The organism is Pseudomonas sp. MIACH (genome assembly GCF_001269925.1).
Classification (GTDB): domain Bacteria; phylum Pseudomonadota; class Gammaproteobacteria; order Pseudomonadales; family Pseudomonadaceae; genus Aquipseudomonas.
Genome location: NZ_LHVO01000002.1, coordinates 1 through 230686 on the forward strand (window position 1 = coordinate 1; position 230686 = coordinate 230686).

At 60.7% G+C, this 230686-nt stretch carries 212 protein-coding genes and 1 pseudogene (1 of these 213 cut by a window edge); 112 read left to right on the plus strand and 101 right to left on the minus strand.

Annotation, left to right across the window (positions count from 1 at the left end):
* Positions 1-74: 74 nt before the first annotated feature.
* Entirely contained in the window at positions 75-1295 is a 1221-nt protein-coding gene (locus AD670_RS00030) for a CaiB/BaiF CoA-transferase family protein (protein ID WP_053127239.1), read from the minus strand.
* Positions 1296-1307: 12 nt separating this feature from the next.
* The gene (locus AD670_RS00035) at positions 1308-2489 is read right to left on the minus strand and encodes an acyl-CoA dehydrogenase (RefSeq protein ID WP_053127241.1); all 1182 of its coding nucleotides are present in this window, start codon (positions 2487-2489) and stop codon (positions 1308-1310) included.
* 158 nt (positions 2490-2647) lie between these two features.
* Between AD670_RS00035 and AD670_RS00040 the strand changes: the two genes are divergently transcribed.
* The 20 genes from AD670_RS00040 (at position 2648) to AD670_RS00130 (ending at position 23143) form a co-directional block, all read left to right on the plus strand.
* Positions 2648-3547: a LysR family transcriptional regulator gene (locus AD670_RS00040; RefSeq protein WP_053127243.1), complete on the plus strand. Its 900-nt coding sequence runs from the start codon at positions 2648-2650 to the stop codon at positions 3545-3547.
* A gap of 451 nt (positions 3548-3998) precedes the next feature.
* Entirely contained in the window at positions 3999-5120 is a 1122-nt protein-coding gene (locus tag AD670_RS00045; RefSeq protein WP_053127245.1) for a Re/Si-specific NAD(P)(+) transhydrogenase subunit alpha, read from the plus strand.
* A 15-nt stretch (positions 5121-5135) separates the two neighbouring features.
* The gene (locus AD670_RS00050; protein ID WP_003187417.1) at positions 5136-5456 is read left to right on the plus strand and encodes an NAD(P) transhydrogenase subunit alpha; all 321 of its coding nucleotides are present in this window, start codon (positions 5136-5138) and stop codon (positions 5454-5456) included.
* A complete protein-coding gene (locus tag AD670_RS00055) occupies positions 5456-6892 on the plus strand; it encodes an NAD(P)(+) transhydrogenase (Re/Si-specific) subunit beta (RefSeq protein WP_053127247.1) in 1437 nt (478 codons plus the stop codon). Before AD670_RS00050 ends, AD670_RS00055 begins: the two co-directional genes overlap by 1 nt.
* Before the next feature lie 180 nt (positions 6893-7072).
* Positions 7073-8566, plus strand: coding sequence for an acetyl-CoA hydrolase/transferase family protein (locus AD670_RS00060; protein WP_053127250.1), 1494 nt, complete (start codon positions 7073-7075; stop codon positions 8564-8566).
* A 318-nt stretch (positions 8567-8884) separates the two neighbouring features.
* Positions 8885-9100 (plus strand): DUF1127 domain-containing protein, encoded by a 216-nt coding sequence (locus AD670_RS00065; RefSeq protein ID WP_003187413.1) that lies wholly within the window; start codon positions 8885-8887, stop codon positions 9098-9100.
* Between the two features lie 260 nt (positions 9101-9360).
* Positions 9361-9546, plus strand: coding sequence for a DUF1127 domain-containing protein (locus tag AD670_RS30395; RefSeq protein WP_082340878.1), 186 nt, complete (start codon positions 9361-9363; stop codon positions 9544-9546).
* 136 nt (positions 9547-9682) lie between these two features.
* Positions 9683-10003, plus strand: a complete 321-nt coding sequence (locus tag AD670_RS00070; protein ID WP_053127252.1) for a DUF2388 domain-containing protein — start codon at positions 9683-9685, stop codon at positions 10001-10003.
* Between the two features lie 106 nt (positions 10004-10109).
* The gene (locus AD670_RS00075) at positions 10110-10418 is read left to right on the plus strand and encodes a DUF2388 domain-containing protein (protein WP_053127254.1); all 309 of its coding nucleotides are present in this window, start codon (positions 10110-10112) and stop codon (positions 10416-10418) included.
* 26 nt (positions 10419-10444) lie between these two features.
* Complete coding sequence (locus AD670_RS00080) at positions 10445-10765, plus strand: DUF2388 domain-containing protein (protein WP_027608008.1); 321 nt, start codon at positions 10445-10447, stop codon at positions 10763-10765.
* Positions 10762-12723 (plus strand): DUF4105 domain-containing protein, encoded by a 1962-nt coding sequence (locus AD670_RS00085; protein WP_053127256.1) that lies wholly within the window; start codon positions 10762-10764, stop codon positions 12721-12723. Before AD670_RS00080 ends, AD670_RS00085 begins: the two co-directional genes overlap by 4 nt.
* A 308-nt stretch (positions 12724-13031) precedes the next feature.
* Complete coding sequence (locus AD670_RS00090) at positions 13032-14339, plus strand: CitMHS family transporter (protein WP_053127258.1); 1308 nt, start codon at positions 13032-13034, stop codon at positions 14337-14339.
* Between the two features lie 68 nt (positions 14340-14407).
* Positions 14408-15175: a TerC family protein gene (locus tag AD670_RS00095; protein WP_053127260.1), complete on the plus strand. Its 768-nt coding sequence runs from the start codon at positions 14408-14410 to the stop codon at positions 15173-15175.
* Between the two features lie 214 nt (positions 15176-15389).
* The gene (locus tag AD670_RS00100) at positions 15390-17048 is read left to right on the plus strand and encodes a Na/Pi cotransporter family protein (RefSeq protein WP_053127262.1); all 1659 of its coding nucleotides are present in this window, start codon (positions 15390-15392) and stop codon (positions 17046-17048) included.
* Positions 17049-17105: 57 nt separating this feature from the next.
* Positions 17106-18488, plus strand: coding sequence for a pitrilysin family protein (locus tag AD670_RS00105; protein WP_053127264.1), 1383 nt, complete (start codon positions 17106-17108; stop codon positions 18486-18488).
* 72 nt (positions 18489-18560) lie between these two features.
* Positions 18561-19592 carry a DUF5924 family protein gene (locus tag AD670_RS00110; RefSeq protein ID WP_053127266.1) on the plus strand — a complete coding sequence of 344 codons (1032 nt, stop codon included), beginning with the start codon at positions 18561-18563 and terminating at the stop codon, positions 19590-19592.
* Between the two features lie 54 nt (positions 19593-19646).
* A complete protein-coding gene (locus AD670_RS00115; protein WP_053127268.1) occupies positions 19647-20795 on the plus strand; it encodes an ABC transporter permease in 1149 nt (382 codons plus the stop codon).
* Positions 20792-21595, plus strand: coding sequence for an ABC transporter ATP-binding protein (locus tag AD670_RS00120; RefSeq protein ID WP_053127270.1), 804 nt, complete (start codon positions 20792-20794; stop codon positions 21593-21595). Before AD670_RS00115 ends, AD670_RS00120 begins: the two co-directional genes overlap by 4 nt.
* 1 nt (position 21596) lies before the next feature.
* A complete protein-coding gene (locus tag AD670_RS00125) occupies positions 21597-22535 on the plus strand; it encodes an MlaD family protein (protein WP_053127271.1) in 939 nt (312 codons plus the stop codon).
* On the plus strand, positions 22532-23143 hold the full coding sequence (locus tag AD670_RS00130) for an ABC-type transport auxiliary lipoprotein family protein (RefSeq protein WP_053127273.1): 612 nt from the start codon (positions 22532-22534) through the stop codon (positions 23141-23143). The genes AD670_RS00125 and AD670_RS00130 overlap by 4 nt, the downstream gene beginning before the upstream one ends.
* A 91-nt stretch (positions 23144-23234) precedes the next feature.
* Here AD670_RS00130 and AD670_RS00135 read toward each other — a convergent pair whose 3' ends face one another.
* The 5 genes from AD670_RS00135 to AD670_RS00150 all read right to left on the minus strand — a co-directional run bounded on the left by AD670_RS00135 (position 23235) and on the right by AD670_RS00150 (position 27636).
* A complete protein-coding gene (locus AD670_RS00135) occupies positions 23235-24464 on the minus strand; it encodes a nucleoside recognition domain-containing protein (RefSeq protein ID WP_053127275.1) in 1230 nt (409 codons plus the stop codon).
* A 95-nt stretch (positions 24465-24559) separates the two neighbouring features.
* On the minus strand, positions 24560-25891 hold the full coding sequence (gene gltP / locus AD670_RS00140) for a glutamate/aspartate:proton symporter GltP (protein WP_053127277.1): 1332 nt from the start codon (positions 25889-25891) through the stop codon (positions 24560-24562).
* Between the two features lie 743 nt (positions 25892-26634).
* Positions 26635-27102: an inhibitor of vertebrate lysozyme family protein gene (locus AD670_RS00145; protein WP_053127279.1), complete on the minus strand. Its 468-nt coding sequence runs from the start codon at positions 27100-27102 to the stop codon at positions 26635-26637.
* 2 nt (positions 27103-27104) lie between these two features.
* The gene (locus AD670_RS30400; protein ID WP_003170804.1) at positions 27105-27269 is read right to left on the minus strand and encodes a DUF1328 domain-containing protein; all 165 of its coding nucleotides are present in this window, start codon (positions 27267-27269) and stop codon (positions 27105-27107) included.
* Positions 27270-27351: 82 nt separating this feature from the next.
* Positions 27352-27636, minus strand: a complete 285-nt coding sequence (locus AD670_RS00150) for a hypothetical protein (RefSeq protein ID WP_053127281.1) — start codon at positions 27634-27636, stop codon at positions 27352-27354.
* Between the two features lie 377 nt (positions 27637-28013).
* Here AD670_RS00150 and algB point away from each other — a divergent pair, with 377 nt between their 5' ends.
* Together algB and AD670_RS00160 are read left to right on the plus strand one after the other, a co-directional pair.
* Positions 28014-29360, plus strand: a complete 1347-nt coding sequence (algB, locus tag AD670_RS00155; RefSeq protein ID WP_053127283.1) for a sigma-54-dependent response regulator transcription factor AlgB — start codon at positions 28014-28016, stop codon at positions 29358-29360.
* Positions 29361-29370: 10 nt separating this feature from the next.
* The gene (locus AD670_RS00160) at positions 29371-31158 is read left to right on the plus strand and encodes a KinB sensor domain-containing domain (RefSeq protein WP_053127285.1); all 1788 of its coding nucleotides are present in this window, start codon (positions 29371-29373) and stop codon (positions 31156-31158) included.
* An 8-nt stretch (positions 31159-31166) separates the two neighbouring features.
* Here AD670_RS00160 and AD670_RS00165 read toward each other — a convergent pair whose 3' ends face one another.
* From AD670_RS00165 to AD670_RS31330, 6 genes and pseudogenes are all read right to left on the minus strand, one after another.
* Positions 31167-31943, minus strand: coding sequence for an N-acetylmuramoyl-L-alanine amidase (locus AD670_RS00165; protein ID WP_053127287.1), 777 nt, complete (start codon positions 31941-31943; stop codon positions 31167-31169).
* 88 nt (positions 31944-32031) lie between these two features.
* Positions 32032-34098: a diguanylate cyclase gene (locus tag AD670_RS00170; RefSeq protein WP_053127289.1), complete on the minus strand. Its 2067-nt coding sequence runs from the start codon at positions 34096-34098 to the stop codon at positions 32032-32034.
* Positions 34095-34976 carry an endonuclease/exonuclease/phosphatase family protein gene (locus AD670_RS00175; RefSeq protein ID WP_172681427.1) on the minus strand — a complete coding sequence of 294 codons (882 nt, stop codon included), beginning with the start codon at positions 34974-34976 and terminating at the stop codon, positions 34095-34097. Before AD670_RS00175 ends, AD670_RS00170 begins: the two co-directional genes overlap by 4 nt.
* Before the next feature lie 7 nt (positions 34977-34983).
* Positions 34984-35619: a thiol:disulfide interchange protein DsbA gene (gene dsbA / locus AD670_RS00180; protein WP_053127293.1), complete on the minus strand. Its 636-nt coding sequence runs from the start codon at positions 35617-35619 to the stop codon at positions 34984-34986.
* Between the two features lie 170 nt (positions 35620-35789).
* On the minus strand, positions 35790-36416 hold the full coding sequence (locus tag AD670_RS00185) for a cytochrome c (RefSeq protein WP_053127295.1): 627 nt from the start codon (positions 36414-36416) through the stop codon (positions 35790-35792).
* A gap of 34 nt (positions 36417-36450) precedes the next feature.
* Positions 36451-36672 (minus strand): annotated as a pseudogene (locus tag AD670_RS31330) (cytochrome).
* Between the two features lie 192 nt (positions 36673-36864).
* On the opposite strand from AD670_RS31330, the gene yihA reads away from it, so the two are divergent.
* The gene (yihA, locus tag AD670_RS00190; protein WP_053127297.1) at positions 36865-37506 is read left to right on the plus strand and encodes a ribosome biogenesis GTP-binding protein YihA/YsxC; all 642 of its coding nucleotides are present in this window, start codon (positions 36865-36867) and stop codon (positions 37504-37506) included.
* Positions 37507-37775: 269 nt separating this feature from the next.
* On the opposite strand, the gene polA is transcribed toward yihA, so the two are convergent.
* Complete coding sequence (polA, locus tag AD670_RS00195) at positions 37776-40559, minus strand: DNA polymerase I (RefSeq protein WP_053127299.1); 2784 nt, start codon at positions 40557-40559, stop codon at positions 37776-37778.
* A 74-nt stretch (positions 40560-40633) separates the two neighbouring features.
* On the opposite strand from polA, the gene AD670_RS00200 reads away from it, so the two are divergent.
* Both AD670_RS00200 and AD670_RS00205 read left to right on the plus strand, forming a co-directional pair.
* A complete protein-coding gene (locus AD670_RS00200; RefSeq protein WP_053127301.1) occupies positions 40634-40924 on the plus strand; it encodes a DUF2782 domain-containing protein in 291 nt (96 codons plus the stop codon).
* A 57-nt stretch (positions 40925-40981) separates the two neighbouring features.
* Positions 40982-41935, plus strand: coding sequence for a homoserine kinase (locus AD670_RS00205; protein WP_053127305.1), 954 nt, complete (start codon positions 40982-40984; stop codon positions 41933-41935).
* A 125-nt stretch (positions 41936-42060) separates the two neighbouring features.
* Here the strand turns inward: AD670_RS00205 and AD670_RS00210 are convergent, their stop codons facing one another.
* Positions 42061-42990 carry a zinc ABC transporter substrate-binding protein ZnuA gene (locus AD670_RS00210; protein WP_053127307.1) on the minus strand — a complete coding sequence of 310 codons (930 nt, stop codon included), beginning with the start codon at positions 42988-42990 and terminating at the stop codon, positions 42061-42063.
* Positions 42991-43048: 58 nt separating this feature from the next.
* On the opposite strand from AD670_RS00210, the gene AD670_RS00215 reads away from it, so the two are divergent.
* Genes AD670_RS00215 through AD670_RS00230 form a run of 4 tightly spaced genes read left to right on the plus strand, consistent with a single transcriptional unit; the run spans position 43049 to position 45854 of the window.
* Complete coding sequence (locus AD670_RS00215) at positions 43049-43531, plus strand: Fur family transcriptional regulator (RefSeq protein ID WP_053127309.1); 483 nt, start codon at positions 43049-43051, stop codon at positions 43529-43531.
* On the plus strand, positions 43531-44316 hold the full coding sequence (znuC, locus tag AD670_RS00220; RefSeq protein WP_053127311.1) for a zinc ABC transporter ATP-binding protein ZnuC: 786 nt from the start codon (positions 43531-43533) through the stop codon (positions 44314-44316). The genes AD670_RS00215 and znuC overlap by 1 nt, the downstream gene beginning before the upstream one ends.
* Positions 44309-45097 (plus strand): zinc ABC transporter permease subunit ZnuB, encoded by a 789-nt coding sequence (gene znuB, locus AD670_RS00225; protein ID WP_053127313.1) that lies wholly within the window; start codon positions 44309-44311, stop codon positions 45095-45097. The genes znuC and znuB overlap by 8 nt, the downstream gene beginning before the upstream one ends.
* Positions 45098-45134: 37 nt before the next feature.
* Positions 45135-45854: a PA5502 family lipoprotein gene (locus AD670_RS00230; protein ID WP_053127315.1), complete on the plus strand. Its 720-nt coding sequence runs from the start codon at positions 45135-45137 to the stop codon at positions 45852-45854.
* A gap of 49 nt (positions 45855-45903) precedes the next feature.
* On the opposite strand, the gene katE is transcribed toward AD670_RS00230, so the two are convergent.
* The gene (gene katE / locus AD670_RS00235; RefSeq protein ID WP_053127317.1) at positions 45904-48045 is read right to left on the minus strand and encodes a catalase HPII; all 2142 of its coding nucleotides are present in this window, start codon (positions 48043-48045) and stop codon (positions 45904-45906) included.
* Positions 48046-48310: 265 nt separating this feature from the next.
* On the opposite strand from katE, the gene AD670_RS00240 reads away from it, so the two are divergent.
* The 3 genes from AD670_RS00240 to AD670_RS00250 are packed head-to-tail and all read left to right on the plus strand — an operon-like array spanning position 48311 to position 50817.
* Positions 48311-49318: a methionine ABC transporter ATP-binding protein gene (locus tag AD670_RS00240; RefSeq protein WP_053127319.1), complete on the plus strand. Its 1008-nt coding sequence runs from the start codon at positions 48311-48313 to the stop codon at positions 49316-49318.
* Entirely contained in the window at positions 49318-49992 is a 675-nt protein-coding gene (locus tag AD670_RS00245; RefSeq protein ID WP_053127321.1) for a methionine ABC transporter permease, read from the plus strand. Before AD670_RS00240 ends, AD670_RS00245 begins: the two co-directional genes overlap by 1 nt.
* Positions 49993-50043: 51 nt before the next feature.
* Complete coding sequence (locus AD670_RS00250) at positions 50044-50817, plus strand: MetQ/NlpA family ABC transporter substrate-binding protein (protein WP_053127323.1); 774 nt, start codon at positions 50044-50046, stop codon at positions 50815-50817.
* Between the two features lie 82 nt (positions 50818-50899).
* Here AD670_RS00250 and AD670_RS00255 read toward each other — a convergent pair whose 3' ends face one another.
* From AD670_RS00255 to AD670_RS00275, 5 genes are read right to left on the minus strand one after another with little or no spacing between them, the layout of a single operon-like run.
* Positions 50900-51535 (minus strand): SCO family protein, encoded by a 636-nt coding sequence (locus tag AD670_RS00255; RefSeq protein WP_053127325.1) that lies wholly within the window; start codon positions 51533-51535, stop codon positions 50900-50902.
* On the minus strand, positions 51532-52431 hold the full coding sequence (gene cyoE / locus AD670_RS00260) for a heme o synthase (protein WP_053127327.1): 900 nt from the start codon (positions 52429-52431) through the stop codon (positions 51532-51534). Before cyoE ends, AD670_RS00255 begins: the two co-directional genes overlap by 4 nt.
* Positions 52419-53498 carry a heme A synthase gene (locus AD670_RS00265; RefSeq protein WP_053127329.1) on the minus strand — a complete coding sequence of 360 codons (1080 nt, stop codon included), beginning with the start codon at positions 53496-53498 and terminating at the stop codon, positions 52419-52421. The genes cyoE and AD670_RS00265 overlap by 13 nt, the downstream gene beginning before the upstream one ends.
* Before the next feature lie 10 nt (positions 53499-53508).
* Positions 53509-54093, minus strand: coding sequence for a hypothetical protein (locus AD670_RS00270; RefSeq protein WP_053127331.1), 585 nt, complete (start codon positions 54091-54093; stop codon positions 53509-53511).
* Positions 54059-54823, minus strand: a complete 765-nt coding sequence (locus tag AD670_RS00275) for an SURF1 family protein (protein ID WP_053127333.1) — start codon at positions 54821-54823, stop codon at positions 54059-54061. Before AD670_RS00275 ends, AD670_RS00270 begins: the two co-directional genes overlap by 35 nt.
* Before the next feature lie 44 nt (positions 54824-54867).
* Between AD670_RS00275 and AD670_RS00280 the strand changes: the two genes are divergently transcribed.
* Positions 54868-55071 (plus strand): twin transmembrane helix small protein, encoded by a 204-nt coding sequence (locus tag AD670_RS00280; RefSeq protein WP_053127335.1) that lies wholly within the window; start codon positions 54868-54870, stop codon positions 55069-55071.
* 6 nt (positions 55072-55077) lie between these two features.
* Here the strand turns inward: AD670_RS00280 and AD670_RS00285 are convergent, their stop codons facing one another.
* Genes AD670_RS00285 through coxB form a run of 4 tightly spaced genes read right to left on the minus strand, consistent with a single transcriptional unit; the run spans position 55078 to position 59361 of the window.
* On the minus strand, positions 55078-55965 hold the full coding sequence (locus AD670_RS00285) for a cytochrome c oxidase subunit 3 (RefSeq protein ID WP_053127337.1): 888 nt from the start codon (positions 55963-55965) through the stop codon (positions 55078-55080).
* A gap of 35 nt (positions 55966-56000) precedes the next feature.
* Entirely contained in the window at positions 56001-56552 is a 552-nt protein-coding gene (locus tag AD670_RS00290; protein WP_053127339.1) for a cytochrome c oxidase assembly protein, read from the minus strand.
* 33 nt (positions 56553-56585) lie between these two features.
* The gene (gene ctaD / locus AD670_RS00295) at positions 56586-58175 is read right to left on the minus strand and encodes a cytochrome c oxidase subunit I (RefSeq protein ID WP_017849006.1); all 1590 of its coding nucleotides are present in this window, start codon (positions 58173-58175) and stop codon (positions 56586-56588) included.
* A 58-nt stretch (positions 58176-58233) separates the two neighbouring features.
* On the minus strand, positions 58234-59361 hold the full coding sequence (coxB, locus tag AD670_RS00300) for a cytochrome c oxidase subunit II (RefSeq protein ID WP_053127341.1): 1128 nt from the start codon (positions 59359-59361) through the stop codon (positions 58234-58236).
* Between the two features lie 367 nt (positions 59362-59728).
* Here coxB and AD670_RS00305 point away from each other — a divergent pair, with 367 nt between their 5' ends.
* A complete protein-coding gene (locus AD670_RS00305) occupies positions 59729-60376 on the plus strand; it encodes a hypothetical protein (protein ID WP_053127343.1) in 648 nt (215 codons plus the stop codon).
* A gap of 68 nt (positions 60377-60444) precedes the next feature.
* Here AD670_RS00305 and AD670_RS00310 read toward each other — a convergent pair whose 3' ends face one another.
* From AD670_RS00310 to AD670_RS00335, 6 genes are all read right to left on the minus strand, one after another.
* Positions 60445-61992 (minus strand): SulP family inorganic anion transporter, encoded by a 1548-nt coding sequence (locus tag AD670_RS00310; RefSeq protein ID WP_053127345.1) that lies wholly within the window; start codon positions 61990-61992, stop codon positions 60445-60447.
* 85 nt (positions 61993-62077) lie between these two features.
* Entirely contained in the window at positions 62078-62809 is a 732-nt protein-coding gene (locus AD670_RS00315; protein WP_027608119.1) for a carbonic anhydrase, read from the minus strand.
* A 226-nt stretch (positions 62810-63035) separates the two neighbouring features.
* Positions 63036-64094, minus strand: a complete 1059-nt coding sequence (locus tag AD670_RS00320) for a PA0069 family radical SAM protein (protein WP_053127347.1) — start codon at positions 64092-64094, stop codon at positions 63036-63038.
* A gap of 70 nt (positions 64095-64164) precedes the next feature.
* The gene (locus tag AD670_RS00325) at positions 64165-65463 is read right to left on the minus strand and encodes a cytochrome c (RefSeq protein ID WP_053127349.1); all 1299 of its coding nucleotides are present in this window, start codon (positions 65461-65463) and stop codon (positions 64165-64167) included.
* A gap of 12 nt (positions 65464-65475) precedes the next feature.
* Positions 65476-67260, minus strand: coding sequence for a GMC family oxidoreductase (locus AD670_RS00330; RefSeq protein ID WP_053127350.1), 1785 nt, complete (start codon positions 67258-67260; stop codon positions 65476-65478).
* 2 nt (positions 67261-67262) lie between these two features.
* On the minus strand, positions 67263-68015 hold the full coding sequence (locus tag AD670_RS00335; protein WP_053127352.1) for a gluconate 2-dehydrogenase subunit 3 family protein: 753 nt from the start codon (positions 68013-68015) through the stop codon (positions 67263-67265).
* 274 nt (positions 68016-68289) lie between these two features.
* On the opposite strand from AD670_RS00335, the gene AD670_RS00340 reads away from it, so the two are divergent.
* Positions 68290-68946 carry a tyrosine-protein phosphatase gene (locus tag AD670_RS00340; protein ID WP_053127354.1) on the plus strand — a complete coding sequence of 219 codons (657 nt, stop codon included), beginning with the start codon at positions 68290-68292 and terminating at the stop codon, positions 68944-68946.
* A 114-nt stretch (positions 68947-69060) separates the two neighbouring features.
* Here AD670_RS00340 and AD670_RS00345 read toward each other — a convergent pair whose 3' ends face one another.
* Together AD670_RS00345 and prlC are read right to left on the minus strand one after the other, a co-directional pair.
* Positions 69061-69333 carry a YheV family putative zinc ribbon protein gene (locus AD670_RS00345; protein WP_027608125.1) on the minus strand — a complete coding sequence of 91 codons (273 nt, stop codon included), beginning with the start codon at positions 69331-69333 and terminating at the stop codon, positions 69061-69063.
* Positions 69330-71381 carry an oligopeptidase A gene (prlC, locus tag AD670_RS00350; RefSeq protein WP_053127356.1) on the minus strand — a complete coding sequence of 684 codons (2052 nt, stop codon included), beginning with the start codon at positions 71379-71381 and terminating at the stop codon, positions 69330-69332. Before prlC ends, AD670_RS00345 begins: the two co-directional genes overlap by 4 nt.
* Positions 71382-71483: 102 nt before the next feature.
* On the opposite strand from prlC, the gene AD670_RS00355 reads away from it, so the two are divergent.
* Both AD670_RS00355 and AD670_RS00360 read left to right on the plus strand, forming a co-directional pair.
* Positions 71484-72026, plus strand: a complete 543-nt coding sequence (locus tag AD670_RS00355) for a gamma carbonic anhydrase family protein (protein ID WP_053127358.1) — start codon at positions 71484-71486, stop codon at positions 72024-72026.
* Entirely contained in the window at positions 72023-72682 is a 660-nt protein-coding gene (locus AD670_RS00360; RefSeq protein WP_053127360.1) for an HAD family hydrolase, read from the plus strand. Before AD670_RS00355 ends, AD670_RS00360 begins: the two co-directional genes overlap by 4 nt.
* 33 nt (positions 72683-72715) lie before the next feature.
* Here AD670_RS00360 and AD670_RS00365 read toward each other — a convergent pair whose 3' ends face one another.
* Entirely contained in the window at positions 72716-73759 is a 1044-nt protein-coding gene (locus tag AD670_RS00365; protein WP_053127362.1) for an aminopeptidase, read from the minus strand.
* Positions 73760-73869: 110 nt separating this feature from the next.
* Between AD670_RS00365 and AD670_RS00370 the strand changes: the two genes are divergently transcribed.
* The gene (locus tag AD670_RS00370) at positions 73870-74292 is read left to right on the plus strand and encodes a hypothetical protein (protein ID WP_053127364.1); all 423 of its coding nucleotides are present in this window, start codon (positions 73870-73872) and stop codon (positions 74290-74292) included.
* On the opposite strand, the gene AD670_RS00375 is transcribed toward AD670_RS00370, so the two are convergent.
* Together AD670_RS00375 and AD670_RS00380 are read right to left on the minus strand one after the other, a co-directional pair.
* Entirely contained in the window at positions 74293-74532 is a 240-nt protein-coding gene (locus AD670_RS00375; protein ID WP_053127366.1) for a DUF1161 domain-containing protein, read from the minus strand. It lies immediately after the preceding gene.
* A gap of 207 nt (positions 74533-74739) precedes the next feature.
* Positions 74740-75171, minus strand: a complete 432-nt coding sequence (locus tag AD670_RS00380) for an OsmC family protein (RefSeq protein WP_053127368.1) — start codon at positions 75169-75171, stop codon at positions 74740-74742.
* A gap of 218 nt (positions 75172-75389) precedes the next feature.
* Between AD670_RS00380 and AD670_RS00385 the strand changes: the two genes are divergently transcribed.
* The gene (locus AD670_RS00385) at positions 75390-76391 is read left to right on the plus strand and encodes an LLM class flavin-dependent oxidoreductase (RefSeq protein ID WP_053127370.1); all 1002 of its coding nucleotides are present in this window, start codon (positions 75390-75392) and stop codon (positions 76389-76391) included.
* Positions 76392-76451: 60 nt separating this feature from the next.
* Here the strand turns inward: AD670_RS00385 and AD670_RS00390 are convergent, their stop codons facing one another.
* Positions 76452-76676 (minus strand): DUF1161 domain-containing protein, encoded by a 225-nt coding sequence (locus AD670_RS00390; protein WP_005783407.1) that lies wholly within the window; start codon positions 76674-76676, stop codon positions 76452-76454.
* Positions 76677-76791: 115 nt separating this feature from the next.
* Positions 76792-77007, minus strand: a complete 216-nt coding sequence (locus AD670_RS00395) for a dodecin (RefSeq protein WP_053127372.1) — start codon at positions 77005-77007, stop codon at positions 76792-76794.
* A gap of 154 nt (positions 77008-77161) precedes the next feature.
* Between AD670_RS00395 and AD670_RS00400 the strand changes: the two genes are divergently transcribed.
* On the plus strand, positions 77162-77488 hold the full coding sequence (locus tag AD670_RS00400) for a YqjD family protein (protein ID WP_003170746.1): 327 nt from the start codon (positions 77162-77164) through the stop codon (positions 77486-77488).
* An 8-nt stretch (positions 77489-77496) separates the two neighbouring features.
* Here AD670_RS00400 and AD670_RS00405 read toward each other — a convergent pair whose 3' ends face one another.
* Positions 77497-78393 (minus strand): LysR family transcriptional regulator, encoded by an 897-nt coding sequence (locus AD670_RS00405; RefSeq protein ID WP_053128138.1) that lies wholly within the window; start codon positions 78391-78393, stop codon positions 77497-77499.
* A 110-nt stretch (positions 78394-78503) separates the two neighbouring features.
* Between AD670_RS00405 and trpB the strand changes: the two genes are divergently transcribed.
* From trpB to AD670_RS00435, 6 genes are all read left to right on the plus strand, one after another.
* Positions 78504-79730 carry a tryptophan synthase subunit beta gene (trpB, locus tag AD670_RS00410; protein WP_053127374.1) on the plus strand — a complete coding sequence of 409 codons (1227 nt, stop codon included), beginning with the start codon at positions 78504-78506 and terminating at the stop codon, positions 79728-79730.
* Positions 79731-80543, plus strand: coding sequence for a tryptophan synthase subunit alpha (gene trpA / locus AD670_RS00415; RefSeq protein ID WP_053127376.1), 813 nt, complete (start codon positions 79731-79733; stop codon positions 80541-80543).
* Positions 80544-80718: 175 nt separating this feature from the next.
* On the plus strand, positions 80719-81288 hold the full coding sequence (locus AD670_RS00420) for a hypothetical protein (RefSeq protein WP_053127378.1): 570 nt from the start codon (positions 80719-80721) through the stop codon (positions 81286-81288).
* Between the two features lie 17 nt (positions 81289-81305).
* Positions 81306-81920 carry a hypothetical protein gene (locus tag AD670_RS00425; protein WP_053127380.1) on the plus strand — a complete coding sequence of 205 codons (615 nt, stop codon included), beginning with the start codon at positions 81306-81308 and terminating at the stop codon, positions 81918-81920.
* Between the two features lie 71 nt (positions 81921-81991).
* Complete coding sequence (locus tag AD670_RS00430; protein WP_053127382.1) at positions 81992-82432, plus strand: anti-virulence regulator CigR family protein; 441 nt, start codon at positions 81992-81994, stop codon at positions 82430-82432.
* 164 nt (positions 82433-82596) lie between these two features.
* A complete protein-coding gene (locus AD670_RS00435) occupies positions 82597-84249 on the plus strand; it encodes a BBE domain-containing protein (protein ID WP_053127384.1) in 1653 nt (550 codons plus the stop codon).
* Between the two features lie 36 nt (positions 84250-84285).
* On the opposite strand, the gene AD670_RS00440 is transcribed toward AD670_RS00435, so the two are convergent.
* The 6 genes from AD670_RS00440 to AD670_RS00465 form a co-directional block, all read right to left on the minus strand.
* Complete coding sequence (locus AD670_RS00440; protein ID WP_053127385.1) at positions 84286-85596, minus strand: MFS transporter; 1311 nt, start codon at positions 85594-85596, stop codon at positions 84286-84288.
* Positions 85597-85710: 114 nt separating this feature from the next.
* Positions 85711-86859, minus strand: coding sequence for a galactonate dehydratase (dgoD, locus tag AD670_RS00445; protein WP_003170741.1), 1149 nt, complete (start codon positions 86857-86859; stop codon positions 85711-85713).
* 47 nt (positions 86860-86906) lie between these two features.
* Positions 86907-87527, minus strand: coding sequence for a 2-dehydro-3-deoxy-6-phosphogalactonate aldolase (locus AD670_RS00450; RefSeq protein WP_053127387.1), 621 nt, complete (start codon positions 87525-87527; stop codon positions 86907-86909).
* 1 nt (position 87528) lies between these two features.
* Positions 87529-88494, minus strand: a complete 966-nt coding sequence (locus AD670_RS00455) for a 2-dehydro-3-deoxygalactonokinase (protein ID WP_053127389.1) — start codon at positions 88492-88494, stop codon at positions 87529-87531.
* 165 nt (positions 88495-88659) lie between these two features.
* Complete coding sequence (locus AD670_RS00460) at positions 88660-88986, minus strand: DOPA 4,5-dioxygenase family protein (RefSeq protein ID WP_053127391.1); 327 nt, start codon at positions 88984-88986, stop codon at positions 88660-88662.
* Between the two features lie 31 nt (positions 88987-89017).
* Entirely contained in the window at positions 89018-89968 is a 951-nt protein-coding gene (locus AD670_RS00465) for a LysR family transcriptional regulator (protein WP_053127392.1), read from the minus strand.
* A 103-nt stretch (positions 89969-90071) separates the two neighbouring features.
* On the opposite strand from AD670_RS00465, the gene betC reads away from it, so the two are divergent.
* The 3 genes from betC to AD670_RS00480 all read left to right on the plus strand — a co-directional run bounded on the left by betC (position 90072) and on the right by AD670_RS00480 (position 94244).
* Positions 90072-91586: a choline-sulfatase gene (gene betC, locus AD670_RS00470; RefSeq protein ID WP_053127394.1), complete on the plus strand. Its 1515-nt coding sequence runs from the start codon at positions 90072-90074 to the stop codon at positions 91584-91586.
* A gap of 15 nt (positions 91587-91601) precedes the next feature.
* Complete coding sequence (choX, locus tag AD670_RS00475) at positions 91602-92516, plus strand: choline ABC transporter substrate-binding protein (RefSeq protein WP_053127397.1); 915 nt, start codon at positions 91602-91604, stop codon at positions 92514-92516.
* 159 nt (positions 92517-92675) lie between these two features.
* Positions 92676-94244, plus strand: a complete 1569-nt coding sequence (locus AD670_RS00480; RefSeq protein WP_053127399.1) for a SulP family inorganic anion transporter — start codon at positions 92676-92678, stop codon at positions 94242-94244.
* Positions 94245-94269: 25 nt separating this feature from the next.
* Here the strand turns inward: AD670_RS00480 and aroE are convergent, their stop codons facing one another.
* Positions 94270-95088, minus strand: a complete 819-nt coding sequence (aroE, locus tag AD670_RS00485) for a shikimate dehydrogenase (protein WP_053127400.1) — start codon at positions 95086-95088, stop codon at positions 94270-94272.
* Positions 95088-96020, minus strand: a complete 933-nt coding sequence (hemF, locus tag AD670_RS00490) for an oxygen-dependent coproporphyrinogen oxidase (protein WP_053127403.1) — start codon at positions 96018-96020, stop codon at positions 95088-95090. Before hemF ends, aroE begins: the two co-directional genes overlap by 1 nt.
* Positions 96021-96180: 160 nt before the next feature.
* Here hemF and AD670_RS00495 point away from each other — a divergent pair, with 160 nt between their 5' ends.
* A complete protein-coding gene (locus AD670_RS00495; RefSeq protein WP_053127405.1) occupies positions 96181-97158 on the plus strand; it encodes an NADPH:quinone reductase in 978 nt (325 codons plus the stop codon).
* A 58-nt stretch (positions 97159-97216) separates the two neighbouring features.
* Here AD670_RS00495 and AD670_RS00500 read toward each other — a convergent pair whose 3' ends face one another.
* From AD670_RS00500 to AD670_RS00510, 3 genes are all read right to left on the minus strand, one after another.
* Positions 97217-97774: an L-threonylcarbamoyladenylate synthase gene (locus AD670_RS00500; protein WP_053127407.1), complete on the minus strand. Its 558-nt coding sequence runs from the start codon at positions 97772-97774 to the stop codon at positions 97217-97219.
* 75 nt (positions 97775-97849) lie between these two features.
* A complete protein-coding gene (dprA, locus tag AD670_RS00505; RefSeq protein ID WP_053127409.1) occupies positions 97850-98953 on the minus strand; it encodes a DNA-processing protein DprA in 1104 nt (367 codons plus the stop codon).
* Positions 98954-99016: 63 nt separating this feature from the next.
* Complete coding sequence (locus AD670_RS00510) at positions 99017-99790, minus strand: hypothetical protein (protein ID WP_053127411.1); 774 nt, start codon at positions 99788-99790, stop codon at positions 99017-99019.
* Between the two features lie 135 nt (positions 99791-99925).
* On the opposite strand from AD670_RS00510, the gene def reads away from it, so the two are divergent.
* The 5 genes from def to AD670_RS00535 all read left to right on the plus strand — a co-directional run bounded on the left by def (position 99926) and on the right by AD670_RS00535 (position 104488).
* Positions 99926-100432, plus strand: a complete 507-nt coding sequence (def, locus tag AD670_RS00515; RefSeq protein WP_053127413.1) for a peptide deformylase — start codon at positions 99926-99928, stop codon at positions 100430-100432.
* Between the two features lie 69 nt (positions 100433-100501).
* A complete protein-coding gene (gene fmt, locus AD670_RS00520) occupies positions 100502-101455 on the plus strand; it encodes a methionyl-tRNA formyltransferase (protein ID WP_053127416.1) in 954 nt (317 codons plus the stop codon).
* Positions 101452-102762: a 16S rRNA (cytosine(967)-C(5))-methyltransferase RsmB gene (gene rsmB, locus AD670_RS00525; protein ID WP_053127418.1), complete on the plus strand. Its 1311-nt coding sequence runs from the start codon at positions 101452-101454 to the stop codon at positions 102760-102762. Before fmt ends, rsmB begins: the two co-directional genes overlap by 4 nt.
* A 22-nt stretch (positions 102763-102784) precedes the next feature.
* Complete coding sequence (gene trkA / locus AD670_RS00530; protein WP_027608153.1) at positions 102785-104158, plus strand: Trk system potassium transporter TrkA; 1374 nt, start codon at positions 102785-102787, stop codon at positions 104156-104158.
* 18 nt (positions 104159-104176) lie between these two features.
* Complete coding sequence (locus AD670_RS00535; RefSeq protein ID WP_053127420.1) at positions 104177-104488, plus strand: lipopolysaccharide assembly protein LapB; 312 nt, start codon at positions 104177-104179, stop codon at positions 104486-104488.
* A 124-nt stretch (positions 104489-104612) separates the two neighbouring features.
* Here the strand turns inward: AD670_RS00535 and AD670_RS00540 are convergent, their stop codons facing one another.
* Both AD670_RS00540 and AD670_RS00545 read right to left on the minus strand, forming a co-directional pair.
* On the minus strand, positions 104613-105500 hold the full coding sequence (locus AD670_RS00540) for a lysophospholipid acyltransferase (RefSeq protein WP_053127422.1): 888 nt from the start codon (positions 105498-105500) through the stop codon (positions 104613-104615).
* Between the two features lie 40 nt (positions 105501-105540).
* On the minus strand, positions 105541-106098 hold the full coding sequence (locus tag AD670_RS00545) for a DNA-3-methyladenine glycosylase I (protein WP_053127424.1): 558 nt from the start codon (positions 106096-106098) through the stop codon (positions 105541-105543).
* An 81-nt stretch (positions 106099-106179) separates the two neighbouring features.
* Here AD670_RS00545 and glyQ point away from each other — a divergent pair, with 81 nt between their 5' ends.
* The 4 genes from glyQ (at position 106180) to AD670_RS00565 (ending at position 110576) form a co-directional block, all read left to right on the plus strand.
* Positions 106180-107133: a glycine--tRNA ligase subunit alpha gene (glyQ, locus tag AD670_RS00550; RefSeq protein WP_003213601.1), complete on the plus strand. Its 954-nt coding sequence runs from the start codon at positions 106180-106182 to the stop codon at positions 107131-107133.
* Positions 107130-109184: a glycine--tRNA ligase subunit beta gene (glyS, locus tag AD670_RS00555; protein ID WP_053127426.1), complete on the plus strand. Its 2055-nt coding sequence runs from the start codon at positions 107130-107132 to the stop codon at positions 109182-109184. Before glyQ ends, glyS begins: the two co-directional genes overlap by 4 nt.
* A gap of 2 nt (positions 109185-109186) precedes the next feature.
* On the plus strand, positions 109187-109723 hold the full coding sequence (gmhB, locus tag AD670_RS00560) for a D-glycero-beta-D-manno-heptose 1,7-bisphosphate 7-phosphatase (protein ID WP_172681429.1): 537 nt from the start codon (positions 109187-109189) through the stop codon (positions 109721-109723).
* 82 nt (positions 109724-109805) lie between these two features.
* Positions 109806-110576, plus strand: a complete 771-nt coding sequence (locus tag AD670_RS00565) for a 1-acyl-sn-glycerol-3-phosphate acyltransferase (protein WP_053127428.1) — start codon at positions 109806-109808, stop codon at positions 110574-110576.
* A gap of 179 nt (positions 110577-110755) precedes the next feature.
* On the opposite strand, the gene AD670_RS00570 is transcribed toward AD670_RS00565, so the two are convergent.
* Positions 110756-113038, minus strand: coding sequence for a CHASE2 domain-containing protein (locus AD670_RS00570; RefSeq protein ID WP_053127430.1), 2283 nt, complete (start codon positions 113036-113038; stop codon positions 110756-110758).
* A gap of 445 nt (positions 113039-113483) precedes the next feature.
* On the opposite strand from AD670_RS00570, the gene AD670_RS00575 reads away from it, so the two are divergent.
* Positions 113484-114206 (plus strand): response regulator transcription factor, encoded by a 723-nt coding sequence (locus AD670_RS00575; RefSeq protein WP_053127432.1) that lies wholly within the window; start codon positions 113484-113486, stop codon positions 114204-114206.
* Between the two features lie 102 nt (positions 114207-114308).
* On the opposite strand, the gene gyrB is transcribed toward AD670_RS00575, so the two are convergent.
* From gyrB to dnaA, 4 genes are read right to left on the minus strand one after another with little or no spacing between them, the layout of a single operon-like run.
* A complete protein-coding gene (gyrB, locus tag AD670_RS00580) occupies positions 114309-116726 on the minus strand; it encodes a DNA topoisomerase (ATP-hydrolyzing) subunit B (RefSeq protein WP_053127434.1) in 2418 nt (805 codons plus the stop codon).
* Positions 116727-116730: 4 nt separating this feature from the next.
* Positions 116731-117834 carry a DNA replication/repair protein RecF gene (gene recF / locus AD670_RS00585; RefSeq protein WP_003187251.1) on the minus strand — a complete coding sequence of 368 codons (1104 nt, stop codon included), beginning with the start codon at positions 117832-117834 and terminating at the stop codon, positions 116731-116733.
* A 20-nt stretch (positions 117835-117854) separates the two neighbouring features.
* On the minus strand, positions 117855-118958 hold the full coding sequence (dnaN, locus tag AD670_RS00590; protein WP_005783345.1) for a DNA polymerase III subunit beta: 1104 nt from the start codon (positions 118956-118958) through the stop codon (positions 117855-117857).
* 38 nt (positions 118959-118996) lie between these two features.
* A complete protein-coding gene (dnaA, locus tag AD670_RS00595) occupies positions 118997-120517 on the minus strand; it encodes a chromosomal replication initiator protein DnaA (RefSeq protein WP_053127436.1) in 1521 nt (506 codons plus the stop codon).
* A gap of 585 nt (positions 120518-121102) precedes the next feature.
* On the opposite strand from dnaA, the gene rpmH reads away from it, so the two are divergent.
* The 5 genes from rpmH to mnmE all read left to right on the plus strand — a co-directional run bounded on the left by rpmH (position 121103) and on the right by mnmE (position 125052).
* Positions 121103-121237, plus strand: a complete 135-nt coding sequence (gene rpmH, locus AD670_RS30410; protein WP_003213577.1) for a 50S ribosomal protein L34 — start codon at positions 121103-121105, stop codon at positions 121235-121237.
* Between the two features lie 16 nt (positions 121238-121253).
* Positions 121254-121658 carry a ribonuclease P protein component gene (gene rnpA, locus AD670_RS00600; RefSeq protein ID WP_053128141.1) on the plus strand — a complete coding sequence of 135 codons (405 nt, stop codon included), beginning with the start codon at positions 121254-121256 and terminating at the stop codon, positions 121656-121658.
* Positions 121651-121896, plus strand: a complete 246-nt coding sequence (gene yidD / locus AD670_RS30415; protein WP_010207715.1) for a membrane protein insertion efficiency factor YidD — start codon at positions 121651-121653, stop codon at positions 121894-121896. Before rnpA ends, yidD begins: the two co-directional genes overlap by 8 nt.
* Positions 121897-121898: 2 nt before the next feature.
* Positions 121899-123602, plus strand: coding sequence for a membrane protein insertase YidC (yidC, locus tag AD670_RS00605; protein WP_053127438.1), 1704 nt, complete (start codon positions 121899-121901; stop codon positions 123600-123602).
* A 79-nt stretch (positions 123603-123681) separates the two neighbouring features.
* Positions 123682-125052, plus strand: a complete 1371-nt coding sequence (gene mnmE / locus AD670_RS00610; RefSeq protein WP_053127440.1) for a tRNA uridine-5-carboxymethylaminomethyl(34) synthesis GTPase MnmE — start codon at positions 123682-123684, stop codon at positions 125050-125052.
* A gap of 53 nt (positions 125053-125105) precedes the next feature.
* Here mnmE and AD670_RS00615 read toward each other — a convergent pair whose 3' ends face one another.
* From AD670_RS00615 to AD670_RS00625, 3 genes are all read right to left on the minus strand, one after another.
* Complete coding sequence (locus tag AD670_RS00615; protein WP_053127442.1) at positions 125106-127544, minus strand: TonB-dependent siderophore receptor; 2439 nt, start codon at positions 127542-127544, stop codon at positions 125106-125108.
* Positions 127545-127636: 92 nt separating this feature from the next.
* Complete coding sequence (locus tag AD670_RS00620) at positions 127637-128581, minus strand: FecR domain-containing protein (RefSeq protein ID WP_053127444.1); 945 nt, start codon at positions 128579-128581, stop codon at positions 127637-127639.
* On the minus strand, positions 128581-129087 hold the full coding sequence (locus tag AD670_RS00625; protein WP_053127445.1) for a sigma-70 family RNA polymerase sigma factor: 507 nt from the start codon (positions 129085-129087) through the stop codon (positions 128581-128583). Before AD670_RS00625 ends, AD670_RS00620 begins: the two co-directional genes overlap by 1 nt.
* Positions 129088-129651: 564 nt before the next feature.
* Here AD670_RS00625 and mnmG point away from each other — a divergent pair.
* The 17 genes from mnmG to AD670_RS00710 all read left to right on the plus strand — a co-directional run bounded on the left by mnmG (position 129652) and on the right by AD670_RS00710 (position 145839).
* Positions 129652-131544 carry a tRNA uridine-5-carboxymethylaminomethyl(34) synthesis enzyme MnmG gene (gene mnmG / locus AD670_RS00630; protein ID WP_053127447.1) on the plus strand — a complete coding sequence of 631 codons (1893 nt, stop codon included), beginning with the start codon at positions 129652-129654 and terminating at the stop codon, positions 131542-131544.
* Positions 131541-132185: a 16S rRNA (guanine(527)-N(7))-methyltransferase RsmG gene (gene rsmG, locus AD670_RS00635; protein ID WP_053127450.1), complete on the plus strand. Its 645-nt coding sequence runs from the start codon at positions 131541-131543 to the stop codon at positions 132183-132185. The genes mnmG and rsmG overlap by 4 nt, the downstream gene beginning before the upstream one ends.
* A gap of 18 nt (positions 132186-132203) precedes the next feature.
* Positions 132204-133001 (plus strand): ParA family protein, encoded by a 798-nt coding sequence (locus AD670_RS00640; protein WP_016978715.1) that lies wholly within the window; start codon positions 132204-132206, stop codon positions 132999-133001.
* 9 nt (positions 133002-133010) lie between these two features.
* Positions 133011-133883 carry a ParB/RepB/Spo0J family partition protein gene (locus tag AD670_RS00645; RefSeq protein WP_053127452.1) on the plus strand — a complete coding sequence of 291 codons (873 nt, stop codon included), beginning with the start codon at positions 133011-133013 and terminating at the stop codon, positions 133881-133883.
* A 148-nt stretch (positions 133884-134031) separates the two neighbouring features.
* The gene (locus AD670_RS00650; RefSeq protein WP_010565865.1) at positions 134032-134439 is read left to right on the plus strand and encodes a F0F1 ATP synthase subunit I; all 408 of its coding nucleotides are present in this window, start codon (positions 134032-134034) and stop codon (positions 134437-134439) included.
* 16 nt (positions 134440-134455) lie between these two features.
* Positions 134456-135325 (plus strand): F0F1 ATP synthase subunit A, encoded by an 870-nt coding sequence (gene atpB, locus AD670_RS00655; RefSeq protein WP_017736231.1) that lies wholly within the window; start codon positions 134456-134458, stop codon positions 135323-135325.
* 133 nt (positions 135326-135458) lie between these two features.
* Complete coding sequence (gene atpE, locus AD670_RS00660; protein ID WP_002555987.1) at positions 135459-135716, plus strand: F0F1 ATP synthase subunit C; 258 nt, start codon at positions 135459-135461, stop codon at positions 135714-135716.
* A gap of 55 nt (positions 135717-135771) precedes the next feature.
* Positions 135772-136242 carry a F0F1 ATP synthase subunit B gene (locus tag AD670_RS00665; RefSeq protein ID WP_008439543.1) on the plus strand — a complete coding sequence of 157 codons (471 nt, stop codon included), beginning with the start codon at positions 135772-135774 and terminating at the stop codon, positions 136240-136242.
* 12 nt (positions 136243-136254) lie between these two features.
* A complete protein-coding gene (locus tag AD670_RS00670; protein WP_053127454.1) occupies positions 136255-136791 on the plus strand; it encodes a F0F1 ATP synthase subunit delta in 537 nt (178 codons plus the stop codon).
* A gap of 21 nt (positions 136792-136812) precedes the next feature.
* Entirely contained in the window at positions 136813-138357 is a 1545-nt protein-coding gene (gene atpA / locus AD670_RS00675; protein ID WP_053127456.1) for a F0F1 ATP synthase subunit alpha, read from the plus strand.
* Positions 138358-138407: 50 nt separating this feature from the next.
* Positions 138408-139268: a F0F1 ATP synthase subunit gamma gene (gene atpG, locus AD670_RS00680; RefSeq protein WP_003195829.1), complete on the plus strand. Its 861-nt coding sequence runs from the start codon at positions 138408-138410 to the stop codon at positions 139266-139268.
* A gap of 27 nt (positions 139269-139295) precedes the next feature.
* The gene (atpD, locus tag AD670_RS00685) at positions 139296-140672 is read left to right on the plus strand and encodes a F0F1 ATP synthase subunit beta (protein WP_003177062.1); all 1377 of its coding nucleotides are present in this window, start codon (positions 139296-139298) and stop codon (positions 140670-140672) included.
* A 44-nt stretch (positions 140673-140716) separates the two neighbouring features.
* A complete protein-coding gene (locus tag AD670_RS00690) occupies positions 140717-141133 on the plus strand; it encodes a F0F1 ATP synthase subunit epsilon (RefSeq protein WP_003195825.1) in 417 nt (138 codons plus the stop codon).
* Positions 141134-141256: 123 nt separating this feature from the next.
* Positions 141257-142624 (plus strand): bifunctional UDP-N-acetylglucosamine diphosphorylase/glucosamine-1-phosphate N-acetyltransferase GlmU, encoded by a 1368-nt coding sequence (gene glmU / locus AD670_RS00695; RefSeq protein ID WP_053127458.1) that lies wholly within the window; start codon positions 141257-141259, stop codon positions 142622-142624.
* A gap of 163 nt (positions 142625-142787) precedes the next feature.
* Positions 142788-143558 carry a DeoR/GlpR family DNA-binding transcription regulator gene (locus AD670_RS00700; RefSeq protein ID WP_172681432.1) on the plus strand — a complete coding sequence of 257 codons (771 nt, stop codon included), beginning with the start codon at positions 142788-142790 and terminating at the stop codon, positions 143556-143558.
* Positions 143559-143568: 10 nt separating this feature from the next.
* Positions 143569-145401 carry a glutamine--fructose-6-phosphate transaminase (isomerizing) gene (gene glmS / locus AD670_RS00705; protein ID WP_053127460.1) on the plus strand — a complete coding sequence of 611 codons (1833 nt, stop codon included), beginning with the start codon at positions 143569-143571 and terminating at the stop codon, positions 145399-145401.
* A 60-nt stretch (positions 145402-145461) separates the two neighbouring features.
* Positions 145462-145839: a hypothetical protein gene (locus AD670_RS00710; RefSeq protein WP_053127462.1), complete on the plus strand. Its 378-nt coding sequence runs from the start codon at positions 145462-145464 to the stop codon at positions 145837-145839.
* Here AD670_RS00710 and pbpC read toward each other — a convergent pair.
* The 10 genes from pbpC to AD670_RS00760 all read right to left on the minus strand — a co-directional run bounded on the left by pbpC (position 145836) and on the right by AD670_RS00760 (position 160905).
* Positions 145836-148133 (minus strand): penicillin-binding protein 1C, encoded by a 2298-nt coding sequence (gene pbpC / locus AD670_RS00715; RefSeq protein WP_053127464.1) that lies wholly within the window; start codon positions 148131-148133, stop codon positions 145836-145838. The genes AD670_RS00710 and pbpC overlap by 4 nt on opposite strands.
* Positions 148114-153918 (minus strand): alpha-2-macroglobulin, encoded by a 5805-nt coding sequence (locus AD670_RS00720; RefSeq protein WP_053127467.1) that lies wholly within the window; start codon positions 153916-153918, stop codon positions 148114-148116. The genes pbpC and AD670_RS00720 overlap by 20 nt, the downstream gene beginning before the upstream one ends.
* A 94-nt stretch (positions 153919-154012) precedes the next feature.
* Positions 154013-154600, minus strand: coding sequence for a mobile mystery protein B (locus AD670_RS00725; RefSeq protein WP_053127469.1), 588 nt, complete (start codon positions 154598-154600; stop codon positions 154013-154015).
* Positions 154591-155055, minus strand: a complete 465-nt coding sequence (locus AD670_RS00730) for a helix-turn-helix domain-containing protein (protein WP_053127471.1) — start codon at positions 155053-155055, stop codon at positions 154591-154593. Before AD670_RS00730 ends, AD670_RS00725 begins: the two co-directional genes overlap by 10 nt.
* A 163-nt stretch (positions 155056-155218) precedes the next feature.
* Entirely contained in the window at positions 155219-156151 is a 933-nt protein-coding gene (locus AD670_RS00735; RefSeq protein WP_053127473.1) for a phosphatidate cytidylyltransferase, read from the minus strand.
* A gap of 1 nt (position 156152) precedes the next feature.
* A complete protein-coding gene (locus AD670_RS00740; RefSeq protein ID WP_053127475.1) occupies positions 156153-156773 on the minus strand; it encodes a 1-acyl-sn-glycerol-3-phosphate acyltransferase in 621 nt (206 codons plus the stop codon).
* 9 nt (positions 156774-156782) lie between these two features.
* Entirely contained in the window at positions 156783-157226 is a 444-nt protein-coding gene (locus AD670_RS00745; RefSeq protein ID WP_053127477.1) for a hypothetical protein, read from the minus strand.
* A complete protein-coding gene (locus tag AD670_RS00750) occupies positions 157216-158514 on the minus strand; it encodes a phosphatase PAP2/dual specificity phosphatase family protein (protein ID WP_053127479.1) in 1299 nt (432 codons plus the stop codon). The genes AD670_RS00745 and AD670_RS00750 overlap by 11 nt, the downstream gene beginning before the upstream one ends.
* Before the next feature lie 2 nt (positions 158515-158516).
* Positions 158517-160271: a bifunctional alpha/beta hydrolase/class I SAM-dependent methyltransferase gene (locus AD670_RS00755; protein WP_053127481.1), complete on the minus strand. Its 1755-nt coding sequence runs from the start codon at positions 160269-160271 to the stop codon at positions 158517-158519.
* A gap of 10 nt (positions 160272-160281) precedes the next feature.
* Complete coding sequence (locus tag AD670_RS00760) at positions 160282-160905, minus strand: CDP-alcohol phosphatidyltransferase family protein (protein ID WP_053127483.1); 624 nt, start codon at positions 160903-160905, stop codon at positions 160282-160284.
* Positions 160906-161225: 320 nt separating this feature from the next.
* On the opposite strand from AD670_RS00760, the gene hflK (AD670_RS00765) reads away from it, so the two are divergent.
* The 8 genes from hflK (AD670_RS00765) (at position 161226) to cfaB (ending at position 170373) form a co-directional block, all read left to right on the plus strand.
* Positions 161226-163130, plus strand: a complete 1905-nt coding sequence (gene hflK, locus AD670_RS00765; RefSeq protein WP_053127485.1) for a protease modulator HflK — start codon at positions 161226-161228, stop codon at positions 163128-163130.
* 9 nt (positions 163131-163139) lie between these two features.
* Entirely contained in the window at positions 163140-164129 is a 990-nt protein-coding gene (hflC, locus tag AD670_RS00770) for a protease modulator HflC (protein ID WP_172681433.1), read from the plus strand.
* Complete coding sequence (gene hflK, locus AD670_RS00775; protein ID WP_053127489.1) at positions 164126-165160, plus strand: protease modulator HflK; 1035 nt, start codon at positions 164126-164128, stop codon at positions 165158-165160. Before hflC ends, hflK (AD670_RS00775) begins: the two co-directional genes overlap by 4 nt.
* Positions 165157-167043 carry a cation-translocating P-type ATPase gene (locus tag AD670_RS00780; protein ID WP_053127491.1) on the plus strand — a complete coding sequence of 629 codons (1887 nt, stop codon included), beginning with the start codon at positions 165157-165159 and terminating at the stop codon, positions 167041-167043. The genes hflK (AD670_RS00775) and AD670_RS00780 overlap by 4 nt, the downstream gene beginning before the upstream one ends.
* A 116-nt stretch (positions 167044-167159) precedes the next feature.
* Entirely contained in the window at positions 167160-167411 is a 252-nt protein-coding gene (locus AD670_RS00785) for a hypothetical protein (RefSeq protein WP_053127493.1), read from the plus strand.
* Between the two features lie 66 nt (positions 167412-167477).
* Positions 167478-168323, plus strand: a complete 846-nt coding sequence (locus AD670_RS00790) for a DUF692 domain-containing protein (RefSeq protein ID WP_053127495.1) — start codon at positions 167478-167480, stop codon at positions 168321-168323.
* The gene (locus AD670_RS00795) at positions 168314-169102 is read left to right on the plus strand and encodes a DNA-binding domain-containing protein (RefSeq protein WP_053127497.1); all 789 of its coding nucleotides are present in this window, start codon (positions 168314-168316) and stop codon (positions 169100-169102) included. The genes AD670_RS00790 and AD670_RS00795 overlap by 10 nt, the downstream gene beginning before the upstream one ends.
* A gap of 86 nt (positions 169103-169188) precedes the next feature.
* Positions 169189-170373: a C17 cyclopropane fatty acid synthase CfaB gene (cfaB, locus tag AD670_RS00800; RefSeq protein WP_053127499.1), complete on the plus strand. Its 1185-nt coding sequence runs from the start codon at positions 169189-169191 to the stop codon at positions 170371-170373.
* Positions 170374-170451: 78 nt separating this feature from the next.
* Here the strand turns inward: cfaB and cls are convergent, their stop codons facing one another.
* On the minus strand, positions 170452-171891 hold the full coding sequence (gene cls / locus AD670_RS00805; protein ID WP_053127501.1) for a cardiolipin synthase: 1440 nt from the start codon (positions 171889-171891) through the stop codon (positions 170452-170454).
* Between the two features lie 130 nt (positions 171892-172021).
* Here cls and AD670_RS00810 point away from each other — a divergent pair, with 130 nt between their 5' ends.
* A complete protein-coding gene (locus tag AD670_RS00810) occupies positions 172022-172543 on the plus strand; it encodes a DUF3617 domain-containing protein (protein ID WP_053127504.1) in 522 nt (173 codons plus the stop codon).
* A 21-nt stretch (positions 172544-172564) separates the two neighbouring features.
* On the opposite strand, the gene AD670_RS00815 is transcribed toward AD670_RS00810, so the two are convergent.
* The 7 genes from AD670_RS00815 to folE2 are packed head-to-tail and all read right to left on the minus strand — an operon-like array spanning position 172565 to position 178184.
* Positions 172565-173902: a dihydroorotase gene (locus AD670_RS00815; RefSeq protein WP_053127506.1), complete on the minus strand. Its 1338-nt coding sequence runs from the start codon at positions 173900-173902 to the stop codon at positions 172565-172567.
* Positions 173903-173905: 3 nt separating this feature from the next.
* Positions 173906-174466: a DapH/DapD/GlmU-related protein gene (locus AD670_RS00820; protein ID WP_005792581.1), complete on the minus strand. Its 561-nt coding sequence runs from the start codon at positions 174464-174466 to the stop codon at positions 173906-173908.
* The gene (gene hisI / locus AD670_RS00825) at positions 174463-174876 is read right to left on the minus strand and encodes a phosphoribosyl-AMP cyclohydrolase (RefSeq protein WP_082340880.1); all 414 of its coding nucleotides are present in this window, start codon (positions 174874-174876) and stop codon (positions 174463-174465) included. The genes AD670_RS00820 and hisI overlap by 4 nt, the downstream gene beginning before the upstream one ends.
* Positions 174873-175751, minus strand: coding sequence for a metal ABC transporter substrate-binding protein (locus AD670_RS00830; protein WP_053127508.1), 879 nt, complete (start codon positions 175749-175751; stop codon positions 174873-174875). The genes hisI and AD670_RS00830 overlap by 4 nt, the downstream gene beginning before the upstream one ends.
* A gap of 11 nt (positions 175752-175762) precedes the next feature.
* Entirely contained in the window at positions 175763-176629 is an 867-nt protein-coding gene (locus AD670_RS00835; RefSeq protein WP_053127510.1) for a metal ABC transporter permease, read from the minus strand.
* On the minus strand, positions 176629-177297 hold the full coding sequence (locus AD670_RS00840; protein ID WP_053127512.1) for a metal ABC transporter ATP-binding protein: 669 nt from the start codon (positions 177295-177297) through the stop codon (positions 176629-176631). The genes AD670_RS00835 and AD670_RS00840 overlap by 1 nt, the downstream gene beginning before the upstream one ends.
* Positions 177294-178184, minus strand: coding sequence for a GTP cyclohydrolase FolE2 (gene folE2, locus AD670_RS00845; protein ID WP_053127513.1), 891 nt, complete (start codon positions 178182-178184; stop codon positions 177294-177296). Before folE2 ends, AD670_RS00840 begins: the two co-directional genes overlap by 4 nt.
* Before the next feature lie 128 nt (positions 178185-178312).
* Between folE2 and AD670_RS00850 the strand changes: the two genes are divergently transcribed.
* Positions 178313-179524: an N-acetylmuramoyl-L-alanine amidase gene (locus AD670_RS00850; protein WP_053127517.1), complete on the plus strand. Its 1212-nt coding sequence runs from the start codon at positions 178313-178315 to the stop codon at positions 179522-179524.
* Here the strand turns inward: AD670_RS00850 and AD670_RS00855 are convergent.
* A complete protein-coding gene (locus AD670_RS00855) occupies positions 179521-179889 on the minus strand; it encodes a hypothetical protein (protein ID WP_053127519.1) in 369 nt (122 codons plus the stop codon). The genes AD670_RS00850 and AD670_RS00855 overlap by 4 nt on opposite strands.
* A 156-nt stretch (positions 179890-180045) precedes the next feature.
* Between AD670_RS00855 and zigA the strand changes: the two genes are divergently transcribed.
* From zigA to AD670_RS00870, 3 genes are read left to right on the plus strand one after another with little or no spacing between them, the layout of a single operon-like run.
* Positions 180046-181251: a zinc metallochaperone GTPase ZigA gene (gene zigA, locus AD670_RS00860; protein ID WP_053127521.1), complete on the plus strand. Its 1206-nt coding sequence runs from the start codon at positions 180046-180048 to the stop codon at positions 181249-181251.
* Positions 181251-181895 (plus strand): DUF1826 domain-containing protein, encoded by a 645-nt coding sequence (locus AD670_RS00865; protein WP_053127524.1) that lies wholly within the window; start codon positions 181251-181253, stop codon positions 181893-181895. Before zigA ends, AD670_RS00865 begins: the two co-directional genes overlap by 1 nt.
* A 44-nt stretch (positions 181896-181939) precedes the next feature.
* Complete coding sequence (locus AD670_RS00870; protein ID WP_053127526.1) at positions 181940-182902, plus strand: GTP-binding protein; 963 nt, start codon at positions 181940-181942, stop codon at positions 182900-182902.
* Here AD670_RS00870 and AD670_RS00875 read toward each other — a convergent pair.
* Positions 182896-183291, minus strand: coding sequence for a DUF3301 domain-containing protein (locus AD670_RS00875; RefSeq protein WP_053127528.1), 396 nt, complete (start codon positions 183289-183291; stop codon positions 182896-182898). The genes AD670_RS00870 and AD670_RS00875 overlap by 7 nt on opposite strands.
* A 117-nt stretch (positions 183292-183408) precedes the next feature.
* Here AD670_RS00875 and pdxY point away from each other — a divergent pair, with 117 nt between their 5' ends.
* Positions 183409-184281 (plus strand): pyridoxal kinase PdxY, encoded by an 873-nt coding sequence (gene pdxY, locus AD670_RS00880; protein WP_053127530.1) that lies wholly within the window; start codon positions 183409-183411, stop codon positions 184279-184281.
* 54 nt (positions 184282-184335) lie between these two features.
* Here the strand turns inward: pdxY and AD670_RS00885 are convergent, their stop codons facing one another.
* On the minus strand, positions 184336-184821 hold the full coding sequence (locus AD670_RS00885) for an acyl-CoA thioesterase (protein ID WP_053127532.1): 486 nt from the start codon (positions 184819-184821) through the stop codon (positions 184336-184338).
* A 291-nt stretch (positions 184822-185112) separates the two neighbouring features.
* Here AD670_RS00885 and AD670_RS00890 point away from each other — a divergent pair, with 291 nt between their 5' ends.
* Positions 185113-186876 (plus strand): cation:proton antiporter, encoded by a 1764-nt coding sequence (locus tag AD670_RS00890; RefSeq protein WP_053127534.1) that lies wholly within the window; start codon positions 185113-185115, stop codon positions 186874-186876.
* A 75-nt stretch (positions 186877-186951) separates the two neighbouring features.
* Here AD670_RS00890 and AD670_RS00895 read toward each other — a convergent pair whose 3' ends face one another.
* From AD670_RS00895 to uvrD, 3 genes are all read right to left on the minus strand, one after another.
* Entirely contained in the window at positions 186952-187359 is a 408-nt protein-coding gene (locus AD670_RS00895; protein WP_017739032.1) for an SMI1/KNR4 family protein, read from the minus strand.
* Between the two features lie 133 nt (positions 187360-187492).
* Complete coding sequence (locus AD670_RS00900) at positions 187493-188362, minus strand: Tim44 domain-containing protein (protein WP_053127536.1); 870 nt, start codon at positions 188360-188362, stop codon at positions 187493-187495.
* A gap of 189 nt (positions 188363-188551) precedes the next feature.
* Positions 188552-190735, minus strand: a complete 2184-nt coding sequence (gene uvrD / locus AD670_RS00905) for a DNA helicase II (RefSeq protein WP_053127538.1) — start codon at positions 190733-190735, stop codon at positions 188552-188554.
* Positions 190736-191013: 278 nt separating this feature from the next.
* Between uvrD and AD670_RS00910 the strand changes: the two genes are divergently transcribed.
* The 3 genes from AD670_RS00910 to AD670_RS31800 all read left to right on the plus strand — a co-directional run bounded on the left by AD670_RS00910 (position 191014) and on the right by AD670_RS31800 (position 195337).
* On the plus strand, positions 191014-193887 hold the full coding sequence (locus AD670_RS00910) for an EAL domain-containing protein (RefSeq protein ID WP_053127539.1): 2874 nt from the start codon (positions 191014-191016) through the stop codon (positions 193885-193887).
* A 161-nt stretch (positions 193888-194048) separates the two neighbouring features.
* Positions 194049-194915, plus strand: coding sequence for a transcriptional regulator HexR (hexR, locus tag AD670_RS00915; RefSeq protein WP_010168370.1), 867 nt, complete (start codon positions 194049-194051; stop codon positions 194913-194915).
* A 224-nt stretch (positions 194916-195139) separates the two neighbouring features.
* Positions 195140-195337, plus strand: coding sequence for a PA3496 family putative envelope integrity protein (locus AD670_RS31800; protein ID WP_082340881.1), 198 nt, complete (start codon positions 195140-195142; stop codon positions 195335-195337).
* Here the strand turns inward: AD670_RS31800 and AD670_RS00920 are convergent.
* Complete coding sequence (locus AD670_RS00920; protein WP_027608220.1) at positions 195267-196241, minus strand: LysR family transcriptional regulator; 975 nt, start codon at positions 196239-196241, stop codon at positions 195267-195269. The genes AD670_RS31800 and AD670_RS00920 overlap by 71 nt on opposite strands.
* A gap of 195 nt (positions 196242-196436) precedes the next feature.
* On the opposite strand from AD670_RS00920, the gene AD670_RS00925 reads away from it, so the two are divergent.
* Together AD670_RS00925 and oadA are read left to right on the plus strand one after the other, a co-directional pair.
* The gene (locus AD670_RS00925; protein WP_003213442.1) at positions 196437-197852 is read left to right on the plus strand and encodes an acetyl-CoA carboxylase biotin carboxylase subunit; all 1416 of its coding nucleotides are present in this window, start codon (positions 196437-196439) and stop codon (positions 197850-197852) included.
* A gap of 10 nt (positions 197853-197862) precedes the next feature.
* Positions 197863-199671: a sodium-extruding oxaloacetate decarboxylase subunit alpha gene (oadA, locus tag AD670_RS00930; protein ID WP_053127541.1), complete on the plus strand. Its 1809-nt coding sequence runs from the start codon at positions 197863-197865 to the stop codon at positions 199669-199671.
* Between the two features lie 73 nt (positions 199672-199744).
* Here oadA and AD670_RS00935 read toward each other — a convergent pair whose 3' ends face one another.
* The 4 genes from AD670_RS00935 to AD670_RS00950 all read right to left on the minus strand — a co-directional run bounded on the left by AD670_RS00935 (position 199745) and on the right by AD670_RS00950 (position 204092).
* On the minus strand, positions 199745-200893 hold the full coding sequence (locus AD670_RS00935; RefSeq protein ID WP_053127542.1) for a hypothetical protein: 1149 nt from the start codon (positions 200891-200893) through the stop codon (positions 199745-199747).
* 111 nt (positions 200894-201004) lie between these two features.
* On the minus strand, positions 201005-202312 hold the full coding sequence (locus AD670_RS00940) for an autotransporter domain-containing protein (RefSeq protein ID WP_053127544.1): 1308 nt from the start codon (positions 202310-202312) through the stop codon (positions 201005-201007).
* 158 nt (positions 202313-202470) lie between these two features.
* On the minus strand, positions 202471-203241 hold the full coding sequence (locus AD670_RS00945) for an amino acid ABC transporter permease (RefSeq protein WP_053128145.1): 771 nt from the start codon (positions 203239-203241) through the stop codon (positions 202471-202473).
* Between the two features lie 29 nt (positions 203242-203270).
* Positions 203271-204092 carry an ABC transporter substrate-binding protein gene (locus AD670_RS00950; RefSeq protein ID WP_053127546.1) on the minus strand — a complete coding sequence of 274 codons (822 nt, stop codon included), beginning with the start codon at positions 204090-204092 and terminating at the stop codon, positions 203271-203273.
* 112 nt (positions 204093-204204) lie between these two features.
* On the opposite strand from AD670_RS00950, the gene AD670_RS00955 reads away from it, so the two are divergent.
* Positions 204205-205104, plus strand: coding sequence for a homocysteine S-methyltransferase family protein (locus AD670_RS00955; protein ID WP_053127548.1), 900 nt, complete (start codon positions 204205-204207; stop codon positions 205102-205104).
* A gap of 3 nt (positions 205105-205107) precedes the next feature.
* On the opposite strand, the gene AD670_RS00960 is transcribed toward AD670_RS00955, so the two are convergent.
* Genes AD670_RS00960 through AD670_RS00970 form a run of 3 tightly spaced genes read right to left on the minus strand, consistent with a single transcriptional unit; the run spans position 205108 to position 206880 of the window.
* Positions 205108-205788, minus strand: coding sequence for a GNAT family N-acetyltransferase (locus tag AD670_RS00960; RefSeq protein WP_053127550.1), 681 nt, complete (start codon positions 205786-205788; stop codon positions 205108-205110).
* A 10-nt stretch (positions 205789-205798) separates the two neighbouring features.
* Complete coding sequence (locus AD670_RS00965; protein ID WP_053127552.1) at positions 205799-206245, minus strand: GNAT family N-acetyltransferase; 447 nt, start codon at positions 206243-206245, stop codon at positions 205799-205801.
* Complete coding sequence (locus tag AD670_RS00970; RefSeq protein WP_053127553.1) at positions 206242-206880, minus strand: FMN-binding negative transcriptional regulator; 639 nt, start codon at positions 206878-206880, stop codon at positions 206242-206244. Before AD670_RS00970 ends, AD670_RS00965 begins: the two co-directional genes overlap by 4 nt.
* An 87-nt stretch (positions 206881-206967) precedes the next feature.
* Here AD670_RS00970 and AD670_RS00975 point away from each other — a divergent pair, with 87 nt between their 5' ends.
* The gene (locus tag AD670_RS00975) at positions 206968-208509 is read left to right on the plus strand and encodes a PLP-dependent aminotransferase family protein (protein ID WP_053127555.1); all 1542 of its coding nucleotides are present in this window, start codon (positions 206968-206970) and stop codon (positions 208507-208509) included.
* A gap of 3 nt (positions 208510-208512) precedes the next feature.
* On the opposite strand, the gene AD670_RS00980 is transcribed toward AD670_RS00975, so the two are convergent.
* The 7 genes from AD670_RS00980 to aspA all read right to left on the minus strand — a co-directional run bounded on the left by AD670_RS00980 (position 208513) and on the right by aspA (position 221272).
* On the minus strand, positions 208513-213138 hold the full coding sequence (locus AD670_RS00980; RefSeq protein WP_053127557.1) for a dermonecrotic toxin domain-containing protein: 4626 nt from the start codon (positions 213136-213138) through the stop codon (positions 208513-208515).
* 116 nt (positions 213139-213254) lie between these two features.
* Entirely contained in the window at positions 213255-214346 is a 1092-nt protein-coding gene (locus AD670_RS00985) for a polyamine ABC transporter substrate-binding protein (protein WP_053127559.1), read from the minus strand.
* Entirely contained in the window at positions 214343-215377 is a 1035-nt protein-coding gene (locus AD670_RS00990; RefSeq protein ID WP_053127562.1) for a histone deacetylase family protein, read from the minus strand. The genes AD670_RS00985 and AD670_RS00990 overlap by 4 nt, the downstream gene beginning before the upstream one ends.
* A gap of 133 nt (positions 215378-215510) precedes the next feature.
* Complete coding sequence (locus tag AD670_RS00995; RefSeq protein ID WP_053127563.1) at positions 215511-216503, minus strand: AraC family transcriptional regulator; 993 nt, start codon at positions 216501-216503, stop codon at positions 215511-215513.
* Positions 216504-216955: 452 nt separating this feature from the next.
* The gene (locus tag AD670_RS01000; protein WP_053127565.1) at positions 216956-217933 is read right to left on the minus strand and encodes an asparaginase; all 978 of its coding nucleotides are present in this window, start codon (positions 217931-217933) and stop codon (positions 216956-216958) included.
* 76 nt (positions 217934-218009) lie between these two features.
* Positions 218010-219455, minus strand: coding sequence for a sodium:alanine symporter family protein (locus tag AD670_RS01005; RefSeq protein ID WP_053127567.1), 1446 nt, complete (start codon positions 219453-219455; stop codon positions 218010-218012).
* 392 nt (positions 219456-219847) lie between these two features.
* On the minus strand, positions 219848-221272 hold the full coding sequence (gene aspA / locus AD670_RS01010; RefSeq protein ID WP_025854459.1) for an aspartate ammonia-lyase: 1425 nt from the start codon (positions 221270-221272) through the stop codon (positions 219848-219850).
* A 182-nt stretch (positions 221273-221454) separates the two neighbouring features.
* Between aspA and AD670_RS01015 the strand changes: the two genes are divergently transcribed.
* The 5 genes from AD670_RS01015 to AD670_RS01035 all read left to right on the plus strand — a co-directional run bounded on the left by AD670_RS01015 (position 221455) and on the right by AD670_RS01035 (position 225226).
* On the plus strand, positions 221455-222363 hold the full coding sequence (locus AD670_RS01015) for a LysR substrate-binding domain-containing protein (protein WP_053127569.1): 909 nt from the start codon (positions 221455-221457) through the stop codon (positions 222361-222363).
* A gap of 308 nt (positions 222364-222671) precedes the next feature.
* Entirely contained in the window at positions 222672-223163 is a 492-nt protein-coding gene (purE, locus tag AD670_RS01020) for a 5-(carboxyamino)imidazole ribonucleotide mutase (RefSeq protein WP_003176980.1), read from the plus strand.
* A gap of 11 nt (positions 223164-223174) precedes the next feature.
* On the plus strand, positions 223175-224260 hold the full coding sequence (locus AD670_RS01025) for a 5-(carboxyamino)imidazole ribonucleotide synthase (RefSeq protein WP_027608240.1): 1086 nt from the start codon (positions 223175-223177) through the stop codon (positions 224258-224260).
* Positions 224261-224365: 105 nt separating this feature from the next.
* Positions 224366-224611, plus strand: a complete 246-nt coding sequence (locus tag AD670_RS01030; RefSeq protein WP_005792540.1) for a GlsB/YeaQ/YmgE family stress response membrane protein — start codon at positions 224366-224368, stop codon at positions 224609-224611.
* Between the two features lie 78 nt (positions 224612-224689).
* A complete protein-coding gene (locus AD670_RS01035; protein WP_053128148.1) occupies positions 224690-225226 on the plus strand; it encodes a DUF3299 domain-containing protein in 537 nt (178 codons plus the stop codon).
* Positions 225227-225283: 57 nt separating this feature from the next.
* Here the strand turns inward: AD670_RS01035 and AD670_RS01040 are convergent, their stop codons facing one another.
* Complete coding sequence (locus AD670_RS01040; RefSeq protein ID WP_053127571.1) at positions 225284-226183, minus strand: D-hexose-6-phosphate mutarotase; 900 nt, start codon at positions 226181-226183, stop codon at positions 225284-225286.
* Positions 226184-226240: 57 nt separating this feature from the next.
* Positions 226241-226645 carry an acyl-CoA thioesterase gene (locus AD670_RS01045; protein ID WP_003176975.1) on the minus strand — a complete coding sequence of 135 codons (405 nt, stop codon included), beginning with the start codon at positions 226643-226645 and terminating at the stop codon, positions 226241-226243.
* Between the two features lie 411 nt (positions 226646-227056).
* Here AD670_RS01045 and AD670_RS01050 point away from each other — a divergent pair, with 411 nt between their 5' ends.
* From AD670_RS01050 to AD670_RS01060, 3 genes are all read left to right on the plus strand, one after another.
* Complete coding sequence (locus tag AD670_RS01050) at positions 227057-228346, plus strand: MFS transporter (RefSeq protein ID WP_053127573.1); 1290 nt, start codon at positions 227057-227059, stop codon at positions 228344-228346.
* Positions 228347-228609: 263 nt separating this feature from the next.
* Positions 228610-229596, plus strand: coding sequence for a phosphate ABC transporter substrate-binding protein PstS (locus tag AD670_RS01055; RefSeq protein WP_049710887.1), 987 nt, complete (start codon positions 228610-228612; stop codon positions 229594-229596).
* Between the two features lie 384 nt (positions 229597-229980).
* Positions 229981-230686 carry the start of an ABC transporter permease subunit gene (locus tag AD670_RS01060; protein ID WP_172681434.1) on the plus strand. 1328 nt of this gene lie beyond the right edge of the window, so 706 of the gene's 2034 nt are visible here — the first part of the coding sequence; its start codon is at positions 229981-229983; its stop codon lies beyond the right edge, outside the window.

The window sequence follows — 230686 nt, forward strand, 5'->3', positions numbered from 1 at the left end:
TTGATTTTGCTATCAACCGATTGAAACTGATTAAAAAACCACCAATAAATCCCCTTCTATATAGAAGAAAACACTTAGATAACTCCCGCTGCCCTCAACGCATCCACATTCGCGGGGGCAAGACCCAACACGCTCTGCAGCACCTGGGCCGTATGCTGCCCCAACAAAGGAGGGGCAGTACGGTACTCCACAGGCGTCTTGGATAATCGAATCGGACTGGCAACCAGCGGCACCATCCCCGCCAGCGCATGCGGCAGCTGTATCGCCAACCCCCGCGCCTTCACCTGAGGATCGGCAAATACCTGCGCCAGGTCATTTATCGGCCCACAAGGCACACCAACCCGCTCCAACTGCGACACCCACTCAGCCGTCGTCTTGAAGACTGTAGCCTGGCGAATCAATGGAATCAGCTCAGCGCGGTTGGCTACCCGCACCTTATTAGTAGAGAACCGCGGGTCATCCGCCCATTGCGGCTGTCCAGCCACTTCGGCGAACTTACGAAATTGCCCGTCATTACCCACCGTCAGGATGAAATCGCCATCGGCTGTAGGGAAATCCTGATAAGGCACGATATTCGGATGAGCATTACCCAGTCGTTTTGGCGCCGCTCCCGTCGTCAAGTAGTTCATCGCCTGGTTAGCCAGGCAGGCCACCTGCACATCAAGCAACGCCATATCGATATGCTGCCCACCACCGTCATGATCCCGATGCGCCAGCGCAGCAAGGATCGCCACCGTCGAGTAGAGCCCAGTGAGAATGTCAGTCAACGCCACCCCCACCTTCACCGGCCCGGCCCCATTGTCACCCTCTGGCCGGCCGGTAAGACTCATCAGCCCGCCCAACCCCTGGATCATGAAGTCATACCCCGCGCGCGCGGCATAAGGCCCCGTCTGACCAAAGCCGGTGATCGAGCAATAGATCAACTCCGGATTCACTTTCTTGAGCGAGTCGTAGTCCAGCCCATACGCCGCCAGACCACCCACCTTGAAGTTCTCGATCAGGATGTCGGACTTGGCCGCCAGATCGCGCACCAGTTGCTGCCCCTCCGGTCGCGTGAAGTCGATAGTCACCGACTCTTTGTTGCGATTAGCCGACAGGTAATACGCCGCCTCACTGGTGTTCTCGTCATAAACATCCTTAAGGAAGGGCGGTCCCCAGGCGCGCGTATCGTCACCGCTACCAGGTCGCTCGACCTTGATCACCTCAGCCCCAAGGTCCGCAAGGATCTGCCCGGACCAAGGGCCCGCCAACACTCGTGACAAATCCAGTACCCGCAGATGCGAAAGCGCGCCCATGCCGTCCTCCTATTAATAGAACGCTTGAAGACCGGTTTGCGCGCGCCCCAGAATCAAGGCGTGCACGTCATGGGTACCTTCATAGGTATTAACCACCTCCAGGTTCACTAAATGACGCGCCACCCCGAACTCATCGGAGATACCGTTGCCACCCAGCATGTCCCGCGCCATACGCGCAATGTCCAAAGACTTGCCACACGAGTTGCGCTTCATGATCGATGTGATTTCTACCGCAGCGGTTCCTTCATCCTTCATACGCCCCAGACGCAGGCAACCTTGCAGCGCCAGCGTGATCTCGGTCTGCATATCGGCCAGCTTCTTCTGGATCAATTGAGTTGCCGCCAATGGACGGCCAAACTGCTGGCGATCCAGTGTGTACTGGCGTGCGGTGTGCCAACAGAACTCGGCAGCCCCCAAAGCCCCCCAGGAGATGCCATAGCGCGCCGAGTTCAAGCAGGTGAAAGGCCCCTTCAAGCCACGCACATCCGGGAAGATGTTTTCCTCCGGCACGAACACGTTATCCATCACAATCTCACCCGTGATGGAGGCGCGCAGGCCGACCTTGCCGTGAATCGCCGGCGCACTCAGACCTTTCCAGCCTTTCTCCAGGACAAATCCACGAATATCGCCAGCGTCATCCTTGCCCCACACCACAAACACGTCCGCAATCGGGCTATTGGTGATCCACATCTTTGCGCCCGTCAGGCTGTAGCCGCCATCCACCTTGCGCGCACGGGTAATCATCGCGCCAGGATCGGAACCGTGGTCAGGCTCGGTCAGACCAAAACAGCCAATCCATTCGCCCGAGGCCAATTTCGGCAAATACTTCTGTTTTTGCGCTTCGGTGCCAAACTCGTTGATAGGCACCATCACCAGTGACGACTGCACACTCATCATCGAGCGATAGCCGGAATCAACGCGCTCAACTTCACGCGCAATCAAGCCGTAGCTGACGTAGCTCAAGCCACTGCCTCCGTACTGCTCAGGGATCATCGCACCCAGCAATCCGGTCTCACCCATTTCGCGGAAAATCGCCGGGTCAGTCTTTTCATGGCGAAAGGCTTCAAGTACACGCGGAGCCAGCTTGTCCTGGGCGAATTGCTCAGCACTGTCGCGCACCATGCGCTCTTCTTCGGTGAGCTGTTGATCCAGCAACAGTGGATCGATCCAGTTGAAGCTTGCCTTGCCCGCCATGAATAAGTCCTCGCAAAGAAAAAACAGAAGTCGTGGATGGAGCCTAGGCCGGACAGGCAGGGAGAGCAAACGAGGTTTCTGCATAGCCTTGTGCTAATTTCTCACTCCGTAACCCCAAAAAAGGCCAAGTTGCGCCTCTTTATGTGAGGACAAGGTACATGCGCAGAAAAATCCCCAGCACCACCGCTCTTGTCAGTTTTGAAGCAGCTGCCCGCCACGAGAGCTTTACCAAGGCGGCACAGGAGCTTTCCATTACCCAAGGCGCCATTTGCCGACAGATCGCCAGTTTGGAGGAGTTTTTAAGTGTCGAGCTGTTTCGGCGCTCGCGGCGCGGGGTAAAGCTGACGGAAGCAGGGCTGTCCTATAGCCGCAGGGTCGCAGCCCAGCTGGATGCCGTGGAGCGAGACACCCTGTCAGTGATGGGCCAGCAGGGTGCCAACACCATTGAGCTGGCCGTAGTACCCACCTTCGGTACGCAATGGTTGATCCCTCGCCTCAAGGACTTTCAACGACAGCATCCGGAGGTGACGGTAAACCTGACCAACCGCACACGCCCCTTTCTGTTTGCCGATACCGAATTCGACGCTGCAATCTACTTCGGCGACGCCGATTGGTCCGGCACCGAATCCCACAAACTCATGGGAGAAAACCCTGTCCCCGTGTGCAGCCCGCGGCTGTTGGGCGAATTCAAGCGATTAACTCCGCAGAAGATCGCAGAACTGCCATTGCTGCAGCAGACCACCCGCCCTTACGCCTGGCGCCAATGGTTCAACGCCCAACAACTGAACGTCCCCCGCGACATGACAGGCCCACGCTACGAGCTATTCTCGATGTTGTCCCAAGCCGCCATGCATGACATGGGCATTGCACTGATACCGCCGTTCCTTATCCAGCGAGAGCTGGACGAGCATCGACTAGTAATCGCCAGCGCTGAAGCACTGACCAGTTCAAAGGCTTATTACCTGATGATTCCTGACAGAAAAGTCGAATCCGCATCGCTGCAAGCGTTCAGGGACTGGCTGATCGACCAATCACAGCGCTACAGCCCCAGCACTTAAAGGGAAAACCCAACATACTGACTTTGTAGTCAGTTAAATCTATATCCTACAGATATACGTATATGTCGCATTTAAGCAGACTGTACTTATCGGTCGAATCAATGCTTAAAGCCATGATTTTCGTGGCTTACAGCGACTCTCAACGGTCAATGCGCGACTATTCACACCAAGGATGGCAAAACACACACGAATCAGCTGAAGCCCTTTAAGCACCTGTATTTAAAGAGGTTATTACGACGTATTGCGACAATCAGTCACAGGGTGACTTGTAGTTAATTTTTCGTCACCCGTCATAATCCCTTGAAGGCCGTAAAGTTCGCCTGCAAAATGCCGCGCCCCGCTGTCATTTCAGCGGGATCGTGCTGATCGGCCGCCCCAGTTGCGCCACTCACGGTGCACTGGCCTTTTTACAAAAAGATCAAAAGCAAAAAGATCATGCAGGAGATTTGACGTGCACATTGGTGTTCCTCTCGAAACCCAGACCGGTGAAACGCGGGTGCCTGCCACCCCGGAAACCATCAAGAAGCTGATCGGCCAGGGCCATAAGGTCACTGTTCAAAGCGGCGCAGGCCTCAACGCCAGCATCGTAGACAGTGCCTATGAAACGGCAGGCGCGACCATTGGCAGTGCCAGCGATGCGTTTGGCGCCGAGCTGATTCTCAAGGTGGTGGCCCCCAACGACAGCGAACTGGCGCTGATTAAAAGCGGCACCGTGTTGGTGGGCATGCTCAATCCGTTCAGCAACGAAACCATTGCCAAGTTAGCCGGGCAGGGCATCACAGCCTTTGCACTGGAAGCCGCGCCGCGTACCTCGCGAGCCCAGAGCCTCGACGTGCTGTCGTCCCAGGCCAACATCGCCGGCTATAAAGCCGTGCTGCTCGCCGCCCATCACTACCCGCGCTTCATGCCGATGTTGATGACCGCGGCAGGCACTGTGAAAGCCGCGCGCGTGCTGATCCTCGGCGCCGGTGTTGCAGGCCTTCAAGCCATCGCCACGGCGAAACGCCTGGGTGCCGTGATCGAAGCGTCCGACGTACGCCCAGCCGTAAAAGAGCAGATCGAATCCCTAGGCGCCAAGTTCGTCGACGTGCCTTACGAAACCGACGAAGAACGCGAATGCGCCGTCGGCGTCGGCGGCTATGCCCGCCCGATGCCCACCAGTTGGATGCAGCGCCAAGCCCTGGCCGTGCATGAGCGCGCCAAGCAGGCCGACATCGTCATCACTACCGCCCTGATTCCCGGCCGTAAAGCACCGACCTTGCTCAGCGCCGAAACCGTCGCGCAAATGAAGCCCGGCTCGGTAGTGATCGACCTCGCTGCCGCCCAAGGCGGCAACTGCCCACTGACTGTCGCCGACCAAGTCGTCGTGGAAAACGGCGTGATCATCTGCGGCCCGACCAACCTGGCCGGTGCGGTCGCCGCCGATGCGTCGGCCTTGTATGCACGCAACCTGCTGGACTTCCTGAAGCTGGTCTTCACCAAGGAAGGGCAGTTTGAAATCAACCTCGAAGACGACATCGTCGCCGCGTGCCTGATGTGCCGCGACGGCCAAGTCATCCGCAAAAACGCCTAAGCAGGGATTCAGACGATGGAAGAGCTTATCTCCCCCGGTATCTACAACCTGATCATCTTTGTGCTGGCGATTTATGTCGGTTACCACGTGGTCTGGAACGTCACACCCGCGCTGCACACACCACTGATGGCGGTGACCAACGCGATTTCGGCGATCGTGATTGTCGGCGCCATGCTCGCCGCCGCGCTGACCGTGACTCCGCTGGGCAAGACCATGGGCACTCTGGCCGTGGCCCTGGCGGCGGTTAACGTGTTCGGTGGGTTCCTGGTAACCCGCCGGATGCTTGAGATGTTCAAGAAGAAAGCCCCGAAAGTAAAAGAAGAGGCGCCGAAGTAATGAGCATGAATCTCGTGACGACGCTCTACCTGATCGCGTCGATCTGCTTTATCCAGGCCCTCAAAGGGCTGTCACACCCCACCACGTCGCGTCGCGGCAACCTGTTCGGCATGCTCGGCATGGCGCTGGCGGTCCTCACCACCGTGGGCCTCATCTATAAGCTCGGCGCTGAGCTGGCCACCGCCGGCATCGGCTATGTGATCGTCGGCCTGCTGGTCGGCGGCACCGCCGGCTCGATCATGGCCAAGCGCGTAGAAATGACCAAGATGCCGGAACTGGTCGCCTTCATGCACAGCATGATCGGCCTGGCCGCAGTGTTTATTGCGATTGCCGCCGTGGTCGAGCCGCAGTCACTGGGCATCGTCAAACACCTGGGCGACGCGATCCCGGCGGGTAATCGTCTGGAACTGTTCCTCGGCGCGGCCATCGGTGCGATTACCTTCTCCGGTTCGGTGATCGCGTTCGGCAAACTCTCGGGCAAGTACAAGTTCCGCCTGTTCCAAGGCGCACCGGTACAGTTCGGCAGCCAGCACAAATTGAACCTGGTGCTTGGCCTGCTGACCCTGGGTCTGGGCCTGGCGTTCATGTTCACCGGCAACCTCAGCGCCTTCGCCTTGATGCTGGCCCTGGCGTTCGTGCTCGGTGTGCTGATCATCATCCCGATTGGCGGCGCCGACATGCCGGTGGTGGTGTCAATGCTCAACAGCTATTCCGGCTGGGCAGCGGCGGGGATCGGCTTCTCGCTGAACAACTCGATGCTGATCATCGCCGGCTCTCTGGTGGGCTCCAGCGGTGCGATTCTGTCGTACATCATGTGCAAGGCGATGAACCGTTCCTTCTTTAATGTGCTGCTCGGCGGTTTCGGCAATGCGCCGGATGCCGGTGCTGCAGCGGGCTCTAAAGAAGCGCGCCCAGTGAAATCCGGTTCGGCTGACGACGCGACCTTCCTGCTGACCAATGCCGACACGGTCATCATCGTTCCAGGCTATGGCCTGGCCGTGGCACGGGCACAGCATGCGCTGAAGGAACTGACCGAGAAGCTGACCCACCGTGGCGTGACCGTGAAATACGCGATCCACCCGGTGGCCGGCCGTATGCCTGGGCATATGAACGTCCTACTCGCCGAGGCCGAAGTGCCCTACGACCAGGTGTTCGAGATGGAGGATATCAACTCCGAATTCGGCCAGGCTGACGTGGTGCTGGTGCTGGGCGCGAACGACGTGGTCAACCCGGCCGCGAAGAACGACCCCAACTCGCCGATTGCCGGCATGCCGATCCTGGAAGCGTTCAAGGCCAAGACCATCATCGTCAACAAGCGCTCGATGGCCAGTGGTTATGCCGGCTTGGATAACGAACTGTTCTATCTGGACAAGACCATGATGGTCTTTGGTGATGCCAAGAAGGTCATTGAAGATATGGTCAAGGCCGTCGAGTAACACTGCGCCAGCGCAATACCCGAAACCCTGGCCTCCAGTAGGCTGGGGTTTTTTATTACCCCCATGAAACCCGACCAAAGGCTCTAAATCGCTACTCGGCATTCGACCATGGTAGCGGGCCGAAATTTTTTGAAATCACTACACTGCCCACCTTGCTTCCGTAGCCTGAGATAACAATTCATGTACCGTGATCGTATCCGCTTGCCTTCGTTGTTGAACAAGGTCATGAGCGCGGCAGATGCCGCCGCACTGATCGAGGACGGCATGACCGTCGGCATGAGCGGCTTCACCCGAGCCGGTGAAGCCAAGGCCGTCCCCCACGCCCTGGCCGAGCGCGCCAAGACATCCCCGCTGAAAATCACCCTCATGACCGGTGCCAGCCTGGGTAACGACCTGGACAAGCAACTGACCGAAGCCGGCGTGCTGTCCCGGCGTATGCCGTTCCAGGTCGATAGCACCTTGCGCAAGGCAATCAACGCCGGCGAAGTGATGTTTATCGATCAGCACCTGTCGGAAACCGTCGAGCAACTGCGCAACAACCAGCTCAAGCTGCCGGACATTGCCGTCATCGAGGCCGTCGCGATCACCGAGCAAGGCCATATCGTGCCCACCACGTCCGTGGGTAACTCCGCCAGCTTCGCGATTTTCGCCAAGCAAGTGATCGTCGAGATCAACATGGCGCACAACCCGAATCTGGAAGGGTTGCACGACATCTATATACCGACTTACCGGCCGACCCGTACGCCGATTCCTCTGGTGAAAGTCGACGACCGCATCGGCAGTACTGCGATCCCGATCCCGCCAGAGAAGATCGTCGCCATCGTGATCACCAACCAGGCAGACTCTGCCTCCACCGTGACGCCACCGGACAGCGACACTCAGGGCATCGCCAACCACCTGATCAACTTCCTCAAGCAGGAAGTGGACGCCGGGCGCATGACCAACAAGCTCGGCCCGCTGCAGGCGGGGATCGGCAACATTGCCAACGCGGTGATGTGCGGCCTGATCGACTCGCCATTCGAAGACCTGACCATGTACTCGGAGGTGTTGCAGGACTCGACATTCGACCTGATCGACGCCGGCAAACTGAGCTTCGCCTCGGGCAGCTCGATCACCTTGTCGGAGCGGCGCAATGCCGACGTATTCGGCAACCTGGAGCATTACAAAGACAAGCTGGTGCTGCGCCCGCAGGAAATCTCCAATCACCCTGAAGTGGTGCGGCGCCTGGGGATTATCGGCATCAACACCGCGCTGGAGTTCGATATCTACGGCAACGTCAACTCCACCCACATCTGCGGCACGCGGATGATGAACGGCATTGGCGGTTCCGGCGACTTCGCGCGCAACGCGCACCTGGCGATCTTCGTCACCAAATCGATTGCCAAGGGCGGCGCGATTTCCAGCGTGGTGCCAATGGTCAGCCATGTGGATCACACCGAGCACGACGTCGACATTCTGGTGACCGAAGTAGGCCTCGCCGATCTGCGCGGCCTGGCACCACGAGAGCGAGCCCGGGTGATCATCGATAACTGTGTGCATCCGGCGTACCGCGATGCGTTGAACAGTTACTTCGTATCCGCCTGTGCCATCGGTGGCCACACGCCGCACATCCTGCGTGAAGCACTGAGTTGGCACATTAACCTGGAAGAAACCGGGCATATGCTCAAGGCGTGATTGATACAGATTCGAGCTGATGCAAACACAGTTTCATCAGCTCGACGGCGCGCCGCACACTTCTTTAAAAAACTGTACTGCTGTACCGGTCATTTCCTACAGAAATACCCCACCACAATCGAAGAAATTGCCAATTTCGCACCATTTAAGTGCAGACAGGTACAGTTGCCCCATTTACGTACAGTACAGCACCTTTAAACAGTTAACTGGCCCCTCACAATACAGGTGAACTGTATCTAGAGAGTCTTGCGCCGGAAGAGGATCATTGGCATCAGTTAAACCACTACCTAATCCCGCCACAAGCGGAAGGATGTCATCATGGAACGTACACTCAGTTCCGAACTGTTCTTCGAAGAAAAAGCTGTTAACACCCAGGCTTCCCTGCCTTTGCGCGTTCTCGCCAACCTGATGTTGTGGCAGCGCCGCATCTCCAGCCGCCATCAACTGGCTCGTCTGGATTCGCGTCTGCTGGCTGACGCTGGTATCAGCGAAGCTCAACGCTACGAAGAGCTGAGCAAGCCGTTCTGGCGTTAATTGACGCCCGCTGGCCCTGACCCACCGGGTCCACAGCCAGCACTGATTTGTCAAAACAAAGCCCGCCCCGGGAGACCGGAGGCGGGCTTTGTTGTTTCCGGTGTTGCCTTTTTTCCAGGCCAAACAGAAGACGTTGATCCAGACAGGTACAGTTTAAAAAATATAACAGTTAAGCAGTACAATTAAGCATTGGTGTATCTGTAACGGTCAAAGCAACTCGCCCACCATGGTGTTCCAGGACCTCATCAAAGGCGCTCACCATGGATACCCAACCCTCTCTCTGTATACGGCTGTTACGCCGGACAGTTTCCACGCTGGCCAAATGGGTACGTCACGCCTACGAGCGACGCCAGCTGGCGCAGCTCGATCTTCGAGAACTCTCCGATGTTGGTATCAGCCAGGGAGACCGTGTGGCCGAGCTATCCAAGCCATTCTGGCGAGACTAGGCAGTCAAGAAGCTTTCCGAACGGATAAACAGCGGCTTAATATCCAGCCACCACGTGGCGAACCGTGTAGAACAGGCGTCTGATCCCCAAAGGCTGCCCTGCGCCACCTTATTCGTTCATCTACAGGAGTCACCTCATGTCCCGTATTCGCCTGCTGAGTGCTGCAGCACTGCTGACCCTGGCCACAAATGCCAGCGCAACCAGCTTCATCGTGACCACCGACTCCATCGTCGGCGCATTGAAGGCTACTTCCGACGCCACCTCCGACGCCACTTCGTCCCTGCGAGATAACAAAGTCGTGCGCGCCGCCCGTGACGACGCCGCCAGCTTTGTCGCCAGTGAAGGCGCCATCCGTGGTGTGAAACTGGAAAGCGCCCTGGCCCAGATCCGCCAACAAGCGCCGCAACTGAACACCGCGACTGACGCACAACTGGCCCAGGCCATCCTGGCTATCTGATCGAACGCACAGTGAAGGGAGCGCCGGCCGCTCCCGAATACCTCTTCACTGGCTCTCGCCCGGGCATTGCGCTAGCCTTGGCGCTCGCTTTCAGTTGTCGAGTCCCATGGCTTTTTCATACCGCCTGCTAATAGTCCCTGTGTTGTTTTGCGCCAGTTGGTCGCCACTGGCTTCGGCCTTTGACCTGACCATCCAGAGCACCGTCGCGAGCGCGTACGCCACCAGCAAGGTGACCTCCGCGCCCTTCGACCGGAAAGTAGTCGTAGCGGCCCAGGATGATGCCGCTGCATTTATCGCCACTGACGGCCAATGGCGGGGGGCACGGCTGGAATCCGCGCTGGATTATCTGCGCCGCACCCAACCAAAACTTAACGCCAGCGACCTTGAACTGGCGCAAGCAATTCTCGTCCAATAATCATCTTTGTATTTCGGAGTCATTCCATGCGTAGCCCGCTGATCGCCGCCACCCTTGGCCTGCTGTTGTTGGCCGACGTTGCCCAGGCGCATACCCTGGTGGCCACCAGTAACATCATTGTTCGCGCCTCTGGCCGCACCATTGATTTCACCTCGGACACCACCACCTCCATCCGCGACTCCAAAGTCGTGCGCGAAGCCCACGATGACGCGGCCAGTTTCGTCGCCACCAACGGCGAGATCCGTGGCGCACAGTTGGAAGCTGCCTTCGACACCCTGCGCACTCGCTTGCCGGAAGCGCGCGACGCCAGTGACCAGACCCTCGCCGAAGCTATTCTCGCTCTGTGAGGCGCCTCGTCGCCTGGCTCCTGGCCGGGACTGTGCTGCTGTGTGCCAGCGCAGCCCAGGCCAGCCTGCAACTGCGGCTCAAGACAGAAGGCTTGAGCCCGGCCGAACAGCAGGCCAGCCAGGCATTGCTCGATGAAGCCATGCGCTCACTGCCACCGCGCTTCGTCGAACAGTTGGACCGGCGCATTGATGTCGGCTGGACCGACAAGATGCCCGAAAATGCCTACGGCCAGGCTTCGTTGGTGTCCGAGCTGGACCTTAACCGCAACCTGCTCGACAGCCTGACCGACGGCAGCGCCGCCACGCAAAAAACCAATCGCCCCCATGGCACCGTGCGCCGGGAAATGCTCGCCACCGTCCTGCACGAACTGACCCACATCTATGACCGCGCCCGCCTGTGGCCCAAAGACGAACGCGCGCTGATCCAGCGTTGCAGCCGCCAGAACAACATCACCGGCCTGATCGGCCTGCCCGATCAATGCCGTGGCCAGAACGACCGGCGCTTCACCCTCAGCGATGACCCGCGCCTGCTGGACCTGGCCGGCTGGCCGCAATATGTCGGTCGTCGCGGTGAACGCGAGCAACACAACCGCCAGGTCGTGCGCAGCCCGGACATCTACGAAACCACCAGCCCGCTGGAATTCGTGGCGGTCAATATGGAGTACTTTCTCCTCGACCCAAGCTACGCCTGCCGGCGCCCCGCGCTGTTCCGCTATTACAAGGAACACTTCGGCTGGGCGCCGCCCGAACAAGATACCTGCGCCAAGACCTACGCGTTTCTCAACGCTGGCAATGATTTCGCCAAGACCCCGCTGGGCCACATCGACCCGGAACGGGTCTACGAAATCGACTATCTGCTGGCCGAAGCCAATCAGAATCTGGTCAGCCGCTGGGGCCACAGCATGTTGCGCCTGGTGATCTGCGCACCGGGCCGCCCTCGTGGCCCGGATTGTCGGCTGGACCTGGACCAGCACCTGGTGCTGTCCTATCGCGCCTTCGTCGGCGACGTACAGCTGTCCAGTTGGGACGGCCTGGTGGGCAAGTACCCGTCACGGCTGTTCGTGCTGCCTTTGGCCCAGGTGATCGACGAATACACCAAGACCGAACTGCGCGGCCTGGCGTCCGTGCCCTTGAAACTCTCGCGCCAAGAGATCGACGACACCGTCGAGCACGCCGCTGAAATGCACTGGAGCTATGACGGCAACTACTTCTTCATTTCCAACAACTGTGCGGTCGAAAGCCTGAAGCTGCTGCGCAGTGGCAGCGCCAACCCGCAGTTGACCGGTCTGGACAACATCACCCCCAACGGCCTGCTGGAAGTGCTGCAAGCCCGTGGCTTGGCGGATACCAGTGTCTTGAACGACAAGCGCGAGGCTCTACGCCTGGGCTATCACTTCGACTCCTTCCGCGAACGCTACCAAGCCATGTTCAACGTGCTGCGCAAACACCTGCCGATCAAACAGACCCAGGTTGAAGACTGGCTGTCCCTCAGCGCCGAACAGCGCCGCCAGTGGTTCGACCAGGCCGACCTGCGCACCAGCGCCGCACTGCTACTGCTGGAGCAAGCGAGCTTTCGCAGACAGCTGATGCTGGCCCAGGACGAAGTCAAACAACGCTACCTCGGTGCCCGCGAGTTAAAGAACGGCGGCATGGAGAAAGCCAACGCCACGCTGCAACAGATCCTCGCCAACAGTGGCTTCCTCAGCCGCCCGGCGGAACTGCTCGGCAGCGGTGGCTATGGCCTGCCGCAACCTTCGGAAGCCAAGCGCCTGGAATCGGAAAGCGCCGAGCGCCAGAAGCAGTTGCAGTCGCTGACCGGCGAGCTGGATAAAGAGGTGAGGGCGCTGTTGGATCCGTCCCGCGCCGCGGAAATCGCCGCCTGCGAAGCCAACCTCAAGCAGGTCGGTGAACACCTGCGCAAACTGCACAAAGCAGCGGGCGGCCTTGAGCTGCCCTGAAGAAACACATTCCAATGTGGGAGGGGGCTTGCTCCCACCCACATTTTGAAATGTGTACACCTGAAGACCGTGCATCTTCCCACCACCAACTGTTTTGCCAACGAAAGCTGGCTGAAAGCTTACGCGTCTAGGATCGCCCCCAACTGCCGGCAATAGACCGGCTGTACACAACAACAATGGTGATCCCCGATGTCCGTCCGTACCCGCCTGTTCGCCCCAACTCCACCCGTACGCCTCGTGCCCTTCGTTCTGCGCTGACCCCACCCCGGTTCGCCATTCCCTAGCCGCGCTACGCCTGGAGTATTCCTATGCTGACTTTCCTTGGCTTTGCCATGGTCATCACGTTCATGTTCCTGATCATGACCAAGCGCCTGTCCGCGCTGATCGCCCTGATCATCGTGCCTATCCTGTTCGCGCTGTTCGGCGGTTTCGCACCGAAGATCGGCCCGATGATGCTCGAAGGCATCACCAAGCTCGCGCCGACCGGCGTGATGCTGATGTTCGCCATCCTCTACTTTGCCCTGATGATCGACTCCGGCCTGTTCGACCCGGCCGTGCGCAAGATCCTCAAGATGGTCAAGGGCGACCCGCTGAAGGTGTCGGTCGGCACCGCCGTGCTGGCCCTGGTGGTGTCCCTTGACGGTGACGGCGCCACCACCTACATGATCTGCGTGGCCGCCATGCTGCCGCTGTACCAGCGTATCGGCATGAGCCCGCGGATCATGGCCGGCCTGATCATCCTCGCCGGTGGCGTGATGAACATGACCCCCTGGGGTGGCCCGACCGCCCGCGCCGCCAGTGCGCTGCACGTGGACCCTTCGGATATTTTCGTACCGATGATCCCGGCGATGGCCGCCGGTGTGGTCGCGATCCTGGTGATTGCCTACATGTACGGCAAACGCGAACGTGCGCGCCTGGGTGAACTGCACCTGCAAGTCGACGAGATCGACCACAGCGAGATCAGCGTGTCGCAATACCCGGATGCCCGCCGTCCGAAGCTGATCTGGTTCAACGGCGCCCTGACCCTCGCCCTGATGTGCACCCTGATCGCCGGCCTGTTGCCGCTGCCGGTGCTGTTCATGGTGGCGTTCAGTATCGCGATGATCGTCAATTACCCGTGCCTGCAACAGCAGAAAGACCGCGTCGCCGCTCACGCCGGCAGCGTATTGGCCGTGGTGGGGTTGATCTTCGCCGCCGGTATCTTCACCGGCATCCTCTCGGGCACCGGCATGGTCGATGCCATGTCCAAGAGCCTGCTGGCCGTCATTCCGGAAGCCATGGGCCCTTACCTGGCGGTGATCACCGCGCTGGTGAGCATGCCGTTCACCTTCTTCATGTCCAACGATGCGTTCTACTACGGCGTACTGCCCGTACTGGCCGAAGCCGCCAGCCACTACGGCATCACCGCCGTGGAAATGGCCCGCGCCTCCATCGTTGGCCAACCCGTGCACTTGCTCAGCCCGCTGGTACCGTCGACCTACCTGTTGGTAGCGCTGGCCGGTATCGAATTTGGCGATCACCAGCGCTTCACCTTGAAGTGGGCAGTGCTGGTATGCCTGTGCATAATGTTCGCCGCATTGCTGATGGGGATTTTTCCGCTGTTCAGCACTCTATAATCCTACCGACTCACTCACCGCGCGGCGCTGCAGCTTGCGCGGTTTAACACTTGCTCAAAGGAATACACATGGAATGGCTGACCAATCCGGAAATCTGGATTGCCTTCTTCACCCTGACGGCCCTTGAGATCGTCCTGGGCATCGATAACATCATCATGATTTCGATCCTGGTCAGCCGCATGCCCAAGCATATGCAGGCACGCACCCGGATCTTCGGTCTTGCCCTGGCCATGGTGACGCGCATTCTGTTGCTGCTGTCGATCACCTGGGTCATGCGCCTGACCGACGACCTGTTCGTGGTCTTCGGCCAGGGCATTTCCGGTCGCGACCTGATCCTGTTCTTCGGTGGCCTGTTCCTGCTGTGGAAAAGCTCCCAGGAGATGTACCACGCCCTGGAAGGCGAAGACGAAACCCAGGACGAACCCAAGGGCGCCGGTGGCAAATTCATCTACACCATCATCCAGATCGCGATCATCGACATCGTGTTCTCCCTGGACTCGGTGATCACCGCTGTCGGCATGGTCTCCCATGTGCCGGTCATGGTTGCCGCGATCATCGTTGCCGTATTGGTGATGATGCTGGCTGCCGGCACCATCAGCGACTTCATCGACAAGCACCCGTCGCTGAAGATGCTGGCGCTGTCGTTCCTGCTGGTGGTAGGTACCGTGCTGATCGCCGAAGCCTTCGACGTGCACGTACCAAAAGGCTACGTCTACTTCGCCATGGCGTTCTCGCTGGCGGTGGAAGCGGTCAACATCAAGATGCGCACCGCCATCGCGAAAAAGAAGAAACAGCAGGACCCGGTGAAACTGCGCAAAGACATTCCGGGTCAATAAACCCGAGCCAGACAAAAAAGGGGGCTTTTATAAGCCCCCTTTTTTTCATCCGCAAAAAGCCGACTTCATGACAGTTTTGTTTCAATCCCTACTTTAGCTATGCGATGCTGGCGCCGATCCCATTCGCCAACTACAGCTTAACTACAAGACGTAGAACGGCACGCGGCAATTTTCCTTCGCTCCTGTTGGAGCGTACCCACACGGGGGGCCGAGCATGCTGACCTTGCTCAATCTGCTTTCCGCCGTGACCCTGCTTATCTGGGGCACGCACATCGTCCGTACCGGCATCCTGCGGGTCTACGGCTCCAACCTGCGTCAAGTCATCGGGCAGAACATGTCCAAGCGCTGGCTGGCATTTGTCGCCGGTATCCTGGTGACCGCCATGGTGCAGAGCAGCAACGCCACGGCGATGCTGGTGACCTCCTTTGTCGGCCAGGGCCTGATGGGCCTGGTGCCCGCCCTGGCGACCATGCTCGGTGCCGACGTCGGTACCGCGCTGATGGCGCGGGTGCTGACCTTCGACCTGTCCTGGCTGTCGCCGCTGCTGATCTTTCTCGGGGTGATCTTCTTCCTGTCGCGCAAACAGACGCGGGCAGGGCAGCTGGGTCGGGTCGGGATCGGCCTCGGGCTGATCATTCTCGCGCTGCAATTGATCGTCGAAGCCGCTGGGCCGATTACCCATGCCCAGGGCGTAAAGGTGCTGTTCGCCTCGCTGACCGGCGATATTTTGCTCGATGCCCTGGTCGGCGCGTTGTTCGCGATGATTTCCTACTCCAGCCTCGCCGCCGTCCTACTGACCGCCACCCTGGCCGGCGCCGGAGTGATCGGCTTGCACGTGGCCATCGGCCTGGTGATCGGCGCCAACATCGGCAGCGGCGTGCTGGCCTTCCTAAGCACCAGCATGCAGAACGCCGCCGGTCGCCAGGTCGCATTGGGCAGCTTGCTGTACAAACTGATCGGCCTGCTGCTGATTATCCCGCTGCTCGACCCGCTTGTGCTGTGGATGGACGGCCTGGACTACAGCGCCCAAGGCATGGTCATCACCTTCCACCTGCTCTACAACGTCAGCCGCTGCCTGATCCTGCTGCCCACCATCGGGCCGATGGCCAAGCTGTGCGCCTGGTTACTGCCGGAGCGGGACGAGGTCAACGGCAAGGCCAAACCGCGCCACCTGGATCCCACAGCCCTGACCACACCGAGCCTGGCGCTGGCCAACGCTGCACGGGAAACCCTGCGCCTGGGTGATCTGATCGACAACATGCTCACCGCCATGCAGGAAGTACTGCGCGGTAAACAAACCGCTATCACCCAGGAAATACGCAGCCTCAGCGATGACGTCGAAGCCCTCTACAGCGCAATCAAACTCTATCTGGCGCAGATGCCCCGGGAAGACCTCAGTGAACAGGACAGCCGCCGCTGGGCGGAAATCATCGAGCTATCGATCAACCTGAAACTGGCCGGGGACCTGATCGAACGCATGTTGCGCAAAGTCCAGCAGCAAAAAACCTCGCAGCGTCGCCAGTTCTCCGAAGTAGGCCTGGAGGAACTCACCGGACTGCACGGCCAGTTGATTGCCAATCTACGCCTGGGCCTGTCGGTATTCCTCAGTGCCGACCCCGAAAGCGCCCGCCAGTTGCTGCGCGAAAAGCGCCGCTTCCGCGCCCAGGAGCGCCGCCTGGCCCACGCTCACGTCAGCCGCCTGCAACGCAAGATCGTACAGAGCCTGGAGACCAGCTCGCTGCACCTGGAGCTGATTGCCGACATGAAACGCCTGAACTCGTTGTTTTGCAGCAGTGCTTATGTAGTCTTGGAAACGTCCGACACCGGCGCACTCTCCGCCGAAGATATTGCCGACATCACACATTCGCCCTGAACGTACGATGGCCCGTGAAGTCAGTTAAAGCTGACCTCACTCGCCAGGAAGCTTGTTATGCGTCGCCTGTTGTTCGCTTGCCTGCTCATGGGCTCTGCCCACGTCTTTGCCTTTGACCGCCTGCAAGTCGAGGGCTACACCTTGCCCAACGGCCTGCAATTGCTGCTCAAACCGGGCACCGAGCGCGGCCATGTGGCGATTCGCCTGGTGGTCGGCGTCGGCCTGGACGACTTCAGTTGCGAAGACAAGGAACTGCCGCACCTGCTCGAACACTTGCTGTTCAGCGGCCTCGACGGCGGCGGCGAAGGCGAATTGGAAGACCGCATGCAAGCCCTGGGCGGCGAGTGGAACGCCTACACCAGCAACGCCGACACCACCTTTGTGATCGAGGCACCCGCGCAAAACCAGCGCAAAGTACTGGACCTGCTGCTGGCGATCATCACTCGCACCGAGTTGACCGACGCCAATATCAATGCGGCCAAGCAGGTGGTCGAGCGCGAAGACGGCGGTCATTACTCCCACCTGCAACGCCTGCTCGACCGTCAGGACCTGGGCCACACCGCCAGCAATCAGTTGGCGGTGGAGCTGGGACTCAAATGCGCCGAACGCGCCGAGGTCGATCACCTGACCCGCGATCAACTGCAGACGCTGCGCAAACATTGGTACGCGCCCAACAACATGACCCTGATCGTCGTCGGTGACCTCGACAAACTGCTGCCCGCCTACCTGGAACGCACCTACGGCCAACTCGACCCGATCGAACCCAGCGAGCACCCGGCGCTGCCGCAAATCCAGCACGCCGCCGCCAGCCATCGCGACCTGATCCACGGCTGGGTGGGGGACAGTGCCAAACTGCACTGGCTGTTCCCCGAGCCGGTGCTGGACGACCAGCATGATGAAACCTACGACCTGCTCAAGGATTACCTGGACTGGGCGCTGTACCGCCAACTGCGCCTCAAGCATGGTTTGTCCTACGGCCCCTGGAGCGAGCGCGAAGTGCTCGGTGGCGTTGGCTTCCTCAGCCTGAATGCCGACCTTGAGCGGGAAAACCTCCCCGAGGCCGAGCAGGTGCTGCAAGACCTCAAGGCGCAACTGCTCAAGGACGGCCTTGACCCCGCGGTATTTGCCCGCCTGAAACAAGCCGCCATCGCCCGCCAGGCCTGGGCCGTGCAGGGCAACAGCGCGCTGGCCGACTACTACTGGAGCGCCTCGGGCGATTACGACAACGGCCACTTCAGCGACCCGGTCAAACGCATCAAGGCCGTTAACCTGGAACAGACCAGCCAGGCGATGCGCGAGTTGCTCAAGCAACCGGGTTACTGGCGCATCGAGAAACCACTGCTGAGCTACGACATGCTCAACTGGATCGGCGCCGGCGTCCTCGGGCTGATTGCCATTGCGTTGATCGGCGTGCGCCGTTATCGCAAACGGATCGCGTAATGAGACACCGAACCCTGGGCTAAGACGCTATTCTGTCTGGGATTTTTTCCTACAAATACTGCGAACCGCCGAATGCAAAACCTGACCCGCTTTATCACCCGCATCCTTGAACTGATGAAGCGCTACCCAGGGGTGATTGCACTCGGTGGTTTTATCTCGGGTGTCTGCAGCTTCATCCTGGTAGATCGCCAGCAGGGCATGGCCAGTTGGATCGCGGTGATCATGCTGGTGAGCTGGCTGTGGTTGATGTTGGAAAACAGCTTTACCCAGCTGTTTACCAAAGTCTTCAAGCGCGAAATACCCGAACCCCTGCTGCGCTACGCGACCCAGATGATCCACCAGGAAAGTCTGTTCTTCGTGCTGCCGTTCTTTTTCATCACCACGGCCTGGAACAGCGGCCAATCGGTGTTCACCGGCCTGCTCGGCGCGGCCGCGCTGGTGTCGATCGTCGACCCGCTGTATTACAAATGGCTGGCACCGAAACGTTCGCTGTTTCTCGCACTGCACACCCTGACCTTGTTCGCGGCGCTGCTCACTGCGCTGCCGATCATCCTGCACCTGACCACCGCCGAAAGTTACAAACTCGCCCTCGGCGTGGCCATGGCCTTGTCGATTCCAAGCCTGGCCGTGAGTCTGCCGCTGCGCAGCCTCAAAGGCTGGGCGATGCTGCTCGGGGTTACCGCCGCCATCGGCTGCGCGGGCTGGTTCCTGCGCAGTTGGGTGCCGCCGGCCACGTTGTGGATGACAGAAGTAGCGATCAGTACCCAGTTGCAAGACCGCACGCCCGGCGACGACCTCAAGGAAGTCAACGCCAGCCAGCTGCGCAGCACTGGGCTCTACGCCTACACCGCGATCAACGCCCCGCGCGGCCTGGATGAACGCATCTACCATGTGTGGAAATTCAACGGCAAAGAGGTCGACCGCATCGCCCTGGACATCCACGGCGGACGCAAGGAGGGCTACCGCGCCTGGACCCACAAGCAGAACTTCCCGCCCGAAGCGGTAGGGCGCTGGCAAGTCCAAGTGTTGACGGAGGACGGCCAGGTGATCGGCGTGCTGCGTTTTAAAGTGACGGACACAGCACAAACCGACAACCCAAAGTAGGCAGGATCGTGCTATTACGTAGGAATTGTGGATAGCCAGACAAGCTCGGAGCTTATGACCAGTAGTACTACGGCCGGCGCAGCCCACCTCGATACGTCCACCGCTCCCCCGTTACTGCGGATTACGGGGGACTGGACGCTTGCCCACTACGCAAACCTGAAGAAGCTGTCGGACAAGCTCGACGGCCAATACGACGCTGGCGCGCGCATCGACCTCAATGGCCTCGGTGCCCTGGATACCGCCGGTGCCTCTCTGCTGGTTGAGCTGCTGGGGCCCACCCGTATCGAGCAATCCGCCGAGCAGACCGACTGCAGCCTGTCCGCCGCCGACCGCGCACTGCTCAAGACCGTCTACCGCTCCCTCAACGATTTTTGCGTGCCGGACAAAGCCCCGGAAGAAGCCACCGGCATTCAGGTGCTGGCACGCATCGGCGGGGCCGTGGACAAGGTCTGGCAAGACAGCAAGCAACTGCTGGGCTTTATCGGCCTGATCCTCGAAACCTTCGCCCGGGGCATTTTCCGGCCCAAGCGCTGGCGCCTGACGCCGATGGTCGCTCACCTTGAACAGGTCGGCCTCGACGCCGCACCCATCGTCGCGTTGCTGACCTTTCTGGTCGGTGCTGTGGTGGCCTTCCTCGGCGCCACCGTACTCAAGAGTTTCGGCGCGACGATTTTCACCGTCGACCTGGTGGCGTTCTCTTTCCTGCGGGAATTCGGCGTATTGCTCACCGCCATTCTGATTGCCGGCCGCACCGCCAGCGCCTTTACTGCGCAAATCGGCTCTATGAAGGCCAACGAAGAAATCGACGCGATCCGCACGCTGGGCCTGGACCCGATGGAGTTGCTGGTCTTGCCGCGCGTGCTGGCACTGCTGGTGGCGCTGCCGATGCTGACCTTCCTGGCGATGCTCTCGGGGATCGTCGGCGGCGGCGTGGTATGCGCCGTGGCCTTGGATATCTCGCCGGCGATGTTTCTTTCCCTGCTGCAATCGGACATTGGCGTGCAGCATTTCCTGGTGGGCCTGGTGAAAGCGCCGATCTTTGCCTTCCTGATCGCCGCCATCGGCTGCCTGGAAGGCTTCAAGGTCAGCGGCAGCGCTGAATCGGTCGGCGCCCATACCACCTCCAGCGTGGTGCAATCGATCTTTGTGGTGATCGTGCTGGACGCAGTTGCCGCGTTGTTCTTCATGGAGATGGGCTGGTGAGTCGTCTACACCGTGCGCCCACCGAGGCGGTGATTGAAGTGCGTGGCCTGTGTAATCGCTTTGGCAGCCAGAGCGTGCACGAGAATCTCGACCTGGATTTGTACAAGGGCGAGATCCTTGCGGTGGTCGGCGGTTCCGGCAGCGGTAAATCGGTGCTGTTGCGCAGCATCGTCGGTCTGCGCAGGCCCAGCGACGGCGAAGTGCGGGTGTTCGGCAAAAACCTGCCGAGCCTGCCGGAACATGAGCGGTCCCTGCTGGAGCGGCGCTTTGGCGTGCTGTTCCAGAAGGGCGCATTGTTCTCCTCGCTGACGGTGACCGAGAACGTCGCGCTGCCGCTGATCGAACATGCCGGGCTCAGCCGCCGTGATGCCGAGCACCTGGCTGCGGTCAAACTGGCCTTGGCCGGGCTGCCGCTGTCGGCGGCCGATAAATACCCTGCGTCGCTGTCCGGCGGCATGATCAAGCGTGCCGCCCTGGCGCGGGCGTTGGCGCTGGACCCGGACATCCTGTTCCTCGACGAACCCACCGCCGGCCTCGACCCGATTGGTGCGGCGCAATTCGATCAACTGATCCTGACCCTGCGTGACGCGCTGGGCCTGAGCGTGTTCCTGGTCACCCATGATCTGGACACGCTCTACACCATCACCGACCGTGTGGCGGTGCTGGCGCAGAAGAAAGTGCTGGTGGCGGACGCCATCGATATCGTCTCGGAAACCAACGACGCCTGGATTCACGAATATTTCCACGGCCCCCGAGGCCGCGCGGCATTGGATGCCGCTCAACCGCTCAACGAGGTATGACATGGAAACCCGAGCCCATCATGTGATGATCGGTCTGTTCAGCGTAATCGTGGTGGTCGGCGCGATGCTGTTTGGCCTGTGGCTGGCCAAATCCAGCGTCGACAGCGCCTTCCAGGATTACGAAGTGATCTTCAACGAGGCGGTCAGCGGCCTGTCCCAGGGCAGCTCCGTGCAGTACAGCGGGATCAAGGTCGGCGATGTCATCAGCCTGCGGCTGGACCCCAAGGATCCGCGCCGCGTACTCGCGCGCATCCGCCTGGCCGGCCAGACGCCGATCAAGGAAGACACCCAGGCCAAACTAGCGCTGACGGGCATCACCGGCACGTCGATCATCCAACTCAGCGGCGGCACCCCGCAAAGCCCGGAGCTCAAGGGCAAGGACGGTAACCTGCCGGAGATCATCGCCTCACCCTCACCGATCGCGCGACTGCTTAATAACAGCAACGACCTGATGACCAGCATCAACCTGCTGCTGCACAACGCCAACAACATGTTCTCTGCACAAAACGTCGACCGCATCAGTAAAACCCTGGACAACCTGCAGCAAACCACCGGTGCAATTGCCGATCAGCGCGGCGACATCAAGGTAGTGATGCAGCAACTGATGCAGGTGAGCAAACAGGCCAGCGCCGCCCTGGAGCAGACCACGGTGTTGATGCGCAATGCCAACGGCTTGCTCAATGATCAAGGCAAACAGGCCTTTGGCAGCGCCGAACAGGCGATGAAATCCCTTGAGCAAAGCACCGCCACCCTCAACACCTTGCTGACCAACAACAAGGACTCGGTGAACAGTGGCATGCAGGGCCTCAACGAACTGGCGCCGGCCGTGCGTGAACTGCGCGAAACCCTCGGCTCGCTGCGCGCCATCTCCCGCCGCCTGGAAGCCAACCCCAGCGGTTACCTGCTGGGCAGCGACAAGAACAAGGAGTTCACGCCATGAAGCGTGCTTACCAAATGATCGCCCCTGTGGCCTTGGCGCTGATCAGCGCCTGCTCGATCCTGCCCAAGGCGGATCCGTCGGATGTCTACCGACTGCCCTCGGCCCAGGCCGCCAACCAGGGAGCGCCGGTCAGTTGGTCGCTGCGCCTGGCCAAGCCGCAGACCAGTGAGTTCCTCGACAGCCCGCGCATCGCCGTGGTGCCCAATGGCGATTTGATCAGCAGCTATGCGAAGTCACGCTGGAGCGACCCGGCGCCCGTGCTGTTGCGTAATCGCCTGATGGACGGGTTCCAGCGCGATGGGCGCGTGACATTGTTGAGCACTGACGAGAGCAACCTGCAGGCCGACTATGAGCTGGGCGGGCAGTTGCAGGCGTTTCAGAGTGAGTACCGGGGCAGTGCGGTGGAGGTGGTGATCCGCCTCGACGCACGCCTGGTGCGTGGGAGTGACCAGCGGATTATTGCCAGCCGGCGGTTTGAAGTGCACCAGGCGGTGACTGACACCAAAGTGCCGGCGGTGGTGGCCGGGTTTGGGTTGGCGGGGGATCAGTTGAACAGGCAGGTGGTGGAGTGGGTTGTTCAGCAGGGCAATGGTGCGGTGAAACGCTGAAGGCCTCATCGCGGGCAAGCCCCCTCCCACATGTTGACCTGTAACACATTCAAATGTGGGAGGGGGCTTGCTCCCGATAGCAATCCAAGCCTTAACCGAAGAACCAGTAGCACACCGCAATCGCCGCCACCACACCGGCCAATTCCGCCAGCAACGCGCAGCCCACCGCATGCCGCGCCCGCTGGATGCCCACCGAACCGAAGTACACCGCCAGCACATAAAAGGTGGTTTCGGTACTGCCCTGAATCGTCGCCGCGACCAACGCCGGGAAGCTGTCCACACCCTGGGTCTGCATGGTCTCGATCAACATCGCCCGCGCCGCGCTGCCGGAGAATGGCTTGACCATCGCAGTCGGCAAGGCGTCGACAAAGCGCGTGTCCATGCCTGTCCAGGCCACCACATGGCGAATGCCTTCGAGGCCCAGGTCCAGCGCGCCGGAGGCCCGTAACACGCCCACTGCACAGAGCATCGCCACCAGGTAGGGCAACAGGTTCTTGGCAACGTCGAAACCTTCTTTGGCCCCTTCGACAAACGCCTCGTACACCTTCACCTTGCGCAGTGCGCCAATCAGCAGGAACAGCATGATCAGGCCGAACAACGTCAGGTTGCCGAGGATCGACGACAGCCCGGCCAATGCGGTGGCCGAGAGCGTCGCCAGCAGGGCCATGAAGCCACCCAGTACCAACGCGCCCGGAATCAGGTAGGCCAGCACCACCGGGTCCCACAGCCGCAGGCGCTGCATCACCGCCACCGACAGCAGGCCCACCAATGTGGATGCGCTGGTGGCCAGCAGGATCGGCAGGAATACCAGTGTCGGATCGGGCGCACCTTGCTGGGCGCGATACATGAAGATCGTCACCGGCAACAGGGTCAGGGAGGATGCATTGAGCACCAGGAACAGGATCTGCGCGTTAGTCGCGGTGTTGGGAATTGGATTGAGCTCTTGCAGCGCCTTCATGGCTTTGAGGCCGATAGGCGTCGCGGCGTTATCCAGACCCAAGCCGTTGGCAGCAAAGTTGAGGGTGATCAGGCCAATGGCCGGGTGACCGGCCGGCACTTCCGGCATCAAGCGCAAGAACAGCGGGCCCAGGGCCTTGGCCAGCCATTCGACAATCCCGGCTTTTTCGGCGATACGCAAAAAGCCCAGCCATAACGTCAGGGTGCCGAACAACAGCACCATGACTTCCACCGACAATTTGGCCATGGCGAAAATGCTTTCGACCATCGCCGCAAAAATCCCGGCGTTACCGCCCACCAGCCATTGCGCGAGTGCGGACACCATTGCCACGACAAAGAAGCCAAGCCACAGGCCATTGAGCATCAGTTGAATCCCCCGAAAGATGGGGCGAATGATAGCGGGGCTGACAGAAACGACAAACCCCGGATTTCCCGGGGTTTGTTTTGTTCAGCGGGTTATCAGCCGCGGCTGACTTCACCGGCCGGCAGCACCTGCTTGGTGCGCCAGTGCGGCAGGGAGTTCCAGTAGCGCTCGCCCTTGGCGTCGTCGTACATGCCTTCCCAACGGGAGATGACCAGCACGGCCAGGGCGTTGCCGATCACGTTCAGTGCGGTACGGGCCATGTCCATGATGCGGTCGACACCGGCGATGAACGCCAGGCCTTCGAGCGGGATGCCCACGCTGCCCAGGGTCGCCAGCAGCACCACGAAGGACACGCCCGGCACGCCGGCGATGCCTTTGGAGGTGACCATCAGGGTCAATACCAGCATCAGTTGCTGGCCGATCGACAGGTCGATGCCGTACAGCTGGGCGATAAAGATCGCCGCGATGCTCTGGTACAGGGTCGAACCGTCGAGGTTGAACGAGTAGCCGGTAGGAACCACGAAGCTGCAGATCGCTTTCGGTGCGCCGTAGGCCTCCATCTTCTCGATCACGCGCGGTAGCACGGTTTCGGAACTGGCGGTGGAGTAGGCCAGCACCAACTCGTCCTTGAAGATGCGGATCAGCTTGAGGATCGAGAAGCCAAACAGGCGAGCGATCAGGCCCAGCACCGCAAAGGCGAAGAACAGGATGGCGACGTAAACCAGGATCACCAGCTTGGCCAGTGGCAGCAACGAAGCGAAGCCGAAGTTGGCCACGGTCACCGCGATCAGCGCGAATACGCCGATGGGGGCGTACTTCATGATCATGTGGGTGACTTTGAACATGCTCTCGGACACGCCCTGGAACATGGTCACCAACGGCTCGCGCAGTTCAGGCTTGAGGCTCGACAAGCCCAGGCCGAACAGCACGGAGAAGAAGATGATCGGCAGCATTTCACCACGGGCGACAGCGGCGAAGATGTTCGATGGGATCAGGTTGAGAATCGTCTCGATAAACGCATGCTCATGCTGCACTTCGGCGGCGGTCGCCTGGTACTTGGAAATATCGACGGTACCCAGGGTACTCATGTCGATCCCTGCGCCCGGGTGGAACAGGTTGGCCAACAGCAGGCCGACCACGATGGCGATAGTGGTGACCACTTCGAAGTAAAGGATGGTTTTGACACCGATACGCCCGAGCTTTTTCGCATCACCGACACCGGCAATGCCGACGATCAGCGAGGAAATCACAATCGGGATCACGATCATCTTGATCAGGCGGATAAAGATATCGCCCGCTGGCTGCAACACATTGCTGATCCACCAGGCCTTTTCAGCACTGAAATGGTTGAGCACTGCACCGATTGCAATCCCCAGCACCAAACCGATGAGGATCTGCCAGGCGAGGCTTAGCTTTGCCTTCTTCATGTCATTACCCTTACTTCAAGTGAACTTAAGGCAAATGCGCCAGCTGGAACGCTCGAAAGCGAAAAAGTGTGTGCATCTGCCTCCATGAAAGGTCACCGCAGCGTGGCCGAAATGGCTTACTGGCAGGCGAAAAAAGGCGCAACTATTCCGATGCAAGGGGACCACGTCTAATGCCGTAAACGCCTACCCTATGCCGAATCGGCATGACTTTTTTTCATAATAACTGTCCGAACGGTCAATTCAAATGCGACATATTGTCAGGTGAATATGCCGTGAACCGGCCAATACCGGCTCGCTCAGAGATGCTGGACGTCTTGGTGAGGTTGGCAGAAATGCCCGAGAACTCTGCGGGCTAGCGTCGGAAACGTCCTATAGCGCGAGCAAAACTTTCTCGATAGATGGTCGCACCGACACACTCAGTAATGGTTGGTCGCGCGCAAAACGGAGAATTGTTGCTATGGCTGGCATACGGGGGATGGAATATGAGGCGGGGATGAGATTCGCAAGCCCGCCGCAAGTTCATCAAGCCGAGGGGCTTGTGAACCTGCGTCGCAGCTTTTCGCCTGACCCGGCCCTTGCGCAGGCACTCCCTGTACCCGTAGGTCACGCCGATCTCAATTGATCAGAGCAACCCGGCCCCCTGGTCATGCATCACCCTTGGCGGGCAATGCAAACAGAAAGAAGCGAAGGGGCTTCTTTCCATGGACGCTGATTGCGCAGACGACAGATGCGTCAGACGCAACCTAGTACCAATTCGGATCTTTCTTCAGCTGCTCCATCAGCAGCTTCTGCATGCCTTCGTCCGGCTTACCGATAAAGCGGTAATCGGCGTGCCGCGTCGGGGACTTATCTGCCGGTAAACCGGCCGGGACTTCCACCAACATGGCGTAGGCATCTTCCTTGTCGAGGCTGAAGGCGACGATCAGGCGCTTGTTATGGCATGTGTCCGCAGTTTCGCAGAGCGGCCCCACCAAGTACTTGTCGCCATCTTCTTCCACGGCATTCATTTGCTCGGCCGTGCCAGACAGGTTCATCACCCATTCCGGCAGACGTTCTTCTTTCTTCACCACGCCTTGCCAGGTCTCGCGGTATTGCGGATCCGCGCTGAGCAATTCATTGGCTCGGGATTGGCCGTCATTGGCGGCCATCGCCAAGCCACTGCCGCCCAAAAGCAGGGCGGCAGCAATGGCTTTGAGAGACAAAGTGGTCATATTCAGCCTCGGCCGCGACGACCAAAGAAGAACGAAGCAATGAACATCACCAGGAAGACCACGAAGAGAATCTTGGCGATACCCGTAGCGGTGCCCGCGATACCACCGAAGCCCAAGACTGCAGCCACAATGGCGATGATCAGAAATGTGATTGCCCAACTCAACATGGTGATTCTCCTTATGCTTCTTTATGAGGTAACAGCGGTGATGCCGGACGGGCGCCTGAGTTCAAGCGACCGATTTTCTTGCCTAAAACACCCAGCGCTCTTGGGTCGGTAGCTCGCCCAGGGTTGAATCCTGATCGGCCACACGCAATTGCGGGGCGGTTACATCGGCGCTACGGGTGCCAATGGAACTGAAATGGGTCTGGGTCGTTACCGGACGGTCGAATAGCGAGACTTGCTGCTGACTCTGCTGCCATTGCTGCAACTGCTGGCCTGCAATCAGCGTGACCATCAGGGCCAGGCTGGCAAAAAGACCTTGTTGCAAGCGCAGTGGCGATACACGCATTTGGCTGAGGCTTTGGCGAGTCATGCTGCATTTCTCCCGCATTCTGATTATTCGTTGGGATAGCTATTGCAGAGCGCATGCCAGCTTTTTTATAAAATAAAATTCAATAAAATCAATCAGTTAAAGATATGCGTTAGGCCAATCGCCCAGCATCCTGCACGATGCCCCCCCGTACGCCGTGCGAAATGCACGATGGTCAGTGGTCGGGTGAAGGGATAGAAAGCCGATGGGGTGTTGCCGAAGTGGCAAGACAGCATGAAAACGCTATCAGGCGGGGCTTTGTAGGAAGCCGCGCAGATACCTGCACGACGTTGCCTTTTATCGATCAGAATAAACCATGCAACTTGCCCGATTATTCCGGGACTAAACACCATCATTCATAGTTAAGGAGCGCGGGACAGATGGAATCAGCCAAGGAACTTCAAGGCCGCATTCTTTTAGTGGATGACGAGTCCGCGATCCTCCGCACCTTCCGTTATTGCCTGGAAGATGAAGGCTACACCGTCGCCACCGCCAACAGCGCCGCGCAAGCCGATGCCCTGATGCAGCGCCAGGTGTTCGACCTGTGCTTCCTGGACCTGCGCCTGGGCGAAGACAATGGCCTGGATGTGCTGGCCCAGATGCGGGTCCAGGCGCCGTGGATGCGGGTGGTGATCGTCACCGCCCACTCGGCAGTGGATACCGCCGTGGACGCGATCCAGGCAGGTGCCGCCGACTATCTGGTCAAGCCTTGCAGCCCCGATCAACTGCGCCTGGCCACCGCCAAACAATTGGAAGTGCGCCAACTTTCCGCGCGCCTGGAAGCCCTGGAAGGCGCCGTGCGCCAGCAGAAAGACGGTCTCGACTCCCACAGCCCGTCAATGATGGTCGTGCTGGAAACCGCGCGCCAGGTGGCGGGTACCGATGCCAACATCCTGATCCTCGGCGAGTCCGGCACCGGTAAGGGCGAGCTGGCCCGGGCCATTCACGGCTGGAGCAAACGCTCGAAGAAATCCTGCGTGACCATCAACTGCCCGTCGCTGACGGCAGAACTGATGGAAAGCGAGCTGTTCGGTCATAGCCGTGGCGCCTTTACCGGTGCCAGCGAGAGCACCTTGGGCCGGGTCAACCAGGCGGACGGCGGTACGCTGTTTCTCGACGAGATCGGCGACTTTCCCCTCACGCTGCAACCCAAGTTGCTGCGATTTATCCAGGACAAGGAATACGAGCGCGTGGGCGACCCGGTCACCCGCCGCGCCGATGTGCGCATCCTTGCCGCCACCAACCTGAACCTGGAAGACATGGTGCGCGACGGTCGTTTCCGTGAAGACTTGTTGTATCGCCTCAATGTCATCACCTTGCACCTGCCACCGCTGCGCGAGCGCAGTGAAGACATCCTGACCCTGGCAGATCGCTTCCTGGCGCGCTTCGTCAAGGAATACGCCCGCCCGGCGCGAGGCTTCAGTGATCAAGCGCGCGAAGCCCTGCTCAACTATCGCTGGCCAGGCAATATCCGCGAGCTGCGCAACGTGGTGGAGCGCGCCAGCATTATCTGCCCGCAGGAAAAGGTCGAAATCATCCACCTCGGCATGGCCGAGCAACCGACCAATAACGCCCCACGGATTGGCGCGGCGCTGAGTCTGGACGAGCTGGAGAAAGCGCATATCGGCGCCGTGCTCGCCACCAGCGACACCCTGGACCAGGCGGCCCGCACCCTTGGCATCGATGCGTCGACCCTGTACCGCAAACGCAAACAGTACAACCTGTGAGCTGCACCCTATGAAGCTAGCGATGAAGCTGCGAACTCGATTGTTCCTGAGTATCTCAGCGCTGATCACCGTCGCCCTGTTGGGTTTGATCCTGGGGCTGGTCAGCGTCATGCAAATGGCCAAAACCCAGGAGTCACTGATTCGCAGCAACTTCGTCACGCTGGACCTGGGGCTCAAGCTGCGCCAAAGCCTGGGCGATCAGTTGATCATGATGCTGGAACATCCCCCCGATCCGCAGGCATTGCAGAGCTCCAAACAGCATTACTTCGACCTGCTGGACCAAGGCATCGCCCACGAGCAACGCAACGGTCAAGGCACCGGTTTCAGCCAGGCGCGGGCCCAATACCAGGACCTGCTCGATGCGTTCGAGCAATCCCAGCAAGCGTCACCGCCACCGGGCAGCAAGGAAAAACTCACCGCAACCTTCAACGAGCTGCGCAACGGGCTGATTGCCGAACATAAACAAGCCCTGGAAAACATCAGTGCCAGCGAGCATAGGTCCCGCGCGCGTGCCCTGCTGATCGCCGGTTTGCTCGGGCTGGTGGGACTTGCCGTGCTGATCATCGGGTTTGTCACGGCCCATGGCATCGCCCGGCGTTTTGGTGGGCCGATCGAAGCGCTGGCAAAAGCGGCAGACAAGATTGGCCAGGGCGATTTTGAAGTGACGCTGCCGATCTCTTCAGCGGCGGAAATGAACCAGTTGACCCGTCGTTTCGGCCTCATGGCCGAAGCGGTGCGCCAGCATCAGGCGACCAATGTTGACGAGTTGCTGGCCGGCCAGCAGCGCCTGCAAGCCGTGCTCGACAGCATCGACGACGGTCTGCTGATGATTGACCGCCAAGGCCGTCTGGAGCATCTCAACCCCGTTGCGCAACGCCAATTGGGCTGGGATGAGGAACGCCTCGGCCAGGGCCTTGGCGAAGCATTGATGCGCCCCGAGCTGGATGAACAACTGCAACTGGTGTTGCGCGGCGGCAATCTGGAGCGCGCACCGGAGGATCTGGAAATAGAAGTCGAGGGCGAGCTGCGCCTGCTGACCTACAGCCTCACGCCTGTCAGCCATACCCAAGGACATATCCTTGGAGCGGTGATGGTGCTGCACGACGTCACCGAACAGCGCGCCTTCGAACGCGTACGCAGCGAATTCGTCTTGCGCGCCTCGCACGAATTGCGCACGCCGGTGACGGGCATGCATATGGCGTTCGGCCTGTTCCGTGAACGTGCGAAGTTCCCGCCGGAGTCCCGTGAGGCGGACCTGTTGGATACGGTCAATGAAGAAATGCAGCGCCTGATGCAGTTGATCAACGACCTGCTCAACTTCTCGCGCTACCAGAATGGCCTGCAGAAACTCACGTTGGGGCCGTGCGACGTCACCGATCTGCTCGAACACGCCCGTGCGCGCTTTGTGGCGCCCGCCAACGCGCAACAGATCGAGCTGCTGGTAGAAGTCCAATCCGACCTGCCACGGCTGTATGCCGACCAGGCGCAATTGGAACGGGTACTCGACAATCTGCTGGGCAATGCCCTGCGCCACACCGCCGACGGTGGGCAGATTCGCCTGCAGGCGCGGCGTCATGGCGAACGGGTGATTATCAGCGTCGAAGACAATGGCGAAGGTATCGCCTACGGCCAACAGGGACGCATCTTCGAACCCTTCGTCCAGGTTGGCCGCAAGAAAGGCGGCGCCGGCCTGGGGCTGGCGCTGTGCAAGGAGATCGTGCAATTGCACGGCGGCCGCATGGGGGTGTATTCGCGGCCGGGGCAGGGCACCCAGTTCTATATGGCGCTGCCCTTGTAGGAGCGAGCTTAACGCCGGTTCAGGGCACGCAAGATGGCAGCACTTTCGGCATCCGGCATGCCGTCGAACCGTGACGGTCGGAAACGCATCTGGAACGCAGCGATCACGTGCCGCGTGGCGACATCCAGCTCACCCGTCTGGGGTGTCGGGTAGCCCAGGAGCGCCAGCTCTTCCTGAAACCAGGTAATGCTCGGCAATTCAGCGGAGTACTGCACCTGGAAGCGGGCGACGGCCTGGGCATCCGGCCATACACTCAGACCTTCATCGGCCAAACGCTTCCAGGGGAACAGCGGTCCCGGATCGAGCTTGCGCAGCGGCGCGATATCGCTGTGGCCGATGATGTTCTTGGGGTCGATACCGTTGCGCTTGCTGATGTCCTTGAGCAACACCACCAGCGACTTCACTTGGGCCTCGGAGTACGGGTACCACAGGCGGCCTGTAGGGGTGTCCTTGTAGCCAGGGTTTACGATTTCGATACCGATGGAGCTGGAGTTGAGCCAGGTGCGCCCCATCCACTCGCTTTCCCCGGCATGCCAGGCCCGCTGGCTTTCATCCACCAGCTTGTAGACGGTGGCGCCGGCGTCGTCACCGATCAAGTAATGAGCACTGACCTGGCCGTGGGTCAACAGGGCCAGGGAACGCTCAAGATTGGTAGAGGTGTAGTGGACGACCACGAACTGCACGCGGTTGTCGTGGTTTAGCGAGGGGTGGCTGGTGTCCAGGCGCGGGCCAGTGGCGCAGCCGGCGAGCAGGAGAAATACACAGGCGAAGTACAAGGATTTCATGGCGGAAGACAGTACGCTGAAGACGATAATGCAACAGTGTAACGTACCGTTTGTGGCCCGGCGGTCAAATTACACAATGGAACATCTTTTACGCCGCCTGCACCTGGTTACGCCCAGCGGCCTTGGCCCGATACAACGCTTCGTCCGCTCGCTTGAGCGCCAGCTCACTGCGCTCACCGGGCAGGAACTGCGCCACGCCCATGGACACGGTAATCGTCACCGGCTCGCCCTTGAAGTGGAATGGGCAGGCGGCAATCGCAGCACGTAGCACCTCACCCACCGCCAACGCATCCGAGAGGGATGAGTCGGGCATCAGCAACACAAACTCCTCACCGCCAAACCGCGCGATAAAGTCGCTGGTGCGCAGGCGCTTGCGCAGGACGTTGGCGATGATTTTCAGCACCTTGTCACCCGCCAGATGCCCGTAGCCATCGTTGATGCGCTTGAAGTGATCCAGGTCCAGCATCGCGAGCGACAGGCTATTGCCACGCTGGTGCCAGGCATTGACCTCATGATCCAGGCGCTCGCTCCAGGCCGCGCGGTTGGGCAAGCCGGTGAGCGGATCGATCAAGGCCTTCTGGCGTTGCACCTCCAGGTGCTCACGGTAGCCCTGCGCTTCCTGCTCCATATTGGCGACCCGCTCGGCCAGGCCTTTCAAGCGCGCTGCCACTTCCTGCTCGCGCTGATCACGCTGTTGCTGGTGCTCGTCCATGGTGCCGAGTAAACCTTCCAGATGGCTTTCGAGCACCTGCTTGAGGCTGTCCAGGTCCGCGGCTTCCTGGACACTGCTTTGCAGGCCGTCGACCTGTTCGCGAATCTGCGTGTCCAACTCCCTCGCAGCGGAGCGGCTGTCGGCATGGCCGTCGCTGGCCACTTGCAAATGGCCCTGAAAGGCTTCGAGGCGCTCGTTGAGCTGTTTGAGGTAGGCCTCGAACTCGTGCTGCCCGCTGTCGGTGATCGCCAGCATCAGCACCGCCAGGTCATCGAGGATCGGCAGCAATTCGTACCAGTTCAAACCGTGGGCCAGGCGCTCGCGCATGGCTTCGGCCTGGGGCCGATGGCGCTCGGGCAGGGCCAGCTCTTCCAGCAGGCCGATCAGGGTATCTTCGATATGCTTGGCCACGGAGCTGTACGACGGCTCCGGTGAATCCGGCAAGGAATAGGGGCCGTCCGATTGCAATTCGTCGGGGTCCGGCTCTTCGGCCTCAAGCACTGGAGGGAGCGAGAGGCTGCCGATCACCGTCTCCTGCGGTGCCTCGACCACAGCCTGTGGCGGTTCGATAAAGGCGGCGAGGGCGCTTTCGGTGCTGGTTTCTTCCACCTGTGGCTCAGGCTTGCCGGGCACGACAGGTGCTGGAGAAACGTCGACAGGCGCAGCCAAGGCGCCGCTTTGAGCAGGCGCCTCGTACACAAACTTTTCACTGCTGGCATCAACCGCCTTGGCCGGCGCTGCGGGTTCAGGCTGCGCGGCAACCGGTTCCTGAGGCTGCGGCGCAAAGGCCCGCAAGGCTTGCGCCAGTTCCTCGGACTGTTCGGGCGCCTGGGGCTCGGCGACGGGCTTGGCGGCAACCGGCGCCGGTGACGGGCTCGAGACGGGCTCACTGGCCGCTGCCTCGCTCGACACGTCCTTGGCACCAAACAGGCGCTGCAATAAACCCGGCCCAGGGCGCACGGTTTCACCGTCCGGCTCCAGGTTATTCAGCGCCTGCCCTTGCAGGCTGCTCAACTCGCTGAGTAACAGGGGAATCTCACGCGCCTGGCTGACGCGGCCATCCAACTGCTTGGCAAAGGTTTTCAGCGGGCGGGCCACCTCACGGGGCAGCGGCAGCTTTTGCAACTGGGTGACCAGGGACGTCAGCGCAGTGCTCATCTGGTCGATTCGGGTTTCGCGGCGCTGCTCCGAATCCAGCACGGCCTTTTCCAGGCGCGGCAGCAAGGCGGCGAGGGCGGCGTCCATGTCGTCAGTACGCACGACGTCGCGCATTTCCTTCATGCATTGGTCAACCGCGCGGTCGGTACCTTCCGCCGCCAGCGTGCTGCGCACCAGCCCACGGCGCAGCAAGTCGAGCCGGGCAGCCCAGCGGCGTTCCAGCTTTTCTTGTTGCTCGATGCTTAAGAGGTATTTTTCTTTCCAGCGCTGGGCGTCGTCGCTCATGCAAGGGGTCCGCGAGGGCCGGGGCTCAACGCGGGCAATGCATCAGCCGTGAGCGAACCCGGCAGACGAATCTCTACCGCGACCGGCAGGTGATCGGAGATGGGCTGCGCCAGCACCTGCACACGCTCCAGTGTGAGGCTCGGGCTGAGCAGGATATGGTCAAGACAGCGTTGCGGGCGCCAGCTGGGGAACGTGGCTTCGACTTGCGGCGCCAGTAACCCGAGGTCACGCAACGGGGAATTCTGCAGCAGATCGTTGGCATGGGTGTTCATGTCACCCATCAACACCTGATGCTTGTAGTTGCCAATCATCTCGCGCACGTAGGCCAGCTGCAGGTTGCGCGTACGCCCCCCGAGCGCCAGGTGCATCATCACCACCACCAAGGCTTCAGGCCCTTCGCCAAAACGCACGAGAATCGCCCCGCGCCCCTTGGGGCCGGGCAACGGGTGGTCTTCGATGGCCGTTGGCTTCAAGCGGCTGAGCACACCATTACTGTGCTGCGCCAGGCGCCCGAGGTTGCGATTGAGCTGTTGGTACCAGTAGGGAAACGCCCCGAGGTGGGCCAGGTGTTCTACCTGATTGATATAGCCGGAACGTATGCTGCCGCCGTCGGCTTCCTGCAGGGCGACCAGGTCGAAATCATTCAACAGGTCGCCGATCTTCTGCAGGTTACCGGCCCGGCCGTTGTGGGGCAGCAAGTGCTGCCAGCCACGGGTGAGGTAGTGCCGGTACTTCTCGGTACTGATGCCCACTTGGATATTGAAGCTGAGCAGGCGCAGGCGGCTGTCAGCCGGCAGGCCCGTGGACTCCAGGTGATGCTCGTTGACCTGCGGTTCATGCAGGCCAACCACACGTTCGGTACCCCAGCGGCGCATCAAGAGCCCCTTATTTGGCTGCGCGTTCTTTGGCGATCAACTGGTCAGCAACATTGAGGGTCGCTTCAGGACCACCGGTGGTGCCCAGGTCGAAACGGTATTTGCCGTTGACGATCATGGTCGGTACGCCTTGCACGCCGTACTTCTGCGCCAGTTCCTTGGCCTGTTTGATCTGGCCTTGGATCGCGAAGGAGTTGAAGGTAGCCAGGAACTTGTCCTTGTCGACACCTTGGGTGGCAACGAAGTCAGCCATTTCTTCCGGCTTGGTCAGGCGCTTGCCTTCTTTCTGGATCGCGTTGAATACCGCGTTGTGAACCTTGTGCTCCACACCCATGGCTTCCAGGGTCAGGAACAGTTGGCCGTGGGCATCCCATGGGCCGCCGAACATGGCCGGGATGCGCTTGAAGTTCACGTCTTTAGGCAGCTTCTCGACCCATGGGTTGATGGTCGGTTCAAAGGCGTAGCAATGCGGGCAGCCGTACCAGAACAGCTCCACCACTTCGATCTTGCCCGGCACCGATACCGGTACTGGGTTGGCCAATTCCACGTAGGTTTTACCGGCTTCAAGCGGCACATCGGCAGCTTGTGCGGTCATGCCGAAGAGGCTGGCAGTGACGAGAGCGGCGCTGAGGATCAGATTACGCATGCTTTACTCCTGGACAAATAAGGTCGCCTCACGCGACCTTTAGGTGTGACAGGTCTACGCGGGCATGAGTTCGTTAGTGTAACGGCAGCGGCCACAAAAAAGGGCGGCCAGGGCCACCCTTTTTATGCTTGCATCGATGGATTAATCGAGCGTTAACGTAGCCGGGGCAGTTAGTGCAGGCCCTGGATGTAGCTGGAGAGCGCTGTGATCTCCTCGTCACTCAGCTTGCGGGCGATTGTGCGCATGATCGCCGCGTCGCCATCGTTAGCTCGCCCGGCCTCTTCCTTACGGAAATCGGTCAATTGTTTGGCAATGTACGTCGCGTGCTGGCCACTCAGATGCGGGAAACCGGCAGCGGCGATGCCCGCGCCATTTGGCGAATGGCAGCCGGTGCAGGCAGGAAGGCCTTTTTCCAGGTCGCCGCCACGGAACAGTTTTTCTCCGCGGGCCACCAATTTCGGATCAGCAGCTCCCACACTGCCTTTCTGGCTGGCAAAATACGCCGCGATATCCGCCAGGTCCTGATCACTGAGGTTGGTCAGCAAGCCGGTCATTTCCAGCACCGTGCGCTTGCCATCCTTGATGTCGTGCATTTGCTTGGTCAGGTAACGTTCGCCCTGGCCCGCGAGTTTGGGGAAGTTCGGCGCCGGGCTGTTGCCATCCGGTCCGTGGCACGCACCACACACGGCGGCTTTCGCTTGACCGGCAGTGGCATCACCTTTAATGGGGCCCTCTGCAGCGACGGCAGCGCCAGTGATGCCCAAGGTCAACAGCAGACTCACGATCAGTTTGTTCATCAGCTAATCCAACTACGGCTAAGGGGTTTAAGAGTTATCTACCGGGTTTACTCACCATCAACTCAATGATGGCCTGGTAATCCTCAGTACTGCAGTCCATGCACAAACCACGCGGCGGCATTGCCTTGAAACCCTGGGTCACAGGCTACACCCGCGTGACCACATAAACTCGGTTGTACACCGCTTCCGGTTCCTGTGTAGCCTGAGCGCCGTAAAGCGGAACCAGGGCACCAGAATCGAACAACCATCGGGTCATACATCGACCTTTTCAGGGTTTGAGAGCGTTTTGCGTTCTAATGCGCAATAAAGGTCTTTCGCTCCCGTGAACTTCATCCTTCGCTGGGACAAAGCACACACAAAATCTGCGGCATTATATACTGGCGCTACTGAAACGGAAACGACACCGCTTGCCGCACCCTTTCTCGGCACCGCCCACATCGGAAATCTCATGCAACTCAAGAATCCCATCCTCGGCCTGTGCCAACAGTCCACCTTCATGCTCAGCGCCGCCAAAGTTGACCAATGCCCCGATGACGAAGGCTTTGAAGTCGCCTTTGCCGGCCGTTCCAACGCCGGTAAGTCCAGCGCACTGAACACCCTGACCCACGCCAGCCTGGCGCGCACCTCGAAAACCCCGGGCCGCACGCAGTTACTCAACTTCTTCAAGCTAGACGATGATCGGCGTCTGGTCGACCTGCCGGGCTACGGTTATGCAAAAGTACCTATCCCGCTGAAGCTGCACTGGCAGCGTCACCTGGAGGCTTACCTGGGCGGCCGGGAGAGTTTGAAGGGGTTGATCCTGATGATGGACATCCGTCATCCAATGACCGACTTCGACCTGCTGATGCTCGACTGGGCGGTCGCCAGCGGCATGCCAATGCATATCCTGCTGACCAAGGCCGACAAGCTCACCTACGGCGCCGCCAAGAACACCCTCCTCAAAGTGCAGTCAGAAATCCGTAAGGGTTGGGGTGACACGATCACCATCCAGCTGTTCTCGGCGCCCAAGCGCCTGGGCCTGGAAGACGCTTACACCGTGCTGGCCGGCTGGATGGAATTGGCTGACAAAGGCGCGGAACTCGCCGAGTAACTTTTCTGCGGGCAAAAAAAACCCCGGACTTCGTATGGGGAGGGGAAGTTCGGGGTTCAAGTACCGGACCGCTAGGGCGGGGTCCGGATATCTGCCAACACTTAACACAACATAGGAGCATTGAAGGGCTTCACCACCCATTCAGTAACTCTGAGTAGCAGTTCACGGGTTAAGTTCCGGCAGGTTCGAAAAACTATTGGAAATAACTGAAGCGGATTTCCGATCTAAAGCACTCCGCCACCACGCCCGGTGGTGGCGGCACCGCGAAATCAGTGCGCTTCGTCCCAATTGTCACCCACGCCTACATCCACCACCAATGGCACATCCAACTGCGCGGCCGCACTCATGTGTTCGCGAATCCTCTCGCTGACTTCTGCCACCAGATCCTCACGCACTTCGAGCACCAGTTCATCGTGCACCTGCAGGATCACCTTGGCATCCAGGCCCGACTCGGTCAGCCAGTTATCCACCAGCACCATGGCTTTCTTGATGATATCGGCCGCCGTGCCCTGCATCGGCGCGTTGATCGCCGTGCGTTCTGCGGCCGCGCGCTCCTGAGGTTTGTTGGAGTTGATATCCGGCAAATACAGCCGACGCCCGAAGAACGTCTCCACGTAGCCTTGATCGGCAGCCTGGGCACGGGTGCGCTCCATATACTCGCGAACCCCTGGGTAGCGCGCGAAGTACACATCGATGTAAGCCTTCGCGGTCTTGGTATCGACACCGATGTCCTTGCCGAGCTTCTGCGCCCCCATGCCGTAGATCAGACCAAAGTTGATCGCCTTGGCACTGCGACGCTGATTGGACGTGACCTCAGCCAATTCAACCTTGAATACCTCGGCCGCCGTGGCGGTATGCACGTCCAGGTCGTTGCGGAACGCATTCATCAGCCCCTCGTCTTTGGACAAGTGCGCCATGATCCGCAGTTCGATCTGCGAATAGTCCGCCGCCAGCAGCTTGTAGCCCTTCGGCGCCACGAATGCCTGGCGGATGCGCCGCCCTTCGGCGGTGCGCACCGGGATGTTCTGCAGGTTCGGATCACTGGAAGACAGTCGCCCGGTCGCCGCCACCGCCTGATGATAAGACGTATGAACACGCCCGGTACGCGGGTTGATCTGCTCCGGCAAGCGGTCGGTGTAAGTACTTTTCAGCTTGCTCATGCTGCGGTACTGCATCAGAACCTTGGGCAGTGGATAGTCATCCTCGGCCAGCTTGGCCAGCACTTCCTCAGCCGTCGACGCCTGGCCCTTGCCCGTCTTTTTCAGCACCGGCAGGCCGAGTTTCTCGTAGAGAATCGCCCCGAGCTGCTTGGGCGAACCCAGGTTGAATTCTTCGCCGGCGATCTCAAACGCCTGGCGCTCCAGTTCAATCATCTTGTTGCCCAGCTCGATGCTCTGGACACCGAGCAGTTGCGCATCCACCAGGGCGCCCTGGCGTTCGATACGCGCCAACACCGGCACCAGGGGTATTTCGATGTCCGTCAGCACACTCGCCAGGCTCGGTATGGCCGTGAGCTGTGCGTGCAATGCCTGATGCAGGCGCAGCGTCACGTCCGCATCTTCGGCAGCATAAGGGCCAGCCTGCTCGAGCGGGATCTGGTCGAAGGTCAGCTGCTTGGCGCCTTTGCCGGCGATGTCCTGGAAGCTGACGGTGTCGTAATCCAGGTACTTCTTGGCCAGGCTGTCCATATCATGGCGGGTCGCAGTGGAGTTCAACACGTAGGATTCAAGCATGGTGTCGAAAGCGATGCCGCGCACGCTGATGCCATGCGCCGGGTCGCCGCCGATGGCGCAGTTGGCCAGGATATTCATGTCGAACTTGGCATGCTGGCCGACCTTGAGCTTGCTCGGGTCTTCCAGCAATGGCTTCAGGGCCAGCAACACGGTATCGCGATCCAACTGCTGCGGCGCACCGATGTAGGAATGGGTCAGCGGGATGTAGGCGGCTTCATGGGGCTGCACGGCGAAGGAAACCCCCACCAGTTGCGCCTGTTGAGCGTCGATCCCGGTCGTTTCAGTGTCGAAAGCGAACAGTTTCGCGGCGTTCAGCTTCTTCAACCAAGTGTCGAATGTGGCCTGGTCGAGGATGGTGGTGTAGGTCGTCTCTGCGGGTGCCGCAGGCGCAGCCTCAGCAATGTCCTCGGCAACAGGCGCGGCCTTGAGCTCCACCCGTTTGGCATCGCGCTGAATCTCATCAATCCAGCTCTTGAACTCCAGCAGGGTGTAAAGCTCCAGAAGCTTCTCGCGGTCCGGTTCAATCAGGTGTAAATCGTCCAGACCAACGTCCAGCGGCACATCGATCTTGATCGTCGCCAACTGATACGAGAGGAATGCCATCTCCTTATGCTCTTCGAGCTTGGCCGGTAACGTCTTGGCGCCGCGGATCGGCAAGGTCGGCACGATATCGAGTTGCTCATAAAGCTCTTTCAGACCGCCATTCACACCTACCAGCAGGCCAGAAGCCGTCTTGGGACCGATGCCCGGAACGCCCGGGATGTTGTCGGACGAATCGCCCATCAACGCCAGATAATCGATAATCTGCTCCGGAGCGACGCCAAATTTCTCCTTTACGCCCTCGATGTCCATCGAGCTACCGGTCATGGTGTTGACCAAGGTAATGTGCCCGTCGACCAACTGCGCCATGTCCTTATCGCCCGTGGAGATCACCACCGGACGGTCAGCGGCTGCACTGCTGCGGGCCAGGGTGCCGATCACGTCATCGGCCTCGACGCCTTCGACACACAGCAATGGGAAGCCTAAAGCGATCACGCTCTGGTGCAGCGGTTCGATTTGCACGCGCATGTCATCGGGCATGCTTGGACGGTTGGCCTTGTATTCGGCGTACATGTCATCGCGAAAGGTCCCACCCTTGGCGTCGAACACGACTGCAAACGGGCTGTCCGGATACTGTTTGCGCAGGCTTTTGAGCATGTTCAACACGCCCTTGACCGCACCGGTCGGCAGGCCTTTGGAGGTAGTCAGCGGTGGCAGCGCGTGGAACGCGCGGTACAGGTAAGACGAACCGTCCACCAGGACGAGGGGCGCTTGGCTCATGAGCAGGATCAACCTTTTCGGCGGGTCAGGCGCTAGAATAGCCGGACCAATGAAAACAAAGGGACAAGGTTATCATGCGTACATTCAATCGCCTGCTGTTGACTGGCCTGATTGCACTCGCTCCGATGGCTGCCATGGCGGTAGACAGCGCGCCTTCGGGCGACCCGGAAGTGACCATTCGCACGGAAGGCGACAGGACGATTCAGGAGTACCGTCAAAACGGCTTCCTGTATGCAATCAAGGTGACCGTAAAAGGCGCACCTCCGTATTTCCTGGTACGCGCGGACGGAACCGACGCGAACTTCATCCGCTCTGACCAGCCGGATATGCTGATCCCGTCATGGAAGATCTTCGAATGGAAATGATTTCTTAACTTCAATTGGCGCCGCCCCACTGCGGCGCCCGTACTGGCAGTTTTAACCATGTCTGTGTTCACCCCCCTGGCTCGGCCCGAGCTGGAAACCTTTCTTGCCCCCTACGGGCTCGGCCGCCTGCTTGATTTCCAGGGGATTGCCGCGGGTAGCGAAAACACCAATTTCTTTATCAGCCTGGAACAGGGCGAATTCGTCCTGACCCTGGTTGAGCGCGGCCCTGTCGCAGAAATGCCGTTCTTCATCGAACTGCTCGATGTGCTCCACGATGCCGACCTGCCGGTACCCTACGCCCTGCGCACCACGGACGGCGTCGCATTGCGCGAACTGAAAGGCAAACCGGCGCTGCTGCAACCGCGCCTGGCCGGCAAGCACATCAAGGACGCCAACGCACAGCATTGCGCCCAGGTCGGTGACCTGCTCGGTCACCTGCATTTGGCGACACAAGGCGCGAAAGTGCTGGAGCGCAAGACCGATCGCGGCCTGGACTGGATGCTCAGCGAAGGTGCCCAGCTGATTTCACACTTGAACGACGCACAGCAAAGCCTGCTGCAAGCCGCACTGACTGAAATCGCGGCCCACAAGGCCGAGATCCTCGCCCTGCCGCGCGCCAACGTTCACGCCGACCTGTTCCGCGACAATGCGATGTTCGAAGGCACACACCTGACCGGCCTGATCGACTTCTACAACGCCTGCTCGGGCCCGATGCTGTACGACGTGGCAATCGCCCTGAATGACTGGTGTTCGGACGCTGATGGCGTAATTGATGGCCCGCGCGCCCGGGCGCTGTTGGGTGCCTACGCCGGCCTGCGGCCCTTCACCGCCAAGGAAGCCGAGTTATGGCCAACCATGTTGCGGGTAGCGTGTGTGCGGTTCTGGCTGTCGCGCCTGATCGCCGCTGAGTCGTTTGCCGGGCAGGATGTGTTGATTCACGATCCCGCCGAGTTCGAGCATCGGTTGGCGCAGCGTCAGCAGGTCAGCGTCCACCTGCCATTCGCGCTTTAAGCACCAACACGGTCAAAATGTGGGAGGGGGCTTGCTCCCGATTGCGGCGGACCAGTCAACTTATCATCGACTGAAACGCCGTCATCGGGAGCAAGCCCCCTCCCATATTTGATCTGCGCTGCGGCTTACAACGACTCCAGGCACCCTGCCAAGTCATTCCCCAATTTCTCCAGCACCTGTTCGTAACCCTGGGCCGTGGCCGGGGTGTAGCCGCCCAGCGCATCCAATTCCGCCAGCTTCACCGGCAAACCCGCCACCAGGGTTTCGGCCAAACGCGGACGCAACGGCGGCTCACTGAACACACAGGTCTTGCCCACTTCCTGCAAACGCGTACGCATCGCCGCCACATGCTGGGCGCCAGGCTGCACTTCGGCGGCAACGCTGAACACACCGGTGTGCTTGAGCCCGTAAGCGTCTTCGAAGTAATCAAACGCTTCGTGGAAGACGAAGTAAGGTTTGTCGGCAATCCCTGCCATACGCTTTTTCAGGCGCGCATCCAATGCATCCAGGCGCTCGTCAAAAGCCTTCACGTTGCTTTGATAACGCGCGGCATTGCTCGGGTCGGCAACGCTGAGATCAGACGCCATGCGCGCCGCGATCACCCGAGCGTTGATCGTCGACAGCCACAAGTGCGCATCCAGGCTGCCCGGGCGGTGATCATGGTCATGTTCGTCGGCATCGTCGGCGTGTGAATGGTTATCTTCGGCGAAACGACGAAGCTTCATGCCTGGCAGGTCCTGGACCGCGACGGTCGTCGCTGTACGACCTTTCAATACGCGAGGCAGGAAGCTCTCCATGTCCGGCCCGATCCAATAGAGCAGGTCGACCGACTGCACGCGCCGTACGTCGGATGGGCGTAACGCATAGTTATGCGGCGACGCGCCCGGCGGCAGCAACACCTCTGGAACCGCCACACCGTCCTGCACGGCAGCGGCAATCAACTGCAACGGTTTGATGCTGGTCAGCACCTTGACCTCGGCCTGAGCGGCGCCAGCGATGAGCAAACTGGTGACAAATACGACAAAAACGGGAAAAAGTCGGGACACGATGACCACTCAATGACGTAGGAACGGGTAACATAATAACGTCTCTATCAAATATCTGTCGCCGCTCATGCCTAAAACACCGCTCGCCAGCCGTCCCCACGACCACTCTCACTGCGTGCATACCGCGCTGTCGGAGGCCGATACCCTGTGTGCGCAGAAGGGCTTGCGCCTGACTGCTTTGCGCCGGCGGGTGCTGGAACTCGTCTGGCAGAGCCACAAGCCGCTGGGCGCCTACGACATTCTGGGCGTGCTCAGCGAGCAGGACGGCCGCCGCGCCGCGCCGCCGACCGTGTACCGCGCGCTGGATTTCCTGCTGGAAAACGGCCTGGTACACCGCATTGCCTCACTCAACGCCTTTGTCGGCTGCAACCACCCGGAACACGCGCATCAGGGCCAGTTCCTGATCTGCCGCGAGTGCCACGCCGCCATCGAACTTGAACAAAAAAGCATCAGCGACGCCATCATCAAGAGCTCCGCCGACGTGGGCTTCCGGGTCGAAGGGCAAACGGTCGAAGTGCTCGGCCTGTGCTCGGGCTGCCAGGGGGCTTGATGAGCAACGCGTTAATCCGCCTGGAGCAGGTCGGCGTCACGTTTGCCGGGCAAAACGTGCTGGATAACATCGCGCTGAGCGTCGAACCGGGGCAGATCGTCACCCTGATCGGCCCTAATGGCGCCGGCAAGACCACCCTCGTGCGCGCCGTACTCGGCCTGCTCAAGCCAGACACCGGCAGCGTGTGGCGCAAGCCCAGGCTGCGCGTGGGCTATATGCCGCAGAAGCTGCACGTTGATCCGACGCTGCCGCTGTCGGTGCTGCGCTTCCTGCGCCTGGTACCGGGCGTTGACCGCGCCCGCGCACAGGCCGCCCTCAAGGAAGTCGGGGCCGAACAGGTCATCGACAGCCCGGTGCAAAGCATCTCCGGGGGCGAAATGCAGCGCGTGCTGCTGGCCCGCGCCCTGTTGCGCGAGCCCGAGTTGCTGGTGCTCGATGAGCCTGTGCAGGGCGTCGACGTCGCCGGTCAGGCCGAGCTGTACAGCCTGATCACCCGTCTGCGCGACCGCCATGGCTGCGGCGTGTTGATGGTGTCCCACGACCTGCACCTGGTGATGAGCACCACCGACCAGGTGGTATGCCTCAATCGCCACGTGTGTTGCTCCGGTCATCCGGAACAGGTCAGCGGCGACCCGGCGTTCGTCGAATTGTTCGGCAAGAACGCCCAGAGCCTGGCGATCTATCACCACCATCACGACCATGCCCATGACCTGCATGGTGCCGTGGTTGACGATCCCGCTACGCCCCACACCCACGTTCATGGAGATGGCTGCAAGCATGGCTGATTTTCTGCTCTACGCCCTGCTGGCAGGCTTGGCTTTGGCACTGGTGGCGGGCCCGCTGGGCTCGTTCGTGGTCTGGCGGCGCATGGCGTACTTTGGTGATACGTTGTCCCACGCTGCGCTGCTGGGGGTGGCCCTGGGCTTCCTGCTGGATGTCAGCCCGACCATCGCGGTGACCGTGGGTTGCCTGCTGCTGGCGGTGCTGCTGGTGACCCTGCAACAGCGCCAACCCCTGGCCTCCGACACGCTGCTCGGCATCCTGGCGCCAAGCACCCTGTCCCTGGGCCTGGTGGTGCTGAGCTTTATGCATGAAGTGCGTATCGACCTGATGGCCTACCTGTTCGGCGATCTGCTGGCGATCAGCCCCACCGACCTGGCCTGGATCCTCGGCGGCAGCGCTGCAGTACTGGCGCTGCTGGTGGCCCTGTGGCGCCCGTTGCTGGCAATCACCGTGCACGAAGAGCTGGCAACCGTAGAAGGCCTGCCGGTGCCTGCCCTGCGCATGGCGCTGATGTTATTGATCGCGGTGGTGATCGCTGTCGCGATGAAGATTGTCGGCGTATTGTTAATCACGTCGCTGCTGATCATTCCCGCTGCCGCCGCCCAGCGCCACGCCCGCTCACCGGAGCAGATGGCGATCGGCGCCAGCCTGTTGGGCATGCTTGCAGTGTGCGGGGGCCTGGCGCTGTCCTGGTTCAAAGACACGCCGGCAGGGCCGTCCATTGTGGTCACGGCCGCCGCCCTGTTTCTGCTGAGTTTTGTCCTGCCCCGTCGAGGGGTGTAGACTTGCTCGCTTTTTGCGCAAATAGAGAGTCGCAGGAATGAAGCCGTTCACCTCCCGTTATCTGCTCCTTGCCGCGTTTTCCCTGCTGCTGGGCGCCTGTCAAAGCACACCGCCCGCCGCCCCCGAGGCCCCGGACGCCCGCGCTGCGGCCATCGCGCAGCTGGAGCAAAACCTGGCCAGCAGTGAGTTGGCCACCGCCGAAGACCAACTTGCCAAGCTGCAGGCCCAGTCGCCCAACGACCCGGCACTGGAACCCTACCAACGTCAACTGGCCGAGGCTTACCTGCAGCGCAGCCAGATCGTGCTGCAAAAAGGTGACGTAAACGCTGCCGCTACCGCGCTGAGCCGTGCCCGCGCGCTGATGCCCAAGGCGCCAGCGCTGACCGGTGGCGTGAACAGCGCCATCACCCACGCCCGCAAGGTCGAGTTGGATAAGGCCGAAGAGGCCCTCAAGGCCGCCGAAGCCAAGCCTGCCGCCAAGGTCATCGACCCGGCGGCGCCGAGCACGACCGTGGCGCTGAACCTCACTGATATCGACGAACTGCGCCATCAACTGGATGCGATCGCCACCGACGTGGTGAATTACCAGTGTGATGTGACGATCCAGGCGCCACGCACCCAGGACTACCCGTGGCTGGCCACGTTGCTGGCCAAACGGGTGAAGCGCATTGATTCGGGATATGACCTGAAGATTCACCGGCAGATTCTGAAACATATTCCGGCGCAGGTTGTGCTGATTCCGCGCAAGGCGGAATAAAGCATCGGGGGCTTGCCCCCCGATGGCGATCTAACAAACAACCAAAAAATCAGGCCGGAATCGCCTTAGCCTTCGGCTCACGATCCCAAACCCGATGCTGTGCAATCGCGGCAAAAAACGCCTTGAACGCTTTCGCATCCGAGCCAACGATCAACCCCGCATCCGCCTCTAGCTTCAGCAGATCCAGCAGTGGCTTCACGTCACTGGCAACTGCAATCGCCTTCAGGTGTTTGTAGGCCTCCAGAACGTAATGCAACGCCACACCATCGCCGCTCAGTGCTTTCACCGACTCTTTCCCGCCAGGGATAAACACCGCATCAAACGCAATCGACGGCATGCCTTCCATCGACGCATCCACCGGCAGGCTCTTGCCATCTGCCGTCTTCACCGGCGCCGAGGTCGGCCCCAGCAACTTCGCATGAGCACCTTCTGCCTCCAGGGCTTTTTTCAGCGCATCGATCGCCGCGCCATCCACACCGTTAGCCGCCAGAATCGCGACTTTGCGCGTTTTGATATCACCCGATAGCAGGTTCACCTGGCTCAACGCCGGCGACTCTTTCAGCGACGTCTTACGCGGCGGCACCGTGCCTTTGGTCGGCGCAGGCAAACCAAGGTTCTGCGCGACACGCTTGGCCAGCTCCAGATCGATATTGGCCAGAATCTCGTTGACCTGACGCACACGGATAAACTCGCGCTCCACCTTGCCCAACTCGAAGCTGTAGGCCGCGATGATGTGCTCTTTCTCGTGGTGGCTCATGCTGTGGAAAAACAGCGCGGCTTGCGAGAAGTGGTCGCCAAACGACTCACTGCGCTCACGCACCTTATTGGCGTCGACGCGCTCGTAATAGGTCTCGAAACCACCGTCCTGGGCAGCCGGTGGGGTTTCTTTCGGCCAACCGCCATCAATCGAATTCGGCTCGTACGCGGCACGGCCCTTGTCGATCACGGTGCGGTGCTGGGCGTCACGCTGACCGTTGTGGAAAGGCACCACAGGTCGGTTGATCGGCAGCTCATGAAAGTTCGGACCACCGAGACGGCTGATCTGTGTATCCGTGTAGGAAAACAGACGGCCTTGCAGCAAAGGGTCGTTGGTGAAATCAATGCCCGGCACGATATGGCCAGGGCAAAACGCGACCTGCTCGACTTCGGCAAAGAAGTTATCCGGGTTGCGGTTCAGCACCATCTTGCCCAGCGGCGTGATCGGCACCAGCTCTTCGGGGATGATCTTGGTCGGGTCGAGCAGGTCAAAGTCGAACTTATGCTCGTCTTCTTCCGCAACGATCTGCACACCCAGCTCCCACTCCGGGTAGTCACCGCTTTCAATCGCTTCCCACAGGTCACGACGGTGGTAATCGGTATCTTTACCGGCAAGCTTTTGCGCTTCGTCCCACACCAGCGAGCAAGTGCCGACCTTCGGGTGCCAATGGAACTTAACAAAGCTCGACTTACCTTCGGTATTGATCAAGCGGAAGGTGTGAATGCCAAAACCCTGCATGGCCCGCAGGCTTTTGGGGATGGCACGGTCAGACATCGCCCAGATGACCATGTGCGCCGATTCCGGCTGCAACGAAACAAAATCCCAGAACGTATCGTGGGCCGAGCCGCCTGTAGGAATTTCGTTGTGCGGCTCGGGTTTTACCGCATGCACGAAGTCGGGAAACTTGATCGCATCCTGAATGAAGAACACCGGCATGTTGTTGCCGACCAGATCGAAGTTGCCTTCATCGGTGAAGAACTTCACCGCGAAACCGCGCACGTCACGCACCGTATCGCCGGAACCACGTGGGCCCTGCACCGTGGAGAAACGCACGAACACCGGGGTTTTGTGGCCGGGATCGCGCAGGAACCCCGCCTTGCTCAGCGCAGAATGGTTTTCATAGGTCTGGAAATAGCCATGGGCGCCGGTGCCCCGTGCATGCACGATGCGCTCGGGGATGCGCTCATGGTCAAAGTGCGTGATTTTTTCACGCATGATGAAATCTTCCAGCAGCGAGGGGCCGCGGGCACCGACTTTCAAGGTGTTCTGGTTATCGGAAATCTTCACGCCTTGGTTGGTACGCAGGGCCTGGCCGGTCGCATCGGAACGGAATTCCTCCAGGGCCTGCAGCTTGGCGTTGGTGTTGCCACGGTCCAGGGTATTGGTGCCCGCGAGCTCACTCTTCGACGGGGTGGCTGGCTTCTTGGTACTCATCAGTCAAAACTCCTTATTCAAAGTGGCCAGAGCGGTCCCCGGCTCGTTTGAGCAAAACCCCAGGCACGGCACCTGGGAAATCGAGTTGCTTAAGTAGTGACTGACACGGTTTTGCACCGTTCCTTTTTTGTGACCTTTGATCGCGTTATTGCCAAATCACTGGTTGAATGCGAAATAAATGCTAAGAAACGCTATACGGACAGGCTAAAATGCGCGCCCGGCTAACCGCTGATCCCTTTTCAATGCGCCCCACAAGGTTCGCTACGTGATCGAGTTTCAAAACGTCCATAAAACCTACCGCGTCGCCGGTAAGGATATTCCCGCACTGCACCCGACCAGCCTGCGCGTCGAAAACGGCCAGGTATTTGGCCTGATCGGCCACTCGGGTGCCGGTAAAAGCACGCTGCTGCGCCTGATCAACCGCCTGGAAGAGCCCAGCGGCGGCCAGATCACGGTGGACGGCGAAGAAGTCACCGCCCTGGACGCCAACGGCCTGCGCCGTTTCCGTCAGCAGGTCGGGATGATCTTCCAGCACTTCAACCTCCTGGCTTCCAAGACCGTTGCCGACAACGTGGCCCTGCCACTGACCCTGGCCGGCGAATTGTCGCGCAAGGACATCGACCAACGTGTCGCCGAGCTACTCGCCCGCGTCGGCCTGTCGGACCACGCCAAGAAGTACCCGGCGCAGTTGTCTGGCGGCCAGAAGCAGCGCGTCGGCATCGCCCGCGCCCTGGCGACCAAGCCAAAGATCCTGCTGTGCGACGAAGCCACCAGCGCCCTCGACCCGCAAACCACCGCCTCGGTCCTGCAATTGCTGGCCGAGATCAACCGCGAGCTGAAGCTGACCATCGTGCTGATCACCCATGAAATGGATGTGATCCGCCGCGTATGCGACCAGGTCGCTGTGATGGATGCCGGTGTGATCGTCGAGCAAGGCTCGGTGGCTGACGTGTTCCTGCACCCCAAGCACCCGACCACCAAGCGTTTTGTGCAGGAAGCCGAGCAGGTCGATGAAGGCGAGCAGCGTGATGACTTCGCCCATGTACCGGGTCGCATCGTGCGTCTGACGTTCCAGGGTGAAGCGACCTACGCGCCACTGCTGGGCACTGTCGCCCGCGAAACGGGGGTGGACTACAGCATCCTCGCCGGCCGCATCGACCGCATCAAAGACATCCCCTACGGGCAATTGACCCTGGCGGTCACCGGCGGTGACATGGAAGCGGCCTTTGCCCGCTTCACCGCCGCAGACGTCCACATGGAGGTGCTGCGCTAATGGACGTTCTCTTGAGTTTCTTCGCCAATATCGACTGGTCGGAAATCTGGCTCGCCACCGGCGACACCATGATCATGCTGTTCGGTTCGCTGTTCTTCACCGTGGTACTGGGCCTGCCCTTGGGCGTACTGCTGTTCCTGACCAGCCCGCGCCAGCTGTTTGAGCAAAAAGGCCTGTATGCGCTGCTGTCACTGATCGTGAATATCCTGCGCTCGCTGCCGTTCATCATCCTGTTGATCGTAATGATCCCGTTCACCGTGCTGATCACCGGCACCTCGCTGGGCGTAGCGGGGGCGATCCCGCCGCTGGTGGTGGGTGCCACGCCATTCTTCGCGCGCCTGGTGGAAACCGCCTTGCGTGAAGTGGACCGCGGCATCATCGAAGCCACCCAGTCCATGGGCGCCAGCACCCGCCAGATCATCATCAATGCGCTGCTGCCCGAAGCACGCCCTGGCATCTTCGCGGCGATCACGGTGACGGCGATTACACTGGTGTCCTACACGGCCATGGCCGGTGTCGTCGGTGCCGGCGGCCTGGGTGACTTGGCGATCCGTTTCGGTTACCAGCGTTTCCAGACCGATGTGATGGTAGTCACTGTGGTGATGCTGTTGATCCTGGTGCAAATTCTGCAAACCGTCGGCGACAAGCTGGTGGTGCATTTTTCTCGAAAATAACGGCCATTGCCGGTCAAAAGCCGGCACATGCCCGAACAAGGAGCTTGTTGGATGAAAAAACTACTGGTTGCTTTCGCCGCCGTTGCCGCGTTTTCCGCCCACGCCGCCGACACCCTGAAAGTCGCAGCCTCGCCGGTGCCCCACGCGGAAATCCTGGAATTCGTGAAGCCTGCCCTCGCTAAAGAAGGCGTGGACCTGCAAGTCAAAGTGTTCACTGACTACGTCCAGCCCAACGTCCAAGTAGCGGAAAAGCGCCTGGACGCGAACTTCTTCCAGCACCAGCCATACCTGGATGAGTTCAACAAGGCCAAGGGCACTCACCTGGTGAGCGTCGGCGCTGTGCACCTGGAGCCCCTGGGCGCTTACTCCAGCAAGTACAAAAAACTGGAAGACCTGCCTGACGGTGCCAACGTGGTGATCCCGAACGACGCCACCAACGGCGGCCGCGCGCTGTTACTGCTGGCCAAGCACAACCTGATCACCCTGAAGGACCCGACCAACATCCTGTCGACCATCAAGGACATCACCGAAAACCCGAAAAACCTGAAGTTCCGCGAACTCGAAGCCGCCACCCTGCCGCGCGTGCTGACCCAGGTCGACCTGGCGCTGATCAACACCAACTACGCCCTGGAAGCCAAGCTGGACCCGTCCAAGGACGCCCTGGTGATCGAAGGCAATGACTCGCCTTACGTGAACATCCTGGTGAGCCGCGAAGACAACAAGGATTCGGACGCGATGAAAAAGCTGATTGCAGCCCTGCACACCCCTGAGGTGAAGCAATTCATCCAAGAGAAGTACAAAGGCGCGATCCTGCCGGCGTTCTGATCCGACTCGGTCTCCAACACTCTGGAGATCAAAAAATGTGGGAGGGGGCTTGCCCCCTCCCACATGTGTTGTGTGCTGACTGTTACTTGCGCTGTAACAACCCTGGCAGTTGCGCCACCAGCTTCTGGTTGTTCAGCGGCGCACGGATAAACCCACGCTGGGTACCATCCGGGCCGATCAGCGCGAGGTTGCCGCTGTGGTCGACGGTGTAGTTGGGCTTGCTGGTGTCTGCCGGGATGAACGGGATGCTCACGGCATTCGAGACCTTCTGCACGTCGCCCACATTCGCACCGGTAAGGCCTTGGAACTGCGGGTCGAAGTAACCCAGGTACTGCTTGAGCTGAGTCGGGGTGTCGCGGTTCGGGTCGACGCTGACCAGGATCACCTGAAACTTATCCACAGCCTCTTTAGGCAACTCGCTCTTGATCTGGCGCAGTTGGGCGAGGGTGGTCGGGCAGATGTCAGGGCAGAAGGTGTAGCCGAAGAACAGCAGGCTCCATTTGCCTTGCAACTCGTTGACCAGCACCGGCTGGCCGTCCTGGTTGGTCATGCTCACCGGCGGCAGCTGACGGCTTTGCGGCAGCAGGATGATGCCGGCGTCGATCAGCGCAGTGGGGTCGCCCTGGCCCTTGCCCGACAGCACTTTATTAACGGTCAGGCCCATGATCAACGCGACAATGGCCACCAGGATAAAGACGGTTTTTTGAGTTCGAGTCATAGGTTCAACAGTAAGTAGTGGTCTACGAGCAGGGCGATAAACAGCAGGAACAAGTACCAGATAGAGTACTTGAAGGTGTTGATCGCCGCGTGCGGCTGAGCGCCACGGTACAGCACCCAGGCCCATTGCAGAAAGCGTGCACCCAACAACAGCGCGCACGCCAGGTACAGCGGGCCGCTCATGTGGATCACGTAGGGCATCAGGCTCACCGCCAACAGCGCGAAGGTATAGAGCAGGATATGCACCTTGGTGTAGTGCTCGCCGTGGGTGACCGGCAGCATCGGGATGTCGGCCTTGGCGTATTCCTCCTTGCGGTGGATGGCCAGGGCCCAGAAGTGCGGCGGGGTCCAGGCGAAGATGATCAGCACCAGAAGCAGCGGCTCCGCGCTGACATGCCCCGTGACAGCAACCCACCCCAATAGCGGCGGCGCCGCGCCGGCCAGGCCACCGATCACAATATTCTGCGGTGTCGCGCGCTTGAGAAAACCGGTGTAGATCACCGCGTACCCCAGCAATGAAGCCAGCGTCAGCCATGCCGCCAAAGGATTGGTGAACGCCAGCAGCAAGGCCAGACCCGCCACAGCCAGAAACAACGCAAAGGCCAATGCCGCGACAGGCGAAACGCGCCCCTGCGCCAACGGTCGCTTATGGGTGCGCGCCATCACCGAATCAATCCGCCGATCCACCACATGGTTGACCACCGCCGCGCCGCCCGCACACAGGGCAATGCCCAGATTGCCGAACACCAGCACCGTCCACGGCACGCCTGCACGCGTGGCGAGGAACATGCCCACCAGGGAGGTGATGAGCATCAACACCACCACTTTCGGCTTGGTCAGCTCCAGGTAATCGCGCCAGATCGCCTGGCCCTGACGCGCGCCGATCAAGGTCGCCATGGCATCTCTCCTTTAAGGGTGATGAGGCCGGATACGTGTTTGCGCGGGCTGAACCGCCAGCCGAAGAGCAGTTGATCACGCACCCGGACCAGACTGGTGCGCGCGTGATAATTGACCAGCACCAGCGTCAGCAGCAGCGCAGCGCCACCGGCGTTATGGCCGACCGCCACCGGCAGCGGCAGGCCGAAATACACATTACTCAGGCCCAGGCTGACTTGCGCGGCCAAGGCGATCAACAGCAGGCCCGCAAGCCGCGTCATGCCCACGGCGCGCAACTGCCAGGCCAGGCCGAGCAGCACCAGGGTGACCAGCACTGCACCCACGCGGTGGGTCACGTGGATGGCGGTGCGCGCTTCACTGTCGAGCTGGCCGCCGAGGTAATTCGGCCCGATATGCTGAGTCAGGTGAAAGCCATTGGCAAAGTCAGCCGCCGGCCACCACGCGCCATGGCAGGTTGGCAGGTCGACGCAGGCCACGGCCGCGTAGTTGGAGCTCACCCAGCCGCCCAACGCGATTTGCCCGATCACCAGCACCAGTCCCGCCGTCGCCCAATATTGCAGACGCTTGGGCACGATCAACGCGGGCAGCACGCCGGACATGCGCAAGGTCAGCAAAAACAGCAGGCTCAAGGTCGCAAAGCCGCCCAGTAGATGGCCCGTCACGACCTGCGGCCAGAGCTTCAACGTTACCGTCCACATGCCAAATGCCGCCTGGGCAAACACCACTGCCAACACAAACAACGGCAACTTCACCGGTTGGCCCGGGTCACGGCGATGGCTCCACGAACGCGCCGCCAATAGCACAATCAACAGGCCCAGGGTGCCGGCGAAATAGCGATGAGTCATCTCGGCCCATCCCTTGTCGGCCTCCACCGGCGTATCGGGGAAATGCAATTCGGCATGGGCCAGTTGGGCCTCGCTTTGCGGCACGCTGATAAACCCATAGCAGCCCGGCCAATCCGGACAGCCCAGGCCGGCGTGGGTCAGGCGGGTATAGGCGCCGAGCAGCACGACAATCAGCGCAAGCAAGGTGGCAAATAACGCGAGGCGAAATCCAGGTTTGGCCATGACGATGCCCTTATCCGATGTTCGACAGTTTCAGCAGGTGGCGCAGATCATTGAGCAAGTCCTTGCCCTTGACCTTGGTGTCGTAGCGCAGCACCAGGTTGCCGTGGGGATCGACGATCCACAGCTGCGCCTCGCCCGGCGCAACGGCGTTTTTGGTGAAGGTCGAGAGGTCCAGCGAGTAGCGCTGCAATTGCGGGTATTCGACCTTCAACTTGGCGTCATAGTCGGCACCGACCGGTTGCGCACTGGCCAGGGCATGGCTGGCGCGCGAGGCGTCGCGCCCCAGGCCGATCTGCAATTGGCGTGCGAGGTACACCAGTTGCTGGCAATCCGCAGCGCACGCCGTGGGGGCGGTGACCAGCAACTGCCAGCGCTGTTCGTCGGCCTGCACGCCGATATCGGCGCGGGTCTGACCGTTGCCGATCAGTTCGCCGTGGTAGCTGCGGCTGTCCGGCACCCAGAACTGCAGTTTGTACATGAAGGTGGCCAGCGCCATCGGGCCGATCACCATCAGCAGGATCAGCAGCAACTGCCAGCGGCCTTTACGCCGATCGGGCATCTCAGACATGTTGAGTGGATTCATGGCCGCTCCCATGGTGCTTCTCCTTTGTGTTGTGCCATCCGAGGTAGAGGTAAAGCGCCAGCAGCGCCAACGCCATGGCAAACCATTGCACTGCATAGGCCAGGTGTTTTTCCGGGCCCATGGCAACGATGGGCCAGGTGGTTTCGTACATTGCAGGGCCGGCTTCGGCACGCAGCTCGTAGGCAAAACCGCGGCGGCCCAGCTCAGCCCAGAGTGCGGCGGGGTGCAGCGCGGTCAATAAACGCGGCCACTGCGCAGTCGCAGGGTCCGCATGCAACTGGAAGGTTTCGCCGGGCGCGACGTACACCCAGGCGTCAATATTCAGCAGTTGTTCAGGGGTGCTGAAGGCGGGTGGAGTACGCCGGTCCGGCCAGGGCAGCCAGCCGCGATTGAGCAACAGCCACAGGCCGCTGGCCTGGTCATGAAAGGGTTGCAGCAACTCGACACCGGCCTTGCCGTCACGCATGCGGTTATCCAGCAATACGCTGTGCTCGGCATCTAATTGCCCGCGCAGATGCACGCGGCGAAAGGCAGGGTCCGCCATGTCACCGAGCTGCACACTGCTGATCGGCTCAGCCACGCGGCGTTCGGCATAACTGTCCACCAGCAACTGCTTCTCATGGCCGCGCGACAGTTGCCAGAAACCCAAGCCCACCATCAACGGCAGCAGAATCATCACCACTAAGGTCGGTGCGATACCTGGACGAAAGCGTTTCATGGCGCTGGCTATACTTGTTTTCATTGCCCGCCCATCCCTCAATGCCCACCCAAGCCAGGAACCAGACCATGCTCAAAGCAGCCATTGCCCTGATGCTGATCGCGACCGTCGTGAGCCTGTTCAGTGGCTTGTTCTTTCTGGTCAAGGACGAGGGCCACTCCAACCGCCTCGTCACTGCCTTGACCGTGCGTGTCGTACTGGCCGTGATCACCGTGGCCTTGATCGCCTGGGGCTTTTTCAGCGGCCAGTTGGTGTCTCACGCGCCGTGGTAAATCACCTCACAGCACGTAGACGAAGAAAAACAGCCCGATCCACACCACATCCACAAAGTGCCAATACCAACTGGCCGCCTCGAAGCCGAACTGATGCTCGGCATTGAAGTGCCCGCGCAGGATGCGCATCAGCATCACAAACAGAATGATGGTGCCGATGGTCACGTGGGCACCGTGAAAACCCGTGAGCATAAAGAAGGTCGCGCCATACACGCCGGAGCCCAGGGTCAGCCCCAGCTCCTTGTAGGCGTGGATGTATTCCTCGGCCTGGAACCCCAGGAACGCCAAGCCCAGCAGCACGGTAATCGCCAACCAGATCTTCAACGCGCCGCGATGGCCTTTGCGCAGGGCATGGTGGGCGATGGTGATGGTCACGCTGGAGCTGACCAGCAAAATCGTGTTGACCAACGGCAGGCCCCACGGGCTGATGGTGCCTTCCGGCGCGGGGTACAGCTTGGGATCGGGGTTGTTGAGCAGCGGCCAGGCGAACTCGAAACTCGGCCACAGCATATGCGCGATGCCCTTCGAGCCTTCACCGGCCAACCAGGGCGCAGACATATGCCGCACATAAAACAGCGCACCGAAGAACGCGATAAAGAACATCACCTCGGAAAAGATGAACCACGTCATGCCCCAGCGAAACGAGCGATCCATTTGCGCGCTGTACAAACCGGCGCGACTTTCCTTGATGACCGCGCCAAACCAGCCGAACAGCATGTAGGCCAGCAGCAGGCCGCCAACAAAGAATATCCATGGGCCGTGGGATTCCGGGCGCGCAGCCTTCAGATCGTTAAACCACACGGCCAGGCCATACACGGTGACCAGCATGCCAATCGTGGCAATTATCGGCCATTTGCTTTGCGCTGGTACGTAGTACGTATCATGAGTCGACATGTATTCGCTCTCCTGATTGAGCGGGCAAACAGTAGCTAGCCGCCGGTACGGACAGCCACCGGCGGTTGGCGCGCAGTGATATCAAACAGCGTGTACGCCAGGGTCAAATGCTTCACATCCTTGGGCATGTCGCGGTCGACAATAAAACGCACCGGCATCTCGATGCGCTGGCCTGGCTGCAGCACTTGCTGGGTGAAGCAAAAACATTCGGTCTTGTGGAAGTACATCGCCGCCTCGGCCGGGGAAATGCTCGGCACCGCCTGGGCGGTCATCGGTTTATCGGTAGGGTTGTAGGCCACGAACAGCATCTCCGTGACTGCGCCGGGGTTGACCACCACCTCGTCAGCCTTGGCATAAAAATCCCAGACCATGTCGATGGCATTGGTGGACAGGAACTGCACCCGCACCTGGCGCGTGAGGTCGACGACCTGCTCGCCCTCGTACTGCCCGGCCGTCTTGCCGTTGATGCCGAACGCCTTGCACATCACGTCGTAGATCGGCACCAGGGCAAAGCCGAAGGCGAACATCGCCACCACCAGGATCAGCAGGCGGGTCACCAGGCGCTTGAGGGGCACGGAGTCAGCCATGACATCCCCCTGAAGCGAATGCGATCAGCGTGTTCATTTGACCTCCGGCGGGGTGGTGAAGGTGTGGTATGGCGCGGGCGAAGGCACGCTCCACTCCAGGCCTTCGGCGCCATCCCACGGCTTGGCCGGCGCCGGCGGGCCGCCACGGATGCACTTGATCACGATAAACAGGAAGAAGATCTGCGTGGCGCCGAACATAAACGCGCCAATCGACGAGACCATGTTGAAGTCGGCGAACTGCAGGTTGTAGTCCGGCACCCGCCGCGGCATGCCTGCCAGACCGACGAAGTGCATCGGGAAGAACGCCATGTTCATGCCCACGAAAGACAGCCAGAAATGCAGCTTGCCCAAGGTTTCGTCGTACATGTGGCCGGTCCATTTCGGCAGCCAGTAGTAGGCCGAGGCGAAGATGCCGAAGATCGCGCCGGGCACCAGTACGTAATGGAAGTGCGCCACCACAAAGTAGGTGTCGTGGTACTGGAAGTCCGCCGGGGCAATCGCCAGCATCAACCCGGAGAAGCCACCGATGGTGAACAGGATCACGAAGGCCACCGCGAACAGCATCGGCGTCTCGAAAGTCAGCGAGCCTTGCCACATGGTGCTGACCCAGTTGAACACCTTGACCCCCGTGGGCACGGCGATCAGGAGTGTGGCGTACATGAAAAACAGCTCGCCTACCAACGGAATACCCACCACGAACATATGGTGCGCCCACACGATAAACGAAAGAAACGCGATGCTCGCCGTGGCATAGACCATCGACGTGTAGCCGAACAACGGCTTGCGCGAGAAGGTCGGGATAATCGAACTGACGGCGCCAAACGCCGGCAGGATCATGATGTACACCTCGGGGTGGCCGAAGAACCAGAACACATGCTGGAACAGCACCGGATCACCGCCACCGGCCGCGCTGAAGAAGCTGGTGCCGAAGTGGATGTCCATCAGCATCATGGTCACGCAGCCGGCCAGCACCGGCATCACCGCAATCAGCAGGAACGCGGTGATCAACCAGGTCCAGACGAACAGCGGCATCTTCATCAGGGTCATGCCGGGCGCGCGCAGGTTGAGGATGGTGGCGACCACGTTGATCGCGCCCATGATCGAGCTGATGCCCATCAAGTGGATGGCGAAGATGAAGAACGTCACGCTTTCCGGCGCGTAGGTGGTGGAGAGCGGGGCGTAGAACGTCCAGCCGAAATTCGGCCCGCCGCCCGGTGTGAACAGGGTCGAGACCAGCAGCAGGAACGCCGCCGGCAGCAGCCAGAAGCTGAAGTTGTTCATGCGTGGCAGGGCCATGTCCGGCGCGCCGATCATCAGCGGAATCATCCAGTTGGCCAGGCCGACAAACGCCGGCATCACCGCGCCGAACACCATGATCAGGCCATGCATGGTGGTCATCTGGTTGAAAAACGCCGGCTCGACGATCTGCAGGCCAGGCTGGAACAATTCGGCACGGATCACCATGGCGAACGAGCCGCCGAGCAGGAACATGGTGAACGCGAACCACAGGTACATCGTGCCGATGTCTTTATGGTTGGTGGTCAGCACCCAGCGCATCAGACCCTTCGCGGGGCCGTGGGCATGGTCACTGGCGTGGCCATGGTCATCGATCACAGCGCTCATGGCCGTTCTCCTGCAAGCGAGTGGGCGGTTCGGGTCGGGGCATATGCAATGAAAGAAGTCATTTGCTTTCCGCCTGCTTGATGGCCAGCACATCTTTAGGCGTGACCATGTCGCCTTTGTTGTTACCCCAGGCATTGCGCTCGTAGGTCACCACGGCGGCGATATCCACTTCCGAGAGCTGTTTGCCGAATGCGGCCATCGCAGTACCGGGCTTGCCGTGGTAGACGAGGCTCAGGTGACCTTCCTTGGGCCCGGTGGCGATTTTCGAACCCTTGAGCGCCGGGAACATCGGCGGCAGGCCCTGGCCTTCGGCCTGGTGACAGGCCACGCAGGTGGTGTGGTAGACCTTGTCACCACGGGCCACCAGCTCTTCCAGCGTCCACTCCTTGGAGGTCAGCTCCTTGAGTTTGGCGGCCTCAGCCTTGCGCTCGCCGAGCCAGGTGTCGTAGTCGGCCTTGGACTTGACCTCGACCACAATGGGCATGAAGCCGTGGTCCTTGCCGCACAGCTCTGCACACTGGCCACGGTAGATGCCGGGCTTCTCGACACGGGTCCAGGCCTCGTTGACGAAACCGGGGATGGCATCACGCTTGACCGCAAAGGCCGGCACCCACCAGGAGTGGATCACGTCGGCGGCCGTCACCAGGAAGCGCACCTTGGCGCCCACCGGCAGCACCAGCGGCTGGTCGACCTCCAGCAGGTAATGTTCGCCCTTGGTGGCCTGGTTATGGATCTGCTCGGCAGGCGTGGCCAGGTTGCTGAAGAACTCCACGTCCTGGCCCAGGTATTTGTAGTGCCACTTCCACTGATAGCCGGTGACCTGGATATCGATATCCGACTCAGTGCTGTCGTAGATATTGATCAGGGTCTTGGTCGCCGGAATGGCCATGGCGATCAGGATCAGCAAGGGCACCACGGTCCAGAGGATTTCCACGGTGGTGCTTTCGTGGAATTTGGCCGCGACCTGGCCCGTAGAGCGGCGATGAAGGATCATCGACCAGAACATTGCGCCAAATACGACAATGCCGATCACCACACAGATCCAGAAAATGGTCATGTGCAGGTCAAACACAGCGTGACTGACTTCAGTTGCCCCTGGGGCCATATTCGTTGTCCAGGCGGCGTGCGCCTGGCCGAATACTGACCACAACAGAAGACCCATCCAAACATGTGGATGTCGCGTCATTGCGGGTTCCCCTTATCGTTCTTGTTATCCCGCCGGTTTGCACCTGCGTCGAAGGGAGCGGCTTCCATACTGCTTACAACCGCTTAGCCTTGCCTGCTTATGCAGTCTGGCGTCATCAGCTAATCGCGTACAAAACCGAGTATAGACACGCACTGCAACCCCGCAATGTGTAGGGGCAAATGAGCGAAAATGAGTGGCAAGGGCTAGTAAAACCGGGCGCGGAATCGTTTATCCGAGCATCGATGGCAATTCGATATAACACACACGCATAACCATGAAATAATTATGACAAATGCGTCTTAGGCGCTCGTATAAACGAGCTACCTTATGCTCTCCCTATTCCTACGCCTGCTTCACTGGAGCTTTCATGAACACCGCCGCATTGCGCGAGCAGATTTCCCTTGCCCATCAACACGAATCCAGCACTGGCCAGCTAGCCAAGCAGCTGGAAGAGCAATTGCCGCACCTGCATTCGGCCATTTCCCTGGCTGACGGTGACCGCAACATTGTCATGACCCGCTTTGTCACAGCCTACATCGACCTCGTGCCGGACCTGCTGGACGCCGCCAACGACGTGGCCCGCGAGGCCGGGATCGAAAGCCAGATCAAGCCGGTGCTGAAAATCGCCGAACATTTCTTCCTGCAACCGCCCGCGATCCTGGCAGGCCATGAAGGGCTCGACGGCCTGCTGGACGAGGCTTACCTGGCCCATCGGCTGGTGGAAGAGGTCAACGATCTGTATATCAAGCACTTCGGCCAGCCGTTGATTCCGGCAGACACCACCGTGGCCAACGTGATTGCTCATCAACTGATCGGCGAAGCATTCGCCAACCAACTGGATGAAGCCGTACACCACGCGGTGGACGAGATGCTCAACGAAGACAGCTTTGCGCTGGAGTCGGTAGAGACGTACCGCGAACAGCTGAAAAGCCCGCAGACTGAAGCCGCGTGGAAGCGCTGGCCGTGCCTGTCGCGACAGCTTGGAGTGGAGTTGGCGCTGGATCAGCCGGCTTAAATCTTAAATCAGACACAAAACAAGTGTGGGAGGGGGCTTTTCCCCTCCCACATTTTGATCCGGCTCCCTCAGCCGATTGATGGCGCCGAGCCGATCCCCGTTGTCGTCCTGACGCGGCCTTCCAACCGGCGCTTCAACCCACGCGCCTCAATCACCAGCCTCGACCCCTTGGCCGCGTTCGCCCGGCCCCATTCCTCCAGCAATTCCAGGCAGGAATGGTCGATATAGCTCAGGTTGCTCAGCGGTACGTGCACGGTAGCGCCCGCAGGCACGGTCGACAGCACTTGGGTCAGCGCCGGCACTTTCAGGAAAGTCGCCGCTCCGGTCAAACGCAGCTCCATTTCCCCCTCCTGTGGCAGGTCGATCAGGCTGATTTTCAGGCGCGAGGCCTTGAGCGCCAGCTTGACCAGCGTGAGCCCGAAGCCCACCAGCACGCCGGTCAGCAGGTCGGTAAAAATGATCGCCAACGCGGTGGCGGCGTAGGTAAACATCGGCATACGTCCATAGCGGCCAAGCGCCTTAAAGGCCTTGATGTCCACCAGCTTGATCCCGGTGTACACCAGCACACCCGCCAGGCTCGCCACCGGAATGCTTTGCAGCACGCTCGACAGCAGCAAGACAAAGCCCAGCAGCCACAGGCCATGGAACATCGCTGATAACCGCGTGGTGGCACCGGCCTGGACATTGGCCGAACTGCGCACGATGACGCCGGTCATGGGCAAGGCACCGACCAGGCCGCAGAGCATGTTGCCTACACCTTGGGCAGATAGCTCCTTGTCGAAATCAGAACGCTGGCCGCTGTGCATACGGTCGACCGCAGCCGCTGACAGCAGGGTTTCGGCACTGGCGATAAACGCCACGGCAAATGCGGCGATCAACAACTGGGGGTCGGCCAGGTTCAGCAGGTCGCTGGGGCGCAGCCAGTCGATAGCATCGGAGAGATTCTCAGGGACTTCCACACGCTTGACCTGCAGCGCCAGCACCAGGCTGGTCACCGTTGCCAGGCCAACGCCCAGCAGGGCTCCCGGCACGAAGCGCAGGCTTTGCGGACGGAATTTATCCCACAGGTACATGACCAGCATCGTCGACAAACCGAGCACTCCGGCCTGCCAACCCAGGCCGCCGCCCAAGGTCGGAATAGCCTGCGCCAATGCGGATGGGAAGCCGGCCAGGTTATCCAACCCCGAAGGCTTGGGCGCACCGTCGAGCATCACATGGATCTGCGATAGCACAATCAACACACCGATCCCCGCCAGCATCCCGTACACCACCGCCGGCGCCGTGACGCGGAACCAGCAGCCCAGGCGCAAACGCCCGGCCACCAGCTGCAGGAAGCCGGCCAACAGCAGGATCGGCCCGAGCATCATCATCCCGTGCTGGCGTACCAGCTCGAACACCAAGACCGCCAGACCCGCCGCCGGGCCGCTGACCTGCAGCGGCGAACCCGCCAACCAGCCCACCACCAGGCCACCGATAATCCCGGTGATCAGGCCCTTGGCCGGCGGCATGCCGGACGCGATGGCGATCCCCATGCACAAGGGCAGGGCGACCAGAAACACAACCACGGAGGCGAGCAGCTCCCGTGGTAATACAGCTTTCAATTGAGCAGCACGCATGATGGCTCTCCCGAGGCATTCGCCGGGCGCGGCAAAGCCTGGCTGCATCCATGGCAGCCACCGCTTTACCCGGCAGGGAAGTGTTTTAGAAGCGCGCTTTAGGCGTCGCGGAAGGAATCGGCCCTTCGCCGCTCAACGGTCGGAACGCCGACTGATCAGCATCGTAGGCTCGAATTTCACTGGTCTCGATGTTGTAGATCCAGCCGTGGATAAACAGCTGACCATTGGCCATGCGCGACGCCACCGAGGGATGGGTACGCAAATGCTGGAGTTGGGCGATGACGTTTTCTTCGGTGAGCACTTTCATGCTCTCGCCTTCGTTGGCACAGTCGCAGTTGTCCTCGACCATGGACTTGGCGACTTCGGCGTGCCGCAGCCAGGCCCTTACCGTCGGCATCTTCTCCAGGCTGGCGGGGTTCAGCACCGCACGCATGGCGCCACAATCGGAGTGCCCGCACACGATGATGTGCTGCACGCCCAAGGCCAGTACGGCGTACTCGATGGCAGTGGAAACGCCGCCGTTCATCTGCCCATAAGGCGGCACCACGTTACCGACGTTGCGGGTCACGAACAGATCGCCGGGAGAGCTTTGGGTAATCAGCTCAGGCACGATGCGCGAGTCAGCGCAGGTAATGAACATCGCCCGTGGGCTCTGGGCCGTGGCGAGTTTCTTGAAGAGTTCTTCCTGCTGCGGGAAGACGTCGTGATGGAAATGCAAAAAGCCGTCAACGATATGTTTTAGCGCTGCATCGGCAGACTCCGCCACCTGAGGGGCTGAAGCCGACGCAGCCAACGGCTGTTTATCCTTGTCACTCATGATTCATCCTCTTGATTAATGCAGGGGAGTTTTCAGGTCAGTTCGACGCCAGGCCAGTGAAATAGTTGTAAAAACCACAAACCAGGCTGCCGACTCATCAGTCACTCGCTGAACAAGGTAACCACCGAAACTTAACTCAAACTGAATGAACCGCTCTAGATCGCGGGTTTCAGTGATGTCAAAACGCGACTATTCCTACAAGGAAGGTGCATTCCTCCTCATCAGTCTACAACAATGCCATCTGCCTGCCCGGTGGACAGAACGCCGTGCAATCCAGATTGAAGCCTTCTCGCCGATTCAGCCCCAGGCGTTTGATCGCCTTGCTGAAGCGCTGGGCCAGCAGGTCGGCAAACGGCCCCTCACCGCGCATGCGTACGCCGAAGCGGCTGTCATACACCTCACCACCGCGCACCTGGCGCACCAGGCTCATCACATGGGCCGCACGCTGCGGGTAATGCGCCGCCAGCCACTCCTCAAACAGCGGCGCCACCTCCAGGGGCAGGCGCAACATCATGTACGCCGCACTCTGGGCACCGGCGGCGTGCGCCTCGGTGAGCAGGCTCTCCAACTCACTGTCATTGATCATCGGGATCATCGGTGAGCACAGCACACCCACCGGGATACCGGCCTCGCGCATCACCCGTATCGCCCGCAACCGCGCCTTGGGCGCCGCCGTGCGCGGTTCCAGGATGCGCTTGAGTTCGTCGTCCAGGCTGGTGAGGCTGATCATCACCGCTACCAGGCGCTGCCTGGCCAGCTCAGCCAGCAGGTCGAGGTCGCGCAGGATCAACGACCCCTTGGTAATGATCGTGACCGGGTGCCGATAGCGCAGCAGCACTTCGAGCGTCTGCCGGGTGATCTTGTATTCACGCTCGATGGGCTGGTACGGGTCGGTGTTAGAGCCCAGGTTGATCGGCGCACACACATAGCCCGGCTTCGATAGCTGCTGCTCCAGCACGTCGGCCGCGTTGCTCTTGGCGATCAGCTTGGTTTCGAAATCCAGCCCCGGCGACATGTCCCAATAAGCGTGGCTGGGCCGCGCATAGCAGTAGATGCAGCCATGCTCGCAGCCACGATAGGGATTGATGGAGCGATCGAACGGCAGGTCCGGCGAGTTGTTGCGGGTGATGATGGTCTTGGCCGTCTCGATGCGCACTTCGGTGCCCTGGGTGGGCGGTACTTCCTGGTACCAGCCGTCGTCCTCCGCCACGCTGATGGTGGGCGCAAAGCGGTTATGCAGGTTGGTGGCCGTGCCCCGACCACGGGGCGGCAACGGAGTAGACATGAAGGCGCCTCAATACTGTTTTTATATACAGTATCGAGGCGCACGGTTCCTGACCAGTGCCGTTTGGCGGTCAGTGCTTTTGTGTGACCTGCCCGAGGTCATCGCCCGAGGTGGTGCGCATGTCGTTCTTGCGCAGGTCCGCTACTTCGCCGGCTTTCACCGGCGCACCTTTATTGCCCCAACTGCCACGAATGAAACTGACCACATCCGCCACTTCCTGGTCCGACAGACGCCAGGCGAACGCCGGCATGGTAAAGGTCGACGGCGCCGTGTGAGTGGCCGGCAACGTGCCGCCGTTCAACACGATGTTGATCAGCGACGTGGCATCCGCCGTCTGCAGCACCGGATTGCCCGCCAGTGCCGGGAACACCCGCGTATAACCATGGCCATCGGTACGGTGACAGGCCGCGCAGTTGTCGATATACACCGACGCGCCGGGCTTGCTGTCATCACCCTTCCACAGCGCCTCGGCCACCTGCTTGTCATACTGGTGCGGCTGGTCTTTCGGGTCCACCGCCGGCAGGCTTTTGAGGTAACGCGCGATAGCGGTCAGGTCGTCTTGCGACATGTACTGCATGCTATGGACGACCACATCGCTCATGCCGCCAAACACGGCACTGCGATCACTGCGACCGGTCTTGAGGAATTGCACCAGTTGCTCCTCGCTCCAACTGCCAAGACCGTCCTTGTGGTCGCCGCGCAGGCTCTTGGCGATCCAGCCTTCCAGTGGCGCACTGCCGGACAGAAAGGCATTGCCGTCAGTCGTGCTCAGGGCTTTTTCCTGCATGGTCAGGGCGCGTGGTGTATGGCACGCGCCACAGTGGCCAAGGCCTTCCACCAAGTAGGCGCCGCGACTGATCACTGGGTCTGCACCCGCCACGGCCGGTTTATCCGCCACCTCCGGGGCAAACATCCAGCGCCACGCCGCCAACGGCCAACGCATGCTCAACGGCCACGGAATGTCGCTGGCCTTGTTCTCCTGGGCGACCGGCTCCACGCCCTTCATGAAGTACGCATACAACGCCCGCATATCGCTTTCGCTGACGCGCGCATAAGACGGGTAGGGCATCGCCGGGTAAAGCGTACTACCACTCTTGGCGACGCCGTGACGCACGGCCTTGTCGAAGTCCTCGAAGCTGTAGTCGCCCAGGCCGGTCTTGTCCGGGGTGATGTTGGTGGAATAGATCACACCGATGGGCGTTTCCATTGGCAGGCCCCCGGCGAATGGTTTGCCGCCCTTGGCGGTGTGGCAGGCCACGCAGTCGCCGGCGCGGGCCAGGTATTCGCCCTGCTTGATCAGGTCGGTTTCAGCGGCACTGATCGAGCAACTGCTGAGCAGGGCAAACGTCGCGATAACAAATGCTTTCATGGTCATCGCTCCTTATGCCTGAACCAGTGGGCCGGGGTTTTTCAGGTACTGCTCGCGGATCGCCCGGGCCGACCAGTAGGTCAATGCCGCCACCAGGCCGGTAGGGTTGTAGCCCAGGCCCTGTGGGAAAGCGGATGCGCCGGGGACAAACACGTTGTGTACATCCCAGCACTGCAAGTAGCGGTTCAACGCACTGGTTTTCGGGTCGGTCCCCATGATCGCGCCACCGTTGAGGTGGGTGGTCTGGTACGACGCGGTGTTGAAGTGCTCACCGACTTTTTTGCCGAGCACCGCAATCGCCTTGGGGTTCATCGCTTCGGCGACCTTGCCCATTTTCTCGACCATGAAGCGGTTCATCTTGATGTCGTTTTCCTGCCAGTCGAACGTCATACGCAGCAACGGCAGGCCGTAGGCATCGCGGTAGACCGGGTCCAGATCCAGGTAGTTACCCCGGTAGGATTGATGGGCACCGTGAGCATCCATCGACACCTGGTGGGTGTAGTAATCGGCGGTGGCGCGCTTCCAGGCACTGCCCCAGGCCGGTGTGCCGGGCGGGTTGGACGTACCGGCAATCGGCCGGCTGCCCGCCTGGTTGACCCACATCGGCGAGCCCCCCACAAACCCATGCGGGCCGTGGTCGAAGTTGTCGGCGTTGAAGTCATCGATCGCCACACCATTGCCGCCAGCACCGATAAAGTTGTTGGTGTGGGTGTCCTTGTCGAAGAACGCCTTGATGGTGGCCATGTTCTGATAAGCGAAGTTCCTGCCCACCACACCCTCATTGGTAATCGGGTCGTACGGCTTACCGATGCCCGACAGCAACATCAGCCGCACGTTGTGGAATTGGAACGCGCCGAGGATCACCAGGTCTGCCGGTTGTTCGCACTCTCGGCCTTGGGCGTCGATGTAGGTCACGCCAGTGGCCTTGCTCTTGGTGCTGTCCAGATTGACCTTGAGCACGTGGGAATTAGGCCGCAGCTCAAAATTCGGCACCTGGCGCAGCGCCGGCAGGATGTTCACGTTCGGCGAGGCCTTGGAGTACATGTAGCACACGTAACCGCTGCAAAAACCGCAGAAGTTGCACGGGCCCATCTGCGCGCCGTAGGGGTTGGTGTAAGGCCCCGAGGTATTGGCTGACGGCAGGTTGTAGGGCTTATACCCGACGCTGGCGGCCGCTTTCTGAAACAGCTGTGCGGAGACTGTGTTCTTTTGCGCTTCCAACGGAAACGGGTTGGAACGGTCCGGCGCATAAGGGTTACCGCCACGCCCTTCGCCCACCACCTGGCCTTTCACGGTCCAGGCCTGGCCAGAGGTGCCGAAGACTTTTTCTGCATAGTCGAAAAACGGCTCCAGCTCTTCGTAGCTCACGCCGAAGTCCTGGATGGTCATGTCCTTGGGAATGAAATGCTTGCCGTAGCGCTCTTCGTAATGGCTGCGCATGCGCAACTCAATAGGGTCGACACGAAAATGCACGCCCGACCAGTGCAGGCCCGCACCGCCCACGCCGTTACCCGGCAAAAACGCGCCGAGCTGACGGTTAGGCAAGGCAACGTCATTCACACTATGGCGAATCGTCACCGTCTCCTTGGAGATGTCCTGGAAGAGTTTTTTACGCACGCTGTAGGTCAGTTCGTCGATGACCTGGGGATAGTTGCCGTCCGGGTAAGTGTCCTGCATCGGACCGCGCTCCAGCGCCAGCACGCTGAGGCCAGCTTCCGTCAGCTCCTTGGCCATGATCGCGCCGGTCCAGCCGAAGCCGACAATCACCGCATCCACTTTCTTCATGATGGTCGCCACGTTTATGCCCTCTCGCCGCGGATGGAAACTGCCGGGAAGGGGTATTGCTCGTTGCGTTCCACCCAATCCATAAAGTCGGCGCGGGCGCCGGGGAAGCCGATCATGGTCCAGCCGACCATGCCTTTGTTGCCACCATGGATCGGGTCGCAGAAGAACCCTTCCTTGGTGTTTTGCAGCAGCAGGTTGAAGAACATCTTCGGTGGCACTGCGTCAAAATGTGCCGTGACTTCACTGCCACCCGCCTCCAGGCGCCGCAACATATCGTCTCGGGTAGCGCTGTCTTGCGCAGCAAAAGCTTTGCCGTTGAACGCCTTCGACCAGGCATCCGTCGCGGCAATACCCAGGCGATAGATGTCCTTGGGCACCAATTTGCTCTGCCAGCCCATCTCCGGTGGAGCATCGGCATTAAACGGACCTTGCATGAACCACAGGGCGCCGCTGGCATACGGCGTGTTCATCTGACGGTCGATGTACTCCGGCGCGCCGGCTTCCAGGGCACCGGGGCCTTGGGCATCGGCCGGGATCAGACGCTCGACGGCAGCGTTGATAAACGCCCATTCCTCGGCAGTGAAATAGCTTGGCTCGTAGGCCTTTTCGCTGGCTACAGGCTTAGCCGGCGCGGCCTCGACCGGCGCAGGCGTCGCCATCAGCATCGAACCGCCAAGGCCGGTGCTGGCAACCGTGACCACCGGGATCAAGGTCAAGGATTTGCGCAGAAAGTCACGCCGGGGGTTGTCTTGATCTTGATCAGACATGGTGGCACCTCATCATGTGGTCACGGGGTTGTCAGCCGCTTCTAGGGAGTGGCTTGGCTTTGTCGAGCGGCGAATTGGATCCAGGTGATCCAAGGGGATAGAGCGCAGCAGCAAACAATAGTTACAAATGATAGCAGCCTAAGCATCGAGAGAATCGTTTCAGCGACTAAAGATTAAGGATTCACGATTCTTTGACGGGCACCTCACACCTCCTTGACCCTCTGTAACTGACTCTGGGCGCTATCAACCCATTTCCCCTATGGATGCGTCGCCCATGTTCAAGCATCACTGGTTGCCGGCCCTCGGCCTGGCGCTTATGGCACTGTTCAATACGGCGTTTGCGCAGGCCGATGAAGCTGTGTCCATTCGCTCCCCCGAATGGGCCCAACCCGTAGGCGACCGCTACAACCTGCATCAAATGACGCCCACGCTCTATCGCAGCGCACTACCGGACAGCCGTGCAGCGCCGTTGCTGGAACAGCTCAAGATCGGCACCGTGATCAACTTCCTGCCCGAGCCCGATAGCGACTGGCTGAAGGCTCCCGGCATTCGTCAGGTTCAGTTGAGTTATCGCACCAATCATGTGGATGATGCCGACGTACTGGCGGCACTGAGGGCGATCAAGGAAGCGGAGGCCAATGGCCCGGTGCTGATGCATTGCAAGCACGGCTCTGACCGCACCGGCCTGATGGCGGCGATGTACCGTGTGGTGATTCAGGGCTGGAGCAAGGAGGAGGCGCTGAACGAGATGACCTTGGGCGGTTTCGGCACCAGTAACGGCTTCAAGGATGGCGTTCGCTACATGATGAAGGCCGATATCGACAAGTTGCGCACAGCCTTGGCGAATGGCGATTGCAGCACCAGCGCGTTTGCCCTGTGTTCCATGAACGGCTGGCTCGATACATCAAGCCAGAAGGAGAAACCATTGTAGGAGCGAGCGTGCTCGCGAAGAACGTTAACGATGACGCAGGCCTTCTGGAGGAACGCGGCGCTCTCTGATTCTTCGCGAGCAAGCTCGCTCCTACAGGGGGGTTGTGCGGTTTCTTCAGTCTTTCTTCAGCTTCGGGTTAGGAAAAAACTGCACCGCCTGCACCTTCGGGTCCGGCGCTTTCAACGCCGATGTATTGACCCGCGTGCCCAATTCCTTGGGCACCGACAGACCTTGATCATTCAGCGTATCGGTATACCCGCAGGCCACGCATTCGCGATGCGGCACGCTGTCCTCGGTCCACATCTTCAACTTGTCCGGCTCGCTGCACGCCGGGCAGACCGCCCCGGCGATAAATTGCTTTTTGGTAATCACAGGCCCTTCACTCATGCTGCTGCGTCCTCACTCAGGCCGCTGTGGCGCAAGAGTGCGTCAATCGACGGGGCACGTCCGCGGAAGTCGACGAACAGCACCATCGGCGCCTGGGAACCGCCGCGCGCCAGGATCGCCTCGCGGAAGGCACGGCCGGTCTCGGCATTGAGCACGCCGTCTTCTTCGAATTTGGAGAAGGCATCCGCCGACAGCACTTCGGCCCATTTGTAGCTGTAGTAGCCCGCGGCATAACCGCCGGCAAAGATGTGCGCAAAGCTGTTGGGAAAACGGTTGTAGGCCGGAGGACGCATCACCGACACCTCATCGCGCACGCCTTCGAGCACCTGGGCCACGCTACGGCCATCGCCATGGGTGGCATGCAATTCGAAATCGAACAGCGAGAATTCCAACTGGCGCACCATCATCAAGCCGGACTGGAAGTTCTTCGCCGCGAGCATTTTTTCCAGCAGGTCCTGGGGCAGTGGCTCGCCGCTTTCATAGTGGCCGGAGATCAGCGCCAGGCCTTCCGGCTCCCAGCACCAGTTCTCCATGAACTGGCTCGGCAATTCCACCGCATCCCACGCCACGCCGTTGATACCGGACACACCGGCATGCTCGACGCGGGTCAGCAGGTGATGCAGGCCGTGGCCGAATTCGTGGAACAGGGTGGTCACTTCATCGTGGGTCAGCAGGGCGGGCTTGCCGCTGTCGGCCGGAGTGAAGTTGCACACCAGGTTCGCCACCGGGCTTTGCAGCACGCCGTCGATGGTGCGGCGGCGGTCGCGCGCGCCGTCCATCCAGGCACCGCCACGCTTGTTGGCGCGGGCATACAGGTCGAAGAAGAAGCGGCCGACGTGCTGGCCGTTTTCCTTGATTTCAAACAGGCGAACATCCGGGTGCCAGGTGTCGAAGCCTTTTTGCTCGGCGATCTCGATACCGTACAAACGCTGCACAATGGCGAACAGGCCGCCCAGCACCTTATCGATCGGGAAGTAGGCGCGCAGGGCTTCCTGGGACACGCTGTAGCGTTGCTCTCGCAACTTTTCGCCGTAGAAACCGCTGTCCCAGCTTTGCAGGTCGGCGCAGCCTTGTTCGGCGGCGTAGGCCTTGAGCTGTTGCAGGTCCCGGGCAGCGAACGGCTTGCTGCGCTTGGCCAGGTCACGCAGGAAGCTCAGCACCTGGTCGCTGGACTCGGCCATCTTGGTGGCCAGGCTCAGCTCGGAGAACGAGGCGTAACCTAAAAGTTTGGCCAGCTCCTGACGCAGGTCGAGGATCTGTTCCATCACCGGGCCGTTATCGTTCTGACCGGCATTCGGGCCCTGGTCTGACGCACGGGTGCAGTAGGCCGCGTAGATTTCTTCACGCAGGGCGCGGTCCTGGGCGTAGGTCATGACCGCGTAGTAGCTCGGAAACTCCAGGGTGATCAGCCAACCGTCGAGGCCTTTGGCCTGCGCGGCAGCGGCCATCTGCGCCTTGGCCGAATCGGTCAGACCGGCGAGGGTGGTTTCGTCGGTGACGTGCTTGGTCCACGCCTGGGTGGCGTCCAGCAGTTGGTTGGAGAATTTGCTGCCCAGCTCGGACAGCTTGCTCTGCACTTCGGCGTAACGTTTTTGCTGCTCAGGCGGCAAGTCGATACCCGAGAGGCGGAAGTCGCGCAGGGAGTGTTCAAGGATGGTTTTTTGCGCCACGTCGAAACCGGCGGCTTCCGGGCTGTTGGCCAGGGCCTCGAAGGCTTGGAACAGCGCGCGGTTCTGGCCCATCTCGGTGGAGTAGGCGCTCAACGCCGGCAGGCACGCCTCGTAGGCTTCGCGCAGCTCGGCGCTGTTGCACACGGCATTGAGATGGCTGACCGGGCTCCAGGCGGCGCCCAGGCGATCATTCAATTCGTCCATGGCCAGCACCAGACCGGCCCATGTCGGGTTTTTACCCTGGCTTTGCAGGATGCCTTCGATGGCAACACGGTTGTCGGCGAGGATCTGTTCGATGGCCGGCTGCACGTGTTCGGCACGGATCGCCGAGAACGGCGGCAGGTCGTAGGACTGCAGAAGAGGGTTGTTCGCGCTCACGGTTGGCACCTTGGCTGAAGAAACATGTAAGAACAAAGATGGGGCCATCTTAATTACAATCAACGTCCACCGCAGCTATCAGCACATAAGAGAGAGGCTATCGTGACCCTTCGCACCTATCAGAACCACACGCCAACCCTGGGCGCCGGGGCTTTTGTCGATATTTCGGCGGTGGTGATCGGCGATGTCGAAATCGGCACCGACAGCTCGGTCTGGCCGCTGACCGTGATTCGCGGCGACATGCACCGCATCCGTATCGGCGCGCGCACCAGCGTGCAGGACGGCTGTGTGCTGCACATCACCCACGCCGGCCCCTTCAATCCGGACGGTTTTCCGCTGTTGATCGGCGATGATGTGACCATCGCCCACAAAGTCATGCTGCACGGCTGCACGGTGGGCAACCGGATTTTGATCGGCATGGGCAGCATCGTGATGGACGGCGCCGTGGTGGCAGACGACGTGATCATCGGCGCCGGCAGCCTGGTGCCACCGGGCAAGAAACTCGACAGCGGCTTTTTGTATGTCGGCAGCCCGGTTAAACAAATCCGCCCGCTGACTGACAAGGAACGCGCCTTTTTCACCTACAGCGCGGCGAACTACGTGAAGCTCAAAGACCTGCACCTGGCTGAAGGATTCGACCAATGACCCTCCATTACCAAACCGTGCTGTTCGACCTGGATGGCACCCTCACCGACCCACGCGAGGGCATCACCCGCTCGATCCAGTACGCCCTTGGCAAACTGGGCATTGACGAGCCCGACCTGAGCAAACTCGAACACTTCATCGGTCCGCCGTTGCTGCAAGCCTTCATGCAGTTCTACGACTTCGATGAGACCAAGGCCTGGGAGGCGGTGAATTTCTATCGCGAGCGCTTCAAGGTCACCGGGCTGTATGAAAACCGCGTGTTCGACGGCGTGATGCCGCTGCTCGAAGACCTGAGCAAACAGGGTCGCCAGCTGTATGTCGCCACCTCCAAGCCGTGGGTATTTGCCCGCGAGATCGCGCGGCATTTCGATTTTGCCAGGTACTTCAAGGTGATCTACGGCAGCGAACTGGACGGGACACGCACCAACAAGGTCGAGTTGATTGCACATTTGATCAGCGAAGAAGGCCTGGACCCGGCCACCACCTTGATGATTGGTGATCGTAAGCACGACCTGATCGGAGCGCGCAGCAATGGGTTGGATTCGGCGGCTGTCGGTTATGGGTTTGGCAGTTTCGAAGAGTTGAATGCTGAGGCGCCGACCTGGCACTTTGAGACATTGGCTGAAATGCATCAGGCGTTTTTGCAGCGGCCCTGAGACCGCCATCGGGGGCTTGCCCCCGATGAGGCCCTACAGATCAACCCCTTCCAACCGCCTCAACGCAGCCTTGCGCTGCACCACCGGCAACTCGCCCATCTTCTCCACCGCCGCGTAGAACTTCAGCCAATCTCCACCTTCCTGCGCAAACAACGCCGCAAACGCCGGCACCCACTGGTCATACAGCCCGAACGGCAACAACCGCGCATTGTTCATCGGCAGGTTCATCCAGGCGTCGTAACGCTTGTCCCCGCCCCATTGGCTATCGCGCAGTTGCCGGTACTCACGGCGCAAATCCTCGAATTCGGCCGCCTTGGCCTGGCGCATTGCCTCGGCAGGCAGCGGTTGCGCGTAGAGTTTTTCCAGGCGTTTACGCGTGTCGAGGATCAGTTGGGTAAATTGGTCCCGCTGCTGCCGCGTCGAGTTACCCAGCGGCGCCAGGCCCTGGGCCGCGCGCCACTGGCGGGTGCCTTCCTGCTCGACGAAGCTGGCAAATGACTCGTTGAACTCGGTGTCGTCCTTCACGTAGAAACGCTGGTGCGCCAGCTCATGGAAGATCAGCGTGGCCAGGCGTTCGTCGCCCCAATTCATCATTGAGTTCATGATCGGGTCGTTGAACCATCCCAGGGTGGAATAGGCCTCGACACCCCCCATCGACACGTCCATGCCTTGCTGGCGCAACAACGCCGCCTCACCCCGTGCCGCGCCCTGGCTGTAATAGCCGCGATAGGCCACGCATCCGGCAATGGGGAAGCAATGGGTTTGAGGCGCCAGGGAAAATTCCTGCGTAGCGAAGACATTCCAGACCACATAAGGTCGGCCAATATCGGCATACAGCCGGTAACTTTGGTTGTCCGGCAGATGCAGGTGCTCGCTGGCGAAGGTTCGAGCTTTCTGTGATTGAGCCAGATGATCACGCAGCAACTGCGGCCGCGATGGATCGGCGATGACCTCGGCAACCGGCTCCCGAGCCCGCAACAGCTGCCACTGGCCGCCCGCCAATTGGCTGTAGTAACTGACACTGGAACAGCCACTGAGCAGTACAACTATCAACCCTGGAAGAAAACGCCTGACCATGCCTCGACCGCTCCTGGGTGATTTGTTCGCCAGACTATCGCGCCTGAAGGGGATTTTTCCACGGCGCGGCGTGTTTATACTCAAACCTCTCCTCACGTTGAGTACCTGCCATGCGCCAGTTGTTGCTTGCCGTCGTCGCTGTGTTCCTCAGCGCCTGCGCGTCGACCCCGCTTCCCCCGGTGGACCCTCACCAAGCCTGGATCGATTTCGCCACCCCGACACCGGGCGCCAAGCTGGTGATGGCGCAGCGCCTGGACGGCAAGAGCCTGCCGGACGGGCGCTACTTCCAGGTGCCACCGGGCAGTCATGAGCTGATGGTGCGTTTTGATTTCGAGGTGCCGACCGGCGGCAGCCTCAATGGCTTTGGGCAAACGGCCGACCGCACCTGTTTTATCACCCTGCAGTACGACCATTTCGAGGCCGGCCAACGCTATCGCCTGGAAGGGCGCTCATTGGCCTTCACGCCGAATATCCGGCTGTATAACGCCGCTCGCCAATTGCTGGCTGAAGAACGCAGCGTCAACTGCCTGTGATCAGTCGTTATTTTTCTGGTAGATGATGCGCTTGGTGCCGTTTTCGCACGTACCGACAATCATCGCGCTGTCATGATTCTTGGCTTCTTCGGCGGTGATGATTTCCAGGGTGTAGGACGGAATCGCCTTGGCCTGGATCTTCACTTCGATCTCTTTCCTGAGCTCTTCACAATCTTTTGGAGCGGCCACGACCGATGTGGCCAATACACCGCAGATGATCGCCAAGGCAAAACGTTTCATGTGTGAAGCTCCCTGAATGCATGCGCACGGGTGTGCGCCTAAGGCTGCATAGGCTATAGGACCACATTGAGGAAACACGAGTTCTGATTTAACTCAGAACAAAATGTGGGAGGGGGCTTGCTCCCGATAGCAGCGCATCAGGCAACATCTCGGTTACTGATAGACCGCTATCGGGAGCAAGCCCCCTCCTACAGTGGACCTGCAGTGTCAGCTGACCAGCGTGGCATCCAGGCTGATCTTGGCATTCAACACCTTGGACACCGGGCACCCTTCCTTGGCCTTCTTGCTCAGCTCATCGAACTGCGCCTGGCTCGCGCCTGGGATCTTGGCCTTGAGCACCAAGTGCACGGCGGTGATCGCGAAGCCACCATCGACCTGGTCCAGGGTCACTTCGGCCTCGGTGTCGATGCTGTCAGCCTTGAGCCCGGCATCGCCGAGAATCATGGAAAACGCCATGGAGAAACAGCCGGCATGGGCCGCGCCGATCAGTTCTTCCGGGTTGGTGCCCTTGCCGCCCTCGAAGCGGGCCTTGAAGCCATAAGGCGCTTCGCGCAGCACGCCGGTTTCGGTGGAAATGGAACCCAGGCCAGTCTTCAGATCACCTTCCCAATGCGCGGATGCTTTTTTAACGATACTCATAGCTTTCTCCTCGAACGATGGTTTTGCGTCAGTCAGGGTTCTGAGGATAGACCCCCCGGCAAAGTTCATCTTGTCGGAGAAACCTAGCGATTAAGTAGGAAATTTAACCTTCCCTATTGAATCTCGGGTATATGCCCTCATTGCATAGGACATGCACATTGAAGCGGCAGGTTTTGGTTCGTCTAGGAAGCCTGCGCCCCCATTGGAGAAGCAGGCTTATGAAATCGCTGTCCGACGTAAAATTCTCGACCCTCGACCTCGTGCCGGTGCGCGCCAACGGCAGCCCGGCGCAGTCACTGCGCAATTCCCTGGATTTGGCCCAGCATGTGGAAAAGTTCGGCTACAACCGTTTCTGGGTAGCGGAACACCACAATATGGATGGCATCGCCAGCTCCGCCACCTCGGTCTTGCTGGGTTACCTGGCCGGCGGCACCTCAACGATACGCGTCGGCTCCGGCGGCGTGATGCTGCCCAACCATGCACCGCTGGTGATCGCCGAGCAGTTCGGCACCCTGGAAAGCCTCTACCCCGGCCGTATCGACCTGGGCCTGGGCCGCGCGCCCGGCTCCGACCAGATGACCGCCCGCGCCCTGCGCCGTGAACGCTCCGGCAGCGCCGACGACTTCCCCGAAGACGTGGCCGAACTGATGGCCTACCTCGGCCCACGCACCCCGGACCAACGGGTGATTGCAGTACCCGGCACCGGCACCAACGTGCCGGTGTGGCTGCTGGGTTCCAGCCTGTTCAGTGCACAATTGGCCGGTGAACGCGGTTTGCCCTACGCGTTCGCCTCCCACTTCGCACCGCGCCTGATGCACGAAGCGATTCGCGTGTACCGCAACCACTTCAAGCCTTCGGCCGTGCTGGACAAGCCTTACGTGATGCTCGGCATTCCATTGGTTGCCGCAGATACCGATGAGCACGCCGACTACCTGGCCACCTCGGTGTACCAGCGCATCCTCGCGCTGATGCGCGGGCAAAGCCTGGTGCAGCGCCCACCGGTGAAGACCATGGACGGCCTGTGGCTGCCCCATGAGAAAGAGGCGGTCGGCAGTTTCCTCGGCCTGGCGATGGTAGGCAGCCCGGCGAAGATCCGCGCCAAGCTGGAAGTGCTGATCGAGCAAACCGGTGCCGACGAGCTGATCTTCACCTGCGACCTGTACGAACACGCCGACCGGATTCATTCCTACGAACTGCTGGCGCAGTTGATGAAGGGCTAAACCCCCAGGCGAAAAAAAACCGACGCACCCGCGTCGGTTTTTTATGTCTGCCACACGGGATCAACCGCGCTTGTAGACGATTTCCTTGGTGCCGCCTTCGCAGGTGCCGACCACTTTAGCGTCGGTCGAAGCGCCTTTATCCACCACTTCCAGCGAATAACCCGAAGCGCCCTTGGCGTCGATTTTCGCTGCAATTTCACTTTTCAGCTCTTCACAAGGCTTGCCCGCCGCCAGGGCCGTGCCCGCAATGCTCAACAAACCTACCGCTAACAGGAACTTCTTCATCCGTTACTTTCCTTGCGCTGATCGAAAAAAGCGTGCCGACGCTGATGGCGTCGGCACCCATTGGTTGTAGCGCAGGTTATGGCAATCGGCCAGTCGGCAAGTTCAACCGGTGCGATCAACTACTGGCAATTCGGAACCCCACCTTGAGCGTGACCTGGTAGTGGGCAACCTTGCCGTCCTTGATATGACCACGGGTTTCCGTCACCTCGAACCATTCCAGATGCTTGATGCTCTTGTTGGCTTCCGCCAGGGCATTGTTGATCGCGTCTTCGATGGAAGTGGTCGACGAGCCAACCAGTTCGACTTTCTTGTACGTGTGATGATCAGTCATAGCGTTTCTCCTGAGGTCTCTAGTGAGCGTAGCAGTCAATGTTCGTAATGCTTCTGGCGACCGTTCCTACCTGAAAGTTCAGATTTACTGCACTTTCTGAAACGGCCGCAGTCGGTATCTACACACGCCACTCAATCACTTCAGGAGAGTCCAAATGGCCAACACTTCTTTACGCAAAGCGTCGCTGGAAAGCATGGAAGCCGAGATTTCGAGCCTGCTCAAGTCCCTTGAGAGCCTCAAGGACGATGCGTCCGATGAGTCGCGCAAAACGCTGAAGGCCCTGAAAAGCAATGCCGAGAATGCCCTCAAGCACTCCCGTCACCTGATCAGCGATGCCTACGAAGAAAGCAAAGTCAAAATCCGCGAAACCGGTGTCGCCACCCGTGACTACGCCCAAGAGCACCCATGGACTACCGCCGGCGTTGCCGTTGGCGCACTGGGCCTGCTGGCGGCTTATCTGCTGTGCAAACGCGGTGACTGATTGACCGGCTATACCGGCTGGCGCAACAGCTCAGCCTTGAGCCATTGCGCCAACTGACCCGCGCGCCCGTCTGCGGCGCGCTTGGGTAGCCACAACGCCAGGTGCGCCGGGGTTTCACTGAAACCCCACGGCGCCACCAGGCGACCCGCGCGCAGGTCCTCTGCTACCAGCGGTTCTGGCGCGATCGCCACGCCCAAACCCGCCACTGCCGCCTCCAGCAAATAATACAAATGCTCAAAACCCTGGCCGTGTTTCAGCGCGCCGGGTTCGATGCCGTGCTGTTGCGCCCAACTGGGCCAGGCTTGCGGACGTGAAGTGGTGTGCAATAAAGCTTCGCCACACAAGGCGTGCGGCGGCGCCTGGCGCAGGCGCTCGTAACCGGCAAAACGCGGGCTCATCACCGGGCCAATACGCTCGCTCGCCAGCTCATACACCTGCATATCCGCCGGCCACGGCGGTTCGGCGAAGACCAGCAAGGCGTCGAGGCCGGGGCGTCGGGGGTCGAGGTCGCCGTCACCCGCCGACAGGTGCAGGCGCAGGTCCGGCAGGTCGGCATTCAAACGGCCCAGGCGCGGGATCAACCAGCGCGCCAGCAAACTGCCTGAGCAGCCAAGCACGAACGGCGCGTCGGCGCTGGCGTGGGTGAGTTCGGCGCACACGTCCCGCAAGCGCTCGAACGCCTCGGCGCTGGCATCTCGCAACCGCACACCTGCATCTGTGAGTTTAAGGCCGCGCCCATCCTTGATGAACAAGCTGACACCCAGATGTTCTTCCAGCACCTTCAACTGACGGCTGACCGCGCCATGGGTCACGTGCAATTGCTCGGCAGCCTGGCTGACACTGTTGAGCCGAGCGGTGGCTTCAAACGCGCGCAAGGCATTGAGGGGCGGTAGGTCTCGGCTCATCTGTGAGTTTTCCTGACAGGTTGCAGCGATCTTATCGGTTTTCAGCATTGGATGTGAGGGGTAGAGTGGCCGTCATTGCTTCTTACACAAATTCCTAACTGGAGCGTCCCATGACTCAGTCCCAGACCGATCTGCGCAACGGCCCTGACGCCAACGGCCTGTTTGGCGCGTTCGGCGGCCGCTACGTCGCCGAAACCCTGATGCCGTTGATCCTCGACCTGGCCCGCGAATACGAAGCGGCCAAGATCGATCCGGCGTTCAACGAAGAATTGGCCTACTTCCAGCGCGACTACGTCGGCCGCCCAAGCCCGCTGTACTTCGCTGAGCGCCTGACCGAGTTCTGCGGCGGCGCCAAGATCTACCTCAAGCGCGAAGAGCTGAACCACACCGGCGCGCACAAGATCAACAACTGCATCGGCCAGATCCTGCTGGCGCGGCGCATGGGCAAGAAACGCATCATCGCCGAAACCGGCGCCGGCATGCACGGCGTGGCAACCGCCACCGTGGCCGCGCGTTTCGGCCTGCAATGCGTGATCTACATGGGCACCACCGACATCGAGCGCCAGCAGGCCAACGTGTTCCGCATGAAGTTGCTGGGTGCTGAAGTGATCCCTGTGGTCGCCGGCACCGGCACCCTCAAGGACGCGATGAACGAAGCCCTGCGCGACTGGGTCACCAACGTCGACGACACCTTCTACCTGATCGGCACCGTGGCCGGCCCGCACCCGTACCCGGCGATGGTGCGCGACTTCCAAGCCGTGATCGGCAAGGAAACCCGTACCCAGCTGCAAGCCCAGGAAGGCCGCCTGCCGGACAGCCTGGTGGCGTGCATCGGCGGCGGTTCCAACGCCATGGGCCTGTTCCACCCGTTCCTGGACGACACCAGCGTCGAGATCATCGGCGTTGAAGCCGCCGGCCACGGCATCGAGACCGGCAAGCACGCCGCCAGCCTCAATGGCGGCGTACCGGGTGTATTGCACGGCAACCGTACCTTCCTGCTGCAGGACGACGACGGCCAGATCATCGACGCCCACTCGATTTCCGCCGGCCTCGACTACCCCGGGATAGGCCCGGAACACGCCTGGTTGCACGATATCGGCCGCGTCCAGTACACCTCGGTGACTGACCACGAAGCCCTGGATGCCTTCCACAAATGCTGCCGCCTGGAAGGCATCATTCCTGCCCTGGAAAGCGCCCACGCCCTGGCCGAAGTGTTCAAGCGCGCACCGACCCTGCCGAAGGATCACCTGATGGTGGTCAACCTGTCCGGCCGTGGCGACAAAGACATGCAGACCGTGATGCACCATATGGAACAGTCTCAGCAGGAGAAACACTAAATGAGCCGCCTGCAAACCCGCTTTGCGCAACTCAAGGAACAAAACCGCGCCGCCCTGGTGACCTTCGTCACCGCCGGCGACCCCGGTTATGACGCCTCCCTGGCGATCCTCAAAGGCTTGCCGGCCGCCGGTGCCGATGTGATCGAACTGGGCATGCCCTTCACCGACCCGATGGCAGACGGCCCGGCCATCCAGCTGGCCAACATCCGCGCGCTGGACGCCAAGCAGAACCTGCTGAAAACCCTGCAGATGGTGCGTGAGTTCCGCAAGGACAACAACGATACCCCGCTGGTGTTGATGGGCTACTTCAACCCGATCCACAAATACGGTGTGCCTAAGTTCATCGCTGACGCCAAAGAGGCCGGCGTCGACGGCCTGATCGTGGTCGACATGCCACCCGAGCATAACGGCGAGCTGTGCGACCCGGCCCAGGCGGCGGGTATCGACTTTATCCGCCTGACCACGCCGACCACCGATGACGTGCGCCTGCCGACCGTGCTCAATGGCAGTTCCGGGTTTGTGTACTACGTATCCGTGGCCGGTGTGACCGGTGCCGGTGCCGCGACCCTGGAACACGTCGAAGAAGCCGTGACCCGCCTGCGCCGCCATACCGACCTGCCGATCAGCATCGGTTTTGGTATCCGCACGCCGGAACAGGCCGCCGCTATTGCGCGCCTGGCAGACGGTGTCGTGGTGGGTTCGGCGCTGATTGATCACATCGCCAACGCTGACAACGACCAGCAGGCGATCGATGGCGTCTTGAGCCATTGCGCAGCGCTATCGGCAGGTGTGCGTAACGCCCGTGTAGGCTAAGCCTTCAGAGGGGGGCAGCTGGAATACTGCCCCCTCTCGCGAAGACTGATGGACTTCACTCTTTAACGTCTTCTCTTACCCCGACGTCAGAAGTTGGCTTCAACAGCATTTACACCCTTCACTGATAATCCTTCGGCGACTTTGGTTAGCAAAACGCCAGAAAGGAACTGTGATCATGACCATCAATGCTGTTTATCACTTGCCCCCTGCGACCCCACCGCCGGCAGAGCATGAAAAATCTCTTGCCCCACCGATCTCGGGCTCGGGGGAGTTGAAAGGCCTCCACGACCTGTCCAGGCAACTGAGTGAATCCCCTCACGAGAATGGTTACCTGCGCTACTCCAAGGAAAGAGGCTGGAAGTTCAGCCCCAATATGAGCCTGCGCGACACACTTCATATCCGCGATGCCGGATATTCTGACGCCCCCATCAACCCAGCCGCCACCAAGCCCGTCATCCTGGCGAAACCGGGTGAAAAGATCGCGCTGACAACACTCAACAGCCGATCGCAGGCGCTGATTAAGCCGCCCCCCCGCACTGTTTTCTTCAAAGCTTCTGAGCTCAACGCCCCGATCCCCGCACTCCAATCGAGCTTGCCGGAAATTAGCCAACCGCCTGTCGCGGCACCACGGCGAAGGACAAGCGCGCCTGCCGATTTGGAGAAGCCGTCGTTCGAGGAGCTTAAAAAAACCTGGGAAGCCAAAAGCGGCCCCACAACCCAGTCATCCAACGTTCCGTTTTCTTAACAAAGCAGCGAGGCCCTATGCCCATTACCTCTTTTCATAGCCTGCAAACAGTGCAGCACAAAGTGGATTTCTATACCGAGCAGAAAAATTCGATCGAAACTCGAATCCAACACTTGCAAGACGTCCAAGCCAATATCCAAAAGAACGCGCCTCTGGCGGCTAAATTCAACACCGAAAGCGACCGTGCGGCCAAGCAGCTGACGAGCAAGGACAGGGACGAGGGCTATCTGCGCCAACGCAGCGATGGGACCCCCAGATTGACACGTCATATGGGCTTGATGGTGCGGGCAACGCGCTTGGTCGATGGCGCGTTAGGCAGCAATCTCTCCGCGAGGAGTTCGATGCTCGACGGTGGCTTTCGTAAAGCGTTGGGGGACGCGGAACGACTCGACCCTATCCTTCGCAACGTAGTGGACTCGCCCTATAATAAAATCACGGTCAGTCAGTTCGCAAATATCGGCAACCAGCCGGCGATCAACACAAACCAAGAATCGCAGCGCAAAGAACTCAACGTTACGTTGGCGAAGCTCGCCAGTTGGAAGCAACTACTCGGTGAGAAAGACGTAACGACTCCGTCAGCGGCAGGTAAAGTTCCTGATACAGAGGAATCAACGCGCGCAATCACAGCCTAAACAGCAAGACCAAGGGATTTCGAACCGCGTTCGGGATCCCTTTTTTGTTTGTGTGCCCTGAGGAATGCCCGATGAAAATGCCTAAATCCGTGATTGCAGGTCTTGGCGTGCTGGTGCTTGGCGCCAGCGCCCTGGTGCAGGCCGCGCCGCCCGACCCGCGCGGTGACGACCGGGGTGGCCCGCAAGGCCAGCACGAGCAACGTGGCGACGACCATCGCGGCCCGCAGGACAACCGTCGCGGCGGACCACCCCAGGACTTCGGTCCGGTGCGGCAGATCATCCACGACAATCACGGCCAGTTCTCCCGGGGCGCACCGCCGCCGCCGAATGTACGCCTGGTACGCGGCCGCCCCCTGCCGCCTGGCTACTACGGCGAGCGCCTGGACAACCGTGCCCTGGCGCGTCTGCCGGTCTATCCAGGTTATGAATGGCGCCGTTCGGGGCCGGATGTGGTGTTGATCGCGGTGGGTACCGGTATCGTCTATGAAATTCTGGACGGCGTGCTGAACTGATCCGGGTTTTTTCTATATAGGCTAGGCTTGAGGGGGAACACACCCCCCCTCAACACACTTCGTGCCTATTGCCGTCTAACCACCTCTGCAAGTCACGCCTTCTTGCGTTGCCGGTCGTTAAGTTAGCTGCATCAGAAGTCATTATCGTCTCCCAGGAGTCCATCATGGCATTTGATCTCATCACCCCCTCGGACCGTCGTCATTCCACGTTGCAAAAGGGTTTCAACCTGCGCTGGCCATTGGGCAACGTCCAGGGCGAGTCTTCACCCAACGGCGCCAGTCAGATCTACCTCTGCCACAACCCACAAGACATCATCGACGCAGCCGCCCAGGCCCTGGCTGTGCCCAATGGCCGTATCACGGTGCGCAGCGGCGGGCATTGCTATGAAGGATTTGTCTCTAACAAGATGCCGGACGCGCCAGGCGAGGTGTTGTCGATCCTGGACATCGGCCAGATCAACCAATTGGCCTACGACCCCAACGGCCTGATCAGCTCAGTGCTGGTACCCGCTTCGCCCCATCGCTATGCATTCCGCCTGGAGCCCGGCTGCCAGAACTGGGACACCAGCGTCGCGCTGTACAAATTGGCAGGCAAGGCGCTGCCCAGTGGATCCTGCTATTCGGTGGGACTGGGCGGACATATCTGCGGCGGCGGCTATGGTCTGCTGTCGCGTAAATACGGGCTGGTCTGCGACTGGCTGGACGGCGTCGACCTGCTGGTCGCCAATGCCTCCGGCTCGGGTCTTGCACCTGTCCATGTGTCCCGTAACAGCCTCGACACCGATGAGCTGGACCTGTTCGCCGCCTGTTGCGGCGCCGGTGGCGGGCAGTTCGGCATCATCACCAGTTACTACTTCAAGACGCTGCCGCCAGCCCCGGACGAAGTGCTTTGGCTGCCATTGGAATGGGACTGGTCAGACCTCACACGCGCCGCCCTCGAACGTTTGCTGCACGCCTATCAGAACTGGTTCGTGGACCATCAGGCCGACCCGGCAACCTGGGGCCTGGCCACCAAACTGGAAATGCGTCATCTGAACACTGGCAACGTGACCCTGGGCATCCACTATGTCGACAAGGACGGGAAGCTCGATGACCTGGCGCCTTTCGACGACTTTGTCAGCAGCATGCAGGCCGCGGTGGGTGTCGGTGCGACGGAGTCGCTCCTGCCGTTCCACGTCGTGCATCAGCCACGTGGCGGGCAAAAGGGCCGCCGGGTCGACTCCCTGCAGAGTGCCCATGAGGCCGCCAGGCGTTTGGACTGGTTGTACGCCACCCAATCGCTCAACGGTTCCGGTGACAATCAGCGCGGGCGGTATAAATCGGCGTATCAGAAAGGCGGGTTTACACAGCGCGTGCTGGACGCGATCTGGACGACGCTGACCTTGCCGGACCCCGAGCAACACCTGACCCAGAGCCTGATCCAGATCCAGTCATTTGGCGGGCGCATCAACCAGATGGACGGCCCGATCCTGGCGCAGACGTCAGCCGCGCAACGCTCCTCGTACCTCAAATGGCAACCGCAGTGTTACTGGCACGCCGACGATGACGCCATCGACCGCGCCCATGCCGACTGGATCCGCGGCCTCTATTACGCTGCATTCACCAACGGTGTTCCCAATGACCCGGAGTTCGAGGGCTGCTACATCAACTACCCCGACCTGGACATGACCCACCTCGGTGGCAATCCCGCGAACCCCAAGAACCCCCTGTGGTATGGAATTTTCTTCCCCAACACGATCATCGAGAACCGCCTGCGCCGAACCAAGCAACGCTGGGATCCGTTGAATGTGTTCCGTAACGAAATGTCGGTGCCCTGAGCCCGGCCAACGGGCGGCCCGCAGGCCGCCCACTGTTTACAGCTCGATCCGCTCGACCTTGCCCACCAGCAGCACATAGGAGAGTGCGCCCAACAGCGCCAGTACGGCGATGTAGGTGATCGCCGGGGCAAACGAATCGCCGCTGGCCAGGAAACCGATGACGATCGGCGTGGCAATCGCCGCCAGGTTGCCGATGAAGTTGAACACCCCGCCGGTCAGTCCCAGCAGACGTGCCGGGGCAAGGGTCGAGACCAGCGACCAGGTGATCGAGGCCAGGCCATTACCGAAGAACGCCAGGGCCAGGAAGGCGATGACCAACGGTGTCGATTCGACGAAGTTGGCGCCAATGATCGCCGTCGAGATCAACAGGCCGCTGATGATCGGCAACTTGCGGGCAAACCCCACCGAGGCGCCACGGCGGATCAGCCAGTCGGAAAACAACCCCGAACACAGCACGCCGACGAAAGCCGCGAGGAAGGGCAGTGACGCGAGCATGCCGGACTTGATGAAGTCCATGCCGCGGTATTTCACCAGGTAGGTCGGGAACCAGGTCAGGAAGAACCACAACGTGGAGTTCAGGCAGAACTGCCCCAGGTAGATACCCCACAACTTGCGCTTGCTCAGGACAATGCCCAGGTCGACCCAACTGAAGGGCGCCTTGCTCTTGCTCGCTTGTGCGCTCAAGTCCACCAGCCCGCCACCTTCGCGGATCAGTTCGATTTCAGCGGCGTTGACGCCTTTGAAGTCACGGGGCTCGCGATACAGGGCATACCAGATCGCCGCCCACACAATGCCCACGCCACCGGTCACGACAAATACCATGTGCCAGCCGTAATGGTGCTGCAACCAGGCCAGGACCGGCGTCAGGAACGCCAGCCCGACAAACTGCCCGGAGGTGTAGAAGCCAATGGCCGTGGCGCGCTCGCGCTCGGGGAACCAACTGGTGACCACGCGACTGTTGATGGGGTAAGCCGGTGCTTCCAGGGCACCCACCGCCATGCGCAGCACAAACAGCGCAATGAAGCTGGCGGCAAAACCGAGCATCACGGTGGCGATGGACCACAGCAACAGGGCGGCGGTGTAGAGGATACGCGGCGGTACCCGGTCCACCAGCCAGCCGCCGGGGATCTGCATGGCGGCGTACGTCCAGCCGAACGCGGAGAAAATCAGCCCGACATGTACCGGGTCGATGCCCAGCTCACTGGTCAGTGCCGGGGCGGCAATCGACAGGTTGCTGCGGTCGAGGTAGTTGATCACCACGGTGATAAACAGCAGCACCATGATGAAGTAGCGCTTTCGGGTAGGCGTGACTAAAGAAGCCTGCCCGCTCAAGGATCCAGGTTGCATGGTAGGTGCCTATTCTTATGTTTGTTGAAGATGGGACTTCTGCAGAAACCGGATCAACATGTGGGAAGAAGCAAGCCTCTCCCACATGTTTGACCGTGTTCTTTCAGGCAGACATCACCACTCGGCAAAGCTGCCATCAGCATGGCGCCAGATCGGGTTGCGCCAGCGGTGACCGATGGCTGCGCGTTCGATCACGTATTCCTCGTTGATCTCGATGCCCAGGCCTGGCCCGTTGGGGATCTTCACAAAGCCCTGGTCATAGTCGAATACGCCCGGGTCGCGCACATAGTCGAGCAGGTCATTGCTCTCGTTGTAGTGAATGCCCAGGCTTTGCTCCTGGATAAACGCGTTGTAGCAAACCGCATCCAGTTGCAGGCACGCCGCCAACGCAATCGGGCCCAGCGGGCAGTGCAGGGCCAGGGCCACGTCGTAGGCTTCGGCCATGTTGGCGATCTTGCGGGTTTCGGTGATACCGCCCGCGTGGGAAGCGTCCGGCTGGATGATGTCGACGTAGCCTTCGCTGAGCACGCGCTTGAAGTCCCAGCGCGAGAACAGGCGCTCGCCCAGGGCAATCGGGGTGCTGGTCAGCGGCGCCAGTTCCTTGAGGGCCTCGTAGTTCTCGCTGAGCACCGGCTCTTCGATAAACATCAGTTTGTACGGGTCCAGCTCTTTCATCAGCACCTTGGCCATGGGTTTGTGCACCCGGCCATGGAAGTCGACGCCGATGCCGACGTTAGGGCCCACCGCATCACGCACGGCCGCGACGTTGGCCAGGGCCAGATCGACTTTTTCGAAGCTGTCGACGAACTGCAACTCTTCGGTGCCGTTCATTTTCACCGCAGTAAAACCACGGGCCACGGCCTCTTTGGCGGCGCGAGCGGTGTCGGCAGGACGGTCGCCACCGATCCATGAGTACACGCGAATCTTGTCGCGTACCTGACCACCCAACAGGTCGCTGACGGAAACGCCCAGGGCCTTGCCCTTGATGTCCCACAACGCCTGGTCGATGCCGGCGAGGGCGCTCATGTGCACGGCGCCGCCACGGTAGAAGCCGCCGCGGTAGAGCACGGTCCAGATATCTTCGATATTGCGTGGGTCCTTGCCGATCAGGTAATCGGACAGTTCCTCGACGGCAGCGGCCACGGTGTGAGCGCGGCCTTCGACCACGGGCTCACCCCAGCCGGTCACGCCCTGGTCGGTCTCGACCTTGAGGAAGCACCAGCGCGGCGGGACGATAAAGGTCGTCAGTTTGGTGATTTTCATCTGTTATCTCTCTTATAGATGCAGCGCCAGGGGCGCGGAACTTGATCTCAGCTCAGGGCTTTCCAGGCGGCGACATAAGCCTGGGCGCGGCTCGCTACCTGATCCACTGTCATACCCGGTTTGAACAACCCGGAACCCAGCCCGAACCCCTTGGCGCCGGCGTCGATAAACACCTGCATGTTGTCCGGGGTAATGCCGCCCACCGGCAGCAGCAACGTGCCTGCCGGCAATACCGCCAGCCACGCCTTGATCACAGAAGGGCCCATTTGCTCGGCCGGGAACAGCTTCAACACGTCGGCGCCTTCGTCCAGCGCGGCGAACGCTTCGGTGGGTGTGGCCACCCCCGGCGACAGGTACAGGCCAGCGGCTTTGGCGGCGCGCAAGACCTTGGCATCGCTATGGGGCATGACGATCACTTGGCCACCGGCGGCTTTCACTTGCTCGACCTGCGCAGGCGTCAACACCGTACCGGCGCCGATCAGGCAATCGGCGGGCAGGCTGTCGCGCAGGGTGCGGATGCTGGTGTAAGGGTCCGGCGAATTGAGCGGGACTTCGATCACGCGAAACCCGGCGTCGTACAGCACCTGGCCGACCGCCTGGGCTTCGTCCGGGCGCACGCCACGCAGGATCGCGATCAAACCGTTTTGTGCGAGTGCTTGCTTGAGCATGTCAGGCCTCCGTTGCAGGTTGAGTGAGCCCGGCGGCCACTGCCAGTTGCCACAGGCCGCGCTCGGTCGCTTCCTGCGCCAGGCTGACGTGGGCGAAACCGCAGAGGGCGAGGGCGCGTTGGTAGCGCACGCAAAGCGGGCCGGCGCCTACCAGGATGATGGGGATGTGCCGTGCACTGGCTGGCAAGCCGGCCAGTTCATGGCCGATCAGCAGGCCGGATAAGTAATCGGGCTGCTGCTCAGGGGTGAGTTCGGCGGTCAGGCCAAGGGTGCGCGCACTAAACAAGGTCGACAGCACGCCGCGCTGACCCTCTTTCGACAGCGCCACTTGAACGCCGCGATCAAAAGCCTCGGCCTGGAACTGCGCGGATACCTTCTGCGTACGCCCCAGCAGGCTGTGCTTACTCAGCACCGCGAACAGTTCACCGGTCATGAAGGTATCGAAGTGGGTGATGCAACCTTCCACCACCTCGACCCATTTGGAATGGCTTCCGGGTAGGCCGATCAACAATTCACCACTGGCCGACAGGCTTTGCAGCACACCCAGCACCTGGGTTTCTTCACCGCGCATCACATTGGGCAAACCGACCTGCTCGATCACGCCGGGCACGATATGCACATCGACGCCGCGCAAGCTGCGCACCGTGTGCAACGCCTGGCCCAGGCTGGCGACGTCGACCGGCGTATTGCGATATGCGGCCTCGCTCCAGCCCTGGGCGCTGCCGACCATGCCGCAGGCGATCACTGGAAGATGGGGTTGGGCCTCGAGCCAGTCGCCGCATGCCGCATCAAATGCCAACTCGAAGCCATCGCTGCAGTGCGCACCGGCGATGTCCCGGGGCTCAGAGGGCAAATGCATGATGCCCGACGCCAGCGAGCGCTGTTCCAGCACGACGCCTGCGGGGCCGAGTTTGTAAGCACGAAGGGAGCTGGTCCCCCAATCGAGCGCGATCAATTGCGCCTGCATCGCTTCACCTGAAATGAGTGGGTGCTGAAAAAAGCAGATGGGCGAATATAAACCTACAGCAGACAATATCTCAATATATAAATAACAGTCCCATATATTGGGAGATTGACACGCAAAGTCCTACAACCTTTTAGGGAAGTTGGGATTGCGGTTAAGACAGGGTGGTTAAAAAGCAGACAGGTCCAGTTCGCGCATCGCACCCATCCAGATCGCATAGTCGGTGTGATCTTTCAGGTCATCGCCGGTTTCAGGATGCAGGAACACCACCAACCCATTGCGATGCAGGGCCAGCCACGGGAGCACCACCCCGATGTATTCGGGGTCGAATGCCAGCTGGCAGCTCCAGTCCGGGTGCGGGCCGACGGGGCGTTCATGCACACGCCCCATGCGCAGCGGGAACAGCTTCGCACCGTCCTCGCAAAAGGCCCGCGCCTGGTCGATGGTGCTGGCGTCAAAGTAGACGTGGGCGTGGTAGCCCTTGATACGTTGCATGACGGACTCCGGATCCAATGTGCGCCAAATCCTAGACCGCAATCGACGGCAGGGCCAGCCCGGTCAGCGACTGCGCGCTGCTGGCCTGTTCCGCCACCAGCCAGTCGACGAAACGCTCGACCAACTGCCCCCGCCGCTTGCGCTGGGGCTGCACCACGTAATAGCCGAAGCGCGAGATCACGGTGTCGCTGATCGGCCGGCACAGCCAGTTCTGTTCCAGCAGGTTATCCACCAAATGGCGCCAGCCAATCGCCACACCCTGGCCGGCAATCGCCGCCTGGATCAGCAGGGTGTAGTTGTCAAAGCGCAGTTGGCCAGGGGTGGGCGCGGCAGTGATACCCAGCTCGCGAAACACGCCGCTCCAGTCGAACCACTGGCTGTTGTTTTCCTGGCGCAGGTGCAGCAACGGACAGTCGTGCAAGGTTTGCACAGTCAATGGCTTCGCCTGGTCCTTGAGCCATTGCGGGCTGCACACCGGGAACACTTCCTCGTTGAACAACCACAGGCTGTCGCCCTGCTTGAAACGGCCATCGCCAAACAGCACTGCCACGTCGATGTCGCTGCGCAGTGTCGCGTGGTTGCGCTCGCTGGTCACCAGGCTCACGTCCACCTGGGGGTTGGCGGCGTGGAAGCGATGCAAGCGCGGCATCAGCCAGTAGGCGGCGAAGGCGAAGTCGGTGGCCACTTGCAACACTTCATGCTGGTCCTGCTGGGTGATCACGCTCAAGCCGTGGTTAATGGCTTGCAAACCGCTCTGCACATGTTCGAACAGCAAGGCCCCGGCGTCGGTCAGCTCGATCCCGCGATAGATACGATCAAACAGGCGGATCGCCAACTGTTCTTCCAGGCGCTTGATCTGCTGGCTGATGGCCGGCTGAGTGGTGCCCAGCTCCATCGCCGCAGCGGTAAAGCTGCGATGGCGGGCGGCGGCTTCGAACGCGCGCAGCAAATCGAGGGATACATCGCCGAGGGTTTCATACATAAGCTGTGCTTATCCTAGACATTGCTTTTCATGGGCTTTACCCCATTTTCCATGGGCCGCATGCTCATTCGCATAAACACCGCCTATGGAATGCCGAAGCCCCATGAAGCGCAAGAACATTCTTTTCATCATGGCCGATCAAATGGCCGCGCCGATGCTGCCGTTCTACGGACCTTCCCCGATCAAGCTGCCGAATTTGAGCCGCCTCGCCGAACAGGGCGTGGTGTTCGACGCGGCCTATTGCAACAGCCCGCTGTGTGCACCCTCACGCTTCACCCTGGTCAGCGGCCAACTGCCGAGCAAAATCGGCGCCTACGACAACGCGGCAGATTTCCCCGCCGATGTGCCGACCTATGCCCACTACCTGCGGCGCCTCGGTTATCGCACCGCGCTGTCGGGCAAGATGCACTTCTGCGGCCCGGACCAACTGCACGGCTATGAAGAACGCCTGACCAGTGACATCTACCCCGCCGACTATGGCTGGGCAGTCAACTGGGATGAGCCGGACGTACGCCCCACCTGGTACCACAACATGTCCTCGGTGCTGCAAGCCGGCCCGTGTGTGCGCACCAACCAGCTGGATTTCGACGAAGAGGTGGTGTTCAAGGCCCAGCAGTATCTGTTCGACCACATCCGCGAAGACGGCGACCAGCCGTTCTGCCTGACCGTGTCGATGACCCATCCCCACGACCCGTACACCATTCCCAAGCCGTTCTGGGACCTGTACGACGACAACGACATCCCTTTGCCTGCAACGCCGAACCAGGCAGATCTCGACCCGCATTCCCAGCGTCTGCTCAAGGTCTATGACCTGTGGGACAAGCCGCTGCCTGTGGATAAAATTCGCGACGCCCGCCGCGCCTACTTCGGCGCGTGCAGCTACATCGACAGCAATGTCGGCAAGCTGCTGCAAACCCTGGAAGACACCGGCCTGGCCGACGACACCATCATCGTTTTCTCCGGCGACCACGGCGACATGCTCGGTGAGCGCGGCCTCTGGTACAAAATGCACTGGTTTGAAATGGCCGCCCGCGTGCCGCTGCTGGTCATCGCGCCGGGACAATTTGCGCCGGGCCGCGTGACCCAGGCCGTGTCCACCGCCGACCTGCTGCCCACCCTGGTGGAACTGGCCGGCGGCGAGCTGGACCCGCGCCTGCCACTGGACGGTCGCTCGCTGGTCCCGCACTTGCAGGGGCAGGGCGGGCATGACGAAGTCTTTGGCGAATACATGGCCGAAGGCACCATCAGCCCATTGATGATGATTCGCCGGGGCGCGTACAAATTCATCTACAGCGAAGACGACCCTTGTCTACTGTTCGATGTGCACAACGACCCGCACGAGCGGGAAGATCTCAGCCAGTCACCGGAACACCGGCCACTGTTCGAGGCGTTTTTGAATGAAGCGCGGGCCAAATGGGACATCCCGGCGATCCACCAGCAGGTGCTCGCCAGCCAACGCCGTCGTCGCCTGGTGTTCGAGGCGCTGACCGAAGGCAAGCTGAAGAGCTGGGATCACCAGCCACTGGTGGACGCCAGTCAGCAATACATGCGCAACCATATCGACCTCGACGACCTGGAGCGCAAGGCACGTTATCCACAACCCTGCCAAAACCAATAACACTGAGGGAAGGCCATGCAAAAGTTAACTGCGGTAGTGGGCATGTTAGTGCTGAGTAGCGCCAATGCGTATGCGGACACCAGCTGTGACACGGTAAAGATGGCCGACCCAGGCTGGAGCGATATCGCCGCCACCAATGCCATTACCGGTTTTCTGCTGAACGGCATGGGCTACAAGGCCAAGGTCGACACCCTGGCGGTGCCGATTACCTTTGGCGGGCTCAAGGACGGCCAGGTGGATGTGTTCCTGGGTAATTGGATGCCGGCGCAGCAGGGCTTCTACGACAAGTTCGTGGCCAACGGCGATGTGGTGCAACTGGCGAAGAACCTCGACGGCACCGAGTTCACCCTCGCCGTGCCGGATTATGTCTGGGATGCCGGGGTGCATGACTTTGCCGACTTGAACAAATTTGCCGACAAGTTCGACAAGAAGATCTACGGCATCGGCTCGGGCGCGCCGGCGAATATCTCGCTGCAGGAGATCATCAAGAAGAATGACTTCGACCTCGGCCAGTGGAAGCTGATCGAGTCGAGTGAACAGGCGATGCTGGCGGAAGTCTCACGGGCGGTGAAGAAGCAGAAGTTCGTGACCTTCCTCGGCTGGACACCACACCCGATGAACGTGCAGTTGAAAATGCACTACCTCAAAGGCGGCGAGAAATACTTCGGTGACACCGGCAGCGTGTATACCTTGACCCGCAAGGGTTATGCACAGGCCTGCCCCAACGTAGGCAAACTGCTGACCAACCTGAGTTTTACCCAGGAGATGGAGAACAGCATCATGGCTGAGGTGGTCAATAAAAAGGTCAGCAATGCCGAAGCGGCGAAGGCGTGGATCAAGGCGAACCCGGCGGTGCTGGATAAATGGTTGGACGGTGTGAAAACCGTGGATGGCAAGGACGCGTTGCCGGCAGTAAAGGCCAAACTCTAGGACCTTGCGCTATTCCAATGTGGGAGGGGGCTTGCTCCCGATAGCGGAGTGCCAGTCAGAGAGATTTAGACGGGTCCACCTATATCGGGAGCAAGCCCCCTCCCACAAGGACCAGTGTGTACTGATACCCTGAGTCAAACCTTTTCAGCCGAGTTATAAATGCCCCGGCCCAACCGCCATACACTCTTCCCCTTCCTCAGCTGGCTCCCGCGTCAAACCCGAGCCACTGTGGGCCGGGACGCGCTGGTCGGCCTCAGCGGCGCCGTGCTCGCGCTGCCCCAATCGATTGCCTACGCGCTGATCGCCGGTCTTCCACCGGAGTACGGTCTGTACGCCGCCATCATCCCGGTGCTGATCGCGTGCCTGTGGGGTTCATCCTGGCACCTGATCTGTGGCCCCACGGCGGCGATTTCCATCGTGCTCTATGCCAGCGTGAGCCCGTTGGCCGTGCCGGGGTCGCAGGACTACATCACCTTGATCCTGTTGCTCACCTTCCTCGCCGGCGTATTCCAGTGGCTGCTGGGCATGCTGCGCTTTGGCGCACTGGTGAACTTCGTCTCCCATTCGGTGGTGTTGGGTTTCACCTTGGGCGCCGCCGTGGTGATTGCCCTGGGGCAGTTGCCGAACCTGTTGGGGCTGGATTTGCCGAGCCAGGCCACCGCAATCAATAGCCTGCTGGCGCTGATCCACCATGCTGGCGAGTGGGACCACGCGTCCCTTGTCCTGGGGCTCGGGACGTTGCTGGTGGGTGCTTTGCTCAAATATCTCGTGCCTCGCTGGCCAACGCTACTGATCGCACTGACCCTGGGTAGCCTGGCAACGTGGCTATGGCCGTCGATGTTCGGGCATGTGGCGCTGGTCAGTTCGTTCATTGGCAAGCTGCCGCCGTTCAGCCGGTTGCCGCTGGATCTGGACATGATCCTGCGCCTGCTGCCCAGCGCCGTTGCGGTGGGCATGCTGGGGCTGGTGACCAGCCTGTCGATTGCCCGTTCGCTGTCGGCCCGCTCGCAGCAATTACTCGATGCCAATCAGGAAGTCCGCGCGCAGGGTTTATCCAATATCGTCGGCGGATTTTTCTCCGGGTATCTGTCGGCAGGGTCCTTCACCCGCTCCGGCCTCAGCTATGAAGCAGGCGCCTGTTCGCCGCTGGCAGGGGTGTTTTCCGCGTTATGGGTGGCCTTATTTGCGCTGTTTGGCGCCGCATTGATCGCGCATATTCCGATCCCGAGCATGGCCGCCAGCATCTTGCTGATTTCCTGGGGCCTGGTGGATCGGCGGGGTATTCGTGCGTTGTTCCGCGTGAGCCGCGCAGAGTTCGTGGTGATGAGCCTGACCTGCATCGCCACCTTGCTGCTGGAGTTGCAAACAGCGATCTATGCAGGCGTGTTGGCGTCGTTGTTTTTCTACCTCAAGCGCACGTCACAGCCACGGGTGCAGCAATGGCGTGATGGGGAAGAAGATGTGTTGCGCGTCGGTGGGTCGATCTTCTTTGGCGCCAGCCATTACCTGCAAGTACGCCTGCAAAGCTTGCAGGGTGAGCGGGTGGTGATCGAGGCACAGCAGATCAACTTTATCGACTATTCCGGGGTGGAGATGCTGCACCAGGAGGCGCGTCGTTTAAGAGGGCTGGGGCGTAGCCTGACATTGCGCCGCGCCAGGCCGCAAGTCGTCGAGGAGTTGAGAAAACTCGAGGGGGCCGACAACTGCCCCATTCATTTCGAAGACTGAATACCCCCCCACATTTTGTTTAGTGTCAGGCCAACTGGCGGCGCAGTTCAGCCAACACCGGCGCCGAATCCGGGCGCACACCGCGCCACAGGAAGAACGCTTCGGCCGCTTGCTCCACCAGCATGCCCAGGCCATCCATCGCCACGGCAGCGCCTTGTTCAGCGGCCCAACGGCAGAACGCAGTCGGTTCCTTGGCGTACATCATGTCGTAGCAAAACGTCTTGCCCGGTTCGATCAGGCTGCCGGCAATCGGCGGTACATCCCCTGACAGGCTGGCGGACGTGGCATTGATGATCACGTCCACTGGCTCACGCAGCCAGTCGAAACCACTGGCGGACACCGGTCCCAGGTCGTCGAACAGCTCGGCGAGCAATTCGGCTTTTTCCACGGTGCGGTTGGCGATGATCAACGAAGCGGGCCGTTCAGCCAGCAGCGGCTCCAACGCGCCCCTCACCGCGCCACCCGCGCCCAGCAACAGGATGCGTTTGCCTTGCAGATTCAAGCCGGCATTTACCGTCAGGTCACGCACCAGGCCGGCGCCGTCGGTGTTGTCGCCGAGCAATGTGCCGTCAGCCAGTTTGCTCAAGGTGTTCACCGCCCCGGCGCGCTGGGCGCGTTCGGTGAGGCTGTTGGCCAGGCGGTAGGCGTCTTCCTTGAACGGCACGGTGACGTTGGCGCCTCGGCCCTGTTGAAAAAACTCACGGGCACAGCCGGTGAAATCCTCCAAGGGCGCGAGCAAGGTGCTGTAGTCCAATTGCTCGCCGGTCTGCTCGGCGAACATACGGTGAATCAGCGGCGACTTGCTGTGGCCGATGGGGTTGCCGAACACCACATAACGATCCATCAGACAGCCGCCTTGGGCGCGGCGACGCCCAGCCAGTCGCGGTCTTGCAGGAAGTAGTCGGTGAGACGCGCTTCTTCGCTGCCGGCCTCGGCTTTCCAGTCGTAGCTCCAGCGCACTTGGGGCGGCAGCGACATCAGGATCGACTCCGTACGCCCGCCCGATTGCAGGCCGAACAGGGTGCCACGGTCGTAGACCAGGTTGAATTCAACGTAGCGGCCGCGACGGAATTCCTGGAACTGGCGTTGTTGTTCGGTATAAGCGCTGGCTTTGCGGCGCTGCACGATCGGCAGGTAGGCGTCGATGTAGGCGTCGCCGATGGCGCGGATGAAGGCGAAGCAGGTGTCGAAGTCCCATTCGTTCAAGTCATCGAAAAACAGGCCGCCGATGCCACGGGGCTCATTGCGGTGCTTGATGTGGAAGTAGGTGTCGCACCAGGCCTTGTAGCGCGAGTAAACGTCCGGGCCAAACGGCGCGCAGGCCTGCTCGGCCACGCGGTGCCAGTGAATGCAGTCTTCTTCGTTGCCGTAGTAGGGCGTGAGGTCGAAGCCGCCACCGAACCACCAGACCGGCTCTTCGCCTTCTTTTTCGGCGATGAAAAAACGCACGTTGGCGTGGGACGTCGGCACATGTGGGTTGTGCGGATGAATCACCAGCGACACGCCCAGGGCTTCAAAGCCGCGACCGGCCAGCTCGGGGCGATGCGCACTGGCTGACGGTGGGAGGCCACTGCCGAACACGTGGGAAAAGTTAACGCCGCCTTTTTCGATCACCGAACCATTTTCAATCACACGGGTGCGACCGCCACCGCCGGCAGGCCGGGTCCAGGCGTCTTCGATAAAGCGAGTGTCCGTCTCGAAGGTTTCCAGGGCGCTGCAAATGCGGTCTTGCAGGTCAAGCAGGTAGGCCTTTACAGCCTCGGTGCGGGTAGTCATGGCATCACCTTGAATCGGGCAAAGCTACGCGAGGCCATTGGGCGTCGGCGGCAAATGGGCGCACAGGATACCACTGCACCCCGTGTCTCCACAGTTGACGAAGATCAAGCTTAGGAGTCCGATAGGGGGCTACGCGAGTTCGACCCAAGGAGATGTGCAGATGGCCAAACGTATCCAGTTCAGTGCCCATGGCGGCCCCGAAGTACTTGAATATGTGGACTACACCCCGGCAGAGCCGGGCCCGCAGCAGGTTCGAGTGCGTAACGAGGCGATTGGCCTGAACTTCATCGACACCTATTTCCGCAGTGGTCTGTACGCTCCACCTGCCTTACCGTCCGGCCTGGGGGCAGAGGGCGCCGGCGTGGTGGACGCGGTTGGCAGCGAAGTCACTCAATTCAAGGTCGGCGACCGCGTGGCCTACGGCAGTGGCCCACTGGGGGCCTACAGCGAATTGCACGTACTGCCCGCCGCCAACCTGGTGCACCTGCCGGACGACATCAGCTTCGAACAGGCCGCCGGCGCCATGCTCAAGGGCCTGACCGTGCAGTACTTGCTGCGCCAGACCTACGAATTGAAGGGCGGCGAAACCATTCTGTTCCACGCCGCCGCCGGTGGCGTGGGCTCCCTGGCCTGCCAATGGGCCAAGGCCCTGGGTGTGAAATTGATCGGTACCGTGAGCTCGGCAGAGAAAGCCGCCGTGGCCAAATCCCTCGGCGCCTGGGAAACGATCGACTACAGCAAGGAAAACGTCGCACAGCGCGTGCTGGAATTGACCGACGGGAAAAAGGTGCCCGTGGTGTACGACGGCGTCGGTAAAGACACATGGCTGACTTCGCTGGACAGCGTGGCGCCGCGTGGCCTGGTGGTGAGCTTTGGCAACGCCTCCGGTGCAGTGGATGGAGTGAACCTGGGGATACTCGCGGCGAAAGGCTCGCTGTACGTGACACGGCCGACCCTGGCGACCTACGCCAACAATGCGCAGAACCTGCAGGCGATGGCGGACGATCTGTTTTCGATGATCAAGAGCGGCAAGGTGCGCATTGATATCAACCAGCGGTATTCGCTGGCGGAAGCGGCGAAGGCACAGACAGAGCTGTCGGGGCGACGTACCACTGGCTCGACAATTCTGTTGCCTTGAGGGCCTCTTCGGGGGCGGTGCAACGATTCGACTTGCCCCCGATAGGCGCGATGCGGTCTCAGGAAGGCCGCACGACCTCACCCGTTGCCAAATCGCGAATCAGGCTCGGGTTCTTGCGCCCCCCTAGGGCACCACCCAAAACCAGATCCACCTGCCCGCGGAAATACTGCTCCACACGAATCCGCGTGCGCGCCGCCGGCCGGCCCTGGGGGTTGGCTGAGGTGGAAATCAACGGCCCCACCAGCGAGCACAAATCCCGCACCAAAGGATGATCACTTACCCGCACCGCCACCGTGTCATGCACACCGGTGACCCATTCCGGCAACAAACCCTGATGTGGCACCAGCCAGGTATTCGGCCCAGGCCAGGTGCTGGCCATGCGTTCGATCCAGGTATCCGGGAAGTCTTCGAACAGAAAGTCGAACTGGCGAATATTGTCTGCCACCAGGATCAGGCCCTTGTCCACCGAACGGTTCTTGATCGCCAGCAGCCGATCAACTGCCTCTTCGTTCCACGGATCGCAGCCCAGGCCCCAGACCGCTTCGGTTGGATAGGCAATCACCGCGCCTGCGCGAATTTCTCGTGCGGCTTCCAGCACACGCCACCTGTTGACCATTGTTTACTCTCCGGACTAAAGCTCTGGGCAGTTTACCGATCTTCTTTACAAAACCTAGTTCCAAACAGCGGGACGCTATAAAAGCTGGCAGCGCGCAAGCCAGCGCCCGCTTTCGCAGATCACTTGGCCTTCAAGCTCCAACTCCGTGAGGGTCGCCAGCACCTGGGATAACGGCCGTCCGCTGGCAAGCGCCAAGGCTTCACTGGTATGAGGCGCGGCGTGCAACAGCGCCACCAACGGATGGATGACGGGCATCGGCGCCGGACGCGACAATGCCTGCCAGCCACGCAAACCTTCAAGGATATGTTCGATGGTTTCCACCAGCATCGCGCCATCACGGATCAGTTGGTGACAGCCCTTGGCTCCGGGATGATGGATGGAGCCCGGGATCGCATACACCTCGCGGCCCTGTTCGGCCGCGAGCTTGGCGGTGATCAGCGAGCCACTGGCCACACTCGCTTCCACCACCAGCACACCGAGGGACAGACCGCTGATGATGCGGTTGCGCCGAGGAAAGTTGCCCGCCTGGGGCGCGGCGTCCAGCGCGAACTCGGAAACCACGGCGCTGCCTTGGGCAATCATCGCCGCTGCAAGCTGCCGATGGCGCTGTGGATAAAAATTTTCCAGGCCTGTGCCGAGTACGCCAATGGTATGCCCCCCCACATCCAATGCCGCCTGATGCGCTGCACCGTCGATACCTAGCGCAAGACCGCTGGTGATGACAAAACCGGCACTCGCCAAACTGCGCGAAAACGCCGCGGCGGTATCCAGGCCGGGACGGGACGCGCGCCGACTGCCGACCATCGCCAGCTGCGGTTTTTCCAGGATCCCAGGGTCTCCAGCGACGAATAAAAGCGGCGGGGCATCATCGATCTGGGCGAGCAGCGCCGGGTACTCAGGTTGGTCCCACATCAGCAAATGCTGGGCCGGGCGACCCAGCCAAGCCAATGCCTCACTGGCACCATCACGAATTTCATGGCTGCGTCGGGCATCGGCGCTGATGGGCGGCAACCCCAAGGAACGCCAGGCACTGGCAGGGGCACTGATGGCTTTTGACGCACTGCCGAACGCTTCGATCAATAACCGAAAACGCTTCGGGCCTACTTCCGGCAGCCTGTGCAAGCGTAGTCGGGCTTCCAGTTCTGAAGGGGAAACATCACTGCTGTTTATCGGAAACATCTGATCATCCTTGACCGGAACAAGCTGTGGATAACTCTGTTGGTAACTTATTTAGCAGGCTATTTATTGCGCTTGAGGGACAGTCTCGAAACGGTCCGTTATCGCCAGTGCCCGCGAGGCACTGAGTACCAGTCCGTAACTGAGCTTTTCGTAGGTGCGAAACACCAGCAGGGTGCCGGCACGCTCATCGGCAAGCTTCACTTGGGCGCCGGTGAGGATGTCGCGTACGGCGGTGCCGGTTTTGATGACGGCCAGCAACTGGCCTTCGACCAGGCCGTCGCGCCGGCCCTTGTTCAGGGTGACGGCGTCCAACACGCCGACCTGGGTAACGCCCTTGGGTATATCGATGATTTGCCCTTGGATGAAGGGCGAGGGCGGCGGCGCCAGTCTTACCAACTGCACAGGCGGTTCGGTGCGCAGTAAGCGGTCGCCGGGGCGCACTTCCTGGGTGACCCGTTGCACCGCCAGGGTGGTGAGGTCTCCGGCCGTCACAAAGCGCGCGGTACCGATATCGTCGGCGTTGACGCCCAGCAGCTCCTGGGTCTCGGGGTCGTTGTAGACTTTGCCGCGGCGGAAGATCCCATAGGCGGGCGGGGACGCATCCAGCACACCGCGGGCATGCACGCGCTCGCCATTGGCACCCAGCACCCGCCCCGCATCTGCCGCGACGATGTAGGGCGCGTTGTCCAGGTCCAGAGGGCTATCGAGAATACGGTTATGTAACAAAAAACGCTGGATGGCCTGTTGCGTCGCTTGATCCAGGCGCGAGCCGGGCTGTGGAAGCACGGCCAGGGCGAACGGGGCCCACAGCAGCAAGACGAGTAGCGATTTCCTCATGGGGTGAATCTCCTTTATTATGTGCGTTCGCGTGAAATGCCAGAGCCTTCGCGGCTTTCGGGCGTTTCACACCGGCCATGTGGGTCCATCCCACCGCCGATTTGCCTCTACCTCACATGTGCAGCAATTACGCTTATGGCTATTTTGAACATCCTCGAATTCCCCGACTCGCGCCTGCGCACGATCGCCAAACCGGTGGCCGTAGTGGACGACAAGGTTCGTCAGTTGGTCGATGACATGTTTGAAACAATGTATGAAGCCCCGGGTATTGGCCTCGCCGCCACCCAGGTCAACGTGCATCAGCGCGTCGTGGTCATGGACCTGTCGGAAGATCGCAGCGAACCGCGGGTGTACATCAACCCCGAGTTCGAACCGCTGACCGACGAGATGGGCGAATACCAGGAAGGCTGCCTGTCGGTGCCGGAGTTCTACGAAAACGTCGAGCGCCCGCTGCGCGTGAAGATCAAGGCCCTTGACCGCGACGGCAAGCCGTTCGAACTGATCGCCGAAGGCCTGTTGGCCGTGTGTATCCAGCACGAGTGCGACCACCTCAACGGCAAGCTGTTTGTCGATTACCTGTCCACGCTCAAGCGCGACCGGATCAAGAAGAAGCTGGAAAAAAAGCATCGCCAGCAAGCTTGATGCCCTCCTTCCAAAGGCTTGCTGCGGCAAGCCTTTTTCTTTTGTGACTGCTTTTAACCGAGACCTCCCATGACCGAGCCATTGCGCATTGTTTTTGCCGGCACCCCCGAATTCGCCGCCGAACACCTCAGGGCCCTGCTTGCCAGCCCTTATGACATCGTCGCGGTGTACACCCAGCCGGATCGCCCGGCCGGTCGCGGGCAAAAACTGATGCCGAGCCCGGTCAAGCAGTTGGCGCTTGAGCACGACATCCCCGTGCTGCAACCGCCGACCCTGCGCAACGCCGAGGCCCAGGCTGAACTGGCGGCGCTGCAACCGGACTTGCTGGTGGTGGTGGCCTACGGTTTGATCCTGCCCCAGGTCGTGCTGGATATTCCACGCCTGGGTTGCATCAACAGCCACGCCTCATTGCTGCCACGCTGGCGCGGTGCGGCGCCGATCCAACGTGCCGTGGAGGCAGGCGACAGCGAAAGCGGGGTGACGGTGATGCGCATGGAAGCGGGCCTGGACACCGGTCCGATGCTGCTCAAAGTCACCACCCCGATCACGGCTGAAGACACTGGCGGCAGCCTGCATGATCGTCTGGCCGAAATGGGCCCGCCCGCCGTGATCCAGGCCATCGCCGGCCTCGCCGCAGGCACCCTGGAAGGCGAAGTGCAGGACGACAGCCTGGCCACCTACGCCCACAAGCTGAACAAGGACGAAGCCCGCATCGACTGGAGCCGCCCGGCGGTGGAGCTGGAACGCCTGGTGCGTGCCTTCAACCCGTGGCCGATCTGCCACAGCACTCTCAATGGCGAAGCCCTGAAGGTATTGGCCGCAACCCTGGCCGACGGCAAAGGCGCACCCGGTGAAATCATCGGCGCCAGCAAGGACGGCCTGCTGGTCGCTTGCGGCGAACAGGCGCTGTGCCTGACACGTCTGCAATTGCCCGGTGGCAAGGCGCTTAATTTCAGCGATTTGTTCAACAGCCGTCGTGAGAAATTTTCCTTGGGTACGATCCTCGGGGTGGCAGCCCAATGAACCCACGTCTGGCCGCCGCCAAGGCTCTCGCCGCCGTACTCAACGGCAAGGCTTCGTTGAACAGTTCGCTGCCCACCCAGTTGGATAAGGTCGAAGACCGCGATCGCGGTTTCACCCAGGACCTGGCCTTCGGCACCGCCCGCTGGCAACCACGGCTGTCGGCGCTGGCAGCCAAGCTGCTGCAAAAGCCGTTCAAGGCGGCCGATGCTGATGTCGAGGCGCTGCTGCTGGTCGGTCTCTATCAGTTGCTCTACACCCGCGTGCCGGCCCACGCCGCCATCGGTGAAACCGTCGGTTGCGCCGACAAGCTGAAAAAGCCCTGGGCCAAGGCCCTGCTCAACGCCGTACTGCGCCGCGCCCAGCGCGAAAGTGAAGCACTGCTGGCCGAGTTGGAACATGACCCGGTGGTGCGCACCGCTCACCCGCGCTGGCTGCAAAAATCCCTGAAGGCGTTCTGGCCCGAGCAATGGGAAGCCATTTGCGCGGCCAACAATGCGCACCCGCCGATGATCCTGCGGGTCAACCGTCGCCATCACAGCCGTGATGCGTATCTGCAATTGCTGACGAGCGCAGGCATCAACGCCACGCCATGCGTGTACAGCACCGACGGCATTGTGCTGGAAGCGGCCACCGATGTGCGCAGCCTGCCGGGCTTTGCCGAAGGGTGGATCAGTGTGCAGGATGAAGCCGCGCAACTGGCCGCCGACCTGCTCGACCTGGCTCCCGGCCAACGCGTGCTGGACGCCTGCTGTGCTCCGGGCGGTAAGACCTGTCACATCCTCGAAGTTGAAAAGGACCTCGCGGGTGTAGTGGCTGTCGACCTGGAAGCCAAGCGCCTGGTGCGTGTGCGGGAAAACCTCGCGCGCCTGGGCCTCAGCGCCGAGCTGATCGCCGCCGACGGCCGCGACACCGCCACCTGGTGGGACGGCAAACCGTTCCAACGCATCCTGCTCGACGCGCCGTGTTCGGCCACCGGTGTGATCCGCCGTCACCCGGACATCAAGCTCACCCGCCAACCCGACGACATCGCCGCCCTGGCGGTGCTGCAAGGTGAACTGCTCGATGCAATGTGGCCGACCCTCGAAGTCGGCGGCATCCTGCTCTACGCGACCTGCTCCACCTTGCCCACCGAAAACACCGAGGTGATCGAAGCGTTCCTTGCCCGCACCAGCGGCGCACGGGAACTGGACCTCGCCACGGCTGCCGGTATTAAGCAGCCCCATGGTCGCCAGTTACTTGCACAGGAAGGCGGGCATGATGGTTTCTACTACGCCAAACTGATCAAGATCGCCGCCGCGCGCGGCTGAACGGGTTTAAGGGAGTGACCGGATGAAAATCATCATCCTTGGAGCAGGGCAGGTTGGCGGCACACTGGCCGAACATTTGGCCAGCGAAGCCAATGACATCACCGTGGTCGACACCGATGCCGAGCGCCTGCGCAACCTCGGCGACCGCCTGGATATTCGTACGGTACAAGGCCGCGCGTCCTTCCCGACGGTGCTGCGCCAGGCCGGCGCGGACGACGCCGACATGCTGGTGGCCGTCACCAACAGCGACGAGACCAATATGGTCGCCTGCCAGGTCGCCCACACCCTGTTCCACACCCCGACCAAGATCGCCCGGGTGCGTGAAGCCGCCTACCTGACCCGCGCCGGTCTGTTCGATAACGACGCAATCCCGGTCGACGTGCTGATCAGCCCGGAGCAGGTGGTCACCCACTACATCAAGCGCCTGATCGAAATTCCGGGCGCCTTGCAGGTGATCGACTTCGCTGGCGGCAAGGCGCAGTTGGTGGCCGTGAAGGCCTACTACGGTGGGCCGCTGGTGGGTCAGCAACTGCGTCAACTGCGTGAACACATGCCGAATGTGGAAACCCGCGTCGCCGCTATTTTCCGGCGTGACCGGCCGATCCTGCCCCAGGGCGATACGGTGATCGAGGCCGACGACGAAGTGTTTTTTATCGCTGCCAAAGCGAATATTCGCGCAGTCATGAGTGAAATGCGTCGGCTCGATGAGAGCTACAAACGCATCGTTATCGCCGGTGGCGGGCAGATTGGCGAGCGCCTGGCCGAAGCGATCGAGAGTCGCTACCAGGTGAAGATCATCGAGATGAGTCCGGCACGCTGCCGGCATTTGTCCGACACCCTGGACAGCACTGTCGTACTGCAAGGCAGTGCCTCGGACCGCGACCTGCTGATGGAAGAAAACATCGCCGACGCGGATATCTTCCTGGCCCTGACCAACGATGACGAAGCCAACATCATGTCGTCGCTGCTGGCCAAGCGGTTGGGGGCGAAGAAGGTCATGACCATCATCAACAACCCGGCCTATGTCGACCTGATCCAGGGCGGCGATATCGACATCGCCATCAGCCCACAGTTGGCCACCATCGGCACTTTGCTCGCCCACGTGCGTCGTGGCGATATTGTCAGCGTGCACTCCCTGCGCCGGGGGGCGGCGGAGGCCATCGAGGCGATTGCCCACGGTGATTCGAAATCGAGCAAAGTGATCGGCAAGGCCATCCGCGATATCGGCCTGCCACCGGGCACCACCATTGGCGCAATCATTCGTGATGAGGAAGTGATCATCGCCCACGACGACACGGTCATTGCCACGGGGGATCATGTGATCCTGTTCCTGGTGGACAAGAAACATATCCGCGATGTGGAGAAGTTGTTCCACGTGGGATTGAGCTTTTTCTGATCAACCGGAGTGACCGACATGCTCGAATCCCTGGAAAAAATGCTCGCCAAGGGTGTGGATAACTCACTGCTGCGCTTTGGGCTGGGCAAGGGTTATCTGGACCTGAAGGACTACGCCAAGGCGGCGGAGCATTTGCAGAAGTGCGTCGAGTTCGATCCGAAGTATTCGGCGGCGTGGACGTTGTTGGGCAAGGCGCAGTTGGGCCAGGGTGATAACCCCGCAGCGCGACAGGCGTGGGAGAAGGGCGTTGAAGCGGCCCAGGCCCATGGCGACAAGCAGGCCGAGAAAGAGATGACGGTGTTCCTGAAGAAACTCGACCGCCAAAGCTAAGCAGATCGAAAATGTGGGAGGGGACTTGCTCCCGATAGCGGTGGTTCAGTCAAATATGCATTGGCTGACACACTGCTATCGGGAGCAAGCCCCCTCCCACATTTGGTTTTGTATTGGCTCTGGATCAGTACCACCGCTCTTCACCCGGCGGGCGTTTCTTGAAGCGCTTCATGCTCCACATGTACTGGCTCGGGTAGGCGCCGACATAACGCTCCACCACCTTGCTCATCGCCGCGCAGGAGGTGGCGGTGTCGGTGCTGTACATGTCTTCCGGCGCCGCTTCCAGGATCACTTTGTAGCCCGACCCGTCCGGCAGCCGCAGGGCATGCAGGAACACACCGACCGCCTTGTGGCCGGCGAGCATGTTCGGCACGAACTTGCTGGTGAGCGCCTGGGTGGCGAAGAACGGCACGAAGATCCCTGCGGACTCGGCCGGCTCCGGGTCGGCAGGAATCCCCACCTGGCCGCCTTTGCGCACTTCCTTGATCACACTGAGGATGCCTTCCTTGGTGGACGCCGCCACGCGGTTACCCAGTTGTACGCGCTGCTTGCGCAGCAACTCATCCACCGCCTTGAGCTTGGGCGGGCGGTAAAAAATGATCGGTTTGCACTGGCTGCAATAGAAGTGGTTCAACACCTCCCAATTGCCCAGGTGGCTGGTGATGCCGACCACACCTTTGCCCGAGGCCAGGGCTTCGTGCAGCACCTCAAGGCCTTCGACTTCACGCACCAGATCGATGGAGCGCTGGGCTGGCCAGATCCAGGCGCAGGCGCTTTCGGTCAGGGACTTGCCGATGTCCTTCAGGCTCTGGCCGACCAGGCGCTCGCGCGCGGCGGGGTCCATGTCCGGGAAGCATTTTGAGAGGTTGATCCGCACCGTTTCACGGGAGCGGTTGGGGGTTTTCCACATGATCCAGCCGATGGCCGAACCCACGGCTTGCACCGCGCGCCATGGCAGCAGGGCAAACAACCGAAGAGCGCCTACCAGCAAGGCGCCTTTAAACTTTTCCACAGGTCACTCCTGATCGTGTGTGGTGCGCAAAGCCGCCATTCTAACCGGCGTTGGCCAAGTCCGCGTAACGGTCGCAGTCCTGGGTGTGGTCCATGACCATGCCCGAGGCCTGCATGAAGGCGTAACAGATGGTCGGGCCGACAAAGGTGAAGCCGGCTTTCTTGAGTGCTTTGCTCATGGCTTCAGCCTCCGGCGTGATCGCCGGGACTTGGCTACGGTCCTTGAAATGGTTGACCTTGGGCACGCCGCCGACAAACGACCAAAGCAACCCCACCGGGTCCTCCAGCGCCAGCCAGGCCGCAGCGTTGCGCCGGGTGGCGTTGAGCTTGAGGCGGTTACGCACAATGCCTGGATCGAGCATCAGTGCTTCGATCTCAGCGTCGGTCAGCTGTGCCAGACGCAGGGCATCAAAACCAAACAAGACCTTTCGATAATGCTCGCGTTTGCGTAGAACGGTGATCCAGGACAGGCCCGCCTGGAACCCTTCGAGCAAAAGCAACTCGAACAAACCCTGCGCATCGCGCAGCGGCGTTCCCCACTCCTGATCGTGATAAGCCATGTACAGCGGATCTTCAGAACACCAAAAGCAGCGTGGCATAAGGCTCCAGGGGATGGTGGCGCGGCCGAATCGGGTATACTCCCGCTCTTTAAATCGCAGCCCAAGTAACAGGTGAATTTCGTGAGCCAGCCTACGCCAGCCGTGCGTACCTTCCAAGACTTGATCCTCGCCCTCCAGCAATACTGGGCCGAGCAAGGTTGTGTGGTACTTCAGCCCTACGATATGGAAGTAGGCGCCGGCACTTTCCACACCGCTACATTCCTGCGGGCCATCGGTCCGGAAACCTGGAACGCCGCTTACGTGCAGCCCAGTCGTCGACCGACTGACGGCCGCTACGGCGAAAACCCGAACCGTCTGCAGCACTACTATCAGTTCCAGGTCGTGCTGAAGCCGAACCCGGACAACTTCCAGGAACTGTACCTGGGCTCGCTCAAGCACGTGGGCCTCGACCCACTGGTGCACGACATCCGTTTCGTCGAAGACAACTGGGAGTCGCCCACCCTCGGCGCCTGGGGCCTGGGCTGGGAAGTCTGGCTCAATGGCATGGAAGTCACGCAGTTCACTTACTTCCAGCAAGCCGGTGGCATCGAATGCTACCCAGTGACCGGCGAGATCACCTACGGTCTTGAACGCCTGGCCATGTACCTGCAAGGCGTGGATTCGGTCTACGACCTGGTGTGGGCTGACGGCCCGTTCGGCAAAGTGACCTATGGCGATGTGTTCCATCAGAACGAAGTGGAGCAATCGACCTACAACTTCGAACACGCCAACGTCGAGAAGCTGTTCGAACTGTTCGACTTCTATGAAAGCGAAGCCAAGCGCCTGATCGAACTCGACCAGCCGCTGCCGTTGCCAAGCTATGAAATGGTGTTGAAGGCATCCCATACCTTCAACCTGCTGGACGCCCGCCGTGCCATCTCGGTAACCGCGCGTCAGCAATACATCCTGCGTGTACGCACCCTGGCACGTTCCGTCGCCCAAGCCTACCTGCTGGCTCGCGCCAAGCTGGGCTTCCCGATGGCCACCCCGGACCTGCGTGATGAAGTGTTGGCTAAGCTGGAGGCTGCACAATGAGTGCTCAAGATTTCCTGGTTGAACTGGGCACCGAAGAGCTGCCACCCAAGGCACTCAATACCCTGGCCGATGCATTCCTGGCCGGGATCGAAAAAGGCCTGCAGAGCGCCGGCCTGAAGTTTGAAGCGAAAAAAGTCTACGCCGCGCCGCGCCGCCTGGCTGTGTTGCTGACCGCGCTGGAAACCCAGCAGCCGGACCGCAGCATCAACCTCGACGGCCCGCCACGCCAGGCGGCTTTCGACGCCGAAGGCAACCCGACCCAAGCCGCATTGGGCTTCGCCAAGAAGTGTGGCGTCGAGCTGAGCGAGATCGACCAGAGCGGCCCGAAACTGCGTTTCAGCCAGGTCATCGCCGGCAAGCCGACCGCCAGCCTGCTGCCGACCATCGTCGAAGACTCCCTGAATGACCTGCCGATCCCCAAGCGCATGCGCTGGGGCGCGCGCAAGGAAGAGTTCGTACGTCCGACCCAGTGGCTGGTGATGCTGCTCGGTGACCAAGTCATCGACTGCACCATCCTCGCCCAGAAGGCTGGCCGGGATTCCCGTGGTCATCGCTTCCACCATCCAGAAGCCGTACGCATCACATCGCCGGCTAACTATGCCGCCGATCTGCGGGCTGCTTACGTGCTGGCCGATGCCAACGAACGTCGCGAGCTGATCAGCAAGCGCACCGAAGAACTGGCCCGCCTGCAGGAAGGCACCGCCATCGTGCCGCCAAGCCTGCTCGACGAAGTCACCGCGCTGGTTGAATGGCCGGTGCCGCTGGTGTGCTCGTTCGAAGAACGTTTCCTCGAAGTGCCGCAGGAAGCACTGATCACCACCATGCAGGACAACCAGAAGTATTTCTGCCTGCTGGACGTGGACGGTAAGTTGCTGCCGCGCTTTATCACCGTGGCCAACATCGAAAGCAAGGACCCGCAGCAGATCATCGCCGGTAACGAGAAAGTCGTTCGCCCGCGCCTGACTGACGCCGAGTTCTTCTTCAAGCAAGACAAGAAGCAGAAGCTCGAAGACTTCAACCTGCGCCTGCAAAACGTGGTGTTCCAGGAAAAACTCGGCAGCGTCTACGACAAGGCCGTGCGTGTTTCCAAGCTGGCGGCCTACATTGCCCCACGCATTGGCGGTGATGCCGCCTGGGCCGCGCGTGCAGGCTTGCTGTCCAAGTGCGACCTGGCCACCGAGATGGTCGGCGAGTTCCCGGAGATGCAAGGCGTCGCCGGTTACTACTACGCCCTCAACGATGGCGAGCCGAACGATGTCGCCCTGGCGCTGAACGAGCAGTACATGCCGCGCGGTGCCGGTGCTGAACTGCCGACCACCCTGACCGGTGCGGCCGTGGCCATCGCCGACAAGCTGGATACCCTGGTCGGTATCTTCGGTATCGGCATGCTGCCCACCGGTAGCAAAGACCCGTATGCCCTGCGTCGTGCGGCCCTGGGCGTGCTGCGCATCCTGATCGACAAGAAGTTGGACCTCGACCTGACCCAGGCCGTGGTGTTCGCGGTCGGCCAGTTCGGTGGCAAGGTCAAGCAAGCCGGCCTGGCCGAGCAAGTGCTGGAGTTCGTGTTCGACCGCCTGCGTGCGCGTTATGAAGACGAAGGCGTGGACGTTTCCGTCTACCTGTCGGTACGTGCCCTGCAACCGGGTTCGGCGCTGGACTTCGATCAGCGCGTACAAGCCGTACAGGCGTTCCGTAAGTTGCCGGAAGCCGATGCCCTGGCCGCCGTGAACAAGCGAGTGTCGAACCTGCTGAGCAAGGCCGAAGGCCTGGGCAACGCCGATGTCGACCCAGGCCTGTTTGCCGACGCCAAGGAGTTCTCGCTGAACTCGGCCATTGCCAAGGCAGAGAACGCGGTGAAGCCGCTGATCGCCGAACGCAATTACGCCGAAGCCCTGGCACGCCTGGCGACCTTGCGTGAGCCGGTGGATGCGTTCTTCGAAGCGGTGATGATCAATGCCGAAGATGCCGGCGTGCGGAAAAACCGCTACGCCATGCTGGCGCGTCTGCGTGGCTTGTTCGTCAATATCGCTGACATTTCGACGCTGAGCTGACCATGTTGAAACTGCTGATTCTCGATCGGGACGGGGTGATCAACTACGACTCCGACGCTTACATCAAGTCGGTGGCGGAATGGATTCCACTGCCCGGTTCGATCGAGGCCATCGCGCAGTTGAGCAAAGCCGGCTGGACGGTGGCCATCGCCACCAACCAGTCCGGTATCGCCCGCGGCTATTACGACATCGCTACCCTGGACGCCATGCACGCGCGCTTGCGCACGCTGGTGGCGGAGCAGGGGGGTGACGTGGGGCTGGTGGTGTACTGCCCTCACGGGCCGGATGAGGGCTGCGATTGCCGCAAACCCAAGCCTGGCATGTTGAAAACCATTGCAGAACATTACAAGGTGTCCTTGGCTGGGATATGGTTCGTCGGGGACAGCCTCGGTGACCTGGAGGCGGCCAAAGCCGTCGACTCTCAGCCAGTTTTGGTAAAAACCGGGAAAGGCGAAAAGACCCAGGCGAAAAACCTGCCGGTAGGCACCTTGATTTTTGACGATCTGGCGGCGGTTGCCGCAGAACTTATCAACAACTAGCCGCCCTCGACTTCCTGACCAAGGACTGTTCGGGAGTGCGCTTTTAACAGGCGGGCCTTGTCCCGCAACGGTAAATGCCGCCATGTCGATTTTGCAGGCCATCAGAACCTTTTTCTTTTACCTGCTGCTGGGCACCAGTTCGCTTCTCTGGTGCACCCTGAGCTTTTTTATTGCGCCGTTCCTGCCGTTCAAGGCGCGCTATCGCTTTATCAACGTCTATTGGTGCCGCTGCGCGTTGTGGCTGACCAAGGTGTTCCTGAACATTCGTTTCGAGATCAAGGGTGCTGAAAACGTACCGGACCAGCCGTGCGTAATCCTGTCGAACCACCAGAGCACCTGGGAGACTTTCTTCCTCTCGGCTTACTTCTCGCCATTGAGCCAGGTGCTCAAGCGTGAGCTGCTGTACGTGCCGTTCTTCGGCTGGGCCATGGCCATGTTGCGCCCGATCGCTATCGACCGCGACAACCCCAAGGCGGCGCTCAAGCACGTTGCCAAGAAGGGTGATGAGCTGCTCAAGGATGGCGTGTGGGTACTGATCTTTCCGGAAGGTACTCGGGTGCCCTTTGGGACCGTAGGCAAGTTCTCCCGTGGTGGTACGGCATTGGCGGTGAACGCCAATCTGCCGGTGTTGCCGATTGCGCACAACGCCGGCAAGTTCTGGCCGAAGACGGGCTGGGCAAAACGCGAGGGCACTATCACTGTGGTGATTGGCGAGCCAATGTACGCAGAAGGCGAAGGCCCACGTGCCATTGCCGCGCTGAATGAGCGTGCGCAGGCATGGAATGAAGCGCAGCAGCGGGCCATGGGTTCGCTGCCGCCGGAGCCGATTGTGGTGGATACGCCGGTGGTATGAAGATCTGTGGATAACCTGTGTACGGTTTGTTGGCGAATTGGCTTTTTTCATTCATAACAAGCTGATTTCATTACATATTTCCACAGCTCATAAAATAGCGAAAACCGTGCATAAGTTTTTTCTGCATTAAAAAACCGGTCCTTGAGACCGGTTTTTTATGCACAGCAGAAAAGTACGTTTCAGCCGTCGTCCAGCAAGGGCAACTGCAGGCGGAAAGTGGTGCCTTTGCCCACGGTGCTTTCACACCCGATATGGCCTCCATGACGCTCCACGACCGCCTTGACCATGCTCAGTCCCAACCCCAACCCTTCGCTGCCTTGGGCCGAATCAAAGCGCTTGTACTGACTGAACAGCTCAGGCAAATCCTTGGCGGCTATCCCCGGGCCCTGGTCGCTGATCAGGCACTCCAACCAACCTTGCGCACTGCTGTGTCTTAATCGGACGGTGGTACCGGATGCAGAGTATTTGATCGCGTTCTCCAGCACATTGAACAATGCGCGGGTGAGCAGCGATTGATCGGCTGACACCATGCCTTCGTCGGCCTCGTCCAGATCGTGGACCAAGTGAATGCCTTTGAGCTGGGCGATCAGTGCCACTTGGTCAAAGGCATCCATTACCAACATGGCGAACAGCGTAGGCTCGAACTGGTAGCCATCGGCCTCGGCTTTCGCCAGTTGTACAAAAGATTCGGTCAGGCTCAAGGCGCGGCGTACTTGCTGCTCGATCTGGGCAAATATCGGCGACTCACTGTTGTGCACATCCAACAGCGCGAGGATCGCCGAGTGGGGTGCGCGCAAATCGTGGGAGAGAAAGCGCAGCATGGTTTCCCGATGCTGCTGGGCCTCGCGTTCCTTGCTCAAGTCGGTAAGGCTCAGCAACCAACCCAGCGCCACATCCCCTTCGGCCGGTAGCAACGGGGCAAGCTCCATGCGCAGGCTACGTTGGTGAATATCCCTAAACTCAACGAGTTCCAGCGCGGAGAGGGGAGGGCGTACGCCATTGTGGAGCGGCGGGTAACCCAGGTCAGCCAACTGTTCCAGAAGGTTATGGGAGATCAAGTTATTACCGAACACTTCCCGGGCAATGCGGTTGGCCAACAGGATATTGCCTGCGGTATCCGTGATCAGTGTCGCCACCGGCAAGCACTCCAGCCCATCGGCCATAAATCGTCGGGTATCCCGTGTACGGCTCACGGCTTGCTCCAGGGCAAAGATGCGGCCCTGCAAAACGTCACCTTTGCTGGCGGGTGCACGGCGGCGCTCGGGCAAGACTTTGGGCTCGTTATCCAGGCGGGCCAATTCCCAACCGAAGTAGGCCAGGATCACGCTGAGACGCCGCCAATTCCAGATCAGGTAGCTGAGCAGCAAACCGATCCAGCAGGCCGCCGGCGACCACCAGTACCCCATGCGCAATAGCGCCGCTGAGCCGAGCAAGGCCATAAACATTCCCCCCAGGGTCATCCACAGTGCGTAGCGTGGGCGGTAGAGCAGCAGGCCCAGCAGCAACGCTACCAGGGACGTGGCCATCAGCGCGGCCAGCCATCCGGACAGGTCCACAATACTGCGACCTTGCAGCAAGCCATTGAGTACGTTGGCCTGGATCTCCACGCCCGCCGTAGTGCCGGCCATGGGCGAGAGCGGTGTGACAAAGCGATCGCCCATGCCCGAAGCGGTTGCCCCCACCAGAATCAGACGGTCTCGCAGCCGCTCAGGAGGCACTTCACCGCGTAATACGCTGACATAAGACACGCTGGAAAAATGGGTACCGGGGGCAATAAACGGGATACGAACGGCATGCTCCCGGTGCCAGCCCTGGGTAATCGACGCCTGGGACTCCCCTGGCATCTCCGTAGATTGACCGCTCATCACGAAAGCCAGCCACGCTAACTGCAGCGCCGTGGCGTCGGCTGGACCCTCACGCATATACAGGCTGCGGACCACGCCATCGCTATCGGCCTCCACATTGATATGCCCGACGCCCCTGGCGCATTTAAGCAGCGAGAGCATTTGTGCCCCAGGCTGGCTGTAGCTGGCGGAATCGTCGCGTGCCAGGGGCAACAGTACGTTGCCGGCGTTGCACACCGAGTCGGCCAGGCGCTTGTCATTGGCCGGGTCGCCAGGTTCGCTGAAGATCACATCAAACAGGATAGCGGCCGGCTGCGCGGCACTCAGGCGATCGATCAGGTCGGCATGCAGGCTACGCGGCCAGGGCCACTGCCCGAGCTTCTTCAGGCTAGGATCATCAATGGTCACCAGCAGAATTCGTGGATCCACTGGCAGCGGCGTCAAACGTCGAAGGCTGTCGTACAGGGGGTTATTCAAGGCCAGGCCAGGACTCATTGAGAGGTAGGCGGTGATCGGCAACAACAGCAACCCGATCCACAACCACTCACGTACCAGACCGTGGAACAGGCGCTGGGCATGGGTGGGTTGACGTTTTTCGGCCTTGCCCCAAAGCATCATGGGTCAACGCGCCTGTATTGTTGGCGTGCGGTAGAAGATGGCATAGACCCCGGTTTCCCCTCCAGGTGGCGCTCGTCGGAAGCCGACACGCGCACGCGATAGAACGATGCGTTGAGCCCAGTGAAGCTCATTTTCGACGCAGTAGAAAAATTTTCCTGCTTGATCTTCATAACGCTGGGATTCCAAAGAGCCTCCCCTATCAGGGCACCGGAGTTTACGACAGCACACGCGTCGGCTGATCCTTTTCCTTACGGCTTGGAGCCGGTATCTTTCCCACATAGGTATAGAGGACTTTCAATGGCTTAATCGCTTATTGATTCCAGCGTACCTAGAGATCCAAGGGGTCGTCGCATCTGAGCACAATTCTTCAGATTCAATGACTGGCATCTGTGCAGTACGTGCCCTCAATACGACTGCCGTACTCTTCAAAAGAAAGGACCCACCCATGCGTGTCGCAATACTGGATGACGAACCCGCTGAATTGCGACGGGTGGAACAGACACTGCGACAAATCCCCAGCACCGCCGAACAGCCCTGGACCCTGCATTGCTTCGAGCGCGGAGAAGACCTGCTGCGTCAGTTGCGTCGGGAAACCTTTGACCTGCTGATACTCGACTGGCAACTGCCCGATATCACCGGCATCGCATTGCTGCGCTGGACCCGTGAGCACATGGAGTCGCCACCCGCCGTCATCATGCTCACCAGCCGTGATGCCGAAAGCGATATCGTCACCGCATTGAACAGTGGCGCCGACGATTACGTCAGCAAACCCTTTCGCCCTAATGAGCTGAAAGCTCGGGTCACCGCTGTACTTCGGCGGCACGGGCTGCAGAAATCAGCGAGCCCTGAAGTGCAGAGTTTTAATGACCTGACTTTCGACGACGCGGAGTTGACCGTCACGCGCGCAGGCAAACCGATCAACCTCACCGAGCGCGAATACCGCCTGGCGAGCTGCTTGTTTGCCAACCTGGCTCGGCCGCTGTCGCGTGAGTACCTTTATGAACGGTTCTGGACCCATGAAGAAATGGTCTCTTCTCGGCCGTTGGATACGCATATCTATCGGCTGCGCAACAAGCTCGGGCTTACCGCGGATAGAGGTTGGCAGTTGTTGACGATCTATGGGTATGGGTATCGGTTGGAGAGTGTGGCTACAGCTTCTTCTGGATAAAAACCACGATGTTCCACGTGGAGCATTTTGCAGAGCATGATTTACACGCAATAAAAAAGGCCAACGCATAGCGTTGGCCTTTTTTTGGAGGTCGCGCCTGGATCAGAAGTCCAGGTTAGACACTGCCAAGGCATTGCTCTCGATGAAGTCACGGCGAGGTTCGACCGCATCACCCATCAGGGTGTTGAAGATCTGGTCTGCGCCAATGGCGTCTTCGATGGTCACACGCAGCATACGACGCTGGGCTGGGTCCATGGTGGTTTCCCACAGTTGATCGGGGTTCATTTCACCCAGACCTTTGTATCGCTGGATGGTGTGGCGCTTGGTGCTTTCAGCCATCAACCAGTCCAGGGCTTCCTTGAACTCCTTGACCGCTTTCTTACGCTCACCACGTTGAATGTACGCACCGTCGTCCAGCAGGGTGCTCAGTTGCGCGCCGAGGGTCACAACGGTCTTGTAGTCGTTGCTGCCGAAGAAGTCGCGGTTGAAGGTGACGTAGTTCGACAGACCGTGGGAGATCAATTCGACCTCCGGCAGCCAGACGTTACGTTCACGGTCTTCACGCAGGCTCGCTTTGTACACCAGGCCAGACTTCTCGACGGTGCGCAGGCGAACCTCGTACTGGGCCAGCCAATCCTGCATGTGTGCGTGATCGCCCAACTGCTCCAGGCTTACGGACGGCAGGTAGATGAAGTGCTCGGTCAGTTCCTGTGGGTACAGGCGCGACAGGCGCTTAAGAGTCTTCATTACCATGCGGAAGTCGTTAACCAGACGCTCCAGCGCCTCGCCGGAGATTCCCGGGGCTTCATCATTCAAGTGCAGGCTGGCATCTTCCAGGGCCGACTGCGTCATGTACTCTTCCATGGCGTCGTCGTCTTTGATGTATTGCTCTTGCTTGCCTTTCTTCACTTTGTACAACGGCGGCTGGGCGATATAGATGTAGCCACGCTCGATCAGCTCCGGCAACTGACGGAAGAAGAAGGTCAGCAGCAGGGTACGGATGTGCGAACCGTCAACGTCAGCATCGGTCATGATGATGATGTTGTGGTAACGCAGCTTGTCGATGTTGTACTCGTCACGGCCAATACCGCAGCCAAGCGCAGTGATCAAGGTGCCGACTTCCTGGGAGGAAATCATCTTGTCGAAGCGCGCCTTCTCGACGTTGAGGATCTTACCCTTCAACGGCAGGATGGCCTGGGTGCGACGGTTACGACCCTGCTTGGCGGAACCGCCAGCAGAGTCACCTTCCACCAGATACAGTTCGGAGAGGGCGGGGTCCTTCTCCTGGCAGTCAGCCAGCTTGCCAGGCAAGCCGGCGATATCCAGCGCGCCTTTACGGCGGGTCATCTCACGGGCTTTACGCGCCGCTTCACGGGCACGCGCGGCGTCGATCATCTTGCCCACAACCAGCTTGGCTTCGTTCGGGTTTTCCAGCAGGAAGTCCGAGAAGTACTTGCCCATTTCCTGTTCAACGGCGGTCTTCACTTCGGAAGACACCAGCTTGTCTTTGGTCTGGGAGCTGAATTTAGGGTCCGGCACTTTCACCGAGATAATCGCGGTCAGGCCTTCGCGGGCATCGTCACCGGTGGTGGCAACTTTATGCTTCTTCGCCAAGCCTTCGGCTTCGATGTAGGTGTTCAGGTTACGCGTCAGCGCGGAACGGAAACCCACAAGGTGAGTACCGCCGTCACGCTGCGGAATGTTGTTGGTGAAGCACAACAGGTTCTCGTTGAAGCTGTCGTTCCACTGCAGGGCGATTTCCACGCCGATGCCGTCTTCACGCTGGATGTTGAAGTGGAACACCTGGTTAACCGCAGTCTTGTTGGTGTTCAGGTATTCAACAAACGCACGCAAGCCGCCTTCGTATTTGAACAGCTCTTCCTTGCCGCTGCGCTCATCCTTGAGGACGATGCCAACACCGGAGTTGAGGAAGGACAGTTCACGAATCCGCTTGGCGAGGATGTCCCAGCTGAAGTGGATGTTCTTGAAGGTATCAGCCGATGGCTTGAAATGGATCTGGGTACCGGTGCTTTCACTGTCGCCAACGATCTTCATCGGCTCTTGTGGCACACCGTGGACGTAAGTCTGCTCCCAGATCTTGCCACTGCGGCGAACGGTCAGGATCAGCTCTTCGGACAGAGCATTCACCACCGAGACACCCACACCGTGCAAGCCACCGGAGACTTTATAGGAGTTGTCGTCGAACTTACCGCCGGCGTGGAGCACGGTCATGATGACCTCTGCCGCCGAAACGCCTTCTTCTTTGTGCACGTCTACCGGGATGCCACGACCGTTGTCGCGCACGGTGATGGACTCATCCGGATGGATGATGATGCTGATGTCGTCGCAGTGACCGGCCAGAGCTTCGTCGATGGAGTTGTCGACCACCTCGAACACCATGTGGTGCAGACCGCTACCGTCATCAGTGTCGCCAATGTACATACCGGGACGTTTGCGTACGGCATCCAAACCTTTCAGCACTTTAATGCTGGTCGAGTCGTACGTGTTTTCTTCGCTCATGCCTTCACTCCCGATGGTCGTGGGTCTGGGTGATACGGCCTTGTTCCACGTGGAACAAAGCGACTGGCGTTTCCGTCTGCCAGCCTTCCCTCAATAATTCGTGGTCTACACAGGTGATAAACACCTGGCAGCGTAAGTCTTCCAACAAGCGACATAGCGAGCGGCGGTGTTGCTCGTCGAGTTCAGACGGCAAGTCATCCACCAGATAAATACACTGACCACGTCGGGCTTGGCTAACCAGATGGCCCTGGGCGATACGCAACGCGCACACCACCAACTTCTGCTGGCCGCGGGACAATATATCCGCAGCATTGTGTGCGCCTAATCTAAGACGCAAATCAGCCCGTTGGGGGCCGGCCTGGGTATGGCCAATTTGCTGATCCCGCTGCAAGGAGGTGGCGAGCACTGCACTCAGTTCACGCTCTTTGTCCCAGCCACGGTAGTAGCTCAACGTCAGCCCTTCGAGATCCAGTAACTCACTCAAGGTCTGCTCAAAGACTGGTTTCAAGGCTTTGATATAGGCGCGGCGGTATTCATCTATTTCGTCGCTGGCCAGACACAGTTCCCGGTCCCAGGCCGCTTGCGAAGCGGCGTCAAGTGTACCATGCCGCAGCCATGAGTTCCGCTGCCGCAGGGCCTTCTGCAGGCGCTGCCACGTGGCCATGAATCGCGGTTCCACGTGGAACACTCCCCAATCGAGGAACTGTCTGCGGATTTTTGGCGCGCCTTCCAGCAAGCGGAAGCTGTCAGGGTTGATCAGTTGCAATGGCAGGATCTCTGCCAGTTGCGCAGCACTGCGAGCGTTTTGCCCGTCGATGCGAATCTGGAACTCACCGCCGCGATCACGCGAAATCCCCAGGCTACTGTGGCCGCCTTCCGCCAGTTCGACCTGGCCAAATACCGTGCAAGCCAGTTGTTCGTACTGAATCACCGGCAACAAGCGGGCACTGCGAAAGGAACGGGCAAGCCCCAGCAAGTGGATGGCTTCCAGCACGCTGGTTTTGCCACTGCCGTTGGCGCCGTGGAGGATATTGATGCGGGGGGAGGGGGAGAAGGTCACCGGGTGCAGATTGCGCACCGCGGTGACCGAGACGCGACTAAGGGACATCTAGCTTCTGCTGAGCATGATTACAGGCGCATCGGCATAACAACGTAAGCCGAGTCGTCGTTATCGGATTCCTGCACCAGGGCGCTGCTGTTGGAGTCAGACAGGATCAGGCGAACCTGTTCGGTGGTCATCACACCCAGCACGTCCAGCAGATAGCTCACGTTAAAGCCGATTTCCAAAGAGCCGCCGTTGTAATCAACGCCCACTTCTTCTTCTGCTTCTTCCTGCTCCGGGTTATTGGCCTGGATTTTCAACTGACCGTTGGCCAGTTGCAGACGAATACCACGGTACTTTTCGTTGGACAGAATTGCGGTACGGCTGAACGCTTCACGCAGGGCCTGGCGATCACCGATCACCAATTTGTCACCGCCTTTAGGCAGAACGCGCTCGTAATCTGGGAACTTGCCGTCAACCAGCTTCGAGGTGAAGGTGAACTCACCGGTGGTCGCGCGGATATGGTGCTGACCCAGTACGATGCTGACATTGCCATCCGGCTCAGTGAGCAGGCGCGCCAACTCGAGAATACCCTTACGCGGCACAATCACCTGGTGACGATCCGGTTGGCCAATATCGGCACGCATCGAGCACATCGCCAGACGGTGACCGTCGGTGGCTACGGCGCGGATGATGCCTTCGGATACTTCCAGCAGCATGCCGTTGAGGTAGTAACGCACGTCCTGTTGAGCCATGGCGAAGCTGGTGCGCTCAATCAGACGACGCAGTTTGCTTTGCTCCAGGCTGCAGGTCAGCGAGCCTGGGCCCTCTTCCACAGTCGGGAAATCGTTGGCCGGCAACGTAGACAGGGTGAAACGACTGCGACCGGCCTTGACCACCAACTTCTGCTCATCAACCTTAATGTCGATCAGCGCGTCGTTCGGCAGGCTTTTGCAGATGTCCATCAGCTTGCGCGCAGGTACTGTGATCTCGCCAGGTTCAGCGGGCTCTTCCAGTTGCACGCGACCGACCAGCTCGACTTCCAGGTCAGTACCGGTCAGGGACAATTGCTGGCCTTCGACCACCAGCAATACGTTGGAGAGCACCGGCAAGGTCTGTCGGCGCTCGACGACGCCTGCGACCAGTTGCAGGGGTTTCAACAGGGCTTCGCGTTGAATGGTGAAATGCATGGTCTAGTCCCTTGCCTTAATAAGCTGCGCTGGTGTCATCACGTAGTCAGTGTACGCAGCAGGTTCTTGTAGTCCTCGCGAATATCCGCGTCGGATTCCTTAAGTTCGTTGATCTTGCGGCACGCGTGCAAGACCGTAGTGTGGTCACGACCGCCAAACACATCACCGATTTCCGGCAGGCTATGGTTGGTCAACTCCTTGGAGAGCGCCATGGCCACCTGACGAGGACGAGCCACCGAGCGCGAACGGCGCTTGGACAGCAAGTCGGAAATCTTGATCTTGTAGTACTCGGCCACGGTGCGCTGGATGTTATCCACACTCACCAGTTTGTCCTGCAATGCCAGCAAGTCCTTCAGGGATTCGCGAATCAGCTCGATGGTGATGTCGCGGCCCATGAAGTGAGAGTGCGCGATGACACGCTTGAGCGCACCTTCCAACTCACGCACGTTGGAGCGGATGCGTTGTGCGATGAAAAACGCGGCGTCGTGAGGCAGATCGACTTTCGCCTGGTCGGCCTTTTTCATCAGGATCGCAACGCGGGTTTCCAACTCGGGCGGCTCTACCGCAACGGTCAGGCCCCAACCGAAGCGCGACTTCAAGCGTTCTTCCAGGCCTTCGATTTCCTTCGGGTAACGGTCACTGGTCAGGATGACCTGTTGGCCGCCTTCGAGCAGGGCGTTGAAGGTGTGGAAAAACTCTTCCTGGGAACGCTCCTTGCGCGCGAAGAATTGGATGTCATCGATCAGCAATGCATCAACGGAGCGGTAGAACCGCTTGAACTCGTTGATTGCATTGAGCTGCAGGGCCTTGACCATGTCAGCGACGAAGCGCTCCGAGTGCAGGTACACGACCTTGGCATTCGGGTTCTTCTTTAAAAGGTGGTTACCCACAGCGTGCATCAAGTGGGTCTTACCCAAGCCAACGCCACCATAAAGGAAAAGCGGGTTGTAACCATGCTTGGGGTTATCGGCAACCTGCCAGGCGGCCGCGCGGGCCAACTGGTTGGATTTACCTTCGACGAAGTTCTCAAAGGTGAATGTGCGGTTCAGGTAGCTGGTGTGCTTGAGCGCACCTTCGACCTGCACCGTACGCTGCTCGGCGCGAACCGGAGCCTGCTGGGAACTGGCGCCCGCCATCGGATCGAAGCTGTCGCGGGACGGCTCTTCATTAATAGGCGCGTTTTTCTGCGACGAGGATTTCGAAGGCGTCTGGGCAACCGGTGCCGGCGAGTTATTAACAGGCGCCGCCGCGGCCTGTGCCTGCGAGACGCTTGCCGCCAGCGGGGCATTCGGTGCTGCACGAGGTGCCGAGCTGCGTTTGCTACCTATTAATAAGGAGAGCACGGGCGCGAGGCCATTGCCATGTTCATCGAGCAATTCGAGAACGCGGCTCAGGTACTTCTCGTTGACCCAGTCCAGAACAAAACGATTGGGTGCGTAGACGCGCAACTCGTCGCCTTCGGCTTCGACCTGTAGCGGGCGGATCCAGGTGTTGAATTGCTGGGCAGGCAGCTCATCGCGCAAAAGCTCCACGCACTGCTGCCAAAGTTCCACTGACACGGATATCCCCTAAGTTGAAAGCCGGTGAGGCAAAAACAGCCGCCATTGTAGCGGCCAACCGCCCACTTATCCACATGTAGGTCGCTCAGTGGCCACCCAAAATCAACGTCTTATCGCTGAAAAAGGCGACCAGCGGTCTGTGCATAAGCTCTGTGGATAAGCGCCCCTGAGCTCGTTGCACAAGTGGGGTCGAAAGTCTGTGGGTAACTGGCCTGTGGATAACATGCCATTCCACACACAGCTTATCCGACAGCGCAGCACAGGCAGAGCACCGTTTCTCCCCCGTGTTGTCATTCTCTGTACAGCACGTGGAATATGGCCTTAAGGCAGTTATCCACAGAGGATGGCCTGCCTAGCTTTTATAAGCTTTACAGAAAAGCTTTAAATAACTTCCTTCTTTATTTTTATATCTATGGCATTGCTCATGGAAGCAGAACGGAAAGAAAAGGTCTGGAGGCCCGTAAAGATCTAATTGAAGGAAAAGCTGGTTGGAAATTGACCTAGAGGCTTGCTTTCTCTAGAATCGCCGGTCTCTTAAAACGGGGGCCATTCCGGCCCGTTGTGGACGAACCAGGTAACAACGCCATGAAACGTACTTTCCAACCAAGCACCATCAAACGCGCCCGTACCCACGGCTTCCGTGCTCGCATGGCTACCAAGAACGGCCGTGCTGTCCTGTCGCGTCGCCGCGCCAAAGGTCGTGCGCGTCTGGCAGTTTGATAATCCGGTACTGGTGGTGAGTCAGGACTTCAGTCGGGAAAAGCGTCTGCTAACCCCCCGGCACTTCAAGGCAGTCTTTGACTCCCCCACCGGCAAGGTTCCGGGGAAAAATCTCCTGCTCCTTGCGCGTAACAACGATCTTGATCACCCCCGTCTCGGGTTGGTGATCGGCAAGAAGAGCGTAAAGCTCTCCGTTGAGCGCAATCGCCTCAAGCGTCTGATGCGCGAATCGTTTCGCCTCCACCAGGACACACTGGTTGGTTGGGATATTGTTATCGTCGCGCGCAAAGGCTTGGGGGATGTAGAAAACCCCGAATTGATTCAGCATTTCGGCAAGCTCTGGAAACGTCTGGCGCGTACCAACAAACCAGCACCAGCAGTCAGCACCGAAACTGTAGGGGTAGACAGCACCGATGCGTAAACTGGCGCTCGTTCCGATCCAGTTTTATCGCTATGCCATTAGTCCTCTGATGGCCAGCCACTGTCGTTTCTACCCCAGTTGTTCCTGCTACGCGTTAGAGGCCATAGAAAATCATGGTCTTCTGCGCGGTGGCTGGCTGACCTTTCGTCGTTTAGGTCGCTGTCATCCGTGGAATCCCGGTGGTTATGACCCGGTTCCACCTATCCCTACCTCCCGTTCTTCTTCGATGGCCGAGTAATCATGGATATTAAACGCACGATCCTGATCGTCGCCCTGGCAATCGTGTCCTACGTCATGGTCCTTAAGTGGAACCAGGACTACGGCCAAGCTGCCCTGCCGACTCAGAATGTTGCTGCCAATGCTGTTCCAGCGGGGCTTCCCGACACAGTAAGTGGCACCAATACTGCCGCCAGTGATGACATTCCACGCGCAGCGGGCGAAACAAACGCACCTGCCGAAGTTGCAGTCGCCGCAAGCACCGATCTCATCCAGATCAAGACGGATGTATTGGACCTGGCTATCGACCCGCAAGGTGGCGATGTTGCCAAACTGACACTTCCGCTGTATCCGCGTCGTCAGGATCACCCGGAAATTCCATTCCAGTTGTTCGATAACGGTGGCGAACGTGTTTACCAGGCACAAAGTGGCCTGATCGGCACCAACGGCCCTGATGCGAGCCCAACCGGTCGTCCGATTTTCTCTGCGGAGAAGAAGAACTATCAACTGGCAGATGGCCAGGACCAACTGGTCGTAGATTTGAAGTTCAGCAAGGACGGCGTCAACTACATCAAGCGCTTCACCCTCAAGCGCGGCCTGTACGACATCGTTGTCACCTATTTGATCGACAACCAGAGCGCTCAGCCTTGGACCGGTGCAATGTTTGCGCAGCTCAAGCGTGACGCCAGCTCCGATCCATCGTCCAGTACTGCGACCGGCACCGCGACTTACCTGGGCGCTGCCCTGTGGACAAGTTCGGAGCCGTACAAAAAAGTGTCCATGAAGGACATGGATAAAGTCGCCGAAGACAAAACCAAGGCACCGATCACCTATAACGTGAACGGTGGTTGGGTAGCCTGGCTGCAACACTACTTTGTGACTGCTTGGATTCCTCAGCCTGGCCAGAACAATGCAGTACTGGCGCGCAAGGACAGCAAAGGTAACTACATCATCGGCTATACCGGCCCGGCGATGACCGTCGCTCCAGGTGCCAAGGCCGAAACCAGCGCTACCCTGTACGCAGGCCCGAAAAGCCAGGCCGTGCTGAAAGAGTTATCCCCAGGTCTGGAACTGACTGTGGATTACGGCATCCTGTGGTTCATTGCCCAGCCGATCTTCTGGTTGCTGCAACATATCCACAGCATCGTCGGCAACTGGGGCTTCTCGATCATCTTCCTGACGATGTTGATCAAGGGGATCTTCTTCCCACTGTCGGCCGCCAGCTACAAGTCGATGGCGCGCATGCGTGCCGTGGCCCCTAAACTGGCCGCGCTGAAAGAACAACATGGCGATGACCGGCAGAAAATGTCGCAGGCCATGATGGAGCTGTACAAGAAAGAGAAGATCAACCCGCTGGGTGGATGCTTGCCGATTCTGGTGCAGATGCCGGTATTCCTGTCGCTTTACTGGGTACTCCTGGAAAGCGTGGAAATGCGCCAGGCACCGTTCATGCTGTGGATAACTGACCTGTCGATCAAAGACCCGTTCTTTATCCTGCCGATCATCATGGGCGCAACCATGTTTATCCAGCAGCGCCTGAACCCGACACCGCCGGATCCGATGCAGGCCAAAGTGATGAAAATGATGCCAATCATCTTCACCTTCTTCTTCCTGTGGTTCCCTGCTGGTCTGGTTCTGTACTGGGTGGTCAACAACGTGTTGTCGATCTCTCAACAGTGGTACATCACGCGTAAAATCGAAGCGGCTACCAAAAAAGCCGAGGCGTAATTTACCCTGTGGATAACCACTCAAGACGCCCCCTAGTGGGGCGTTTTGCTTTCCGTCACTTTTATTCTGGAACCTGCTGATGAGCGCTCCTCGTGAAACCATCGCTGCTGTCGCTACCGCCCAGGGTCGTGGCGGTGTCGGTATCGTTCGAATTTCCGGGCCGCTCGCCGGCATTGCTGCAAAGGCCATCAGCGGGAGAGAGTTGAAGCCGCGCTATGCCCATTACGGCCCGTTCCTGGGCTCTGATGAAGAAGTGTTGGACGAAGGCCTGGCCCTGTACTTCCCTGGACCAAACTCCTTCACGGGTGAAGACGTGCTGGAGTTGCAGGGGCATGGCGGCCCAATCGTTCTGGATATGTTGCTGCAGCGCTGCCTGCAATTGGGTTGCCGCCTGGCTCGCCCTGGAGAATTCAGTGAGCGGGCATTCCTTAACGACAAGCTCGACCTGGCACAGGCTGAAGCAATTGCCGATTTGATCGAGGCCAGTTCTGCACAAGCTGCACGTAATGCACTGCGCTCGCTACAGGGCGCTTTTTCCCTGCGTGTGCATAACTTGACCGAGCAGTTGATAAGCCTGCGCATCTACGTCGAGGCCGCGATTGATTTTCCAGAAGAAGAAATCGACTTCCTCGCCGATGGCCATGTCCTGACGATGCTGGATAAAGTCCGCGATGAATTATCCACAGTCCTGCGCGAAGCCGGGCAGGGCGCGTTATTGCGCGACGGCATGACAGTGGTGATCGCTGGGCGCCCCAATGCCGGCAAATCCAGCCTGCTCAATGCGCTGGCGGGGCGTGAAGCAGCCATTGTCACCGAGATCGCCGGCACCACCCGGGATATCCTGCGCGAACATATCCACATCGATGGCATGCCGTTGCACGTCGTCGACACCGCCGGTTTACGCGATACCGATGACCAGGTGGAAAAGATCGGCGTGGAACGCGCGCTCAAAGCCATCGGCGAAGCGGACCGGGTACTGCTGGTGGTGGACGCCACCGCGCCGGAGGCTGTGGATCCTTTTGCATTGTGGCCGGAATTCCTCGAACAACGGCCGGACCCGGCCAAAGTCACCTTGATTCGTAACAAAGCCGACCTGACGGGTGAGGCCATTGCGATGGAAACCAGCGCTGATGGCCACGTCACTATCAGCCTGAGCGCGAAGTCTGCGGGTGAGGGCCTGGAATTGCTGCGCGAGCATCTCAAGGCCTGCATGGGTTACGAGCAGACGTCGGAAAGCAGCTTCAGTGCACGTCGCAGGCACCTGGAGGCGCTGCGCCATGCAAGCGCGGCATTGGAGCACGGCCGGGCGCAGTTGACCTTGGCGGGGGCGGGGGAGCTGCTGGCTGAGGATCTTCGCCAGGCGCAGCAGCTGTTGGGAGAAATCACCGGGGCATTCAGCTCCGATGATTTGTTGGGACGGATCTTCTCCAGCTTCTGTATCGGCAAGTAGGAGCTGGCTTGCCAGCGATAGAGGCCTGAAGAATATTTTCAGGCCTTCATCCTTCACCAGTTGTAAGAAACAGTCCCAAGCAGTGTACGACTGTCACCCCAGTAGCAGCGGCCCGCGTCGTTGCAGCCAGAAACATACTTCTTGTCGAACAGGTTCTTGGCGTTCACGTCCACTGACCAGTGCTTGTCGATCTGATAGCCGACAGCTGCGTCCACCAGAGTGACGCTCCCAGCATCCAGCTTTCCGTACAGACTTGGCTGGGTGTAAGAAAACGTACTGTCGAAATAGCGCACACCGCCGCCCAGGGACAAGCCCTTGAGTTGGCCATCGAGGAAGCGGTACTTGCCCCACACCGAGGCCTGGTTGCGCGGAACCCCCGTCATCTGATGCCCCTCGACCAGCGAGGTAGCGGAGTCCTTGGTAATACGAGCATCAGTGTAGGTGTAGGCTGCGGTCACATTCAGGTTGGGCGTGATGTTGCTGTTCACCTCGACCTCGGCACCTTTGGCCCGGCTTTCGCCTACCTGGCGGTAGCTGTTGGTGGTGGTGTCGAGGTAGGTGTCGTCTTCCTTGCGCAAGTCATACACCGACAGGGTCATCGCTGTATCCCAGCCGACCGGCTCGTACTTCACACCCACTTCGTACTGACTGCTGGTGATCGGCTTCAACGGTGAACCGGCGTTGGAGATCTGCTGTACAGGCACAAATGCGGTGGAGTAGCTGACGTACGGCGTCAGGCCGTTGTCGAACTGGTACATCACCCCGCCCTGGTAGGTAAACTTGCGGTCTTCGGAGCCGGTGTTGCTGGCCTTGTTGACCTTGTCGCGGTAATCACTGTCGACCCAGTCCTGGCGGCCGCCCAGCAGGAACAACCAGTGGTCATACTTGCTCTGGATTTGTGCATAAACACCCTTCATCTGCTGCTCGAGCAAGGTGTTTTGCACAGCCACTGGGGTAAGTGGCTCACGCAGGTACACTGGGTTATACACATTGATGGTGCCGGCGAAACCTGCGTCCCAATCCTGGTTGAACGAGGTGCGGTCATAACTGGCGCCGAACAACACCGTATTGTCCAGGTCCCCGACCTGGAATTTGCCTTCCAACTGGTTATCCAGGGAGTAGACCATCGACTTGTTGTAGCGGTCGTAGGCCGTCATGTTCAGTTGGGTGCCGAAACCACCATTGTTCAATGTGCTCGGCCAGGTTTCGTGACGGTTGATGCGCGATTGCATGTACCGCGAGTTCTGGCGGAACTGCCACTCATCATTGAAGCTGTGGCTGAATTCGTATCCGCTGCTCCAGGCTTCACGTTCGAACGTATTCCAGTCTGGGTCGCCGAGCATGGTGTGCTTGGACAGCTTTCCGTTCGGATTTGTAAGCAGGGTCCCCGCAGCGGGTAGGCCGAGTTCGAGATTGGTGTGATCCTTTTGGTAATTGGCCAACAGAGTGAGCGTGTTGAAGTCGTCGAAATTCAGGGTCAATGAAGGCGCGATGTACAGGCGATCATCAGGAACATGGTCAGTCTGCGTGTCAGACTTGCGGCCGAGCATCACAACCCGGCCAAGGATGTTTCCGCTGTCGTTGAGTGGACCAGAGATATCCACACCCAACTGACGCCGATTATTCGAGCCATAACCGAGCTGCACTTCACCTTGCGGCGTGGCAGTCGGATGTTTGCTCACCAGGTTCACTAAGCCGCCAGGCGCGTTTTCACCGTACAGCAGGGAAGAAGGCCCACGGAAGACTTCGACCCGCTCCAGGCCATAGGGCTCACTGGTGGTGTCGTACCGATTGCCTTGTACGCGCAGGCCATCTCGCAGCAGGCCGTAGCCGTAATCCGTGGCATTGAAACCGCGGATGAAGAACAAGTCACCCGCGAGACCGTCGCCAGCAGCAAAGGGCGGCGCGAAGATACCTGGCACGTAGCCCAATACTTCAGTCAGGGTCTGCGACTTCTGGTCCTTGATGCGCTGGCCGGTGACAACCGATACCGAACGCGGTGTTTCCGACAGAGGCGTGCTGGTCTTGGTACCGATACGGCTGTTTTGCGCTTTGTAGCCCACATCCCCGGCAACCTCTTGACTGAACCCCGCCGTTTGATAAGTGCTGACCGTGGTGGGCGCGAGCGTGAGTTGCCCTGTAGGAATGGCCTGCAGGACATAGCTGCCAGGCGCCTGAACTATCGCTTGTAACCCCGAGTTCTGCAGCAACAGTGCAAAACCTTGATCAACCGAATAGTCACCTTCCAGCCCGGTTGTGTTCAAGCGCGCGGTTTGCTGGGGCGAGAAAGACAGAATCACATTCGCCCTGGCGGCAAATTGGCTCAAGGCATTGTCCAGGGGACCGGCCGCAATGGCGTAATGCTGCACCGCGCTGGCGGCCATGGCATCACTGGATAGCAAAACACCGGCTGTGGCTGCCGTGCCGAGCAGCAGGCTGCACGTCATACCGTGGTAGGAAAGTCGCTGGCGGAGCTTGGTGCGAAGGCGCATAGGTGGGTAAGCCCTGAAGGTGGCGTCGTGATTACCTTTAGGGCCGTGCCAGGTAAAAAAAAGATAACCCCTTGTGAGGATATTTTTTGCGATCAAGCGATTCGCTTCACCGAAACCCAATAGCGAGTGAAGTATTTCACCTGAATAGGCAAGGTTGCCTGCAGATTCGCCAATACCGCATCGGTGGAATCCAGGCGGAAGGTCCCGGAAACACGTAGGCGTGCGCAAGCCAAGTCGCATTTCAGGACACCGGCACGGTAGCGGGCAAGGTCTTCGATCACATCCCCGAGGCGAGCATCCAATACGATCAGCTGCCCATCGACCCAGGCTGCCTGGGACCCGCTATACGTGTGGTCAAGCCCTACGTTTTGACGATCAAAGTCAGCGCTCTCACCGGCACCGAGCAGTCGAGCATGGTCGGGCTGGTCACCAGGGGACACACTTACGCGATCCTCCAGAACACCGACACGCGTGGAATCTGGCAACTGGCGTACTGTAAACCGTGTACCCAGTGCCTGGACTCGGCCCTGGCGGGTTTCGACATAAAAGGGCGTCTGCCCGCCCAACTTGCCGGTGTGGATATGTACTTCACCTTCACGCAGCCGGATCAAACGTTGGCGCCCATCGAATATCACGTCAATTGCCGTGCTGGTATTCAGATCAATCCGTGTGCCGTCAGCCAATGCGACACGCCGGCGTTCACCCACAGACGTCCGGTAGTCGGCCCATACATTGCCCAGGGAGGTATGTTGCTGAACATTCCAGCCCAGGCACCCGGTACCTCCCATTACCAGCATCCACTTCAATACCTGACGACGTTGTTGCGTGGTCGACAATGCCCGGCGGGTGAAATCCTGGGGCAGGGCGCCGAGACTGCGCTGCAATTGATCCATCTGGTTCCAAGCCGCCTGATGGGACGGATCGCCGTTGAGCCATTGTTGCCAGGCAAGCCGTTCAGCAGCCGTAGGCGTTTGGGATTGAAACTGTACATACCAGTTAGCAGCGGCCTCGAAGGTCTTGCGATCGGGGGCGGCCATTACAGGCTGGCCATGATCAGCGAGCATTCAGTCAACGCGCGGATCATGTGCTTCTTCACCGTGGTCAGCGACACCTGCAGTTGATGGGCGATCTGTTGATAAGTCAGCCCCTCGATCTGCGACAACAGGAAGATCTGTCGCGCTCGCTCACCGAGTCCAGACAGGGCTTTATCCACAGCCACCAGCGTCTCGAAGATAATGGCCTTGTCTTCTTCACTGATGGCCGTGGCTTCAGGCCGTTCGGCCAAGGTTTGCTTGTAGGCCTGTTCGATGGCATGCCGGCGATAACGGTCAATCACCAGGCCCCTGGCGATGGTCGCCAGGTAGTCACGCGGTTCAACGATCTGCGCGGCATGCCGCCCCCCCAAAATGCGCAAGAACGTATCGTGTGCCACATCTGCTGCATCGCAGGCGTTATGCAACTTGCCTTTGAGCCACCCGTGCAACCAGGAATGGTGCTGCTCGTAGATGTTCTGAACCGCAGCCGTGTGTGAAGAAGGGGGCATAGGGCATGACAAGCTAGGTTAATGATAATCGCTATTATTAACCGCCCCGCTGTTTTCTCACAATAGATCTCTTTTTGACGTACTCACCGCCGAATAGAAAGATTCGGTTGGCTTCGTCGTGGGCGAAATTCGCACCATTGCCGGATTTCTGTGGATTAAGCCCTGTGAATAACCGCCCCTGTACCCAGTTGATAACAGGGCTTGAAACCTGAGTAAAAACCCATCTGTGGATAACCACCTGTTTAATCCACAGGCTTAAAGCACTTATCCAAGGGCCTCATTGGCACATGACCACAGACTTTTGAAACGCTGTACACATTGTAAATAAAGGCCTGTAGAGATCTATCCACAGAAATCATGCTCAGTAGAAATAAACATAAAAACAAAGATTTAATAACTTTCTCTCTTTTAATTTCTATTGTCTGTGATTCATCCACAGCTGGTTAAATTTTGTGCAAAGGGTTCTTTAGGAAGGGCGAAGTCCCTATACTTGCCGCCAAAGCTCTAAAACCAGCTCAACCAATCAATTCCTAATTACCTACATAAGCAGGCACGAGGTGCGTGGTGGATTTCCCTTCCCGTTTTGAAGTGATCGTCATCGGCGGCGGTCATGCCGGTACCGAGGCAGCACTGGCGTCAGCACGCATGGGCGTAAAAACCCTGTTGTTGACGCATAACGTGGAAACCCTCGGTGCCATGAGTTGCAACCCCGCCATTGGTGGGATCGGCAAAAGCCACCTGGTCAAGGAAATCGACGCCCTTGGTGGCGTGATGGCCGAGGCTACCGACAAGGGTGGTATTCAATTTCGCGTGCTCAACAGCCGTAAAGGCCCGGCTGTACGTGCCACTCGGGCCCAAGCCGACCGCATCCTGTACAAAGCTGCGGTCCGCGAAACCCTGGAAAACCAGCCCAACCTGTGGATATTTCAACAAGCCGCCGATGACCTGATCGTCGAACAAGACGTTGTCCGTGGTGTTGTCACCCAAATGGGCCTGCGTTTCTTTGCAGAATCCGTGGTGTTGACCACCGGTACGTTCCTCGGCGGACTTATCCACATCGGTATGCAGAACTATTCGGGTGGTCGTGCCGGTGATCCGCCGTCGATTGCCTTGGCAAAACGCCTGCGTGAATTGCCTTTGCGTGTCGGACGCCTGAAAACCGGGACCCCTCCGCGTATCGACGGGCGTTCTGTGGATTTCTCGGTGATGACCGAACAAGCTGGCGATACGCCGATTCCGGTGATGTCGTTCATGGGTTCCAAGGAGCAACACCCCAAACAGGTGAGCTGCTGGATTACCCACACCAACGCCCGCACCCACGAAATCATCGCGGCGAACCTCGACCGCTCGCCGATGTACTCCGGAGTAATCGAAGGGATTGGCCCGCGTTACTGCCCATCGATCGAAGACAAGATCCACCGCTTTGCCGACAAGGAAAGCCACCAGGTCTTCATCGAGCCCGAAGGCCTGACCACCCACGAGCTGTACCCGAACGGGATTTCCACTTCCCTGCCGTTCGACGTGCAAATCCAGATCGTGCAATCGATTCGCGGCATGGAAAACGCGCACATCGTGCGTCCGGGCTACGCCATCGAATATGACTACTTCGACCCACGTGACCTGAAGTACAGCCTGGAAACCAAAGTGATCGGCGGTCTGTTCTTCGCCGGGCAAATCAACGGCACCACCGGTTACGAAGAAGCAGGTGCCCAAGGTTTGCTGGCCGGGACCAACGCCGCATTGCGTGCCCAGGGCAAAGAGAGCTGGTGCCCGCGTCGCGATGAAGCGTATATCGGCGTGTTGGTCGATGACCTGATTACCCTGGGAACCCAGGAACCGTATCGGATGTTCACTTCCCGTGCGGAATATCGCCTGATCCTGCGCGAAGACAACGCCGATCTGCGCCTGACCGAAAAAGGTCGTGAACTGGGCCTGGTCGATGACGCACGTTGGGCCGCCTTCTGCAAAAAACGCGAAAGCATCGAGCTCGAGGAGCAACGCCTGAAAAGTACTTGGGTTCGCCCGGGCACCGAGCAGGGCGATGCGATCGCGGAAAAATTCGGTACGCCGCTGACCCACGAGTACAACCTGCTGAACCTGCTGTCCCGCCCGGAGATCGATTACGCGGGTCTGGTCGAAGTGACCGGCGGCGGCGCAGATGATCCACAGGTTGCCGAGCAGGTCGAAATCAAGACCAAGTACGCCGGTTACATTGACCGCCAGCAGGACGAGATCGCTCGCCTGCGCGCCAGTGAAGACACCAAGCTGCCTGTGGATATCGACTACACCGGTATTTCCGGGTTGTCGAAAGAAATCCAAAGCAAGCTGGGGATAACTCGCCCTGAAACGCTTGGTCAGGCTTCACGTATCCCCGGCGTCACCCCGGCAGCCATTTCGCTGTTGATGATTCATTTGAAAAAACGCGGCGCGGGCCGTCAGTTGGAGCAAAGCGCTTGAGTTCGTTGGTCACCTCGCAACACGCCGAAGAGTTATCCACAGGTGCGCGCCAATTGGGCGTGGACTTGACCGAAGGCCAGCACGATTTGCTTTTGGGTTACCTGGCCCTGTTGATCAAGTGGAACAAGGCTTACAACCTGACGGCCGTGCGTGATCCCGACGAAATGGTTTCCCGTCACTTGCTCGACAGCCTGAGCGTGATGCCATTTATCGAAAACGGTCGTTGGCTTGACGTGGGCAGTGGTGGCGGTATGCCTGGCATTCCACTGGCTATCCTGTTTCCCGAGTCGCAGGTGACCTGCCTGGACAGCAACGGCAAGAAAACTCGTTTCCTGACCCAGGTCAAACTCGAACTCAAACTGGATAACCTGCAAGTTATCCACAGTCGCGTCGAAGCCTTTACGCCTGAACTGCCGTTCAACGGAATTGTTTCCCGGGCGTTCAGCAGCATGGAGAACTTCAGCAACTGGACCCGTCACCTGGGCGACCGTGACACCCGCTGGCTGGCAATGAAGGGCGTCCATCCAAGCGATGAGCTGTTAGCATTGCCGGCAGACTTCCACCTCGATAGCGAACACGCCTTGGCCGTACCCGGTTGCCAAGGCCAACGCCATCTGCTGATACTGCGCCGCACGGCATGATTGGGAACACAAGCAAGAATGGCTAAGGTATTCGCGATAGCGAACCAGAAAGGTGGCGTGGGCAAAACCACCACCTGCATCAACCTCGCAGCATCCCTGGTCGCCACCAAGCGCCGGGTGCTGTTGATCGATCTCGATCCACAGGGCAACGCCACCATGGGTAGCGGTGTGGATAAACACGGCCTGGAAAACTCGGTCTACGACTTGCTGATTGGCGAGTGCGACCTGGCCCAGGCCATGCACTACTCCGAGCATGGCGGTTATCAACTGCTGCCGGCCAACCGCGATTTGACTGCGGCGGAAGTGGTGCTGCTGGAAATGCAGATGAAGGAAAGCCGTCTGCGCAGTGCTTTGGCACCGATCCGCGAGAACTACGACTACATTTTGATCGACTGCCCACCGTCGCTGTCGATGCTCACGCTTAACGCATTGGTGGCTGCCGATGGGGTGATTATCCCCATGCAGTGCGAGTACTACGCGCTGGAAGGGTTGAGCGACCTTGTGGATAACATCAAGCGTATCGCCGAGCTGCTCAACCCGAACCTGCAGATCGAAGGCCTGCTGCGGACCATGTTCGATCCGCGCCTGAGCCTGATGAACGATGTGTCGGCGCAGCTCAAGGAACACTTTGGCGACCAGCTGTACGACACCGTGATTCCACGCAATATCCGCCTGGCCGAAGCGCCAAGCTATGGCATGCCCGCGCTGGCGTACGACAAATCATCGCGTGGTGCCATCGCCTACCTGGCATTGGCCGGCGAGATGGTCCGTCGCCAACGCCGCAACTCACGCACCGCTGCAGCCCAGCCAACTTAAGGAATTCCCATGGCCGTCAAGAAACGAGGTCTCGGACGTGGACTGGATGCACTGTTGAGTGGTCCGACCGTCACATCGCTTGAAGAACAAGCGGTGCAGGCTGAGGAGCGTGAGCTGCAGCACCTGCCCCTGGACCTGATCCAGCGCGGCAAATACCAGCCACGCCGTGACATGGACCCCCAGGCGCTCGAAGAACTGGCTAACTCGATCAAGGCCCAGGGCGTGATGCAGCCGATCGTGGTGCGCCCGATAGGCGGCGGCCGTTTTGAAATCATCGCCGGTGAACGCCGCTGGCGCGCCAGCCAACAGGCCGGCAAGGACACCATCCCGGCGATGGTGCGCGATGTACCGGATGAAACCGCGATCGCCATGGCGTTGATCGAGAATATCCAGCGTGAAGACCTCAATCCGATCGAAGAAGCGATCGCCTTGCAGCGTCTTCAGCAGGAATTCCAGTTGACCCAGCAGCAAGTGGCCGAGGCCGTGGGTAAATCCCGTGTCACCGTGTCCAACTTGCTGCGCCTGATCGCGCTGCCGGAAGTCATCAAGACGATGTTGTCCCATGGCGACCTGGAGATGGGTCACGCCCGTGCTTTGCTCGGTTTGCCGGAAAATCAACAGGTTGAAGGGGCGCGACACGTTGTCGCACGAGGGCTCACCGTTCGTCAGACCGAGGCCTTGGTTCGCCAGTGGCTCAGCGGCAAACCTGCACCGGTCGAAACGGCCAAACCTGATCCGGATATCGCGCGCCTTGAGCAACGCCTGGCCGAGCGCCTGGGCTCTGCGGTGCAAATTCGCCACGGGAAGAAAGGCAAAGGACAATTGGTCATCGGATATAACTCCCTTGATGAGCTTCAGGGCGTCCTTGCCCACATCCGCTGAAACATTTGCTTATGTAGCGCGTGATCGGAAATCACTACCCGGCAGTTGAATAGGGGCAGAACCGCCCCTATACTCTGCGCGCATTTTGTCGGCACAAATTATGCCAAGTTATTGATTTCCGGCAGCCGACTATTGAGGAGCAAGAGTGATGGAAACCCGCACGCCAAACACGTTGCCCTTCCATCGCTTGGCTGTTTTTCCGGTTTTATTGGCTCAATTTGTCATTTTGCTGATCGCCGCTTTGGCGCTTTGGTATTGGCATGGAGTCGTAGCCGGATATTCAGGACTTTGCGGAGGCCTGATAGCCTTGCTGCCCAATATGTATTTTGCTCACAGGGCCTTTCGGTTTTCCGGCGCCCGAGCAGCCCAGGCTATCGTCCGGTCTTTTTATGCCGGCGAGGCGGGGAAACTGATTTTGACGGCAGTGCTGTTTGCACTGACCTTTGCAGGTGTGAAGCCATTGGCGCCGCTGGCTGTATTCGGCGTCTTCGTGTTGACCCAACTGGTCAGCTGGTTCGCTCCCCTGCTAATGAAAACAAGACTTTCGAAACCTTAGGGCGTTTGAGGCAACCATGGCAGAAACAACCGCTTCGGGCTATATCCAGCACCACTTGCAGAACCTGACCTTCGGTCAGCTTCCCAACGGCGGCTGGGGCTTTGCCCACTCCGCAGCAGAAGCCAAAGAAATGGGCTTCTGGGCTTTCCACCTGGATACTCTGGGCTGGTCGGTCGCTTTGGGTCTGATCTTCGTCCTGATTTTCCGCATGGCGGCAAAGAAGGCGACTTCCGGTCAGCCAGGTGCTTTGCAGAACTTCGTTGAAGTATTGGTCGAATTCGTCGATGGCAGCGTGAAAGACAGCTTCCATGGCCGTAGCCCGGTGATTGCACCGCTGGCACTGACCATCTTCGTCTGGGTGTTCCTGATGAACGCCGTCGACCTGATCCCGGTTGACTGGATTCCTCAGTTGGCCATGGCGATTTCCGGCGACCCGCACATTCCATTCCGCGCTGTATCGACCACTGACCCGAACGCTACCCTGGGCATGGCCCTGTCGGTATTTGCGTTGATCATTTTCTACAGCATCAAGATCAAGGGCATCGGCGGCTTCATCGGCGAACTGACCCTGCACCCTTTCGGCAGCAAGAACATCTTCGTTCAAGCCCTGCTGATCCCGGTGAACTTCCTGCTGGAATTCGTCACCCTGATCGCCAAGCCGATCTCCCTGGCCCTGCGACTGTTCGGCAACATGTATGCCGGCGAGCTGGTGTTCATTCTGATCGCTGTGATGTTCGGCAGCGGCCTGCTCTGGCTTAGCGGCCTGGGCATTGTTCTGCAGTGGGCGTGGGCTGTGTTCCACATCCTGATCATTACCCTGCAGGCCTTCATCTTCATGATGCTGACCATCGTCTATCTGTCGATGGCGCACGAAGAGAACCATTAAGACCAGTCTCGACTAGTCTGATGTCCTTCCCGGTGAAACGGGAAGGTGGCCCACCAGGGCTATGAAACGATTTGTTTTACCGCTTTAAAATCTAAAAAACCTAAACCATACGACGTAAAAGTCGGGAGGAAAGATGGAAACTGTAGTTGGTCTAACCGCTATCGCTGTTGCACTGTTGATCGGCCTGGGCGCCCTGGGTACTGCCATTGGTTTCGGCCTGCTGGGCGGCAAGTTCCTGGAAGGCGCAGCGCGTCAGCCAGAAATGGTTCCAATGCTGCAAGTTAAAATGTTCATCGTTGCCGGCCTGCTCGACGCCGTGACCATGATCGGCGTTGGTATCGCTCTGTTCTTCACCTTCGCGAACCCCTTCGTTGGTCAACTCGCCGGTTAATCACTCGTTTTGCGAGTGATTGGTGTGTTGTGCAACGAATGAGCGAGGTATTGGCGTGAACATTAATGCAACCATTATTGGTCAGTCCTTAGCGTTCTTGATTTTTGTCGTTTTCTGCATGAAGTTCGTATGGCCTCCGGTCATCGCGGCTTTGCACGAACGTCAAAAGAAGATCGCGGATGGACTGGACGCTGCCGCACGAGCAGCTCGCGACCTGGAGTTGGCCCAAGATAAAGCGGGTCAGCAACTGCGCGAAGCGAAAGCTCAAGCAGCCGAAATCATTGAGCAAGCCAAGAAACGCGGTAACCAGATTGTTGAAGAGGCTGTTGAAAAAGCCCGTATCGACGCTGACCGTGTGAAGGTTCAGGCTCAAGCCGAGATCGAGCAGGAACTGAACGGTGTCAAAGATGCGCTGCGTGCCCAATTGGGTGCTCTGGCCGTCGGCGGTGCTGAGAAGATCCTGGGTGCCACAATTGATCAAAACGCGCACGCGGAGCTGGTTAACAAACTGGCTGCTGAAATTTAAGCGAGGGCGATCATGGCAGAATTGACCACGTTGGCCCGACCTTACGCTAAGGCAGCCTTCGAGCACGCCCAGGCCCACCAGCAGCTGGCCTCTTGGTCAGCCATGCTCGGCCTGGCTGCAGCAGTGTCGCAAGACGACACCATGCAGCGCGTGCTCAAGGCCCCGCGACTGACGAGCGCAGACAAGGCCGCCACTTTTATTGAAGTGTGCGGCGACAAGTTTGATGTGAAAGTGCAGAACTTCATCAATGTCATCGCCGAAAACGACCGTCTCCTGCTTTTGCCGGAGATTGCCGCTCTGTTCGACCTGTACAAGGCCGAGCAAGAGAAATCGGTAGACGTTGAAGTGACCAGTGCTTTTGCATTGAACCAAGAACAGCAAGACAAACTCGCCAAGGTTCTCAGTGCACGACTCGACCGGGAAGTGCGCCTGCAAGTTGCGGAAGACCCATCCCTTATTGGGGGTGTTGTCATTCGCGCCGGCGACCTGGTTATCGATGGCTCGATTCGCGGCAAACTCGCGAATCTTGCCGAAGCATTGAAATCTTGAGTTTGAAGGGGCAGCAGAGCAATGCAGCAACTCAATCCTTCCGAAATAAGTGAAATTATCAAGGGCCGCATCGACAAGCTCGATGTGACCTCCCAAGCCCGTAACGAAGGCACTGTCGTCAGCGTATCTGACGGCATCGTGCGGATTCACGGTCTGGCCGACGTTATGTACGGCGAGATGATCGAGTTTCCGGGCGGCGTCTTCGGTATGGCCCTCAACCTGGAGCAAGACTCCGTAGGTGCCGTTGTATTGGGCGCGTACACCAGTCTGGCTGAAGGCATGAGCGCCAAGTGCACAGGCCGCATCCTGGAGGTTCCGGTTGGTAAGGAACTGCTGGGTCGCGTAGTCGACGCACTGGGTAACCCTGTTGACGGTAAAGGTCCACTGGGCAACACCGAGACCGACGCGGTCGAGAAAGTTGCTCCAGGCGTGATCTGGCGTAAGTCGGTAGACCAGCCTGTACAGACTGGCTACAAGGCTGTCGATGCCATGATCCCAGTCGGCCGTGGCCAGCGTGAGCTGATCATCGGTGACCGTCAGATCGGTAAAACCGCTCTGGCGATCGACGCGATCATCAACCAGAAGAACAGCGGCATTTTCTGCGTCTACGTAGCCATCGGTCAGAAGCAATCGACCATCGCCAACGTGGTTCGCAAGCTGGAAGAAAACGGCGCCCTGGCCAACACGATCATCGTGGCTGCCAGTGCTTCGGAATCTCCTGCGCTGCAATTCCTGGCACCGTACTCCGGTTGCACCATGGGTGAATTCTTCCGCGACCGCGGTGAAGACGCGCTGATCGTTTATGACGATCTGTCCAAGCAAGCAGTGGCTTACCGCCAGATTTCCCTGCTGCTGCGCCGTCCACCAGGCCGTGAAGCTTACCCAGGCGACGTGTTCTATCTCCACTCCCGTCTGCTGGAACGCGCATCCCGCGTTTCCGAAGAATACGTAGAGAAGTTCACCAACGGCGCAGTGACCGGCAAAACCGGTTCCCTGACCGCATTGCCGATCATCGAAACCCAGGCTGGCGACGTTTCCGCGTTCGTTCCGACCAACGTGATTTCCATCACCGACGGTCAGATCTTCCTGGAATCGGCCATGTTCAACTCGGGCATCCGCCCTGCAGTGAACGCCGGTGTTTCGGTATCCCGTGTGGGTGGTGCCGCTCAGACCAAGATCATCAAGAAGCTCTCCGGTGGTATCCGTACCGCTCTGGCTCAGTACCGTGAACTGGCGGCATTCGCCCAGTTCGCTTCTGACCTGGACGAAGCGACCCGTAAGCAACTTGAGCATGGTCAGCGCGTTACCGAGCTGATGAAGCAGAAGCAATACGCCCCAATGTCGATCGCTGACATGGCGTTGTCGCTGTATGCCGCTGAGCGTGGGTTCCTGACCGACGTTGAAATCGCCAAGGTCGGCAGCTTTGAACAAGCGCTGATTGCTTACTTCAACCGCGATCACGCCGAATTGATGGCGAAGATCAACGTGAAGGGTGACTTCAATGACGATATCGACGCTGGCATGAAAGCCGGTATCGAGAAGTTCAAGGCCACCCAAACCTGGTAAGCCGCAGCGGGAGCCGCAAGGCTCCCGCTTGCTAACCTGATAGGTGTTACATGGCAGGCGCAAAAGAGATTCGCAGTAAGATTGCGAGCATCAAAAGCACGCAAAAAATTACCAGCGCCATGGAAAAAGTGGCGGTCAGCAAAATGCGCAAGGCACAAATGCGCATGGCTGCTAGCCGTCCTTATGCGGAGCGTATCCGCCAGGTAATTGGGCATCTGGCCAACGCCAACCCGGAATACCGCCACCCGTTCATGATCGAGCGCGCCGTCAAGCGTGTGGGTTATGTGGTAGTGAGCAGTGACCGTGGTTTGTGCGGTGGTTTGAATACCAACCTGTTCAAGGCCCTGGTCAAGGACATGGCGGTAAACCGCGAAAACGGCGTCGAGATCGATCTGTGTGTTGTTGGTAGCAAGGGTGCGGCCTTTTTCCGCAACTTCGGCGGTAACGTCGTTGCAGCTATCAGCCACCTGGGTGAAGAGCCGTCGATCAATGATTTGATCGGCAGTGTGAAGGTGATGCTGGATGCGTACCTGGAAGGCCGGATTGACCGCCTCTCCGTGGTATCCAACAAGTTCATCAACACCATGACCCAGCAGCCAACCGTGGAGCAATTGATTCCACTGGTGGCGACTCCGGATCAGGAACTCAAGCACCACTGGGACTACCTCTACGAACCAGACGCCAAAGAGCTGCTTGACGGCTTGATGGTGCGCTACGTGGAGTCGCAGGTGTACCAGGCGGTGGTCGAGAACAACGCAGCTGAACAAGCGGCGCGGATGATCGCGATGAAAAACGCTACCGATAACGCCGGTGATCTGATCAGCGATTTGCAGCTGATCTACAACAAGGCGCGTCAGGCTGCGATCACCCAAGAGATCTCGGAAATCGTCGGCGGCGCTGCCGCGGTTTAACGGTTCAAATATTCAGAGGATCCAGCTATGAGTAGCGGACGTATCGTTCAAATCATCGGCGCCGTTATCGACGTGGAATTTCCACGCGACAGCGTACCGAGCATCTACAACGCGCTGAAAGTACAAGGCGCGGAAACTACTCTGGAAGTTCAGCAGCAGCTGGGCGACGGCGTAGTTCGTACCATTGCGATGGGTTCCACCGAAGGCTTGAAGCGCGGTCTGGACGTTATCGACTCTGGCGCTGCCATCTCCGTACCGGTCGGTAAAGCGACCCTGGGCCGGATCATGGACGTACTGGGCAACCCGATTGACGAAGCTGGCCCGATCGACACCGAAGAGCGCTGGGGCATTCACCGTCCAGCACCTTCGTTCGCGGAACAAGCTGGCGGCAACGACCTGCTGGAAACCGGCATCAAGGTTATCGACCTGGTTTGCCCGTTCGCCAAGGGCGGTAAAGTCGGTCTGTTCGGTGGTGCCGGTGTAGGCAAGACCGTAAACATGATGGAACTGATCCGTAACATCGCCATCGAGCACAGCGGTTATTCCGTGTTCGCCGGTGTGGGTGAGCGTACTCGTGAGGGTAACGACTTCTACCACGAGATGAAGGACTCCAACGTTCTGGACAAAGTGGCACTGGTTTACGGTCAGATGAACGAGCCGCCGGGAAACCGTCTGCGCGTAGCACTGACTGGCCTGACCATGGCCGAGAAGTTCCGTGACGAAGGTAACGACGTTCTGCTGTTCGTCGACAACATCTACCGTTACACCCTGGCCGGTACTGAAGTATCCGCACTGCTGGGCCGTATGCCTTCCGCAGTAGGTTACCAGCCGACCCTGGCTGAAGAGATGGGCGTTCTGCAAGAACGTATCACTTCGACCAAGGAAGGTTCGATCACTTCGATCCAAGCGGTATACGTACCTGCGGATGACTTGACCGACCCATCGCCTGCGACCACCTTCGCCCACTTGGACGCCACCGTCGTTCTGTCCCGTGACATCGCTTCCCTGGGTATCTACCCGGCGGTCGATCCACTCGACTCGACTTCGCGCCAGCTGGACCCGAACGTGATCGGCCAGGAGCACTACGACACCGCTCGCGGCGTTCAGTACGTGCTGCAGCGTTACAAAGAACTGAAGGACATCATTGCGATCCTGGGTATGGACGAGCTGTCGGAAGCCGACAAGCAGTTGGTAAACCGTGCTCGTAAGATCCAGCGCTTCTTGTCGCAGCCGTTCTTCGTGGCTGAAGTCTTCACCGGTGCTTCGGGTAAATACGTTTCCCTGAAAGACACCATTGCTGGCTTCAAAGGCATCCTCAACGGTGACTACGACCACCTGCCAGAACAAGCGTTCTACATGGTCGGCGGCATCGAAGAAGCGATCGAGAAAGCCAAGAAACTGTAATCCAAGCGCCCGGAAACGGGCGCTCATCAGGTTGAGGCAATCAGATGGCTATGACAGTCCATTGCGATATCGTCAGCGCGGAAGGGGAAATCTTCTCCGGTCTGGTGGAGTTTGTGACAGCGCACGGTGACCTGGGTGATCTTGGTATCGCCATGGGCCACGCACCGCTGATCACCAGCTTGAAGCCAGGTCCGATCACTCTGACCAAGCAAGGCGGGGAACGTGAGGTGTTTTACATCTCCGGTGGTTTCCTCGAGGTTCAGCCGAACATGGTCAAGGTACTTGCCGACACCGTGCAACGTGCTGGCGATCTGGATGAAGCCTCCGCTCAGGAAGCCGTCAAGGCTGCCGAGAAGGCCCTGAACGAAAAGGGTGCGGACTTCGACTACAGCGCTGCTGCTGTACGTCTGGCCGAGGCTGCAGCTCAGCTGCGCACGCTCCAGCAGATCCGCAAGAAGTAAGCGGCCACGCCGTGATGCTTATGCGCGATTGATTAAAAAGGGTAGCCTCGGCTACCCTTTTTCTTTTTTAGCAAAATACATCTTTGGTCTGAAGCCGGGACCGTCCAGGATTGGTAGCCATTCATGTCTCTTGAAATCGTCATTCTCGCCGCAGGCCAGGGCACCCGCATGCGTTCGGCCCTGCCCAAGGTGCTGCACCCGATTGCGGGCAATTCCATGCTTGGGCATGTTATCCACAGCGCTCGACAGTTGGACCCACAACGTATCCACGTAGTGATCGGTCATGGTGCCGATGTGGTGCGTGAGCGCTTGGCCGCAGATGACCTGAATTTCGTATTGCAGGACAAACAACTTGGCACCGGTCATGCCACCGCCCAAGCGGTGCCGTTTATCACGGCCGATACCGTGCTGATCCTCTACGGCGATGTGCCGCTGATTGAAGTGCAAACCCTGCAACGCCTGCTCAAGCACGTAGTGCCTGGCCAGATGGGCCTGCTCACCGTCGAACTGGATGACCCCACCGGCTACGGGCGCATCGTGCGCGACGCAGAAGGCAAGGTCACGGCCATCGTCGAACACAAGGACGCCAGCGAAGCCCAGCGCGCTATCACCGAAGGCAATACCGGGATCCTCGCGGTGCCGGCCGATCGTCTTGCCGACTGGATGAGCCGCCTGTCCAACAACAACGCCCAAGGCGAGTACTACCTCACCGACGTGATCGAGATGGCCGTGAGTGATGGCCTGCTGGTCGCCACCGAACAGCCCCATGATCCGATGGAAGTGCAGGGCGCCAATGATCGCAAGCAACTGGCCGAACTGGAACGTCACTACCAACTGCGCGAAGGCCGCCGCCTGATGGCCCAGGGCGTCACTCTGCGCGACCCGGCACGCTTTGACGTGCGCGGTGAAGTCACCGTGGGCCGCGACGTGCTGATCGACATCAACGTGATCCTCGAAGGTCGCGTAATCATCGAAGACGACGTGGTCATCGGCCCGAACTGCGTGATCAAGGACAGCACCCTGCGCAAGGGCGTGGTGATCAAGGCCAACAGCCATATCGACGGTGCGGTGATGGGCGAGGGCAGCGATGCCGGCCCGTTTGCGCGCTTGCGTCCGGGCACAGTGATGGGTGCCAGGGCGCACGTCGGCAATTTCGTCGAACTGAAAAACGCACAAATGGGCGACGACGCAAAGGCCGGTCACCTGGCTTACCTCGGTGACGCGGTGATCGGCGCCCGCAGCAACATCGGCGCTGGCGCAATCACCTGCAACTACGACGGTGCCAACAAGTACCAGACCACTATTGGTGAGGACGTCTTCATCGGCTCGAATAACTCGCTGATTGCGCCAGTGACTATCGGTGATGGTTCGAACACTGCCGCAGGCTCAACCATCAATCAGGATGTGGATAAGTCCCAACTGGCCGTGGCCCGTGCACGCCAACGTAACATCGACGGCTGGAAACGCCCGGTCAAAATCAAAAAGACCTGAGTTATCCACAGTCTAATCAGCAGTACTACCCAAATGTGGGAGGGGACAAACCCCCTCCCACATTTGTCGTGTGTTGTTCGAAAAATCTGTTCCCGACGCTTGACGATATCTTGCCAATAGGTTTTGATTGCCTTCGTTATCTTTCGAAACGAAACTTATCATCATCATGTCGAAACGAAATACACCCCAACGACGCCACAACATCCTGACCTTGCTCAACGAACAGGGCGAAGTCAGCGTGGACGAATTGGCCAAGCGTTTCGAAACCTCGGAAGTCACCATCCGCAAGGACTTGGCCGCGCTCGAAAGTAACGGCCTGTTGCTGCGCCGTTACGGTGGTGCGATCACCATGCCTCAGGAACTGGTGGGCGACCCCGCCCAACCGGTCTCGGCCTACAAGCGTGCGATCGCCCGTGCTGCCGTGATGCGTTTGCGTGAGCACGCCCGCATCATCATCGACAGCGGCAGCACCACCGCCGCCATGATCCCGGAACTGGGCCACCAGCCCGGCCTGGTGGTCATGACTAACTCCCTGCACGTGGCCAGCGCCTTGAGCGAACTGGAACACGAGCCGGTGTTGTTGATGACCGGTGGCACCTGGGACCCGCATTCGGACTCGTTCCAGGGGCAGGTCGCCGAGCAGGTGTTGCGTTCCTACGACTTTGATCAACTGTTCATCGGCGCCGATGGCATCGATCTGCAGCGTGGCACCACCACCTTCAACGAATTACTGGGCCTGAGCCGTGTGATGGCCGAGGTCGCCCGTGAAGTGGTGGTGATGGTCGAATCCGACAAGATCGGCCGCAAGATTCCCAACCTGGAACTGCCCTGGAGCAGCGTCCATACCCTGATTACCGATGATCGCCTGCCGCTTGAGGCCCGCGACCAGATCCAAGCCCGCGGCATTACGCTGATATGCGCGGCAATCATCTAGGAGAAGCAGCATGTGTGGAATTGTTGGCGCAGTCGCCGAACGTAACGTAACGGCCATCCTGCTTGAAGGCCTCAAGCGCCTGGAATACCGCGGCTACGACAGTGCGGGCGTGGCCGTCTTCACCAACGCGGGCAAGCTTGAGCGCATGCGCCGCCCAGGCAAGGTCAGCGAGTTGGAGCAGGCGTTGGCCGGCGAGCCGCTGGTAGGTCGCCTGGGCATTGCCCACACCCGCTGGGCTACCCACGGCGCGCCGTGCGAACGCAACGCCCACCCGCACTTCTCCGGCGACCTGGCCGTGGTGCACAACGGCATCATCGAAAACCACGAAGTGCTGCGTGAACAACTGAAAGGCATGGGCTACGTCTTCACCTCGGACACCGACACCGAAGTCATCGCCCACCTGCTCAACCACAAGCTCAAGGACCACAGCGACCTGACCACCGCCCTCAAGGCCACGGTCAAGGAACTGCACGGCGCCTACGGTCTGGCCGTGGTCAGCGCCAGCCAACCGGACCGCGTGGTTGCCGCCCGCAGTGGCAGCCCGCTGGTGATCGGCCTGGGCCTGGGAGAGAACTTCCTCGCCTCCGACCAACTGGCCCTGCGCCAGGTGACAGACCGCTTCATGTACCTGGAAGAAGGCGATATTGCCGACATCCGTCGTGAAAGCGTGGCGATCTGGGACGTGAACGGCAATTCCGTCGAGCGCGAAGCGGTGCAATACCGCGATGGTGCCGAAGCTGCCGACAAGGGCGAGTTCCGTCACTTCATGCTCAAGGAAATCCACGAACAGCCATCCGTGGTGCAACGCACCCTGGAAGGCCGCCTTGGCGACAAGCAAGTGCTGGTCAATGCCTTCGGCCCGCAAGCCGCCGAGCTGTTCGCCAAAGTGCGCAATGTGCAGATTGTCGCCTGTGGCACCAGCTACCACGCCGGCATGGTTGCCCGTTACTGGCTGGAAGAACTGGCCGGCATCCCGTGCCAGGTCGAAGTCGCCAGCGAGTTCCGCTACCGCAAGGTGGTGGTGCAGCCCGACACGCTGTTCGTGACCATTTCCCAGTCCGGCGAAACCGCCGACACCCTGGCCGCGCTGCGCAACGCCAAGGAACTGGGCTTCCTCGCCAGCCTGGCGATCTGCAACGTCAGCATCAGCTCCCTGGTACGTGAGTCCGACCTGACCCTGCTGACCCAGGCCGGTCGCGAAATCGGCGTGGCCTCCACCAAAGCGTTCACCACCCAGTTGGTCGGCCTGTTGCTGCTGACCCTGTCCCTGGGCCAGGTTCGCGGCACCTTGGCTGCCGGCGTCGAAGCCACCCTGGTGGAAGAACTGCGCCGCCTGCCGACCCGCCTGGGCGAAGCCTTGGCCATGGACAGCACTGTGGAAAAAGTCGCCGAGCTGTTCGCCGACAAGAACCACACTCTGTTCCTCGGCCGTGGCGCGCAGTACCCGGTGGCGATGGAAGGCTCGCTGAAGCTCAAGGAAATTTCGTACATCCACGCCGAAGCCTACCCGGCCGGTGAGCTCAAACACGGCCCGTTGGCCCTGGTGGACGACGACATGCCGGTGGTCACCGTCGCGCCGAACAACGAACTGCTGGAGAAGCTCAAGTCCAACCTGCAGGAAGTCCGCGCCCGTGGCGGCCAACTGATCGTGTTCGCCGACGAAAAAGCCGGCATGACCAACGGCGAAGGCACCCACGTCATCAACATGCCGCACATCCACGACACCCTGTCGCCGATCCTCTACACCATCCCGCTGCAACTGCTGTCGTACTACGTCGCCGTGCTCAAAGGCACCGACGTTGACCAGCCGCGTAACCTGGCGAAGTCGGTGACGGTGGAGTAACCCGCTCTACCCTGGAGGTCCACCCGGACCTCCAGATCCCCGCGAAAGGACGCGCCTTCAATGAACACTCCCTCGCAACTCCACGAGCGTTTGCACAACCGCCGATTCACCGTCGCCAATAACACCCACGGGCTGTCCGGCGCGGGTACGGTGTTTCATTATCTGGTCGAAGGCGATGCGATTTCCGGCACCTACCAAGGCGGCCGTATCCGCCTGGGTACGCAGGTCGGCCGCGTCACAGGCCCAGACGCTATCGAGTTGCTGTATCAGTGCCTGACGCTGGAAGGTGAGCTGCTGGCCGGCTGGTCGCGGGGCATCATCGGTATCGATGCTGCCGGGCGTACCACGCTGAGTTTCGTGTGGGGCTGGTTGTCGGGGGCGACGGGAGGTGGGCAGTCGAACTACGTGGAGCTTGCAGAGTGTGATGGCCACTCCTAAGGCACAAACTCCACCCTCAACCCCCGACTCGCACTACGCCCCTGATCATCACTGACCCGCAACCGATACTCTCCCGACTTGCCCGGCCGCCAGTTCAATGTGGCTTGCGGCGGGCCCTGGCCGATCAAGGTTTGATCAGCAAACCAGTACAGCGTCGCCGCATCGCTGGCCGCATTTGCGTTCAGTGGGATGCTTTCCTGGGGTTGGGACAGGCGCAACTGATAACTCACTTGAGTCAGCGGCGAGCGGATCTGCGGGGCTTCGCTCTGGTCGCTGATGCGGTTGGGCTGGCAGTTTTTCATCACGTTGGGTGGCGTGCGGCGGGGCAGGCCGGCGGCGCGGTACAGGCGTTGTATATCGCTGGGCCAGAATTCGAAGACTTCCTCGCGGGTGTATTGCGCCTCGAACGGCGGGCACGCGGCCTTGCCGGTGCGGGTGTCGATCAGTACCGGGCGGTGCAGGTTGGACACGCGAATCGGTGAAACACCGGGGATGTACCAGGTCTTGCGGGTTTGCGGGCACCAGCGGTTGGGCAATTCGCCCGAGGCGGCGCAGACGTCGATGCGCACCAGGCCGGCAGGTGGTTTGTCAGCCTTGATCACGACGTTGGGCAAGGCCAGGGGCAGGGCGTCGGCGATGCGGAAGAACAGCGGTGCAGCGGTCTTGGCACCGATAAACGCCGGGTTGGGTCGACCATCGAAGTTGCCCACCCACACCACCAGCACATAGGGACCGACCAGGCCCGCGCTCCACGCATCATGGAACCCCCAGGACGTCCCGGTTTTCCAGGCGGTGCGCCAGTGCCGCGCGGGCAGGCCATCCGGTCGCGGGTTGCGGCGCAGCATGTCGCGCACCATGAAGGCGGCCTGCGGGGTGAGGAGCTGCGGGCCGGTGGCCTGGGGCTGCTCCTGTAAATAGCGCAACGGCCGCAGATGGCCGTCGCCCGCCAGCATCACATACAGTCGCGCCAGCTCCTCGGGTGTCATCTCGCCTCCACCGAGGGCCAGGGCCAGGCCGTAATGGCTTTCAGCGCGCAGGCCCTTGATCCCGGCGCGTTGCAGCAAGCCATACAACGACGGCGACTTCACTTGGCTGGCCAGCCACACCGCCGGGATATTCCGGCTACGGATCAACGCATCCCGTGCGGTCAGAGGCCCGACAAAACTGCCGTCGAAATTTTCCGGCTGGAAGTAGCCGAAGTTACTGGGCAAATCCTTGAGGATACTCATGGGGTGGATGACCCCTTGATCCAGCGCCAGCCCGTAGAGAAACGGCTTGAGGGTCGAACCTGGCGAACGGCGTGACAATACGCCGTTGACCTGGCCGTGGATGCCTGTGGATAAGTAATCCGCCGAGCCCACCAGCGCCTTGACGCTCTGGTCGCGGCTGTCGATCAGGATGGCCGTGGCATTTTCCACACCGGTGCTGCGCCGCTCGGCGATAAAGCCGCTGATCAGGCGTTCGAGCAATTGCTGCAGGGGCAGGTTGAGGGTGCTGTTGAGTTCGTTGCCTGGCTGGGAGGCCAATAGCTGCTCGCTCAGATGCGGCGCCAGAAACGGGATCTGCTGGCGGTTGCGGGCTTCCAGGGGCAGGTCGAGCAAACTGTCGTTACGCGGGTCTTGTGGATAAGTTTCACGCCAGTCATGCATCAAGCGCAGTCGCGCGTTTTGCAGTGAGGGCCCAAAGCGTGCGCGCCGCCCCGGCTGCTGGGGAATTACCGCCAGCGCCAAGGCTTCGGACAACGACAACTGCGCCGCCGCCTTGCCAAAGTAGATGCGACTGGCCGCTTCGGCGCCTTCGATATTGCCGCCCATGGGCGCCAGGTTCAGGTACGCCTCAAGGATGTCGTGCTTGCTGTAGCGCGCCTCCAGCCACAGGGCCAAGGCCATCTGCTGCAACTTGCCGGGTACCTGGCGGGTGTTGAGATCCCACAGGCGCCGCGCCAGTTGCATGCTCAAGGTCGAGCCGCCCTGACGCTGGCCGCCGCTGTAGGTGGCCAGGGCCGCGCGCATCAACGCCGGGGGATTGATCCCCAGGTGCCAGTAGAAATTGCGGTCTTCCTTGAGCAGCAAGGCCTCGACCAGTGACGGCGAGATGCGCTCCAGCGGCAGCCATAAACGGTATTGGCCGTCATCCGCCAGGGTCATGCGCAGCAGCGAACCGTCATCGGCCAGTACCACCCGTGACGACGTCACAGCCTGTTCCAGCGGGGCATGGGGCCACAGCCGTAGCCCCGCCAGCACCAGCGCCGCTGCCAGCAGCGGCGCCAGGCGTTTAAGGCTTGGTAATTTCAAGCTGGCCTACTTTGCCGCGCCCTTGCAGGGTGGTTTCGTACATGCCTTCGGCGTAGGCCGGTGGCGTATTGAACGTGCCGGCGTTGGTGGCGCGCACGCGATAGACGAAGGTGCCTACGTCGCGCAGTGCCGTGCCGTACAACACCACCCGATCATCACGCACATCCACGTAGTCCGGCTGCCAGTTGCTCAGCTCGGTTTCGCCGATCGGCGCTTGCCAGGCATCGGCTTCCTGATCGCTTTCTTCTACGTAATCGGCCTCTTCGCCTTCACTTTCCTCGGTACTGGCGGTTTCCGGCTCCGGTGGCAAGTTATACACAGGCTCGACGCCACCGGGCAGCAGGTCGACCACGGCCACTTGCTGCACTTGGTCACGGTCGGTGGCACGCAGGCGCAAGCGCACCAGGAACTCATCGCCCACCGCCACTGTGCTCACCGGCTCGCCTTTGAGGTCGAGGTATTCGTGGATGATCTCCAGCCCGTTGTTGATCGGCTTGAGCTTGGCACCCTTATCGAAACCGGCTTCGCTGAGCATGTAAAACGCCGCCGGGCCGTCGGATTTTTCCATCAGCAGTTTTTGCGTGGCGCCCGGCACCGCTGCGCGGGGTGGCTGGCCGGCCATTTCCAGCAATTGTTGCTGCTTGTCGCCCAGCCAGGCGGTGGCCTTGAGGGTCATATCGCTTTGCGCGCGCTGGCCGTAGTTGTCCAAGGCGCGCAGTAACAGCGCCGCCGACAGCGAGTTGTAGCGCTGTTCGTTGAGGCGCTTGCCGAGTTTATCCAGCAGGGCGGTAGGAACATCGTCAAGCAACTCGGGGAAATGGCGAGCGAGCAGATGCAGGTGCTCGGCATCGTGGACCAGCGGATCGTAATACAGGCCATCGCTGTCCCACTTATCCACAAGTGAACGCCAAGGGATCTTGCGGAACACGGTGTCGGCCTGGCGATCCTGCTTGAGCAGTTTGTAGCTGGCCGCCAGGTACGCGGCGCCCAGGTCGTTCTGCCAGCTGTCCTTGAAGTAGCTTTCGTAGCGTTCGCGGATATCGCTCAAGGCGCCGCTCACCAGAATCCCCTGACGACTCAACAGGTAACTGGCGTAGGCGCGGTTGCGCAATTCCGACAGGCCTTCGCTCGGGCCGTTGGCCAGGTCGGTCAGATAGCTGTTGGCGCGCACCAGCAGGTCTTCCGGCACCGGCAGCCCTCGCTCCTTGGCTTCGATCAGGAAATCGGTGGCATATAGGCTGGCGTAGGGCGCCACATCCGGGTTGGCGGCCCACAAACCGAAACCACCGGCCTGGTTCTGGCGCTGACGCAACATGCGCACCGCGCTGCTGAAGGCCTGTTCTGCCTCGGGTGCGGTACCGCCCCAGATCAACGCCGGCATGGCCTTGGACACCAGTTGCTCGGTGCAGGCATAGCCGTAGTCATCCAGGTAATGCTTGAGGCCGTTGGCCCACACCAGCGGCGAGGCCGCCACACCCAGTTGCACGTCGCGCAACTGGCTGAACAGTTCACGGGTGGGCTTGAGCTCTTTGCTGGCGCTGTCGAAGCGGCCCAGGCTGAGGGCCACGCGATGCTCGCTCAGAGGGCGAATCGAAGTGGTTTCCGCCACCTGGATCCGCTTGCCATCCGGCAGCACTGCGACAAAGCGCAAATCCGCCGAACCGAGGGTTTCGCCGACCTTGATCTTGAACTCGGCGGTGCCCTCCTTGCGCGGTTGCAGGGACAAGGTGCTGGCTTTGTCGCCCTGCACCACCAGGCCGTCGCTGGTCTGCACTTCAAACTTCACGTCCGCCGCAGCCTCGAGGTTACTGAATACCCCGGCGCTGACGTTGAACACATCACCCGGCGCCACGAAGGCTGGCACGTTCGGCGTGATGACGATCGGGCCACGGACCTCGGTATTGGCCTCGCTGACGCCCACGCTGTCGGCATCCACTGCCACCGCAAACAGGTGCAGCTTGCCGTTGAAGCTGTCCGGCACTTGGTAATGCAGCACGGTTTCACCGGCGGGCAAGTCCACCAGCCCGGACCACCAGGCCACTGGCGGCTGATGTTTACGCTTGAACGGGTTGAGGTGGTTGGCCAGGGCGCCTTCCGTATCGCCACCGGGCGCCGCCCCACTGAGCAGGCGGCTGAATTCCGGCAGGATCAAGTCAAGGATCTGACTGGTGCCGACTTCCAGCGCACGCTTCTGGAAGAAGAAACCCAGCGGGTCGGGCGTCTGGTAGCGCGCTACCTGCAAGATGCCTTCGTCCACCGCATACACCACCGCGCGGCCGGGGCGGTCGGCGTTGACCTTGATGTCGAGGGTCTGTCCCGGCTCTATTTTCGCCGGGCCCTCGACCTTCAACGCCATGCGTCGCGCATCCAGGTTGATGCTGAACGGCACCACCCCGTAGGACAGCGGGCTCATATAGACCTCGGACGAGCCGATGTCGCGCACAAACTGCACGTTGACGTAGGCATTGCCCTCAAGCCCCGCAGGCACGCGGATATGTTGCACGCTGTTGGTACTGTCGGCCTTGAACCACTGCTGGGTGTAGACCTTGTCCCGCTCGATGGTGATCAGGCCCGCACCGGTGTAAGGCGCGCGGATGCTGATCGCGATCTCATCGCCGGTGGCGTAGCTGCGTTTATCCAGGCGCAGTTGCAGCTCGGCGTTGCGTTCCAGGGAGCGCGAGGTATTCCCGCGTCCGGCCACGCTGTAGTCGATCTGGTTGAGCAGGTTGCCGTTGGCGTCCTTCACTTGCAGGGTGAAATCGCCAGGGGTGGCGGTGTTCAGCGTCTGCTTGGCGCCGTCCTTGGTCATCACCAGCGGTGAGGCCGGCTGGCTGATGTTCTTGATGCGCGACTCGTACTTGTAGGTGCCGTTGGACTGTTTTACCAGTACCGACACGTAGCGATGCTCGACCACTTCGCTGGTCAGGCCATCCACCGCCAGCGGAGTGAGGTCTGGCGCGACGGCCAGCCATTGCACCTGGCGCGGGGCGTCCTTGGCGACGTACGACAGCGAGTCCTGACTTTTCACACCCACAAGGTAGGGTGCGGACGACACCAGCAACGCACTTTGCGCCGCCACGTTACGACCCCCTTCGGCCTCGAACACCTGGGTCATCACTTGTAAGCGATAGGTGCTGTTGGCGAAGCGTTGCAGGTTGAGGTCGAGTACGGCCTGGCCGTTGTCGTCGACGGTGGTTTCGGCCAGGTCTTCGGTGCTGGCCTCTTCCAGGGAATCGTTGAGGCGGAAACGGTAGTCGGGGTAACGCTCAAATGCCGCGAGCGTCGGGCTCAGGGACATTTTTGCGGTGACGCGACGGCCGGCCGCCGGCGCGCCGAACAGGTGCATCGCGGTGACCTTGGCCACCACCTGGTCCGGTGGAATCCAGCCCTGCACCGGGGTGTCATGCAAGCTCAGGCTGACCTTCATGCGGTCCGGCTCGAAATCACGAACCTTGAAGCTGACACTGCCCAGGTCGGTGCGGGTCTGTTTCTGGCCAATCAACTGCAAGGTCGCGGTGTAATCCCCGGCGGGGGCGACTTCGCTGCTGGGGAAATCAAAGGTTTCAAAACCGCTGGCAGACAGTTTCAGCGGCTGGCGAATCACTTCAAGGCCACGTGGGTCGGTGATCTGCAACTCCACGGGCAGGCCTTGCAGGGCACCTTTCCAGTTGCCGCTGCGCACGATCATGCCCAGGTGCGCGGTTTCGCCAGGGCGGTAAAGGCCACGGTCGGTGAACAGGTAGGCACTGAGGCGATCAATCGCGCCGTCTTCTTCCAAACCTCCTACGTCGAAGCGCGACAAATCCAGCTGCTGCGACTGACGGGCGATCGGCAGGAACGATTGGTCATTGCCGCGAGTGACCACATACATCAGCGGCGTTTTCTCACGGCGCAGTTCATCCAGCTTGGCGAAATGCACGTGGCCTTCGCCGTCGGTGTGGCCGCTGCTCACGGGCAGACCGTTGCGGCCAATGATGTCGACCTGGGCGTCGGACACCGGCGAACCGTTGCCGATGGACTGCACATACACGTCATGACTGCCATCGCTGGAGCGCTTGGCGATGATGCCGAGGTCGGTGACCACGATAAAGCGCAGGTCAGAGGTGGTGCTGCGCGAATAGTCGAACGTGCGCTCGGCCGGCTCATCCTGAGGGCTGAGCTTGAGCACGAAAATGCCGCGACGGCCGCCGTTGGCGGTGAGGTAGTGGCTCAGATCGACGTTGTCATAGACGGTTTTCGCCGGGTCCGAGGACGACAGCGCAATATCCAGGGACTGGCGTTCAACCATGCGGTCGAAGTACTCGTTGCCGAAATTGGGACGGGCAAAGCTGCCGCTGCTCTGGTCCACCAGGTGCTGCAATTGGTTGGGCAGCAAGCGCGCGATTTCCACATGGGCGCCAGGTACACCACGGGCCATGAAACCCAGGCGTTTTTCGCCATTGAGGCTGAGCAACGCGCCGTCGGACAGGAACTGCAAGGTGCGCGGATAAGCCGGCATGCTGATCAGAGAGGCCGTCGGGTTTTTCGCCAGGTAGCCACCGATGGCTTCCAGGTTGGCGGGCACGCGCACATACAGGGCACGGCCGGCCGGGGCCTTGAACTTGAAGGCGTGCAGGGTGTTCAGCGGTTCGACGCTGGGCACGTGGGTCAGCGTGACCTTGGTGCTACGGGCCAGCAGGGCGTCGTCTATGTCGTTGCTGTTATAGGGACGGGTGTCGTCCTGGGCTTTTTCCGGCAGCAGCCAGGCCTGGACCTTACCGGCAATGGTGTCATCGGCTACGGCGCTGGAACTGCTGAACATCAGCACCGGCTCAGGCTCGCCGCGCTCGTTATCCACAAAGCTCACTTCGGCGCCGGTAAAGGTCAGGCGATAGCGGCCGGGCACGGTGACTTCCGCCACCAGCGGCGCGGTGCTGGCGTTGCCGCCGTCGCGGGCTTTGACGCCCTCATCCAACTTGGCGCTGACCGGCGTGCTTTCCAGCGGCGTGGCCAGGGCGGCGGAGCGTACGTAAGCGTTGAGCTTGGTCTCGTCGAAGCTGATCTCCGGACGGTTGGGCAACTGCGCGTCGCGGTAGGCCAGGCCTTTGCCGAGGGTTACGGAGACGCGCTTGCGCAGGCTGTCTTCATCGACCGGATGGGAAAAATGGAAGGTCGCCACCAGTTGTTTCAGCGTTGGGTTGGACGGGTCTTGATACAACTCGTTTTGTGCCAGGGTGGCGCGGAACGGTTGGGTGGAGAACTGGCTGCTGTACTGGCTGAGCAGCATGCCATTGGCCAGCAAACCTTTCCTGGCCAGATCAAGGGTGTAACCCGCTTCGATGGGCCAGTCTTTCTCCGGCACGAACAGCAGAGTGCGGTCGTCGGACCAACGCCAGGTACCGGCCACGCCAGGTTTGAGGGTGATGCCTTCGGTGACCGGCTTGCCAATGGCGGCCAGCGGGGCCACCGATTCGGCAAAACGCACTTGCAAGTTATCCACAACCGGCGGTTGCTGGGTGTAGTCAGTCAGATTGGGTTTGTGCAGCGAATAGCCCACGGTATGGGGCTGCGGCAGGTTGGAGTACCAGTGCCAGCCATAGAAGCCAGCGGCCGCAAGCAGCACCAGGCCCAATACGCCGGCACCGGCCTGGCGCGGATAAGCGCGGGCCTTGTTACCCAGGTTCGCCAGGCCACGGCCGATGGCGCGCAGCCACAGCGGCGGATGCCATTGGCCAAAAACGGCCCCCACCACAGTCAGAAACACACCGACAACACGACGGCTGATGGCTTTGAGCGAATCGAACATGGTGAGCATCCCTGGCTAAGTGCGGCGTATCTTACACGCGTCTTTGATACAAAAGATGACACCGATACGCCGCACGGCGGGGATGTTTACCGAGTCAGCTGCGCACGAATGCCAACAGCAGCGCGTAATCATTGGCGTCGGCAGCGCGAAGCGCCTGGATGTAGCGTTGGCGAACTTCGTTCACGATCACCAGGTTACCGCGCCCCCAGGAGAAGGGAGCAAGACCACATTGCCTCAGCAGGCAATCGGTCATGAGGCGAGCATGTCTACCGTTGCCATTGGGGAAAGCGTGTAGCCACACAAGTCGATGATGAAAGCGCACGGCAATCTCTTCTGGCAGGAATACGTTGTGCTCCAGCCAGTAAGCCACGTTGTCGAGCAATTGACGCAAGTTGACGGCAATCTGTGTCCAGTCACAGCCAATGTTTTTATCTGATTTTCGGAAAGTACCGGCCCACTTCCAAGTGTCGTCGAACATTTTCACGTGGAGTTCGCGGCAGAAATGATCATTCAGCACATCCAGCTTTTTTTGCCGAGCTACCCAACGCGAGGCTTTGAGGATGTTTTGCGCCTCCCATTCATCCAATTCGCCTTGGGTGGCGATGTGTCTCGGTTTCAGCCCAGCGACTTCGTCCGGATCGAGCGGGGTTTGACCTGGTTTAAGTTCCAGTTCTATTGCCATAGGCGTGTCCATGGACCGTCGAGCAATTCTTTGCGACGTTCATCAATCTGACGTTCGATGAAGGCATCAGAAGGACGTTGATCTTCGAGGCTCATGGAATGAGCGACGCCTAGGATTTCTTGCTTGGCCATGAGTTCGGCGCGGTCTTGGATGACTTCATGCAGGGGCTTTTTGGGGACCAGGCCGTACACGAGTTCACAGTCCAGTGCTGCCGCGAGCTTTCTTAGCTGTGCAAGCGAAATGCGATCCTCAGCTTCGGAGCGCTCAGACTTGGTCAAGGTCACTGAAGACACGCCCGCTATTTCGGCCTGGGCTCTTAATGAGCGACCCAACGATTCTCTGATAGACCGCAACCATCCGCCTGGCGGAACGGGTGCGCCTTTAACGGTGTTAAAGGGTTCAATAGCGCGTTCTACTTGAGAAAGGCGCAGCTTGTAGAGGTTGGAAGTACCCATGGTGAAAGACCTTCGTAAGCCTATAGGCTATCAATATTGAAATTAATATTAGCCTATAGGCATACAGCAAGCACAAAAAAATAAGCCTATAAGCTAACAAAATACAGGATTCTGTTTGCCTATAGGCTTACAAAGTAATTCAATTTGTTAGCTTTCAAGATGTTCAGGTCCACCAGTAGCGCACGAGGTGGAAGAAAATCGGCGCCGCAAAACACACCGAATCCAGGCGATCCAGCATCCCGCCGTGCCCTTCGATCATATGCCCCCAATCCTTCACCCCCCGGTCGCGCTTGATTGCCGACATGACGATGCCGCCGGCGAAGCCGAGCAGGTTGATCAGCAAGGCGATCAGGAACGACTGCCACGGGTTGAACGGCGTGGTCCACCACAGCGCCGCACCGATCAGGGATGACAACAGAATCCCGCCGACAAAGCCTTCCACAGTCTTCGATGGCGACAGGTTGGGCGCAATCTTGCGTTTGCCGAACAGCTTGCCGCACACGTACTGCAGCACGTCCGAGAGTTGCACCACGATCACCAGGTAGGCGATCAGCAGCAGGTTGCGGCCTTCGTAGCCGGGGATGTCGAGGGTCAGCAGGGCGGGCACGAAGGACACGCAGAACACTGCGATCATCAGCCCCCATTGCACTTTGGAGGCGCGTTCGAGGAAGTGCGTGCTGTCGCCGCCCAGGGAGGCCAGGATCGGCAGCAGCAGGAACACGTACACCGGGATAAAGATCGAGAACAACCCGTACCAGTCCGAGTAGATCAGCAGGTATTGCAGCGGCAATGCCAGGTAGAACGCGGCCACCAGGGCCGGGTAGTCGCTGCGCCGGGTGGGCGTGAGGGTGAGGAATTCGCGCAGGGCGTAGAACGACACTGCGTAGAACAGCAGGATCACCGCGCCAGTACCGAGCCAGAAGGCGATGCCGATGACCACCACCATCACCCACCAGGCGTTGATGCGCGCGTTGAGGTTGTCGATCACCGCATTGGGGGTGCCGCGGGTGCGCAGTTTGAGGATCAGGCCGATCAGCGAGGCGAGCACCAGGATCGCGCCGATGCCGCCGAATAACATCAGGGTTTGGCTATCCATCTCAGGAATGCTCCGGGGCGAGGGCGAGCAGGGCATCGCGGGTTCGGGCAAGGAACGCGGTTTTGTCTTCGCCTTCTTCCAATTGCAAGGGGGCGCCGAAGCTGGTGGTGCACAGCAAAGGCAGCGGCAGCACGCGGCCCTTGGGCATGACCCGGTTGAGGTTGGCGATCCACACCGGGATCAATTCAGCCTGTGGGTAACTTTTGGCCAGATGGTAGATGCCGCTTTTGAACGGCAGCAAGCCGTCCTCCAGGTTGCGCGTGCCCTCGGGAAAGATGATCAGCGAGTCGCCGCCTTCCAGCGCGGCGAGCATGGGCTGCAAGGGGTTATCCACAGGGTCTTTGCGCTCGCGGTCGATCAGCACGCCATTGAACACGCGGTTGATGATGTAGCGGCGCAGGGCGCTTTTATTCCAGTAATCGCTGCCGGCCACCGGGCGCGTGAATTTGCGCAGGTTCTGCGGCAGCGAGGCCCACAGCAGTACGAAGTCGCCGTGGCTGCTGTGGTTGGCGAAATAGATACGTTGCACCGGCACTGGCGCGCAACCCAGCCACAGGCTGCGGGCGCCGGTGACGGTGCGGGCCATGGAGGTAATGAGCGTGGCGACCACGGGTTCGAACATGGGAATTCCTTATCCGGCGAAAGGCAGCCAGGGACTGGCGAGGATCACGGCGAGGGTCAGCAGCGCTTGCGCGCCCAGCAGCCAGGCTTGTTTGCGCAGCAATTTGAGGGCGCCGCGACGGCGCTCGGTCCAGGGCCGGCCGGCACGCTTGGCCGATTGCAGGCCAAGGGCTTGCAGGGCTTGGTCGAGGTCCGCAGTGCGCTCGGTATCGCGGGCCAGCAGGGCGAACAGGTCGGCGTCGAAGGCCACGCGCAGCGCCCAGTACTTTTGCAGCAGCCCGAGGATAATCATCCACAGGCTGAGCAGCAGGCAGAGGGTTGAAACACTCGCCATCAGTAATTGGGCCAAGCCAAATAGCACACCGGCCACGGTCAGGCCTGTGGATAACTGATCCAGTGAACGGCCACGGCGCAGCAGGCTGGCGACCACCTGGAGTTCCATATCAGCGGGCATGGGGTAAACCCTCCAACGCTTGACGATGAGCAGGATGCAGGACCACATGGGCCCGCGCTGTACGAATAATAGCCAGCGCTTGGTCCACCGTGGCGGCGCGCCCACTGTGCAGCAGCCAGGCGGCGACGGCGGTGGCACTACGTGAGTAGCCGAGGGCGCAGCACACCAGCACCGGGCCGCTTGAACGCAGGCGCTCGATGGCCTCAGCGGCTTGCTGGCATTCGGCGGGTGTCGGGGCGATCAGGTCCAGCACGGGGATGCTTTGATACGCGCGGCCCTGTGGATTAATCGGCAATTCGGCACAGAGGTCGACGATGGCGCTGAATGAATCCTGCTCTTTCGCACTGGGAATCCGCCCCAGCCACACGTTATCCACAATCAGGTCCGGCTGTGGGTGTTTGCGTGTCCACAGGCGCGAATTTATCCACGCCCCGGCCAGGTAGGGGGCATACAGCCAACGCGCCGCAGGTGTGAGCCGGCCATCGCTGCGTTTCTGAAAGCCCGACGCGCCGAGCACCAGGTAATTCGCCTTGATCAGGCCCAGGGACACCGCCGGCCAGAGCAGCCATAACCAGGCGCCGCCCAGGGAAAACGCCAGAATCGCCAGTGCCAAGGCTCCCAGGCCGTAGCGCAGGCCCAAGCGCCAGCGCTTCGAATCCCGGGTCAGCCGTGCATTCAGCAAGGGGCTTGGATGTTCCACCGGCCACAGCCACACGCAGATCCAGCCGGCGAGGGCGCCTGTGGGTAAGTCGATAAAGTGATGTTGATAAGTGGTCAGCACCGAAATACCGATCAAGGCGAACCAGCCATGCACCAGCCAGCGCCACATTCCTTGGGTGTGGCGCTGATACATGACCCACAGGATCACCAGCAGCGCGATATGCAGCGAGGGCGCCTGGTTGAACGGTTTGTCGAAACCCGCCAGCACGGCAAACAGCCAGCCGAACACGCCATCCAGTTCCGGCCGCTCAAAGGTAAAGCGCAGCGGCCAGATCAGGAAGCAACTCACGGCGATGACCTGCGCGCTGAGCAGGCGCAACGCGTGTTGCTTCAGCTCATGGCGGCTGTTGGGCAGCAGCAGGGAGAAACCGTAGAGCAGGTCGATGGACCAGTAGGGCACGATGGTCCAGGCCCAGAACGGCATATGGGTTTCCCAGTCGAACACCAGGGTGCCGACGTCGCTGCGCTGGCTGGTGACCCACGTGGCGAAGCCGTAAGTGCTGAAAAACAGCGGCGCCAACAACAGCAGCCACAAGACCGCTGGTTTCAATAAACCGGGTTCGCGCATGGTCAGATCTTCTGGGCCAGGGACACGGTAAAGATGCCCCACTCATCCACACGCTGGGTGATCTTGCGAAAGCCCGCTGCTTCTACCAGTTGGTCCATTTCCGCCTGGCTGCGACGGCGCATCACCCAGGCCTGGCCCTGGCGATGGCTGGTCAGTGCGCGGGCGATCAGTTCCAGTTGCGGGTGCCACGGTTGGCCGGTGTATACGAGGTAACCGCCGGGCTCCACGGCTTCAGCCAGGCCGGCCAACGAACCACCGACCATGGCGTTATCGGCAAACAGTTCATACAGCCCGGACACCACCGCCAGCGTCGGCTTGGGTTGCAGTGCCGCCAAATCCAAGCGGTCAAACGCATCTCCTTTGACGAACTGCGCGATGTCTCCCAGGCCTTTCTCACGAATCAGCGCGCCACCGTCGCGCACGTTGATGTCGCTGTAGTCGCGCAGCAGGATCGATTCCGGCAGCGGCGACACGCCCTGCAAGGCTTCAAGAATGTAGCGCCCATGACCGGCAGCGATGTCGACGATGCGCACTTCGCGCTGTTCATCCCTCAGCTTGGCCATGGCCAGGCGCAGCAGTTCCTCGACGTTCAGCTTGCGCTGGCGAATACCGCGCCAGCCGATGGAGTTGAGGTAGTTGGTGTCGATCATGCGCCCCAGCCTGCCCTTGCCGGTGGGCGTGTTGCGGTACACGTAGTCCAGGGTGCTGCCGGAATCGAAGCCGGTGTCGAAGCCTAGCTTTACGCCGTCCGACAGGTTCTTGCCCAGGCCCATGCTGGCGCGGGTCAGGCGCCAGTACAGGTCGCGCAGGGAATTGCGTGGCAAGGGCGCTGCGAGGGATTCGGATTCGGCGCAGGTGGCGCCCAGTTTGTCGGCGTCCAGCAGGGATGCGCGGTCCAGCGGGTGGGCGAAGTTCTGCAGGATAAAACGCCTGGCGCTGTTCACGGCCACTGCGCGGTCACGTTCACCGAGGGTGTCGTGGAAAAAACCGGGGAGGATATGCAGTTCTTTTTTCAAGCTGCCAAGACGGTCGAAAAATTGCTGCTGGGGTTTGCGGTGCACCACAAAGTCGGAGCCTGAGATCAGCAATTGGGTCGGCACCTGGATCGCCTGGGCATCGGCGACAACCCGGTCGGCGGCTTCGTACAGGCCCAGCAGCACGTTTACCGAGATGGCCTTGGTGATCAGCGGGTCGCTGTCGTAGGACGCCACGCGCTCCGGGTCATGGCTGAGGAACTTGGCCTTGACGTAGCTGTTGACGAAAAAGTTGCCGCGAAATTTGCGCATGAGCGCCAGGCCCGGCCGGGCGAAGGGCACGTAGAGCTTGACCTTGAACGCCGGGGACGCGAGCACCAGGGCGCGGATTTTCGGCGCGTAGTCATGCACCCAGGTGGCTGCGATCACCGCGCCGACACTTTGGGCGATCACGGCACACTGTTCTTCCTCGATGCCATAGGTGGCACCGATATGGTCGCGGAAGGTCTGCACATCGCGGGCACTGGTAGCGAAGCTCGGGCTGTCGCCGCGTTCGCCAGGCGATTGGCCGTGGCCACGGGCGTCCCAGGCGAAGAAATCGAACTGCGGCAGGCCCAGTTCATCCACCAGGTGCGCGATACGGCCCGAGTGCTCATGGCCACGGTGAAACAGCAGGATCGCCTTGCGCGGTTCGCCGTCCGCAGGCGCGCTGGCCGGCCAATGACGGTAGAAAAGCTCGACGCCGTCATGGGTACTGAAGGTGTGCTCTTGCTGTTCGCGCATTGCAAAATCCTTATGCAGAAGGGGAGATGTGTTGTTCTTCTTTCAGGCCCTGGCGCACCCGGTTGACCAGGGTGTAGGCGAGCAGGGCGGCGACCAGCCACATCACCGTGTCGACCCAGCCGGCGCCGAGCCAGCCGAGCGCCACACCGGTGGCCAGCACGCCGAGGACGAACGCACGGTCACTCTTGCCCATCGGCCCGTCATAGCGCCGTGAGGCGCCGACCATCGGCCCCAGCACGCCAGCGTATTCACTGAACACCGCCAGCAGCGCCACCAGCAGCACCGGCACCAGGCTCACGCCGGGGATCAGCGCGAAGGGCAGGATCAGCGCACTGTCGGCAATCACGTCGCACAGTTCATTGAGGTAGGCGCCCAAACGCGACTGCTGGCCGAATTCCCGGGCGAGCATGCCGTCGATGGCGTTGAGGGCCATGCGCAGGATCATCCACAGCGGGATCAGCGCAAACAGCCACAGGTGTTGGGCGAAGCTGGCGATCAACAGGCCGACCAGCAGGGAAATGACCCCGGCCAGCACGGTGATCTGGTTGGCCGTGGTGCCATTGTCGTAGAGGCGCTGCACGAGTGGGCGCAGCAGGTTCTGGAACCGCGGTTTGAGCTGATAGATAGAAATCATGGGGGGGTGACGCTTCCTTGTCCGAGAGCCCGCGAAAAACTGCTTGGAGTGTGCCGATTATTCATGGCGTGCACCAGTGATGGCTCGTGTTTATGGGGGGTTAGTCACGATCTGGAAAGCACTGAGGGACAAATGTAGGAGGGGGCTTGCTCCCGATAGCGGTCTGTCAGTCGATGCAGGTGCTGGCTGATCAACCGCCATCGGGAGCAAGCCCTCTCCCACAGGAGATCTGTGTGCAGCTTAAAAACGCTGTTTAACGAACAAAAATTTCACGCCACGTGTTATATCGTAACGAATTGTGTACAGGCGGACGTGTTGGCATGCAAGTGGATCTAGAGGCGGACGGCGCTTCGGTTGAAGGCCTGCCGCGTTTTCAGCAGGGGCTGTTCCATGCCCGCCGATTGCGGCAAGCCGGTATCAGCCTGACGGTGCTGGCCGTTGTCGGTTGGGTGCTGGCGTTGTTTGTCGCGCTGTTTGCACCTGTGTCGATCTGGCCGGTGGTGTTGATCAACTGTGCATCGGCCCTGCTGGTGCTGGTGGCGGGGCTGCAGTCGGCGTGGTGGGTGGCCGATTGGCGTGCCCAGGCGCTGGAAGAGCCCGCGGTTGAGTTACCGGTTGAAGAAACGGGCCGTTACACCCGCCTTCTGGGGCACTTTGGCCGGCAGATCGGTGCGCCAGTGTTGTGGCTGGGCGGCTGGTCGCTGCTGGCGCTGGTCAGCATCCTCGAATTCTGGAACCTGGCCCTGCCCTCGGCGCCTGTGGGCCAAGCGGCCAGCGTGGGGGCGGCATTGGCGTTGGCGCTGGCGTTTGGCTTGCTGGTGTTCGAACGGCGCCTGGCTCAGGAAACCACGGCCCAGTGGCCGGAAGCCGCGCAACTGGCGCAATTGAGCCGGGTGGCGATTACCTGCCTGGTGGTCAGTGCCATTTGCCTGTTGTTTGCCGGGGCCGAGTCGGTCTGGCCGTTGCGCCTGGCGGTGCTGGTCGGGCTGTTGCCGGCGCTGGTAGCGCTGGAGTTTCTATTAAGAGGTGTGCTGTCGCTGTTCAGTCCGCGCCAGCCGCGCCTTGAACCACGCCTGATGGCGCAAAGCTTCATCGCCGGGTTGCTGCGCTGGCCGCCACAACCGCTGCTGGCGTTGCAGCACGAATTACACAACCGCTTCGGCATCGACCTGCGCCAGATCTGGGCGTTTACCTACATGCGCCGGGCGTTTTTGCCGGTGTTGCTGGTGGTGCTGGCGGTCGGCTGGGCGCTGACCGGCGTGCATGAAGTGCCCCTGCAAGGCCGTGGGATTTATGAACGCTTTGGCAAACCCGTCGAAGTGTTCGGCCCTGGCCTGCATGCAGGGTTGCCGTGGCCCTTGGGCCGTGTGTTAAGCATCGAGAACGGCGTGGTGCATGAGTTGGCCACCAGCGTCAGCGAGGTCGCCGCACCGGAGTTGGCGCCTGCCGAAGGCCCGGCACCGCTGATTGCCAATCGGCTGTGGGACGCCAGCCATGTGAATGACAAATCCCAGGTGATCGCCAGCAGCAGCGGCGATAAACAGAGCTTCCAGATCGTCAACATGGATGTGCGCTTCGTTTACCGCATTGGCCTCACCGACCAGGCCGCACTCGCCGCCACCTATAACAGTGCGGATGTGCCGACCCTGATCCGCAGCACCGCCAGCCGCATCCTGGTGCACGATTTTGCTTCGCGTACCCTCGACGAATTGCTCGGCGAACAACGTACCCGCCTGGCCGACGAAATCGGCCGCGCCGTGCAGGCGGATTTGCAGAAACTCGACAGCGGTGTGGAAATCCTCGCCACCGTCGTGGAAGCCATCCACCCACCGGCCGGCGCCGCCAATGCCTACCACGGCGTGCAAGCCGCGCAGATCGGCGCCCAGGCCCTGATCTCCCGCGAGCGCGGCGCCGCCAGCGAACACACCAACCAGGCCTTGCTGCAAGCCAGCACCGCCCGCGACCAGGCCTTGGCCACCGCGCGTGAAGTGAATGCCGGTGCCCAAGCGGCCGACCTGCGCTTTACCGCCGAACAAAAGGCCTACGCCACGGCCGGTCGGGCCTTTGTGCTGGAACAGTACCTGGGCCAACTCAGCCTGGGCCTGGCCCACGCCAAGCTGCTTATTCTGGATCACCGCCTGGGCGCCGAAGGTGCACCGACGATTGATCTGCGTTCTTTTACTTTGCCGGCCGACCCTTCGCTGCCGCGTAAAGCCGTTCAATAAGGAGTCTGTCTGTTGAGCGCTCATTCTCACGATCATGGTCACCACCACGGCCACCATCACCATCATCACGGTGATGAACAGGTGGCGGGGCCTTTCCCTTGGCGGCGTATGGCCTGGGCGGTGTTGCTGGTGCTGTTTGCGGTGGCGGCGGCGAGCCTGGTGCAGGTGCGCTCCGGCGAGGCCACGGTGATTACCCGCTTTGGCAACCCGTCGCGGGTGTTGCTGGAACCGGGCCTGGGCTGGCGCTGGCCGGCGCCGTTCGAAGCGGCGATCCCGGTGGACTTGCGCCTGCGCACCACCTCCAGCGGCTTGCAGGATGTGGGCACGCGTGACGGCCTGCGGATTATCGTGCAGGCCTATGTGGCGTGGCAGGTGCAGGGCGATGCCGACAATGTGCAGCGCTTTATGCGCGCCGTGCAGAACCAGCCGGATGAGGCGGCGCGGCAGATTCGCACCTTCGTCGGCTCTGCACTGGAAACCACGGCGGCCAGTTTTGACCTGTCGAGCTTGATCAACACCGACGCCAGCCAGGTGCGCATCGCCGATTTCGAGGCGCAGTTGCGCCAGCAGATTGATCAACAATTGCTCACCACCTATGGCGTACGAGTGGCGCAGGTGGGGATCGAGCGCCTGACGTTGCCGTCGGTCACGCTGACCGCCACCGTCGACCGCATGCGTGCCGAGCGTGAAACCATCGCCACCGAACGCACGGCCGTGGGCAAGCGCGAGGCCGCGCAGATTCGCTCCGCGGCGGAGCGTGACGCGCGGATCGTGCAGGCCGATGCGACGGTGAAAGCCGCCGACATCGAAGCCCAGTCACGGGTCGAAGCCGCGCAGATTTATGGACGTGCCTACGCCGGCAATCCGCAGCTGTATAACCTGCTGCGCTCCCTGGATACCCTGGGCACGGTCGTGACCCCTGGCACCAAAATCATCCTGCGCACCGACGCTGCGCCCTTTCGCGCGTTGGTGGACGGGCCCAAGGACGTTCAGCCATGACCGAGCGTGACAGCCCGGACAGCCCCTGGATCCAGGCCGGGCGCCTGACGTTCCTGGCGTTGTACGCGGTGACCGTGTTGGCCGCGTTGGCATGGGCGTTTTCCAACGTGCGGCAGATCGACCCGCAGAACCGCGCCGTGGTGCTGCACTTCGGCGCCCTCGACCGCATCCAGAATGCCGGGCTGCTGCTGGCCTGGCCGCAGCCGTTCGAGCAGGTGGTGTTATTGCCGGCGGCCGACCGGGTAATCGAGCGTCGGGTGGAGAACCTGTTGCGTTCCGATGCGGCGGTGCAGGCTGATCGCGTGGCCAGTTTCGCCACGCCCTTGAGCGACGCCCTGGCTGGCTCCGGCTATTTGCTGACCGGCGATGCCGGTGTGGTGCAACTGGATGTGCGGGTGTTCTACAAGGTCACCGAGCCCTACGCCTTTGTGTTGCAGGGCGCGCATGTGCTGCCGGCCCTGGATCGCCTGGTGACCCGCAGCGCCGTGGCCCTGACGGCGGCGCGCGATCTGGACACGATCCTGGTGGCGCGCCCCGAATTGATCGGTACCGACAACGGCGCCGCCGAGCGTCGCGAGCGGCTGCGGGGTGACTTGGTGCAAGGCATCAACAAGCGCCTGGCCGAGTTGGCCGCCACCGGTCTGGGGTTGGGCATCGAGGTGACGCGGGTCGATGTGCAATCGAGCCTGCCGGGCCCGGCGGTGAACGCATTCAACGCCGTACTCACCGCCAGTCAACAAGCCGACAAAGCCGTGGCAAACGCCCGGACCGAAGCGGAAAAACTCACCCAGACCGCCAACCAGCAGGCCGACCGCGTGGTGCAAGTTGCCCACGCCCAGGCCAGTGAGCGTCTGGCCAATGCCCAGGCGCAAACCGCCACGGTCGCCAGCCTGGCCCAGGTCAAAGACCCGGGCTTGCTGTTACGCCTGTACCGCGAGCGTATGCCGACGATTCTCGGCCAGGCCGGTTCGGTGACCACGGTCGATCCTAAAGACGACTCCCGCTTGATCATCCAGGGAGCCGAACAATGAGCGCGCCTATGCTGACCTCCGCCGAACAGCGCAGCGCTGCCCGGCAATTGACCCTGGCCATGCTCGCCCTGGGCTTGCTGATGCTGGGGCTGGTATGGCGCTGGCTGGCGCCGGACCAGACCGGCGTCAGTCAGTTGTTGCTCGGTGTGGCCTCGTTGCTGGTGGCGGTGCCGGTGATGCGCTCGGCCTGGTACAGCCTGCGTTTTCCCAGCCTGCATGGCATTACCGACCAACTTATCGCCCTGGCGATGCTCGGCGCCTGGGCGACCGGCGATCTGCTGACCGCCGCGCTGCTGCCGATCATCATGATCTTCGGCCACGTCTTGGAAGAGCGCAGCGTGATCGGCTCCCAGGAGGCGATTCATGCCCTGGGTAAACTGACCCGCAGCCATGCGCGGCGGGTGCAGGCCGACGGCAGCATCATCGAAGTGGATAACGGCACGCTGAGCACCGGCGATATCGTCGAGGTGCGTGCCGGTGATCGCGTGCCCGCCGATGGCGTGGTTCTGTCGGGCCAGGCGAGCCTGGACACGGCGCCGATCACCGGCGAGTCGGTGCCGTTGGAAGCCAGTGTGGGGGTGCAGGTGTTTGGCGGGGCGATCAACCTCGATGGCCTGTTGCGCCTGCAAGTGACGCGCACCGGCAATGAGTCGACCCTGGGCAAAGTCATAGCGCTGATGCAGAACGCCGAACGTTCCAAGCCGCCAATCACGCGGCTGCTGGAGCGTTACGCGGGCAGCTATATGGTGTTGGTGTTGCTGCTGGCGGCAGTGACCTGGTTTGTGACCAATGACGCCCAGGCGATGCTCGCGGTGCTGGTGGCGGCGTGCCCGTGCGCCCTGGTGCTGTCGGCACCGGCGACGGCGATTGCCGGGATCGCCGTGGCGGCCCGGCATGGGATCCTGATTCGCAGCTCGGCGTTCCTCGAAGAGTTGGCGGACCTGACCTCGCTGGTGGTCGACAAGACCGGCACCCTGACTTTTGGCACCCTGCGTTTGCAGTCCATCGAGACCTCGTCGACCGATCGCCAGGCGCTGCTCAACCTTGCGGCCAGCCTCGGTTCGGCCAGCAGCCACCCAGTCAGCCGTGCGTTGGCGGGGTTGGCGACTCAGGCGCAAATGCTGGCGCTCACGGATATCCGCGAGCGCCAGGGCCTGGGCGTCGTGGCACACACCGAGCAGGGCGAAGCGGCGTTGGGCCGTCCCGAGTTGTTCGAGCAATTGGGTATTGTCACGACGACGGTGCCGAACCATGACGGCCCGATTGCCGGGCTGGCCCTGAACGGGCAGTTTCTGGCCTGGCTGCTGCTGGCCGACAGCGTCAAGCCGGAAGCCCGCCAGGCCCTGCAAGAGTTGCGGGATTTGGGCCTGGGTCGCCAACTGCTGCTGACCGGCGACCGTCAAAGCGTGGCCGACAGCCTGGCGCTGGAGGTGGGCATCAGCGATGTCGAAGCCCAGGCGTTGCCGGAAGACAAGCTCAACCGCGTGCTGGGGGAAATCGGCAGCGGCTTCCGGCCCATGGTGGTCGGTGATGGGATCAACGATTCCCTGGCGCTCAAGGCTGGCGTGGTTGGCGTGGCCATGGGGGCGGGCGGGGCGGACATTGCCCTGGCCTCGGCGGATGTGGTGTTGATCGGCAGCGACCTGCGGCGCCTGGGCACTTGTGTGCGCTTGAGTCGCCAGTGCCGGCGTACGTTGCAGGTCAATGTGGTCATCGGTCTGGGCTGGACGTTGGCCATCGTGGTGTTTGCCGCCTTTGGCTGGCTGGGCGCTGCGGGGGCGATGATTGCGGCAGTGCTGCATAACCTCAGCACCTTGCTGGTACTGGGCAATGCCGGGCGTTTACTGCGGTTTCAGGAGCCGCTGTCGAAGCTTGAGGATTAATTTCAGAAATATTTGCACACGACTGTAACGCCGATAAGGGGTCTCACTCTAGTGCTGTGTCGAGACTGAGCACTCCGTTCAGACCGACGCCACTACCGATCATGAGGAATACGAGAATGAACATTAAATCCGCTGCTGCTGGTGCTGCCCTGGCGATGGCCGCCGCCACTATGTTTGCTGGTGTTGCGACCCAGGTACAAGCCGCAGATGCGCAAGTGCATTGCTACGGCGTGACGTCCTGCAAAGGCATGAACGACTGCAAAACCGCTGAAAACGCCTGCAAAGGCCAGGCGGTCTGCAAGGGCCACGGCTTCAAGGCCATGACCAAGGCCGCCTGTGACGCGGCGGGCGGCAAAGTCGGCGAATAACCGGCAAACGAGTGCAACCGCAGCGGCAGCCCCCGTCGCTGCGGACACTTTCCCCAGGAGTGAGTCATGTCCGCGTCCCTTCCAAGTCTGGGTTATGGCCTGGGTTTACGCAGTGAGTACTACCAGCAGATCCTCGAACAATCGCCGGCCGTGGATTGGTTCGAAGTGATCTCCGAGAACTATCTGGTGCAGGGCGGCAAAGCCTTGTACTACCTGGACGCGATAGCCGAGCGTTACCCCTTGGTGATGCACGGTGTGTCCCTGTCCATCGGCGGCCCCCACCCCGTCGACATGGACTACCTGAAACACATCAAGCAGCTCGCCGAGCGCATCCAGCCCGCGTGGATTTCCGATCACCTGTGCTGGAGCCGTGGCAGTGCGCACCAGTTACATGACCTGCTGCCCCTGCCTTACACCGAAGAAAGCCTCTGCTATGTGGCTGCTCGCGTTCGCCAAGTGCAGGATGTATTGCAGCGCCCGTTGGTGCTGGAAAATGTCTCCAGCTATGTGCGTTCCAAGGCGGATGAATTCACCGAATGGGAATTCCTCAATGCCCTGGCCCACTTGTCGGGCTGCCAGCTGCTGCTGGACGTTAACAACGTGTATGTCAGTGCGCGCAACCATGGCTTCGATGCCTGGACCTTCATCCGCAACCTGCCGCCCGACAGTATCCGCCAGCTGCATCTGGCCGGGCATATGGATTATGGCGACTACGTAGTCGATACCCACGACCACCCAGTGTGCGACCCGGTGTGGACGTTGTATCAACAGACCCTGGAGCATTTGGGGCCGGTCTCGACGCTGTTGGAGCGCGATGACCATTTCCCGCCGTTCGAAGAACTGCTCACCGAGCTGGAAAAGGCCCGGGAGTTGGGCGCCGCAGCCTTGGCCAGGAGGTCGTTATGCGCCTGACCGACTGGCAATTGGCCTTTGAGCAGCACTTGTCAGCGCAGACGCCGGATGCCAACAGTGGCTTTGCCGCGACTTTATTGGGCGGGCCGACGCTGGATGTAGACACCGGCCTGGCGATCTACCACAACGCTTATCTGGCACGGCTGCAGGAGGTGTTGCGGCATGACTTCAGCGCCATCCTGTATTGGCTGGGAGATGAGGAGTTTGCGCGGCTGACGCAAGCTTACTTGCGTCGTTATCCCTCGGCCCACTACAGCCTGCGCTGGCTGGGTGAGCGGTTTGCGGGGTTTATCCACGAGCATCTGGTGGCCGAGCAAAGTGCGCCGTTGGTTGAACTGGCCCAGTTGGAGTGGGCCTTCACCCTGGCGTTCGATGCACCCCAGGGTGAGCCGCTGACCCTCAACGATATGGCGGGCCTGCCGCCCGAGGATTGGCCCGGTTTGCAGGTCTGTCTGACACCGTCCGTCCAGCAGCGACTTTGCCACTTCAACAGCGTGGCCATCTGGCGTGCCAGCAAGGATGGCGCGGATTTCCCCGACAGCCACACCTTGGACCTCGCACAGATCTGCCTGGTATGGCGCGATCAGAATGTGTGCCGTTACCGCAGCCTGGAACCCGCAGAAGCCTTTGCATTGGCAGGCATGGTGACGACCGGTTGGACCTTCGCAGAACTGTGTGCGCAACTGGCAGTCACTTATGGAGAGGGTGCCCCGCTGCAAGCGGTTACGTGGCTGAAACAGTGGATCCAGGACGGTTTGCTCCAACGCCGAGCCCCATAGAAAAGCGCTATCAAATCGATAGCCTCCTACTTTTCTTGGGATGGTCTACCCTCATTCCAGACGTCTGAAACAAGGGGGGACTACTCATGCTCGCGCAACTTCCACCGGCCTTACAGAATCTTCAGCTGCCGCTGCGTCTTCGACTCTGGGATGGCCATGAATTCAACTTGGGCCCCGAGCCCAGTGTGACTATCGTGGTGAAGGACCCCACGGTCGTGCCCCAACTGACCCATCCCACACTCGACTCGTTGGGTGAAGCTTTCGTCGAAGGCAAACTGGAGCTGGAAGGCTCCATCAGCGAAGTGATCCGGGTCTGTGATGAGTTGAGTCATGCCTTGGTCGAGGACGACGGCGCGAGTCTGCCGGTGCGCTCGATCCACGACAAGGCCACCGACGCCGCGGCTATTTCCTACCATTACGACCTGTCCAACGAGTTCTACCAGCTATGGCTGGATCAGGACATGGCGTACTCCTGCGGGTATTTCGAAACCGGCAGCGAATCCATCGATCAGGCCCAGCAAGACAAATTCCGCCACCTGTGCCGCAAGTTGCGCTTGCAGCCAGGCGAGTACCTGCTCGACGTAGGCTGCGGCTGGGGCGGGCTGGCACGTTTCGCGGCGCGTGAGTTCGGGGTGAGAGTGTTTGGTATCACCCTGAGCAAGGAACAGCTGGCGTTGGCCAAGGAGCGAGTAAAAGCCGAGGGTCTGGAAGACCAGATCGACCTGCAACTGCTCGACTACCGCGATCTGCCCCAGGATGGTCGTTTCGACAAAGTGGTGAGCGTGGGCATGTTCGAACACGTCGGCCACGCCAACCTGGCGCAATACTGCAAGACCCTGTTTGGTGCCGTGCGCGAAGGCGGCCTGGTGATGAACCACGGCATTACCGCCAAGCACACCGACGGCCGTCCTGTGGGCCGTGGCGCTGGGGAGTTTATCGAGCGTTATGTATTCCCCAACGGCGAACTGCCGCATTTGGCGATGATGACTGCCGAGATCAGCGAAGTCGGGCTGGAAGTGGTCGACGTCGAAAGCCTGCGCCTGCATTACGCCCGCACCCTGGACCATTGGAGCGAGCGACTGGAAGACAATCTGGAAGCGGCGGCGAAGATGGTGCCGGCGCAGGCGTTGCGCATCTGGCGCTTGTACCTGGCCGGGTGTGCTTATGCGTTTGCCCGGGGCTGGATCAACCTGCACCAGATCCTCGCGGTGAAGCCTCACGCGGATGGCAGCCATGAACTGCCGTGGACGCGGGAAGACATCTATCGCTGAGCTGATGTTCCAGAAAGGTGGAGATCCAACTGTGGGAGGGAGCAAGCTCCCTCCCACATTTTTTTACCGCATTGGCCGTTAGAGAATCGGTGAGATCAAGCGCGCCACCCGCATGCCTAGTTGTTGCAGGCGGCGGGTCTCGCGGCTTTCTTCCTGGCTGACCTCGTGGGCCAGGGCGAAGTCGTCCAGCAGCATCTGTTCCACCTGCTTGGCGAAGGCTTCGTCGACCGTCAGCAACATCACTTCGAAATTCAGCCGGAACGAGCGGTTGTCCATGTTTGCGCTGCCGATGGCGCTGATCTCGCTGTCTACCAACACCACCTTCTGATGCAGAAAACCTGGCGTGTAGCGGAACACCCGGACACCGGCGCGCACCGCTTCGATCGCATACAGGCTGGACGCGGCATACACGATGCGGTGGTCGGGTCGCGATGGCAGCAGCAGGCGCACATCCACCCCGCGCAGGACCGCCAGGCGCAGGGCGGCGAAGACCGCTTCGTCGGGGATGAAATACGGGCTGGTGATCCATACGCGCTCGGTTGCCGCATGGATGGCCTCGACGAAAAACAGCGAACAGGTTTCATACGGATCGGCCGGGCCGCTGGCGAGCAATTGGCAGAGCACGCCGTCTTCGGGGTAGGCGTCCGGCAGAATCAGCGGCGGCAGCTCGCGCGCGGCCCAGAACCAGTCCTCGGCAAACGATTCCTGCAGGCAGGCCACTACCGGGCCGGTAACTTGCACATGGGTATCGCGCCACGGCGCCAGCGGCGGTTTTCTGCCCAGGTATTCATCGCCCACGTTGTGCCCACCGACGAACCCGGTGATACCGTCCACCACCACGATCTTGCGATGGTTGCGGAAGTTGACCTGGAAACGATTGAGCCAACCGCTGCGGGTGGCGAATGCCTTGACCTGCACCCCGGCGTCGCGCAGCGATTGCACGTAGCGATGGGGCAGGGCATGGCTGCCGATGCGGTCGTACAGTACGTAGATGCCCACGCCTTGAGCGGCTTTTTCCTTCAAAAGGCTCTGCAATTGGCGGCCGAGTTCATCGTCGTGAATGATGAAGAACTGAAACAGCACGGCGGTTTTTGCGTTGCGAATGGCCTCGAAGATCGCACCGAAGGTGGCCTCGCCATTGATCAGCAGGTGCACTTCATTGTTCGCCAGGCACGGCATGCGCCCCAGCTTGGGCATGGCACGCAACGAAGCGTAGGCGCTGGAGTTGCGTGCGGCGAGGGCTTCCTCGACCCAGGGGCGCCAGTTCAGCTCGGTGATGGCGGTGTGCATTTCCTGATTGGCCTGGCGACGGGCCTGGATGTACGCGTCGAAGGTGCTGCGGCCAAAAATCAGGTAGGGAATCAGCGTGAGATAGGGCATGAACATCAGCGACAGGGCCCAGGCGATCGAGCCTTGGGCGGTCCTGACGGTCAGCACCGCGTGGATCGCGGCGAGCGTCCCCAGAAAATGCAGCGTGGCGATGAAGTAGGCGAGCAGGTGCGGGCCAAAGAAATCCATGGACGACGGTACTCCAGGCAATCCAATGCCTAACAGACCATGAACGGCTGCGAATGTCGCTATTTTATTTGCCGTGCAACACTGGCACTTTTGCGGCGTCTAACGCCCACAATTGCCCAGGAGTTACCCGATGAATGCTCGTCTGCTTGGTTTGGCCATGGTTGTTGGTTTGTCGTTGCCGGTGGCAGCGCAGGCGCAGATGCTGGCGCCGGGCTTGTGGGAATTGACCACCAGCAACATGAAAGTCGATAACCAGGACCTGCCGGACCTGTCGCTGATCCTCGGTCAGCTCAAGCAACAGATGACCCCCGAACAGCGCGCCATGCTGGAAAAGCAAGGCATCACCATGGCCGGCAAAGGCGTGCAGGTGTGCCTCACCCCGGCACAAGTCGCCTCTGATTCAATCCCCCTGACGGACCCGCAATCGGGTTGCAAACAGGAAGTGACCGACAAGACCGGTAACCAGTGGAAATTCCGCTTCAGTTGCCCGAAAGCCCAGGGCACCGGCGTCGCTACCTTCCAGAGCCAGAAAGAATTCACCACCACCGTCAACGGCACCTTCAATGCCACCGGCGTTCAGCAGAAGGGCAGCCTGGACACCCACGCCCAATGGCTGGGCAACGATTGCGGTACGGTCAAGCCTCGCGCTTAACCTGTAGGAGCGAGCTCGCGCCTACCTTAGGAAATGCAGGGGCAAACCCTGGCAGCTGTCGACCACCTGGCCGTTGTGCCAGGCCAGGTGGCCGGAGACCAGAGTGGTGCTCACGCTGTGGCGAAAGCTACGTTCGGCGAACGGCGTCCAGCCGCAGCGGGCAAGAATCGGTTCATCCCTGACCGGTTTTCCTTCGGGCTCAGGTTTGATCAACACCAGGTCGGCCCAATACCCTTCGCGTAGATAACCCCGGTCGGGGATGGCAAACAGGTCGGCGACCCGGTGGCTGGTCTTGGCCACCAGGGTGGTCAGCGGCACCAGCCCATCGGCCACCAACTCCAACAGCGCCGGCAGCGCGTGTTGCACCAGGGGCAAACCCGCGGGCGCCTCACGATACTCCAACTGTTTTTGCGCCCAGGTATGCGGCGCATGGTCAGTGCCAATCACATCCAGACGATCACTCAGCAAGGCCAGGCGCAGGGCGTCGCGGTCGGCGCGGGTCTTGATCGCCGGGTTGCATTTGATCTGGTGGCCAAGGCGGTGGTAGTCGTGGTCATCGAACAGCAGGTGATGCACGCAGACTTCAGCGGTAATGCGTTTTTGCGCCAGGGGTTTGTCTTCGAACAATTCCAACTCGCGGGCGCTGGTCAGGTGCAGTACATGCAGGCGCGTGCCGTGACGCTTGGCCAATTCCACCGCGAATGAGGATGAGCGATAGCAGGCTTCGGCATCGCGGATCAGCGGGTGGGCGACGGCGGGGATCTTGTCACCGAAGCGTTCACGCATGCGCTGCTGGTTGGCTTGGATGCTCGGCGTGTGTTCGCAGTGGGCGAGGAGGATGGTCGGTACCTCGGCAAATAGCCGTTCCAGGATCCGTGGATCGTCCACCAGCATATTGCCGGTAGAGGCGCCCATGAACACTTTGACCCCGGCCACTTCGCGCGGGTCGAGGGCGGCGACGGTGTCGAGGTTGTCGTTGCTGACCCCGAAGTGAAAGCCGTAGTTGGCCACCGAGTGCAGGGCCGCGCGGCGCTTTTTATCGGCCAGGGCTTCCAGGTTCAGTGTGGCGGGCTGGGTGTTGGGCATGTCCATCACACTGGTAATGCCGCCGGCCACGGCCGCGCGGGACTCGCTGTAGAAGCTGCCCTTATCCGGCGCGCCCGGGTCGCGAAAATGCACCTGATCGTCAATCATGCCCGGCAGCAGCCACTGGCCTTGGGCGTCGATGGCCACCGGCGCGGCGTTCCCGCCGATGCTGCTGGCGATCTTCTCGATACGGCCATTGGCGACCAACACGTCGGCATCGAATTCCTGGCCCTCGTTCACCAGGCGGGCGTTGCGGATCAGCAGGCGGCTCATGGCTCAGAACTCGTTTTGCAGGGCTTTGTAACCGCGCACCAGATCAACGTTGGTACGTGCCACGTCTTCGGAAAACTCCGAGGCGCTGACACTCACCGGTGGGAATTGCGACAAGTCGGTATTCGGCCCGATGCGGGTGGTGGAGGGCACGTAGAAGGCAGCGGGTAAATCACGGCCGTCGACCACCGAGTTATGGCGCACCACGCACCCATCGCCGACGGCGCAGTTGAACAGCACGCTGTTGAAACCGATAAACACGCGGTCGCCGACGGTGCAGGGGCCGTGGACGATGGAGCGATGCGCGATGGATGTAAATTCGCCTATCGTCACCGCCGCGCCAGACTTTGAGTGGATGACCACGCCATCCTGGATATTGGAGTTGGCGCCGATGGTGATCGGGTCCATGGCGCCGCTGGCGTCGACTTCGTCGGCGCGGATCACGGCGTAGGGGCCGACAAACACGTTCTCGCCGATGATGACCTTGCCGCAGATGATCGCGGTCTTGTCGACGTAGGCCGATTCGGCAATCACCGGCAGATCGCCGGATGGGTTCTTGCGGATCATATAACTGGCTCCGTAATGACATGAACATAGGCGCCGTCGATGGCGTTGTAGAAGCAGGTGGGGCGGCCGGTGTGGCAGGCCGGGCCTTGTTGGTCGACGATCAGCAGTACCGCGTCGCCGTCACAATCCAGGCGTGCTTCCACCAACTGTTGCCAGTGGCCGGAGCTTTCGCCTTTGCGCCACAACTGTCGGCGCGAGCGCGACCAGTAGCAGACCTGCCCGGTGGCCAGTGTTTCGTTGAGGGCCTGGCGGTTCATCCAGGCCAGCATCAACACTTCGCCGCTGCCGTGTTGCTGGGCGATGGCGGCGATCAGGCCGTCGCTGTTCCACGGCAGGGCGTCGAGCACAGCGGCGAGTGGAAAGCGGCTGCCGACGGCGGCCCCTTCCAGTTCGAGCATGCTCAGGGTCACGGCTTGCTCAACGCTGCGCACAGCGTGTTGAGGTTATACTCGAACAGCCCGGTGAAGGTGCTCGCCGGGCCTTCTGCAGCCAGGGCGTCGGAGTACAGCGTGCCGCCGATCTGCGCGCCGCTTTCATCGGCGATCTGCTTGAGCAGGCGCGAGTCCTTGATGTTTTCCATGAACACGGCTTTGACCTTGTCTTTGCGGATCTGGGTGATCAGCGCGGCGACTTCGGCGGCCGACGGTTCACGTTCGGTGGACAGGCCTTGCGGCGCCAGGAACTGGATGCCATAGGCCTGGCCCAGGTAGCCGAAGGCGTCATGGGAGGTAACGATGCGACGGTTACCCGGCGGCAGCGCGCCGAATTTGGTCTTGGCTTCGGCCAGCAGGCGATAGATTTGCTTCAGGTAGGCCTGGCTGTTGCGCAGGTAGTCGGCCTTGTTGGCCGGGTCGGCAACCACCAGCGCCTTGGTGATGTTGTTCACATAAATTTCGGCGTTGGCCAGGTTGTGCCAGGCGTGCGGGTCGGGGATGGTTTCGCCGTCTTCCTCCATGGTGTGGGAAATCACGCCTTTGCTGGCGGTGACCACCGTGGCCTTGGTTTCGGTGCTGGTCACCAGACGGTCCAGCCACGGCTCGAAGCCCAGGCCGTTCTTGATGATCAGCTTGGCCTTGAGCAGCGCCTTGGCGTCGTCCGGGGTGGGTTCGTAGGTATGGGCATCGGCGTCGGGGCCGACCATGTTGCTGATCTGGATGTGATCACCACCGATCTGGTGGGTGATGTCATCGAGAATACTGAAGCTGGTAACCACTTGGAGTTTGTCGGCGGCCTGGGCCATCGACAGCGGCAGCAGCAGGCTGAACAGCACGAGTAGAGCGCGCATCGGGAAACACCTCATTGGGATGTAAGCAAAGGCGGGCGGCGCAGCAAGCCGTGCACCGGACCGAAGACCACGGACAGCAGGTACCCGCCGCCAGCCACCAGCACAATCGCCGGGCCGCTGGGCAGCGAGAAGTAGAACGACAGCAACAAACCCAACCACACCGACAGGCATCCCAGCACTGCCGATACCGCGATCAACACCGGCAGGCGCCGGCTCCAGAAGCGTGAAGCGATGGCCGGTAACATCATCAAACCCACCACCATCAAGGCGCCGATGGCCTGGAAGCCAATCACCAGGTTCAGTACCACCAGGGTCAGGAACAAGCCGTGGGCCAGGGGGCCAAGGCGGCTGACGGTTTGCAGGAACAGCGGGTCGAGGGTGTCCAGCAGCAGCGGTTTGTAGATCAGCGCCATGGCGATCAGGCTGAACCCGGAGACCCAGAGCATGCCGGTCAGGGTGGTTTCGTCGACAGCCAGGGCAGAGCCGAACAGCAGGTGCAGCAGGTCCAGGCGCTTGCCGGCCAGGCCCAGGATCAATACGCCGGCGGCGAGGGAGATGGGGTAGATAGCGGCGAGGCTGGCGTCTTCGCGCAGGCCGGTGCGGCGGGTAATCCACGCCGACAAGCCGGCCATGCTCAGGCCCGCGCCCAGGCCGCCGATGGTCAGTGCGGGCAGGCTCAAGCCCGCGAACCAGAAGCCCAGTGCGGCGCCGGGCAATATGCCGTGGGCCACGGCGTCACCGATCAGGCTCATGCGCCGCAGGATCAGAAATACGCCGAGCGGAGCGGTGCTGCAGGCGAGCACCAGCCCGCCGATCAGCGCGCGACGCATGAAGACGAAGTCGAGGAAGGGCATCCACAGGTGGGCCGCGAAGTGCATCAGGCCACCTGCATGTGAGGCTGTGGGCGGATCAACTCTTTGCTGGAGCCGAACACACAGCCACTGCTTTTGATCTGCACCACCTGCTGGGTGTGATGGCGTACGGAGGCCAGGTCATGACACACCACCACCAAGGTTCGGCCTTCGGCGTGCCAGGCGTGGATATGGTTCCAGCACAGCGCCTGGCCCTCTTCGTCCAGGGCGGCATGGGGCTCGTCAAGCAGTAACACTGGCGACTCGGCCAGGCTCATGCGGGCGAGCAGGGCGCGTTGTAGTTGCCCACCGGACAACGCCATCAGCGGGCGCTGTTCCAGACCGCTGAGGCACCAGTCTTCCAACACTTTTTGCAGGCGCTCGCTTCTTTGCTGCGGGGTGAGGCGCGTGCCCCAGAAGCCGGCGGCGACCAGCTCTTGCAGGCTGATCGGGAACTGACGATCAAGGTGCTGTTGCTGGGGCAGGAACGACAGGCCACCTCGGCGTGGAACATCCACGGTGACGTTGCCCGCCAACGGTTTTTGCAGGCCGGCGATGACTTTGAGCAGGCTGCTTTTACCGCAGCCGTTGGGGCCGATCACACCGGTGAGGCTGCCTTTTTCCAGGGTGAAATCCACGGCAGGAGTGAGCGGTTGGCCAGGGGCGCCCCAGCGCAAAGCGGTGCAGGTGATCATGCAGGGTTTCTCGTCCAGCGGCTTTCAGCCACGGCATCGTGCGCGTGCAGGCTTTCGGCGTGGATTACTTTGAGGTGGAAGGCTTTGACGGCGTCCGAGCGTTTCAAGGCGAGGTTAAGGCGGCGGGCGGCGTCTTCGCAGAACATCAGGTTCTGCCCGTTGGCCAGGGCGAAGGCTTGTTCGTCCGCGCGTTTTACGGCGGTTTGCACGGCGGTGCCGAGGGCCGCTTCGGCAGTGTTGATCAGGTCTATCAGTGGCAGGTGATCGCCTTGCAGGTGGACGTGCAACTGCGCACTGCTGCGCTGGCTGTGGGGTGTGGCGACGATACCGTTGGCGCTGCCGAGCCAGGTCAGTACTTCTTCATGCAGCAACGGCGTGTTGCCGAAGTCTTGGATAAATTGCTGCTGAATCAACTGCCTGGCGAGGGCAGCGGAACACGGGCAGGTTGAGGAATACGTAACGTTAATTTTTAGTTCCACGTGGAACATCTGGTTTTCCAGGCGTGCTTCGATGCTCACTGGGTAGCTTTTCCAACCGGCCAGCGGGCTGACCAGCGCCGGGCGTTTCAGCAGTAAATGCGTGTGCAGACGCAGGTAGGCGTTCTTAGATAAATCTTCATGACTGTCGAGAAACCGCTGCAGTACATTGCGCAGAAGTGCGGGCGTAAGGGGCTGCTGGTCGAGCATCTCCAGTGCCAGGTACAGGCGTGACATATGAATGCCACGGGCGGTGCCGTCGTCCAGGCTGACGCCGGCATCGGCGGTGGCGGTCAGGCGCTGGCCATCGATGAGGATCGGCAGGGCGATGCCGCACATGCCCACCCAGTCGAGTGGCAAGGCTTGGCGTGAAGCCTGCGCGGCGATATCCGGCAGAGTCAGCGCATTCATAAGCAGGTCCATCGTTGGAAATAATTCGACATGTTATAGTATAACAATAGAATCCACGATGAATTTTCTGCCCCGACCTTTTTTCAGTCATGTCGAGTACGGACGCTCCTTTATTCGCGGTATTTGTCATGCACAGACGTCAGCTCCTCAACCTGCTCCTGGCCAGCCCTTTGTTTGCTTTGCCGTTCGCCGTCCACGCGACTCAGATCCGCAATGCGCGCCTGTGGCGCTCGGACGACAAGCTGCGCCTGGTGTTCGACCTTAGCGGCCCAGTGCAATACAAGACGTTCTCTCTGACGGCACCGGAACGCCTGATCATCGACCTGAGCGGCGCAGGCCTCAGTGGTGACTTTTCTCAACTTGAGCTGAAGAACAGCGGGATCACCTCGATTCGCTCGGGGCATTTCGGCAAGGCGGATACGCGCATCGTGCTTGACCTGGCCGCGCCGATGCAGCTCAACAGCTTTGTATTGCCGCCTCAGAACGGGCAGGGGCATCGCCTGGTGCTGGACCTGACCAGCGCCACCCGTGCACCGCGTCAAATCGCGGCTGAGGCCGTGCCCTTGGTGGCCCCGGTGGACAAGGCGCACCCCAAGCGCGACATCATTGTGGTGGTCGACCCCGGCCACGGCGGCAAAGACCCCGGTGCTGTCGGGTCCAAGGGCCAGCGCGAAAAAGACGTGGTGTTGTCTATCGCCCAACTGCTGGCCAAGCGCCTGAAACGCGAAAAGGGTTTTGACGTGAAACTGGTGCGTAACGACGACTTCTTTGTGCCGTTGCGCAAGCGCGTGGACATCGCCCGTCAGCACAAGGCCGATATGTTCATCTCGGTGCATGCCGATGCTGCGCCACGGCTCACTGCCTCGGGCGCCTCGGTGTATGCGCTGTCGGAGGGCGGCGCCACCTCGGCCACGGCGCGTTTTATGGCCCAGCGCGAAAACGGTGCGGACCTGCTGGGCGCTACCACGTTGCTGAATCTCAAGGATAAGGATCCGATGCTGGCCGGGGTGATTCTTGATATGTCGATGAACGCCACCATCGCCTCCAGCCTGCAACTGGGCAGCTCGGTGTTGGGGAGCCTGCAAAGCATCACCAGCCTGCATCAGAAACGTGTGGAACAGGCGGGGTTCGCGGTGCTCAAGTCACCGGACGTGCCGTCGATCCTGGTGGAGACCGGCTTTATCTCCAATGCCCAGGACGCCCAGCGCCTGGTGACGGCGCGCCATCAACAAGCGGTTGCGGATGGTTTGTTTGAAGGCCTGAAAAAATACTTCCAGAAGAACCCGCCGATGAACAGCTACATGGCCTGGATTCAGGAACAGAAGAACGCTCAGGTCTAACAGCCGGTAATTCGGCTGCACGTGAACTTGGCAGTGGCGCCACCGGAGCTGGAAAACCGGTTGATCGTGGTCCAGCCCACCCGTCGCGTGTAGCCGACCCATGCCTCCCCATCCGACGCCAGGCCGGTAAAGAACGTCAGTTGCCCGTAGCGGCTGTTGGTTTGCGCCCAATAACGTTTACCGACCACCTCGAAACCACGCAAATACGTAGTGGTGCCCACCGTCGCCACGCTGTAGGCATTGCCCAGCGGATCCACACAGGCCAACAGGTTGGCGCTGCGCGTGCAATTGGCCAGCAAGCTTGGTGCTTGGGCGCAGGCAGGTCCTGCCGCTGCCAGTAACAGGGCGCACACCAGGTATTTCATACGGGGTCTCGGGGCCGGCAAGGGTTCAAGCATTGCGCCCTTCGTCGCAACGAGCAAGGGGGGATTGGCTTATTTGTATTGTTATACTATAACATTAGCGCAGCCTGACCCGTGAACCGCTCACCCTGACAGGTCAACCCTGATGAGGATTACCTGATGCCCAATCGTCTCCCCGTTACCGTGTTGTCCGGCTTTCTCGGCGCCGGTAAAAGCACGCTGCTCAACTACGTCCTGCGCAACCGCGAAAACCTGCGCGTGGCGGTGATCGTCAACGACATGAGCGAAATCAATATCGACGGCAGCGAGGTGCAGCGTGACGTCACCCTCAACCGTTCCGAAGAAAAACTGGTGGAGATGAGCAACGGCTGTATCTGCTGCACCTTGCGTGAAGACTTGCTCGAAGAAGTCGGAAAACTCGCCAAGGAAGGTCGTTTCGATTACCTGTTGATCGAGTCCACCGGTATCTCCGAGCCATTGCCAGTGGCTGAAACCTTTACCTTCCGCGATGAAAACGAGCAAAGCCTGGCTGACATCGCGCGCCTGGACACCATGGTCACCGTGGTCGACGGCATGAACTTCCTGCTCGACTACCAGGCTGCCGAAAGCCTGGCCTCACGGGGCGAAACCCTCGGTGAGGAAGACGAACGCTCGATCACCGACCTGTTGATTGAGCAGATCGAATTCGCCGACGTCATCCTGATCAGCAAGATCGACCTGATCAGCAGCCATGAGCGCGAGGAACTGATGGCGATCCTTGAGCGCCTCAATGCCCAGGCGGAAATCATCCCGATGGTCATGGGCGAAGTGCCGCTGAACAAGATCCTCAACACCGGCCGCTTCGACTTCGAACGCGCCGCGCAAGCGCCAGGTTGGTTGCAGGCGTTGCGTGGTGAACATGTGCCGGAAACCGAAGAGTACGGCATCGCCTCCACGGCTTATCGCGCACGTCGCCCCTTCCATCCGCAACGCTTCTTCGACTTTATCGACCGGCCTTGGGTCAACGGCAAACTGCTGCGTTCCAAGGGGTTTTTCTGGCTGGCCAGCAAGCATCAGGATGCGGGCAGTTGGTCCCAGGCCGGTGGCTTGATGCGCCACGGGTTTGCCGGACGCTGGTGGCGTTTTGTGCCGAAAAGCCAATGGCCCCAGGATGAAGAAAGCGTCGCCGCCATCATGGGTAACTGGCAGCTCAGTACCGGCGACTGCCGTCAGGAACTGGTGTTTATCGGACAGAACATCGACTTCGCGCGGATGCGTGCCGAGTTGGACGCGTGTTTGCTCACCGATGAAGAGATGGCCTTGGGCGTCGAAGGTTGGCGCCTGCTGGCTGATCCGTTTGGTCCCTGGTATGAAGAGGCCGCCTGATGCTGGCATCGGTTAATGCCTTGCGCCCCGTGATTCGCCAGACCCGTGGTGAAACCCCGCTGGCGCTGTCCGATATTCTCGAAGACGGCGTGAACCTGGCGCTGTGGCAGCGCCAATTGCCGCTGCATATCGCCGAGTTCGGCGCCTTGCTGGTGGCGCTCAATGAGCCGTTGGCCGAGTCCCTGGTGATCGAACTCAACAGCGAAGACGCCGAGCCGAGCTTGCGCGGCCTGGCGTCCAGTTGCCGCGATCTTGAAGGCTACGAAGGTTTTATCGCCGATGTGTCTTGGCTGGTCAGCGCCTTTGCGTGCTTGCTCGGCGCCAAGCGCATCGGTGTACGCCTGCGGTTGCTGGATAAAGCCATGTGCCCGCGTTTTCACGTCGACCATGTGCCGGTACGGCTGATCACCACCTATGCCGGCATCGGCAGCCAGTGGTTGCGCGAAGGGGTGATGGACCGGCGCAAGCTCAGCCAACCGGACGCTGAACCCCGTGAGCGCATCGAACAGATCCGGTGCGGTGAAGTGGCCCTGCTCAAAGGCAGCAAATGGCACGGCAACGAAGATCACGGCCTGATCCATCGCTCCCCCGCGCTGAAAGCGGATGAGCGCCGATTGATTCTGACGCTGGATTGGCTCGCGTAACCGCGTAGGATCAAACGCTCTACACGGTCCGAACGATGGCACTCATGCTGCAGAACATTCCCACCCACGTGATTGCCGGGCCCTTGGGCGCCGGCAAGACCAGCCTGATCAAGCACCTGCTCGCCCAACGCCCGGCCAACGAGCGCTGGGCGGTGTTGATCAACGAGTTCGGCCAGATCGGCCTGGACGCTGCACTGCTGACCCTGGATGACGACGGCATTGCCCTCGGCGAAGTTGCCGGTGGCTGTCTCTGTTGTGTGAATGGCGCACCGTTCCAGGTAGGCCTGGGCCGGTTGCTGCGTAAGGCCAAGCCGGATCGGTTGTTTATCGAACCTTCGGGCCTGGGCCATCCTGCGCAGTTGCTCAAGCAGTTGCGCGAAGCGCCATGGCAGCAGGTACTGGCGGTTCAGCCCTGTGTGCTGGTGCTGGATGCCCAGGCGCTGGCAGCGGGCAAACCTTTGCCGCCAGCGCAGCAGGAAGCGTTGGCCAGTGCCGGGCTGTTGGTCTTGAACAAGGATGAGGGGTTGGATGCTGCGCAACGCGAGGCCGTCGAACGACAGCTACCCGAACGCGACATTTATTGGACGCGCCAGGCGCACGTGCCGCTCGGCAAACTGCCAGGCTTGAATGCGCAGGCTGAAGCTGCTGTGGGTAACTTCGCCGTGCCCAAAGGGTTGGGTCAATTGCCGGCTATCTGGAGCGATCCAGCATTGCCGATCTGCCTGAGTCAGGCCCAGGAGTGCGGCTGGAGTATCGGTTGGCGCTGGCACCCGAGCCAGCAATTCGATTCCGAGCGTCTGCACCTGTGGCTGACATCCCTTGAGTGGCGCCGCGCCAAATTGGTTATCCACAGCCATGATGGCTGGATCTCGGCCAACGCTGTGGATAACAGCCCGCTTGCCTGGCAACCCAGCGAATGGCGTCGCGACTCACGTATCGAATTGATCTTCAGTGCGCCACAGGACGTGGCCACGTTGCAGGCCGCACTGGCTGCCTGCCGTTACTGACGGTTCTTGGTGGCGTGGTCCTGGCGCCACTGGCTCAGCTCGATCACATTGGCGCTGGGCGGTGTTTCCTTGGCCTCGAACGGGTAGGGCGCCAGTTCGATTTGCGCGCTGTGGGCGCCGAATTGCGTGATGGTTCCACTGTGACGGGTCTCGCCCGTGACGGTGAACTCGAAATTGTAGATACGCGCCAGACGCCGCCGACCGTTGGCGTCCTTCACAAAACCGACGCGCTTCAACGCTACGGCGCCGTCGAGCAATTCGATATCGAGCTTGGCACAATGCTGCTTGACCCGCGCCAGCGCCCGCTCTCGCAGGCCGTGGTTGTGCCATACCCAGGCGGCGCCGGTCGCCAGCAGCATCAACACGAAGATGTTTCCCAGGGTCAGCATGCGAAAAACTCCAACAAAGTGAGAGCAGCTTAACTGTGTCGCCGGTCTGTCGTACAGGCTGCGTTTAGTCGCATACTGCGCGGCCAGAATTTCAATCGCTTGACGGAAACCCCCTGCATGAAACGCACACCTCATCTGCTTGCGATCCAGTCTCATGTGGTATTTGGCCACGCCGGAAACAGCGCCGCCGTGTTCCCCATGCAGCGGGTCGGGGTGAATGTCTGGCCGCTGAACACGGTGCAGTTCTCCAACCATACGCAGTATGGCCAGTGGGCGGGCGAAGTGTTGGCGCCGCAGCAGATTCCTGCGCTGGTGGAAGGCATTGCTGCCATCGGCGAGCTGGGCAACTGCGATGCGATCCTGTCTGGCTACCTGGGCAGTGCGGACCAGGGTCGCGCGATTCTTACCGGTGTGGCGCGCATCAAGGCCATCAACCCCAAGGCTCTTTACCTGTGCGACCCGGTGATGGGCCATCCGGAAAAAGGCTGCATCGTGCCGCAGGAAGTCAGCGATTTCCTGCTGGAAGAAGCCGCCGCCATGGCCGACTTCCTGTGTCCCAACCAACTGGAACTGGACAGCTTTGCCGGGCGCAAGCCGCAATCGCTGTTCGATTGCCTGGGAATGGCCAAGGCGCTGTTGGCGCGCGGGCCGAAGGCGGTGCTGGTCAAGCACCTGGATTATCCGGGCAAGCTGCCGGATGGCTTCGAGATGCTGTTGGTAACCGCCGAGGGCAGCTGGCACCTGCGTCGGCCGCTGCTGGCGTTCCCGCGCCAGCCGGTGGGCGTGGGCGACCTGACGTCGGGGCTGTTCCTGGCGCGGGTGCTGCTGGGCGACAGCCTGCTGGCGGCTTTTGAATTCACGGCAGCGGCGGTGCACGAAGTGCTGCTGGAAACCCAGGCCTGCGCCAGTTACGAGCTGGAACTGGTACGCGCCCAGGACCGCATCGCCCATCCTCGCGTACGTTTCGAGGCGACGCCGATCGGCCTGTAAATGTGGGAGGGAGCAAGTCCCTCCCACATTTTGATCGGGCTTACAGGCCTGGACTTACAGCGCGTCATCCTTGATTTCCTGGTAGCGCTTCTCCAGCTCCTGGCGGATCTGCCGGCGTTGCTGGGCCTGCACGAACCGGCGCTTGTCTTCACTGTTATGCGGTTGCAGCGGCGGTACGGCAGCGGGTTTGCGCTGGTCGTCCACGGCCACCATGGTGAAGAAGCAGCTGTTGGTATGGCGCACCGAGCGTTCGCGGATGTTCTCGGTCACCACCTTGATGCCCACTTCCATCGACGTATTGCCGGTGTAGTTGACCGATGCAAGGAATGTCACCAGCTCGCCGACATGGATCGGCTCGCGAAAAATCACCTGGTCCACCGACAACGTCACCACATAGCGACCGGCATAACGGCTCGCGCAGGCGTAGGCCACTTCGTCGAGGTACTTGAGCAGGGTGCCGCCGTGGACATTGCCTGAGAAGTTGGCCATGTCAGGGGTCATCAATACCGTCATCGACAGTTGGGCGTTTCCGGGTTCCATAGCACACTCACGGGTTGTAGGCATTGGTTGGGGGGCACCTCTGCGGGTGCTGGAATCTTTGCAGCGCCATCCCTTACGGGACGCCAGTGGGCGGCTTGCCGTCACGCGTTCACCGATCTGTTTCCATATATTGCACCGGCTTTCCGGCGGAAGTCGCGGTGTTAACCTTCCAAAGCCCATCTCAGGGCATTTCTTACGATCAAGGCAGACTTTTCCTTCCGATCTTCACGGCCTCTTATGGGCGTGGGCGGAAGTGGGAAAAGCGCCAGTACCCTCAAGGAGCCCCTCGCCATGCACGCCATCAGCTTTATCCAGGACTTGGCCGTGATCATGCTGGTGGCGGGGGTGGTCACCGTCCTGTTTCACCGCCTCAAGCAGCCCGTGGTGCTGGGGTACATCGTCGCCGGCTTCATCATTGGCCCGCACACGCCGCCGTTCGGCCTGATCCACGACGAAGACACCATCAAGACCCTCGCCGAGCTGGGGGTGATCTTCCTGATGTTCTGCCTGGGCCTGGAGTTCAGCCTGCGCAAGCTGTTCAAGGTGGGTGCCACGGCGTTTATCGCGGCCTTCCTGGAAATCATCCTGATGATCTGGATCGGCTACGAGATTGGCCGCTGGTTCGACTGGAACACCATGGATTCGCTGTTCCTCGGCGCGATCCTGGCAATCTCCTCGACCACTATCATCGTGAAGGCACTTAATGACCTGAAGATGAAAAACCAACGCTTTGCCCAGCTGATTTTTGGCGTGCTGATCGTCGAAGATATTCTTGGCATCGGCATCATCGCCTTGCTGTCGAGCATCGCCGTCAGCGGCACGGTGAGTTCCGGCGAGGTGTTCTCCACGGTCGGCAAGCTCTCGCTGTTCATGATTGTGGCCTTGGTGATTGGCATCCTGCTGGTGCCGCGCCTGCTGGCCTACGTGGCCAAGTTCGAAAGCAACGAAATGCTGCTGATTACCGTATTGGGCCTGTGTTTCGGTTTCTGCCTGCTGGTGGTCAAGCTGGAGTACAGCATGGTGCTGGGCGCGTTCCTGATCGGCGCGATCATGGCCGAATCCCGGCAATTGGTGAAGATCGAGCGCCTGATCGAGCCGGTTCGCGACATGTTCAGCGCGATCTTCTTCGTGGCGATCGGCTTGATGATCGACCCGCAGATCCTCCTGCAATACGCCTGGCCGATCGCGGTGATCACCGTGGCCGTGGTGCTGGGCAAGATGCTGTCCTGCGGCCTGGGTGCCTTTATCGCCGGCAATGACGGCCGTACCTCACTGCGCGTAGGCATGGGGCTGTCACAAATTGGCGAGTTTTCCTTCATCATCGCCGCGCTGGGCATGACCTTGCAGGTCACCAGCGACTTCCTGTATCCGGTGGCGGTGGCCGTTTCGGCGATCACTACGCTGCTCACGCCGTACCTGATTCGCGGCGCCGATCCCTTGTCATTGAAGATCGCCGCCGTGATGCCCAAGCGTATGAGCCGGGTGTTTGGCATGTACGGCGAATGGTTGCGCAGTATTCAGCCGCAAGGCGAGGGCGCAATGCTGGCGTCGATGATCCGCAAGATCATCCTGCAGGTGGGCGTGAACCTGGCGCTGGTGATCGCGATTTTCTTCGCCGGAAGCTTTTTTGCGGTGCGCATTGGTGGGTATCTGGAGGGTTGGATCAGTGATCCAAGCTGGCAGAAGGCGTTGATCTGGGGTGGGGCATTGCTGTTGTCGCTGCCGTTCCTGATTGCGGCGTACCGCAAGCTCAAGGCGCTGTCGATGTTGCTGGCGGAGATGAGTGTGAAACCGGAGATGGCCGGGCGACATACCCAGCGGGTGCGCCGGGTGATTGCGGAGCTGATCCCGATTTTGTCGCTGCTGGTGATCTTTGTGCTATTGGCAGCCTTGTCGGCCAGTATTCTGCCGACCAACAAGTTGCTGGTGCTGATTGCCGTGGTCACGGCAGCGGTGGCGGCGGTGCTCTGGCGATGGTTCATCCGCGTGCATACGCGGATGCAGGTCGCCTTGCTGGAGACGCTGGATAACCATAAGGATACGCCGGAGCACTAGTGGGGGCCGCTACGCGGCCCGGCGCGGGACAAGCCCGCTCACCACAGCAAGCCCGTTCGCCAGGGGGATCAGGTGTCAGCTTTCCAGCCAGACGTCCCGCGCCCAGTGCCACACCGACTCCCAGGTTTCTTCGGTGACGAGTTCTTCTTCGCCGGACCACAGCACCACGGTGCCGTCTTCTTCGACGCAGTAGTAATCGTCACCGTCCTGGCAGATCGGGATCATGCTGCGGTCAACACCGGCATCCCAGGCGTTGGCAGCCACGTCCGGCAGGTAGGTGTGGGATTGCGGGTCGGTGACAGTCACCGGCTCCAGGCTGCCGTACACCACGTCGCTGACGGTCAGCAGGAATTCACGGAAGACAAACGGGATATCGATGAACAGCTGTTCCTCGATTTCCACCAGTTGATCTTCGTCAGGCAACTCCAGAGGAACCGGGACCGGTTCGTTGGCTTCACGCAATTGTTCGATGATTTCTTCCACGGCCGGGATCCTCTTGCTGATGGCGCGGTTTATAGGGGCGTTTTATACAGTAGCTCGCTATAAGTGCAACCGTGAAATAGAAAACCCCGGACAGGTCCGGGGTTTTTTTACGGCTTGCTCAAGCGCGTGGGTATCAGCCGTTCTGGCGGATACCGGCGACCAGCCATGGCTGGTTGTCGCCTTGGGCACGTTCCATGTTCCAGCTTTCGCTGAACACTTCACCCTGGTCGAAACGCGAAGTCTTCGACACGCCACTGAAGGTCAAAGTTGCGATGGTCTTGTCGGCGCGATCATCCACACCATCCAGTTGCACGCGCAGGTCGTCGATATAGGTCGACTGGAAGCCGTCGCCCAGCTCGGCGCGCTCGCGCTTGAGGAACTCCAGCAGTTGTGGGGTCACGAACTCGGAGATCTTGTCCATTTCATTGGCGTCCCAGTGCTGCTGCAGGGACTGGAAGTGGCTGCGGGCCGCTTCGATGAAACGTTCTTCGTTGAACCAGGCCGGGGCGTTGATCACCGGGCGGGCAGCGGCAGGTGCAGCCGAACCACCGAAGATCGAACCCATGGCTGGCTTCTGCTCGAACACTTCACGCTGCATCGGCGCGCCGGCCGGAGCCAGTTGCTCCTGCTGCTTGCGGCGACGGGCGGCAATGAAACGGAAGACCAGGAAGGCGATGACCGCCATGATCAGGATGTCGAAGATCTGCATACCCTCGAAGCCGCCGCCCATGAACATGGAAGCGAGCAGGCCACCGGCCGCGATACCGGCCAGAGGGCCCAACCAGCGCGAAGCACCGCCGGCCTTGGCAGCGGCGCCAGCAGCACCGGCTGCGCCTGCGGTAGCGGCAGCACCGCCTGCACCGGCGGATGGAGCCATTTGGCTGGTCTGGTGAGTCGGTGCCGCGCCCGAGCTTTTGCCGCCACCGAAGCGTTTGGCGTTGGCGTCGAGACTCATCGTCAGGCCGATGCACAACGCCATGGCGATGCTAAGAAAACGTTTCATAAAGGGAATTCCCATTTGTGGATTGCACGCGCGCCATGTTGCACAGGTGTCGTGACAGTGGCTAGCGACATAATGTTTCGGGCTTTTGCGTAAGACCGAATCAGAATGGCCTGTAGGACTTATTACAGATATTGGCCCGCGCTCGTTAAAAACAAGGGCGGGCCAATAACCTTCATGTAGGCAAATGTTTCAGACTGCTTCGAGCTTCGCGTAGCCCATCATCAGCCACTTGCTGCCTTCGGCGAAATTCACCTGCACCCGAGCCTGAGCACCGGCGCCTTCGAAGTTGAGGATCACCCCTTCGCCGAAAATCGCATGCTTGACCTGCTGGCCCAGGCTGAACGGGGTTTCCGGGATCTCGGAACCGGCGAACATGCTGCTGGAGTTCTGCTGCTGGCCGCCGCCGAACGGGCGACTGACGCTGTTGGACAGGCGCACTTCCTGGATCAGCCCCTTCGGCACTTCGCGTACGAAGCGCGACACCTTGTTGTAGGTCTCGCTGCCGTACAGGCGTCGGGTCTCGGCGTAGGTCATCACCAGGTTCTGCATCGCGCGAGTGATGCCTACGTAGGCCAGGCGGCGTTCTTCCTCAAGGCGGCCGGGCTCTTCCAGGCTCATCTTGTGGGGGAACAGGCCTTCTTCCATGCCCACCAGGAACACATAGGGGAATTCCAGGCCCTTGGCGCTGTGCAGGGTCATCAACTGGATGCTGTCTTCATGCTCATCGGCCTGGGTGTCGCCGGCTTCCAGGGACGCATGGCCGAGGAAGGCGGCGAGCGGGGTCAACTCTTCGTCCTCCTCGGTGTTTTCGAACGCGCGGGCGGCGCTGACCAGTTCCTCAAGGTTTTCTACCCGGGCCTGGCCTTTCTCGCCTTTTTCCGCTTCGTGATAAGCGATCAGCCCGGACTGCTCGATCACCGTCTGGGTCATCAGGTGCAGGGGCATTTCCGCGCATTTGGCGGCGAGGTTCTCGATCAGCTCGACAAACACCCCCAGCGCCCCGGCAGCACGCCCGGTCAGGCCTTTATTGGCGATCAGCAAGCGCATGGCTTCCCACATCGACACATCGGCGTGACGCGCGTGGTCGCGGATCGCCTCGACGGTTTTCTCGCCGATGCCACGCGCCGGAATATTGATCACCCGCTCCAGCGCCGCATCGTTGCCACGGCCTTCGAGCAAACGCAGGTAAGCCATGGCGTTCTTGATTTCCGCCCGTTCGAAGAAGCGCTGGCCACCATAGATGCGGTACGGGATACGTTCGCGCAGCAAAGCTTCTTCCAGCACCCGTGATTGGGCGTTGGAGCGGTACAGGATCGCGATGTCGCTGCGCGCCAGGCCGGTTTTCAGTGCGCTTTCGATGGTTTCCACCACGTAGCGCGCTTCATCGTGTTCGTTGAACGCGGCGTACAGGTTGATCGCTTCGCCTTCGCCGCCGTCGGTCCACAGCTCTTTGCCCAGGCGCCCGGTGTTGTTGGCGATCAAGGCGTTGGCAGCCTTGAGGATGCCGGCGGTGGAGCGGTAGTTCTGCTCCAGGCGGATGGTGACCGCGTCGGGGAAATCGTCGGAGTACTGGTAGATGTTCTCGATTTTCGCGCCACGCCAGCCGTAGATCGACTGGTCGTCGTCGCCCACCACCATCAGGCTGTCGCCGCCCTTGGCCAGCAGGCGCAACCAGGCGTACTGCACGGCGTTGGTGTCCTGGAATTCGTCTACCAGAATGTGACGGAAGCGTTTCTGGTAATGGGCCAGCAAGCCGGGGTTGTCGCGCCACAGGTCGAGGGCGCGCAGCAGCAGCTCGGAGAAGTCGATGACACCGGCGCGTGCGCAGGCGGCCTCGTAGGCTTCATAAATGCTGCGCATGGTGGCCAGGAACAAGTCGCCGCTGGCCTGGATGTGCTGCGGGCGCAGGCCTTCGTCTTTCTGGCCGTTGATAAACCACTGGGCCTGGCGTGCCGGCCAACGCTGTTCGTCGAGGCCCAACTCGCGGATCACGCGCTTGACCAAACGTTGCTGGTCATCGCTGTCGAGGATCTGGAAGGTCTGGGCCAGGCCCGCTTCCTGCCAGTGTGCCCGCAACAAGCGGTGCGCCAGGCCGTGGAAGGTGCCCACCCACATGCCGGCCGGGCTGATGCCCATCAACTGCTCGATGCGGTGGCGCATCTCGGCAGCGGCCTTATTGGTGAAGGTCACCGACAGGATGGAATGCGGGGACGCGTTCTCGACCTGGATCAACCAGGCGATACGGTGCACCAGCACTCGGGTTTTACCGGAGCCAGCACCGGCCAGGACCAACTGACGGCCAACGGGGGCCGCTACGGCCTGGCGTTGGGCATCGTTGAGGGAGTTCAGCAAAAGAGAGAGATCATCGCGCATCGGCGCATTCTAGGGTGCCGGGGAGAGTCGGGCAAATCCCAATGCCGGGTGGTCGACGCAAAAACTCCGAGGTGATCCGGCAGGGCAAACATTCTGGCAGGGCTGACGACCGGTAAGTCATAGGCCACAGCCCGCGCACTGCCTCGCTCAAGGGGTCTGGCACCAAGGTTTGCGGCTGATCACCGGGTGATTTTTATGATCTGGAGCAGTTTGGCCCAAGCGCTTGCTTGTGTATGCTCCGTCGACGTTTCGGGCTCACCATTATAAGAACACTGCCTATGACTCTCAGCACCGACCTGCTTGGCCCCTCGGCGGCGCCCGCGCAGGTTATCCGCAAACATTACGCCACCGAGATGGCGGTCGAGCGCACACGCCTGCTCTATCAGGGCTCGTTGCTGCCCACCTTATTAATGCTGGTCAACGGCCTGGTCTGCGCCTGGCTGCTGTGGAACCCCAAGCAATACCTGCTCGACAGCATCTGGCTGGTGTGGCTGCTGGCCCTGGTGGCGATGCGCGTGATCCAGGTGGCGGCCTTTGATTCGGCCATGCCCAGCCGGCAGGCCCAACCGATCTGGCGGCGCATGTTCATGCTCGGCTCGGCGGTCAGCGGCCTGACCCTGGCCACTGCCGCCATCGCCCTGGTGCCGGTGGACAGCTTCATGCAACAGGCCTGGGTGTTCGGCCTGATCGGTGCGGCGACGCTGTCCGCCAGTGTCGCCTACGCGGTGAGCCTGCCGGCGTTCCTGTCCTTTGCCTTGCCATGCCTGGTGCCGGCCATCGTCTATCTGTTCTGGAACGGCGCCCCGCAACAGCAGGGCTGGGGCGTGCTGGGCCTGATCCTGCTGGCGTCCTTGAGCGTGGTGGCGTGGCAGGTCAACCGCCTGATCCAGCGCGGGCTGCTGCGGCGTTTCCAGAACCAGGCATTGATTGAGCATCTGCAGCAGGCGCAACAGCGCAGCGAGCAACTGAATCAGGATCTGGTACGCGAAGTCGAGCAGCGGCGTCAGGTTGAGCAGGAACTACGTGAGGCGCAGATCGGCCTGCAGGACCGCGTGGCGCAACGCAGCCAGGAACTGGACGCCGCCAGCCTTGCGCTGAATAAAAGCGAGGCGCGCCTGGCCATGGCCCTGCAAGCCAGCGAGCTCGGGCTGTGGGACTGGAACCTGCAAACCGACGAGGTTCATCACACCCAGCTCAAAGAGCTGTTCGGCCTGGAACCCGAGTACGTCACGGCCATGCTCGGCCACCTCAAGCCACGGCTGCACCCCGACGACCTGCCGCTGCTCAAGCGGGCGCTGGTGGAGCACCTTAAAGGGCGCACTGAGGATTACCAGGTGGAATACCGCGTGCGCCATGGCGATGGTCACTGGGTATGGATCGAAGACCGTGGCCGCGCCGTAGAGCGCGCGCCGAGCGGGCGAGTGATTCGAATGCTCGGCACACGCCGCGACGTCAGCGCCGGCAAAGCCCTGGAGGAGCAACAGCGACTGGCCTCGACCGTATTCGAGGCGGCCAGCGAAGGCATTGTGATCCTTGATCCGGACTACAAATTAATCGCCGTCAATCAGGCTTTCAGCCGTGTCACTGGCTTTGAGATCGATGACATGCTCGGTCGCAACGTCGTCGAGCTGCCCAGCAGTCGTGATGCGCGGCGCCACTTCCCGGTGATCCGCCAAGCGCTGCTCACGCATGGGACCTGGCAGGGCGAATTGGTAGAAACGCGTAAGAATGGCGAACTGTACCCGCAATGGCTGCAACTGAACGTGGTGCGCGATGTTCGCGGAAAAGTCAGTCATATCGTGGGCTTCTTCGCCGATCTATCGGCGCGGCGCGAATCCGAGGAGCGCATGCGCTACCTCACCCACTACGATGAGTTGACCGGCCTGGCCAACCGCTCGCTGTTCCGCGAACGGCTGCGCGAGGCCCATCAGCGTGTACGCCAGGGCGGGCGCAGCCTGGCGTTGCTGCATATCAACCTCGACCGCTTCAAGTTGCTCAATGACAGCCTGGGCCATGAAGTGGCCGACCAGTTGCTGCAAAAAATGGCCCGCCGGTTGATCAATGCTTTGCCCGAGGCCGACACCATCGCACGTTTGTCCGGCGATGAATTCGCCGTGTTGTTCGACGCCTACGGCAACCTGTCGAGCCTGGCGCGGGTGGCCACACGGCTGCTGGCCAAGCTGCGGGTGCCGGTGACGGTGGAAGGACATGAGTTGGTGGTGAGTGCGTCGATGGGCATCAGCCTGTTGCCGGATAACGCGCGTGAAATTTCCGCGCTGGTCAGCCAATCGAACATGGCCATGCAGCACGCCAAACACCTGGGCGGCAACAACTTCCAGTTCTACACCGACAGCCTGCAAGCCAGCACCCTGGAGCGTTTGCAGCTGGAAAACCATCTGCGCAAAGCTATCGACGAGCGCCAGCTCACGGTCTTCTACCAGCCCAAGCTGTGCCTGGCCACCGGCAAGCTGAACGCCGCTGAAGCGTTGATCCGTTGGGAACATCCGCAATGGGGCATGGTGCCGCCCTGCGACTTTATCGGCCTGGCTGAAGAAACGGGCCTGATCGTGCCGCTGGGCGAATTCGTACTGCGCGAGGCCTGCTGGCAAGCCTGTGAGTGGCAGCGCCAGGGGCTGGCGCCGATTCGTGTGTCGGTGAACCTGTCGGTGCATCAGTTGCGCCAGGGCAAGCTGGTCAGCCTGGTGCGCCAAGTGCTGGAAGAAACCGGCCTGGACCCGCAATACCTTGAGCTGGAGCTGACCGAAAGCCAGTTGCTCGACAGCGTCGAGCACATCATCGCGACCTTCCAGCAGTTGCGTGATTTGGGCGTGAAGCTGGCCATCGACGACTTTGGCACCGGCTATTCGTCCCTCAGTTACCTCAAGCGCATCCCCGTGGACTACGTGAAGATCGATCAGACGTTTATCCGTGGGCTCGGCCAGGGGCGCGAGGATGCTGCCATCACCCGGGCGATCATTGCCATGGCGCACGGTTTGGCGCTCAAAGTGGTGGCCGAAGGCGTGGAGGATCAGCAGCAGCTGGATTTCCTGCGCCTGGAACATTGTGACGAGGTGCAGGGTTATTTGATCAGCCGGCCGATGCAGGCTGATGGACTGGCAGATTTGTTACGGAAAAATGCAGATTTTCCTTAGTCGCGCGAGGATCTCCCCTGTGGCTACAAAGCGCCTGGCCTTTGAATATGAGGGTGACAGGGCAATTTAGTGATGCGTCGGGCGGGCAAAACGACAATTCTTGTAGTATAACTACAAGCTTGCTACATCCCTGGCCCTGCCAATAACAAGAGTCCTGCCCTTTGAACCTGTTGCAACATATCGCCCAGTCGCGCCACCTGTTACGCAAATCGGAACTCAAGGTTGCCGATCACGTGCTGCTTGACCCTGCGGCCGTGATGCACAGTTCCATGGCCGACCTGGCCCACAGCGTGGGCATCAGCGAGCCGACCATCGTGCGCTTCTGCCGCGCCATCGGTTGCTCCGGGTTCCAGGACTTGAAACTCAAGCTGGCCCAGAGCCTGGCTGCTGGTGCGAGCTTCGGCCAGTTTGCGATTCACGAAGACGATTCCGTCGCTGACTACAGCCTGAAAATCTTCGACACCACCCTGCACACGCTGATGGAAGTGCGCGAGAAGCTCGACCCGGTGGAGCTGCAAAAAGCCGTGACCGCCATGTCCCAGGCCCAGCGTGTGGAGTTCTATGGTTTCGGCGCATCCGGTGCGGTGGCGGCCGACGCCCAGCACAAATTTTTCCGCCTGCTGCTGACTGCGGCGGCCTACAGCGACCCGCACATGCAGGCCATGTCGGCGGTGACTTTGAAGCCGACTGACGTGGCGATCTGTATTTCCCAGTCGGGCCGTTCCAAAGACCTGCTGATCACTGCCAACCTGGTGCGTGAAAGCGGCGCCACGCTGATTACCTTGTGCCCGAGCCAGACGCCCTTGGCGGAGCTGTCCACGGTCAACCTGGCCATCGATGTGCACGAAGACACCGAGATCTACACCCCGCTGACGTCGCGCATCGCTCACCTGGTGGTGATCGACGTGCTGGCGATGGGCGTGGCCATGGCGCGCGGACCGAGCCTGGTCAACCACCTCAAGAGCGTGAAGCGCAGTTTGCGCAGCCTGCGTCTCTCGCCCAAGTCCGTCAAAGCCCTCGACGACTGATCCAGGGCCATACACGCTCAAAATGTGGGAGGGGGCTTGCTCCCGATAGCAGTGGGTCAGTCAAAGAGAAATCGGCTGATGTACCGTAATCGGGAGCAAGCCCCTTCCCACATTTGGATTGTTTACCTATTCGGAAGATTCATCGTCCTGTAACCCCCACGCCGTTAAACCGTCATCGCTACAACCCATCCTGTACTCCCCGTACTCGCATTGGGAGACTCCAAATGGCCCGGCCCTACGAAGACACCAACAGCTCCGTCAAAACCCGTCGTCAGCAGGAAGACCAGCGCCGCATGGCGTTCCGTCGCGCAATCGAAGACCGTTGCCAGGAGCGCCAACTGCTCCAGAGCATCAGTGACTACCCGGAACTCCACTGGCAGGCACCCGCGGCTGCCCAGCGAAGCGCTCAGCCAGCGCGCTGATTTGCACCCGTTCGCTGCGGATAAAGCCCAGGAAGGCATGGGCCACCGGTGACAGGCGCTTGGCTTTGGCCTGCACCAGGCACCAACTGCGGTACAGCGGCAGTTCTTCCACCGGCAGCTCTTTGAGCCCGCCGGTGGCCAGTTCCATATTGACCGCATGGCGCGTCAGCAGAGCCACGCCCAGTCCGGCGCAGACGCATTCACGTTGCGCCTCGGCCGAGGCCACTTCCACGGTCTGGGTGAAGTGCACGCGTTTCTCCTTGAAATATTCCTCGCAGGCCAGTCGCGTGCCGGAACCCGGTTCGCGCAGCAACAGCGTGTAGGGTTCAAGGTCCTGCAAGCGCAGCGGCCCTTGCAGGCTCAAGGGGTGATCGGGTGGCGCTACAGCCACGATCGGATTGTTGAGAAACGGCAGGAATTCCAGGCCCATGTCCTGGGGCACCATGGACATGATCACCAGGTCGTCGCGGTTGTCAGAGAGACGACGAATCACCTGGGCACGGTTGACCACGGTCAGGTGCAGCTGTACTTCAGGATGCTGGCGCTTGAACGCGGCAAACAGGTGCGGCACGAAGTACTTGGCGCTGGACTCGATCGCGAGCTTGAGCTGGCCCTGCAGCGAACCCTGCATGTCCGACAGCTGCATATCGAGGTTTTCCAAACGCCCGAAAATATCCCGGCTGGCCCGTTGCAGGGCTTCAGCCGCCTCGGTCATGTAGAGTTTTTTGCCGACATAATCGAACAGCGGCTGGCCGACCAGCTCTTCCAACTGGCGAATTTGCAGGCTGACGGCCGGTTGGGTGAGAGACATTTCCTCGGCTGCGCGGCTGTAAGAGCGCAAATCGCACACTTCATTGAAGATCTGCAATTGACGCAATGTCATACGCATCAATGACTTACGCATTATTTCAATCCTCTCGCCCCAGGCCGACCGGCCAACTATAAGTCTTTACTTATGCATGACCCAATAATTATTGATTTTTGTTAATCCCTCCACGGGCTTAGTGTGTGCCTGCGACTGGCTTGAAACATTTGGTCACGCGCCGACCCGGCTTCAGCGGGTCGAAGAACGCAGCAATCGGCTCAAGGGAATTTCCAAGTGATAAAAAAGATCCTGATCGCCAACCGTGGTGAAATTGCCGTACGAATCGTGCGTGCCTGCGCCGAGATGGGCATTCGCTCGGTCGCGGTGTACTCGGACGCCGACCGCCATGCGTTGCACGTCAAACGTGCCGACGAAGCCCACAGCATCGGCGCCGAGCCGCTGGCCGGCTACCTGAACCCGCGCAAGCTGGTGAACCTGGCGGTGGAAACCGGTTGCGACGCGCTCCACCCCGGTTACGGCTTCCTGTCGGAAAACGCCGAACTGGCGGACATCTGCGCCGAGCGTGGAATCAAATTCATTGGTCCTTCGGCGGAAGTGATTCGCCGCATGGGCGACAAGACCGAAGCCCGCCGCAGCATGATCAAGGCCGGCGTACCGGTCACGCCCGGCACTGAAGGCAACGTCGCCGACATCGCCGAGGCCCTCACCGAAGGCGACCGCATTGGTTACCCGGTGATGCTCAAGGCCACCTCCGGTGGTGGCGGTCGCGGCATCCGTCGTTGCAACAGCCGCGAAGAACTTGAACAAGCCTTCCCCCGCGTGATCTCCGAAGCCACCAAGGCGTTCGGTTCGGCGGAAGTGTTCCTGGAAAAATGCATCGTCAATCCCAAGCACATCGAGGCGCAGATTCTCGGTGACAGCTTCGGCAACGTCGTGCACCTGTTCGAGCGCGATTGCTCGATCCAGCGCCGCAATCAGAAGCTCATCGAAATCGCCCCGAGCCCGCAACTCACCCCGGAACAGCGCGCCTACATCGGCGACCTGTCGGTGCGCGCGGCCAAGGCCGTGGGCTACGAGAACGCCGGCACCGTGGAGTTCCTGCTCGCCGAGGGCGAGGTGTACTTCATGGAGATGAACACCCGGGTGCAGGTGGAACACACCATCACCGAAGAGATCACCGGCATCGACATCGTGCGTGAGCAGATCCGCATTGCGTCGGGCCTGCCGCTGTCGGTCAAGCAGGAAGACATTCAGCACCGGGGTTTCGCGTTGCAGTTCCGCATCAACGCCGAAGACCCGAAGAACAACTTCCTCCCCAGCTTCGGCAAGATCACCCGTTACTACGCGCCCGGCGGCCCCGGCGTGCGCACCGACACGGCGATCTACACCGGCTACACCATTCCACCGTTCTACGACTCCATGTGCCTGAAGCTGGTGGTCTGGGCGTTGACCTGGGAAGAAGCCATGGACCGCGGCCTGCGCGCCCTGGACGACATGCGCCTGCAAGGCGTGAAGACCACGGCCGCCTACTACCAGGAAATCCTGCGCAACCCGGAATTCCGCAGCGGCCAGTTCAACACCAGTTTTGTGGAAAGCCACCCTGAGCTGACCAACTACTCGATCAAGCGCAAACCCGAAGAGCTGGCCCTGGCCATCGCCGCCGCCATCGCCGCCCACGCAGGCCTGTGAGGAACATCCAATGACTAAAAAAATCTTCGTAACCGACACTATCCTGCGCGACGCCCACCAATCGTTGCTGGCAACCCGCATGCGCACCGACGACATGCTGCCGATCTGCGACAAGCTCGACAAAGTCGGCTACTGGTCCCTGGAAGTCTGGGGCGGCGCGACCTTCGACGCGTGTGTACGCTTCCTCAAGGAAGACCCGTGGGAGCGCCTGCGCAAACTGCGCGCCGCGTTGCCCAACACCCGCCTGCAAATGCTCCTGCGCGGCCAGAACCTGCTCGGCTACCGCCACTACAGCGACGACGTGGTCAAGGCCTTCGTGGCCAAGGCCGCGGTGAATGGCATCGACGTATTCCGCATCTTCGACGCCATGAACGACGTGCGTAACCTGCGCGTGGCCATCGAAGCGGTCAAAGCCGCCGGCAAACATGCCCAGGGCACCATCGCCTACACCACCAGCCCGGTGCACACCGTCGAGGCCTTCGTGGCCCAGGCCAAGCAGCTGGAATCCATGGGTTGCGACTCGATCGCGATCAAGGACATGGCCGGCCTGCTGACGCCGTACGCCACCGGTGAACTGGTCAAGGCGTTGAAAGCCGAGCAGAGCCTGCCGATCTTCATCCACTCCCACGACACCGCCGGTTTGGCCGCGATGTGCCAACTCAAGGCCATCGAAAACGGCGCCGACCATATCGACACCGCGATCTCCAGCTTCGCCTGGGGCACCAGCCACCCGGGCACCGAGTCGATGGTCGCCGCCCTCAAAGGCAGCGAATTCGACACCGGCCTGAGCCTGGAACTGCTGCAGGAAATCGGCCTGTACTTCTATGCCGTGCGCAAGAAGTACCACCAGTTCGAAAGCGAATTCACCGCCGTCGACACCCGTGTGCAAGTCAACCAGGTACCGGGCGGGATGATTTCCAACCTGGCCAACCAGTTGAAAGAGCAGGGCGCGCTCAACCGCATGGGCGAAGTGCTGGCTGAAATTCCACGGGTGCGTGAAGACCTCGGCTTCCCGCCGCTGGTGACCCCGACTTCGCAGATCGTCGGCACCCAGGCGTTCTTCAACGTGCTGGCCGGTGAGCGCTACAAGACCATCACCAACGAAGTGAAGCTGTACCTGCAAGGCGGCTACGGCAAGGCGCCGGGCACGGTGAACGAGAAGTTGCGCCGCCAGGCCATCGGCAGCGAAGAGGTGATCGACGTGCGCCCCGCCGACCTGCTCAAGCCGGAGATGACCAAGCTGCGCGGCGAAATCGGCGCACTGGCCAAGTCCGAAGAAGACGTGCTGACCTACGCCATGTTCCCGGACATCGGACGCAAGTTCCTCGAAGAACGTGACGCCGGCACCCTGGCTCCAGAGGTGCTGCTGCCGATCCCTGAAGCCGGTGGCGTGGCTCGTGCCGGTGGTGAAGGGGTGCCGACCGAGTTCGTCATCGACGTGCACGGCGAAAGCTATCGTGTGGACATCACCGGTGTCGGCGTGAAGGCCGAAGGCAAGCGCCACTTCTACCTGTCCATCGACGGCATGCCCGAAGAAGTGGTGTTCGAACCGCTCAACGAGTTTGTCAGCAGCGGCGGCAGCAAGCGCAAGCACGCTACCGCGCCGGGCCATGTCAGCACGGCGATGCCGGGCAACATCGTCGACGTGCTGGTCAAGGAAGGCGATGTGGTCAAGGCCGGCCAGGCCGTGTTGATCACTGAAGCGATGAAGATGGAAACCGAAGTGCAGGCTGCGATTGCCGGCAAGGTGACCGCCGTTCACGTGGCGAAGGGCGACCGGGTGAATCCTGGCGAAATCCTGATTGAAATCGAAGGCTGATCCAGCCTTCGACACGACCGTTTAATCCTCGGGGGGGCAGGTGCCCCCCTTTTTTTTGCCTGGAATTTGGCTCTCAGGCCAGTGGGGGATCCTTGCGTTTGAAGCCGACGAATACGCCCGTCGGGGTGTAGGTCAGCTCCGGTGTCAGGGTTTTCAGGTTACTGGTCACGGTGCCGAATTGTCCTTCAAGCGCCTTCGCGTTGACGATGCGCAACTGCCGTGTGAGCAACTCGTCACTTTCGTTCTGCACCTGTATGTTCAGCGTGCCACCGCCGAGGTTGGCGGCGTTGTCGACTTTCAGCGTGCGGTGGGCTTGCCCCGTACCGACGGTAAAGCCCAGGGTCGATTGTTTTTCCAGATGCAGGTCGTTTTTGATCCGGGTCTGGGTTTGCGTGGCAGGGTCCAGCTGCAAGTGGCCGGCCACGCGCAAATTGTCAACGGTGCCCCCCCTGTAGGTGCCGCCGGCGTCGACCTTCATTGAGCCGCCAATACGACTTTGGTTGATCAAGGTTGCGCCGCTGTAGACCTCGCCCTGCTGGTTCGAGTCCACCGCACCGGTCAGGGTCCAGGTGCCTGCGCCGACCCACAGGTGTTGCATCTGGTTGGCACCGTTGAAATGGCCGCCCTTGGTATCGTCGAGAATGACTTGATTCGTGCCACTGCCGCCATCGATGGTGCCGTCGAAGCGGCCGCCACCGCGAACAATCAACACGTCGTCGCCACCACCCATCTCCAGGGCGACGCCGTTGCCACCGGCAATCAAGCCAGCGTTGATCACCACGTCAGATTTGTCCCCATTGAACGTCACCCCGGCGCCCCGTTTACCGGCGATAAGCCCTTGGTTCTCCAGCCAGACTGGCATCAGGCCTGCGGTGTGCAGCCCGTGGTCAGGGCCAGTGGTTTTTGCGCTCGCGCTGTTGTTGATTTCGACGGTGTGCAACGAGAGTGATGTCGCAGGTTTGTTGGAGGGGGTGATCAGTTTGGCGAATCGGTCGATGTTGAGCCCCGTGCCATTGTTGAGCGTAATCGAGACGGAGCGCAGGCTGGTGTTTGGCGGCAGGACGGGGGCTGTGCTGAGCTCACTCTTCGGGTCTGGGGGCGCGCTGAGGTGGTGGTCGAGGGGAGCCGGTTTTGGCGTTTCCTGTACGGCCTGTGCCAGCGTGCGGGTGCCATAGGCCAGCAACGCGCCCAGGGTGGGTAAGTACGATGATATTGACGACATAGTGGTTCGGTCTCGTGTGGGGTCGAGACCGAAATGTAGCGAGAAGGCGCACACCGCGGATGCCAGAGCGTGCAGCGGGTGCGTGTGTGAGGTTTCCTTAAGGTGCTGGCGTTAAAACCCCATTTGCCACTGGCCCATCACACCGTGGTTGCGACTGTCGGTGCCTATGTCTGCGGTGTACGCAACGCTGACGGTCTGTTGTGCCGACAGACCCCAGTCAAGGCCCGCTTGCAGGCCCAGGCTGTTGCGGTCCAGGGCAGTGCCTTCGATGGTGAAATTGCTGTTGAAGTCTTTGTTATCGACCAGGGTGGAAGACTGCCGAACCTTGCTGTCGACGTTGCCATACAGGTGCTTCCAGCTGGTGGTCAGGTAGGGCTTGAGGCTCATCTGGTTATCCAGTCGGTGAAGGCTGGCCAGTCGAACGCCGAAGGTGCTGCTGAAGTTCTTCTGGGTTTGTTCGCCGACATTCAGGGCCGCCCGGCCACCGTTTTCCTTGAAGCTGTCACGGTGATAACGCTGGTAGCCGATACCCGCGAAGGGCTCGGCGGTGAAGTCACCCTTGGTCATCTGGTAGCCCAGTTCGGCGAAGGCTGACTGGCTTTGGGCGCTGTATTTGCCCTTGAGCTGCTCCCGATAGTCGAAGAAATCAATGTCGATGTTGCGTTTGTTCTGACCGTCATGGCTGCTGTAGATCGCCCCGAGGCGAAGGGCCATCGGACCGTCCTGGCGCACGGCGTAACTGCCCAGGTGCCAGCTGTCCAGTTCGGCGTGGAAACGATTGGCGTCGAAGGTGCTGTCGGATTTTCCGCCCATCAGTCCGATTCGCCATTCATGGCCCGCGGCCCAGTCGGCACCGACCACCACGCCCCGGATGTCGCGCTGCAAGCCGGCACTGCCGTGCTGCCCGGACAGGCGACCGCCATTGTTCAGGCCCAGGGCCCACACACGTGTGCTGTCTTCGACGGAGCCGTTAGGCTGTTCGCGCATGGCTGACAACAAGCCGCTGCTGATCTGTTCCACACCTTGTTGGGTGGCCGTGCCGAGGTTGGCATTCTGGCTCCCGGCCAGTTGCTCCAGGACCGCGCCGACCCTGCCAGGCGCAAGGCTGTGGAGGTAGTCGCCGATTTGACCTATTTCATGTTTGTCCCAGTCGCTTAGCTCATCCGACTTCAGCAAGGCGTCTACCGCGGAGTCGAGTACATGCGCCGCCATAAGGCCATTACGGCTGGTCGCTTGCCCGGCGAAGGTGAAGTCGGAAGGCACAGGCAGCGCGGGATAGCCCGGACCCCGCTCGGGGTCGTAGGGCCTCTGGAAGATCCACTTGTTGGGTGGCTGTGCCTGCGCCTGTGCGAGTTGAACGCTGGTGAGGCCCAGCGCAAAGGTGATGGCAAGTACAAATTGTTGTGATGTGGAAGACATGCAATCCCGACCTCTGATGTATGAGGTCAGGGAATTTAGCCGGACGTCGAGGTAATGACTGTCAGGTCAGGTGCCGCTCACGTGCGGGAGAACTCTCTAGTCTGCTGTGGCAAAAGACCTGGGTGGTCGCTCGAATTGTGGGGGCGACTTCAGCGGTCTCACCCGCGCCTGACGTACCCCTTGCCATAGTGACGCTCCATCCGCGCCTGGATCAGTTCCAGGCCCAGGGACATGACCCAGTAAATGATCGCGGCCGTGGTGAGCATCTCGATGTAGCGATAGCTGGAGCGGCCGTAGGATTGCGCCAGGAACATCACTTCCCACACGCCCATCACCGAGATCAGCGACGAGTCCTTGAGCATGGAAATGAACTGGTTCGTGGTCGGCGGAATAATCGTACGCATGGCCTGGGGCAGGGTGACGTGCCAGAAGATTGCACTGTCGCGCATGCCCAGGGCCAGCGCGGCTTCGCGTTGCCCGTGGGGGACGCCAAGAATGCCGGCGCGAAAGATTTCGCTCAGGTAAGCGCCATAGTTCAGCGACAGCGCAATGATCCCGGCGACGATGGCGCCCGGCACCAGGCCCAGTTGCGGCAGGCCCAGGTAGATCAGCAGGATCTGGATCAGCAGCGGCGTACCACGGAAAAACGACGCGTAAAAGCTGGCGATGCCAAAGGCCACGGCACTTTTGGACAAGCGCCCGAGCGCGGTGACGAAGCCCAGCACCGACGAAGCGGCAATCGAACACAGACACAGGAACAGCGTCAGCGCTGCGCCTTGCAGGAAGCCATTGGGTGCCAGGTGCAGGCCAACCAGGTTGGGCAGCTTGTCGACGATGATCGAGAACTTCAGGTCAAAGCTGAGGAAGAAGCTGGCAAACAGGGCGAACAGGGCCGCCCAAGTCAGGTAAAGCCGCGTGCGAAAGCCCAGCAGGGCGCGCGCAGGTTTTGGAGGAACACTCATTGGCTGATATCGGCACCGATCCATTTTTGCGACAGTTTGCTCAGGGTGCCGTCCTGTTTCAACTGGGCAAACACCTCACGCACCTTGGCGTCCCACTGGGCATCGCCTTTTTCGATGGCGACCGAATTGGGTTCGGCGTACAGCGGCTCGCCGGCGAGCTTGAAGCGGTTGTCCTGGTTCAAGCGCGGCTGGGCGGTGACCAGGTTGGTGAGGATCGCATCCAGACGCACACCGGCGCCCAGGCCGAGGTCCTGGAAGGCGACGTTATCGGTGTCGTACGGGGCGATCTGCACGTCCTCGAACGGGTACTGCAGTTGGGTGTCTTCGGCGCCTTCGATCACCAGGTTCTTGTTCAGGTAGCTTTCGTAGCTGGAGGCGCTGGTGAGCCCGACCTTTTTGCCGCTCAGGTCCTTGGCGCCGTGGATGCGATCATCCTTGGCATTGACCACGATCACGGCTGGGGAGGCGTAGTACTCCACCGGGAAATCAAACACCTCGGCGCGGGCCTTGCTCGGGGTCATCGAGCAGATGCAGATGTCGTAGCGACCGCTCCAGCGGCCAGCGGCGATCACGTCCCACGACGGCGTTTCCAGGCGCAGTTTCACACCGAGCTTTTGCGCGACGGCCTTGGCCACATCCACATCGAAGCCGTCGAGTTGGTTTTGGTCGTTGAGGAACGAGAACGGCGGGTAGCTTTCCATCAGCACGCCCACCAGTTCTTTCTTCTTCTCAACCCGGTCCAGGGTCGCGCCGCCAAAGGCTTGGGTGGAGGCAGCAAGCATCGTCAGGCCCAAGGCCAATAGCGGTTTAAGTTTCAAAGAGGCACCTGAATAAAAAAGAAGTTGTTATGAACCGAATGGAACGTATTAAATAGTTATAAGAACGACTCTCATAGTGAGTTATTTTCATAAGCTTATGAGTAAAAAGCATATGGGCGCAGTAAGCACAGTAATTCTGGACGGCGGCATGGGCCGTGAACTGCAACGCCGTGGCGCGCCCTTCCGGCAGCCGGAGTGGTCGGCGCTGGCGTTGAGCGAAGCGCCGCAAGCGGTCGAGGCTGTGCATGCGGCCTATATCGACAGCGGTGCCAACGTGATTACCAGTAACAGTTACGCGGTGGTGCCGTTTCATATCGGTGAGGCGCGGTTTGCTGCCGAAGGCCAGGCCCTGGCGGCGCTGGCGGGTGAGTTGGCGAGAAGGGCGGTGCAGGCTTCGGGCAAAGCCGTGCGTGTGGCCGGCTCGCTGCCGCCGCTGTTTGGTTCGTATCGTCCCGACCTGTTCGAGCCGCAGCGCGTGTCTGAGCTGCTGACGCCGCTGGTGCAGGGCCTGGCACCCCATGTCGACCTGTGGCTGGCGGAAACCCAGAGCTCAATCGTCGAAGCGCGGGCGATTCATGCGGGCCTGCCGAAGGATGGCAAGCCGTTCTGGCTGTCGTTTACCTTGAAAGACGAAGACACCGACGAAGTACCGCGCCTGCGCTCCGGCGAACCGGTGGCGGACGCGGCCGAAGCCGCCGCGCAGTTGGGCGTGCAAGTGTTGCTGTTCAACTGCAGCCAGCCGGAAGTGATCGGCGCGGCGATCGATGCCGCCCGCCAGACCTTCGAGCGGCTGGGCGTGCCGATTCAGATCGGCGCCTATGCCAATGCCTTCCCGCCACAGCCCAAGGAAGCCACGGCCAACGACGGCCTGGATCCCTTGCGCGAAGATCTCGACCCGCCGGGCTACCTGCAGTGGGCCGCGGACTGGCAAAAGCGCGGTGCCAGCCACTTGGGCGGGTGCTGCGGGATCGGGCCGGAGCACATTGCGGTGCTGGCCCAGAAGCTGGACTAAGCCTTAAAGCGCCTGGCGGCGACACTCCGCCAGGCCCTTCAACTGCCCGGAGCCTGCCTGGTTCGCCTCCGACAACCACGCCTCAAACCCCGCGCCCACCGTCGGCCATTCCGAATCCAAAATCGAATACCACGCCGTATCGCGGTTCTGCCCCTTCACCACCATATGCTGGCGGAACACCCCCTCAAAACTGAACCCCAACCGCTCAGCCGCATATTTGGAGCGGGCGTTGCCGTTGTTGCACTTCCACTCCAGGCGACGGTAGCCCTGCTCGAACGCATACTTGGCCAAGAGGTACACCGCCTCGGTGCTTTTGGGTGAGCGCTGCATCGGCGCGCCGAAGGTGACATGGCCGATTTCGATACGGCCCTGGGCCGGTACGATGGACATCAGGCTGAGGATGCCCTGTACCTGGCCGGACGCACGGTCGACCACGCTGAAGAAATACGGATCAGTGTTGGCCGCGTGGTTGTTCAGCCACGCATCGAAGGCGCTGCGCTCGGCAAACGGGCCGTACGGCAAGTAATCCCACAACTTGGGGTCGGCGCCGGGGCCTTCGAGGGCTTGCCACAGTTGGTCGGCGTGGCGGGCCGGGTCGAGTTTTTCCAGGCGGATAAAGCGCCCTTCGAGCAGTTGAGCGGTGGGCGCAGGGGCGCCTTTCCAGTCGGCGAGGGAAGTAGACATGCTGCGCTCCTTAAAGACCTTTGCGAAATTGAATGAAGCCAGGGCGTTCGGCGATGCGCTCGTAGAGTTGGATCGCGGTGGCGTTGGTCTCGTGGGTCAGCCAATGGACCTTGCAGCAGCCGTCGGCCTTGGCGGTGGCGTAGACGAACTCGATCAGTTTACGGCCGACACCGGTGCCGCGCTGGGCCGGGTCCACCAGCAGGTCCTGCAGGTAGCAGGAGTTTTCGATGCTCCAGTTGGAACGGTGGTAGATGAAGTTGACCATGCCCACAGCCTTGCCATCCTGCCAGGCCAGCGCAGAGTGGGTCGGCTCACGGGGATCGATCAGGCGCTGCCAGGTGCTGTGGCTGACGGCGTCCGGCAGTTCGGTGTTGTAGAACTTTAAATACGCCTGCCACAGCGGCAGCCAGGCGGCGTGGTCGGCCGCGGTGACCTGGCGGATGTCGATCTGGCTCATTCTGAAACTCCTTGGGGAATAAAGCGCGCGAGGGTCTGGTCGCGTATATCGGCGCTGGCGGCCAGGCCGTCGCGCACACCGGCGATGTCGGCTGCGCTGCGGTTCTGGCTGAGCTTGCGTTTGCCGATCAGCCGCTCGATCGGCAGGCTGAAGCCGACGATGGCCTTGAGCATGCCGTCAATGTAGTCGGCCGGGGCGTCGCTGACTTTCCACGGCTGTGCGCGGTTGCCTTCATGGCGGTCGGTGAGGGCGCTGACCAGGGCGAGCAAACGTCGGGCATCGGTAAACACCTCGGCCTTGCCGTAGGCATGCACGGCGATGTAATTCCAGGTGGGCACCACTTTGCCGTGCTCTGCCTTGGCCGGGTAAAACGCCGGACTGATGTAAGCCTCGGCGCCGGCAAAGATCACCAGGGCTTCGCTGCCGTTTTGCAGCTCGCGCCACTGCGGATTGGCCTTGGCCAGGTGCCCGTACAGCGTGCCATTGGGGCCTTCGTCGGGGTTGAGCAGCAGCGGCAAGTGGCTGGCCTGAAGGCCTTGTTCGCCAAAGGTCACCAGCTGCGCCAGGCGCGTGTGCTGGATCAGTTGCTGGAGTTCGGGCAAGTCTTCAAGGGCAAAGGCGCGAGGTGTGTACATGAATATTTTCCTTGGCGAATACCGCCATCCTAGGCAGGCTAATGGTCTGTTGTAAGAGCCATCTAAGGCCAATTTCATAGGTCCAATATGTCGCCCTCATCGCCGCCCCTGTCATTCAACCCTGCCGGAATTGAGCTGGACCGCCACCAGGGCCTCAGCCGCCAGCTGTATGAAGCTCTGCGCCAGCGCGTGCTGGACGGACGCTTGATCAGTGGCACGCGCTTGCCCGCCAGTCGTGACCTGGCGGCGGCCTTGGCGATTTCTCGCAACAGCGTAGTGCGCGCCTACGATCAGCTGTACGCCGAAGGATTTATCGAAGGCCGTGTCGGCGATGGCACCTATGTGGCCCAACTGCCGAGCGCGAAAAAATTATCCACAAAAGTGTCCACAGGGTTATCAACAAGCTTATCCCCAGCCTTATCCACAAAATGGGCAGATTTGCCGGAAAACCTCGACAACGAAGTTATCCACAGTGCAGGCCTGGCACGGGTGAAAAACAACCATCTGTCCCAGCCTCCCTCGGGACCGCCACGGGCGTTTCGTGTGGGCGTACCGGCGTTCGATCTGTTTCCGTTTGAGGTCTGGGCCAAGCTGAACGGGGCGTTCTGGCGCAAGCCTGACCTTGAGCAGCTGTGTTATGGCGACCCGGCGGGTGATGGTCGGCTGCGGGGTTTGATCGCCGCCTACCTGCGCAGCTCACGGGGCATGCAGTGCACGGCTGAGCAAATAGTGATCACCTGTGGCGCACAGCAGGCAATCAGCCTTTGTGCACAGCTGCTGATAGAGCCCGGTGACGGGGTGGCGGTGGAAAACCCGGGCTACCGTGCAGCCGGCCACGCCTTCGCCCTGGCCGGTGCGAACCTGCATGGCGTGCCGGTGGACACTGACGGAATCGACTGCCAAACCCTCAATCGTCTGGAAGATTGTCGCCTGGCGTATGTCACACCCTCCCACCAATACCCGTTGGGTGTGGTGATGAGCCTGGCGCGACGCCTGGAATTGCTGGCCTGGGCCGAGCGCACCGGCGGCTGGATCGTGGAGGACGACTACGACGGCGAATACCGCTACAGCGGCGCCCCGCTGGCGCCCCTGGCCGCGCTGGACCGCAGTGGCCGCGTGCTCTACGTCGGTACCTTCGGCAAAGTCGCGTTCCCGGCCTTGCGCCTGGGTTACCTGGTACTGCCGCCGGCCCTGGTGGATGCCTTCTCGCGGCGGCGCGCCGTAGACATGCGCCACTCCGAAGTCAGCACCCAGGCGGTGATGGCCGAATTCATGGCCGCCGGACACTTCCAGCGGCATATCCGCCGTATGCGGCGGGCGGCGTTGAGTCGACGTAATGCCTTGCTGGCCGGTTGGCCAAGCGGCCTGCCGGGTGTCGGCGAGTTACCCGGCGTGGCGGCGGGGCTGCACATGACGGTGCGCGTGGACAGCCTGGCCCGCGAGCAGCAACTGCTGGAACAGGCCCACGCCGTGGATATTGAAATCAATGGTCTGAGCAGTTACTGGCTGGCGCAATCCGCCACCCCGGCGGATCAGCGCGCCGGCCTGGTGCTGGGGTTTGCCGCCGTGCCTGAAGCGGCGATTGCCCAGGCCCTGGCAACGCTGCGCAGGGCCTGGCAGGCCGGTTGACGCTCAGTTCTGGAAGAACAGCGAGCGGGCCAATTGCGGGCTGATTTCGCTGCGATAAATTGCAATCTGATCACGATCGTTCAGGCCGGTACGATGGATAGCACCGCCGAGTTTCTGCTGGTCACGGGTCTTGAGGTGGCCGGCGGTGAAGTGGTCCAGCTCGGCTTGGGGTGATTCGTAGTGGAAATGCGCATACCACAGCACTTCCTGGGTGTGGTGATCGCTGATCGCGTACTCATCCAGGTAGTTCTTGTCGGCCCCCTTGAGACGTCGACGCGTGATGACTTTGGCAATGTTTACCGCCCCCTGGCTGTGCAGCCATTCCACCCGCGCGGCAGTGGGCGGTTGCTGCTTGCTCATGCTGATGCGGGTGCTGGTGCCCAGGGCGTAGAGCCGCTGAACGGCGTCGTTGAGTTTACGGTTGAGAGTGGCGGCAGAGGGGCGATCACTTTCGGTGAGGTTGCGTTGGGTCAGCGCTTCTTCGATGTTGGTTACCGCTTGCTCCATGCGCGCGGCGTGCTGGTGCAGCATCTCTTCGATTTCCACCGGGAGCCGCCCGGGCTTTCTCGACTGTGCCAGGATGCGCTGGGTAGCGGTGGGTTCCTCATCAAGCAAGGTCTGCGCGGTGCTCATGCTGGTATTCAGGTCGACAGCCTGTGGCCCTTGCGGCCGAGGGGTCGGCTTTGTGCGCTCGACCCACACCCCAGGACTTTTCTCGTGAAAGGTCGCAATGACCTTGCCCGTGATCGGCGCCTTTACATCCAGAAGTCCTTCTTCGCTCGGCCGTGGCTCTCCCACGACCACGGCATTGAAGCGGGTCTTGATGACCTTTTTTTTCGGTGCCTGCATCGCTTTTGACGAGCCGGCCTTGGGTTGCAGTGGCTTGCGCTCTTTCAAGCGTTTGGCCAGCTCATGGACGGCTTGCTGGTTGAATTCATCAATACGCTGGCGAAGGTCTTCGATGGGGTCTCTCTGCACGAGCTCTGGATGCTCGGCGTGCAGGTCCAGCAGGCGTTGGTCGACGAGGGCGAATTGTTCGACCAGGCTGTTGAGTACCTCAAGGCGCTCGTCCGGATTGCTGATGTTGGCGTCGGGCAGTGTCTCGATCCAGGTTTGTATGTTGAGGTCGGCGGTGTTGACGATTTGATTGAGCTGGTTGTGGGCATCGGAGACTGCTTCACCACTGCCCTCCTTGATGCACAGGTAGCGGGTCAGAGTGATTTGCATGGCCTTGAGGTCGTGCAGATCGAACTCGGGCAAGGCACGGATGGTGGCCGCGATAACCTTGTTGCCTTCGGCGCCCAGATCCTGCAGTTGCAGGTAACGGGTTTGCGCGTATTCCATGCGGCTGATCATGGCCAGGTTCAGCTTCGACATTTTCTCGGCGAGTGCCGTCTGCCTCAGGGTTTGCGTCGGTTCGAGGGCCTCCATCTCATCCAGAGTCGACAACAACTCTGTGCGGAAAGTGGGCAGGCTATCGGAGACGGCGAAGCGGGTCAGCAGCAGTTGCTGGTGCAAATAGTCGATCATGTTGCCCTTGTAATTGGGCACTGTATCAAGGACTTTCAGGGCTCTGAGCTGGCGGATGGGGACGTCGTACTCGGCCAGGCGCTTGTCCACTTTGTCGATGAATGTCTGGCGCTGTCGGTTGGCGGAAGGGCCGGGTTGTGGGTCTATTGCGGCACGGGCTTCGTTGATTTGCGCCTGTTCGTGGCGTTGCTCTGCATTGAACGTGTTGAGCTGCTCCCTGAGTTCAGTGATCCGAGAAGGTCTTTTCGCCTGCGCGGTTCTGCGCCGATTCCGAAACCCGGCGCCACGCAGGCGCAAGCGTGTGTCGACGAACCATTGGCCGGCCAGGTTGCTTATCAGCAAAGGGCCGAGGTGGGAGGGGCGTCTGGGGTCAACGATCATGACGTTTTCGTTTTCATCCAGCGTCACCTCGAACCAGCGTTCATTGACCGGTGCATACCATTTATCGCCAAGGGCATAGAGGTGCAGGTGAGCCCCTGGTTCTTTGATGGATTCTCCCAGCCCAGCGGGCTTGTCGACTTTGAAGCGGTCCAGCGTGGCTCCCAGGCTGGCGGGCGAGCGGTTGAGCGCACCACTGCTGTGCAGCAGGTCTTGATGGCGAGCCGGCAGTTCGGCTTCAGGCAGGTTGGGCTGTTGCTCCACGAGCACCTTGCGCACCGGCGGCGGTGCCTGCTCTGGAGGCTCCCCCTGTGTCGTTTCAGGCTCTATTTGTTTGGGGCCAGGCGCTGCGTCGAGCGGACGTCGCTGCGGCGGATGGCGCAGGGCGACATGCAGCACCAGAGCCATACCCAGGTTGAGCAGCAGGTCGACTTGCGCGGTCCAGGCAACCTGGCCGTCAGGCCCGGGTTCAGCGCGGAAGGTTTCTTGCAGGTCATCCATGATTTGCCAGATCCACGCGGCGATTCCCACCGTGCGCCCCAGGAATGGCAACGCCGCGCTGAAAATCAGCCAGCCGGCCTGTCGGTAGCTGTTCCAGCGTTTCTGCGCGTTGGACACCGATTGCCGGTTGGCCAGCTCGACCATGGCATTGGCGTTGTCTTTGAACAGGGTCGCCAGGGGGTCGTTGCCCACCACTTCATCGCTCAAGGCGATGGGGCCGCTCATTTGTACCACCACCTGCGGTTCCACCAGCCCGCGCACGACGGTCCATGGCGAGGGCAGGGCGGCAGGGAAGACGTATTGCTCGTAGTTGAAGCGGATGTCATCGGGCAACCAGGCCAGCACCGAATCGCGCAGGGTGCGGTGATGCTTGATGGCATAGAGCAGGTTTTGCCGGGATGGAAACTGCACCAATACCGGATCCAGCAGTGGGCGATACAGCAGGCACGGACCCTGGGTGTGGTCGCGGGGGCCGATCACGAACATGTTCGCTACCCCATCCTGTTGGTTGCCAGGACGCAAGGTCGGCATGAATGCCAGGCGGCGGATGACGATCTCTTGCCCATCGACTTGCCGCTCGTGGGTCTGCGCCTGCACGGCGGCGGCGATATAGCGGTAGCCGCGATCATCGAGGCCATGCAGGCGCTGGATTTTCCATTGCAGCGCCAGCAGCGGCAGTTGCACTCGCAGGTGCGAGGTGTAGAGGGCTTGCCGGCTTATGGACTGACTCGAGTCGTCGAGCAGGGTTTTTTTGATCAGGGCCGGGTATTGCTCGCCGATGTCGACGGTTTCGATGACGTCCTTGAGGTAGTTGTACGTCAGCCATGTGGGGGGCTTGCGACCGTTGTAGTGCACGCTGGGGGTGCCGGTGGGTAACCCGGTGAGGTTTTCCAGGGCCAGGTCGATCAGGCTGCGCCGGGTGATCTCGCTGGCACCGGGCAGCACAAAGGTGCCCCAGACCACCGGGCTCTGGATGCTGATCTCGACGTCGTCCAGGTTCAGTCCCGCGCCATTGGGCTGTTCTTGGATTTTATTTTGCAGCTGCTCTCGGGCGTAGTCGCGAATCGGTGGTATGCCGTCCTGGAAGGTTCGGCCGAGGTTGTGGGTATGCAGCTCGGCCAGATCGATCACGTACCGGCTGTAGGTCGACACGTCCAGGTCTGAAGCGTTGGCGAGCCAGTCGGGGAGTTGTTCGTGAATCTGGCGGATGCTCGACAGCGAGTGATCGCTCAAATCCTCAATCACCGGCAGGATCCGGGTGACCGCCTGGCTGGTGGAGACAGGCGCGGGTAGTGCTTCGATGTTGGATGAGCCAATCGAGCCGATGGCCTGCAATTGCAGGGTGATCAGGTTGCACGCCAGGCTGTCGAAGAAATTCCCGGCGGGTTCGTACAGTCGCCATTGCACGCTGACGTTCGGTCGAAATTGCACCAGGCTTGAAGGCAGTGATTCACCGAGCTTCTCCAGCGACTCGAACTTCTCATAACCGTTAAGCAGTGAATAGGCCAGAATCCGCTCGTTTTGTTCGTGTTTGCCGATCAACACCGCCATGTCCGACAGGCCAATGTGAGTGGACTGGTTGTTGTGCTGCCCATCCACGTCGATCAGAAAAGCATGTGTCTGAAACGTATCGAAGGCCTTGCGCCTGGCCTGCTCAGGGAAATGGAACAGCATCCTGGCCATGGCGCAGTCGTGTTCATCCCAGCCTTCCTGCTGGGTGACGTTCCACATGTTACGCAGGGAGTGGGAGAGGCTCTGCCAGCGGGGCCCGGAAACACCGTTGGAGGTGTTCCAGTAATCGAGCTGTTGCTCCTGGAAGGCTGCAAATATCAGTGGCACCAGCTCATTGATCAGCCGTGCGATGGCATCGATCTCCACCGGCAAGTGCTCGATGGGCTCGGCGTCCGGCTCAAGCGTGAGGAAATGGTCGCCGTCGATATAGATGATCGGGGTTGGCGATAAGGCCTGGTTGGCCAGGATCGAGGTCAGTGACTCCATGGAGGCGGGCGCGGGCTCGATGACGTCGTTGAGGATGCGCCAGTGCGGCGTAACGACCATGGCCAGGTCCGGGTCGATATTCAGTGCGGGGTATTGTTCCTTGAGCGATGAGCGCAACAGGTTGGCGGCGACTTCGCGGATGGAGGGGCCCGTACTCAGTTGCGTCAGCAGTTCATAGGAACTGGGCGGGCGATTATTGGCGGTGGGCGATTCGATGGGCATGTGCAGCTCCTTGGCCGGTATGAGGCATGAAGAGCTGCACGGTAATTTTCCACGCGGTGGGCAAGACGGTAGATAAGTAATCACGGCCGGGGAGCAGGCTCCGCGGCCGTGGCCGATCAGGTCCCGGATTTGATCTTGGTCCAGGCGCGGGTTCTGGCGCGTTCGGCATCGCGCCCCAGGGGTTTGAGGGTGTAGAGCGTGGCCATCGCTGCTTCAGTGGGGTACAGGTTGGGGTTGTTGCGGATCGCCGGGTCCACCTGCTCGGTCGCGTCTTTGTTGGGATTGGGGTAGCCGACAAAATCACTGATCGGTGCGATCACCCCGGGCTGCAGCAGGTAGTTGATAAAGGTGTAGGCGTCCTGCGGGTTTTTCGCGCCCTTGGGAATCGCGAGCATATCGAACCATATCGGCGCGCCTTCCTTGGGCAGGCGCATGTCCACGGTCACGCCGTTCTTGGCGTCCTTGGCGCGGTTGGCGGCCTGGGAGAAGCTGCCGGAGTAGCCGACGGCGACGCAGATGTCGCCGTTGGCGATATCGGCCATGTACTTGGAGGAGTGGAAGTAGGTGATGTATGGGCGGATCTTCATCAGCAGCGCTTCGGCTTTTTCATAGTCCTTGGGGTTGCTGCTGTTGGGGTCCAGGCCCAGGTGCTGCAAGGCCAGGGGCAGGATCTCCGACGGTGAATCCAGCAGTGCCACGCCGCATTGCTTGAGCTTGCTGATGTTCTCTTCCTTGAAGATCAGGTCCCAACTGTCCACCGGTGCATCGGCGCCCAGCGCGGCCTTGACCTTGTCGGGGTTGAACCCGATCAGGATGGTGCCGTACATGTAGGGCACGGCGAACTTATTGCCCGGGTCGTTGGCTTCGATCAGCTTCATCAACTTGGGATCGAGGTGGTTCCAGTTCGGCAACTGGCCGCGATCCAGGGGCTGGAACACGCCGGCCTCGATCTGCTTGGCCAGGAACACGTTGGACGGCACCACCACGTCATACCCGGAATTGCCGGTCAGCAGCTTGGCTTCCAGGGCTTCGTTGGTGTCGAAGATGTCGTAGACCAGCTTGACCTTCGGGTTCTGCGCCTTGAAGTCTTCCAGGGCCTTGGGGGTGATGTAGTCGAACCAGTTGTAGACCCGCAGGGTTTTTTCTTCGGCGTGGGCCGCGCCGCTGAGCACGGCGGCGCAGAGCACAAATGACTTGAGCCTGTTCATTGGGCTGCTTCCTCAAAACCTTCGAGAACGTTGACGGCATTGATGCCGATTTCTTCCACTGCGTAGCCGCCTTCCATCACGAACAGCGTCGGCCGGCCCAGGCGGGCGATACGTGCGCCCATCGCCAGGTAGTCCGGGCTGTCGAGCTTGAACTGCGAGATGGGGTCGTCCTTGAACGTGTCGACGCCCAGGGACACCACAATGACGTCCGCAGCGTAGCGCTCGATTTCCTCGCAGGCCTGCTCCAGCGCGGCGCTCCAGGTGTCCCAGCCGGAACCGGCCGGCAGCGGGTAGTTGAAGTTGAAGCCCGCGCCGGCACCGTCGCCCAGCTCATCGGCATAGCCGAGAAAAAACGGAAACTCAGCTTCCGGGTGCCCGTGGATCGAGGTGAACAGCACATCGCTGCGCTCATAGAAAATCGACTGGGTGCCGTTGCCGTGGTGGTAATCCACATCAAGGATTGCGACCTTCCCGTGGCCCTGGTCGAGAAAGGCCTGGGCGGCGATGGCGGCGTTATTGAGGTAGCAATAACCGCCCATCAAATCGCCGGCGGCGTGATGCCCCGGCGGCCGGCACAGGGCGAATGCGCTGTGGGCGCCGTGCTGGATGGCGTGTTGCGCGGTGAGGGCGACCTGCGCCGCGCTGTAGGCCGCTTGCCAGGTGCCGGCGGTGATCGGTGCGCCGCCATCGAAGCTGTAATAGCCAAGCTGGCCGTGCAGGCTGGTGGGCAGCACTCGGCGCAAGGTGCGGGCGGGCCAGGTGTAGGGCAGCAGGTCGCCGTCCTGGCCGAATTCAAGCCAGCGAGCCCAGGCGCCTTGGAAGAAGTCCAGGTAGTCACGGCTGTGGATGCGTTGCAGTGGCGCCAGGCCGAAGTCCTGCGGCGCTTGCACCGGGCCCAGTTCGCGGTCCTTGACCCGTTGCAATACGTGGTCGGCGCGCGAGGGCATTTCGAAGCAGGGCATCAGTTGCCCGTCCATCAATTCGCACCGGCCGTGGTGCAGGTGGTGATCGTCCGAGTAGATCGTCAGCATATTGTTGTTCTCCGCAGGCGGTATCGGTGTCTGCAGTCTTGCGGCCAGCGGGTGTTATGAGAACGGCAGGAGCGGCCAAAAGGGGATCAATATGGCCAGATTGTCTGTCCGAAATTCGCCCCTCTATGGCGCATCATGCGCGAAATTGGCTCGGCGCCACGCCGCTCCAGCGTACAAACGCGTGCCTGAAGCTGGCCGTCTCGCTGAAACCCAGGGCTTCGGCAATCCGATAGATCGGCCACTGATCCTGCACCAACAACTGCTTGGCGCGTTCGAAGCGCAGTTCGTCCAGCAGTTCCTGGTAGCTGCAACCCTGGTCATGCAGGTGCCGGCGCAGGGTGCGCGCCGAACAATTCATCTGCGCGGCCAGGCCCTCCAGGCCAGGCGCCGCGTTGAGTTGGCGGGTGAGCAGTTGGCGAATCCGGCCCAGCCAGGCCTGGCGCCCGGTGAACTCCAGGTTCTGCTTGCGGCAGCGCTCGGCCATGGCCTGGTGGGTAATCGCATCCGCCAGGGGCAGGGGCTGCTTGAGCCAGTGCTGGTCGAAGGCGAAGGCATGGGTGCTGGCCTTAAATTGCAACGGGCAGGGAAAGTGCTCTGCATAGCGCGGGTGGTAGTCCGGGGCATCATGTGCAAAGCGCGCGGCGAGCAGCGGCAGGGGGTGGCCGAGCAGGTCGTCGCAGATCACCTTCAGCGAGGCCAGGCACAGTTCGACGTTGAACATTGCCAGTGCCGGGGCTTCGCGGTAGTCACCGGCGGTGAACCAGACGCGCTCGCCGTCTTCCTCAAGGCTCAGTTCAAACAGTGTTCCCAACAGCGCCGGGTAGCGCAGGGCCAGGCGCAAAGCGTCACCGAAAGTGGCACTCGTCAGCAGCGCATAGCCGAGCATGCCGTAGGACGACACATGCATGCGGCGGCCCAATTCCAGGCCGAGGTCCGGGCGCAGTGCCACGGCGTTGGCACACACCCGCATCTCCTGGTTGGTGGTGATACGTGTGTCGGCGCGGCTCAGGTCCTCGCCACAGATACCGCTGCCGGCCAGCAGCGCCTCGCTGGCCACGCCTTCGGCCTGGAAGGTGTCGAGCACCAGGGCGACGGCGTTGAGCGTAGTAAGGTGCGAGTGCAGCATGGGCGAGTCCTGCCAGGGTTTGGCCAGAGGCAGCAAGGACTGTGCCGTCTAGTTGTGGCCAAAAAATAACCGACTGGCTGTCTCCAGGCTGATTTCGCTGCGGTAATAGTCAATGTGCTGTTGTTCGCTGAGCCCCTTGATGGAAACGGCCCGAGGTCGTCGCTCGGGTGTTCCATGTCAGGGCATAGGTATCTACACAACGCTGGTCCAACGCGGAACGCCCGGCAGATAGGGCTGTTGTGGCGAGCGGGCTTGTCCCGCGTTGGGCTGCGGAGCAGCCCCAAAACCAGCCTCTACAGAGTGTTTGATACACCGCGTTCTTCTTTACTGGGGCTGCTCCGCAGCCCAACGCGGGACAAGCCCGCTCGCCACAGGGAGATTTTTCAGGGTCTGAAAAGTTGTGTGGATACCCATGATGCTAGGGGCCGACCGGCCAGGGAAAGGGTGGGAGATCAGCTCAGCTCGCCGCACAGGTCCAGCTCCACCAGGCGACGGACCTCTGCGGTGGAAAGTGCCGCACCGATCAAGGCATTGAGCTTGCCGAATGCCGCCTCGCGGGTCATGCCGCCGCCTGACAGCACGCCGACGCTGCGCAAACGGCTGCCGGCTTCGTACACATCCAGCTCCACGCCGCCTTCATGGCATTGGGTGATTGCCACCACGACCACGCCCTGATCTTGCGCGCGCTTGAGGCTGGCGAGGAACGCCGGGTTGTCGCTGGGTCCGGTGCCGCTGCCGAAACATTCCAGCACCAGCGCCTGGATACCGCTGTCGACCAGCGCCTCTACCTGCGCGGCGGCGATGCCCGGTACCAGCGGTAATACGCCGACGTTGGCCAGGGCCTTGGACTGGCGGTAATCCAGTGCCGCTGGAAGCGCCTCGGCCTTGGCCGCGCCGCCGTTGCGCTGCAACGCGGCAAACGGATGGCGACCAAAGCTGCGGATCTTCGCACAGCGGGTCGGGGCCATCAGCGCGCCGTGGAAGTACAGGTGCACGCCCGCCGCCAGGCCTTCGCCAAGGGCCATTAGCGCGCCGCTGACGTTTTCCCAGGCATCGCTGTCAGGCACGCCTGCGGGGAGCATCGAGCCGGTAAACACCACCGGCGCCGGCAAGCCGAGCAGTTGGAAACTCATGGCTGCGGCGCTGTAGGCCAGGGTGTCGGTGCCATGCAGGATCAGCACCGCATCGCAACCTGCGTCCACGGCCTCGACCACGGCGGTGCGCAGACGCTGCCAGTAGGCGGGTGTCATGTTGGCGCTGTCGATCAGTGGGGACATTTCCCGGAAGCGCCAGGCGGGCACTGGCGCGTCGGCCAATTGTTCGCGCATGCGCGATTCGAACCCGGATGCGGGCGCAAGGCCATTGGCGCTGGCCTGCATGCCGATGGTGCCGCCGGTGTAGAGCACCATGATAGTGCGGGATGGGGACATGAATTTTCTCCTGAACGAAAAACGCCGCCGGGCCCAGAGCATGCCCAAGGCCAGGCGGCGTGTCATCTGTCTACGCTCAGCGTTGTACTTGAGCGTTCAGTTCAGCCGCTGGAGTCGCTTGCGGTTGTACCGGATTGGCCGGCCAGGCGGTGCGGTCCAGGTCCAGATCGGGGAACTGGCTGGAGTCGAACACCGGGGTCTTGATGCCTGCCGCGCGCTGGTTGTCGTAGTCGTTCAGGATGCGCATGGCAATCTTGAACAGGAACGCCAGGGCGAACAGGTTGACGAACGCCAGCATGGTCATGGTGATGTCGGCGAAGGCGAACACGGTGCTCAGGTTCTCGATCGAACCCCAGAAAATCAGCACCAGCACCAGCGCGCGATAACCCATCAGCACCTTGCGGTTGTTGCCTACCAGGAAGCGCAGGTTGCTCTCGCCGAGGTAGTAGTTGTACATGATCGAGGTGAACACGAACAACGCCAGGGCCACCGAGATAAACATGCGGCCCCAGTCACCCACGACAGCGGCCAGGGAGTTCTGGGTCAGGGCAATGCCGTCGCCTTCGAAGCCTGGGGTGTAGAAGCCGGAGAGCAGGATCAGCAAGGCGGTGCAGGTGCAGATCACGAAGGTGTCGAGGAACACGCTGAACGCCTGGACCACGCCTTGGGCGATCGGGTGTTCTACCGAAGCGACTGCCGCCACGTTAGGCGCACTGCCCAAACCGGCTTCGTTGGCGAACACGCCGCGTTTCACACCCATGATGATCGCGCTGCCTACCAGGCCACCGAAGGCTTGGTCGAGGCCGAAGGCGCTTTTGACGATGGTCGCGAGCATGGCCGGTACGTGGTCGAATTGCAGCACGATCACATACAGGGTCACGGCGATGTAGACCAGGGTCTTGACCGGCACCAGCAGGTCGGCGATCGAAGCGATGCGCTTGATCCCGCCGATGAAAACCAGGCCCAGCAATGCCGCCAGGGCCAGGCCGGTGTAGGTGGTGTCGAGGCCGAAAGCATTGTTCAGCGAGTGGGTCACGGCATGGGCTTGCAGGCCGTTGAAGGCAAAGCCGAAGGTCACCAGCAGCAGGAACGCCATGACCATCCCCAGCCAGCGCTTCTGCAAACCGTGCTGGATGTAATAGGCCGGGCCGCCACGGTAGGTGCCTTCAGCGTCAGTGCGCTTGTACAACTGGCCCAGGGAGCACTCGATAAAGCTCGAAGACATGCCCACCAGCGCGGTGACCCACATCCAGAACACGGCACCCGGGCCGCCCAGGGTCACGGCAATGCCGACACCCGCAATGTTACCGGCACCGACGCGGCCGGCCAGGCTGAGCATCAGCGCCTGGAACGAGCTGAGTTGGTCGGAGCTGCTTTTCAGGCTGTCGCGAAACACCGAAAACATGTGGAAAAAGTGACGCAACTGAACGAAACGCGAGCGGATCGTGAAATAACCGCCGAGCCCGACAATGAGCACGATCAGTACTTTCCCTGAGAGGAAGTCGTTGATGACTTCGAGCATGGAGTGTTCCTCGCTGATTTTTCTAATGGCAAACGCAGGACGGTCCGAGCCTTCGCATAGCACCAGGCAGTGCGCGACGTTTCGACCCCAATCCTTTTGCGGGTGTTGTTATTCATGCGCTTTCGCGTGTATCCGGGCCTCGTTACCGACTGCCGCAGACGCGAAGAGGGGCGGCACTATACCTAGGCGAACGTGATCCGTCTGCTCGGGCTGATTAAAGGTTTCAGCCACGCTGTTACAGGCAAGGAAGGTTTACGGGGCGATATTGGATTTTTTATGGGCGTCATTTCACAACCTTGAGGCAAAAAAAAGGGCCTGAAGAACGAGCCTTCAGGCCCTCAAAAGGTGAGAGGTGTCTAGTCCCTCAACCTGGTGAGCGGTGCAACAAACGCTTAGGCCTTCAACGGGACCAAGCGTGGAGCGATCATGTTTTCGGGGCGCAGGATGTCGTCGAGCATGGCGTCGTCGAGCAAGCCTTCTTCGCGCACCAGTTCCAGCACGCCGCGGCCGCTTTCGAGGGCGATACGCGCGATGCGGGTGGCGTTTTCATAGCCGATGTACGGGTTCAGCGCGGTGACCAGGCCGATGGAGTGCTCCACCAGTTCGCGGCAGCGGGCTTCGTTGGCGGTGATGCCGACGATGCAGTGTTCGCGCAGCATGTCCATGGCGCGTTGCAGCAGGCGGATCGAGTCGAAGATCTTGAAGGCGATCAGCGGCTCCATCACGTTCAACTGCAGCTGGCCGCCTTCGGCCGCCATGGTCAGGGCCAGGTCGTTACCGATGACTTGGAACGCAACCTGGTTCACGGCTTCCGGGATCACCGGGTTGACCTTGCCGGGCATGATCGAGCTGCCTGGCTGGCGCGCCGGCAGGTTGATCTCGTTGATGCCGGTGCGTGGGCCGCTGGACAGCAGGCGCAGGTCGTTGCAGATCTTCGACAGTTTCACGGCGGTACGCTTGAGCATGCCGGAGAACAGCACGAAGGCGCCCATGTCGGAGGTGGCTTCGATCAGGTCGGCAGCCGGGACCACTGGCTGGCCGCTGATAACGGCCAGGCGTTGTACGGCCAGGGCCTGGTAACGCGGGTCGGCGTTGATGCCGGTACCGATGGCGGTACCGCCCAGGTTCACTTCGGTCAGCAACTCTGGCGCCAGGGTTTTCAGGCGGGCCAGGTCTTCACCGAGGGTGGTGGCGAAGGCGCGGAATTCCTGGCCGAGGGTCATCGGCACGGCGTCTTGCAATTGGGTGCGGCCCATTTTCAGCACGTGGCTGAACTCGACGCCCTTGGCGGCAAACGCTTGGATCAGGCTGTCGAGGCTGGCCAGCAGCGCGTCATGGCCCAACAGCAGACCGAGGCGGATCGCGGTCGGATAGGCGTCGTTGGTCGACTGCGCCATGTTCACGTCGTTGTTGGGGTGCAGGTATTGGTACTCGCCCTTGTTGTGGCCCATGGCCTCCAACGCGATGTTGGCGATGACTTCGTTGGCATTCATATTGGTTGAAGTGCCGGCGCCGCCTTGAATCATGTCCACCACGAACTCTTCGTGGAAATCGCCGCGGATCAGGCGGGCACAGGCTTCGCTGATGGCAGCGTGCTTGGCTTCGCTGAGCTGGCCCAACTCGCGGTTGGCGTCAGCGGCGGCTTGCTTGACCATTGCCAGGCCGACCACCAGTTTCGGGTAATGCGAAATCGGGACGCCCGAGAGGCGGAAGTTGTTCACCGCACGCAGAGTCTGGATGCCGTAATACGCTTGAGCAGGTACTTCGAGTACGCCAAGCAGGTCTTTTTCTGTGCGGAATGATGCGGCGGAGGACATGACGGAAATCATCTCGATAAGGACCCGGAACAGGCCGGAACGCTGCGAATGCTAGGCCTGTAGGAAATTTTGGGCCAATGCTGTTAAACACTGGCCTATGCATAAACGGCATAATGTGAGTGTGACCCGGCTATCATGGCGGGCGTGTGTGCCAAAATGGTGCGTACCCGTGGGAGGCAGTGATGAACCTTGAGAGCAAATGGCTGGAAGACTTCAGTGCCCTGGCGGCGACGCGCAGCTTTTCCCAGGCGGCGGAGCGGCGTTTTGTCACCCAGCCAGCGTTCAGCCGACGTATCCGCAGCCTTGAGGCCGCACTGGGCCTGACCCTGGTCAACCGCTCGCGCACGCCGGTTGAGCTGACGGCGGCGGGACAGCTGTTCCTGGTCACCGCACGCACTGTGGTCGAGCAGCTCGGCGAAGTGCTGCGCCATTTGCATCACCTGGAAGGCGGGCAGGGCGAGGTCATGCAGGTGGCCGCTGCCCACTCCCTGGCGCTGGGATTCTTCCCGCGCTGGATCGCGCAACTGCGCAACGAAGGCCTGAACATCGCCACACGGCTGGTTGCCACCAACGTCGGTGACGCCGTGCACGCCCTGCGCGAAGGCGGTTGCGATTTGATGCTGGCCTTCTACGACCCGGATGCGGCCATGCAGATGGACGCCGAGATCTTCCCCTCACTGCACTTGGGCAATACCGAAATGCTCCCGGTGTGCGCGGCCGACGCGGATGGCAAGCCGTTGTTCGATCTGGAAGGCGAGGGCAGTGTGCCGTTGCTGGCCTACAGTGCTGGCGCGTTCCTTGGCCGGTCGGTGCATCTGCTGCTGCGCCAGCGCGCGTTGCGCTTTACCACCGTGTACGAAACCGCCATGGCCGACAGCCTCAAAAGCATGGCCCTCGAAGGCCTGGGCATCGCCTGGGTGCCGCAGTTGAGCGTGCGTGCCGAACTGGCCCGAGGCGAACTGGTGGTGTGCGGCGGGCCGCAATGGCATGTGCCGCTGGAGATTCGGCTGTATCGCTGCGCGCTGGTGCGCAAGGCGAACGTGCGGTTGTTGTGGCGTAAGTTGGAAGGTGGGGCGGCACAAAGTACCTGAATGCGATCCCTGTAGGAGCGAGCGTGCTCGCGAAAAACCTGAGAGCGCCGCATCCATTCAGAACGCCCGCGTCATCGTTGGCGATCTTCGCGAGCAAGCTCGCTCCTACAGGGTCAATAAAACCGCCGGTTTGCGCCGCTGGACAGATGGTCATTCCAGGGGCTGTTTATCTGGATTATTACGGTATACTGCGCGGCCTTCGGCCGGTCCAACCGGCCAAATTTCGTACAACAAGCCACGCCGGATTTCCCGCGTGGCTTGTTGTTTTTTGACGCGCCTGCGGGCGCCCAGAGAGAAGAGGCACGACGATGAGTGCATTGGTTGGCGTGATCATGGGCTCCAAGTCCGATTGGTCCACCCTTAGCCACACCGCCGATATGCTGGAAAAACTCGGCATTCCGTATGAAGTGAAAGTGGTCTCTGCCCACCGCACCCCGGATTTGCTGTTCCAGTATGCCGATGAAGCAGAATCCCGTGGCATCGAGGTGATCATCGCCGGTGCCGGTGGCGCAGCGCACCTGCCGGGCATGTGTGCGGCCAAGACTCACCTGCCAGTGCTTGGCGTACCGGTGCAGTCGGCAATGCTCTCGGGCGTGGATTCGCTGTTGTCCATCGTGCAGATGCCGGCCGGTATCCCGGTGGCCACCCTGGCGATCGGCAAGGCCGGCGCGATCAACGCAGCCCTGCTGTCCGCCAGCATCCTGGGCGCCAAGCACCCGCAGTTCCACGCGGTGCTGAAGAAATTCCGTGCTGAACAGACAGACAGCGTGCTGGACAATCCAGACCCACGTATCGCCTGAGGTTGTTGACGATGAAAATCGGTGTAATCGGTGGCGGCCAACTGGGCCGCATGCTGGCCCTGGCGGGTACCCCGCTGGGGATGAACTTCGCTTTCCTGGACCCGGCGCCGGACGCCTGTGCGGCTGCGTTGGGTGAACACCTGCGCGCTGACTACAGCGACCCGGACCACCTGCGCCAACTGGCCGACGAAGTCGATCTGGTGACGTTCGAGTTTGAAAGCGTGCCGGCCGAAACCGTGGCCTTCCTGTCGCAGTTCGTACCGGTGTACCCGAGCGCCGAAGCCTTGCGCATCGCCCGTGACCGCTGGTTCGAGAAGAGCATGTTCAAGGACCTGGGCATCCCGACCCCGGCCTTCGCCGATATCCAGTCCCAGGCGGACCTGGACGCCGCCGTCGCCAGCATCGGCCTGCCAGCCGTGCTGAAAACCCGCACCCTGGGTTACGACGGCAAGGGCCAGAAAGTCCTGCGCACCGCCGCCGACGTGGTCGGCACCTTTGCCGAACTGGGCAGCGTGGCCTGCCTGCTGGAAGGCTTCGTGCCCTTCACCGGCGAAGTCTCGTTGATCGCCGTGCGTGCCCGTGATGGCGAGACCCGCTTCTACCCGCTGGTGCACAACACCCACGACAGCGGCATCCTCAAGCTGTCCGTGGCCAGCACCGATCACCCGTTGCAGGCCCTGGCCGAAGACTATTCCAGCCGTGTGCTCAAGCAGCTGGATTACGTTGGTGTGATGGCGTTCGAGTTCTTTGAAGTCGACGGTGGCCTCAAGGCCAACGAAATCGCCCCGCGTGTGCATAACTCCGGGCACTGGACCACCGAAGGCGCCGAGTGCAGCCAGTTCGAAAACCACCTGCGGGCGGTGGCGGGCTTGCCGTTGGGCTCCACGGCCAAGGTCGGTGAGAGCGCGATGCTCAACTTTATCGGCGTGGTACCGCCGGTTGAGCGCGTGATCGCGATCGAAGACTGCCACCTGCATCACTACGGCAAGGCCTTCAAGGCCGGGCGCAAGGTCGGCCACGCCAACCTGCGCTGCAAGGACCGCGCAACGCTGCAAGCGCAGATCCTCAAGGTCGAAGCGCTGATCGCCGAGCAATAAGCCAGGGATCGGCGGGAACCATTCGGTTATCGCCGTCCTCTGATTGCAGGATGCCAAAGCCTGTCTAGGCTTTGGCATAGCTCACTTCATTCAGAGGGAAATGCCATGGGTATCATCGGAACCATCTTTATCGGCTTGATCGTCGGCCTGCTGGCGCGTTTCCTCAAGCCCGGCGACGACAGCATGGGCTGGATCATGACCATTCTGCTGGGTATCGCCGGCTCCCTGGCCGCGACCTACGGTGGTCAGGCACTGGGCATCTACCAGGCGGGTCAAGGTGCAGGCTTTATCGGCGCACTGGTCGGCGCCATTGTGTTGCTGGTGATCTACGGCCTGATCAAAAAGAAGTAATCAGCCGACAAAGTCCTCTGCGCTGCGCAGGCGCAGAGGGCTAGAATGCTCGGCACTTGTTACTTGCCGAGCCTCTCCATGCGCCGTTTCCTGTTGACTCTTCTCTTGCTGGGCTCTGGCCTGGCGCACGCCGGCGAACTGCCGGAAACCGACTGGCTCGACCTGATGCCGCTGTCGGACCAGAAGGCCCTCGAGGCCATGCCCGAGATCGACCACAACTCCCCCGAAGCCCAAGGCACGTTCACCGACAAAGGTGGCCTGAAGCAGAGCAAAGGCTTGCCGGCCGTGATGTATTCGACCAAGACCGTGGCCGCCATGAACGGCAAGAACATCCGCATCGGCGGTTACCCGGTGCCGTTGGAAACCGACGCCAAGGGCCGCAGTACGTTGTTCTTCCTGGTGCCGTACCCAGGCGCCTGCATCCACGTGCCGCCACCGCCGCCGAACCAGTTGGTGCTGGTGCGTTATCCCAAGGGCTTGAAGCTGGATGACATCTACACGCCGCTGTGGGTTACCGGTACGTTGAAGGTGGAGACAGTGAATAACGACCTGGCGGATGCGGCGTATGCGCTGGATGCTGGGAAAGTGCGGGTCGTAAAGGAGTCCGATCTCTAAGCTTGCGCAAAACCCAATGTGGGGGGCGGTGCGCCCCTCCCACATTTTCGATTGGGTTTACAGGGCGATAGCGGTGATGCTCACGCCCAGCGTGTGGCTTTCACCTGGGGCCAGGTTCACCACATCATCCAGCACATTCGCGGTTTCGATGCACAGCATGCCCTGCCAGCCATCGTCGGCCATGTCGTCGAAGGCCTTGGCGCGTTCGGTCCAGGGGTTCCAGATCACGGTGGATTTCGAGCCTTGGCTGGTGAGCTGGATACGGCGCTGCCAGTCCTTATCGACGATGTTCAGCGATGAGGGGGTATCGAGGTAGATGCGGTCGGTCTCGGCGCTGAAGTGCAGCAGGCCGGATTGTGTCTTCTCGCTCCAGCCATCGGCGGTATCGATGTAGGCCGAACCGTCCAGGCCGTCGACCTGCACGTTGCGTACGTCGCTCACGGCGAAGTAGGTGTGCAGCGCCTGGCTGAGCGTGACAGTGTCGTCGCCACGGTTGTGGCTGGTCAGGCGGATGTGCAGTTGATCGTCCAGCAGCAGGCTCAGTTTCAGCTCCACCTGATGGGGCCAGCCGGGGAAGCCGCCTGCAGGAACCGGTAGTTCCAGGTCCACCCGCAGCGCTTGACCTTCAAGCGTGGTCCCGGCCAATACCCAGGTCGCGGTACGCGCGAAACCGTGGGCGCCTGCAGGCTGATCACTGTGGCGCATCGCCTTTACGCTGTGCGGGTTGCGATCAAATACGCCAAACCATGGCCAGCACACCGGTACGCCGGTACGGATGCCTTTGCCTTTCTTGAATAGCGCCTCGGGGTTCGGCCAAATCAGCGGCTGCTCGCCCTCGCGGCCGTAACTGAAGATGTGTGCGCCCTGTTGGGCAATCATCAGCTCGGCGCCGTTGTGGCGGATGCGCCAGCAGTCCAGTTCGTCGATCTTTACGGGCTCAACGTGGGGCGTAGGCATAACAGGCACTCTCAATGGCAGGCAATGGGGCAATGGACCGTCAAAACGCCACGAGGTTTAACGCGCGCGTGAAGGCACCGAACGTGTGCGGCCGCTGCCATCGATCGCGACGAATACAAACACCGCCTCGGTCACCTTGCGCCATTCGCTGGACAGCGGGTCGTCGCTCCACACTTCGACCATCATCTGGATCGAGCTGCGGCCGATTTCCAGGGCCTGGGTATAGAAGGACAATTGCGCGCCCACTGCCACCGGCACCAGGAACGCCATGCGATCAATGGCCACGGTAGCCACGCGACCACCCGCAACCTTGCTGGCCATCGCCGTACCGGCGAGGTCCATCTGCGCGACCAGCCAGCCGCCGAAGATATCGCCAAAACCGTTGGTTTCACGCGGAAGCGCGGTGATTTGCAGGGCGAGATCGCCTTGCGGGATAGGATCTTCTTGTTCGAGTTCGATCATGCCGGGGGTGCCTCTGACCCGTGACGCTTTTTATAGATGTTGCAAAGTGGATAGCCGACTGGTGGAAAAACGTTTCAGCACAAACATACTCCGTTCGATACGTTTCTCGTAAGGCGTACTAAAGGGAAACTCTGCCAAACCGGCTGGATGGCACCCAACGACGTTTTGGCACAGCAGCCCCTCAAGGATGCGGGTCTTGAGCCTGCAAGGGCCGAGTATATCGAGACCCTGGCGCCACGACGACCTCCCGGCGCTCATTTGGTCGGTAAATAGCCGCTGTATCGCGGCTTTTGCGCGCAACTGTTCTCCTGGCGCTGTGCTTTTACAAGCGATTTGCTATCTTGCCAGACCCGCCGCCAGTCCCGGGCGTGCCGTCCTTATCAAGCTGCCTACTATAAGAGAAGCCTTGCCATGTCCTCCGTGCCCGCAAGCAGTGCGCAACCCTCGCGCCCGCTGACCCGCAACGACTACAAAACCCTGTCGCTGTCTGCCTTGGGCGGGGCGTTGGAGTTTTATGATTTCATCATTTTCGTGTTTTTCGCCACCGTGGTCGGAAAACTGTTCTTCCCCGTCGACATGCCCGAGTGGCTGCGCATGATGCAGACCTTCGGCATCTTCGCCGCCGGTTACCTGGCACGCCCGCTGGGCGGCATCATCATGGCGCACTTCGGTGACCTGCTGGGCCGCAAGAAAATGTTCACCCTGAGCATCTTCATGATGGCCGTACCGACCCTGATCATGGGCCTGCTGCCGACCTACGCGCAGATCGGGCTGTGGGCGCCGCTGCTGTTGCTGCTGATGCGCGTGATCCAGGGTGCGGCGATTGGCGGCGAAGTACCGGGCGCTTGGGTGTTCGTCTCCGAACACGTACCGCCGCGCCATATCGGCTACGCCTGCGGCACCCTGACCAGCGGCCTCACCGCCGGTATCCTGCTGGGTTCACTGGTTGCCACTGCAATCAACACTATCTATAGCCCGGAGCAGGTCTCGGATTACGCCTGGCGGATTCCGTTCCTGCTTGGCGGCGTGTTTGGCCTGCTGTCGGTGTACCTGCGCCGCTGGCTGCATGAAACACCGATCTTCGCCGAGATGCAGCAACGCAAGACCCTGGCCGCCGAGCTGCCATTGCGTGCCGTACTGCGCGATCACCGTGGTGCCATCGTGTTGTCGATGCTGCTGACCTGGCTGCTGTCGGCCGGCGTCGTGGTAGTGATCCTGATGACCCCGACCGTGCTGCAGACCATCTACCACTTCAGCCCGACCGTTGCGCTGCAAGCCAATAGCCTGGCCATCGTGACCCTGAGCCTGGGCTGCATTGCCTCCGGCGCCCTGGCCGACCGCTTCGGTGCCGGTCGTGTACTGGTTGCCGGTTGCGCACTGTTGCTGGCAACGTCGTGGACGCTGTACCACAGCTTGCTGGATCACCCGGACTGGCTGTTCCCGCTGTACGCTTTGACCGGCTTGTTCGTCGGCACCATTGGCGTGGTGCCTTACGTGATGGTGAAAGCCTTCCCGCCCGTGGTGCGTTTCAGTGGCTTGTCGTTTTCCTACAACGTGGCCTACGCCGTGTTCGGCGGGCTGACGCCGCTGGCGGTGTCGCTGCTGATGAAGGAAAGCCCGATGGGCCCGGCTTACTACGTGGCTGTCCTGTGTGTAATGGGGATGGTGGTGGGTGGGTATCTGTGGAAAAAAGGCCGCTAAGCTACTGATCGTTCCCACGCTCCCGCGTGGGAACGCCGCCTGGGACGCTCCCGCGTCCCGCTGCTGTCGCAAGACGCAAGCCCTACGCAGGGTGACGCAGAGCGTCACGGGATGCATTCCCACGCACAGCGTGAGAACGAGCATTACCTCCCTTCTTCAATGCTGGCCTTTCATCCAATTGTCATATTTCAGACATAGAGTGTTCACACGGCCTCTCGATACTTGGCCCCGATCCAACTATCCCTATCTGCTAGGAGCAAGGCATGAAACTGAAACGTTTGATGGCGGCAATGACTTTTGTCGCTGCTGGCGTTGCGACCGCCAACGCGGTGGCCGCAGGTGTTGATCCGGCAATCCCGGCTTACGTTAAGACCACTGGTGTGTCGGGCAACTTGTCCAGCGTCGGTTCCGATACCCTGGCTAACCTGATGACCCTGTGGGCCGAGGGGTACAAAAAGGAATACCCGAACGTCAACATCCAGATTCAAGCTGCCGGCTCCGCCACCGCGCCACCTGCGCTGACTGAAGGCACCTCCAACCTGGGCCCGATGAGCCGCAAGATGAAGGACACCGAACTGGCTGCCTTCGAGCAGAAGTACGGCTACAAGCCAACCGCTATCCCGGTTGCCGTGGATGCCCTGGCTGTGTTCGTGCACAAGGACAACCCGATCCAGCACCTGACCATGGAACAAGTCGACGCGATCTTCTCCTCGACTCGCCTGTGCGGTGGCAAAGCCGACGTGAAAACCTGGGGCGACCTGGGTGTGACGGGCGACCTGGCCAACAAGCCAGTGCAACTGTTCGGTCGTAACTCGGTATCCGGCACCTACGGCTACTTCAAGGAAGAAGCCCTGTGCAAAGGCGACTACAAGCCTAACGTGAACGAACAACCTGGCTCGGCTTCGGTCGTGCAGTCGATCAGCTCCTCGCTGAACGGCATCGGTTACTCGGGCATCGGCTACAAGACCGCCAGCGTGAAGACCGTGGCCCTGGCCAAGAAAGGCAGCACTGAGTTCATCGAAGACAGCGAAGAAAACGCCCTGAACGGCAAATACCCGCTGTCGCGTTTCCTCTACGTTTACGTCAACAAAGCCCCGAACAAGCCTCTGGCCCCGCTGGAAGCCGAGTTCGTGAAACTGGTTCTGTCCAAACAGGGCCAGGAAGTTGTAGTGAAAGACGGCTACATCCCGCTGCCAGCCAAAGTGGCCGCCAAGGCCCTGGCTGACCTGGGTCTGAAAGAAGGCAACTGATTGCCTCTGCGGGGCCGGCATGCCGGCTCCGCCTCCGAATTTTCTAGTCCGCTGCCAGCCATGCTTCGCGGCGGATTTGTTGCGTCACTGCACTGTCATCTTTCTGTCATACAGGATCGCTAGGGTGTGCGCATGAATGATCTGGCCAATTCCACCATGACGACAACTTCTCCCCCCAAGCGCATTGATTTCAATACGCCTGAGCTGCAACGCAAGCGCCGCATTCGCGCGCTCAAGGACCGTCTGACCCGTTGGTACGTGCTGGTCGGCGGTCTCGCCGTCCTCGGCGCTATCACCCTGATCTTCTTCTTCCTTGCCTACGTGGTCGCGCCTTTGTTCCAAGGCGCTTCGCTGACCAAGGAGGATGCGCTCACACCGGCCTGGATCCAGGACGCCGGCAAGCCGCTGATGATCTCTCTGGAAGAGCAGAACCAGGTCGCGATGCGGGTTTCCGACAAGGGCCAGGCGCTGTTCTTTGATGTCACGACCGGTGCTGAACTCAAGCGTGTCGACCTGCCGCTGCCGGCGGGCGTAAGCGTCGCGTCCATCGGTGAAGACCAGCCGGGCAGCCCGTTGGTGATCCTGGGTTTTTCCAATGGCCAGTCCCTGGTGTTCCGCCACACCTATAAGGTGTCGTACCCGGACGGCAAGAAAACCATCACGCCTGCGATTGAATACCCCTACGGCGAAACGCCGATCGTGCTCGACGATGGCGGTCGCCCGTTGGAACACGTCGCCCTCAACGCCACTGACAGCTCGCTGGTGATTGCCGGCTCGGCCGGTTCGCACTTGAACGTGCTGACCCTGAGCCGCGAAGAAAACATGATGACCGGTGAAGTCACCAGCGAGCAGAAGCGTGTCGAGCTGCCGCAAATGACCGAGCCGGTGAAAGCGATCTTCATCGACCCTCGCCAGCAGTGGCTGTACGTGATCAACGGCCGCGCCCTGGCGGATGTGTTCAGCCTGCGCGACAAGAGCCTCAACGGTCGCTACAAATTGCTCGAAGACGGCAACGCCGAAATCACCGCCAGCACCCAGCTGGTGGGCGGTATCTCGCTGATCGTCGGTAACTCCAAAGGTGGCCTGGCCC

Coding starts and splice junctions, on each gene's coding strand:
- pdxY (WP_053127530.1), top strand. CDS start 183,409: ATGAAACGCACACCTCATCTGCTTGCGATCCAGTCTCATGTGGTATTT.
- AD670_RS00395 (WP_053127372.1), bottom strand. CDS start 77,007: ATGACTGATCATCACACGTACAAGAAAGTCGAACTGGTTGGCTCGTCG.
- glyS (WP_053127426.1), top strand. CDS start 107,130: ATGAGTGCTCAAGATTTCCTGGTTGAACTGGGCACCGAAGAGCTGCCA.
- AD670_RS00720 (WP_053127467.1), bottom strand. CDS start 153,918: ATGTTCGATTCGCTCAAAGCCATCAGCCGTCGTGTTGTCGGTGTGTTT.
- AD670_RS00565 (WP_053127428.1), top strand. CDS start 109,806: ATGTCGATTTTGCAGGCCATCAGAACCTTTTTCTTTTACCTGCTGCTG.
- AD670_RS00995 (WP_053127563.1), bottom strand. CDS start 216,503: ATGCTGCACTCGCACCTTACTACGCTCAACGCCGTCGCCCTGGTGCTC.
- AD670_RS00935 (WP_053127542.1), bottom strand. CDS start 200,893: ATGTCGTCAATATCATCGTACTTACCCACCCTGGGCGCGTTGCTGGCC.
- trpA (WP_053127376.1), top strand. CDS start 79,731: ATGAGCCGCCTGCAAACCCGCTTTGCGCAACTCAAGGAACAAAACCGC.
- AD670_RS00185 (WP_053127295.1), bottom strand. CDS start 36,416: ATGAACAAACTGATCGTGAGTCTGCTGTTGACCTTGGGCATCACTGGC.
- AD670_RS00455 (WP_053127389.1), bottom strand. CDS start 88,494: ATGCAGGCGCAATTGATCGCGCTCGATTGGGGGACCAGCTCCCTTCGT.
- AD670_RS00160 (WP_053127285.1), top strand. CDS start 29,371: ATGAAGCTAGCGATGAAGCTGCGAACTCGATTGTTCCTGAGTATCTCA.
- AD670_RS00135 (WP_053127275.1), bottom strand. CDS start 24,464: ATGCTCAATGGCCTGTGGCTTGGCTTCTTTGTCGTGGCAATGGTGTCC.
- AD670_RS00310 (WP_053127345.1), bottom strand. CDS start 61,992: ATGCGTGCTGCTCAATTGAAAGCTGTATTACCACGGGAGCTGCTCGCC.
- AD670_RS00170 (WP_053127289.1), bottom strand. CDS start 34,098: ATGAGCGACGACGCCCAGCGCTGGAAAGAAAAATACCTCTTAAGCATC.
- AD670_RS30400 (WP_003170804.1), bottom strand. CDS start 27,269: ATGTTGAGTTGGGCAATCACATTTCTGATCATCGCCATTGTGGCTGCA.
- AD670_RS00200 (WP_053127301.1), top strand. CDS start 40,634: ATGCGTACATTCAATCGCCTGCTGTTGACTGGCCTGATTGCACTCGCT.
- AD670_RS00430 (WP_053127382.1), top strand. CDS start 81,992: ATGAAAATGCCTAAATCCGTGATTGCAGGTCTTGGCGTGCTGGTGCTT.
- AD670_RS00545 (WP_053127424.1), bottom strand. CDS start 106,098: ATGCCACGCTGCTTTTGGTGTTCTGAAGATCCGCTGTACATGGCTTAT.
- yidC (WP_053127438.1), top strand. CDS start 121,899: ATGGATATTAAACGCACGATCCTGATCGTCGCCCTGGCAATCGTGTCC.
- AD670_RS00740 (WP_053127475.1), bottom strand. CDS start 156,773: ATGTTCGAACCCGTGGTCGCCACGCTCATTACCTCCATGGCCCGCACC.
- AD670_RS00130 (WP_053127273.1), top strand. CDS start 22,532: ATGAAGCGTGCTTACCAAATGATCGCCCCTGTGGCCTTGGCGCTGATC.
- AD670_RS00460 (WP_053127391.1), bottom strand. CDS start 88,986: ATGCAACGTATCAAGGGCTACCACGCCCACGTCTACTTTGACGCCAGC.
- aspA (WP_025854459.1), bottom strand. CDS start 221,272: ATGTCCTCCGCCGCATCATTCCGCACAGAAAAAGACCTGCTTGGCGTA.
- glmS (WP_053127460.1), top strand. CDS start 143,569: ATGTGTGGAATTGTTGGCGCAGTCGCCGAACGTAACGTAACGGCCATC.
- AD670_RS00065 (WP_003187413.1), top strand. CDS start 8,885: ATGGAACGTACACTCAGTTCCGAACTGTTCTTCGAAGAAAAAGCTGTT.
- AD670_RS00230 (WP_053127315.1), top strand. CDS start 45,135: ATGAAGCCGTTCACCTCCCGTTATCTGCTCCTTGCCGCGTTTTCCCTG.
- gmhB (WP_172681429.1), top strand. CDS start 109,187: ATGTTGAAACTGCTGATTCTCGATCGGGACGGGGTGATCAACTACGAC.
- AD670_RS00205 (WP_053127305.1), top strand. CDS start 40,982: ATGTCTGTGTTCACCCCCCTGGCTCGGCCCGAGCTGGAAACCTTTCTT.
- AD670_RS00055 (WP_053127247.1), top strand. CDS start 5,456: ATGAGCATGAATCTCGTGACGACGCTCTACCTGATCGCGTCGATCTGC.
- AD670_RS00380 (WP_053127368.1), bottom strand. CDS start 75,171: ATGAGTATCGTTAAAAAAGCATCCGCGCATTGGGAAGGTGATCTGAAG.
- coxB (WP_053127341.1), bottom strand. CDS start 59,361: ATGACGCGACATCCACATGTTTGGATGGGTCTTCTGTTGTGGTCAGTA.
- AD670_RS00780 (WP_053127491.1), top strand. CDS start 165,157: ATGAGCGCGCCTATGCTGACCTCCGCCGAACAGCGCAGCGCTGCCCGG.
- polA (WP_053127299.1), bottom strand. CDS start 40,559: ATGAGCCAAGCGCCCCTCGTCCTGGTGGACGGTTCGTCTTACCTGTAC.
- znuB (WP_053127313.1), top strand. CDS start 44,309: ATGGCTGATTTTCTGCTCTACGCCCTGCTGGCAGGCTTGGCTTTGGCA.
- gltP (WP_053127277.1), bottom strand. CDS start 25,891: ATGAAGAAGGCAAAGCTAAGCCTCGCCTGGCAGATCCTCATCGGTTTG.
- AD670_RS00390 (WP_005783407.1), bottom strand. CDS start 76,676: ATGAAGAAGTTCCTGTTAGCGGTAGGTTTGTTGAGCATTGCGGGCACG.
- AD670_RS00670 (WP_053127454.1), top strand. CDS start 136,255: ATGGCAGAATTGACCACGTTGGCCCGACCTTACGCTAAGGCAGCCTTC.
- AD670_RS00315 (WP_027608119.1), bottom strand. CDS start 62,809: ATGAGTGACAAGGATAAACAGCCGTTGGCTGCGTCGGCTTCAGCCCCT.
- AD670_RS00105 (WP_053127264.1), top strand. CDS start 17,106: ATGCGTCGCCTGTTGTTCGCTTGCCTGCTCATGGGCTCTGCCCACGTC.
- AD670_RS00510 (WP_053127411.1), bottom strand. CDS start 99,790: ATGAGGAAATCGCTACTCGTCTTGCTGCTGTGGGCCCCGTTCGCCCTG.
- AD670_RS00030 (WP_053127239.1), bottom strand. CDS start 1,295: ATGGGCGCGCTTTCGCATCTGCGGGTACTGGATTTGTCACGAGTGTTG.
- AD670_RS00385 (WP_053127370.1), top strand. CDS start 75,390: ATGAAATCGCTGTCCGACGTAAAATTCTCGACCCTCGACCTCGTGCCG.
- oadA (WP_053127541.1), top strand. CDS start 197,863: ATGACTAAAAAAATCTTCGTAACCGACACTATCCTGCGCGACGCCCAC.
- AD670_RS00500 (WP_053127407.1), bottom strand. CDS start 97,774: ATGGTCAACAGGTGGCGTGTGCTGGAAGCCGCACGAGAAATTCGCGCA.
- AD670_RS00400 (WP_003170746.1), top strand. CDS start 77,162: ATGGCCAACACTTCTTTACGCAAAGCGTCGCTGGAAAGCATGGAAGCC.
- def (WP_053127413.1), top strand. CDS start 99,926: ATGGCTATTTTGAACATCCTCGAATTCCCCGACTCGCGCCTGCGCACG.
- atpE (WP_002555987.1), top strand. CDS start 135,459: ATGGAAACTGTAGTTGGTCTAACCGCTATCGCTGTTGCACTGTTGATC.
- AD670_RS00575 (WP_053127432.1), top strand. CDS start 113,484: ATGCGTGTCGCAATACTGGATGACGAACCCGCTGAATTGCGACGGGTG.
- AD670_RS00855 (WP_053127519.1), bottom strand. CDS start 179,889: ATGAAATACCTGGTGTGCGCCCTGTTACTGGCAGCGGCAGGACCTGCC.
- AD670_RS00815 (WP_053127506.1), bottom strand. CDS start 173,902: ATGAGCCGCCTGCTGATCCGCAACGCCCGCCTGGTGAACGAGGGCCAG.
- AD670_RS00940 (WP_053127544.1), bottom strand. CDS start 202,312: ATGTCTTCCACATCACAACAATTTGTACTTGCCATCACCTTTGCGCTG.
- AD670_RS00690 (WP_003195825.1), top strand. CDS start 140,717: ATGGCTATGACAGTCCATTGCGATATCGTCAGCGCGGAAGGGGAAATC.
- AD670_RS00645 (WP_053127452.1), top strand. CDS start 133,011: ATGGCCGTCAAGAAACGAGGTCTCGGACGTGGACTGGATGCACTGTTG.
- AD670_RS00450 (WP_053127387.1), bottom strand. CDS start 87,527: ATGCTCAAGCAAGCACTCGCACAAAACGGTTTGATCGCGATCCTGCGT.
- AD670_RS00050 (WP_003187417.1), top strand. CDS start 5,136: ATGGAAGAGCTTATCTCCCCCGGTATCTACAACCTGATCATCTTTGTG.
- AD670_RS30395 (WP_082340878.1), top strand. CDS start 9,361: ATGGATACCCAACCCTCTCTCTGTATACGGCTGTTACGCCGGACAGTT.
- AD670_RS00625 (WP_053127445.1), bottom strand. CDS start 129,087: ATGCCCCCTTCTTCACACACGGCTGCGGTTCAGAACATCTACGAGCAG.
- AD670_RS00890 (WP_053127534.1), top strand. CDS start 185,113: ATGCACGCCATCAGCTTTATCCAGGACTTGGCCGTGATCATGCTGGTG.
- rsmB (WP_053127418.1), top strand. CDS start 101,452: ATGAACCCACGTCTGGCCGCCGCCAAGGCTCTCGCCGCCGTACTCAAC.
- AD670_RS01030 (WP_005792540.1), top strand. CDS start 224,366: ATGGGTATCATCGGAACCATCTTTATCGGCTTGATCGTCGGCCTGCTG.
- AD670_RS00960 (WP_053127550.1), bottom strand. CDS start 205,788: ATGTCTACTTCCCTCGCCGACTGGAAAGGCGCCCCTGCGCCCACCGCT.
- AD670_RS00620 (WP_053127444.1), bottom strand. CDS start 128,581: ATGGCCGCCCCCGATCGCAAGACCTTCGAGGCCGCTGCTAACTGGTAT.
- atpG (WP_003195829.1), top strand. CDS start 138,408: ATGGCAGGCGCAAAAGAGATTCGCAGTAAGATTGCGAGCATCAAAAGC.
- AD670_RS00975 (WP_053127555.1), top strand. CDS start 206,968: ATGTCGCCCTCATCGCCGCCCCTGTCATTCAACCCTGCCGGAATTGAG.
- AD670_RS00835 (WP_053127510.1), bottom strand. CDS start 176,629: ATGCACTTCGCGGCCCACCTGTGGATGCCCTTCCTCGACTTCGTCTTC.
- recF (WP_003187251.1), bottom strand. CDS start 117,834: ATGTCCCTTAGTCGCGTCTCGGTCACCGCGGTGCGCAATCTGCACCCG.
- AD670_RS31800 (WP_082340881.1), top strand. CDS start 195,140: ATGGCCCGGCCCTACGAAGACACCAACAGCTCCGTCAAAACCCGTCGT.
- AD670_RS00290 (WP_053127339.1), bottom strand. CDS start 56,552: ATGGCTGACTCCGTGCCCCTCAAGCGCCTGGTGACCCGCCTGCTGATC.
- AD670_RS00125 (WP_053127271.1), top strand. CDS start 21,597: ATGGAAACCCGAGCCCATCATGTGATGATCGGTCTGTTCAGCGTAATC.
- AD670_RS00145 (WP_053127279.1), bottom strand. CDS start 27,102: ATGACCACTTTGTCTCTCAAAGCCATTGCTGCCGCCCTGCTTTTGGGC.
- trpB (WP_053127374.1), top strand. CDS start 78,504: ATGACTCAGTCCCAGACCGATCTGCGCAACGGCCCTGACGCCAACGGC.
- AD670_RS00165 (WP_053127287.1), bottom strand. CDS start 31,943: ATGAAATCCTTGTACTTCGCCTGTGTATTTCTCCTGCTCGCCGGCTGC.
- AD670_RS00035 (WP_053127241.1), bottom strand. CDS start 2,489: ATGGCGGGCAAGGCAAGCTTCAACTGGATCGATCCACTGTTGCTGGAT.
- yidD (WP_010207715.1), top strand. CDS start 121,651: ATGCGTAAACTGGCGCTCGTTCCGATCCAGTTTTATCGCTATGCCATT.
- hflK (WP_053127485.1), top strand. CDS start 161,226: ATGCAAGTGGATCTAGAGGCGGACGGCGCTTCGGTTGAAGGCCTGCCG.
- dprA (WP_053127409.1), bottom strand. CDS start 98,953: ATGTTTCCGATAAACAGCAGTGATGTTTCCCCTTCAGAACTGGAAGCC.
- AD670_RS00710 (WP_053127462.1), top strand. CDS start 145,462: ATGAACACTCCCTCGCAACTCCACGAGCGTTTGCACAACCGCCGATTC.
- AD670_RS00985 (WP_053127559.1), bottom strand. CDS start 214,346: ATGAACAGGCTCAAGTCATTTGTGCTCTGCGCCGCCGTGCTCAGCGGC.
- AD670_RS00795 (WP_053127497.1), top strand. CDS start 168,314: ATGCGCCTGACCGACTGGCAATTGGCCTTTGAGCAGCACTTGTCAGCG.
- AD670_RS00215 (WP_053127309.1), top strand. CDS start 43,049: ATGCCTAAAACACCGCTCGCCAGCCGTCCCCACGACCACTCTCACTGC.
- AD670_RS00360 (WP_053127360.1), top strand. CDS start 72,023: ATGACCCTCCATTACCAAACCGTGCTGTTCGACCTGGATGGCACCCTC.
- yihA (WP_053127297.1), top strand. CDS start 36,865: ATGCAACTCAAGAATCCCATCCTCGGCCTGTGCCAACAGTCCACCTTC.
- aroE (WP_053127400.1), bottom strand. CDS start 95,088: ATGGATCGTTATGTGGTGTTCGGCAACCCCATCGGCCACAGCAAGTCG.
- AD670_RS00785 (WP_053127493.1), top strand. CDS start 167,160: ATGAACATTAAATCCGCTGCTGCTGGTGCTGCCCTGGCGATGGCCGCC.
- AD670_RS00875 (WP_053127528.1), bottom strand. CDS start 183,291: ATGCTGACCCTGGGAAACATCTTCGTGTTGATGCTGCTGGCGACCGGC.
- AD670_RS00750 (WP_053127479.1), bottom strand. CDS start 158,514: ATGCGCGAACCCGGTTTATTGAAACCAGCGGTCTTGTGGCTGCTGTTG.
- betC (WP_053127394.1), top strand. CDS start 90,072: ATGAAGCGCAAGAACATTCTTTTCATCATGGCCGATCAAATGGCCGCG.
- rpmH (WP_003213577.1), top strand. CDS start 121,103: ATGAAACGTACTTTCCAACCAAGCACCATCAAACGCGCCCGTACCCAC.
- AD670_RS01045 (WP_003176975.1), bottom strand. CDS start 226,645: ATGATCGAACTCGAACAAGAAGATCCTATCCCGCAAGGCGATCTCGCC.
- AD670_RS01015 (WP_053127569.1), top strand. CDS start 221,455: ATGAACCTTGAGAGCAAATGGCTGGAAGACTTCAGTGCCCTGGCGGCG.
- AD670_RS00865 (WP_053127524.1), top strand. CDS start 181,251: ATGCTGGCATCGGTTAATGCCTTGCGCCCCGTGATTCGCCAGACCCGT.
- AD670_RS01040 (WP_053127571.1), bottom strand. CDS start 226,183: ATGCCTACGCCCCACGTTGAGCCCGTAAAGATCGACGAACTGGACTGC.
- AD670_RS00370 (WP_053127364.1), top strand. CDS start 73,870: ATGCGCCAGTTGTTGCTTGCCGTCGTCGCTGTGTTCCTCAGCGCCTGC.
- AD670_RS00095 (WP_053127260.1), top strand. CDS start 14,408: ATGGAATGGCTGACCAATCCGGAAATCTGGATTGCCTTCTTCACCCTG.
- AD670_RS00275 (WP_053127333.1), bottom strand. CDS start 54,823: ATGAAAACAAGTATAGCCAGCGCCATGAAACGCTTTCGTCCAGGTATC.
- AD670_RS00115 (WP_053127268.1), top strand. CDS start 19,647: ATGACCAGTAGTACTACGGCCGGCGCAGCCCACCTCGATACGTCCACC.
- AD670_RS00790 (WP_053127495.1), top strand. CDS start 167,478: ATGTCCGCGTCCCTTCCAAGTCTGGGTTATGGCCTGGGTTTACGCAGT.
- AD670_RS00440 (WP_053127385.1), bottom strand. CDS start 85,596: ATGCAACCTGGATCCTTGAGCGGGCAGGCTTCTTTAGTCACGCCTACC.
- AD670_RS00320 (WP_053127347.1), bottom strand. CDS start 64,094: ATGTCTACTCCGTTGCCGCCCCGTGGTCGGGGCACGGCCACCAACCTG.
- mnmE (WP_053127440.1), top strand. CDS start 123,682: ATGAGCGCTCCTCGTGAAACCATCGCTGCTGTCGCTACCGCCCAGGGT.
- AD670_RS00425 (WP_053127380.1), top strand. CDS start 81,306: ATGCCCATTACCTCTTTTCATAGCCTGCAAACAGTGCAGCACAAAGTG.
- hemF (WP_053127403.1), bottom strand. CDS start 96,020: ATGACTACCCGCACCGAGGCTGTAAAGGCCTACCTGCTTGACCTGCAA.
- AD670_RS00735 (WP_053127473.1), bottom strand. CDS start 156,151: ATGGATAGCCAAACCCTGATGTTATTCGGCGGCATCGGCGCGATCCTG.
- AD670_RS00920 (WP_027608220.1), bottom strand. CDS start 196,241: ATGCGTAAGTCATTGATGCGTATGACATTGCGTCAATTGCAGATCTTC.
- AD670_RS00040 (WP_053127243.1), top strand. CDS start 2,648: ATGCGCAGAAAAATCCCCAGCACCACCGCTCTTGTCAGTTTTGAAGCA.
- AD670_RS01055 (WP_049710887.1), top strand. CDS start 228,610: ATGAAACTGAAACGTTTGATGGCGGCAATGACTTTTGTCGCTGCTGGC.
- AD670_RS00570 (WP_053127430.1), bottom strand. CDS start 113,038: ATGATGCTTTGGGGCAAGGCCGAAAAACGTCAACCCACCCATGCCCAG.
- dnaN (WP_005783345.1), bottom strand. CDS start 118,958: ATGCATTTCACCATTCAACGCGAAGCCCTGTTGAAACCCCTGCAACTG.
- hflK (WP_053127489.1), top strand. CDS start 164,126: ATGACCGAGCGTGACAGCCCGGACAGCCCCTGGATCCAGGCCGGGCGC.
- AD670_RS00245 (WP_053127321.1), top strand. CDS start 49,318: ATGGACGTTCTCTTGAGTTTCTTCGCCAATATCGACTGGTCGGAAATC.
- AD670_RS00075 (WP_053127254.1), top strand. CDS start 10,110: ATGGCTTTTTCATACCGCCTGCTAATAGTCCCTGTGTTGTTTTGCGCC.
- AD670_RS00100 (WP_053127262.1), top strand. CDS start 15,390: ATGCTGACCTTGCTCAATCTGCTTTCCGCCGTGACCCTGCTTATCTGG.
- AD670_RS00760 (WP_053127483.1), bottom strand. CDS start 160,905: ATGATTTCTATCTATCAGCTCAAACCGCGGTTCCAGAACCTGCTGCGC.
- AD670_RS01000 (WP_053127565.1), bottom strand. CDS start 217,933: ATGTCCCCATCCCGCACTATCATGGTGCTCTACACCGGCGGCACCATC.
- AD670_RS00265 (WP_053127329.1), bottom strand. CDS start 53,498: ATGGCCAAACCTGGATTTCGCCTCGCGTTATTTGCCACCTTGCTTGCG.
- ctaD (WP_017849006.1), bottom strand. CDS start 58,175: ATGAGCGCTGTGATCGATGACCATGGCCACGCCAGTGACCATGCCCAC.
- AD670_RS00840 (WP_053127512.1), bottom strand. CDS start 177,297: ATGATCACCTGCACCGCTTTGCGCTGGGGCGCCCCTGGCCAACCGCTC.
- atpB (WP_017736231.1), top strand. CDS start 134,456: ATGGCAGAAACAACCGCTTCGGGCTATATCCAGCACCACTTGCAGAAC.
- AD670_RS00725 (WP_053127469.1), bottom strand. CDS start 154,600: ATGGCAATAGAACTGGAACTTAAACCAGGTCAAACCCCGCTCGATCCG.
- AD670_RS00495 (WP_053127405.1), top strand. CDS start 96,181: ATGGCCAAACGTATCCAGTTCAGTGCCCATGGCGGCCCCGAAGTACTT.
- AD670_RS01005 (WP_053127567.1), bottom strand. CDS start 219,455: ATGCTCGAAGTCATCAACGACTTCCTCTCAGGGAAAGTACTGATCGTG.
- atpA (WP_053127456.1), top strand. CDS start 136,813: ATGCAGCAACTCAATCCTTCCGAAATAAGTGAAATTATCAAGGGCCGC.
- AD670_RS00650 (WP_010565865.1), top strand. CDS start 134,032: ATGGAAACCCGCACGCCAAACACGTTGCCCTTCCATCGCTTGGCTGTT.
- AD670_RS00340 (WP_053127354.1), top strand. CDS start 68,290: ATGTTCAAGCATCACTGGTTGCCGGCCCTCGGCCTGGCGCTTATGGCA.
- AD670_RS00335 (WP_053127352.1), bottom strand. CDS start 68,015: ATGTCTGATCAAGATCAAGACAACCCCCGGCGTGACTTTCTGCGCAAA.
- AD670_RS00990 (WP_053127562.1), bottom strand. CDS start 215,377: ATGCTGACGATCTACTCGGACGATCACCACCTGCACCACGGCCGGTGC.
- AD670_RS00810 (WP_053127504.1), top strand. CDS start 172,022: ATGAATGCTCGTCTGCTTGGTTTGGCCATGGTTGTTGGTTTGTCGTTG.
- AD670_RS00830 (WP_053127508.1), bottom strand. CDS start 175,751: ATGCGCGCTCTACTCGTGCTGTTCAGCCTGCTGCTGCCGCTGTCGATG.
- AD670_RS00345 (WP_027608125.1), bottom strand. CDS start 69,333: ATGAGTGAAGGGCCTGTGATTACCAAAAAGCAATTTATCGCCGGGGCG.
- AD670_RS00745 (WP_053127477.1), bottom strand. CDS start 157,226: ATGCCCGCTGATATGGAACTCCAGGTGGTCGCCAGCCTGCTGCGCCGT.
- choX (WP_053127397.1), top strand. CDS start 91,602: ATGCAAAAGTTAACTGCGGTAGTGGGCATGTTAGTGCTGAGTAGCGCC.
- cyoE (WP_053127327.1), bottom strand. CDS start 52,431: ATGGCGACCTTGATCGGCGCGCGTCAGGGCCAGGCGATCTGGCGCGAT.
- AD670_RS00365 (WP_053127362.1), bottom strand. CDS start 73,759: ATGGTCAGGCGTTTTCTTCCAGGGTTGATAGTTGTACTGCTCAGTGGC.
- AD670_RS00080 (WP_027608008.1), top strand. CDS start 10,445: ATGCGTAGCCCGCTGATCGCCGCCACCCTTGGCCTGCTGTTGTTGGCC.
- AD670_RS00110 (WP_053127266.1), top strand. CDS start 18,561: ATGCAAAACCTGACCCGCTTTATCACCCGCATCCTTGAACTGATGAAG.
- atpD (WP_003177062.1), top strand. CDS start 139,296: ATGAGTAGCGGACGTATCGTTCAAATCATCGGCGCCGTTATCGACGTG.
- AD670_RS00255 (WP_053127325.1), bottom strand. CDS start 51,535: ATGACTCGAACTCAAAAAACCGTCTTTATCCTGGTGGCCATTGTCGCG.
- algB (WP_053127283.1), top strand. CDS start 28,014: ATGGAATCAGCCAAGGAACTTCAAGGCCGCATTCTTTTAGTGGATGAC.
- dgoD (WP_003170741.1), bottom strand. CDS start 86,859: ATGAAAATCACCAAACTGACGACCTTTATCGTCCCGCCGCGCTGGTGC.
- AD670_RS00435 (WP_053127384.1), top strand. CDS start 82,597: ATGGCATTTGATCTCATCACCCCCTCGGACCGTCGTCATTCCACGTTG.
- dsbA (WP_053127293.1), bottom strand. CDS start 35,619: ATGCGTAATCTGATCCTCAGCGCCGCTCTCGTCACTGCCAGCCTCTTC.
- AD670_RS00820 (WP_005792581.1), bottom strand. CDS start 174,466: ATGATCCGCAAGAACCCATCCGGCGATCTGCCGGTGATTGCCGAATCG.
- AD670_RS00375 (WP_053127366.1), bottom strand. CDS start 74,532: ATGAAACGTTTTGCCTTGGCGATCATCTGCGGTGTATTGGCCACATCG.
- AD670_RS00465 (WP_053127392.1), bottom strand. CDS start 89,968: ATGTATGAAACCCTCGGCGATGTATCCCTCGATTTGCTGCGCGCGTTC.
- AD670_RS01035 (WP_053128148.1), top strand. CDS start 224,690: ATGCGCCGTTTCCTGTTGACTCTTCTCTTGCTGGGCTCTGGCCTGGCG.
- AD670_RS00615 (WP_053127442.1), bottom strand. CDS start 127,544: ATGCGCCTTCGCACCAAGCTCCGCCAGCGACTTTCCTACCACGGTATG.
- AD670_RS00325 (WP_053127349.1), bottom strand. CDS start 65,463: ATGAAAGCATTTGTTATCGCGACGTTTGCCCTGCTCAGCAGTTGCTCG.
- AD670_RS00970 (WP_053127553.1), bottom strand. CDS start 206,880: ATGTACACACCTCGCGCCTTTGCCCTTGAAGACTTGCCCGAACTCCAG.
- AD670_RS00535 (WP_053127420.1), top strand. CDS start 104,177: ATGCTCGAATCCCTGGAAAAAATGCTCGCCAAGGGTGTGGATAACTCA.
- AD670_RS00850 (WP_053127517.1), top strand. CDS start 178,313: ATGCACAGACGTCAGCTCCTCAACCTGCTCCTGGCCAGCCCTTTGTTT.
- AD670_RS00090 (WP_053127258.1), top strand. CDS start 13,032: ATGCTGACTTTCCTTGGCTTTGCCATGGTCATCACGTTCATGTTCCTG.
- AD670_RS00285 (WP_053127337.1), bottom strand. CDS start 55,965: ATGTCGACTCATGATACGTACTACGTACCAGCGCAAAGCAAATGGCCG.
- AD670_RS00480 (WP_053127399.1), top strand. CDS start 92,676: ATGCCCCGGCCCAACCGCCATACACTCTTCCCCTTCCTCAGCTGGCTC.
- cfaB (WP_053127499.1), top strand. CDS start 169,189: ATGCTCGCGCAACTTCCACCGGCCTTACAGAATCTTCAGCTGCCGCTG.
- AD670_RS00060 (WP_053127250.1), top strand. CDS start 7,073: ATGTACCGTGATCGTATCCGCTTGCCTTCGTTGTTGAACAAGGTCATG.
- AD670_RS00910 (WP_053127539.1), top strand. CDS start 191,014: ATGACTCTCAGCACCGACCTGCTTGGCCCCTCGGCGGCGCCCGCGCAG.
- AD670_RS00150 (WP_053127281.1), bottom strand. CDS start 27,636: ATGACTCGCCAAAGCCTCAGCCAAATGCGTGTATCGCCACTGCGCTTG.
- AD670_RS00270 (WP_053127331.1), bottom strand. CDS start 54,093: ATGGGAGCGGCCATGAATCCACTCAACATGTCTGAGATGCCCGATCGG.
- AD670_RS00305 (WP_053127343.1), top strand. CDS start 59,729: ATGAACACCGCCGCATTGCGCGAGCAGATTTCCCTTGCCCATCAACAC.
- AD670_RS00420 (WP_053127378.1), top strand. CDS start 80,719: ATGACCATCAATGCTGTTTATCACTTGCCCCCTGCGACCCCACCGCCG.
- AD670_RS00405 (WP_053128138.1), bottom strand. CDS start 78,393: ATGAGCCGAGACCTACCGCCCCTCAATGCCTTGCGCGCGTTTGAAGCC.
- AD670_RS00965 (WP_053127552.1), bottom strand. CDS start 206,245: ATGAGCCAGATCGACATCCGCCAGGTCACCGCGGCCGACCACGCCGCC.
- AD670_RS00885 (WP_053127532.1), bottom strand. CDS start 184,821: ATGGAACCCGGAAACGCCCAACTGTCGATGACGGTATTGATGACCCCT.
- AD670_RS00900 (WP_053127536.1), bottom strand. CDS start 188,362: ATGAAACGTTTTCTTAGCATCGCCATGGCGTTGTGCATCGGCCTGACG.
- AD670_RS01025 (WP_027608240.1), top strand. CDS start 223,175: ATGAAAATCGGTGTAATCGGTGGCGGCCAACTGGGCCGCATGCTGGCC.
- fmt (WP_053127416.1), top strand. CDS start 100,502: ATGACCGAGCCATTGCGCATTGTTTTTGCCGGCACCCCCGAATTCGCC.
- katE (WP_053127317.1), bottom strand. CDS start 48,045: ATGAGTACCAAGAAGCCAGCCACCCCGTCGAAGAGTGAGCTCGCGGGC.
- zigA (WP_053127521.1), top strand. CDS start 180,046: ATGCCCAATCGTCTCCCCGTTACCGTGTTGTCCGGCTTTCTCGGCGCC.
- AD670_RS00250 (WP_053127323.1), top strand. CDS start 50,044: ATGAAAAAACTACTGGTTGCTTTCGCCGCCGTTGCCGCGTTTTCCGCC.
- AD670_RS01050 (WP_053127573.1), top strand. CDS start 227,057: ATGTCCTCCGTGCCCGCAAGCAGTGCGCAACCCTCGCGCCCGCTGACC.
- AD670_RS00280 (WP_053127335.1), top strand. CDS start 54,868: ATGCTCAAAGCAGCCATTGCCCTGATGCTGATCGCGACCGTCGTGAGC.
- AD670_RS00640 (WP_016978715.1), top strand. CDS start 132,204: ATGGCTAAGGTATTCGCGATAGCGAACCAGAAAGGTGGCGTGGGCAAA.
- cls (WP_053127501.1), bottom strand. CDS start 171,891: ATGGATTTCTTTGGCCCGCACCTGCTCGCCTACTTCATCGCCACGCTG.
- purE (WP_003176980.1), top strand. CDS start 222,672: ATGAGTGCATTGGTTGGCGTGATCATGGGCTCCAAGTCCGATTGGTCC.
- znuC (WP_053127311.1), top strand. CDS start 43,531: ATGAGCAACGCGTTAATCCGCCTGGAGCAGGTCGGCGTCACGTTTGCC.
- uvrD (WP_053127538.1), bottom strand. CDS start 190,735: ATGCGCGATGATCTCTCTCTTTTGCTGAACTCCCTCAACGATGCCCAA.
- trkA (WP_027608153.1), top strand. CDS start 102,785: ATGAAAATCATCATCCTTGGAGCAGGGCAGGTTGGCGGCACACTGGCC.
- AD670_RS00070 (WP_053127252.1), top strand. CDS start 9,683: ATGTCCCGTATTCGCCTGCTGAGTGCTGCAGCACTGCTGACCCTGGCC.
- folE2 (WP_053127513.1), bottom strand. CDS start 178,184: ATGAATGCGCTGACTCTGCCGGATATCGCCGCGCAGGCTTCACGCCAA.
- AD670_RS00755 (WP_053127481.1), bottom strand. CDS start 160,271: ATGCGCGAACAGCAAGAGCACACCTTCAGTACCCATGACGGCGTCGAG.
- AD670_RS00955 (WP_053127548.1), top strand. CDS start 204,205: ATGGGCGCAGTAAGCACAGTAATTCTGGACGGCGGCATGGGCCGTGAA.
- AD670_RS00870 (WP_053127526.1), top strand. CDS start 181,940: ATGCTGCAGAACATTCCCACCCACGTGATTGCCGGGCCCTTGGGCGCC.
- glmU (WP_053127458.1), top strand. CDS start 141,257: ATGTCTCTTGAAATCGTCATTCTCGCCGCAGGCCAGGGCACCCGCATG.
- AD670_RS00980 (WP_053127557.1), bottom strand. CDS start 213,138: ATGCCCATCGAATCGCCCACCGCCAATAATCGCCCGCCCAGTTCCTAT.
- AD670_RS00730 (WP_053127471.1), bottom strand. CDS start 155,055: ATGGGTACTTCCAACCTCTACAAGCTGCGCCTTTCTCAAGTAGAACGC.
- gyrB (WP_053127434.1), bottom strand. CDS start 116,726: ATGAGCGAAGAAAACACGTACGACTCGACCAGCATTAAAGTGCTGAAA.